General features: G+C 36.9%; 179 protein-coding genes and 2 pseudogenes (1 of these 181 cut by a window edge). 47 read left to right on the plus strand and 134 right to left on the minus strand.

Annotation, left to right across the window (positions count from 1 at the left end; all coding sequences use genetic code 11):
• The 4 genes from ACZSMY_RS17140 to ACZSMY_RS17155 form a co-directional block, all read right to left on the minus strand.
• Positions 1-489: the beginning of a tripartite tricarboxylate transporter substrate binding protein gene (locus ACZSMY_RS17140; RefSeq protein ID WP_455725925.1), read on the minus strand. The gene continues 489 nt to the left of window position 1, outside the view; the window shows 489 of its 978 coding nt (coding positions 1-489); it begins with the start codon at positions 487-489; its stop codon lies beyond the left edge, outside the window.
• Between the two features lie 30 nt (positions 490-519).
• On the minus strand, positions 520-2,013 hold the full coding sequence (locus ACZSMY_RS17145; protein WP_256705099.1) for a tripartite tricarboxylate transporter permease: 1,494 nt from the start codon (positions 2,011-2,013) through the stop codon (positions 520-522).
• A 13-nt stretch (positions 2,014-2,026) separates the two neighbouring features.
• Entirely contained in the window at positions 2,027-2,524 is a 498-nt protein-coding gene (locus ACZSMY_RS17150; protein WP_256705100.1) for a tripartite tricarboxylate transporter TctB family protein, read from the minus strand.
• A gap of 570 nt (positions 2,525-3,094) precedes the next feature.
• Positions 3,095-3,853 (minus strand): IclR family transcriptional regulator, encoded by a 759-nt coding sequence (locus ACZSMY_RS17155; protein WP_341173284.1) that lies wholly within the window; start codon positions 3,851-3,853, stop codon positions 3,095-3,097.
• 254 nt (positions 3,854-4,107) lie between these two features.
• Here ACZSMY_RS17155 and ACZSMY_RS17160 point away from each other — a divergent pair, with 254 nt between their 5' ends.
• Genes ACZSMY_RS17160 through ACZSMY_RS17170 form a run of 3 tightly spaced genes read left to right on the plus strand, consistent with a single transcriptional unit; the run spans position 4,108 to position 7,497 of the window.
• The gene (locus ACZSMY_RS17160) at positions 4,108-5,400 is read left to right on the plus strand and encodes a CitMHS family transporter (RefSeq protein WP_341173285.1); all 1,293 of its coding nucleotides are present in this window, start codon (positions 4,108-4,110) and stop codon (positions 5,398-5,400) included.
• A gap of 37 nt (positions 5,401-5,437) precedes the next feature.
• Positions 5,438-6,238, plus strand: a complete 801-nt coding sequence (locus ACZSMY_RS17165) for an enoyl-CoA hydratase/isomerase family protein (protein WP_341173286.1) — start codon at positions 5,438-5,440, stop codon at positions 6,236-6,238.
• 53 nt (positions 6,239-6,291) lie between these two features.
• On the plus strand, positions 6,292-7,497 hold the full coding sequence (locus ACZSMY_RS17170) for a CaiB/BaiF CoA transferase family protein (protein ID WP_341173287.1): 1,206 nt from the start codon (positions 6,292-6,294) through the stop codon (positions 7,495-7,497).
• A 313-nt stretch (positions 7,498-7,810) separates the two neighbouring features.
• On the opposite strand, the gene ACZSMY_RS17175 is transcribed toward ACZSMY_RS17170, so the two are convergent.
• Entirely contained in the window at positions 7,811-8,425 is a 615-nt protein-coding gene (locus ACZSMY_RS17175) for a hypothetical protein (protein ID WP_465148032.1), read from the minus strand.
• Positions 8,426-8,482: 57 nt separating this feature from the next.
• Positions 8,483-9,676: an ROK family protein gene (locus ACZSMY_RS17180; protein WP_465148033.1), complete on the minus strand. Its 1,194-nt coding sequence runs from the start codon at positions 9,674-9,676 to the stop codon at positions 8,483-8,485.
• 263 nt (positions 9,677-9,939) lie between these two features.
• On the opposite strand from ACZSMY_RS17180, the gene xylA reads away from it, so the two are divergent.
• The 5 genes from xylA (at position 9,940) to ACZSMY_RS17205 (ending at position 17,444) form a co-directional block, all read left to right on the plus strand.
• Positions 9,940-11,265, plus strand: a complete 1,326-nt coding sequence (gene xylA / locus ACZSMY_RS17185; protein ID WP_465148034.1) for a xylose isomerase — start codon at positions 9,940-9,942, stop codon at positions 11,263-11,265.
• 25 nt (positions 11,266-11,290) lie between these two features.
• Positions 11,291-12,790, plus strand: coding sequence for a xylulokinase (gene xylB, locus ACZSMY_RS17190; protein ID WP_465148035.1), 1,500 nt, complete (start codon positions 11,291-11,293; stop codon positions 12,788-12,790).
• 160 nt (positions 12,791-12,950) lie between these two features.
• Positions 12,951-14,375 carry an MFS transporter gene (locus ACZSMY_RS17195; RefSeq protein ID WP_465148036.1) on the plus strand — a complete coding sequence of 475 codons (1,425 nt, stop codon included), beginning with the start codon at positions 12,951-12,953 and terminating at the stop codon, positions 14,373-14,375.
• Positions 14,376-14,397: 22 nt separating this feature from the next.
• Complete coding sequence (locus tag ACZSMY_RS17200; RefSeq protein WP_465148037.1) at positions 14,398-16,320, plus strand: right-handed parallel beta-helix repeat-containing protein; 1,923 nt, start codon at positions 14,398-14,400, stop codon at positions 16,318-16,320.
• Between the two features lie 86 nt (positions 16,321-16,406).
• Complete coding sequence (locus ACZSMY_RS17205; RefSeq protein ID WP_465148038.1) at positions 16,407-17,444, plus strand: aldose epimerase family protein; 1,038 nt, start codon at positions 16,407-16,409, stop codon at positions 17,442-17,444.
• Between the two features lie 662 nt (positions 17,445-18,106).
• On the opposite strand, the gene ACZSMY_RS17210 is transcribed toward ACZSMY_RS17205, so the two are convergent.
• The 6 genes from ACZSMY_RS17210 to ACZSMY_RS17235 all read right to left on the minus strand — a co-directional run bounded on the left by ACZSMY_RS17210 (position 18,107) and on the right by ACZSMY_RS17235 (position 24,530).
• On the minus strand, positions 18,107-18,820 hold the full coding sequence (locus ACZSMY_RS17210) for a GntR family transcriptional regulator (protein WP_256705101.1): 714 nt from the start codon (positions 18,818-18,820) through the stop codon (positions 18,107-18,109).
• Positions 18,801-19,859 carry an ADP-ribosylglycohydrolase family protein gene (locus ACZSMY_RS17215; RefSeq protein WP_256705102.1) on the minus strand — a complete coding sequence of 353 codons (1,059 nt, stop codon included), beginning with the start codon at positions 19,857-19,859 and terminating at the stop codon, positions 18,801-18,803. The genes ACZSMY_RS17210 and ACZSMY_RS17215 overlap by 20 nt, the downstream gene beginning before the upstream one ends.
• 25 nt (positions 19,860-19,884) lie before the next feature.
• Positions 19,885-21,282: a PTS transporter subunit EIIC gene (locus tag ACZSMY_RS17220; protein WP_256705103.1), complete on the minus strand. Its 1,398-nt coding sequence runs from the start codon at positions 21,280-21,282 to the stop codon at positions 19,885-19,887.
• Positions 21,283-21,671: 389 nt separating this feature from the next.
• The gene (locus ACZSMY_RS17225; RefSeq protein WP_256705104.1) at positions 21,672-21,797 is read right to left on the minus strand and encodes a hypothetical protein; all 126 of its coding nucleotides are present in this window, start codon (positions 21,795-21,797) and stop codon (positions 21,672-21,674) included.
• 16 nt (positions 21,798-21,813) lie between these two features.
• Positions 21,814-23,262 carry a sodium:solute symporter family protein gene (locus ACZSMY_RS17230; protein ID WP_465148039.1) on the minus strand — a complete coding sequence of 483 codons (1,449 nt, stop codon included), beginning with the start codon at positions 23,260-23,262 and terminating at the stop codon, positions 21,814-21,816.
• A 17-nt stretch (positions 23,263-23,279) separates the two neighbouring features.
• Positions 23,280-24,530, minus strand: coding sequence for an NAD(P)/FAD-dependent oxidoreductase (locus ACZSMY_RS17235; RefSeq protein ID WP_465148040.1), 1,251 nt, complete (start codon positions 24,528-24,530; stop codon positions 23,280-23,282).
• A 586-nt stretch (positions 24,531-25,116) separates the two neighbouring features.
• Between ACZSMY_RS17235 and ACZSMY_RS17240 the strand changes: the two genes are divergently transcribed.
• Positions 25,117-26,166, plus strand: coding sequence for a M14 family zinc carboxypeptidase (locus ACZSMY_RS17240; protein ID WP_341173297.1), 1,050 nt, complete (start codon positions 25,117-25,119; stop codon positions 26,164-26,166).
• 233 nt (positions 26,167-26,399) lie between these two features.
• On the opposite strand, the gene ACZSMY_RS17245 is transcribed toward ACZSMY_RS17240, so the two are convergent.
• A complete protein-coding gene (locus tag ACZSMY_RS17245; protein WP_465148041.1) occupies positions 26,400-27,254 on the minus strand; it encodes a glycerophosphodiester phosphodiesterase in 855 nt (284 codons plus the stop codon).
• A gap of 158 nt (positions 27,255-27,412) precedes the next feature.
• On the minus strand, positions 27,413-28,108 hold the full coding sequence (locus ACZSMY_RS17250; protein ID WP_465148042.1) for a poly-gamma-glutamate hydrolase family protein: 696 nt from the start codon (positions 28,106-28,108) through the stop codon (positions 27,413-27,415).
• Between the two features lie 209 nt (positions 28,109-28,317).
• Between ACZSMY_RS17250 and ACZSMY_RS17255 the strand changes: the two genes are divergently transcribed.
• The 3 genes from ACZSMY_RS17255 (at position 28,318) to ACZSMY_RS17265 (ending at position 32,221) form a co-directional block, all read left to right on the plus strand.
• Positions 28,318-29,040 (plus strand): GntR family transcriptional regulator, encoded by a 723-nt coding sequence (locus ACZSMY_RS17255; RefSeq protein WP_465148043.1) that lies wholly within the window; start codon positions 28,318-28,320, stop codon positions 29,038-29,040.
• A gap of 133 nt (positions 29,041-29,173) precedes the next feature.
• A complete protein-coding gene (locus tag ACZSMY_RS17260) occupies positions 29,174-30,571 on the plus strand; it encodes a sodium/glutamate symporter (protein ID WP_465148044.1) in 1,398 nt (465 codons plus the stop codon).
• A 30-nt stretch (positions 30,572-30,601) separates the two neighbouring features.
• A complete protein-coding gene (locus ACZSMY_RS17265; RefSeq protein WP_465148045.1) occupies positions 30,602-32,221 on the plus strand; it encodes an amidohydrolase in 1,620 nt (539 codons plus the stop codon).
• A gap of 806 nt (positions 32,222-33,027) precedes the next feature.
• Here ACZSMY_RS17265 and ACZSMY_RS17270 read toward each other — a convergent pair.
• From ACZSMY_RS17270 to ACZSMY_RS17315, 10 genes are all read right to left on the minus strand, one after another.
• Positions 33,028-33,753, minus strand: a complete 726-nt coding sequence (locus tag ACZSMY_RS17270; RefSeq protein WP_256705109.1) for a UTRA domain-containing protein — start codon at positions 33,751-33,753, stop codon at positions 33,028-33,030.
• Between the two features lie 417 nt (positions 33,754-34,170).
• A complete protein-coding gene (locus ACZSMY_RS17275) occupies positions 34,171-35,169 on the minus strand; it encodes an SIS domain-containing protein (protein WP_256705110.1) in 999 nt (332 codons plus the stop codon).
• A gap of 69 nt (positions 35,170-35,238) precedes the next feature.
• Positions 35,239-36,078, minus strand: a complete 840-nt coding sequence (locus tag ACZSMY_RS17280) for a PfkB family carbohydrate kinase (RefSeq protein WP_256705111.1) — start codon at positions 36,076-36,078, stop codon at positions 35,239-35,241.
• A 28-nt stretch (positions 36,079-36,106) separates the two neighbouring features.
• Positions 36,107-37,669 (minus strand): ABC transporter substrate-binding protein, encoded by a 1,563-nt coding sequence (locus ACZSMY_RS17285; RefSeq protein ID WP_256705112.1) that lies wholly within the window; start codon positions 37,667-37,669, stop codon positions 36,107-36,109.
• A 33-nt stretch (positions 37,670-37,702) separates the two neighbouring features.
• Positions 37,703-38,524, minus strand: a complete 822-nt coding sequence (locus ACZSMY_RS17290; protein WP_332094546.1) for an ABC transporter permease — start codon at positions 38,522-38,524, stop codon at positions 37,703-37,705.
• Between the two features lie 18 nt (positions 38,525-38,542).
• Positions 38,543-39,487, minus strand: coding sequence for an ABC transporter permease (locus tag ACZSMY_RS17295; protein ID WP_256705114.1), 945 nt, complete (start codon positions 39,485-39,487; stop codon positions 38,543-38,545).
• Between the two features lie 12 nt (positions 39,488-39,499).
• Positions 39,500-40,480 carry an ABC transporter ATP-binding protein gene (locus ACZSMY_RS17300; protein WP_256705115.1) on the minus strand — a complete coding sequence of 327 codons (981 nt, stop codon included), beginning with the start codon at positions 40,478-40,480 and terminating at the stop codon, positions 39,500-39,502.
• Complete coding sequence (locus ACZSMY_RS17305; protein ID WP_332094545.1) at positions 40,422-41,456, minus strand: ABC transporter ATP-binding protein; 1,035 nt, start codon at positions 41,454-41,456, stop codon at positions 40,422-40,424. The genes ACZSMY_RS17300 and ACZSMY_RS17305 overlap by 59 nt, the downstream gene beginning before the upstream one ends.
• 216 nt (positions 41,457-41,672) lie before the next feature.
• The gene (locus ACZSMY_RS17310; RefSeq protein WP_256705116.1) at positions 41,673-43,367 is read right to left on the minus strand and encodes a hydantoinase B/oxoprolinase family protein; all 1,695 of its coding nucleotides are present in this window, start codon (positions 43,365-43,367) and stop codon (positions 41,673-41,675) included.
• Positions 43,368-43,388: 21 nt separating this feature from the next.
• Complete coding sequence (locus tag ACZSMY_RS17315) at positions 43,389-45,443, minus strand: hydantoinase/oxoprolinase family protein (protein WP_465148046.1); 2,055 nt, start codon at positions 45,441-45,443, stop codon at positions 43,389-43,391.
• Between the two features lie 685 nt (positions 45,444-46,128).
• Here ACZSMY_RS17315 and ACZSMY_RS17320 point away from each other — a divergent pair.
• Entirely contained in the window at positions 46,129-46,863 is a 735-nt protein-coding gene (locus tag ACZSMY_RS17320) for a sunset domain-containing protein (protein ID WP_465148047.1), read from the plus strand.
• A 443-nt stretch (positions 46,864-47,306) separates the two neighbouring features.
• Here the strand turns inward: ACZSMY_RS17320 and ACZSMY_RS17325 are convergent, their stop codons facing one another.
• The 6 genes from ACZSMY_RS17325 to ACZSMY_RS17350 form a co-directional block, all read right to left on the minus strand.
• Entirely contained in the window at positions 47,307-48,167 is an 861-nt protein-coding gene (locus ACZSMY_RS17325) for a succinate--CoA ligase subunit alpha (RefSeq protein WP_339234438.1), read from the minus strand.
• Positions 48,152-49,258: an ATP-grasp domain-containing protein gene (locus ACZSMY_RS17330; protein ID WP_339234440.1), complete on the minus strand. Its 1,107-nt coding sequence runs from the start codon at positions 49,256-49,258 to the stop codon at positions 48,152-48,154. Before ACZSMY_RS17330 ends, ACZSMY_RS17325 begins: the two co-directional genes overlap by 16 nt.
• A 67-nt stretch (positions 49,259-49,325) precedes the next feature.
• Complete coding sequence (locus tag ACZSMY_RS17335) at positions 49,326-50,090, minus strand: enoyl-CoA hydratase/isomerase family protein (protein WP_339234442.1); 765 nt, start codon at positions 50,088-50,090, stop codon at positions 49,326-49,328.
• Positions 50,091-50,172: 82 nt separating this feature from the next.
• Entirely contained in the window at positions 50,173-51,198 is a 1,026-nt protein-coding gene (locus ACZSMY_RS17340; protein ID WP_368900979.1) for a TAXI family TRAP transporter solute-binding subunit, read from the minus strand.
• Between the two features lie 175 nt (positions 51,199-51,373).
• Complete coding sequence (locus tag ACZSMY_RS17345) at positions 51,374-53,260, minus strand: TRAP transporter permease (protein WP_339234446.1); 1,887 nt, start codon at positions 53,258-53,260, stop codon at positions 51,374-51,376.
• Between the two features lie 14 nt (positions 53,261-53,274).
• A complete protein-coding gene (locus ACZSMY_RS17350) occupies positions 53,275-54,000 on the minus strand; it encodes a GntR family transcriptional regulator (RefSeq protein WP_368900980.1) in 726 nt (241 codons plus the stop codon).
• Between the two features lie 457 nt (positions 54,001-54,457).
• Between ACZSMY_RS17350 and ACZSMY_RS17355 the strand changes: the two genes are divergently transcribed.
• Complete coding sequence (locus tag ACZSMY_RS17355; protein WP_339234450.1) at positions 54,458-54,610, plus strand: hypothetical protein; 153 nt, start codon at positions 54,458-54,460, stop codon at positions 54,608-54,610.
• 232 nt (positions 54,611-54,842) lie between these two features.
• Positions 54,843-55,466 carry a hypothetical protein gene (locus tag ACZSMY_RS17360; RefSeq protein WP_339234452.1) on the plus strand — a complete coding sequence of 208 codons (624 nt, stop codon included), beginning with the start codon at positions 54,843-54,845 and terminating at the stop codon, positions 55,464-55,466.
• Between the two features lie 356 nt (positions 55,467-55,822).
• Here the strand turns inward: ACZSMY_RS17360 and ACZSMY_RS17365 are convergent, their stop codons facing one another.
• The 4 genes from ACZSMY_RS17365 to ACZSMY_RS17380 form a co-directional block, all read right to left on the minus strand.
• The gene (locus ACZSMY_RS17365) at positions 55,823-56,413 is read right to left on the minus strand and encodes a class D sortase (RefSeq protein WP_339234453.1); all 591 of its coding nucleotides are present in this window, start codon (positions 56,411-56,413) and stop codon (positions 55,823-55,825) included.
• Between the two features lie 56 nt (positions 56,414-56,469).
• Positions 56,470-57,960 (minus strand): glycosyltransferase, encoded by a 1,491-nt coding sequence (locus ACZSMY_RS17370; protein ID WP_465148048.1) that lies wholly within the window; start codon positions 57,958-57,960, stop codon positions 56,470-56,472.
• Positions 57,961-58,044: 84 nt separating this feature from the next.
• Positions 58,045-59,742 carry a hypothetical protein gene (locus ACZSMY_RS17375; RefSeq protein ID WP_465148049.1) on the minus strand — a complete coding sequence of 566 codons (1,698 nt, stop codon included), beginning with the start codon at positions 59,740-59,742 and terminating at the stop codon, positions 58,045-58,047.
• An 88-nt stretch (positions 59,743-59,830) separates the two neighbouring features.
• On the minus strand, positions 59,831-62,791 hold the full coding sequence (locus ACZSMY_RS17380) for an adhesive domain-containing protein (protein WP_465148050.1): 2,961 nt from the start codon (positions 62,789-62,791) through the stop codon (positions 59,831-59,833).
• A gap of 1,080 nt (positions 62,792-63,871) precedes the next feature.
• Here ACZSMY_RS17380 and ACZSMY_RS17385 point away from each other — a divergent pair.
• Complete coding sequence (locus ACZSMY_RS17385; RefSeq protein ID WP_339234461.1) at positions 63,872-64,447, plus strand: DUF4352 domain-containing protein; 576 nt, start codon at positions 63,872-63,874, stop codon at positions 64,445-64,447.
• A 141-nt stretch (positions 64,448-64,588) separates the two neighbouring features.
• On the opposite strand, the gene ACZSMY_RS17390 is transcribed toward ACZSMY_RS17385, so the two are convergent.
• From ACZSMY_RS17390 to ACZSMY_RS17465, 16 genes are all read right to left on the minus strand, one after another.
• Positions 64,589-64,789, minus strand: a complete 201-nt coding sequence (locus tag ACZSMY_RS17390; RefSeq protein WP_368901496.1) for a hypothetical protein — start codon at positions 64,787-64,789, stop codon at positions 64,589-64,591.
• Between the two features lie 281 nt (positions 64,790-65,070).
• A complete protein-coding gene (locus tag ACZSMY_RS17395) occupies positions 65,071-65,535 on the minus strand; it encodes a YehR family lipoprotein (RefSeq protein WP_289585038.1) in 465 nt (154 codons plus the stop codon).
• 908 nt (positions 65,536-66,443) lie between these two features.
• On the minus strand, positions 66,444-67,865 hold the full coding sequence (gene dcuC, locus ACZSMY_RS17400) for a C4-dicarboxylate transporter DcuC (RefSeq protein WP_256705125.1): 1,422 nt from the start codon (positions 67,863-67,865) through the stop codon (positions 66,444-66,446).
• A 30-nt stretch (positions 67,866-67,895) separates the two neighbouring features.
• On the minus strand, positions 67,896-68,816 hold the full coding sequence (gene rihC / locus ACZSMY_RS17405; RefSeq protein WP_465148051.1) for a ribonucleoside hydrolase RihC: 921 nt from the start codon (positions 68,814-68,816) through the stop codon (positions 67,896-67,898).
• A 156-nt stretch (positions 68,817-68,972) separates the two neighbouring features.
• Positions 68,973-69,860: a ribokinase gene (gene rbsK / locus ACZSMY_RS17410; protein ID WP_256705127.1), complete on the minus strand. Its 888-nt coding sequence runs from the start codon at positions 69,858-69,860 to the stop codon at positions 68,973-68,975.
• A 13-nt stretch (positions 69,861-69,873) separates the two neighbouring features.
• Positions 69,874-70,848 carry a LacI family DNA-binding transcriptional regulator gene (locus ACZSMY_RS17415; protein WP_256705128.1) on the minus strand — a complete coding sequence of 325 codons (975 nt, stop codon included), beginning with the start codon at positions 70,846-70,848 and terminating at the stop codon, positions 69,874-69,876.
• A 930-nt stretch (positions 70,849-71,778) separates the two neighbouring features.
• A complete protein-coding gene (ppsA, locus tag ACZSMY_RS17420; protein WP_465148052.1) occupies positions 71,779-74,394 on the minus strand; it encodes a phosphoenolpyruvate synthase in 2,616 nt (871 codons plus the stop codon).
• Between the two features lie 257 nt (positions 74,395-74,651).
• Positions 74,652-75,731 (minus strand): hypothetical protein, encoded by a 1,080-nt coding sequence (locus tag ACZSMY_RS17425; RefSeq protein ID WP_465148053.1) that lies wholly within the window; start codon positions 75,729-75,731, stop codon positions 74,652-74,654.
• Between the two features lie 76 nt (positions 75,732-75,807).
• Positions 75,808-76,578 (minus strand): ABC transporter permease, encoded by a 771-nt coding sequence (locus ACZSMY_RS17430; protein ID WP_256705131.1) that lies wholly within the window; start codon positions 76,576-76,578, stop codon positions 75,808-75,810.
• Positions 76,575-77,510 carry an ABC transporter ATP-binding protein gene (locus ACZSMY_RS17435; protein WP_465148054.1) on the minus strand — a complete coding sequence of 312 codons (936 nt, stop codon included), beginning with the start codon at positions 77,508-77,510 and terminating at the stop codon, positions 76,575-76,577. The genes ACZSMY_RS17430 and ACZSMY_RS17435 overlap by 4 nt, the downstream gene beginning before the upstream one ends.
• A complete protein-coding gene (locus ACZSMY_RS17440; RefSeq protein ID WP_256705133.1) occupies positions 77,503-78,294 on the minus strand; it encodes a MerR family transcriptional regulator in 792 nt (263 codons plus the stop codon). Before ACZSMY_RS17440 ends, ACZSMY_RS17435 begins: the two co-directional genes overlap by 8 nt.
• Positions 78,295-78,669: 375 nt before the next feature.
• A complete protein-coding gene (locus ACZSMY_RS17445; protein ID WP_212929062.1) occupies positions 78,670-79,113 on the minus strand; it encodes an SRPBCC family protein in 444 nt (147 codons plus the stop codon).
• Between the two features lie 355 nt (positions 79,114-79,468).
• On the minus strand, positions 79,469-79,807 hold the full coding sequence (locus tag ACZSMY_RS17450; protein WP_256705134.1) for a hypothetical protein: 339 nt from the start codon (positions 79,805-79,807) through the stop codon (positions 79,469-79,471).
• A 485-nt stretch (positions 79,808-80,292) separates the two neighbouring features.
• Positions 80,293-80,712, minus strand: coding sequence for an arsenate reductase (thioredoxin) (gene arsC / locus ACZSMY_RS17455; protein ID WP_465148055.1), 420 nt, complete (start codon positions 80,710-80,712; stop codon positions 80,293-80,295).
• A 14-nt stretch (positions 80,713-80,726) separates the two neighbouring features.
• On the minus strand, positions 80,727-82,025 hold the full coding sequence (locus ACZSMY_RS17460) for an arsenic transporter (protein ID WP_465148056.1): 1,299 nt from the start codon (positions 82,023-82,025) through the stop codon (positions 80,727-80,729).
• A 16-nt stretch (positions 82,026-82,041) separates the two neighbouring features.
• Positions 82,042-82,386, minus strand: coding sequence for an ArsR/SmtB family transcription factor (locus ACZSMY_RS17465; protein WP_339234488.1), 345 nt, complete (start codon positions 82,384-82,386; stop codon positions 82,042-82,044).
• Positions 82,387-83,055: 669 nt separating this feature from the next.
• Between ACZSMY_RS17465 and ACZSMY_RS17470 the strand changes: the two genes are divergently transcribed.
• On the plus strand, positions 83,056-84,540 hold the full coding sequence (locus ACZSMY_RS17470; protein ID WP_465148057.1) for a xylulokinase: 1,485 nt from the start codon (positions 83,056-83,058) through the stop codon (positions 84,538-84,540).
• 424 nt (positions 84,541-84,964) lie between these two features.
• On the opposite strand, the gene qatD is transcribed toward ACZSMY_RS17470, so the two are convergent.
• From qatD to ACZSMY_RS17545, 15 genes are all read right to left on the minus strand, one after another.
• Complete coding sequence (qatD, locus tag ACZSMY_RS17475; RefSeq protein WP_465148058.1) at positions 84,965-85,693, minus strand: Qat anti-phage system TatD family nuclease QatD; 729 nt, start codon at positions 85,691-85,693, stop codon at positions 84,965-84,967.
• Positions 85,680-86,966, minus strand: a complete 1,287-nt coding sequence (gene qatC / locus ACZSMY_RS17480) for a Qat anti-phage system QueC-like protein QatC (RefSeq protein WP_465148059.1) — start codon at positions 86,964-86,966, stop codon at positions 85,680-85,682. The genes qatD and qatC overlap by 14 nt, the downstream gene beginning before the upstream one ends.
• Before the next feature lie 28 nt (positions 86,967-86,994).
• Positions 86,995-87,861 carry a hypothetical protein gene (locus tag ACZSMY_RS17485; RefSeq protein WP_465148060.1) on the minus strand — a complete coding sequence of 289 codons (867 nt, stop codon included), beginning with the start codon at positions 87,859-87,861 and terminating at the stop codon, positions 86,995-86,997.
• A 1-nt stretch (position 87,862) separates the two neighbouring features.
• Entirely contained in the window at positions 87,863-89,680 is a 1,818-nt protein-coding gene (locus ACZSMY_RS17490; RefSeq protein WP_465148061.1) for a KAP family P-loop NTPase fold protein, read from the minus strand.
• An 810-nt stretch (positions 89,681-90,490) separates the two neighbouring features.
• On the minus strand, positions 90,491-90,838 hold the full coding sequence (locus ACZSMY_RS17495) for a hypothetical protein (RefSeq protein WP_465148062.1): 348 nt from the start codon (positions 90,836-90,838) through the stop codon (positions 90,491-90,493).
• Between the two features lie 241 nt (positions 90,839-91,079).
• Positions 91,080-92,162 (minus strand): NAD/NADP octopine/nopaline dehydrogenase family protein, encoded by a 1,083-nt coding sequence (locus ACZSMY_RS17500; RefSeq protein WP_465148063.1) that lies wholly within the window; start codon positions 92,160-92,162, stop codon positions 91,080-91,082.
• Positions 92,159-94,099: a TRAP transporter permease gene (locus ACZSMY_RS17505; protein ID WP_465148064.1), complete on the minus strand. Its 1,941-nt coding sequence runs from the start codon at positions 94,097-94,099 to the stop codon at positions 92,159-92,161. Before ACZSMY_RS17505 ends, ACZSMY_RS17500 begins: the two co-directional genes overlap by 4 nt.
• Positions 94,100-94,141: 42 nt before the next feature.
• Complete coding sequence (locus ACZSMY_RS17510; protein ID WP_465148065.1) at positions 94,142-95,143, minus strand: TAXI family TRAP transporter solute-binding subunit; 1,002 nt, start codon at positions 95,141-95,143, stop codon at positions 94,142-94,144.
• 62 nt (positions 95,144-95,205) lie between these two features.
• Positions 95,206-96,651 carry an argininosuccinate lyase gene (argH, locus tag ACZSMY_RS17515; RefSeq protein ID WP_465148066.1) on the minus strand — a complete coding sequence of 482 codons (1,446 nt, stop codon included), beginning with the start codon at positions 96,649-96,651 and terminating at the stop codon, positions 95,206-95,208.
• A gap of 568 nt (positions 96,652-97,219) precedes the next feature.
• Positions 97,220-99,076, minus strand: coding sequence for a TRAP transporter permease (locus ACZSMY_RS17520; protein ID WP_465148067.1), 1,857 nt, complete (start codon positions 99,074-99,076; stop codon positions 97,220-97,222).
• A 117-nt stretch (positions 99,077-99,193) separates the two neighbouring features.
• On the minus strand, positions 99,194-100,171 hold the full coding sequence (locus tag ACZSMY_RS17525; protein WP_465148068.1) for a TAXI family TRAP transporter solute-binding subunit: 978 nt from the start codon (positions 100,169-100,171) through the stop codon (positions 99,194-99,196).
• Positions 100,172-100,234: 63 nt separating this feature from the next.
• A complete protein-coding gene (locus ACZSMY_RS17530) occupies positions 100,235-101,890 on the minus strand; it encodes a hydantoinase B/oxoprolinase family protein (RefSeq protein WP_465148069.1) in 1,656 nt (551 codons plus the stop codon).
• A 4-nt stretch (positions 101,891-101,894) separates the two neighbouring features.
• Positions 101,895-103,949 (minus strand): hydantoinase/oxoprolinase family protein, encoded by a 2,055-nt coding sequence (locus ACZSMY_RS17535; RefSeq protein WP_465148070.1) that lies wholly within the window; start codon positions 103,947-103,949, stop codon positions 101,895-101,897.
• A 465-nt stretch (positions 103,950-104,414) separates the two neighbouring features.
• The gene (locus tag ACZSMY_RS17540; protein ID WP_256705143.1) at positions 104,415-105,827 is read right to left on the minus strand and encodes a sodium/glutamate symporter; all 1,413 of its coding nucleotides are present in this window, start codon (positions 105,825-105,827) and stop codon (positions 104,415-104,417) included.
• Between the two features lie 42 nt (positions 105,828-105,869).
• Complete coding sequence (locus ACZSMY_RS17545) at positions 105,870-106,901, minus strand: ornithine cyclodeaminase family protein (RefSeq protein WP_256705144.1); 1,032 nt, start codon at positions 106,899-106,901, stop codon at positions 105,870-105,872.
• 95 nt (positions 106,902-106,996) lie between these two features.
• Between ACZSMY_RS17545 and ACZSMY_RS17550 the strand changes: the two genes are divergently transcribed.
• From ACZSMY_RS17550 to ACZSMY_RS17560, 3 genes are all read left to right on the plus strand, one after another.
• Positions 106,997-108,052, plus strand: coding sequence for an NAD/NADP octopine/nopaline dehydrogenase family protein (locus ACZSMY_RS17550; RefSeq protein ID WP_332094455.1), 1,056 nt, complete (start codon positions 106,997-106,999; stop codon positions 108,050-108,052).
• A 118-nt stretch (positions 108,053-108,170) separates the two neighbouring features.
• Positions 108,171-109,022 carry a MurR/RpiR family transcriptional regulator gene (locus tag ACZSMY_RS17555; protein WP_256705146.1) on the plus strand — a complete coding sequence of 284 codons (852 nt, stop codon included), beginning with the start codon at positions 108,171-108,173 and terminating at the stop codon, positions 109,020-109,022.
• A 20-nt stretch (positions 109,023-109,042) separates the two neighbouring features.
• Positions 109,043-109,372: a transposase domain-containing protein gene (locus ACZSMY_RS17560; protein WP_354005222.1), complete on the plus strand. Its 330-nt coding sequence runs from the start codon at positions 109,043-109,045 to the stop codon at positions 109,370-109,372.
• A gap of 389 nt (positions 109,373-109,761) precedes the next feature.
• On the opposite strand, the gene ACZSMY_RS17565 is transcribed toward ACZSMY_RS17560, so the two are convergent.
• From ACZSMY_RS17565 to ACZSMY_RS17585, 5 genes are all read right to left on the minus strand, one after another.
• A complete protein-coding gene (locus ACZSMY_RS17565) occupies positions 109,762-110,562 on the minus strand; it encodes a sugar phosphate isomerase/epimerase family protein (protein ID WP_289585025.1) in 801 nt (266 codons plus the stop codon).
• A complete protein-coding gene (locus tag ACZSMY_RS17570; RefSeq protein ID WP_256705148.1) occupies positions 110,562-111,698 on the minus strand; it encodes an ABC transporter ATP-binding protein in 1,137 nt (378 codons plus the stop codon). Before ACZSMY_RS17570 ends, ACZSMY_RS17565 begins: the two co-directional genes overlap by 1 nt.
• Positions 111,699-111,712: 14 nt before the next feature.
• The gene (locus ACZSMY_RS17575; RefSeq protein ID WP_256705149.1) at positions 111,713-112,537 is read right to left on the minus strand and encodes a carbohydrate ABC transporter permease; all 825 of its coding nucleotides are present in this window, start codon (positions 112,535-112,537) and stop codon (positions 111,713-111,715) included.
• The gene (locus ACZSMY_RS17580; RefSeq protein ID WP_289585023.1) at positions 112,527-113,441 is read right to left on the minus strand and encodes a carbohydrate ABC transporter permease; all 915 of its coding nucleotides are present in this window, start codon (positions 113,439-113,441) and stop codon (positions 112,527-112,529) included. The genes ACZSMY_RS17575 and ACZSMY_RS17580 overlap by 11 nt, the downstream gene beginning before the upstream one ends.
• Before the next feature lie 78 nt (positions 113,442-113,519).
• Entirely contained in the window at positions 113,520-114,812 is a 1,293-nt protein-coding gene (locus ACZSMY_RS17585; protein WP_332094456.1) for an ABC transporter substrate-binding protein, read from the minus strand.
• 460 nt (positions 114,813-115,272) lie between these two features.
• Between ACZSMY_RS17585 and tnpA the strand changes: the two genes are divergently transcribed.
• From tnpA to ACZSMY_RS17600, 3 genes and pseudogenes are all read left to right on the plus strand, one after another.
• On the plus strand, positions 115,273-115,533 hold the full coding sequence (tnpA, locus tag ACZSMY_RS17590; RefSeq protein ID WP_417629147.1) for an IS66 family insertion sequence element accessory protein TnpA: 261 nt from the start codon (positions 115,273-115,275) through the stop codon (positions 115,531-115,533).
• Positions 115,509-115,744, plus strand: a pseudogene (locus ACZSMY_RS17595) (IS66 family transposase); the annotation flags it as partial. The gene tnpA and the pseudogene ACZSMY_RS17595, both read left to right, overlap by 25 nt.
• Positions 115,745-115,963: 219 nt before the next feature.
• Positions 115,964-116,397: pseudogene (locus ACZSMY_RS17600) on the plus strand (transposase); the annotation flags it as partial.
• 136 nt (positions 116,398-116,533) lie between these two features.
• Here the strand turns inward: ACZSMY_RS17600 and ACZSMY_RS17605 are convergent.
• From ACZSMY_RS17605 to ACZSMY_RS17665, 13 genes are all read right to left on the minus strand, one after another.
• A complete protein-coding gene (locus tag ACZSMY_RS17605; RefSeq protein ID WP_465148071.1) occupies positions 116,534-118,489 on the minus strand; it encodes a BglG family transcription antiterminator in 1,956 nt (651 codons plus the stop codon).
• Positions 118,490-118,562: 73 nt separating this feature from the next.
• Positions 118,563-120,008, minus strand: a complete 1,446-nt coding sequence (locus ACZSMY_RS17610) for a glycoside hydrolase family 1 protein (protein WP_465148072.1) — start codon at positions 120,006-120,008, stop codon at positions 118,563-118,565.
• Between the two features lie 11 nt (positions 120,009-120,019).
• Positions 120,020-120,364, minus strand: a complete 345-nt coding sequence (locus tag ACZSMY_RS17615) for a PTS lactose/cellobiose transporter subunit IIA (RefSeq protein WP_256705155.1) — start codon at positions 120,362-120,364, stop codon at positions 120,020-120,022.
• A gap of 19 nt (positions 120,365-120,383) precedes the next feature.
• The gene (locus ACZSMY_RS17620; RefSeq protein WP_465148073.1) at positions 120,384-121,625 is read right to left on the minus strand and encodes a PTS sugar transporter subunit IIC; all 1,242 of its coding nucleotides are present in this window, start codon (positions 121,623-121,625) and stop codon (positions 120,384-120,386) included.
• A gap of 3 nt (positions 121,626-121,628) precedes the next feature.
• The gene (locus ACZSMY_RS17625; protein ID WP_256705157.1) at positions 121,629-121,940 is read right to left on the minus strand and encodes a PTS sugar transporter subunit IIB; all 312 of its coding nucleotides are present in this window, start codon (positions 121,938-121,940) and stop codon (positions 121,629-121,631) included.
• 302 nt (positions 121,941-122,242) lie between these two features.
• On the minus strand, positions 122,243-122,881 hold the full coding sequence (locus tag ACZSMY_RS17630) for a class II aldolase/adducin family protein (RefSeq protein ID WP_368901482.1): 639 nt from the start codon (positions 122,879-122,881) through the stop codon (positions 122,243-122,245).
• Positions 122,882-122,905: 24 nt separating this feature from the next.
• Positions 122,906-124,297 carry a four-carbon acid sugar kinase family protein gene (locus ACZSMY_RS17635; RefSeq protein ID WP_368901481.1) on the minus strand — a complete coding sequence of 464 codons (1,392 nt, stop codon included), beginning with the start codon at positions 124,295-124,297 and terminating at the stop codon, positions 122,906-122,908.
• Between the two features lie 33 nt (positions 124,298-124,330).
• On the minus strand, positions 124,331-124,843 hold the full coding sequence (locus ACZSMY_RS17640) for a TRAP transporter small permease (protein WP_465148074.1): 513 nt from the start codon (positions 124,841-124,843) through the stop codon (positions 124,331-124,333).
• A 17-nt stretch (positions 124,844-124,860) separates the two neighbouring features.
• A complete protein-coding gene (locus tag ACZSMY_RS17645) occupies positions 124,861-126,144 on the minus strand; it encodes a TRAP transporter large permease (protein ID WP_368901479.1) in 1,284 nt (427 codons plus the stop codon).
• A complete protein-coding gene (locus ACZSMY_RS17650; protein ID WP_332094464.1) occupies positions 126,141-127,061 on the minus strand; it encodes an NAD(P)-dependent oxidoreductase in 921 nt (306 codons plus the stop codon). The genes ACZSMY_RS17645 and ACZSMY_RS17650 overlap by 4 nt, the downstream gene beginning before the upstream one ends.
• Positions 127,062-127,168: 107 nt before the next feature.
• Positions 127,169-127,651 carry a PPC domain-containing DNA-binding protein gene (locus ACZSMY_RS17655; protein WP_368901478.1) on the minus strand — a complete coding sequence of 161 codons (483 nt, stop codon included), beginning with the start codon at positions 127,649-127,651 and terminating at the stop codon, positions 127,169-127,171.
• Between the two features lie 50 nt (positions 127,652-127,701).
• Entirely contained in the window at positions 127,702-128,718 is a 1,017-nt protein-coding gene (locus ACZSMY_RS17660; protein ID WP_256705164.1) for a TRAP transporter substrate-binding protein, read from the minus strand.
• Positions 128,719-128,965: 247 nt separating this feature from the next.
• Entirely contained in the window at positions 128,966-129,682 is a 717-nt protein-coding gene (locus tag ACZSMY_RS17665) for a FadR/GntR family transcriptional regulator (protein ID WP_256705165.1), read from the minus strand.
• A 260-nt stretch (positions 129,683-129,942) separates the two neighbouring features.
• Between ACZSMY_RS17665 and ACZSMY_RS17670 the strand changes: the two genes are divergently transcribed.
• The 3 genes from ACZSMY_RS17670 (at position 129,943) to ACZSMY_RS17680 (ending at position 131,346) form a co-directional block, all read left to right on the plus strand.
• Positions 129,943-130,335 (plus strand): helix-turn-helix domain-containing protein, encoded by a 393-nt coding sequence (locus ACZSMY_RS17670; RefSeq protein ID WP_042529646.1) that lies wholly within the window; start codon positions 129,943-129,945, stop codon positions 130,333-130,335.
• 166 nt (positions 130,336-130,501) lie between these two features.
• Positions 130,502-130,813 (plus strand): helix-turn-helix domain-containing protein, encoded by a 312-nt coding sequence (locus ACZSMY_RS17675; protein WP_256705166.1) that lies wholly within the window; start codon positions 130,502-130,504, stop codon positions 130,811-130,813.
• A gap of 164 nt (positions 130,814-130,977) precedes the next feature.
• A complete protein-coding gene (locus ACZSMY_RS17680; protein ID WP_465148115.1) occupies positions 130,978-131,346 on the plus strand; it encodes a helix-turn-helix domain-containing protein in 369 nt (122 codons plus the stop codon).
• A 390-nt stretch (positions 131,347-131,736) separates the two neighbouring features.
• On the opposite strand, the gene ACZSMY_RS17685 is transcribed toward ACZSMY_RS17680, so the two are convergent.
• Positions 131,737-132,423, minus strand: a complete 687-nt coding sequence (locus tag ACZSMY_RS17685) for an SDR family NAD(P)-dependent oxidoreductase (RefSeq protein WP_465148075.1) — start codon at positions 132,421-132,423, stop codon at positions 131,737-131,739.
• A 153-nt stretch (positions 132,424-132,576) separates the two neighbouring features.
• Between ACZSMY_RS17685 and ACZSMY_RS17690 the strand changes: the two genes are divergently transcribed.
• The 3 genes from ACZSMY_RS17690 to ACZSMY_RS17700 all read left to right on the plus strand — a co-directional run bounded on the left by ACZSMY_RS17690 (position 132,577) and on the right by ACZSMY_RS17700 (position 134,623).
• Positions 132,577-133,155, plus strand: a complete 579-nt coding sequence (locus ACZSMY_RS17690) for a TetR/AcrR family transcriptional regulator (RefSeq protein WP_042529640.1) — start codon at positions 132,577-132,579, stop codon at positions 133,153-133,155.
• 399 nt (positions 133,156-133,554) lie between these two features.
• Positions 133,555-134,226 (plus strand): PadR family transcriptional regulator, encoded by a 672-nt coding sequence (locus tag ACZSMY_RS17695; RefSeq protein WP_465148076.1) that lies wholly within the window; start codon positions 133,555-133,557, stop codon positions 134,224-134,226.
• 22 nt (positions 134,227-134,248) lie between these two features.
• Entirely contained in the window at positions 134,249-134,623 is a 375-nt protein-coding gene (locus ACZSMY_RS17700) for a VOC family protein (RefSeq protein WP_465148077.1), read from the plus strand.
• 667 nt (positions 134,624-135,290) lie between these two features.
• Here ACZSMY_RS17700 and ACZSMY_RS17705 read toward each other — a convergent pair.
• From ACZSMY_RS17705 to nagA, 19 genes are all read right to left on the minus strand, one after another.
• Entirely contained in the window at positions 135,291-136,622 is a 1,332-nt protein-coding gene (locus ACZSMY_RS17705; RefSeq protein ID WP_465148078.1) for a UDP-glucose dehydrogenase family protein, read from the minus strand.
• Between the two features lie 70 nt (positions 136,623-136,692).
• Positions 136,693-137,952, minus strand: coding sequence for an O-antigen ligase family protein (locus tag ACZSMY_RS17710; protein ID WP_465148079.1), 1,260 nt, complete (start codon positions 137,950-137,952; stop codon positions 136,693-136,695).
• A gap of 171 nt (positions 137,953-138,123) precedes the next feature.
• Complete coding sequence (locus ACZSMY_RS17715) at positions 138,124-139,596, minus strand: lipid II flippase MurJ (protein ID WP_465148080.1); 1,473 nt, start codon at positions 139,594-139,596, stop codon at positions 138,124-138,126.
• A gap of 25 nt (positions 139,597-139,621) precedes the next feature.
• The gene (locus ACZSMY_RS17720) at positions 139,622-140,704 is read right to left on the minus strand and encodes a polysaccharide pyruvyl transferase family protein (protein WP_465148081.1); all 1,083 of its coding nucleotides are present in this window, start codon (positions 140,702-140,704) and stop codon (positions 139,622-139,624) included.
• 44 nt (positions 140,705-140,748) lie between these two features.
• Complete coding sequence (locus ACZSMY_RS17725; protein ID WP_465148082.1) at positions 140,749-141,708, minus strand: glycosyltransferase; 960 nt, start codon at positions 141,706-141,708, stop codon at positions 140,749-140,751.
• Between the two features lie 104 nt (positions 141,709-141,812).
• On the minus strand, positions 141,813-142,853 hold the full coding sequence (locus tag ACZSMY_RS17730) for a glycosyltransferase family 2 protein (protein ID WP_465148083.1): 1,041 nt from the start codon (positions 142,851-142,853) through the stop codon (positions 141,813-141,815).
• 117 nt (positions 142,854-142,970) lie between these two features.
• The gene (locus ACZSMY_RS17735; protein ID WP_465148084.1) at positions 142,971-144,116 is read right to left on the minus strand and encodes a glycosyltransferase; all 1,146 of its coding nucleotides are present in this window, start codon (positions 144,114-144,116) and stop codon (positions 142,971-142,973) included.
• A 14-nt stretch (positions 144,117-144,130) separates the two neighbouring features.
• Positions 144,131-145,045: an NAD-dependent epimerase/dehydratase family protein gene (locus ACZSMY_RS17740; RefSeq protein ID WP_465148085.1), complete on the minus strand. Its 915-nt coding sequence runs from the start codon at positions 145,043-145,045 to the stop codon at positions 144,131-144,133.
• On the minus strand, positions 145,042-146,343 hold the full coding sequence (locus tag ACZSMY_RS17745) for an ATP-binding protein (RefSeq protein WP_465148086.1): 1,302 nt from the start codon (positions 146,341-146,343) through the stop codon (positions 145,042-145,044). Before ACZSMY_RS17745 ends, ACZSMY_RS17740 begins: the two co-directional genes overlap by 4 nt.
• A 47-nt stretch (positions 146,344-146,390) precedes the next feature.
• A complete protein-coding gene (locus ACZSMY_RS17750) occupies positions 146,391-147,374 on the minus strand; it encodes a GNAT family N-acetyltransferase (RefSeq protein WP_465148087.1) in 984 nt (327 codons plus the stop codon).
• A complete protein-coding gene (locus tag ACZSMY_RS17755) occupies positions 147,371-148,459 on the minus strand; it encodes a hypothetical protein (protein WP_465148088.1) in 1,089 nt (362 codons plus the stop codon). Before ACZSMY_RS17755 ends, ACZSMY_RS17750 begins: the two co-directional genes overlap by 4 nt.
• Complete coding sequence (locus ACZSMY_RS17760; RefSeq protein WP_465148089.1) at positions 148,443-149,111, minus strand: sugar transferase; 669 nt, start codon at positions 149,109-149,111, stop codon at positions 148,443-148,445. Before ACZSMY_RS17760 ends, ACZSMY_RS17755 begins: the two co-directional genes overlap by 17 nt.
• A 2-nt stretch (positions 149,112-149,113) precedes the next feature.
• The gene (locus tag ACZSMY_RS17765) at positions 149,114-150,226 is read right to left on the minus strand and encodes a DegT/DnrJ/EryC1/StrS family aminotransferase (RefSeq protein ID WP_465148090.1); all 1,113 of its coding nucleotides are present in this window, start codon (positions 150,224-150,226) and stop codon (positions 149,114-149,116) included.
• A 75-nt stretch (positions 150,227-150,301) separates the two neighbouring features.
• Positions 150,302-151,180, minus strand: coding sequence for a UTP--glucose-1-phosphate uridylyltransferase GalU (gene galU, locus ACZSMY_RS17770; protein ID WP_465148091.1), 879 nt, complete (start codon positions 151,178-151,180; stop codon positions 150,302-150,304).
• 28 nt (positions 151,181-151,208) lie between these two features.
• Positions 151,209-153,041, minus strand: a complete 1,833-nt coding sequence (locus ACZSMY_RS17775) for a polysaccharide biosynthesis protein (protein WP_465148092.1) — start codon at positions 153,039-153,041, stop codon at positions 151,209-151,211.
• Between the two features lie 60 nt (positions 153,042-153,101).
• A complete protein-coding gene (locus ACZSMY_RS17780; RefSeq protein ID WP_465148116.1) occupies positions 153,102-153,866 on the minus strand; it encodes a tyrosine-protein phosphatase in 765 nt (254 codons plus the stop codon).
• A gap of 192 nt (positions 153,867-154,058) precedes the next feature.
• The gene (locus ACZSMY_RS17785) at positions 154,059-154,754 is read right to left on the minus strand and encodes a CpsD/CapB family tyrosine-protein kinase (protein ID WP_465148093.1); all 696 of its coding nucleotides are present in this window, start codon (positions 154,752-154,754) and stop codon (positions 154,059-154,061) included.
• The gene (locus ACZSMY_RS17790) at positions 154,732-155,502 is read right to left on the minus strand and encodes a YveK family protein (RefSeq protein WP_465148094.1); all 771 of its coding nucleotides are present in this window, start codon (positions 155,500-155,502) and stop codon (positions 154,732-154,734) included. Before ACZSMY_RS17790 ends, ACZSMY_RS17785 begins: the two co-directional genes overlap by 23 nt.
• A gap of 627 nt (positions 155,503-156,129) precedes the next feature.
• On the minus strand, positions 156,130-157,320 hold the full coding sequence (nagA, locus tag ACZSMY_RS17795; RefSeq protein ID WP_465148095.1) for an N-acetylglucosamine-6-phosphate deacetylase: 1,191 nt from the start codon (positions 157,318-157,320) through the stop codon (positions 156,130-156,132).
• Between the two features lie 756 nt (positions 157,321-158,076).
• On the opposite strand from nagA, the gene ACZSMY_RS17800 reads away from it, so the two are divergent.
• The 4 genes from ACZSMY_RS17800 to ACZSMY_RS17815 all read left to right on the plus strand — a co-directional run bounded on the left by ACZSMY_RS17800 (position 158,077) and on the right by ACZSMY_RS17815 (position 162,518).
• Positions 158,077-159,216 (plus strand): C40 family peptidase, encoded by a 1,140-nt coding sequence (locus tag ACZSMY_RS17800; protein WP_379542196.1) that lies wholly within the window; start codon positions 158,077-158,079, stop codon positions 159,214-159,216.
• Between the two features lie 196 nt (positions 159,217-159,412).
• Complete coding sequence (locus ACZSMY_RS17805) at positions 159,413-160,444, plus strand: YheC/YheD family protein (RefSeq protein WP_465148096.1); 1,032 nt, start codon at positions 159,413-159,415, stop codon at positions 160,442-160,444.
• Positions 160,445-160,710: 266 nt separating this feature from the next.
• The gene (tagD, locus tag ACZSMY_RS17810; RefSeq protein WP_332094472.1) at positions 160,711-161,103 is read left to right on the plus strand and encodes a glycerol-3-phosphate cytidylyltransferase; all 393 of its coding nucleotides are present in this window, start codon (positions 160,711-160,713) and stop codon (positions 161,101-161,103) included.
• A 209-nt stretch (positions 161,104-161,312) separates the two neighbouring features.
• Positions 161,313-162,518, plus strand: coding sequence for an LCP family protein (locus ACZSMY_RS17815; protein ID WP_465148097.1), 1,206 nt, complete (start codon positions 161,313-161,315; stop codon positions 162,516-162,518).
• Positions 162,519-162,636: 118 nt separating this feature from the next.
• On the opposite strand, the gene ACZSMY_RS17820 is transcribed toward ACZSMY_RS17815, so the two are convergent.
• The 3 genes from ACZSMY_RS17820 to ACZSMY_RS17830 all read right to left on the minus strand — a co-directional run bounded on the left by ACZSMY_RS17820 (position 162,637) and on the right by ACZSMY_RS17830 (position 168,489).
• On the minus strand, positions 162,637-163,713 hold the full coding sequence (locus ACZSMY_RS17820) for an MraY family glycosyltransferase (protein WP_212929151.1): 1,077 nt from the start codon (positions 163,711-163,713) through the stop codon (positions 162,637-162,639).
• 160 nt (positions 163,714-163,873) lie between these two features.
• Positions 163,874-167,596 (minus strand): peptidoglycan-binding protein, encoded by a 3,723-nt coding sequence (locus ACZSMY_RS17825; protein ID WP_465148098.1) that lies wholly within the window; start codon positions 167,594-167,596, stop codon positions 163,874-163,876.
• 329 nt (positions 167,597-167,925) lie between these two features.
• Complete coding sequence (locus ACZSMY_RS17830) at positions 167,926-168,489, minus strand: sigma-70 family RNA polymerase sigma factor (protein WP_341173332.1); 564 nt, start codon at positions 168,487-168,489, stop codon at positions 167,926-167,928.
• Between the two features lie 364 nt (positions 168,490-168,853).
• Here ACZSMY_RS17830 and ACZSMY_RS17835 point away from each other — a divergent pair, with 364 nt between their 5' ends.
• From ACZSMY_RS17835 to ACZSMY_RS17845, 3 genes are all read left to right on the plus strand, one after another.
• Positions 168,854-169,084, plus strand: coding sequence for a DUF1659 domain-containing protein (locus ACZSMY_RS17835; RefSeq protein WP_042529621.1), 231 nt, complete (start codon positions 168,854-168,856; stop codon positions 169,082-169,084).
• Positions 169,085-169,118: 34 nt separating this feature from the next.
• Positions 169,119-169,331: a DUF2922 domain-containing protein gene (locus ACZSMY_RS17840; RefSeq protein ID WP_042529620.1), complete on the plus strand. Its 213-nt coding sequence runs from the start codon at positions 169,119-169,121 to the stop codon at positions 169,329-169,331.
• Between the two features lie 137 nt (positions 169,332-169,468).
• On the plus strand, positions 169,469-169,609 hold the full coding sequence (locus ACZSMY_RS17845; RefSeq protein WP_084612819.1) for a YvrJ family protein: 141 nt from the start codon (positions 169,469-169,471) through the stop codon (positions 169,607-169,609).
• 72 nt (positions 169,610-169,681) lie between these two features.
• On the opposite strand, the gene ACZSMY_RS17850 is transcribed toward ACZSMY_RS17845, so the two are convergent.
• Positions 169,682-172,867, minus strand: coding sequence for a peptidoglycan-binding protein (locus tag ACZSMY_RS17850; RefSeq protein WP_465148099.1), 3,186 nt, complete (start codon positions 172,865-172,867; stop codon positions 169,682-169,684).
• A 429-nt stretch (positions 172,868-173,296) separates the two neighbouring features.
• Between ACZSMY_RS17850 and ACZSMY_RS17855 the strand changes: the two genes are divergently transcribed.
• A complete protein-coding gene (locus ACZSMY_RS17855) occupies positions 173,297-174,307 on the plus strand; it encodes a YheC/YheD family protein (protein WP_368901454.1) in 1,011 nt (336 codons plus the stop codon).
• Between the two features lie 62 nt (positions 174,308-174,369).
• Here ACZSMY_RS17855 and ACZSMY_RS17860 read toward each other — a convergent pair whose 3' ends face one another.
• From ACZSMY_RS17860 to ACZSMY_RS17890, 7 genes are all read right to left on the minus strand, one after another.
• The gene (locus tag ACZSMY_RS17860) at positions 174,370-175,599 is read right to left on the minus strand and encodes a YheC/YheD family protein (protein WP_465148100.1); all 1,230 of its coding nucleotides are present in this window, start codon (positions 175,597-175,599) and stop codon (positions 174,370-174,372) included.
• A 54-nt stretch (positions 175,600-175,653) separates the two neighbouring features.
• The gene (locus ACZSMY_RS17865; RefSeq protein WP_465148101.1) at positions 175,654-176,649 is read right to left on the minus strand and encodes a hypothetical protein; all 996 of its coding nucleotides are present in this window, start codon (positions 176,647-176,649) and stop codon (positions 175,654-175,656) included.
• A gap of 111 nt (positions 176,650-176,760) precedes the next feature.
• Positions 176,761-178,221, minus strand: a complete 1,461-nt coding sequence (locus ACZSMY_RS17870; protein WP_256705179.1) for an acylphosphatase — start codon at positions 178,219-178,221, stop codon at positions 176,761-176,763.
• 151 nt (positions 178,222-178,372) lie between these two features.
• A complete protein-coding gene (locus tag ACZSMY_RS17875; RefSeq protein ID WP_465148102.1) occupies positions 178,373-179,623 on the minus strand; it encodes a YheC/YheD family protein in 1,251 nt (416 codons plus the stop codon).
• Between the two features lie 127 nt (positions 179,624-179,750).
• Positions 179,751-180,782: a CapA family protein gene (locus ACZSMY_RS17880; RefSeq protein WP_465148103.1), complete on the minus strand. Its 1,032-nt coding sequence runs from the start codon at positions 180,780-180,782 to the stop codon at positions 179,751-179,753.
• Between the two features lie 330 nt (positions 180,783-181,112).
• On the minus strand, positions 181,113-182,564 hold the full coding sequence (locus ACZSMY_RS17885; RefSeq protein WP_368901448.1) for an acylphosphatase: 1,452 nt from the start codon (positions 182,562-182,564) through the stop codon (positions 181,113-181,115).
• 481 nt (positions 182,565-183,045) lie between these two features.
• On the minus strand, positions 183,046-184,053 hold the full coding sequence (locus ACZSMY_RS17890) for a YheC/YheD family protein (protein WP_465148104.1): 1,008 nt from the start codon (positions 184,051-184,053) through the stop codon (positions 183,046-183,048).
• A 488-nt stretch (positions 184,054-184,541) separates the two neighbouring features.
• Between ACZSMY_RS17890 and ACZSMY_RS17895 the strand changes: the two genes are divergently transcribed.
• Together ACZSMY_RS17895 and ACZSMY_RS17900 are read left to right on the plus strand one after the other, a co-directional pair.
• Positions 184,542-184,874: a hypothetical protein gene (locus ACZSMY_RS17895; protein WP_368901446.1), complete on the plus strand. Its 333-nt coding sequence runs from the start codon at positions 184,542-184,544 to the stop codon at positions 184,872-184,874.
• 245 nt (positions 184,875-185,119) lie between these two features.
• Positions 185,120-186,781: an ATP-grasp domain-containing protein gene (locus ACZSMY_RS17900; RefSeq protein ID WP_368901445.1), complete on the plus strand. Its 1,662-nt coding sequence runs from the start codon at positions 185,120-185,122 to the stop codon at positions 186,779-186,781.
• Positions 186,782-186,885: 104 nt separating this feature from the next.
• On the opposite strand, the gene ACZSMY_RS17905 is transcribed toward ACZSMY_RS17900, so the two are convergent.
• The 13 genes from ACZSMY_RS17905 to galU (ACZSMY_RS17965) form a co-directional block, all read right to left on the minus strand.
• Positions 186,886-187,917, minus strand: coding sequence for a CapA family protein (locus ACZSMY_RS17905; RefSeq protein ID WP_368901444.1), 1,032 nt, complete (start codon positions 187,915-187,917; stop codon positions 186,886-186,888).
• A 47-nt stretch (positions 187,918-187,964) separates the two neighbouring features.
• Complete coding sequence (locus tag ACZSMY_RS17910) at positions 187,965-189,620, minus strand: acylphosphatase (RefSeq protein WP_368901443.1); 1,656 nt, start codon at positions 189,618-189,620, stop codon at positions 187,965-187,967.
• A 35-nt stretch (positions 189,621-189,655) separates the two neighbouring features.
• A complete protein-coding gene (locus ACZSMY_RS17915; protein WP_368901442.1) occupies positions 189,656-191,278 on the minus strand; it encodes an acylphosphatase in 1,623 nt (540 codons plus the stop codon).
• A 44-nt stretch (positions 191,279-191,322) separates the two neighbouring features.
• The gene (locus tag ACZSMY_RS17920) at positions 191,323-192,657 is read right to left on the minus strand and encodes an ATP-grasp fold amidoligase family protein (protein WP_465148105.1); all 1,335 of its coding nucleotides are present in this window, start codon (positions 192,655-192,657) and stop codon (positions 191,323-191,325) included.
• On the minus strand, positions 192,644-194,776 hold the full coding sequence (locus ACZSMY_RS17925; protein WP_465148106.1) for a glycosyltransferase family 2 protein: 2,133 nt from the start codon (positions 194,774-194,776) through the stop codon (positions 192,644-192,646). Before ACZSMY_RS17925 ends, ACZSMY_RS17920 begins: the two co-directional genes overlap by 14 nt.
• Positions 194,757-196,712, minus strand: a complete 1,956-nt coding sequence (locus ACZSMY_RS17930) for a glycosyltransferase family 2 protein (protein ID WP_465148107.1) — start codon at positions 196,710-196,712, stop codon at positions 194,757-194,759. The genes ACZSMY_RS17925 and ACZSMY_RS17930 overlap by 20 nt, the downstream gene beginning before the upstream one ends.
• Positions 196,713-197,022: 310 nt before the next feature.
• On the minus strand, positions 197,023-198,642 hold the full coding sequence (locus ACZSMY_RS17935; RefSeq protein WP_339234618.1) for an ABC transporter ATP-binding protein: 1,620 nt from the start codon (positions 198,640-198,642) through the stop codon (positions 197,023-197,025).
• Between the two features lie 155 nt (positions 198,643-198,797).
• Positions 198,798-199,574, minus strand: coding sequence for an ABC transporter permease (locus ACZSMY_RS17940; RefSeq protein WP_212929172.1), 777 nt, complete (start codon positions 199,572-199,574; stop codon positions 198,798-198,800).
• Between the two features lie 459 nt (positions 199,575-200,033).
• Entirely contained in the window at positions 200,034-200,810 is a 777-nt protein-coding gene (locus ACZSMY_RS17945; protein ID WP_465148108.1) for a glycosyltransferase family 2 protein, read from the minus strand.
• A gap of 24 nt (positions 200,811-200,834) precedes the next feature.
• A complete protein-coding gene (locus ACZSMY_RS17950; protein ID WP_465148109.1) occupies positions 200,835-201,959 on the minus strand; it encodes a glycosyltransferase in 1,125 nt (374 codons plus the stop codon).
• Between the two features lie 31 nt (positions 201,960-201,990).
• Positions 201,991-203,115 carry a glycosyltransferase gene (locus tag ACZSMY_RS17955; protein ID WP_465148110.1) on the minus strand — a complete coding sequence of 375 codons (1,125 nt, stop codon included), beginning with the start codon at positions 203,113-203,115 and terminating at the stop codon, positions 201,991-201,993.
• Positions 203,116-203,654: 539 nt separating this feature from the next.
• Positions 203,655-203,783, minus strand: a complete 129-nt coding sequence (locus tag ACZSMY_RS17960) for a hypothetical protein (RefSeq protein WP_281422729.1) — start codon at positions 203,781-203,783, stop codon at positions 203,655-203,657.
• 208 nt (positions 203,784-203,991) lie between these two features.
• A complete protein-coding gene (gene galU, locus ACZSMY_RS17965) occupies positions 203,992-204,870 on the minus strand; it encodes a UTP--glucose-1-phosphate uridylyltransferase GalU (protein WP_212929176.1) in 879 nt (292 codons plus the stop codon).
• A gap of 151 nt (positions 204,871-205,021) precedes the next feature.
• Here galU (ACZSMY_RS17965) and ACZSMY_RS17970 point away from each other — a divergent pair, with 151 nt between their 5' ends.
• A complete protein-coding gene (locus ACZSMY_RS17970; protein WP_042529585.1) occupies positions 205,022-206,332 on the plus strand; it encodes a nucleotide sugar dehydrogenase in 1,311 nt (436 codons plus the stop codon).
• Between the two features lie 45 nt (positions 206,333-206,377).
• Here ACZSMY_RS17970 and ACZSMY_RS17975 read toward each other — a convergent pair whose 3' ends face one another.
• The gene (locus ACZSMY_RS17975; RefSeq protein WP_042529583.1) at positions 206,378-207,487 is read right to left on the minus strand and encodes a glycosyltransferase family 4 protein; all 1,110 of its coding nucleotides are present in this window, start codon (positions 207,485-207,487) and stop codon (positions 206,378-206,380) included.
• A gap of 388 nt (positions 207,488-207,875) precedes the next feature.
• On the opposite strand from ACZSMY_RS17975, the gene ACZSMY_RS17980 reads away from it, so the two are divergent.
• The 3 genes from ACZSMY_RS17980 (at position 207,876) to ACZSMY_RS17990 (ending at position 209,742) form a co-directional block, all read left to right on the plus strand.
• The gene (locus ACZSMY_RS17980; RefSeq protein ID WP_042529581.1) at positions 207,876-208,289 is read left to right on the plus strand and encodes a hypothetical protein; all 414 of its coding nucleotides are present in this window, start codon (positions 207,876-207,878) and stop codon (positions 208,287-208,289) included.
• A gap of 159 nt (positions 208,290-208,448) precedes the next feature.
• Positions 208,449-209,201: a threonine/serine exporter family protein gene (locus tag ACZSMY_RS17985; protein ID WP_042529579.1), complete on the plus strand. Its 753-nt coding sequence runs from the start codon at positions 208,449-208,451 to the stop codon at positions 209,199-209,201.
• A 97-nt stretch (positions 209,202-209,298) separates the two neighbouring features.
• Complete coding sequence (locus ACZSMY_RS17990) at positions 209,299-209,742, plus strand: threonine/serine exporter family protein (RefSeq protein ID WP_465148111.1); 444 nt, start codon at positions 209,299-209,301, stop codon at positions 209,740-209,742.
• Positions 209,743-209,877: 135 nt separating this feature from the next.
• Here the strand turns inward: ACZSMY_RS17990 and ACZSMY_RS17995 are convergent, their stop codons facing one another.
• On the minus strand, positions 209,878-210,744 hold the full coding sequence (locus ACZSMY_RS17995) for an Rpn family recombination-promoting nuclease/putative transposase (protein WP_465148112.1): 867 nt from the start codon (positions 210,742-210,744) through the stop codon (positions 209,878-209,880).
• A gap of 531 nt (positions 210,745-211,275) precedes the next feature.
• Between ACZSMY_RS17995 and zwf the strand changes: the two genes are divergently transcribed.
• Positions 211,276-212,751: a glucose-6-phosphate dehydrogenase gene (gene zwf, locus ACZSMY_RS18000; protein WP_256705199.1), complete on the plus strand. Its 1,476-nt coding sequence runs from the start codon at positions 211,276-211,278 to the stop codon at positions 212,749-212,751.
• 64 nt (positions 212,752-212,815) lie between these two features.
• Here the strand turns inward: zwf and ACZSMY_RS18005 are convergent, their stop codons facing one another.
• The 3 genes from ACZSMY_RS18005 to ACZSMY_RS18015 form a co-directional block, all read right to left on the minus strand.
• Positions 212,816-213,109 (minus strand): hypothetical protein, encoded by a 294-nt coding sequence (locus tag ACZSMY_RS18005; protein ID WP_042529572.1) that lies wholly within the window; start codon positions 213,107-213,109, stop codon positions 212,816-212,818.
• 173 nt (positions 213,110-213,282) lie between these two features.
• Complete coding sequence (locus tag ACZSMY_RS18010; protein WP_465148113.1) at positions 213,283-216,354, minus strand: efflux RND transporter permease subunit; 3,072 nt, start codon at positions 216,352-216,354, stop codon at positions 213,283-213,285.
• Between the two features lie 3 nt (positions 216,355-216,357).
• Complete coding sequence (locus ACZSMY_RS18015) at positions 216,358-217,224, minus strand: efflux RND transporter periplasmic adaptor subunit (RefSeq protein WP_042529570.1); 867 nt, start codon at positions 217,222-217,224, stop codon at positions 216,358-216,360.
• Between the two features lie 712 nt (positions 217,225-217,936).
• On the opposite strand from ACZSMY_RS18015, the gene ACZSMY_RS18020 reads away from it, so the two are divergent.
• The 3 genes from ACZSMY_RS18020 to ACZSMY_RS18030 all read left to right on the plus strand — a co-directional run bounded on the left by ACZSMY_RS18020 (position 217,937) and on the right by ACZSMY_RS18030 (position 221,136).
• Positions 217,937-218,932 (plus strand): ABC transporter substrate-binding protein, encoded by a 996-nt coding sequence (locus ACZSMY_RS18020; RefSeq protein WP_465148114.1) that lies wholly within the window; start codon positions 217,937-217,939, stop codon positions 218,930-218,932.
• 138 nt (positions 218,933-219,070) lie between these two features.
• Positions 219,071-219,928, plus strand: coding sequence for an ABC transporter permease (locus ACZSMY_RS18025; RefSeq protein ID WP_212929177.1), 858 nt, complete (start codon positions 219,071-219,073; stop codon positions 219,926-219,928).
• Positions 219,928-221,136: a quaternary amine ABC transporter ATP-binding protein gene (locus ACZSMY_RS18030; RefSeq protein WP_042529566.1), complete on the plus strand. Its 1,209-nt coding sequence runs from the start codon at positions 219,928-219,930 to the stop codon at positions 221,134-221,136. The genes ACZSMY_RS18025 and ACZSMY_RS18030 overlap by 1 nt, the downstream gene beginning before the upstream one ends.
• A 151-nt stretch (positions 221,137-221,287) precedes the next feature.
• On the opposite strand, the gene ACZSMY_RS18035 is transcribed toward ACZSMY_RS18030, so the two are convergent.
• Together ACZSMY_RS18035 and fabZ are read right to left on the minus strand one after the other, a co-directional pair.
• Positions 221,288-221,512: a hypothetical protein gene (locus ACZSMY_RS18035; RefSeq protein ID WP_042529564.1), complete on the minus strand. Its 225-nt coding sequence runs from the start codon at positions 221,510-221,512 to the stop codon at positions 221,288-221,290.
• 122 nt (positions 221,513-221,634) lie between these two features.
• Positions 221,635-222,054, minus strand: a complete 420-nt coding sequence (fabZ, locus tag ACZSMY_RS18040) for a 3-hydroxyacyl-ACP dehydratase FabZ (RefSeq protein WP_042529562.1) — start codon at positions 222,052-222,054, stop codon at positions 221,635-221,637.
• Positions 222,055-222,278 lie beyond the last annotated feature (224 nt).

Below are 222,278 nucleotides of genomic sequence, written 5' to 3' on the forward strand. Positions count from 1 at the left end.
CACCTTAACTTCGCCAGGATTTTCTTTGGCATAATCAATCAAGGATTCGATATCATCAAATGCAGCATCTTTAGAAGCAAGAAATGTATTCGATTGATCAACGATTCCTACACCTGCATATTTAAAATCTTTAGATGTATAGTCAGCTAATCCATAAATATTATTAACTAACATTGCATTATGGTAAGCCAATACAGCATGTCCATCTGGTTCCTTAGATAATACTTCCTTGATACCTGTTGAACCCCCAGCCCCTTCCACGTTCGTAATGACGATTGATTCACCAAGTTCCTGTTCCAGATATTTAGCAGTAATACGTGTATTCAAGTCTGTATCCCCACCCGCTCCAACTGGAACAACTACCTCAATTGGTTTAGAAGGGTATGCATCTTCCGCATTTGAACTTTCCCCATCTGAACATGCACTTAAAATAAAAACTAGACAAACAACAGCTAAACTTTTCGTAAAAATATCCACAATTTTCTTCAATATAATTCCTCCCTTTTTTGATTTATTTAGTTAATTTACTTTTTGAAGCTTTTGTTTCTTTCTATTACTGTATATTTTCATGGCAATAGAAACGACTGTTAAAAGTAAGAATCCTGCAGCTATTGGTTCTGTTAAAAAAGGCATAAAGTTTCCTTCAGATAACATTAAACCTCTGCGTAGGTTTGTTTCTAGAATTGGTCCCAGGATAAACCCTAGAACAAGCGGTGTTAATGGCATTTTAGCTTTGATCATCAGGTAACCGATAATCCCAAAGAAAAATAATGCACCTACATCAAATAAACGATTATTCACACCAAATGCACCAACAACACACAACGCTAGAATAATAGGTAAAAGAATAGCCTGAGGAATGCTAAGCAATCTTACAAATCCTCTCATTCCTAAGAATAAAAACACTGCCATTAAAATGTTTGCAATGATTAAAGCAGCAAATATGCCATATACTATTTCGCCACTATTTTGAATCAGCATTGGTCCAGGCTGCAACCCATGCAAGACAAGGCCCCCGAGTAACATAGCTGTAACTGTATCTCCCGGTATTCCTAAAGAAATAAGCGGAACTAACGCTCCTCCAATAGCAGCATTATTTGATGATTCAGACGCTACAATACCACTGGGATTCCCTTTACCAAATTCTTCAGGTTTTTTTGAAAGATTTTTTGTTGTTGCATATGCGATAATATTTGCGGTTCCACCTCCAATACCAGGTAATACCCCAATGCTCAAACCTAACAATGTCGACCGAAGAAAGTTCCATTTTTGTTCAAAATATTCCTTCATTTTTACTCGGTAACTAATTTTTTTCAGACGTGTAGATTTATTATTTTTGACTTTCTTTTCAGCAGTAATCAATATTTCCGACACTGCAAATAGCCCAATTAACACTGGTAATAAGTCAAACCCAGCATCTAAGGAACTGAAACCAAACGTAAATCTTGGAAACGCATCAATTGGTGCTGAACCAACCAATGCAAATGCAATACCAAGTGCTCCTGATAGAACACCTTTGACGATCGAATCTCCAGAAAGACTTGAGATTAACGTCAGGGAAAAAATCACAATAGCAAAAAACTCAAAAGGTCCGAATTCTAAAGCAACTTTGCCTAATGGCGGAGAAATAATAATTAATGCGACGATACTTATTAATCCTCCAAAGAAAGAAGAGACAATCGCAAAGGAGAATGCTTTTCCCGGCTCTCCTTTTTGAGCCAGCGGATATCCATCAAATGTCGTTGCAATGGAGGATGGGGTTCCTGGCAGCTTCAATAAAATTGCTGGAATTAAACCTCCTGAAACCCCTCCAATATACAATCCCATCAAAAGAGACATTCCTGCGACTGGATCCATCCCATATGTAATCGGCAAACAAATCGCAATTGCCATCGTAGCTGTTAAACCTGGTATAGAACCAAATATAAGTCCTAAGATTACACCAACAACAATTAACAGGATTATTTGAAAAGTGAAAACCGAATTAAAACCTTCTAATAACATATCAAACATTTTCTAACCCTCCTTACCCAAAAATTCCCGCTGGAAGCATGACATAGAACACATTGCGAAACACGAAATAAATAACGGACGATGTGACAATTGAAATAACCCCATATAAGAGGGCATTTTTGATTGTCCATTTTGAGAAAAGTAGCATTTGTATAATGAGATAAGCAGCAGTGGTAATTAAAAAGCCTAAGATAGGAATTAGAAATAAATAAACAAATAACAAAATTATCGTAAGTATCAGATAAATAAAGCTATTTTTATTATCTGTTCCTTCTTTAACTTCTGCAGCAGGTGCTTCTTCATCTGTTTTGTCTATCTCCCCACTTTTAAAACCGCTTACAATTACAGGAATACTCATTACTGCAATTAATATTGCAATTACTTTAGGCATAAAATCTGACCCGACCGCCCCTTCTGTTAGCGCTTCCATATTAAGAGAGCCTATAAACATAACTATTGAAATCGCCAACAAAATAATTCCTGTAATTAAATCACCGTAATTCCTTTCCATTAGACTTCCCCTCCAATCCATCCTATTTTTTATTACTTTTCGTAATTGTATGACAAATATATTTATATGTCAATAAAATTTTTAGGTTTTTTAAATATTACTTCTCTAAGGTTTTTATATGTATTGAGGTATGCCAAATTATCAAAAAAATCCTCACTATAAATTAGATAATTTATTTTATATGAATCCGTTCAGTTTGGTTTCGTGACTTAATTTGTCCTGCTAAAAAAAGAAACTCCAAACTAGATTTGGATTAAAGGTCTCGATAATTAATGTAGTTTTTGTTTTATTTCCACTTTCAAGTGCTACCTCTTGACTCATTTTATAAAGAATTGGTGTTAAAACCAATAAAATACAGTCCATATCTTGTATGGACTGCTTCTGTCAAAACTATTATCTTATTAAAATTCTTGCCCGCTCGTCTCAATAACTTTTTTTATATTAATGAAAATTATCCTCCCTATATCGATTTGGTGTTTTATTCCCAAAGTAATCCATATCGCTTAGAAATCTCTGACGTACCAGAAGATATAATATCAATCGCAAAATATGAAATGTAACCAATAACCTCTATCCCATCTTCCTAGAGATACTAGCAGCAGACTCCAATATAAACTCAACGTACTGTTCAATCCTAGATTTATCCACCCTAATCAAAGGAATCGTTATAGTCATGCTCGCAATAACGTCGTTTAAGCGATTTTTTATCGGAGCGCTAATTGCATAAACACCTAGAATTCTTTCATTCTTTGTTATTGCATATCCTTGTTCCCTTATTGTACTTAATTGTTTTCTTAAACAGTCCTTATTTATTACCGTATAATCCGTAAGTTGTTTTAATTTCAAGTGCTCAATAATATTTTCTCTCTGAATTTCTGGTAAATTCGCTAACAATACTTTTGCCGATGCGCCAGCATATAAAGGAGATTCTTTACTTATATAGGAAAGTGTGGTTAATTCATGTTTTGCATGTTCATAAGCAATACATTTACGTTTATTATTATGGATAATATTTAATGTAATCGTTTCTCCCGTTTTTGTATTTAATTCTTGCATGAATTTTTTTGTGATAGACAGTAAGTGTGAATTACTCTCCACCAAATTTCCTAAGAAGTATAATTCCATCCCTAGTTTATACGTCTTGCTTCGTTCATTTTTTTCTAAAAACCCTTCTTCTGTAAGGGTATATAAGATCCTTTGAATACTTGATTTTGAAATCCCCAATCTCTCACTTATCTCTGTTAAAGATAACTCTTTTTCGTTGAATGAAAATACTTTTAAAACTTGAACCGCACGATTAATCGTCTGCATTGATTCTTTTTTCTGCAAAAAAATCTCCTCCAATCCAACAGTATGTATATCAGATTATATGTGTCTAATAGTGCAATATTTCCATAATTAATTATCATGTACCGTTAAATGAAAACCCTTACCGTTTAACGGTAATATTCTAAACAAGATTAGAATATAAATGTCCTAAATGAAAATTTGTTTTAAAACAGTGTACCTTCAGCCCCCTCTATTCCCTATAGAAAACAATATGAAAGCTAACCGATATCATTACCTAGGAAGGAAGTGAAGAAATGTTAGCCTTACTTGGTTTTTTAACCATTTTTGTATTTCTGTATCTCATTTTAACTAAGAAAACGTCTGTGATTGTTGCTTTAATTATTGTTCCGCTTCTTTTTGGATTATTTACAGGGCACACAATTGATTTGGGTCCAATGATGCTCGATGGAATTATAGAAGTAGCACCTACTGCAATCATGCTTGCCTTCGCGATATTGTATTTTGGAATCATGAACCAAGCAGGTCTATTCGATCCAATTATTAAACGAGTTCTAATTTTAGTAAAAGGAGATCCTTTAAAAATAGTTATAGGAACTGCAGTTATTGGTATGTTTGCCCATTTAGACGGCTCCGGGGCTTCTACTTTTCTCATTACGATACCTGCACTGCTCCCACTATATAATAGGTTAAAAATGAGTAAATTAGTATTAGCCTGTGTTGTTGCATTAAGTGCAGGAACAATGAACTTACTTCCTTGGGGCGGACCTACAGCAAGAGCTTCCGCTTCCCTCAATATTGATACAACTGACATATTTAATCCTGTTATCCCGGCAATGTTAGTTGGACTTTTATGGGTGTTTTTTGTTGCATATCTATTAGGTAAACGAGAACGTAAAAGGCTTGGTATTGAAGATTCCTCGTTCGAATATACGATGGAAATTTCTAAAGAGGAACAAGAATTAAAACGGCCAAAACTCTTTTGGTTTAATTTACTTTTAACCATCGTTCTAATTGTTTTTCTTATTCAAGTATGGTTTCCACTGCCAGTAGTATTTATGGTTGGATTTGTTATAGCTTTAATAGTTAATTATCCTAATGCAAAAGTTCAACAGGAAAGAATAGATTCATTGGCTGTTGGTGTTGTAACCATTGTGACAATTATTTTTGCTGCAGGTATATTTACAGGTGTTTTATCGGGGACTGGAATGGTCGAAGCAATGGCGAATAGTCTTGTATCCATTATTCCAGAGGGGCTTGGAACGCAAATGGCAATTATATTAGCTATTGCAAGTATGCCTCTAAGTCTTGTATTTACTCCAGATGCTTTTTATTTTGGTGTCTTACCTATTCTAAGCGAAGCAGCAGCTACTTACGGAATAAGTGGGGCTGAAATGGCACGTGCGGCAATCCTAGGTCAGATTACAACAGGGTTTCCAATTAGTCCATTAACACCTTCTACATTTCTGCTTATTGGTTTAGCTGGGGTTGATTTGGCTGATCATCAAAAATTCACATTTAAATGGGCGTTCGGTACAACGATCGTAATGACTATTGTTTGTGTATTGATAGGCGTTATTCCTTTCTAAATCATTCAAAATTCACATTAAAGGGAGTTGTTATGTAATGGAAGATTTAATTTTTGAAAAGGATAATCATATTGGAGTTATTCGATTAAATAGACCTGAATCGTTAAATGCTTTTAGTGTGGATATGATCCAGCTATGGATTGACGCATTAGAAGAAATTAAAAATAATGACGATATTTATGTTGGTATTCTAACAGGAAATGGAAAAGCATTTTGCGCAGGCGGAGATATTAAAGCAATGATAAACGGTGATGGCTTTATGGCTAAGACTAAACAAGAACAAGAGAATTACACTAGTTTACCGTTAGAGGTAAAGAATAGTTTATGGAAAAATATACAAAAAATACCCTTGTTAATGGAAGAAATTGATAAACCAATGATAGCTGCGATTAACGGAGCAGCTATCGGAGCTGGATTAGACATGGCATTAATGTGCGATATTCGATTCTGTTCTGATGAAGCAAAATTAGGTGAAGGGTATATAAAAGCTGGAATTGTGCCTGGAGACGGTGGAGGATATTATCTTCCTAGAATTATCGGCATCGATAATTCACTAGAAATGCTTTGGACTGGAAAAAAGCTCACAGCTGCTGAAGCAAAAGAGATTGGATTGGTTACCCACGTGATTCCAAATAATTCTTTGCTACAGACTGTTAAAGAGTATGCAAATAATCTATGTAATGAACCTCAAGAGGTTATTCAAATGATGAAACGTATCGTTTATCAAGGCTTGTCAATGAATTTAAAGCAATCGTTGGATATGGCTTCATCATTAATGGCAATATCAGTACATCATCCAAATCACAAAAATGCGTTAGAAAAACTAATGAAAAAATAATTAGTCCCGAATATAAAAACAATCAACTAATTCGAAGAGGAGGAATGTGAATAATGGTGGAAAATGAAGAATATAAAGGTCCACTATCTCATATCCGAATATTAGACTTAAGTCAAACATTAGCCGGCCCTTTAGCAACTACTATTTTAAGTGATTTAGGTGCTGAAGTTATAAAAATAGAACGTCCTGGATTCGGAGACCAGACGCGCCATTTTGCTCCATATCAAAATGGGGAAAGTCACTATTTTCTAAGTGTTAATCGAAATAAAAAAAGTATAGAAGTTAATTTAAAAAGCGATATTGGGATGCAAACATTGAAAGATTTAATAAAAGAATGTGATATTCTAGTTGAAAATTTTCGTCCTGGGGTTTTAGATAAACTAGGATTCAGCAAGGAAGCAATACAGTTAATTAATCCTGGTATGATAGTCTGCTCCATTTCTGCTTTCGGAAGTACTGGCCCACTTGGAGAAAGAGCGGGTTATGATATTATTGTTCAGGCATTAAGCGGTGTAATGAGTGTTACAGGTGATGGTGTCCCGCAGCGATCTGGACTTCCTATTGGCGATATTATTGGCGGACTATTTGGAGCAATCTCTGTATTGGGCGCTATAATAGAAAAAGGAAAATCGAAAAAAGGACTTCATATTGATTTAAGTTTGCTTGATAATCTTGTTTCGTTGTTAGGCTATTATGCCGGAAAGTATTACATGACTGGAGAATCGTCTTCTCCTGTAGGGTCACATCACCCTTTCATTGTCCCATACGGAACTTATAAAGCATCAGATGGTTATTTAGTTTTAGCTATCTACACGGAAGGTTTTTGGAAAAAATTTATAAAGGCAATGAATAAAAAAGAATGGTTAACGGATGAAAGATTTAAAACAAATGATTTACGCGTAAAAAACAGGGAAATCTTAATCGATATTATTCAAGCAGAATTAGACAGAAAAAAAATAAATGAATGGATAGAAGTATTCGAAGCTTACGATATACCTCACGCTCCAGTGTTGAATATTGAAGATGCATTAAATCATCCGCAGATAAAAGAGAAAGATCTCATTAAAAAGATTGATCATCCTTCCTACGGGAAATTTTCTCATGTTGGAACTCCTATTCATTATAGTAATGCTCCATTAAATAATAATGCTGCTCCACCAACATTAGGAGAAAACACAGAAGAAATACTAAGAGATGTCTTAGGCTATTCCAATGATAAAATGAATGAAGTGTTAAATACAATGAATAAATCTATATAATGAAACAGGTTAATTCAATACCCAACACACCATTTAACCTTTCTTAAATCTAGTTATCCGCGAGTGGGGTATATTTCTATATATTTGGTTATTTATTGGCCACATAAAATATCATCTAAGAAAACAGAATAAACACACAAAAACACCTGCATCATCAACCTTTTGATTCAGGTGTTTATATCATTTTTACAACTCCGCTTAGAAAACAAATGCCGTCTATAGACAAGGAACTTAGACCACGCAATTCATATAGTTAAAATAGGATTTCCCAATAAGAATAATTATTTTAATTCATATTATGAAAAAACAATAATCAATCGTAAATATACCGAAAAAGCGAATCCTTCGTAAACTTCCCTTCAATTCCAGGTTTCGTTAAAAAGTATTCCACAATTTCTTCTTTCGCAAGACCAATCTCCTTTAACCCGCGGGAAATCATGGATAAATAGGATTGAGGGGGAGTGGTAAATTCGTGCGTTCCCATTACATCCGGATTGGTAAATGTAAACATTGGCGCCCCTTCCTCTTTTCCCAGATAAATAACCCTACTGTACCAGCCTGCTTTCAAGTCAACATAGCCTTTATTCATAATATCCTGCACGTTGATATTTAAGGCATCCACATTATTTTCCTGTTCCACGATTTCTCCAAATTGCTCATCCGTGATCAGATACTTTCTTGCATATGTTTTGGTATCTTTATTGGATTTATGTCCAATGAAGGCAACTCCGCCTTTGCCCCATTTACTTCTCTCCTTTGTAAAATAGAGAGGATAAGGGAGCTCGGCTTTTTTTACTTTCTTTGGCGGAGTCGTATTTTCACATCCCTTTTCCTCTTTTTCAGATCCTTCAGGAATACCTCCTTCAATATAGCAGGAAAAGCGATTTTCGCTAATGTTGGAGCCGTAGCTTACATACCATACGTCCATTATGAGCCTCCTTGTTTTATGTTACTTTGAAAAATAAAGGTAAAACGTTTTTTGTAGTTACAATGTCATTTTCTCTAATTTTTGTTCTGATAAAAAATGAGAAATCGCTATCGAAGTAGCACCGAGCGCACTTGAATAACGACCCAGAGCAGAAAATTTAATCTCCGTATTCTCATTATGATAATAAGATAGCCTATCCTGTAGAACATGATTAACAGGGTTGGTTAACCATCGGCTAAATTGTGAGATTCTATTTCCTATGATAACCATTTCTGGATTAAACGTATTAATAACCGTTGTTAATCCAATTCCGATATACTCCCCTAATGTGTTTAAAATCTGCAGAACTTCTTTATTCCCTGTTTTTGCTTCTGCTACTAGTTTTTCCAGACTTATATCATTCGAACTGCTTAATACTTTTTGCTTTTTTACATGCTCCAAAAGAGCCTGTTCCGATGCATAAAATTCCCAGCAACCGTGATTTCCGCAACGGCATTTAGGGCCGTTTGCATTAAGAGTAACATGTCCCATTTCTCCAGAAATACCAGATGTACCAGTGTAAAGATTGTTTTTTATAATGATGCCTGTACCTATACCAACTCCAATGCTAATATACACTAAATCAGATGCATTCTTCCCTCTCCCATAAAGATGTTCACCATGAACTCCACAATTAGCTTCATTTTGAATTTTAACCGGAATGTGAAGTTCATTTTGTAACTCTGCTTTTAAATCAACATTTTTCCATTTTAGATTTGGGGCAAATAAAATGTTCTCATCGAGATCGACATTACCTGGAACACCTACACCAATTCCTACTATGCCATACGTGCTTTCCGGAGCCTTTTTAATTAATTTTTTTATGATATTCACTAAATTGTTCTTCACATCTTCATATTCAATACTAGTAAAAGTCTGGGTAACTTCTTCTACAATATGACCATTCAAATCCGTTAAAACACCGAGAATGTAATTAACGCCCAAGTCAATTCCAACCGAAAAGCCTGCAAGGTTATTAAAATATAATAGCACAGGCTTCCTTCCCCCACTGGATTGGTTAGACTCTATTTCATATACAAATGACTCTTCAAGCATTTCCGAAACCATTGTAGAAACAGTTGCTTTATTGAGTCCAGTTATTTTAGAAATCTGCGAACGGGATAGTGGTTCGTTTTTTTTAATTGAACGAAAAACAATTGACTTATTCATTTGTTTTACAAAATTTTGGTCACCGGTTTGAATTTTTTGCATCTTTTTTTCTCCTTTTTATATAATTCTTTATCTTTATTCTATCATAGAAATCGCTTAACATTCATCCTCACTTTGTTTAACCATTATATTAACAAATCTTAAATCAATCATATTTAAATCAATTCATCTATCATATCAATACCTTTTTTCTTTAATTTTATTGTTGACAACGCTTCCAACAAATACTAAACTTAGTTTTAAGGTTAAACAAAGTTATATAAACTTATTTTAACTAACTCAATGAAATAGGAGGTATTTATAGAATGAGTTATTTTCCAAACGTAAATCAGATAATTTATGAAGGGCCGAAGTCAACGAATCCTTATGCATTTAAGTTCTATAATCCGGAGGAAACCATTGGCGGCGCAAATATGGAGGATTATCTACGTTTTGCAGTAGCATACTGGCATACATTTACTGAAGATTTATCAGACCCATTCGGCTCTGGAACAGCTGTCCGCCCTTGGGATAAATTCTCAGGAATGGACTTAGCAAAAGCTCGTGTAGAGGCAGCTTTTGAATTCTTCGAGAAGCTAAATGTTCCCTATTTCTGTTTTCATGATGTGGATATCGCACCAGAAGGAGAAACTTTAAGAGAAACAAATAAAAACTTAGATACAATCGTCTCCATGATCAAAGATTATATGAAAGACAGCAAAACGAAACTGCTTTGGAATACTGCTAATAATTTTACTCAACCAAGATTTATTCATGGGGCGGCTTCTTCTAACAATGCAGATGTATTCGCCTACGCTGCAGCCAAAGTAAAAAAAGGGTTAGAAATCGGAAAAGAACTTGGTGGAGAAAACTACGTATTTTGGGGAGGCCGAGAAGGTTATGAAACGCTCCTTAACACAGATATGAAACTCGAATTAGACAATCTCGGACGCTTCTTCCATATGGCTGTAGATTATGCTAAAGAAATTGATTTTGATGGACAGTTCCTAATTGAGCCAAAACCTAAAGAACCAACAACTCACCAATATGATTTTGATGTTGCTAGCAGTTACGCCTTTTTGCAGCATTATGATTTACAAGATCACTTTAAATTTAATATTGAAGCCAATCACGCCACACTTGCAGGTCATACATTTGAGCATGAACTGCACTACGCACGTGTCAATAATATTTTAGGATCAGTAGACGCCAATCAAGGACACCCACTTTTAGGCTGGGATACAGATGAATTCCCAACTGACTTATACGCTACTACACTTGCTATGTATGAAATAATCAAAAATGGCGGACTGGGCCGCGGCGGATTAAACTTTGATGCAAAAGTAAGAAGAGGTTCATTTGAGCCAGAAGATCTTTTTCACGCACATATAGCTGGAATGGATAGTTTCGCAATCGGGTTAAAAGTGGCTCAGAAATTATTAGATGATCAAATTATTGAAAATGTTGTAAATAACAGATATAGCAGCTATACACACGGTATTGGTTTGAATATCGTGGAAGAAAAAACGAATTTCCATAAATTAGAAGAGCATGCACTTGATTTAAAAGAAATAAATCAACAATCCGGACAATTGGAAAGAATCAAGGCAGTAATCAATCAATATCTGCTGACAATTTATTCAGATCAATAAGAACTGGACATAAGGAGGCTGAGTAATGAAGCATATTATCGGTGTTGATTTGGGGACAAGTGCTGTGAAGCTTTTATTAGTTAATCAACAAGGAGATGTTGTAAAAGAAGTTTCAAAAACATATCCCCTCTTACAAGAAAAAACAGGCTATAGCGAACAGAACCCTAAAGATTGGGTAGACCAAACTGTCGCCGGGCTTTCTGAACTAATTCAACAATTCGAAGGTAAACCAGATGACATTGAAGGTATCAGCTTTTCTGGACAAATGCATGGACTGGTTCTGCTCGATGAAAATCAAAATGTTCTTCGTAATGCAATTTTATGGAATGATACACGAACTACAGCGGAGTGTCAGGAGATTTATGAAAAAGTGGGAAAAGAAAGACTGCTTCGTATCACGAAAAATTTAGCATTAGAAGGATTTACATTACCTAAATTATTATGGGTAAAAAATCATGAGCCTGAGCTTTATAGTAAAGTAAAAACGTTTTTGTTACCAAAAGATTATGTCCGTTTGAAGCTTACTAAAAGTTTGCATACGGAATATTCCGATGCAGCTGGTACCTTATTGCTAAATGTAGCAGAAAAAGAATGGAGCAAGAGTATTTGTGATTTATTAGATATCAATTTGGATATATGTCCACCCTTGGTAGAATCTTCTGAAGAAATTGGAATATTGACCCCTGAGATCATTGAAAAAACTGGTCTGTCCAAATCAACTCGCATCTTTACTGGCGGTGCTGACAATGTATGCGGCGCAATTGGATCAGGAGTCTTAACAGAAGGTAAAACAATGGCCAGCATCGGGACATCCGGGGTAGTTCTCGCTCATGAAGACCGTAGAGATCGCAACTTTCAGGGAAAAGTTCACTATTTTAATCATGGCGTACCAAATGCTTATTATACTATGGGAGTGACACTAGCAGCTGGTCAAAGCCTTACGTGGTTTAAAGATACTTTCGCAGAAGAAAAAACGTTTGACCAATTGCTTAACGATGTTGATAAAGTTCCACCGGGTGCAAATGGTTTACTATTCACACCTTATATTGCAGGTGAACGCACCCCCTATGTTGATGCATCTATTCGTGGAAGTTTCATTGGAATAGACAGTTCTCACAAGATGAAACATTTTGTACGGTCTGTTATGGAAGGAGTTACATTTTCGTTAAATGAGTCTGTCCAGTTATTCCGGGACCAAGGGAAGAAAATCGATCAAATTATTTCCGTAGGTGGTGGTTCAAAAAATGAGATATGGCTGCAAATGCAAGCAGATATCTTTAATACAGAGGTTGTCAAATTATCCAATGAGCAAGGTCCAGGAATGGGAGCAGCAATGTTAGCAGCTTATGGTTGCAGGTGGTTTAGAACACTTGAAGATTGCGCAGATACTTTTTTACATGCAGAAAAAATATATAAACCGATAGAAGAAAATGTAGTAGTTTATCAAACTTTATTTAAACTCTACCAACAAGTCTATACTTCATCACAATCACTAAATAAAAAGTTGATGCAGCACCGGCAGTAATACATGGAGTCATGAGATTGATAATTTAAAAGATAACTGCTCCACGCAGTTATCATAGAAGAAGCTAGTAGAAACAATCAAAAAAATTTCATTTTAATATATAAGGGTTCTCTTTATGGCAGGTTGACGTTATCTTTTCATTAAAAATGGAGGTATGAAAATGCATGCTGCACAATCGGAGCAAAGTGAAACACAAATAGTAAAAACGCAAAAGCTAAAAATGAGTGAAAAACTAACATTTGGTATAGGAGATTTTGGAGCAAATTATAGCTGGACCTTTATTGCCTCTTTTCTCACTATATATATGACGGATACAGTGGGGATTTCAGCTGGAATAATTGGAACGATTATTCTAATCTCCCGTGTTACAGATGGGTTCACTGATTTATTTATGGGGACCTTAATCGATAACACGAATTCAAAGATGGGCAAAGCCAAACCATGGGTGTTTTGGACAGCTCCCATTCTCGGTGTATTGACATTTTTATTATTCAATGTGCCAGGGGCATTAGACCAAACTGGAAAAATCATATATATTTTTATCATCTATTTGTTAATCTCTGCAGTTTTTTATACCGCTAATAACGTCGCTTATTCTTCTCTGACTTCTCTTATGACAAATGATAAGAATGATCGCGTTTCATTAGGAAGCATCCGCTTTATTTTTTCACAGCTGGCTGTTTTATCCATTACAACATTTACGACTTTTTTTGTAAGCGGATTCGGCGGCGGTCAACAGGGATGGACGATTACTACAATAATTTATGCTTTTTTATGCGCGGTCCCTTTGATGATTACCGGGTGGTTTGTAAAAGAAAGAAATATTGCTAAGCGAAAGACTGAAAATAATACAACACAAAGAGTTCCCTTTTTTCTCATAATGAAAGTATTGTTAACAAATAAATACTTTATTATCACAATTGTTTTGTACTTGCTTTGGTATTTAAGGCAGACTGATAACGGTATCAGAGTTTATTATGCTACTTACGTATTTAACAACGCTGACATCATGGCTATATTAAGCTTAGCAACTACTGTTCCAACAATAATAGGATTAATGTACGCACCTAAATTTGTAGAAAAGTTCGGAATTCGAAGAAGTATCGTCATAGGGTTAATTATTTCCATTATCTCTTATTTGATTATGACCGTATTCTCTGAGAATTTAACGTTACTGACTATAGGTCTTATTGTAAACGCTATCGGTGTTGTTCCTTTCACAGGTGCACTTAGCGCTATTGTAGCAGACGTAGGAGATTTGATTTATTGGAAATCAGGAGTTCCTGTACAAGGATCTGTGTTTAGTTTAACAAGCGCTGGCATGAAGATTGGATCTGGGTTACAAGGGGCTATCGTCGGTTGGACACTTACTATTGGCGGATACGTTGCTGGTTCTTCCATTCAACCGGACAGCTCGATTTTAGCAATGAAATCCATGCAAATTTATTTTCCTTTTGCATGTATCATCATTATTATGCTAGTCACATTCACATTAAATTACGAAAAATTTATTCCATCTGTTAAGAAAGAAATTCAAGAAGGAAAAGTTGGCGAGAATCGTACTAAAAACTTAGTGAAACTTTAATTATATTGGGAGGAAATAAAAAATGACTTTTGAATATCATGTAGCGAAAAACGGGTCTGATATGGCCGAAGGAACAAAACAAAATCCTTTTTTAACAATTAACAAAGCAGCTTCTATTGTAGTGGCAGGTGATAAAGTTATTGTACATGAAGGAGAATACAGAGAACGAGTAAACCCTCAAAATTCCGGATTAAGCAATCTCAGAAGAATCACTTACGAAGCAGCAGAAGGTGAAAAAGTAATTATTAAAGGTTCAGAGCATATCCAAGATTGGCAGGCAGTAGAAAATAATGTATGGAAAGTTCAATTACCTAATTCATTTTTTGGAGAGTACAATCCCTATACCGAAGAAATTTTTGGTGACTGGGTCGTTTATAACCCCGGAAGACATTTAGGAGACGTTTATTTAAATGGTATGTCCTTTTACGAAACAGAAAGCTATGAACAACTACTGGATCCCGAGATACAAACAGAAGTATTAGATCATTGGACAAACGAAGTCGTCCCTGTTCATAATCAAGAGCAAACAAAATTTGTTTGGTTTGCAGAGGTCGATGAATACTACACAACAATTTACGCTAATTTTCATGAGTTTGATCCAAATAAAGAATTAGTAGAAATAAACGTTAGAAAATCTGTGTTTTATCCAGAAAATACAGATATTGATTATATTACAGTTAAAGGATTTGAATTAGCACAAGCAGCTACTCCTTGGGCACCGCCTACCGCTGATCAACCTGGACTGATTGGTCCTCATTGGAGTAAAGGCTGGATAATCGAGGATAATATCATTCATGATGCGAAATGCAGCGCAATCAGTATTGGAAAAGAAGCCAGCACTGGAAATAACTTTAGCAGCAAACGAAAAGATAAGCCGGGTTACCAATATCAATTAGAATCTGTGTTCCACGCTCACCAAGCAGGTTGGAACAAAGAAAAAGTCGGTTCCCATATTATCCGAAATAACACAATCTATGATTGCGGCCAGAATGGCATCGTAGGTCATCTTGGCTGTGTATTTAGCGAAATCTATAATAATCATATTTATAACATTGCATTAAAGAGAGAATTCTTCGGGCATGAGATAGCAGGTATTAAATTACATGCCGCGATTGATACGCAAATTCACAATAACCGTTTCCATGACTGTTCTCTAGGCATATGGTCAGATTGGCAAACACAAGGTACGAGAATAAGCAAAAATCTATTTTATAGAAATAATCGCGACTTGTTTGTTGAGGTTAGCAGTGGTCCTTATTTAGTTGATCATAATATACTAACTGCAGACTATGCTTTAGATAATCATGCACAGGGCGGTGCTTACGTAAATAATATCATTCGCGGCAAAATGGTTCATCGCAAAATGTTGGATCGTCCAACTCCTTACCATTATCCACACAGCACAAAGGTAGCTGGTTTTGCAGCTACTTATGGCGGAGATGACCGTTTTTATAATAATATATTCATCGGCGATTCCAACTTTGAAGGAGTTGGCACAGCTCATTACAACGGCTATACAGCGTCATTAGAGGAGTATATTGAGACTGTAAAACAAGAGCCCGGCGACCATGAAGCATTCCATAAGGTGAATCAGCCTGTATATATCAATCATAATGCCTATTTCAACGGAGCAGCTTCTTTTGAAAGGGAAAAAGATAAGCTTGAAGTAAATCGTTTTGACCCTAAACTACGTATTATTGAAGAAGGCAATGAAGTGTATCTCTCTTGTGAACTTCCGGATGATTTTGAAAACATCCTCGGAGAAATCCAATCTACCGGAACGCTACCTCGAGTACGAATTGTTGATGCAGATTTTGAAAACCCAGATGGAAGTGAAGTTACTTTAGATACAGATTATCTGGGTAAACAAAGAAAAGAAAAAAGTGTTTTGGGACCAATTGTTGATTTAAAAAATGGAGAAAACTATGTGAAAGTCTGGGGATAAATGTTAGTCTAAACGAGATAAAATTAAATAAAAAGGGCTTGGATTATCAAGTCCTTTTTTCACTTACTCATATTGGAGTTGATCTTATGAAAGTAAACACAAAATACTTAAATGAAACGTGGAAGCTTTTCGTCTTAAAAAATGATTTTGGTATGGAGGTAAATATATTAAATTTCGGCGGAATTATCACGAAAATTAGTACTCCAGATAAAAATGGAAAAGTTGAAAATGTTGTTTTGGGATATGATAACTACGAAAATTATGAGACAGACTCTTATTTTTTGGGCGCTATTATTGGCCGAGTAGCTGGACGAATCAAAAATGCGCACTTTTCATTAAATGGAAAACAATATGAACTAGAAGCAAATGATGGAGTAAATCATTTGCACGGCGGCTCCAATGGATTTCACCAAGTCCTTTGGGAAGGAGAAACATTTGAATCAGATGCGTACGCAGGCGTCATCTTGCATTATATTAGCAGTGATGGCGAAAATGGTTTCCCCGGAAATGTGAAGACAGACGTTACATACACATTAACCAAAGACAATGAATTAATATTGGACTATTGGGCACAGACAGACGAAACAACACCGCTTACTTTAACAAATCATTCCTATTTTAATTTAACAGGCAATTTACGTGATTCAATACATGATCATCATGTTACGATAGATAGCCATCAATTTACAGAGCTGGATGGTGCCTTGTTACCCACTGGAAGATTACTTGATGTAAAGAACACCCCCTTTGATTTTACTCAAGTTCGGACGCTCAAGGAAGGTATAGTATCAAATTTCGAACAGAATAAGATTGTAGGAAATGGTTTTGACCATTATTTTATATTCGATCACGATAAAAAGGAAAATGTATTTGTCAGCGAGAAGACGAGTGGACGCACGCTTGCTATTGAAACGAATCAGCCAGGAATGGTGATGTACACTTCAAATAGTTTAGATGATGGGGCGGCGTTGTTGGAAGTGACAACTCAAAAGTATTTGGGTGTGTGTTTTGAAACACAGGGATTTACTGGTTCATTGCATGATGATGGTTTGCCTAGTATTATTTTGGGGGCTGGGGAGGTGTACCGGAAACGAACGGCGTTTCGATTTGGGGTGGAAAAGTAAGTTATAATGCTCTCCTAAACAATTATGAGTATTAAATGCTATAAATTTATACGTAAGGCTTTTGATGCTGACCTGATATTTTTATTTAAATATTTAAATTATCTCGAAAAAAAACGCCTAAATCGAAAGGTAATTCGATTTAGGCGTTTTAAGAAATTATTACTTTTGGTATTCCTTCATATGTTCCAAAAACAAATTCTCATAATATGAGTACCATGATAACGGCATCCTTAAGGATACTTCATTCAGTAATCTTGAAGATAAATTTCAAGAAAATAATGATGCTACAATTTATACAGAATCTATTTCTAAGTTTCGATTAATCTTTTCTATAGTAATCCCATCCAGATTCTTCTTACACTTCAATTCTTATCAGCGTCAATAAAGCATTAATACATCCTTGAGAAAAGTTTACAGTATGAAGCATTACCTAATTGTTCGTTTTAATTACTTCTTTAATACAGATTAAAACTTTTTATACCATCCTATAAAAGATGCAAAAAACCATCCCAAATAACGTCACAAACGTCGGCGTTAATGAGATAGCTAGAATATTAATTGCATATTCGGATTTCTTTTATTTTCATTACAAAGAAGATCACTTTAATTAATTGCTTCCTTTTTAATCATAACGATTTCAGAATAAGTTTACTTTCAATTAATCACGTAGCTTGTAGTTGAACGTTGTATCGATATCGATCACCGCGATAAAAAATCTCAGCGTATTCAATCAGTCGCCCCTGCTGATCTTCTGTCATTCTTTGCACATATAACAAAGGGCTATTTTCTGGAACTTTTAAATAGTCTGCTAAATATTTATCAGCTATAACAGACTCAATAGTTTCTTTCGCTTTATTTATAACATATCCTTTTTGACGAAATAATTGATATAAAGAAACATCTGGTGCATTTAGTTCTTCTGATGACAATTGAATAAAATCGGGACAATATACTCGCTGGAAACCAATCGGAACATCATCAATCAATCGTAATCTTTCATGACAACTCACCATGGCACCTTTAGGCAATTCAAGCTGAGAACACACTAATGGAGAAGCTTGAATATTCTCTTTGAATGAGATTAACAATGATTCTATCGCCCGTCCGTTATTTTCTTCAGAAAAACTCAATAATGTTTGCAGTTGTAATGATTCTTTTTTACTTAATACAATTGTACCAACACCATGAATTCGTTGGACATACCCTTCATCAACCAATAATTGTACTGAATTCCTCACAGTAATCCGACTTACATTATACCTTTTCTGCAACTCTGGTTCAGCAGGCAGCAAATCACCAACGACGAATTCGCCGTTGATGATTTGCTTTTTTAATTCTTCATATATAGCTATATATTTAACGCTGGTTCCCTTCATTATCTTCCACCACATTTGCTAATGAATTTGCTAACTCTACTAAATTATAATCATTGGCGGCTTGTACAGTATCGAATAAAGAGATAAAACGCTTATCAGATAAATCTATAAAAGCTCCAACCATCGACCCGACAATTGTTGCAATGGTATCCGTATCATATCCTATATTTACGGCATCAATGACTGCTTGTAAAGCATCCTCTTTGTTTAAAGCAATAATTCCAAACGCACAAGGTACTGCTTCTGATATATGCAAGCCACTGCCTACCACTTGTGATAAGCGACGTAATTTCTCATCTTTTGTACCAAAGCCATCAACTATATTATACGCTAATTGGATACGCTCCACAACACTTGGTCCTGCAACTTCCCGAGAAATGAACTGCGCCTTAGTTTCACCTCGGATAGCACCATAAAGACCTGCGCTTAATGCTTCATCAACCGTTGCATGAGGTGCTAAAGAAGCACTTGTTGCAGCAGCTACTGCACATGCTCCAGAAATCGCCAAGGAATTATCATGCGTCACTTGCGTAATAGTAATGGCAGAATCAATTGCCTGTTTCAAATTATCCGGATTCAAAATACCTGCTGGCGCAATCTTCATCGCCGCACCATTAGTTGCTTTGGAAGCATAATCTACCGTTGCTGCTCCAGGCAATGGCTTCATTTTCAACGAAGGGTCTTTATACATTGCTACTGCACTTCTTGTAGTTGGACCTGCAAAGCGATCAAAATACCACGGAACCTCTGACCAATCTAAAATTGCTTTAACCACAATATCCCTATCAATCACACCTTTATTCCGTAAAATTGCTTTGCTAAGAAAATAGATTTGTGAAAAATCATCCGTTACCTGCCCAGCCTCATTTCCTAATGCAAAAGCTGTTTTACCAGGTTTTTCCATTGTCGTCACTGGTTGGCCAAAATGTGTGCGAATTTGATCAAATGACATGTTCTCCGTAACCGCTCCCATTGCATCACCAATTGCTGCCAATCCTAAAATTCCTTGTATTTTTGTATTTAAATTCACTTCTATCATCCTTTCATTGATTCATTTGATATACTTACCTCGATTTAGACATTTCTGCCTCTGGATCTTTCACACCGAAAATAAGCGTTAAGATCATACCACCAAAGAATGAAATGGCCAAACCGACAATATACGCCCATAACGTTGGACCTGCGAATGCAGGAATTGTAGTCAGACCTCCAAATATAAAAGCATAACCAACTACATTAAATGCTCCCATAAATGCTCCTCCCAGTGCTGCTCCTATACATCCAGCTACTAATGGACTCTTAAATTTCACACCTAACCCATAAATCGCCGGCTCTACAATCCCTGATAAAAACACAGAAGTCATCGCAGTTAGTGAGAATCCCTTTAACTTTTTACTTCTAGTGCGTAAGAAAATAGCTAGTGCTGCTCCTGCCATCCCAAAATTAGCATTTGCACCATAAGCAATAAAAGCAGAATATCCGTTACTTGCAATCTCCGGAATAATTACCATTGTATTCGGCGCCCAATGCACTCCAAATAATATTAAAATATTCCATATCCCACCAATAAATGCTCCAGTAATAATTTGGTTAGCACCTGTAAACCAATCAATAACATTGGCAACCCCAATACTTAAATAATTCCCTAGCGGTCCGAATATCCCTGCAGCAACCGGAACCAATACCAATAACAATATCGTAGGTATCACAATCATGTGTAAACTATTTGGCAATTTCTTTTTCATATAGTGTTCCATTTTTGATTGTAACCAAGTAGTTAAAATAGCTGGAATGATTTGACTTGTATAATTAAAAACAGGAATAGATATCCCTAGAAAAACTACTGTATTTCCGCCATCTCCTTCTATCAAGTCAATAAACTCAGGCATAATCAAAGCTCCTAATACCGCAATCGCAATATATGGACTTGTATCAAATCGTTTAGCAGTTGTAATTGCTACTAAAATAGGTAAGAAATAGAATACGGAAGTCGCAGCCAGTGTTAAGATTAAATTCGTTGTGCTTTCAGTTGATAACCACCCTAATTCATTTGCTAAAATTGTAAAACCTCGAAGTAAACCAGCCCCAGCTAATAATGGAAGTAAAGGAGAAAAAATACTAACAACTAACGCAACAAATTCATTAAACCAATTACCTTTTTTATTATCGTTAAAATGAGTATTTTCCGAATCATCAGGAACAGCCTCATCGTCCGACTTCCATAGTTTTATAAACTCCTTATAGACATCGCCAACATGTGTGCCAATTATTATTTGAATCCCTGAATCCCTATCAACAATACCTGTCACACCATCCAATGATTCTATTTTTTTAGTTTCTACCAATGTACGATCTTTCAATGTAGGGCGTAAACGAGTTGCACAATGCGTTATTGACACTACATTATCTGAACCTCCCATCAACGATAATAATTGATCCGCCAGAAATCTTGATGTTCCCATAACTTCTTACTCCCTTCTAATTATAGTATAAACACCACAAGACAACAAGACGTTATGACGTCTTATCGTTAAATCTATAATATAATATTTTTTCAAAAATGTAAACGGTAACAAAAATATCTTCTATTGAAAATTAACACCTTTTTATTTCTAAATTTCTTTATATACTTAGATTCGACAAGTAACAGTAACAATTCTCTAACAGATTTTTAATTGATAACTAGAGATTCTATCCAATACAAAAACTCCCTAGAGAATATAAAATCTCTAAGGAGTTTTTATTTATTAATTGTCGCCTTAAGTTTATAATTCGGTACACTCCAACCCTATCAATTATTACTTCCATCAACGAAATCTATTACTTTCTATCCCCATCATTTTCCACCCCCCTATTCATCTCCCATCTTTCCCTTCTTCCTCTCCATCCCAAACTTAATCCACCCATAAATCACCGCAACCGCTCCAAAATAACAAACACCAATAGATAAATAAGCTAAAATCTCCCAAAATATCATGTGTGATTCTCCTCCTTTATCCCTCAGGATCAAGATCCTCTTGCATAAATGCTTGAGTTGGCTGTTTATTCTTCGTCAATTGATGTGCAATAAAGAATGTAAACAGGTTCATGCAGATTCCAACAATTAATGTAGGGATTTGGAATGGTTCGTTAAGGCCGTAATTCCATAGGAGAGAAGAGATAATCCCCGCCAGTATAGCTGGTATCGCAGCGTATGGCGATACTTTCCTGTCTCTCGCTTTCCCCCATAATAATGCAATAATAATAACGGGAACAATGGACGGCGCCCAAAGATCAAAAATGAATACCATTAAGTCGAAAACATTTGGAATTAAAAGGGCAACAAGAATTCCGCCAACTCCTACGATAAGTGTGGACCATTTGGCAAGGTTAAGCATTTGCTTATCTGTTGCTTTCGGATTAATAAATTCTTGATAGATATCCCTCGTGAAGATGGTGGAAGCAGTATTTAAGATAGAATCTCCAGTGGACATAACGGCTGCAATAAGCCCTCCGAAAATCAATCCGACAGCGCCGGTTGGCATATGCTCTAAAATTAATGTGGTAAATACAAGATCCGGATCGGTGCCTGGAAGAAGAACAACACCCGCTAGTCCGATAAAAACGACAGCAGTTGTCATGAAAAAGTAAAAGATGCCAAGGTAGGTCACCGAGCGCTTACTATCTAATGCATTTCTGGATGAAACATACCTCTGAATGTAAAAAGGAGCTAATGCTTCCCCCAGTAAGAAGGTTAAGAAGAAAGCAATCATGGCAGCAACGGTCCAGCCGCCGGTAAAATCTAAAATGCCGGCATCGATGGCGCTGACTTTTTCAACGATGGCTGGTACGCCGCCGATATTATTTAGTGCCAATGTCAATGTTGTTGCAACGCCGACGGTTAAGATAATAAATTGAATGGCATCCGTATAAATAACGGCCAGCATGCCGCCTCCCCAAGTGTAAATTACCGTAATAACAGAACCCAAAATAGTCATTGGAATATAATCAAATCCCGTCAAGGTTTCCAGAATTCTTCCCATTGCCAGCACCTGTACCCCAAACATTCCTACGCTATATAAGAAAGAAAAGATACCGGACACCAATTTCCCAGAGCGTCCATAGAAATATCCAAAAACATCTCCTACGGTGTAGACATTCCCCAGATTTCTAACCCGCGGCGCGACAAATTGTCCGATTAAAATTTGGCTGAAAACAACACCAAAAACGGCAAGAAAGATAACCACACCAGTATCGTAAACGAACGCCACCCTGCCAATGGTTGCTCCGCCGCCGGCTAATGTTGCTGCAAGCGTCGCAAAAATAAGAGCCATTGGCATGGAACGGCCGGCAACGGTATAGTCTTTAAAACCGGAAATTCTTCTCATGGAATAGTAACCAATGTATAAGACGAGCGCTAAATAAAATAATACGATAATAACATCAAAGGTATTTACTGGCATATATCTTCCCCCTCATTTTATGATTTTTCAAATCGTGCTGGTGAGAAAGCTTCTATATTCAAGTCTGTTTGCCCGGTTAGGATGATTTCGGAAATCATTTTCCCGCTTACGGGTGCCATAGCCAAGCCTACCATGGCATGACCGGTACAAATATACATATTGTCCAGATGAGGTATCGCCCCAATGACCGGCATGCCATCAGGAGTCATTGGTCTCATCCCTCCCCATTCTTCTTCGGTATCTCCTTTGATTTCTTCCTTTAGATATTGAGATGCAGCCGACCGAATCCCCTGCACACGTTTCTTATCGATGTTTACATTTTTTCCAGACAGCTCCATGGTTCCTCCGATGCGGATAGCATGGTCAAAAGGAGTAATTCCTCCCTTTAAATCACCGAGATAAAGCGGATGATCGATTTCTGTTTTAGGATTCGTGATTGTAATACTGTAGCCTTTCCCTGCAGTCAGCGGCAGCTTATAATTCAGCTTTTTTCCTATATCATCAGACCACGCTCCGGCGGCCAGCAGGAACGCATCCGCTTCAAAAACTTCCTGCTTGGTCTTTACCGAAGTAATCTGATTCTCCTGCTTTTCAATATCTATCACTTCTGTATTTGAATACAGCTTAACTCCCAATGCTTTTAATTTTTCCACCATCCCTTTGGAAAAGGACTCTGGACGAATATGGTATTGATTCTCTAAAAAAATGCCGCCCTTTACATCATCAGAAAGTGCAGGCTCTAATGTTTTAACCTCCTGCTGATTTTTGTACTCCGGCTTTTGATGTCCATACTGATGCGAGACAGCTTTCAGGCGCTCTAATTTCTTCTTGAGGTTCGCCTCATAGAGAAATACAAACAGCATTCCTTTTTTATGCAATTCGAAAGTAACGCCATCCTTTTGAATCTCATTAAATAGAGATAAGGTATGCTTGCTTGTCGTTAATAAAGCCTCTTCCCCTTTTTTAAAAGCCGCTTCATTACAATGTTTCATAAATTGCGTCAACCAGCCGGACAGCTGCGGCATGGCAGAAGGCTTGATATAAAGCGGGCTGTCTTTTTTCATTAGCATTTGGATGGATTCCGTTACCAGCCCGGGTGTCGGCACCGGCTCATGGATTGCAGGACAGACCCATCCTTGGTTGCCCCTGGAGCACGCCATGCCAAATTCTCCTTTTTCAATAATCGTCACCTCTGCACCGGATTTTCTTAAAAAATAGGCGCTGGTAAGGCCGATAACGCCTCCACCAATTATGATTACTTTTTTCAAGATAAGGACTCCTTTGTTAAGCATTTGTGAAACAGTAAGATTAATCAGTAATTATTAAATTTTTCGTTAATTAAATAGATGCTTTATTCGATGGATTGTTCTATCTCGAATTATTGCCTGGCAACACATAAAGCTTGTTTTCTGACAGGCTTAGTTAGCACCCTCTTAATATTTTACAATTTTCTAATTTCTATTATACAAGATTAGACAGAATATTGCTTTATTTTGTTTTAATTTATTTAATATATGGCAGTAAGATCAACTTCTAATAAATAGGTTAATCTTTAGCTTATCATTAAAAACTCTTACTTTTCCCTCAACAGCAGCACAACCTATTAGCCTTATAATCTACCTTATCCAAAATATAGCACATTCCACAGCATCCCACATAAGTTACAACAATCTCATTTACATTATTCTTAACTAATCATGTTTCTATCATTCACACATCCTATGACCGTATTCCCTATCAAAACACCTTCACACTTATTCAATAATAGATAATATTCTCTATTTTTATAATTTTAGAAGGATTTGTATTCATTCCTAGCGAATTTGATAGTATAACAAAATGGGAGGGGTATCTATGAAAAAGATAAGCAAAAAGCTTTTAATGTTCAGTCTTGCCGGGGCATTTGTTGTGGGAGGATCAACCCTTACTTCACCGGCTGTCCATGCAGTAGGAAACGGGCCAAATTACAATGGCAATGAAACGGTTAATACTTCCATTCTTACTACCTACGATGAAATGGTTGATTATCTTAAGAAACAGGACTCAAAACAAAGTCAAATGGAATTGGAAGTGATTGGCCAATCTATGAAAGGTCGCGACCTATATCTTGTTAAATATATCTCCAACCCTGAAAACCCAACTATTCTTTTTTTAACACAACAGCATGGTAACGAGCAATTGACAACAGAAGGGACGCTTGAGTTCATTAAACACCTGGGAACTGGTAAAACAAAAGGTGTGCTAGATAATGTGAATGTGTTGATTGTTCCGATGTTGAACCCTGATGGAGCAATGGGAGATGTAGATTTTGATTTAGATGATTATATTGCTAGCGGAGATCGTCATCTAACAAGATACAATGCGGCAGGCGAGGATTTAAATCGTGATCATGTGAATAAAGTTTTCCCGGAAACACAAGCCCTGCATAATAATGTATTAAGTGCTTACGATATTGATTATATGATAGACCTGCATCATCAGGGAGCTAATAGTGAACGTGATGGAGAGCTAGTGTCTGGTTCCATCCTTTATCCGACTACGGAAAATGCAGACCCTGAAGTTGTTCATAAATCCAAACAATTAGGTGCTGTGGTGTTTGATAAAATAGATTCAACTGGTTGGGGACATCTTGGTAAATATAATGGCGGTTCTGCCGAGACAATTTCCCGAAATGGAATTTCTGTCGAATACGGAATCTCTACCCTGTTATTTGAAATGCGCGGCATGTCGGATCATTCCAATGAATCCGCCATTTTAGGACAAAAAAGTAATGGCTATTTAATAAAACAAACAGTAAATACGTTGGATGCTGCTGTTAGAGCCATTTCAGATGGATCTATCAACAATAAAGATGTTTCTTTTTGGGATACTTTACCAACACAATCTACGAGGACAACGGAGTAAATAGTTATTTCCCCATAAATCATGATAACTCGTACTATACCTTGAACTTCTCTAGGCAGTTTTAGAAAACGGAGCATTTAAGGGATTCTAAGAAAGCGATTATTACTTTCTTAGAATCCTTTACTTTGGTGTGGAATCTTTAACTTTCTATTAAAAAGAAAAGCACCTTCTCCGTTTGGATTTTGGCGCACTCTATCTGAGTGTTGAATTCCAGTCTAGCTTTTTTAAGACCCTTAGTTTTTCACTGGATGTCTATAAACATATTCGGGAAAGTCGGTAATAATACCATCCACGTTGCGTTCAAATAAGTTATTTGCTTGTTCCTGCGTTCGCACTGTATAAGGATATATCTTCATCCCGGCAATATGAACACGGTCAACAAGCTCATCGGTAACAATGCTCATATTTGGGTGGAAGAAATCAGCAAAAGTTGTAAATTGTGCCAACTGTTCATCGGTAACATTTGCCCAAGAAGTACCCGCAAGGACACCGTGAGGGACATTCTGCAGGAGTGCCTTTGATTGTTGCACAGATGTATGATTAAACGACTGGATAATAATTTTTTCGTTATTAGGCTTATGCATATTACGCTCCATTAAGGTTTCAGCGACTTTTTCTTCTACGCCTGGATACAATTCAGGAGATTTTAATTCTATTAATAACCCAATCTTTCCTCGATATGTATCGATTACTTCCTCAAAAGTAGGAATTTGTTCACCCGCAAATTCTTGTCCGAACCAACTTCCGGCGTCCAATTGTTGAATTTCTTCAAGTGTGTAATCCCCAACAGATCCTGCCCCATTTGTTGTACGATTAACAGTTGTATCGTGAATGGCTATTAGCTCTCCATCCTTGGTCATTTGTACATCAATTTCAATATAATCAGCTTTCATTTCAAAGGCTTTTTCAAAAGCAGCCATTGTATTTTCCGGAGCATGACCTGATGCCCCTCGATGTGCAATATTAACCATTTTTTTCTGTTGTTGAACTGTCTGAGTGCCTCCACCTTTGGATGCGAATACAGGAACTGTGAACACAGACGCGAAGATCATTACTGTTAACGATAAAATAGTAATCTTTCGTATCATAATCTTAATCTCTCCCTTTTTCTGTCTTACTTTTTATTATAGAGGTAATCTATTAAGTAAATGTAAACTGTAAGATAAAGAGATGTAAGATAAACTAAGAAATTCTTAATAGTTCAAAAAGTTTGCAACATTGAGGCTTCCATCTTTACTACCAAACCCTAACCCCCACTCAATCCCCTTCCAACAGCCTCAACATAATCATAAAATTCCTCCGTCCGATTATCCCGATTCCCAGACGAAAAATCCCCCTCCTCAAAAAAAGCCTTTCGCTGCGCAGTGCTAATCTCTAATTGAACTCCTTTGCTCTGCCTATTTTGATTAACAATATTGTCCTTTTCTTCCCCATTGATTTCCTTCGGTGCATCACTTACGGAAAATCCAGCTTTTTTTAGCTCTATCTCGATAGATTGAGCTAATGCTTCATCCAATCCTCCCAAATACGTGTGTTTTTCCAGTTCGTCCTCGTATCCATGGAAAGATACGGTATAGAAACTGTCTGAGACAAGGGCTACTGCCTCTGGTTCATCGAAGTTCGTGGAATCAATATGCAGGTCCGTATTGTTTGCTGCTTTGATTCCTTGAAAAGAATAGAAGGAATAGTCGCCTGCGAAAGCTAATTGTTCCGCTAAATCCGTTGTACCAGGCTCTATCCCTCCGCCATGGATGGCTATGCTGGCAACATCCGAATCTCTTTCTTCGGAACTGATTCGATAATCTTCATCTTGCCTCTCCTGTTGATGAAGTTCGTTAAAGTTTTTATATTTATCGTTCCCGTTACTTCCATTGACTAGCAGCAGCGCTATCATTATAACGGCCAGTGCTAGTCCCACAATCATAAAGTTATTTCTTTTCATCGCTGCTACCTCTATTTCATGTATGCCATATTCTCTTTACCATTCTCTCATTCTACTATATCAGGCATCACATCTGAAACGTCATCATTATACTACCAGTCATTTATCGAACTTTTCTGCTTTCTCCACCCACTCCTCTGCGTCAAACATGCTAAAATAAGCATACCGATGAAATAACAAGTCAAACAGCAGCGAAAGGAAAAACAACCATGACCTTAGACTATACAAACTCCATCCCGCTTCATGTGCAGTTAAAACAAATCATTGAACAGAAAATATATAACGGCGATTATGCAGAAAAGATTCCCAGCGAGAGAGAATTGATGGATGAACACTATGTAAGCCGAAGTACGGTGAGACAAAGTATCGAACAGCTGGTTCGGAAAGGAATCTTGGTGAGAAAGCCGGGGAAAGGAACCTTTATCGCCGTTCGAACGATTAATGACTGGCTTGGCAGCCTTCACAGCACCTCGGAAAATATCGAGAAAATGGGGATGGCGCCGGGAGCCAGATTAGTAGCCTCCCAGGAAATCGAGTTAGTTGGAAGATTAAAAGAAGTGACTGGTTTAGATAAGGCACATCACTTTAAAAGAATAAGGTATGCAAATGATATTCCGATGGGAATTGAAAGGCATTATTACCCTGTGGCATTAGGGAAAAAGCTGTCTCAATTTAACCTGGATGAAGAAGCATTCTATGAGCTGCTGGAAAGAGAATTAAAAGTAAATACCTTTCAGGCGGAGCAGGAAATCAGAGCGGGAATCTCCACCCGGGATGATTCAGAGTTACTGAATATTCCTGAGGGGACAAGCATCATTATTGCAGAAAGAAAAATTACCGATGTCCATGGAGACTTCGTGGAATTTGAGAGGGCCTATTATCGTGCGGATATGTACTCCTTTAAAATAACCTTGTCGAGAAATAGCAAATAAAAATAGAATAGTTATTGTTTTTTAACTGGTTAGAACATTCTGACCTCCTTGAGAATACTGGTGTCTATCGCATAAAATATAAATACTATTTTTGCAGTCAAAATTAGACAGCTTTTTTAGGGAGGTCATCCATATGAGTTTTATGATTGCATTCAGTATCGCAAGTATCCTGCTTTGTGCCGGTATGATTATTCGGGCCAAAGTAGCTTTTATTCGAAATATGTTAGTGCCTGCCAGTGTCATAGCTGGTATTTTAGGCATGATTGTCATGAATACAAATCTTATCCAGGCAACCAATGCCGAAATGTTCACTGTAATTGTTACGCAGTTATTTACGATCACGTTCATCTCCATTGGCTTAACAAGCAATAACAAGGCGAATAACGACCATACTGCCGGGAAGCAGATTGCCAGAGGGTCACTGGGAATGGGCATGCTCTGGAATCTATTATATGCACTCACCCCTGCTGTCGGCGCAGTTGTCATTTTACTCGTCGGCGGTTATTTCGGAATGGACGCCCTATATGGGCTGCTTATCCCCTTTGCCTTTACACAAGGACCAGGGCAGGCGGCGACATTCGGATCTATTTTTGAACAGCAGTACGGAATAGAAAATGCAGCGATGGTAGGCCTGACCTTTGCGGCAATCGGTTTTATCGCCTGCTTCTTAATTGGCGTCCCACTTGCAAAATATGGGTTAAAACGCGGGTTAGCCAAGAAATATGGCGAATCCGAAATTAAAGATTATGTCAAACGAGGCTATTACACGAAGAATGAGAAAAGAGAATCAATCGGACAAGAGACGGTATTCAGCGGAAATATGGATACAATGACGTTCCACTTTACGATGATTGGTATCTGTTATGTGCTGGCTTTAGGAATGGCATCTCTTATTTCCATGATTCCTGGTATAGGTCCGACGCTTGGCGGAATGCTGTTTATTTACGGCATGCTTGCCGGCTATTTTGTGAAAATGGTATTGAAAAAGCTGCAGCTGGACCATTTGCTGGATAATACCTTTCAAACGAAAATTACCGGCTGGTCCACCGATTATTTAGTTGTCTGTTCCTTTATGGCCGTTCAATTCAGTATCATCGGCCAGTGGATTGTTCCAATTATTATCGAAGCCGTTGTCATAGCTGCGCTTACTATTGCAGTCGTTTTATACTTTGGAAAGCGCTTAGGCGGCGACAACGACTTTTCCCGGACGCTCGGTTTGCTGGGAACCTCGCTGGGTACTGTTCCAAGCGGAATCGCGCTTGTACGGATTATTGAGCCTTCCCTGCGTTCCACCACAGCCATCGAATTAGGGATGATGAATATTCCGATGATGTTCTCTTATATAACCGTTTCAACGATTATGATGATTATGGCCGGGACATTATCCGTCACAGCTGGAATTCTATGGTTACTGGCGCCTGTCCCTATTTATTTGATTCTATTAAAGGTATTTAAAGCATGGGGCAGAAAAACATACGATTTCAAAGAGGAAGCTGAACCAATCAAAAGTAAGAAAAAATCCTATGCATAATCTACAGCGAAATAAGGAGTGAAATCTGCAATGCAAAAATTATATTATGGCGGCGATATCATTACGATGACTGGAGAGAATGACAGCGCCGAAGCAGTGTTAGTAGAAAATGGGGTTATCAAAAAGCAAGGCAGCCTAGCAGAAGTGAAACAAGCAGCCAGCCCTCAGGCAGAAAGCATTGATTTACAAGGAAATACCCTGATGCCTGCCTTTATCGACCCGCATGGTCACGTTTCGATGGTTGGTCATTTTTCATTGATAGCTGATTTAAGTGAATGCGATAATTTTGATGAAGTAATTCAAGCACTAAAAGCATATATTCAGGAAAAAGAATTAAAAAAAGGCGATATTGTCGTCGGATGCGGGTATGATCATAATTTTCTTGCAGAAAACAGACATCCAACGAAAGAGATATTGAATCAAGTATCCACGGAGCATCCTATTTTGATTTTACATGCTTCCGGCCACTTAGGCTGCACGAATGATTTGGGATTACAGGCAGCAGGCATAAACGAGCACACTTCCGACCCGGAAGGCGGTACAATCGGCCGGGTTGCAGGTACAAATGAGCCAAATGGCTATTTAGAAGAAAATGCCGTGATGGGATTACAGAAAACCCTTTTTAAAGGTGTGAAACGGGATGAGTTCAAACTGGCAGAGTATGCCCAGAATGAATATATCAAAAATGGAATTGCAACCGTTCAGGACGGCGCATCATCCAAAGAGATTATTGACTTATTCAAAGCCTTGGCCCAGCAGCAAAAGCTGAAAATCGATGTGGTCGCCTACCCCGTATTTGATGCAGAGCCGAAAAAGCTGATGGAAGAAAATAAAGATTATGCCAAAAAATATCAGAACCGCTTTAAAATCGGCGGATATAAAATGTTTTTAGACGGGTCTCCTCAAGGGAAAACAGCTTGGCTCACAGAACCTTATGAAGGCGAAGAAACCTACCTGGGATATCCATGGTTCAAGGATGAGCAGGTCAAACAATATACCAACGCAGCAGTCAACGATGGCGTGCAGCTATTAACACACTGTAATGGAGATGCCGCTTCTGATCAGCTGTTACGGAACTACCAAGCATCGCTGGAAGAATCGAATCATCCAGATAAAGAGAATCTGAGACCTGTGATGATACACTGCCAGACCGTAAGAAATGACCAATTGGACATCATGGCCGACTTATCGATGATCCCTTCCATCTTCGTCGCGCACACGTATTACTGGGGAGATGTCCATCTAAAAAATCTTGGCGACAGGCGTGGACGTCGTATTAGCCCGGCAAGATCCGCATATGACCGCGATCTGTGCGTGAACTTCCATCAGGATGCACCTATCGTCAAACCGGACATGCTGCATACGATTTGGTGTGCGGTGAATAGACAAACGAGAAATGGTGTGAGCATCGGGCCCGAGGAATGTGTCAGTGTCTATGAAGCGTTGAAGGCTGTCACGATTAATGCAGCGTATCAATATTTTGAAGAGGATTATAAAGGCAGCTTGGAAGATGGGAAAGTTGCCGATTTAGTTATTTTGGATCGAAACCCGATGAAGATGGATACGATGGATATTCGTGATATTCAAGTTTTGGAGACGATTAAGGATGGGGAGACGATTTATCGGAGTGAGGTTCGTACTGTTCGATAGTTAAGGGTTTTTAGGTTAGGAATGGAATAGAGCGAAGCAACCAAACAGGAATTAGAAAGAATCCTGCTCCCCTCTTTTCGACCTTTATATGTTTTAGGATAACTATCTATTTATATGTTGGACTTCAAAAAAGAAAATCCGTTGAGATTAATATCAGGAATCTCAGCGGATTTTCTTTTTAAAATACCAACTAGCTTCACTATTATAATCATAAAGCTGTTATTATAGTGTACTATTCAAACCTCTCTCTATCCAGTTCAAATACTTATTTGCTTCTTTTTTATCTTCATTTATTAAAGATTCTTGAAATTCATCATAAAAAAGCATATTTTGTTCCTTTTCACCAACAAAAAGTATTTTCTTTTATATTTCTTTTTCATTATATAACCTTCTGAAATCTAATTTGTATTTTAGCGGCTATTATATATGTTCATCCACAACTCATGAAATAGCAAGAAAACAGTATTATTCCTTGTCTATATAGATTATATAAGCTAATTAGGAAATGTATCTAATTAAAAATTTCTCAAACTAAATATGTAGCCATATATATCAAAAAATCTATGATAAAGCTTGATACCAATATTCTAAAGATATCAAGACTATAACATAGATTTTACTATCTGTTTATCAAAATTCAGCCCTTTTACTAATACTTCTAACCATGTTCAATCACATGGCCCTTTTCCAATATCCTTTGATACATCATTTAAGCTACCACAATTACTTAACAGATATCTAATCAAGGGCTATTTTCTATTAATAAATAAATTAATGTATATTAATCCACCATTCAAGTACCTCATTCACTTATTAATACTCAAAGTAAACGTCACCCTATCAGCAATCATTAATGATTTTGAAAAATGGATATGTCTGTTGTTCTGGTCAGATGAAATCTTTTCAACATTAAATAACGTAGCGCCAATATCACATTGCAAACGTTCCGCTTCTTCCATCGTTGCATAGCCGACGTTCACTATTTTATCTGAACTTACCACTTCAACACCGTATTCTTCCTTTAATGTTTTGTATGTGGAAGTTGTTGAACTTATTTTTTCTTCTAACCCAGGCAGTAATTCAAGCGGGTAATGCGATGTTTCCATAATAAATGGCACATTATCTATAAAAAGCAGCCTGCGTAGTTCGAGGATTTTAGAGTTTTTTGAGACGGGAAAGTTATTCTCATTTTCCCCTAAGTCAATAATGTTGATAGATAATATTTTTGTATTTGGTTCATTTCCAGAGCTGCTTGTTAATTCAGAAAAGCTACCTACTGAGATTAATTCACGTTTATGTTTCACTTCTCGGACAAACGTACCTTTCCCCTGCTTTTTAATTAATACGCCTTCTTCCACCAGGTCCGTTATTGCCCGGCGTGCCGTTATCCTGCTTACACCATACTCTTCACATAATTCTGTTTCTGTAGACAGCTTTTGACCTGGCATATACCTTTCCATGTTTATTTCTGATTTAATATGTTCTTTTAATTGTAGGTATAATGGTTTTTCACTTGATATATTCAGTTTCATTTTCTTCTCTCCTAACCTTTTTTATTGAAATTAAAATGAAAATATATATTATCCAACTTTCGCAAATATTTATGTGAAACTCCTAGAAGTCCAACAAAAATAGGAATTATTTTAGGAAAATTAAAAATAACTATACATGACCACTGAAGGAGAGGATTTTTAAGTTCATTTGGATAAAAAAATAAGGTAACATTCACGTACAAAAACTGATTAATTTATATTATAACATATGCTAATATTATAATACATTATTTACATAGTACCAATTTCCTTAATCTGTAATGACTAAAGTACTTAATGAACCACTTTTAACAGAAATGATTCTTGTATTCTTATGATAAGATTCATTTTTATGTAAGGATAAAACAAAATCCTCTTTACCCGCATGAGTAAAGAGGATTTTGTTTACCTAAACTATTAATATGCAACTTTAAACATATATCTGCGTGTCGGTAAAGGATGATTTCTTACTTCTGCTAATGCAACTGCGTGTAAACGCAATACATAATTGATCACCATTGGTGCTAAGTAACCTTTTATCTCATCATCTATATCTGATAAATCCAGGTTTGCTGCATCAATAACAAGCAGTTTATCCGTATATTTATTTAAAAATACTTCTGCTCTTTCTTCCAATGGTCTTGTTTCATCCAACCCTTTTAGCAGGATAAATGGCACTTCTTTATCAGTTATTTCAAATGCTCCATGGAAATACTCACCCGCATGGATAGGGTGGGAATGTATCCATTGCATTTCCATCAGAATGCAGTTTGAGAAAGTATAGGCGATGCCGTAATTTGCTCCGCTTGCCACCGTATATATAATTTTTTCATCTTTTACTTCTTCTGCATACTCTTTTGCCTTTGTACGATATTGTACATCTGCTTTATCGAAGGCTTTGCTTAACCCGTCTAAACTGGATACCATTTTTTCATATGTTGTATTACCTTCTTTGATGTTCAATAGTTTGGATGTTAAACGATACAAGACACCATAATTCATTATCTCCGAATACTGCTCTTTTGAACCAGCAGGAGCCCAGCTGTAATTAACGGTATAATCAGAAGCACGTTTTAGTGGTGCATCTTCTACATACATCAAGGAAACTGTCAGTGCTCCCTTATCTTTTGCAAACTGAGCTGCGTCCGTTGTTTCCGGCGTCTTCCCTTTGTGTGAGCATAAAATGACTAATGACTTTTCATTGAGTGTACTTGGATTCAAATGAATAAATTCATTTGAATTAAAAACTTCCGCTGTAATGCTTTTTGCTTCGCGGTCAATCAAATATTTACTTGGAATCATCAATGCTTTTGATCCTCCGCATGCCACCAGAAAGACTCTTTCTATTTCTCTTTCTTCATATGCGTTATATACCTCTTCCAATTGATGCAGTGTTTGTTGTTTGTTTTCTTCCATTTTCAATTCCTCCTACTAGATTATAATACGTATTATAATGTTATATTATTGATTGAAAAAAGACTATATTTAGCCTTTCTCCTTATATATTGTTTTTCCTTGGCCAAAACTTCCTTCTAACCGACATGTTTTTGATGCTGATACAGCACCTTTTTGTAATGCAAATTCAATGCTTGTTGAATCCGTATAAAAAGTTAAAAATCCAGCTATAAAAGAATCACCCGCCCCCATCGTATCGACAACCTTAACCAATTGTGGCTCTTGATAATAAAATTGATTGTTCTGATAAGCGATAGTACGCTGCTCTCCTCTGGTAACGATTATTATAGGAACCCCTAATTTAGCAACCTTATCAATTAGCTGATTTACTTCCTTTTCCTCCATCCCGCTTCCAGAAAAGAATGCAAAAGTTAAATAAGGGCATACTTGCTTTAAAATTTCTTCGTTCCACTTTTTCTTCGTAGAAAAATCAAAGGATATTTGTTTATGAGCAAGTAAATGTAATTGTGATTCGAGGTGACTATCAATACTTGTGTGAATGATATCAAATTGATTGATATATTGAATGTCCTCAGGGGTAAACCTGAGCGCTAGTCCAGATGTGATTCGTGTCTTTGTATTCGATCCTTCAAATATACGATCTCCTTTCTTGTCAATTTTTACATATGCTACCGGAGTTTCACCGATAGCATATCTGACTCTGGATAAATCAATCCCCTCTTCCTCCAAGGTCTTTCTTAAAAATGTTCCATAATCATCATTGGCGATTATCCCCATATACCCGTTATTTTCTGCGCCATTATGTGCACTTACCACAGAAACATTTAATGCATTTCCGCCGGGAAAAATCGTATTTTTATATTTATAATAATCTACTACACTATCACCTATACTTAATAATTTTCTCATTCTACATTCCACCGCTTTATCAATATGTTTATTCCTCTATATACGTATTTTCCAATGTGATACCAGACTGGAAGGAAAGAAAGCCTTCTAAATTTGTAAAGCCATTAATGTTACTCTGCATTCCATAACTTTGCTCTCTCCAGTTCAGATATACAAACGGGGCTTCTTCCATTGCACGCTCAATTAATTGTTCATATATTTCCTGTCTTTCCTCTTCATCGGTGGTTTCCCTGCCTTCAGCGAGAAGTTGATTTATTTCTTCATCATCGAAGTAAGCAGAGTTATTTAAACGAACTTCTCCACCTTGATAGAAATTGGCCATCCAATCACCGTCTGTAATATCACCGGATGTGCCTGCAACGAGCATTTCATAGTCACCCTCGGTATTTTTGTTGATTCTAGTAGCCCAATCTGGCAATTCCAGTGTTATATCAATGCCTATTTTCTCTAATTCTGATTGAACGGCAAGCGCTGTTTGTTCGTGCATTCCGTATTGAGAAGTAGACAGTAATGTAGCACTAAAACCATCTGGATACCCCGCTTCCGCCAATAGTTCTTTTGCTTTTTCCGGATCATGTTCATAATAATCCGTGAATCGGTCATCATATCCCAAATACCCGTCAAGTATAGCCATACCGTATATTGGTGTACCTCTTCCGCTAAATGCCGTATTTAAGATAGCTTCTCTGTCAATACCATACGCAATTGCTTTACGGACATCCGGATCATCAAAAGGTTCCACATCCGTATTAAATTGTAATTTCATAAATGGACCATTCTTGCTGTCTAATTTGACGGTATCCAGCTGTTCCAGAGATTCTACATCTTTCCAGGGAACCGTTTCTACAATATCTACTTCTCCAGACCTCAGAGCATTCACACGCGTATTTTCTTCCGTATAAAATTCAAACGTGATTTCATCTAATTGAGGTTTATTTTCTTTATAGTAATCATCGAATTTTTCAACGGTGATGTGACCGCCTTGCTGCCATTCTACAAGTTTAAATGGTCCTGCTCCCATAAAATCTGTATCCAATTGATCACTGTTTTCTTCTGTCCATGATTTCGAGACGATTACTGACTCAGGAATTGCTGTATAATGTACAAACGGAGCTGAAGGTTCGCTTAAATGAAAGGTAATCGTTGTATCGTCTTCTACAACAATCTCATCAATCATAGATAGCTCTGATTTAAAAGTGGCTGTACTGTCGTCTGCCAATATTCTTTCAAACGTATATTTCACATCTTCAGCTGTTACAGGATCCCCATTATGGAATGATGCATCCCGTAAATGAAAGGTATAAGAAGTCGCATCTTCATTTACTTCATAATCCTCTGCAAGTTCAGGTTGCAGTTCGCCATCTTCATTGTAGTTATATAAACCTCTTGCTAAGGCTAATTTTACCGTTCTTCCATGTGTTCCATTTTGCATATAAGCCTCTAAAGTATCCGGTTCTTCCGCTAAACCAAACGTTATATCTCCGCCGTTTTCCCCATTGTTCTGACCTGACGAATCACTAGAACACGCACTTGCTAAAATCACTAAAGCGCCTATGAACAACATTAAAAAGACATTTTTTCTCCTCAACATATACGTTTCTCCTCCTTTAATTCAAGGTATTTATTATCTTTTCAATTTTGGATCTAAAACATCTCTCAGGCTGTCTCCTAATAAATTGATGGCTAACATCGTGATTCCGAGACATAGAGACGGCCAAATAACATAGAAAGGATTGTTATGAATATAACCGCTCGCATCCCCAATCATCTGTCCCCATGATGGGGCAGGAGGTGTAACTCCCAGCCCGAGAAAACTTAACCCTGATTCAAGCAGGATTGTAGCGGCAAATGTCAAACTTGCCTGAACAATAATTGGAGATGTGATATTTGGCAAAATGGACTTTAAAATGACACGGAAATGTGTTGCTCCCAATGACAATTCACTTTCTACATACTCCAGGCTTTTAACCTGTAATGTTGCTGAATGTGTAATCCTGGCAAAGTATGGTATATATAACAGGCCGATAATCAACGTCAGATTGTTTACACCTGATCCCCAGAATCCCACTACTAACAATGCTAATAAAATCGGTGGAAAGCAGAGTACAATATCCATAAATCGCATAACCGTTTTTTCTGCAATACCGCGTACATATCCGGCTATAAGTCCAAAAATCGTTCCTCCGATTAAAGAAATGGCAGTGGCTCCTACAGCAACTAAAATAGTCGGTTGAATACCAACAATCAATCTGCTTAAAATATCACGTCCAAATTCATCTGTTCCCAATAAATGTTCCGATGATGATTTTATCAGTACTTGATCATGGTTAAACTCTAATGGATCATAGGGTGTGATAAACTGTCCAATCAAGGCAATAATGAGAACCGGTAAAAGGAGTATTGTACTAAAAATAAATTGTTTATTCTGCAGTAACTTTTTAAACACGCTGACACCCCTCTCTCCTTATCTTGTACGCGGATCCATTAACCCATAAATGATTTCCACCGTTCTATTTATCAAAACGTAAAATGATGCAATAATGATAACTGCCCCTTGAATAATTGGGTAATCACGGCTATTGATAGAATCCACCAATAATGTGCTTAATCCCGACCAGTTAAACATATATTCAATTAAGACCGTTCCCCCGATCAAATTAGCCATTTCCAGACCGATGACTGTTACAACAGAAATAACCGCATTGCGGAATACATGTCTTATTAAAACAATTTTTTCCGGAAGCCCCTTGGCTCTCAAGGTTCTCACAAAATCTCTATCAAGCACTTCCAACATGGAAGACCGTGTCATCCGGGTAATCGATGCAATCAACGGTAGAGAAATCGCAAACGCGGGCATAATCAAACTCTTGATGTGTCCTATCGGATCATCAAAAAAATTAACATAGCCGCTGGAAGGTAGGATGTTAAACTGGACACTGAGAATTAAAACAAATGCTGTACCCGTTATATAAACAGGAAATGATAGCCCGATTGCTGCAATCGTAGTGGCAACTTTATCTATAACCCCTCCCCGGTTGATCGATGCCAATATCCCTAATGTCACTCCAACGACAGAGCCAATGATAATAGCAGTAATGGCTAATTCCAGAGTTTTGGGAATACTACTGGCAAGATAATCCCATACTTCAATATTGTTAAATATGGATTGGCCAAAATCTAATTGAAATACACCTGTTACCCAATCAGTAAATTGAGATATAACCGGTTCATTGAGACCCAGCTGTTCTCTCATTTGCTCGACCGCCTCCGGATCACTTCCTCTTTCGGTTCCCAGTGCGAGCACCGCTGGGTCACCCGGCATAAAGCGCAGGAGGGAAAATACGATTGTTGCAACAATCAAGATCTGAATAATAGCAACAATGATTTGTTTCAGTATAAATTTTAGCAATCTATTCCCTCCTTAGTGCTGTTCATGATATAAATAACAAGCAACTTTCTGCTTCTCTTTAATAGATTCTAAATTCGGCTTATCTGTCTTACATATGGGCATGGCATGCGGACATCTGGTATTCAATTTACAGCCTGCGGGCGGATTAACAGGACTTGGTAAATCTCCCTGCAATACCTTTTGCGTTTTGGACTGCCTTGGGTGTGTTTTTGGGATAGCAGATAATAGCGCTTCCGTATATGGATGCTTTGGACTGCTGTAAATTGTATTGGCATCCCCTGTTTCTACGATTTCTCCCAAGTACATAATTCCAATGTTATCGCTGACATGTCTTACAACGGATAAGTCATGTGAAATAAATAAATAGGTCAGTTTAAACTCTTTTTGAAGCTCATCAAGTAAATTTAACACCTGTGCTTGAATGGAAACATCCAATGCAGACACCGCTTCATCACAAATAATTAATTTAGGATGAAGCGCTATTGCTCTGGCTATCCCAATTCTTTGTCTTTGGCCGCCTGAAAATTCATGCGGATATCTGCTCATATACTTTTCACTTAACCCCACCAGGTCCAGTAATTCTTTTACCTTTTCTTCTCTTTCTCTTTTGTGATAAACATCATGGATATCAAACGGGGACCGTATGATTTCTCCAACTGTCATTTTGGGATTTAACGATTCATATGGCTTTTGGAATACCATTTGCACCGTTCTTCTTTTATCACGTAATGCTTTCCCCTTCAGTTGTAAAAAATCTTCTCCATCTAAAAGGACATTTCCGGCATCCGGTTTGATTAATCCGGTAATTACCCGGGCAAGCGTACTTTTGCCGCATCCTGACTCTCCGACTAATCCATATGTTTCTCCTTCATTAATCGTTAAGCTTACATCGTTTACGGCATGGACATTATTTTTCTTATTTGAAAAAATATTTTTACTTTTGACCTGATAATGTTTCTTTACGTTTTTTATTTCCAAGAGAGGTTGACTCATTTTGTTTACCTCCTACTGTGTCTACATTCCAACATCTCACTTCCTGGCTTGAATGATTAGTTATGGATTCCAATTCCGGTCTTTCTTCAAAGCATCTTTCCGTTGCTATTGGGCATCTTGTATTAAATCTGCAGCCTTTTGGCATTTCTGTAACAGATGGTACTTTCCCTGGAATACTATATAATTGGTTCCCTTTAGAAGAAATAGAAGAGACAGATCCAATCAAGCCCTTCGTGTAGGGATGTTTCGGATGATCAAATAATGTATTTACATCAGCTGCTTCAACTACTTCACCGGCATACATGACAATGACCTTATCCGCCATTTCAGCTACTACTCCCAAATCATGCGTTATTAATAGAATGGATAAATTTCTTTCTTTTTTTAAGTCGTTCAGCAATTTAAGAATTTTAGCCTGTATCGTAACGTCTAACGCCGTCGTAGGCTCATCTGCAATCAATAAATCCGGATCACAGGCTAAAGCCATTGCAATAACTACCCGCTGACACATTCCTCCAGATAATTCATGGGGGTAAGCGTTATAAATATCTTTTGGATGGGGTATACCAACCTGCTTTAATAAACTAATCACCCGTTCCAGCTTTTCTTCATTTGTATAATTTTCGTGAACATCTAAAACCTCTTTAATTTGATATCCGCAAGTATAAACTGGATCGAGCGCTGACATCGGGTCTTGAAATATCATAGAAATACTTTTTCCACGCAGCTTATTCATTTTATTTTTTCCAAATTTAGTAATATTTTGGTCTTTATAAATGATTTCACCAGAACTGATTTCTCCATTAGCGGGCAATAACTGCATTAAAGATAAGGAAGTAATGGTTTTTCCACTTCCGCTCTCCCCAACGATACATAATGTTTCTCCCTTTTCCAGCTCTATATTTATATCCCGTACAGCCGGGTACATCTCCTTATTTATCTTAAATGACGTGGTTAAATTATTAATACGAAGCACTAATTATTTTCCCTCCTTTCATTTTTATAACGTAACAATATGTTATAAAACAATATATAATATATTGTTAAAGCGTTTTCAATTCCTACTTTAAATATTGAAGTGATAACTCTGTTTTATTCTTTTATTGCAGTATAGCCGACTGTAAGACCCCTGCTCCAAGAAGAAAAATCATCTTTAAACAGGAACCGGACAGCCGGTAACGGACTCGTTCAACTAAACTTCCACATGTTCATTTATGTCTACACCGTATAAATCTTTTGCTTTTTCTTTGCTGACTTTGCCATGAATGACATCCATGTATACTTTTTCTTTTGGACGTTTCGTCGGATCGCCGTACCCTCCTGACCCGGGAGTCCTTACTGTAATCAAATCATTCTTTTGTAAATCCAAGTTAGATACTTTTGATTTTAATTGTTCTGTCTTGCCATTACTTGTATATAAAAACTGTCCAGGCGTTCCTGAATAACCACCAGCAATTCCCCAGGGTGAAAATTTATGTCTGTCGCCTAATCCGGTATAGGTAATCTTATCGGATAAGAATCGATAGACTCTTTCAATACCTAATCCTCCACGATAAAAACCAGCCCCTCCCGAATCCGGGATTAATTGATAATTTTCAATTAATATAGGGTATTCTTTTTCCAGAGCTTCGACAGGTAAATTAGAAGTATTCGTCATATGAACCTGTACGCCGCTAAGTCCATCTCCCTGTGAATGAGCCCCGGATCCGCCGGCAATCGTTTCTAAATAAACAAAATAGTTACCCGTATTTGGATTTGTCCCTGAAAAGATTGCTGAAGTTACTACACTATTACATGCAGCAATCACTTTATCTGGCGCAATCTGCGCTAATGCACCAAGCACCACATCAACCACTCGCTGACAGGTATCTATCCGCTGTCCTACCGGTACTGGAAGCTTACAATTTACGATACTACCTTCTGGAGCTTGAACATGTATCGGACGATATATCCCGATATTTGAGAAAATATCCTTCCCTACAAAAGCTTTAAAACAATAGAACATAGTTGTTACAAGGGCTGAATATGTCATATTCAATGGTCCGGGCACCTGGTCACTTGTCCCGTTAAAATCGACGGTTGCTTCATCTCCAGAAATGGTTATTTTTGCTTTGATTAATATCGGATCAGGCGAATTTGTTCCGCCATCATCCAGGTAATCTTTAAATTCATAAGTTCCATCCGGTAATTCCTGAATACCGTGTCTCATCAGACTTTCCGCATAATCCAGCAAGCTGTCCGTACAGTCTTTATAGTATTCATATCCATATTTTGAAACAATTTCTTTTAATCTTCTTACTCCGGCATGATTAGATGCAATCTGGGCATCCAGATCCCCACGCCGTTCTTCCGGAGTTCTGGTATTTAATACAATATATTGATAGCTTTCTTTTACAATTTCTCCTTCAGAACATATTTTTACCAAAGGAATACGCAACCCCTCCTGATAAATATTCGTGGAGTCAGCTGATACACTGCCCGGGACCATTCCGCCAATATCTGAATGATGGGCGATATTTGCTACAAAACCTGCCAATATCCCATCAACAAATATGGGGCTGACCATCGTGATATCAGGCAAATGAGTCCCTCCGCCAGAGTAAGGGTCATTCGTTACAAACATATCCCCCGGTTTTATTTCTTCTTTTTCATAGTTTTTCAGTACTTCCTTTACAATATCCAGCATAGAACCTAAGTGCATAGGTACATACTCAGCCTGGGCAATCATATTACCTTCCGCATCAAAAACAGCAGTCGAGCAATCCTTCCTCTCTTTTATATTTGTAGAAAACGCTGTTTTTACAAGCGTAATTCCCATTTCCTCAGAAACCGACATAAGTAAGTTTCCAACTATCTCCAATGTTATTGGATCAACTTTAGGCCTCATCTATTCATTCCTCCCTTTTTCTTAAGAATTATTAATGATCATATTCCTGAATGCATCAATTTCAACATCCTGATCTGGCAGTACCATGATTGTAGTATCCATTTGTTCTACAATAAGAGGACCATTTAATTTCGTTCCCGGACGTAGCTGCTCTCTTTTATAAATATCTGTTTCAAAAACACCCGGTTCATTTGCTTCTGCATAAAAAATCAATCTTTTTTCAATCGGCTCCGGTATTGTACTTTCCAGAGCTTCTTCCTTAAAAACAGCTTTGGGAAGCTTACCAACTGCTGTTAACCGGTAGTTTACAAATTCAACTGTTCCATCTTTTCTTGCATAACCATACACTTTTTCATGTTCGTTAAAGAATTTCTCTATTATATCTTCCAAGCTATCCTGCTGTATTTCATCCCAATCCACCATAATCGGAATTTCATAGTTTTGCCCTTTAAATCTCATATCGATAACTAATTCATACGCTTTATTTTCCTCTGAAATATTCTCTTTAGCTAACGCTTTTTCTCCTTCTGTTCTTAAATCTTTAAATATCTCAACCACACTTTTCATCGCTTTTGGCTCAGCTATTTTCACTTCAGAATGGACATAATCCGTTCTTACATCTGTTACCAGTAATCCTAAAGAACAAAACGTTCCTGGTGCAGGAGGAATTAAAACTCTTGGAATTCCTAATTCTCTTGCCAGAGAAGCACAATGTAAACCGCCCGCTCCCCCAAATGAGACCAAGGTAAAATCTCTCGAATCATGTCCTTTTTGAATAGAGATTAGCCGGATCGTCTGGGACATATTTGCATTTACAACAGAAATAATTCCGGATGCTGCCTCTTGAACCGTTAAACTGGTCTTACTGCAAATTTCATCTTCAATAACTTTCTTACCGGCGTCTAAGTCTATATCCATTCTGCCGCCCAAGATTTTATCCGGATTCAAACGGCCAAGAATCGCATTGGCGTCCGTTACAGTTGGTTTTTTTCCGCCCCTTCCATATGCTGCCGGCCCCGGTGTCGAACCAGCGCTTTCCGGTCCAACTTTTAATGCTCCTCCTTCATCGATATGAGCGATTGAACCGCCGCCGGCCCCGCATGCGTGAATATCTAACATCGGTACTCTCGATGGAAAACCTTCTATAGAGCGTTCCATAGATATTTTGGGTTCGCCATCTTCAATCAAGCAAAAATCAGCAGATGTTCCGCCCATATCAAATGTGATTAAATTATTATAGCCGGTTTGCTTTGATAAATTCTTTGCAGCAACAACACCAGCTGCCGGACCTGAAACCGCTGTACGTATAGGCGCCTTAACAGATTCATTGATAGATATAATTCCTCCATTAGATTGTGTTATGTAAGGTTCTGTTTTAATACCAAACTCCTTAACCGAGTTTAAAAAGTTTGTCATATATTTTTCCATCACTGGACCTAAGTAAGCATTTAATACCGTAGTACTGAGTCTCGGATACTCTCTGAATTCAGGCACAAGTTCAGAGGAAGAGGAAACATATACTTCAGGATATATTTCTTTTATCTTTTCAACAGCTCTTTTTTCATGCTCCGAATTAATAAATGAAAACAAGAAACAAACAGCAATGGATTGAATACCTTTTTCTTTTAATTCCGAAATAACAGATAGTAATTGTTCTACATTTAACTTTTGAAACACCTCACCATTTGAAAGCAAACGCTCTTCGACTTCATAGCGTAAATCTCCTGGAATAATTGGATCAGGATTAGCAGCAAAAAAATCATATAATTTAGGTCTGGTTTGCGTACCTATCTCTAATAGATCCTTAAATCCTTCCGTTACTATCAAAGCAGTTTTTGAACCATTCCTTTCAATTAATGCATTTGTGGCTACCGTAGTTCCATGTGCTAAATATTCCACTTCCTCCGGATTAATTTTATTCATGGTCAAAATCTCTGTAATCCCTTTCATTATTGCCAACGAAGGATCTTCAGGAGTGGATGAAACTTTATGGTTCTCCACGATGCCCTTTAATGTATCTACTAATGTGATATCCGTGAAAGTTCCACCAACATCAACACCAACCATGTACCTCATTTATATTCCTCCTATGGATTATACATATTTTAAAATGCACAATTCTTACTGTTCTTCATTGTTTAAATGTAACGAATGATTCTATTTAGTATTCACATATTTTTAAAACCATTTCCTCTCTTTCTTTTACGTACTGCTTCAAGTAAATAAAATACTAGTTAATCTTTTCTTTAATTCGTTATGCAACATCTTATAACATTATATAATATTTTTCAAGTATTTTTTGAATTTTTATTGTTATCTTATTATCTAAGTATCTCAACTTCCGCATATTGAAATAGATATACAGCCCGTTAGAAAACTTGATAATCAATAAACTGACAAACGACAAATTAGCTAAAAGTTGTTATCTTCCCACTAGAAGGGCAATTCCTTTGTTTTATTAACCTGGAAATATATTACAAATATGTTACAAATGCGTTACATTATTTATAGTAGCTATTTTTAATAGAAATTATTGTAAAGATAGATTCGTCTAGTAACTGCTGCTATTCAAAAACATAAGAAAGGAGGGAAGAAACACGATGTATACCAGCTGTTTTTATTTCAGCTCCTTTTTGGTTTGTGCATAAACAGGTGTCTTTACAAAGAAATGAATCACCAATACTACTTTAATAAGAAATCACCTGCCAGTAACCATAACTGTACATATTAACTATAATTAATCTTTGGTGGAGGTATAACTATGGAGACTTTCATTGTAATATCAATAATTTTTGTATTATCAGGATTAGCCGTCTATACTTTATCTCATTCAACGTCCAATAGGAAAACAATGAAAAAATATCTGCCTTTATTAGCGTTAGCTATGTTTTTTATTCTCTTAAGCGGGTGTGATACGGATAATAATAGTGCGGATTCAGATCAAGAAATAGAAAACAATGAAGAATTAACCTCTGAAATTGCTACATTAGAAGAGGCTAATTCCAGCCTTCAAGAAGAATATGATGAATTACAAAGCCAATTTAACGAATTAGAAGATGAAAATGAAAAACTGGAAGATTATGAATCAATTAAAGAGGAAAACGAATCACTGACTGAAGAAATTGCTGCATTAGAAGAAGAAAACGAAAAATTCGAAGATTATGAGTCCATTAAGGAAAAAAATGAATCGTTGTCTGAAGAAATCACTACATTACAAGAAAGCAACAGTGAACTGCAACAGCAATTAGAGGAAAGTCAAGAAGCCGACAGATCTGGCAGCTCCGCTTCAAGCACTTCTGCAGAAGACTCTGATGACAATGACACTACTGCTAGTTCATCCCAACCAGATGAAGGCGAGTGTAATATAAAAGGAAGCGAATCCGGCATCTATCACCTCCCGGGCAGCACCTATTATGATCGGACTACAAATGTTGTCAGCTGGCTTTGTTCCGAAGAAGAGGCTCAAGAAGCTGGATATAGGGCACCAAAAAATTAGACTTCAGCCAGCTATAGCTTATTTTTGATTTATAAGTGACAAAAAACAGATTGCTAAAGGGCATTCATGTAATTGGAGATTTTCATTAACAAAACTTTAGTACCAGATAGCTGTTCTTTATCGTGAATCAACTCTTAGTGAAAATCAGAGGAATCTAAGCGGGAAATAATAGACTATAGTTTATTATTTCCCGCTTAATTTCTGAGCTCTGCTGGCGATAAAAGGTTACCAGTTAACACTATGGATATGTAAAAAATGTTCATCCATTTTTTGAAAGAAGGCGTATCTATCTATGTCTCAAAACAAGATGCATTGTTCTCTTCATAATTATTTATTAGGACATTAATCGTTATCCATAATTATAAAACATTATTAGAATATAAAAATAAAGCGAGGCTAAAAACATCCAAGCCCCACTTTATCATTCTATTTCTAATAACTGTTCAAACTGTTTGAAGCTTCGTAGTTATTTCCGTAATTACATCCATCGGTATTGCTCCAGCTTCTTTTAAAATATGTTGTTTTGATTTTGCTGATTCTGATTCATTTTGAATTATCGCTCCTGCATGCCCCATTTTTTTACCTGGCGGAGCATGTAAACCAGCTATATAACTATAAACTGGCTTATTCATTTTTTTGATAACCTCAGCTGCTAAAACTTCATCTTGCCCGCCTATTTCACCCAAATAGATTATTGCTGAGGTATCTTTGTCTTTTTCAAATTCTTGCAGAACCACATGATGCTGTGTTCCAACAATTGGATCCCCGCCTAAACATACGATTGTGCTTATTCCAAGCTTTTTTTCTTTTAATAAGTCAATCACTTCATATGTTAGCGTCCCGCTCCGTGAAACAATTCCAATATTTCCTTTAAATAATATCTCTTCATTTATATCACTAATATTTGCTTCACCAGGAGATATAATCCCTGCAGAATTTGGTCCAAATAATTTCACTTCATTTAATTTGGCATATTCAGATATCTTTATACTATCGTGTACGGATACATTCTCTGTGTAAATTGAAATTACTTTTATTCCCGCATCTATTGCTTCTATTGCAGCTTGATATACAAATGAAGAAGGTACCGAGATTAATGAAACATTAACACCACATTCCCTCACAGCTTCTTCAACAAAATTGTATACAGGTGCCCCCTCTACATTGCTTCCACCTTTCCCAGGAGTAACTCCAGCAACTATCGGAGTACCATGTTTTATCATTTGTTTCGTGAAGTGCCGGCCGGTCTTACCTGTTATCCCCTGTATTAAAATTTTTGATTCTTTATTTATGATAATAGACATTTACTCCCCCCCTCCCTTATCGAAATTAAAGATTCACAAGCTTTCTCTAGATTTTCTTCTACAATTATATTAGGGTATGCTTCTAGTTTTTCACGTGCTTCTTCCATATCTAATCCTTTCATTCTAATTACAATAGGCACTTTTAATTGACCAAGTTGGCTAGATATTGCCTCTGCCAGGACTTTACAACTTGCTAACTGAAAATAAAAATTAAACAGGTATGCTTTAGGGTTTAAACTTTTTATTTCCTCAATTAACGTTTTGGCATCATCGAGATTGTGGATGACATGCCCTTGCAGGTCAACCAATGAATTAACACTGCCACCTTTATGTTTTATAATATCAAGTGTTGCCATGCCAAGACCAGCACCACTAGCCACAATTGCAATATCTCCTCCAATATCAACACCTGCTGCTTTTAAAGATCTGCAGCGCTCACTAAATGAACCTCGATCACGTTCAATCAATAAATATTCATCAGTCCCTTCACTTTCTTCAAGAGAAACTTTTGCATCGCCAGCTACAAGCCTATCATTTTCATCTAAAAACAAAGGATTTATTTCTATAAGTTCTGCTTTCTCATTCTTAAAAATACTCCAAATATTTTTCATAAAAGAATATATCAATTTATAATCTACTTGTAGAAAATTACTCAAACGACGAACCATAAAATCTTGAAGGCCAAGTAGAGGATTTATTTCAATAACTAGTATTTGATCCTTAGGAACACTTTCTATCTCCATACCGCCTTGCCTTGATGCAATAATGATTGGACTTTTTTTATTTCTATCCATTAAAATGGACAAATAGAATTCTTGTTTAAACGATACTATCTCTTCTAAATAGACTTCTTGTACCTTTTCACCTTTAATAGTCTTTTGAGCAATAGCCTCTATAACAAATTCGAGTTCATCTCTATCGTTTACTTTTTTTACTCCTCCTGCTTTCCCTCTCCCTCCTGTCAAAACTTGAGCTTTTGCAATAATAGGAAAGGTTATATCCGCTATTTTATCCTTGCTCAGAAAACCCTTTGGAACACAAATTCCATTTTGTTCTAATATTTTTTTTCCTTCATATTCAAAAAGGTTCATTATCCATACTCCTTATCACTGACTTTAAAACATACTTTAGGGAAAAATTACATCTTCCATATTTAATTTAAACTTGTTTAGAAAGGAATTTATTCATCATATCTTGTGGTTCATTAGATCTATACGAAATCGTGTGAGCTTCCTTGGCAAAAATCATACATGCATCGAAATTCTCCTGACTCAGCTTGTTAAACCATTTTTTATTTGTACTAACTGCTACAGGTGGTTTCGCAGCCATTTCTTCAGCAATTTTTAATGTCTCCTCTTGTAAACTTTCTTGACTTTCCGCTAGACGAGTAATTAAATCGTATTCATAAGCTTCCTTCGCTTTTAATAGCCTTCCAGTTAAAATGAGATCAATTGTTTTTGATTTCCCCATTACTTCCCAAAACATGGTTGATCCAATAATACATGGGAGCCCAACATTCACTTCTGTCATACCAAATTTAGCATTTGGAGAAGCAATTCTAATATCAGCAAGTAATGCTAGTTGTAATCCAGAACCAGCAACGGAACCATTAATTGATGCAATAATTGGTTTGGTAACGCTTTTAATAATACGATAAAGATTTTCAAATTCATCTACCCATGCTTTAGCTGTTTCCTCATCTACGTCCTTACTTTCATTTAAGTCTTGTCCAGCACAAAACCCTTTGTTGCCTGCTCCCGTAATAATAATAGATTTCACAGATTTATCTTTTTCTGCCTTTTGAAAAGCATCGCCTAATTCGTCTTTTAACTTTGTACTTAATGCGTTTAATACCTCTGGCCTGTTCAATGTAATTGTTAAAACCCCGTTATCTACCTTGTAAATTAAATTTTCAAAATCCATTATGACTCCTCCTGTTAATATAATTTTTATTTATTAATAATTAAAGTTCTAAATGTTAAAATAGAGTAAAAACCATAGAACTTTAATCTAATATACCGATTTCTTGATAATACCTTTCTGCTCCTGGATGCAAGTCTGTTAATAAGTTATCTACTGCATTATCGACATCATAATCATTTAATGAAGAATGTATATCAGGTAAACGTTCTACATTTTCATTAATAATTTTTGTGATTTCATAAACCGTCTCTTCATCTACTTCACTGTTAACTGTCAGCACATTACCCATGGAAGCTGTAGGGATGGCTTCATCACCATTAACTGCTTCTGGATAAGTATCAGCTGGAATTTCATTTATCTCTAATCCAAAATCCGTTAAATACTCCATCATATCTTCATCCATTGGTAATATTCGCATATCTCTGCTGACACCTGCTTCTGTAACTGATGAAGCCGGTATTGCTAACTGCGTAAAGATAACATCAACATTTCCATTTGAAAATGCATCAACTTGTTCTTGGTAGCTATTATGGAAAATACTTCCTCCCCAAGATTCTATATCTTCATACGTTACATCATAGTACTCCAAAAACCTTCTAAAAACCCATTCATCTGAATTATTTACTGGTGTAACTGCGATATTTACTCCCATTTCATTATCAAATATTTCATCAATTGACTCTATCCCTGTATCTTCTCCAACAATAAAGTGAAAGTGGTTCGTACCAAACCCATTTCCAATGGTTGAAACATTATCATGAGGTTCCTCAAACGGCTCTTCGCCATCAAGTCCAGCTATAATAAACGGTGGCTGCATCCAAGCTAATTGAGCCTCGTTGTTAGATATAAAAGGCATATTTTGCATACTTCCTCCTGGGATAGTTCGAATATTGATATCTGAATTATTCTCTTGAATTAATGAGCTAATTCCACCAGCCATACTATACCAACCACCGCCTTGAGCACCAGAAGCCCAGGTTAAATTACCTGATCCACTTTCAGTTGCTGCATCACCCTCGGGTGATTCTTGTAATTCAGGTTCTGGTCCTCCACATGCATGTAAAATCATTAACACCAAAATTAATAGTAACAACAGTTTTTTTCTCATCTAATCCCTCCATTCTGAATATAATGCAATTATAACGACAGCTTTTCTTAACAATGAATGGCCCCTTTTAATATCCATTTCGTAACAACCTTAACGCCACGTTATACACCCTTCCTCACCTCCTGTAGATAATTAAAAGAATATAAATAATACAATTAAGTAGTCTCCCCAACTATCAAGCAGCAGTTTCCATACCCAAATCTTGCTTATATTTAATATAATCCCATACAAAATAAATAATTATTAAACCAACACTGATAGAATTTATAATGATTCCCCCGCCAACAGATGCCAGTACTAATATTAATAATAGGATTCGATTAATTATTGAAAGTTTTCTAGACATATAGCCTATAAACACAGCTGCCAGTGTCACTACTACAATAATTGTTGAAATAAATGTAAATAATATTTCGTACCACGCGTAACTGGGCTGCATTAATAAGGCAGGATGATAGACAAATATAAATGGAACTATAAAACCTGCAAAAGCATACTTTGGTGCCATAAAAGCTGTTTTCATGGGCGGAGAATCCGCAATATTTGCGGCCGCAAAGGCTGTTATACCAACTGGAGGTGTAATATCAGCCAGTAGAGCGAAATAAAATATAAATAAATGTGCAGTTAGTAAATCAATACCATATGCAGTAAGGGCAGCAGTAGAAACAGTAGCGGTAATAACATATGCTGCAGTAATAGGAATACCTGCCCCTAATATAATTGTGATGATGGCTATTAAAATTAACGTTGCCCATAACTGTCCGCCTGAAAATTGAAGGATAATTCCACTAAAAGAGAGAGAAAGCCCTGTTTGTGTAATTACGGCAACAATAATCCCTGCTCCAGCCAATGCAGATGCTATCACGGTCCCCATCTTTGTTGCATAGCTAGCTGCTTCCATAACTTTCTTTACAGTCAACCGATTACCAGGCATAATCAACCAAATAATTAACATAGAAACTAAAGCATAGACAGCACTATTTGCAGGTGAAGATCCTGAAAACAAAAAATATACTAATACGAAAAAAGGTATTAATAGTGGGCTTCTTTTTATAATACTTTTCAAGGAAACTCTCATCTCTTCACTTACAGCTTTAATATTTAGCGCTCGCGCATCAAAATGAACCATAGCTATGCATCCAATATAAAATATCAATGCGCTTAATATGGCCGCTTGGAGAATAGATGCATATGGCGTAGCAGTCATTTCTGCCATAATAAAAGCACCCGCTCCCATAATAGGTGGCAACATCGGCCCTCCAGCACTGGATGAAGCCTCAATTGCTCCTGCTTGAGTTGGCGGATAGCCAATCTTCTTCATTAAGGGTATGGTAAAACTGCCAGTAGCATAGATGTCTGACGCAGAACTACCACTGATACTTCCAAATAAACCACTTGAAACAACGGACACTTTTGCAGGTCCGCCTTTATATTTCCCAGCTACTAATATTGATAAATCCATAAAAAGTTCCCCTACTCCAGATTTCATCATAAAAGCTGCAAAAATAATAAAAACAAAAATAATATTACTGGATATTCCTGTTAAAAACCCATAAACACCATCATTTGTTCCAAGGAACATAAGCTCAATTATTCTATTGAAACTATAACTTGGTGCATTAAAAATCCCTGGTAAAAATGGAGCAATAAATATATATCCGAAAACAACTAAAACAACAATTGAAAATGCCATAGAAACAGCTCTCCTACATGCTTCAAGTACGATTACAATCAAAAGAACTCCTAAAATAATTTCTAGGTTTGTAGGTTGTGTTACCAATTCAATTCTTGTTCTCAGAGTCTCAGCGTTTAATATCAGATAAAGACTTGGACATAATGCAAGTATGGTAAATACCCAATCAACTATATTCGGGTTCGAATTACGTTTTTCTTTTTTATAAGGAAATATTAAAAATACCAAAGGAAGTAGTAGAAATAAGTGTACTGCTCTTTGTATACGAGGTTCAAAAGTGCCGTAATATGCCGTATAGATGTGAAATATAACAGAAACTAATGCCCAAATCCCGAATACTATAGCAAACTTCCCTTTAAACTCTCTCATTATTTTCGCCCCTTTTAAAAGTTATAATTAACAAAATATTTCCACGAATCTGTTCGGACATAATAAATATTAATATCAATCGGTTTATCTTGTTCTGTGTAGGAAATCCTTTTAATTTTTAATAAAGGTGTAGACTCTTCTACATTTAAATAGCTTGAAATGATTTTATCAGCTAATACAGCTTCTATTTGCTCTGTAGCTTTTTTTATATCCACACCAGCTTTATTTTTCAATATATCTCCTATAGATATTGAAAATAGATTATCTTCAAAAAATTCAATAGGTACTTCAGGATGTATATAATGTTGTAAATAAATTATCGGGTTGTCGTTAAAGTATCTTACTCTTTCAACATAAGTAATTTCATTATTTAGAAACACATTTAGCTCTGCAGCCAATTCTTCATTGTAAATTTTACTTACTTTAATTGTTTCAGCCTTAATCCTTTTTTCATCGCCATGATTTCCAATATAATTATGCTGAAAACCAGTCATTAAAGTCCATCTTCCAGTAGGATACTTACTCTCTACAACTGACCCTTTTCCCTTAATCCGAATAATATATCCATCTGTCTCTAATTGGTTGAGCGCCTTTCTTATTGGTGTTCTACTCGCTTTAAATATTTTCTCCAATTCTGATTCAGATGGTAAATAGTCACCTATTCTGTAACTTTCGTTTAATATTTGATCTAATAAATTATTATAAATCACTTGATAAATCGATTCTGATTGTTTAGCCACGAATAAATCCATCTCCTTCTAAACCAACTTGTAATACTAAGTATCCTATATTATAAACACATAGTTTTTAATTGTAAACCCTTACATTCAGAATAATTTATTTTCTATTTCAATCCATATTTCTTATTAGGAGTCTTCAAATTAAAATTTAAGTCAAGTAGATGCAAGCTTGTCAATTCTCTAATAGTACGTGATTGATTCATTTAAGATAGATGTGAGCCACTACCTTATCAAATAGGTTAGTGGCTCATTTAATTGCAAGGTAGAATGAAGACATATATATACCTTGAAACAATAATCTATAGTCCTACAAAATCTTATCTTCTACACTATCCTGTGCTAAATTCAAACCTACTCACTGCTTCTTTACGAAGTTTTTGATTATTTGTAACCAATCTGTTATTAAACAACCTCCGTTATTCATAAGGTAAATTATCATCTAATACGGAGGTTATATATGGAAATCCTCGAAATTCGGTTAGAGCAGATTGTATGGGATTTAGAAAGCAGGGTCCACCTTGATATTAAAAGCATGAAGGAAAATATTAAGCAAGTAGGTCTTCTTACTCCTTTATATGTCGTCGGGCCAAACAAAATAAATATTACTTGATTGACGGGTTACGAAGATACACTGCGCTAAAAGAATTAGCTCATACTAACCAAAAGTTTAGGAAAATAAATGTCTTTCGTTACAGAAAAAATGTTGGTACAAAAATAGATAGAGAAACGTTGCGTTTTCACCTTCAATACACCTCCAAGAAAATAATAGGTGCTGAACACTGAGAGCTATAGAAAACATACAAGAAGCAGGAAATTATTCCGATAAAGAAGTAATCGATGTAGTGCAGCCAAAACCGTACCATATTAAACGAATGAAAAGTAGTCGTGAAATTGATAAAAGTTTACGAGATGAGGTTTCTAAAAAGAGAGCAAGTCAACATGCTTTAGAAGTAATACATAACATGGCAATTCCCGCTCAACAATTTTCAAAGCTTTATCAATTACTACTAGATCTCAAACTTAAAATAACTGATGCGAATGCATTGAATAAGCTTAATAAACACCCTCTTTTCGAGAAGTTAACAGATGTACAAAAATCCAAAGCCATCAATAAAACATTAGAGCAATCAAGGTTTATGGATAAAGAGGCAGAGCTGATTATTTTATCCGAATTAATGAACGGTTTTCCAAAAGACTATAGGGATAATACATTGAACTGGATTAATTATTTAGTACAATCGCTAATTGAGATTACTAGCTATATACATCCGAATATTGAACATTCAGCTAACAATCTACAAAGAAAGCAGTTTAGAGCAACTCTATCAAAATTAAACAACCATTTATCTTGGGTTTGGAATCATGAATACAAAGAAAATAAATCCTGTAATGAATTGAACAAATCTTTAATAGGTTTAACAACAAGTGAAGAAACTCAAACAGGATATAAATTTCGATTATATTAATAAAAATACATAGATTATACAACCCCATTATTTTTAACACCTTTTCTTGTACTAAAATTTTATAGTCCCTTATAGAATGAATGACGACAGCGATGTTATAAATTGTAAAAGCAACAGAATGATTTTATTATCTGACTGTTGCTTTTAGTTTTCCATTAAATATCCACTGCCAGTCACTGTATATGAATGACATAATAAAAATACATAGTTTAGCGGTGTAAAAAGTACATAGACAAAATCATTAAAAAACCTGCTGCACAATTAAATAATTAATTATGCAACAGCCTCACGCTCAATATAATATATTCCTTTTATCCTTCATCTATAAAATCGATTATTTCATCTAACTTTCTACCCTACCCCGAAACCGGGTAAGCATAGGCAACAAACCGATCAGGTGCACTGCCTACAAAGTGGAATGGATAACAGGTCGTTACTACTAATACCTCTTCTCCCATCTCGCGGATAACCGATGTATCATCCTCAGGAACAATTTCTGTTTCCCTGATTTCGTACGTATACTCACCATAAGGCATCTGTACGACAAATGTATCGCCTATCTCCAATTCTCCAAAATCACGAAATACGGTATCGCGATGACCTGATAGAAGAATTTGCTCCTCCTGTCCTGGCAACACCGAATTGGATAGATGACCAACGCCTTTTTCTAATGAATCCGGATCAGTTCCCTCGACGATAGGCAATGTTTTTCCCAGTTTAGGGATTTCTAAGGTGGCAAATGCTTCGTCTGTCTCTAAATTAAACTCCTCTATGATTTTCTCTATATCCTGGTCGGGGTCATCCTGCTCGCTGATTCCTTGTTCGATTCTTTCCTCCGCCTGAACTAAAGACTGTTTTTGCGATTGCTCATGTCCTATAATTTGATAACCAAAAACACCTAGACAGACGACGCCAATGATAATAAAGAGGATTCCGATACGTTTCATGGTGATGCTCCCTTCTTCATATCAACTTAATCATTTTCATTACCTTCTAAATAGAACTAACTCAGACTGCTGATTAATTGTTGCCATTTATCTGCTACTTTTTCTTCCGTATAATGAGCAGCTGTGCGTATGGCTGCCTGCCGATAGTATTGCTTTTCTTCGTCCGTTTGATTTAAATACGTAACAATCTTCTCAGCAAAACTTTCCTTATCTCCAAAATCAACAAGAAAACCATTTTTTTCTTCTTGAACCATTTCATCAACACCGTAGCGGACATTGTAGCTGCCAACAGGGCAACCGCATGCTAAGCTTTCTAAAACACTCATGGTGAATCCTTCAGCTTGTCCAGCAAATAAGAATAAGTCGCTGGAGGCGTATACGTCCTCTACATTGTCTACATATCCTTTAAATGTTACATTATTTTTTAAATCAAGCTTTTGAACTAATTTCTTTAAATTCTGTAGTTCTTTTCCACTTCCGTAAATTTCTAATATTACTTCTGGAATATGTTGCTTCACTAAAGAAAGAGCCTCCAATAAGTGATTGATATTTTTTTCGGGAGCTAAACGTCCGACAGAAACCAGCTTATTGGTTTCAGGCTTCTTTTGATCTACTTTATCAGTTATCTTGCAAGGGTGTGGAATAACAGCTAAGTGATTAATGCCAAAACGATTTTCAATATCTTGTTTCTGATTATTTGTTAACACAACAATATTATCGAAGCTATACGGACTATTAAAAACTTCTAGATAATTCTTATTTATCTTGGAACGAAATGCGGTGTTTGAAAAATAAGTGGAATGAATCATAGATATTGTTTTCACGTTTAATTGGTTTTGTCCCGTAAAAATCGAGCTGTATCTTTTATTACGATCAATAATAACAATAGGTTCTTCCTGTCCGATTATTTCTTTCAAAAAATAAAGAATAAGGGCCTGCTCATCTGGCAGCACGGTTTGAAAAACAGCATTTCCATCACTGATAAGATAAGGACCGTCATCGTACTTTACAATCACCCGTTTGCCATAAACATCGAAGTATTCTGTCATGTACACCGTGTTATCATCGTGTAAATATTCGGTGTGGGATAATTGGCCAAACCGGTTAAATCGATCACGGACGATTTTTTTACCATTATGAAAATAATTTATATAATCTAAAAGCTCCTTTGATCTAAATACCATATACTTTACGAGTTTATTATTGGTATCAAAAATACGAATATGTCGTTTTTCTGCTGATTTTTCATCTTCATACCCATATGTTTGTTCTTTTTTTATTTGAAAAGGGGGCATGTTCTTTCCCTCTTCACTGCGTTGAAAAAACTCGAATAAATTAATCATGGAAATATCCGGGTCAACGATTCCATTTTCAACATAGCGTTCCCAATTTGTATGTATATTTACGTTTTTATTCACTGTAACAAATACAGGTTCCACATCTAAATATTTCACAAACATATTGCCGCGTTTCATTGCTGATTTTTCAATACCAGTAAGATGCTGCCCGATATTTGAATGTAAGAAATAAACTTTTTTCTTCTCCAATGACGAACCCCTTTCCCTATCCAAAACAATGCCAGCAAAGCTCCTTTTGACATATTAGCAGAGCTTTGCTTAGACTGTAAATTATTACTGTTTATTCTGTTTTAAAAATAAATTATAGTACGCACAATATCCAGATAAATAATGCTCCACATCATCAATTCGCGTTCGGAAGGAGTGATGCCGAATGAAGAAACTGCCGGTGATTCTTTTCGGATTTTTAAAATACATGGCCAGTTCCGGATAGAAAAAACCATTACGCTGATACTCTGCCCTTCGGTGAATCGTGGCTTCTAATTTCAATTCATCAAAATCTAATTCGTTAATTAAGTCACCGTATCCGTCTGCTTTCATACGATTAACCATCTGATATGCTGCCATCATCAACTCAAGGAAGGTAGGATATGTGGTGATTCGTTTGTAAATATAATCCAGTCTATTTTGTACATTCTGTAAGCCGAATTTATAATATTTACGTTCCGGTTTATAGAGAGTGACCTCATTGGTACAATAGCTTAGCCAGTGATCGTGATGTTTCCAATGATCGCTTTCAATAAAATAGTCAAATGCTTTTTCAACTGCTTGTAGCCACTGTTCATCACGGTCGATTTTATAAAGACGCATCAACGCAAAACAAGCTTCCCCATCATAATAGACAATACGGAACTCCTCTTTTAACGCAAGAGATGGATAATCTAGTATATGAACAAATTTACCATTTTCCTGCTGCAATTGCAGAATACCTCGTGCTAATTTCTGAGCAATTGGAATATGTTCTACATTCTCAAAGACCTCTGTGTATTTCGTGATAGCTAATATTGCTGCGGCAATTGCGCCTAGTTTCACTTCCATCCTATCTGCTTGTTCCCCATCCATGATATAAGCTATGTCTTTCTCTTCATCGACGTATAGCTTTTCACGAATAAGATAATCAATCCCTCTTTCAATGGCGTCTGCAGCTTCTTCTGTGGGATGAAATTCATAGGCTTCAATCATGGAATAAATGGTACTGCTATGCCGAAGACTATTATAGTGCTTTATTTCTTTATCATAGTAAGAGAAAAAACCATATACAAACCTACCATTGGGTTTACTTAAACTGGCTAAATATTTTTGCCCGCCTTTTATTAACATGTCGACTTCTTCTGCATTTAATGGGGTATCCCGCCGTCCATTATCACGTTCGCCCTGATGTAATTTATAGCAGTTCCCTTTTTCATAAAAATAACCTTGTGTCTCAAAAATATATACTTTTTCTACTTTCTTAAAATCAATTGGTTTTCCATTTGGTCTATGTTTTTGAATATACTTTTGTAAATTTTGTTCATGGATAAAGCCGCGTTTTGTTTCTCTATCAATTTGAATCACAGCATTCCCATTTAGTTCTTGTTCTAAAAATGCATGTTTGAAATCCTTACTGAAGCTGACACCTTGACGAAAATAATTTTTCTTGGTTTTTGTAATTCGGTTGATAAATTCAGGAATAGTTACAGGAATAACGTTGGTAACAATATCAATCTTTATAGAGGTAAATAATTCTTTTGTTTTTTCCAAATAGGAATTACCCTGATTCTCTATATTCTCCCATGCCTGATAAAAACTTTTCCCATTTGCAGTGAAGACGGCAGCACGTTTTTCCGCAAATCCAATTGATAAAAAGATAGTCAGCGAGGCCTGGCCGTTGATTTGCTGAAAGGTCTCTCCATCCTCTATTATATTATTTTTCAATGGTTCAAGGTGTTCTTTAAAATGTTGATAAGGTACTTTCTCCTCTGTAATCATCATGTCCTCCTACACTTTAAAAAGCAGCATTATTTTATGTAGACAAAAGCAAACATCTTTTGACGTTTGCTTTTGTTTTGGTACTACTTATTTATTCATTCGTTTTATTTCTTCTGGAGAATAATGTTACTCCTACTCCAGCAGCTACAGCAACTAATCCAACTAGCCCAATTGTCCACATGGACGTTGCAGTACTTGGGAGTTTCTGACTTTCGTGCTGGTTTTGACTACTTTCAATTTTATAGCCTTGGCCAGATTGCCCTTGCGTCCCGTTAGAGCCAGAACCAGAACCTGATCCATTTCCAGGAGTGGCAGTTGCACCTTCTCCATCATTTCCGCCTGAACCAGAGCTACCGTCTGCAGGGACAGTTACTTCATGCTCATCATTAACATTGCCTGCTTCATCTGCAACAACTAATGTCAGAACATCTCCTTGATTAACCTCGTCTCCCGCAATAACAAGGGTGTATTCGCCAGTTTCTTCATCATAGATAACTTCTTCAATTTCAACTTCATTTCCATTTTCATCAATTAGTTTTATATCAGCTAATTCTTCATCGGATACGAACGAAATTTCATAGCCATCTTCACTATTTCCACTAATTACTACATCGCTAAGTTCTGGTGCGTCCGTGTCAGCATCTCCATCAGCATCCGAGTCACTGTCTGAATCGGAGTCGCTATCCGAGTCAGAATCACTATCGGAATCGGAGTCACTGTCTGAATCAGAGTCACTATCGGAATCGGAGTCGCTGTCTGAGTCGGAATCGCTGTCCGAATCGGAGTCACTATCGGAATCAGAGTCGCTGTCTGAGTCGGAATCGCTGTCCGAATCGGAGTCGCTGTCTGAGTCAGAATCGCTGTCCGAATCGGAGTCACTATCGGAATCAGAGTCGCTGTCTGAGTCGGAATCGCTGTCCGAATCGGAGTCACTGTCCGAATCATCAAGTGGTAATACTTCAATCTCGTGTGCACTACTTACATTTTCATCAACCACTTGAACTAATGTAATAATTGTCCCAGCCTCTAATAGCTCATCTAGTTCTAATGTGAATGTGCTGTTATTTTCTACAACTTCTAATATACTTAACACGCCTACTACAGGGTCTGCAATTGTTCTTCCAATTTCCTCTCCATCTACATAAGCAATAACTGTTGCATTAGCAATTGCTTCACCTGTGATAATGTTCTCATTTTCATAGATGTTTTCTGCAAATGGCGTATCGATTGAAACAATTACTTCGTCTGAGTCAGAATCGCTATCCGAATCGGAGTCACTGTCTGAGTCGGAATCGCTGTCCGAATCGGAGTCACTGTCCGAATCAGAGTCGCTATCGGAGTCAGAATCGCTGTCTGAGTCGGAATCGCTATCGGAATCGGAGTCACTGTCTGAATCAGAGTCGCTGTCTGAGTCAGAATCACTGTCCGAATCGGAGTCACTGTCTGAGTCAGAATCGCTATCCGAATCGGAGTCGCTGTCCGAATCAGAATCGCTGTCTGAGTCAGAATCGCTATCCGAATCGGAGTCGCTGTCTGAGTCAGAGTCACTGTCTGAATCAGAGTCACTGTCTGAATCAGAGTCGCTGTCCGAATCAGAGTCGCTGTCCGAATCAGAGTCGCTATCGGAATCGGAGTCACTGTCTGAGTCGGAGTCGCTGTCCGAATCAGAATCGCTATCGGAATCAGAGTCGCTATCGGAATCGGAGTCACTGTCTGAGTCGGAGTCGCTGTCCGAATCAGAATCGCTATCGGAATCAGAGTCACTGTCTGAATCAGAGTCACTGTCTGAATCAGAGTCACTGTCTGAATCAGAGTCACTGTCTGAATCAGAGTCACTGTCTGAATCAGAGTCGCTATCCGAATCAGAGTCGCTATCCGAATCAGAGTCGCTGTCTGAGTCGGAATCGTCTTCTTCATCAAAGACAATCGTGTCTTGACCTTCTGAGTCATTCAATAAGTCTACGTCAATAGCAGTAGTAGTTAGACCAGCGCCACGTACAGGAACTTCTCCTGACACACCAGCAGGGTTTTCTACACCTAAGTTCAAGCTAACGGACATTGAACCGATTGCTTGTACACTGGCAAGATCATTGGATAAATCAATCGTTCCATTAGTGATTTGATCAATAAGTCCATTTGCTTCACCTGCTACATCAGTCACCGCTCCTAAAGCTTCGTTAACAGCGTCATTTAATCCACCGATAATTATACCAACACCCGGAATATCTTCAGCTCCAGGTAAAATTTGAATTTCTAAAGCATTAGCAGCATCTACAACATTTTGCAGTGTTTCAACAATAACATCTTGAACAGCTGTTTCAAGATGCTGACCAACACCATCTGTAAATTCTACAACAACTGTACCATCAGGATTTATTGTATAATCAACTTGATCATTGTACTGTAGTAAATCGCCTAGTGCAGCATCTAAATTATTTAATGCATCAAGTGCACCACTTAACTCATCTACTCCATTGATAGTAAGCAAATCTTCTGGAATAATACTGCTTTGCAAGTCATCCACAACGCCTAACACTTCTGATACAGCATTAGTTAATTCCCCTGTTAAGGTAGTTACAAGCCCACCTACTGCAGGAATATCATCCATTGTTATTGCTGTAAGATCGACACTTACATCAGCTGAACCTTTTTGATACATTTGACCAGCTAATTCAGGAATGCTGAAAGCAACTACTCTGTCTGGATTAAGTGCTTCAACATTAGCAACACCTGTACCATTTAAGTTTAATGCTAAATCATAGTCTTCCCCAGCTGCTGGTTGATTTAAAGTTGCATCAACATTTACATTCTCTAATAACCGCACTTCCGCCAAACTAGCAAATGGAGCAACATTTAAAATAGCAGAAGAGCTGGCGATTTTAGGGTTTGTCAAAGCTTCCCCGGCTGTTGACGCACTTGCTACAGCAGGTAATGTATTAAAAGCTAATAAAGAAGCTGCTGCTGAAGAAGCAAAAACCTTTCTCATTTTACTCGATCGACTTACTTTTTTTGCTTGCATCTTACGCTTATAGTCAAAATTCTTTTTACTCAAAGTCTCATCCTTCCATTCTGTTTTATCTAATAAACATTAACTTGACGAAAACAACAAAAGATTAATATGTACTTTATCTAATCAAACTCCCCCTTGTCGTTTAGCTAATTTCTAAAGATGACTGAGTCAATCAAATGATTAATTATGTATATTAGCTAAAATTAAAAATTTCAGAACATTCTCGTTGATAGATAATAATCCAACAAAGGACCTAAATTTTCATTAGCCTAAAAAAGTAACTTCTTTTCTAGTCTTTTAAATAAAAACTACGAATAGATAATTTCAGAAATTCCAATCTATCAACGAAAATCTATGTAGCAGAAAAACGTATCTAAACATTCTGCTAATTAAGGCAATTCTATCTAAATCTCATAACCATGTGAACCCTGGACTTTAGACCTTAATTCTTAATTCTTTTTTACTTATTGAAGAAAATTTATTTCTAAATTATCTTTTTATCCTTTAAATCAGCTTTTTATAGATTTATTAAATATTTATAAATATATTTAAATAGTTAATTTTTCCTCAATTACTATTTAAAATCTCTTTATAAATAAGTTTATTGGCTTAATAATGATTATATATTCATTTAAATTAATTCAAATTACCTTAATTTAATTCTTAAATTTTCTTATATTAAAAAATAGTTTCCTAACCAGAGAACAATCATCTCCTGAATTGTTTTGGCTTGTTAAACCTTGTATTTAAAGGGATAGCGCAACTATAATTCTTATTATGTTTAGATAACTTCTTTGCAATGTAGATAAAAACTTTTAAAAACTTCGAGTTTCTAAACTTTAAAAAATAGTTAAATCGACCCTTTTATTGTTTTTTCGACAATAAAATTACCTACCTTGTTCAAACAATTTGCTTCTTAAATTTCAGAAAAAAATTAAATAAAAATAATAGAAATTTTCTAGAGGCACCCCTGCCTCATTTCTCTATTTCATTTAATAAAAAAGAAGTGGCATAGACTACTTAACAGGAGAAGTGACTAAATTTGAAAAATAACAATGGAAGATAGAACACTATTTTGCTAGTATTAATTTAATAAAAAATAAAATTGGGAGGAACAACCCCATGAAAAAATTATTACTGGCAGCATTATTTTTAAGTTTATTATTGGCTGCATGCAGCAGTGACAGCGATACTGGAGAAAATACTGAAGAAGAAAACAACGAAACAGCAGAGAGCGAAAAAGATACAGATACTTCAGAAGAAGAAAAAGAGGTGTACAGCATCGGTGATACAGCAGTAATTACCAGCGATTTATACGAATTTGATTATGAGGTAACGGTAAACGATTTTTACTTTGCTGAAGAAGCAAATGGGAAACCGATGGAAGATGTCATGTCTACTTCTGATGATGATTTTAAGCTGGCCGTGGCAGACGTTACATTCAAAAATATAAGTGATGAAGCTTATGTGCCTCATGATATGTATTCTGCCAACTTATCAGCAATAGATGAAGATGGCGGGGAAATATCTTATAATGAATTTTTTCCGGAAGCAGATGAAGAATTAGCTCCGGGAGAAGAAATAACAGGACCGTTAGTGTACGTAGAAAGAGTAGATTATGCCGATACCTTTTTATTAAAATTTGAAATGATGTCAGATGAAGAAACACATTTCGAATTGCCTAACCCTAATCAATAAGATAAATAACCAATTAAACCCATCATCAATCCAAACCCTGGCGCGAGGCATCGTGCCAGGGATTTTTTGTGAATGACATCTTTTTAAAAATAGAGAAAGATCCCTATTCAGAAATAAGTCCATATTTGGAGTATCTATATCTTACATATTCTGTTGATTCATTGCCCCTACCATCGAAATGATTGTAAGAATGACAGCAATAATAAAGAGCTTCAACCAAAACTTCGGCATAGATTTTTTCTTAATGATACGGTAAAGCAGACCCCAAATCCCAGTAAGTATGAAAGAAAGTAAAAACGCTCCTAGAAGTCTGCCGAAAAGATAGGCAATCATGTTGGTCATTATAGATTTCTCCTTTGTTTATTATTTCATTTTTGATAGGTTATTATATTGAAATTTTGTCGCTACGATTCGTTTACAACTTTTACGGCTCGATACTACCATGCCGAGGCTTCTCTCTTTCTGCATAACCTTTATTACTAATATGAGCGATGAAAAGTAATAAAAACCATCCCAGAATCGTCCATGATATGAAAAAGCATAATAATGCTGCCTTCTTATAATACAGACAAAACGACCGTACCATCACATAACGCAGGTACGGTCTCCTCTATTAAGCAATTTTATTCTACGACTTCAAAGCCTTGACTCTCCATCATTTCTACAGATTGTTCCAAACTGACCGTATCAGCACCCTCTTCTCCTTCAAAGGTAGAACCAGGCAGTGCTGATATTTCAGAAAGATCAGCTGTCGTGTAATCGATTGTCATTGTTTCAATGGCTTTATCATCTTGATAATCAATATTATGTTCAAGTCCTTCTGTTCCTTGGATTTCGGCAACAATGGGGTCGAGAATAGCTTGAGCCTCTTCTTTTGTTGTTACCATTAAAGAAGAATAGGGTATTTCACTTTCGGTAGATTGTTCTATTACTTCGTCACCCTCGGCTACATATGTAATTTTCATAATAACTCCGTTTTGTTCACTTTGGAGTGTGACCGTTTCTTCCGAGTTACAAGCCATGAGTCCAGCTAATGCCACAAGCAAAGCCAGCATGCCAATGATTCTAAAAGTTTTTTGTTTGATCATGTTTTTTCTCCTATCCATCACAAATTTATATTTTTTACATGGTTCCATTATCTTACCTTAGATCCGATCTAATATTTTACCCGGATCCGCATTACTTGCATCTCAGGGGAAGCTTCCACTGCAGAGACAAGGCAAGTTGGTTCAGAGCTTTCTTCATTCGAATTGCAAGCAATTCATGTCATACTAATTCAGTAAAACCAAATAGATAAATAACCTTTTTTTTCATATGTGCGCTTCCTTTCTTATGAAGTTTTCAAATAACATGCTTTCATGTTATTTCATAATATTATGTATTTATAAATCATTTTTCAATAGGCCGAATATCACTTAGTCCTAATTCGAACTGACTTGTCTCTCTTTTGGGTTATGACCTTTTACCTAATTTTGGGTTCCGTTATATTTAAAATAATTAAGAAACTTCCGTATCTTATTCATTTCTTAGCTATCATTGAAAAGTGCTCTTTTCACCTCTTTTTACCTACTTCATAAAAGAAAGTAAAGGAATTGTAATATTTATTTCTGTTTTGGTTTAGTGATTATTTATAACGGAAGGTTTGAAAACATGATAAAAAGATTCTATGTAGAGAGACCTCTTATAGAATCTTAATTTAATGATACGATTTTGTTTTCCCCAGGTACTTAACAATACTGGAACTTTAACTTGTTCAATTAACTCATTTTTAAATCTCTTCATTTAAAAATTTACTCTTCCCTCTTTTTAGGCATGAATTTCTGAACAAACTTACATTTTATTCTTCAAAAGCCTACCAAGTTCAAAAGAGCGCAGACATAAAAATCGGAGCTGTCGCAAAATGCATATTATGCATTTGCTAACAGCTCCTTTTAAAATTTCATCACAGATAAGCATCCGTAAAAACTCTAGTAGAAGCAAGCTTCATTTTATACATTTACAAGAAAAGAATCATAGATAGCACAAACATAAATATAACACCTGATATCATCGGTACAGAAGTACGCTTAATAATATGAATTGGATTTAATTTTAACGTTCCAGCTACAATTAAGATAACAGCAGCTACAGGGGATACGGCTCGGAATAAGTTTCCTGCCATTCCCATTGGAACACTGATAGCAATTGGGCTGATACCTGCTGCCTCGGCAAGTGGTACAACCAGCGGAACCATTGCAAAGAATAAGGCAATGCCGCTTCCGCTCAACAGGACTATTAACGCTGTGACAGCTACTAAAATAAGCGGCAGAATAAATCCGTTTCCTTCGCCATGTGTACTTTGCATTGTTTCCTGCAATGTGTCAATCAAACCAATCGATTGTAAACCTGCAACAAAGACAGAAGCAGCAACCAGTAATGCTACTACTGGGAGCATATTACCCATTCCTGTAAAGAATTTCTCTGTGCTTGCAAAGACCTCTTTCGCCTTACGATGACGAATCAATTCACAGACAATTGCCAGGATAAATGAAATTAACACAGCAATTTCTACATTAACAGCTATCGTAGCTGAAGTTGTCATTTCAACAATAAAAGAAACGAGTAAAATAATAATCGGAAATACTGGAAGAATTGAATAAACTGTTTTATAAAGTTTACTACCCTCTACCTTTTCAATATCTTTTAATTCCACCTGTTCCTCCGACTCCGCTGCCGTCATTTTTTTATCCATTCGTTTTTGCCAGAAATAGTGAACCAATGCGATAAATAAAATGGTAGGAATCGATACAAGCGCGTGATAGCTAAATACATATTGTGTTACTGTCATATCATTAAACATAGGATATTTAGCAAGTTCCTCTGCAATAGCAACGTTATCACTGCCCAGCGGTGTGGGTACAATCGTTGCTGAGGTGGCAATAACAGCACCAATACTTAATGTAGACATCCCCGCTTGTTTTAAAACAGGATACAAGGTTGCAAGAAGCAGAATTGCTAAGGTCGACGCACTAGGAATAACCAAAGATAAAACGTTTCCAAGCAAAAATGTAAGTGGAACTAGAAAATAAACTGACTTTACTTTATTAATAGGTTTTGTCAATACTTGAACTGTTAAATCATTCGCACCAATGGAAGACATATAAGCGGTATATCCTCCAAGAATAAGAATAATTAATCCAGCTGAGCTCAGTGTTGCTTTGAACTGTTCAACAATTACCTGTAATGGATCGAGCAGGGCTGAGCCGGTTGACTGAAAGTCCTGAAATACAATATCTTTTCCCATTGCTAAACTAATCAAAAGCAGAACAATCCCCATTAAAAATAAGGCAATTTTAATATCCATTTTCTTGATCAGCATATAGACAATAACGACAACGGCTAAAACAGCGGAACCGTACATAATAAGATTATCTAACATGATGTCTTCCCTCCGAAGAATGGTTAATGCTTAATTACATTTTTGAATGCTTTCCATAAACCATTTTTTAAATTCTTTCGCATCAATATCAACACAAACGTTTACATTTGGCGTTTTATTCATTTTTCCTTTTAAATCGACAACGGTTGTTCCTTTTGTTAAAGCACCATCTAATTCAACATCGACATAAGAATGTGCTACTTCAAACAGGTCGGGTTTTAGCAAATAAGCAACTGCACAGCTGTCATACATTTTCAAACCATGATTGAAGCTTCCACCCCGGTATTTTTTAAACAAATGATAAATCATATTTCCTGTCTTATTTATATCTTTTAAAACTTCGCTGTCTTCCGGATAAACAAGTGCTTTTAGACCAACATCCAATCCAGCCATAGCAATAGGGACACCGCTTGCAAAAACGATTTTAGCAGCTTCTGGATCTGCATAAATATTAAATTCTGCCATTACCGAAGAATTCCCTCTGCCTGTTGATCCTCCCATCATGACAATTTCCTTAATGTTCTGCTTCACTTCCGGATAAGTTCTAAATAACAATGCAATATTTGTTAATGGACCAATCGGTACAAGTGTCACTGGTTCATCGCTTGTTAGAATCTCTCTCTTCATTGCAGTTACAGCATGTTCATCTAAAAGAAGGCTTTCATCTGCTTCTTCAAAATCATAACCATCCATGCCTGTCTCTCCGTGAATATCACTGGCATCAACTGGATCAACGATTAATGGTATTGCAGCACCTTTGGCAATAGGAATCTGCTTATTAAAGAATTTCATTAACCGGAGCATGTTATACGTAACTTTTTCTAAGCTGACGTTTCCATTTACCGTTGTAATTAAGCGGACATCGAGTTCTTCACTGTATAAAGCAATTCCTAGTGCAACTGCATCATCAATTCCTGGATCTGTATCAATAATAACTGGCTTCTTATTCATGACAATTCCTCCAATATTTTTCTAAGTTGAATTTTGTTCAATATTTTATAAATAAATTTTTATATTAAGCAGGACGTCTTCTCTCTCGGCTTAACAGCTGCCTGCATCTTTCTTCTGTATAAATACTGTTCTTACCTGAGAGAAAACCTTGCTGCTTTATTGATTCTTCATTCTTTTGATAACCTCTGCTCTTGTCGGCATTCCTTCCTGAGCTCCAATTTTCTCTACAGCTAAAGAGGCTGCGGCATTCGCAAATTCAATTGCTTTCTCTATATCTTTTTCTTTTGCATATTCCGTTACAAAGGCCCCGTTAAAGGTATCTCCTGCTCCAGTAGTATCCTTTACCTTTGTCTGAAAAGAAGAAATTGTCTTCTCTTTCCCATCCGGTAAGGTGAAGGCAACACCGTGCTCTCCTTTTGTCTCTATAATCTTCTTTTTTATAGATAAAGTATCTATGGATTGCTTCATTGCCGAATGCTCTGATTCGTTCGGTGTAATAAACGTTGCTTTTTCTGCAACGTTCTCCAGAATCTTGTTATATGGGGCTGGATTAATAACAACAGGAATTCCATGTTTATACGCAAGCTCTATCGTGTACTCAATTGTTTCCTTCGGTATCTCAAATTGCATTAATATGATATCGCAGGAAAGAATAATTTCCTGTTTATCTTTCACCAGTTCCGGTGTTACATATTTATTTGCTCCTGGAGCAACAATAATTCGATTATCCCCATCAGAAAGAACAATAGTTGCTGCACCGGTTGATTCATGAGGAACTGTTATAATTGCTTCCGCATTAGCGCCTTCATCACGAAATCGTTCTTTTAAAATTTTTCCGAATGAGTCATCACCAACAGCTCCAACCATAACAACCTCTGCTCCCAGCCTGGCTGCTGCAATTGCCTGATTTGCTCCCTTACCGCCGGGATAGGTTGTAAACGATTCACCAAGAACCGTTTCTCCCTGTTCAGGCACTTTATTCGTTGTTGTTACCATATCCATATTGATACTTCCAACAACACAGACTCTTGGATTTTTTTTCATACAATTCATTCCCTTACTTTGTTGATTGTCTTTTGATTAATTGAACAGTGTATTGTTCAGAAGTAATTTCCTTCTGCTTATTTTCCATCCGGTCAATAATTATTTCAGCAGCCCGCTGCCCAATTTCATAGATAGGCTGCCCCATTGTTGTCAGTGCCGGTGTTGTAATTTTTCCTAATTCAATCCCATCAAATCCAATAACAGATAAATCTTCTGGAACACGCAGGTTCAAAGCTTCAGCAGCCTTTAAAACACCTACCCCCATTAAATCATTCGCAGCAAAAATACCATCAATTTCAGGGTGTTTTTTTATTAAGTTCTTTGCTGCATGATAGGCATCCTCGAAGGTATATTCTCCCGAGGTAATAAAATCTTCTGAAAACCAATTCTCTTGTTCCACTGCTTCCAAATACCCTTTTTTACGTTCTACTGCACTTGTTGTATCTTCCGGTCCACTTATATGTGCAATCCTTTTACAGCCTGACTTCTGCAGATGCCGCACTGCTTCTACCGCACCTGTCCGGTTATTAACCGTAACAGAAATCACATCCATAATTTCTCTGTCTAACGCAACAATTGGAACGTTTACTTTATTCAGCGTTTCTAAAGGAATGGAGCTTGAAACCATTACCACGCCGCCAATTGTTTTTTGCAGCAGGGCATGCAGGTATTTCATTTCCTTCTCCCGATTGTTGTCCGTATTACAAAGAATAAAAGTATTGCCTGACTTATTTGCAGTATCCTCCACCGCACGCGCCAGCTCAGGAAAGAATGGGTTCATAATATCCGGTACAAATAATGCAATCATTTTAGATGTCCCTTTAAAAAGAGTCCTGGCTACATCATTTGGACGATAATCTAATTCTTTAATTGCAGCTTCTACTTTTTCTTTTGTTTTTTCATTGATATATCCATTTTTATTCATAACACGGGAGACAGTAGCAACAGATACACCGGCAAGCTTTGCAACCTCTCGGATAGTCGCCATAACATTCCTCCTTCTATCAAATATGTAACCCGTTACATATTAATGTAAATTTAAAACGGATTTATGTAACCCGTTACATAACATTGTAAAACGATTTCATTTCAATGTCAATGATTTTTATTTTTAATATTTTACTGGGTATATCTCTCCATTACAACTAATTTCTTACTGCTTCGCACAAATAACAAAACTATCCAGCGATTCTGTTTCCTCTTGCTGATGGTTCATTAAATGATTATAAATATCGAAAAAAGATTGATAGGTTCCCCCCATCCAAAAAGGAGCTCTTCATCCCCAACCTTCTATAATCAAACCACTAAAGAGCATCCCAAGAAATTGAGCAAATATTAAAGTAAAAGAAATGCTTCCCATTGCAACATGGACTTCATCCTCTGAAAAATAAATCGGATATAAGGCAGTAAAGGCAACTCAACTTGCAGTTGTAAGTCCGGTAAGCGTTCGTGCAAATAATAACCAACCCGCTCCCAAAAAAGAACTGCAAGGGAAATTTAGTTTACACTTCCTTTTTTCGCTTTAGCTTTTTGTTCTTTTGATTTATTTTATTCTTCAAAATCCTGCCAGGTTCAAAAGAGTACAGACATAAAAACCCCTTTTAGATAATCATATCTAAAGGGGCTCAATCTAGACTTTATTAGTATATAGGATTAATAGTGATTTTCAATAAACTGCTGATTAGCAAAATAAACATGGGATACGCCTTATTAAAGAATTGCCCCTTCGTATTGTACAGAAAAGGCATTTATCAACCGCTTTTTCACATAACTACTACCCCTTTTCATGCTTTTATACTTTGCGTCATAGTACTACATAAAGTAATTTCGGCTTTGTCAAACAGTATCCAACCACCATAAAATTTTAAGTTGAGCACAAATCCTTAAAACATCTCTTTTACTATAACATCCTCAACAATTACAATATTTCAATATACCCTTCTGTTCCATGCACGCGAATTCGTTGTCCATCCTTAATCAGCTTCGTTGCATTTTCTACACCAACCACTCCTGGAAGACCATATTCTCTTGCAATAACGGCTCCATGCGTCATCAGCCCGCCAACTTCTGTAACGAGTCCCTTAATGGAAACAAACAATGGTGTCCAACTGGGATCAGTAAAAGCAGTAACTAAAATATCTCCTTCTTCCAAGTTGGCTTCTTCCATATTTAAAATAACACGTGCTTTTCCTTCTACAACTCCTGAAGAAACAGGCAAACCTACTATTGCCTCGGCAGGGAGATTTTTTCTTTTATAATCACCTGTAATGATCTCACCATCTGATGTCATCACACGTGGCGGAGTCATTTTTTCGTATGATTTATATGCTTTTTTCCGTTCACTGATAATCTGATAATCCAAGTTGTTTGTTCGTACAGCTTCATGAAGTTCTTCCAAAGTGAGGTAGTATATATCTTCTTTTTCATAAATAATATCCGCTTGTACGAGCCGTTCAGCTTCTTTTAGCAAAGCTTGTTTATAAATGAAATAACGACTAATAAAGCCATATTTCGGATATTCCCGATAACCAATAACATTCCGCATTAAACGAATTACCCGCTTCACTTCTTTCGCTTTTTGTCTCCCATCGGGTAATTGCTCTAAGCGTCCAAGAAGCTCTTGTTCTTTTTTGAAAGCATTTTGCCGTCCTTGCTCAAATTTTGTTTTGCTGGCACCAGCTTCAAAGTTTTTAATATTATTGAGAATCATTGGGACAAGTATAGACGGTTTTTCACTCCAACGCGTTTTTGTAATATCGATTTCCCCGGCACAGCGCATACCATATTTGTTCAGATAAGCATAAATGGCATGTGAAGCCTCTTGGCCACCTTCAAATTCGGTCAATTTATCTAGAAAATCATCCTCTTTAACGCCTTGTAAATACGCAATTACTTCCGGGTAAGGGCGAATGACATCTGCCACATCTAATAATTCCAGTCCCATCTCTGAAGTAATATTGTTTGGTACAGATTGCGACAGTATATCTGCCACGTTCTTTTCTCCCAGCCATTTATCCATTTTTTTATTAATCCATACAGGAGCCTCTAAAGCAGTCATGATTACTTTCGAGCTTTGCGGATCAAATAAGATTTTCTTTAATCGCTGAAGGTCTTCCAGAATAAAATCAAACAAATCCGCTCCTGAATAGGCTTGGATAGTCTGTTTTAATTCATCTACAGATGCTTGATTGCTTTTGATTAAGTCAGAGACAATCGTGGAGTCATTTTCAATTTGTGAGTGAAAACCGATCGAATCCATCGCTTTATCACGATTGGTGAATGCTGGTTCATGATCGCCATTTGGCAAAGGTTTGCTAAAATCTCCCCGCTCCATAATAGTCATTAAGGCATCTTTTATGAGCGCATCAGACTCTCCAAGGGTTTCTATCAGCGTTTGTCTACTGTCAGGTGTAGCCAGTCGCGGTGCAATATCAACAAATAATCTCCCGCCAGCTTGATGCATTGGTGCTGGAGTTGTTGACAGCCAGAAGGAAATTCCTAATGGCTTCATAGGATCCGTCATCATTTGTTGATGGCCGACAGATATATATACATGTTTTTCTGCATCATGCACTTCAGGGACGGGATATAACGTCGTAATCGGACGACTCTGGACAATGTAAAATGTATCATCACCCAAACACCATTCAATATCTTGCGGCATTCCAAAGGAAGCTTCAATTTCACGTCCGATACTGGCCAGCTGTAAAATTTGTTGATCTGTAAGTGTTTGAGCCTTTTGTTGTTCCGGATTCAGCTGATGTGTATTTGTCCCTCCATCTTTTCGTCCATAGATAGCTAATTTTTTATCGGCTATCATCTTATCTATAATTTTCCCTTCTTCTACTTTATAGCAATCAGCTGATGTCAAGCCGGAAACCAGCGCTTCTCCTAGCCCAAAACCAGCATCAATCGATAGCAGTTTTCGGTTGGAGGAGATGGGATCTGCCGTAAATAAAATACCTGAAGCCTGTGGGAACACCATTCTTTGAATGATAACAGATAAATAAACTTGATTGTGATCAAATCCATTTTGTATCCGGTAGATCACTGCACGATCCGTAAATAAGGAAGCCCAGCATTTTCGGATATGCTGTAAGATAGCTTCTTTTCCGATGATATTTAAATACGTGTCTTGCTGACCGGCAAAGGAAGCATAAGGCAAATCCTCAGCAGTGGCACTGGAACGAACAGCATAAGCATGTCTATCGCCAAATTTAGAGAGTTTGCTGGCAACCTCTTGCACCATATCAGAAGGGATTTCTGCTTCTATAATGGTTTGCCGTATCTTTTTGCAGAGTTCACCAATTTGGTCTCGATCCGCTGCATTTAATCTTGCTAACTGGTGCAGTAATTCTTTAAATCGACCATTTTTTTGGATGGCTTTTTGATATCCAGCTGTCGTGATACAAAATCCTTCCGGCACCTTTATCCCTGGAATTTTTGATAATTCCCCTAAATTTAGCCCCTTGCCTCCAACGTTCATAAGCTGTGTTTTGTCCATTTCCTGAAAACCGATAACCAAAGAACGCATTCTACATCTCTCCTATTCGCTATGGTTCTATTGATTTTAGCAGTAGTAACTGGGAATAAACAGTCTATATTTACTTTTTTGTATATGCTATAATTAAACTAGAAAGAGCTAGCGTTCCATTTTCGAAAGGTAGCCAGACCTTAACCTAATCACCTGATTTTCTCCACGTACAGTAGCTCATACCCCTTTTAATCTGCAATACATATAGTTATACATTTTTTTCTTCTAACCTGTGATTCAGTAATCAACCAAACATTTCACAACTCATTAAATTTAATTCGATAACAAAATGCCAATTTTCTATAATAATCTTTTTCCACTAAGTCGGTCGGCTTTATTTTAGTGGCAGGGCTCTGAAAATACTCCAAGCCGGCTATTTTCAGCATATTATAGACAAACTGGGAACAAAACATAATATTTGGACGGATAGAGAATTTGGTAACCAGCCCGACAAAATTATACGCACTGCCTGTTCCATTAATTTCCTTTACTTTATCCATAATTATTTCTTTTTGTGCCTTTGAAGCCTCCAGGCTGTAGACTAATATTTCCGCATCGTCCTTTTTGTGAAATTGTGCTAACTGTTCTTGGTTCAGGCCGGGTGGGGAAACTTTTTCTCCGCCGTTATAACTCACAATCGTTTTTAAGTCTCTGTCAAAGCTAAGTGAAACATGATTATAAACTTTTTGTGTAAAGACAGAGATCAGTTCACTTGCAGGACTTCCGGTACTTGAAATGACAATATACAAATGTTCATCAGCTAAACTCCGCTGACATTCCGCAAAGAAGGCATCGGTTAAGGTATTTTTATTTAAATATTTCGTATAGCTGTGCCTGGGAATATCCTCCATGATTTCATTTAGGTTTTCCCGGGATAAGGAATTTCTGCCTTTCTTTAATTTATTCCCCAAGCTGACTGTACTTTTTTGCATTTCTTTCATCGTGTTAAAACTGATTGCAGTGGCGTCCTTTACAGATTGGGAAAAGACGTTTTGTATCGTATACAGATAATTAAAATACAAAACAAAAAAAGGAACCAGCATAAAAATAACCGCAATCATTTTCTTTATTAGAAATACCATGCCTGTATCGATACCGGAAAATACAAATAAGGTATTAAACACCTGTTGCGCAGACATAATGAGTAAATAAATAATTGTCAAAATGATTTTTGTTGTTTTTTTATTCTGCGATAACCAAAGATGGCCAATCAGAAGCACCGTCACCACAGCATAGATGACTGCATATAAGTTTAATTGCTCTACAGAAAGCAAAAATATCAAAAAGAATACAAGCAGCAAATTTAATAAAAGTTGATATATCTTCTTTATATTCATTGTTCTCTCCATGTTAAATAAGTTTTATGAATGATAATCTATATGAAAAATTATTTCTTCCTATTACTAGAATAGTTTAAAAATCCCTTTTCTGAAATGAAAAGATAGCTATGACAGATGTTATGACTAACCAGATAATCAATATGCCCATACTGGTAATCGCATCGGTTGCTTCAAACGATTCTGCTCCAGCTGTACCAGATAAACTGTGTATTGCCGATTGAGGCAAAAGCGGAAGAAAGATTTTTTGGAGCGAATCGGGAAACATTTGAATCAGTGCCGGGATTGCCAAAATGATGATAGAAAATGCAATTCCTCCACCGCTGTTTTTGAAAAGAATCGTTGCCGCAACGGTAAGCAGGCAATAAAATATTGGCATCAGCAAGACTCCAAAAACAAATTGCCGGATATCCGAATCTGCTAAGCTGGCAAATGACATGTTATTTGCCATAAGAATGAGTTGGCTGGACAGGTAAGTGAGTGCTACGATTAAGACGCTCATTGCTATGGACAGTAGAAAAAAGATGAGATACTTTCCCAAAAACAGTTTTTTCCGATTCGGAACGGCTGCTAAAGAAGTGTAAATGGTTTCTGCGGTGAATTCCCTCGATATCGTTAACGCAGTGAAAATAATCAGCAAAATACTGGCTAAATCCACGCCTAGCATATTTGCGGAAACAACCTCCATAACAGATAAATCTGTAATTGCCGTACCCTGTGTGACGTTGGTTGTTACAGCAAAGATAACTCCTATCAATAAACTGATTCCAATGGTAAAAGTCAAAAAGACTTTGGAAAAGGTAAGAAAGAAAATCTTTTTATATTCCGCTTGAATGATATTCCTCATTCGCTTCCCCTCCCTTCTGTCATTAGCTTATCCGTTGAAACGTAATCCGCTTTTCCTTCCGTTAATTCTACAAATAATTGTTCCAAGGAAGGCTGTACCTTCGTTAATTCGTATAAAGCAAGCTGTCCTTCCTTCGCTGTTAATCCAATTTGTTTTATATCTAATTGATAAACCTGCAGCGCGTCATTTTTCACCTGTTTCACCTCTGCTCCTTTCGCAGTTAATAAACGCTGTAATGTATGATTATCTTCACAGCTTACTTTTACAAAGGAGCCGAGGCTGTTTTGTGCTAATTCATCGATGGTCATATCCGCAATTAATTTTCCTTGAGCTAGGATAATCATTCGATCCGCTATCATTTGCATTTCACTCATGAGATGACTGGACACAAGTACTGCTTTTCCTTCCCTTGCCAGCCTCTTTGCTAATTTACGCAACCAATGAATGCCGTCTACATCCAATCCGTTAAAGGGTTCATCTAAGATGACTGTTTCCGGATCTCCCAGAAGAGCAGCAGCAATTCCTAAGCGCTGTTTCATTCCTAAGGAGAATGTACCGATTGGTTTGTCTTTTACATTTTCCAACCCTGTTTCCATCAGCATGCTATCTATTCGTTTTTTGGAAATACCGCTAGCTGAAGCGAGGATTTCTAAATGCTGTTTGGCAGTTAGTTTTGGATTTACTGCGTCTCCATGAATTAAAGCTCCTACTTTAGAAATAGGAAGCTTCAAATCTTTATAGGCCTTCCCATCAATCGTTACACTGCCCCTGCTCGGGTTTATCAGTCCCAGAATCATTTTCATCGTTGTGGATTTCCCTGCGCCATTTGGACCTAAAAAGCCTGTCACCACACCTGGCTGAATGACCAGTGATAATTGATTGACGGAGATGTTATCTTTAAATGTTTTCGTTAAATGCTTCATTTCAATCATTGGGATTCCTCCAGTCGTCAGACTTGCCTGCGGATAGGTAGTGGTCTACCGCCTTATCAATAAACGCATTGGTAAAGTCAATCAGCTGCCGGTCTTCCTTTGGCCATTGCTCCCGATTTTTATAGGAATCTTTATAAACATCAAGCAGCTCCTGGCTCCCGTCTGAAATATTTACTACCATCTCAATCCACCTTTTAGCAAAATCTTGTCCTTGCTCACTCTCTGGCTGAATAGCATTCAGTATGTGCGCGACCGCTTCTAATATCAGCGCTTTCCAGTCCCAATATACTTCTAAGATCGCTTCCTCGTTCTGATAGTGCTCTATAAAGGTATCTTCTGATTTTTTATCAAAGGAAACATCTTTATATTGATAAACGGTGTCCTTGTTTAAAGAGATAATTAATTGCACCAAATTCCCTAAAGGGAGAGAATCATTTTTTTCAATCCCGGCCAAGCTCGCTTCAATCATCGCAATATTGCTTTTGATATCATGCAGCTTATAATAAAAAATTTCCCGCTGTTTTTCTAATACGTGACGAAGCTGCTCAGCAGTTGTGGTTTCTTCTAACAGCTTCGTAATATCTTTGATTTTTAATCCTAATGATTTATAGAACAGAACCTGTTGGAGCCTGGTTAAGTCTGATTCTGTGTAATATCTCCGTCTGCTTGTTTCGCTTTTTTGTAATGGCACCAATTGAATATTATCGTAATATTGTAACGTCCGGACGGTGACACCAGTCAGTTTGGAAATTTCGCCAATCGAAAACTTCCTTTTCTTTTCCATGAATACACCTCCTAATTAATATTAAATCACATTACGCAACGTCATTTGCAAGCAGATAAAATGGGATTATTTTATTTTTTCATTATGTACCGGTTTAAGCGAAATGTTGTAATCAAAAATGCATTCCCATTTAAAAAATCCAACAAAAAAATAACCCCTTCTCTGCATTTCAAAACAGGAAGGGGTTATTCTGCTGCTGACCTTGCCTCCGTGTTTTTTGGCCAGGTTTCTTTTTTATTTTACGATACCTAACATAACCATCCACACGCAGCATCAGCGGATAATTCTTAACTTTGCATCATGACAATTTACGGAATTTAAGCTAATTCATCCATTCGTTCCATAAGGCAAGATAATTACAGAAGATGCTTCTACCTAATGAACTAAGGATGCTCTCAAATCACGAATTCCATGTTCCAAATAGCCCTTTAAACAAGTTAACGTATATACCCAGCCTTCTTTTTGGCCCAGCATTTTGTTTACTGCTTCCGGATCATGTTCATTAATACCTGATTCGTTCACTTCAATAATGGTACTTGTATTTTCAAACTCTTTCAGGGTAAGGCTAACAACTGTTTCTTCATTGGTTTCTTCGCCCCATGAAAATTTGATTTTCTTGTTTTCCTCAATGGTTAATACATTTATTTTACCTTCTGCTCCATACTCATCATATCTCAACGTAATGGACTTGCCTTCTTCCCATCTCTCGGAACTTGAGGAGAACCAGAAGTTTCCGATTTTCAAAGGATCTACGATTGCTTCAAACACCTCATTAGCCGGCTTATGTATTTTAAGTTTTGTAGTTACTTGCGTATCCATAACAAAATCAACTCTCCTTCAAATGATTTAATATTTCTTTATCATTATACCCTATGAGGCTCTTTCTTATTTTACTAAATTAACGGTTAGTATAAGTATGCCTTGTCACTATCTCTATTTATTTTACCAACATATTTCATATCCATTTTCGGTAATATAGCCAAATTATTGGTCAGCTACCTTATTTTAACCATAATAAGTCCCTTTGGACAAGAAAGAATCCAAAGGGATAGAATTTCGCAACTTTATTGTAGCTGAAAAGTTATAGGTAGAAAATTGGCTGTATTAAGGGGAGTCCAATCCGAACATAATGCAGCCAATTACCAGCCTGATTAAAATGATAACTTTTAGAGGGTCACAACTGTTTATCTTTAATAATACCTGTTACAGCAATGACAGAATTTTTTCTTACATCGTTTGCTACGATAGTAATTTCCTTGATATCTATCATAGTCTCGGTTATCATAACGATTATCTTTCCGGCATCTATCATGGTCTTGGTTACCATAGTAATCATTTCTCCAACACCAATCATGATGACGCTCTTTCTTCTTGTGACAGCGGCACTTACAATGATTATCGTGTTTCTTTTTACATGGATCATAATTATAACACATAGCTTTATCACTCCTTTCGTATTCAATATACGTAATTTCAGAAAAGGAGATTGGACAAAGCTAATAGTAGATAACACATTTTTCTTCCAAGACAAGTAATTACCATTATTATTTTTAGTCGTAAAAAGCGAGAAATTTATCTTTAAATGATGTGCCTGTCTTATATACTATATCTTCGTTGATTGATTAAGTATTTCAAATATATTAGAAAAAAATATATTGGTCATAATTGTTTTATGGAATGCCTCGCCATAGTTGGTGTTTATATATTTCTAAATCTTGGTTACTAGTTATTTTTAATAATTCTTTAACTCCCCGCACACCTAATTCATGTGCGGTAGCTCAACCGAAGTCAATCGAGGATGTTAATGCTGGGGAATTAAAAAAGCCTACGTCGACATAGTAAACGCTCTTTTCTATTTTTGTTCTCTATTAAATTTATCAGAATTAAAGCGATACATCTATCGCTTTAATCGAAGAATGTTTTCTTTTGTCATTAATTGATGAACAATTCGAAATGAACTATACCTTTTCTAGTTTTATTTTCGCAGATATTATTATTTTATTCTCCTGTTTCCGAAAAACGTTTAATTCTTTCTCCTATTTGCTCACGGACGTTTTGGAATACAGCCCATTTTTCCTCTTCATTCCCTTGAGCTTTGGCTGGATCATCAAATCCCCAATGATCACGTTTCACTTGTGACGGTGTCATTGGACATTTATCCGCAGCATCCCCGCATAAGGTTACTACAAAATCTGCATTGTTTAAGATTTCCGAGTCAATCATATCGGATGTTTGGTTAGAAATATCGATATCAACCTCTTGCATTGCCTTTACGGCATTTGGATTTAAGCCATGTGCCTCAATGCCTGCACTTTTCACTTCCCAAGCATCTCCAAGATGTTTTTTCGCCCAGCCTTCAGCCATCTGGCTTCTGCAAGAGTTTCCTGTACATAAGAAATAGATTGTTTTTTTAGACATAATCATGCTCCTTTTTAAAATAGAATCAATGTTAAATATAAACCTGCTAATGTAATAAATAAGATAGGAAGTGTTAAAATAATACCTGTTTTAAAATAAGTTCCCCATGAGATTTTAACCCCTTTTTGTGATAAGACATATAACCATACTAATGTTGCTAAAGAACCAATCGGTGTAATTTTGGGTCCTAAATCAGAACCGACTACATTCGCATAAATAAGTGCTTCTCGTAACACACCGGATGTATTGGTTTCCGCAATGGCTAAAGCGTCAATCATTACGGTAGGCATATTATTCATGATGGATGACAGAAAGGCTGCAATAAATCCCATGCCAACCGTTGCAACAAACAATCCTTGATTAGCCACTGTTTGAATAATACTTGCAAGTGCAGAAGTAAGCCCAGCATTACCGAGTCCATAGACCACTACGTACATTCCAATGGAGAAGAATACAATGTTCCATGGTGCACCTTTCATTACTTCTTTCGTATTAACAGCGGTACTGTGTCTTGCCATCATGATAAAGAAAATCGCAATGATTCCAGCAATAATGGAAACAGGTACATGGATAAATTCACTCGTAAAGTACCCAATTACTAATACACCAAGTACAAACCAGGATAGACGAAACATTTTTAAGTCCCGAATCGCCTCACTAGGTGTTTTTAATTTTGATACATCATAATTTTTAGGTATGTTTTTTCTAAAATAAATTAATAATACCGAAATCGTGGCGATTAAAGAAAATAAGTTTGGAATAATCATTCGTGAAGCATATTCGACAAATCCAATACCAAAGAAATCGGCTGAAACGATATTAACTAAGTTACTGACAATAAACGGCAGGGATGTTGTATCAGCGATAAAACCACTTGCCATAATAAATGGAAAAATCATTTTTTCTTTAAAATTCAAATGACGTACCATCGCAAGTACAATCGGTGTTAGAATAAGTGCTGCACCATCATTCGCAAATAAAGCTGCGACAATCGCACCCAAAATGCTAATATAGACAAACATCCTGATTCCATGTCCTTTTGCAATTCGTGCCATATGTAATGCTGCCCATTCAAACAATCCAATTTCATCTAATACTAATGAAATAAGAATGATTGCCACAAATGATAATGTTGCATTCCATGTGATGCCAATAACTTCAAGTACATCACTAAATCCCACTACTCCTGCGAGTAAAGCAATAACAGCTCCTCCCATGGCAGACCAGCCGATATTTAAATTCTTCGGCTGCCAAATGACCAGGACGAGGGTTAATACAAATATTAAAATGGCGAGTAGAAGTGTTGCTGACAAAATAAGACCTCCAAACCTAACAACAAGAAATGCGTATTCCTTTTTCTTCTAATTCTTTCAATTTATCATCTTGATCCGGTAATTGATCCAAAATTGGTTTGATGAATGAATAATACTCACTCTTACTATTGACTGAATAAAATATCCATTGTCCTTTTCTTTCTTCCTTCACTAACCCCAAATCTTTCAGTTTGCGTAAATGTTGGCTAATGGATGGTTGACTCGATTGAAATATTTCAACGAACTCACAAACACAACAAGTCTGTTCATCCATTAATTTCAACATAGTCAGCCTTGTTTTATCACCAAGTAATTTTAAAATCCCGGCAGCCTTCTCCATGCTGATTGTTGTTTGCAGCATCTCGATTCCCCTTTTACTATCCAATGTTATATAATTATATAACTATTTACTTATATATACAATAAGAACACTTTTTTCACAGTTGCTGAATGTCCGTACAGGAATTCCCTATTTCCAGATACATATCGCCCCAAAAATCAACCTGGAATTAATCTAGACTCATTTGTTTATCAGCCTATGAGCTACTCTCTTCAATTTATTTTAGGAATACCTATCCTCTAATCTTTTAACCACGCTTTCAGAATAAAGTAAAGATATGTAGTAGCTTAATAAATTAATAGACTCCCTTATTCAAAAATTTGAGTGTATAAGTAACTCATAAATTAAAGTATTGCTCCTATTACTAGTCCTGCAATTGCATAATTTAAGACTCTCCCCCTTTCACTTGCCTACATAACACAATATTCAAGAATCAATTATTCTTTGACCGCTCTCTACGAATATAACTCCAGAGTCTTCTGACAATTAATCATTAAAAAAATCATGTATAATAGTCTCATACATATTTGCATGCAGCTTTATAATCCAAGAGGTATTCTACAGTAACAGTAGGGTCATGATAGGACAGTTGCGGGCAATGAATTCGTCCGGCTTACTGCTTTACAAGAGGAAGCGGCATATATCAATATATTGATGAATAAAAACAATCGCAGAAAAAGTAGGGGTAATATGACATATGTAGCTGTTTTTGATATCGGAACAACCGCAGTAAAAGGAATTTTGGTGGATAAAGACGTGCAGCTTATGGAAGAACATTCGGTGGAATTAACAACCTTTGTCTCTGAAGAAGGAATGATCGAGCAGCAACCAGCGGATTGGTGGGAAGCGGTCATCCAGATTGCATCGCTTTGGTGGAAAAACGGCATTTCTCCTGAATCTGTTCGGGCAATAACCTTTTCAGGTCAAATGGAAGATGTCATTTCCATTAGTGAATCGGATACGTATCGCGCTATTTTATACTCGGATATGAGAGCTGGAAAAGAAGAGGAATGGATAACTAAGCAGTGTCCGGAAATTCGCAGTCATACGGGGAATAATGTCAGTGCCTCCACACCACTGGCAAAAATCAAATGGTTGGAAAAGCATTCCCCTGACCAGTATGAGAATACAAAGAAATTTGTATTTAGTTCCAAGGACTATGTTATTTATAAACTGACGAATGAAGCCGTCACCGATCCAATCACTGCAGCAACTACGGGAATGATGGATCTTAAAAATCGCATCTGGAACGAGACAATCTATCAAACTTGCAGGATCGATGAAGAAAAATTGCCTGCATTACTAGAAGCAGATAGTGTCGCAGGAACAATCACCGAAGAAGCCAGTAAAGTCACCGGTTTTTCTACATCGACGATTGTCATCAATGGAACGGGTGATGCAGGAGCAACCACCCTCGGAGCTGGGGCAGTTCATGAAAATGACTGTTATTTTTATATGGGGACAACCGGCTGGTTAGCCATTGTAGAAAAAAATAAAGGACAGTTAGACTCCCTATCAGAAAGTCATTTCAACCTGGCTTTTGTAGAAAAATCACATCGTATATCGGTTGCGCCATTACTTAATGTTGGGAATGTCCATCAATGGGCAGCTCAATTATATATTGACCAACATGTTGCACATAAATATGAAACATTTGAAACGCTAATCGAACAAACGGAGCCAGGCAGCGGCGGTGTATTATTTTTGCCTTATTTGAACGGGGAGCGGAACCCAATGATTGACCCACAGGCAAAAGGGGCCTATTGGGGAATCACCCCGCATACAGAGCGGAAAGATTTAGCACGTGCAGCCCTGGAGGGGGTAACTTTCTCCTTAAAACAAACATTAGAAATGTATGATTTAAAGGATCAACGCACGATTACATTAATTGGCGGCGTATCAAAGAGCAATCATTGGTGTCAAATGATGACAGATATTATGAACCATCCCATTCGAGTTCCATTAAATAGTGAGTATCTGCCATCTATTGGGGTGGCGTCTACAGCTTTTATCGAGCTGGGATGGTGTAAATCTTATCGGCAGTTTGTGAATACGTTTGTCAGAAACATCCCAAGTAAAGACTATACGCCGAATCAAGAAAGAGTAGCAGTTTATACAGCACAATATGAGACTTTTAAGAAATTACATCCTGCTTTGCAGTCGGTGTATAGGTGAGTTTGCTTTGGGATTGTTTTGTAGTTGTTTAGGTCGATTTTTTCTATCAGAAATTAGTACTTAGATAAATTTTACATCATATACTGTTCTCTTGGATTGTAATCACTTTGAACTCAGTCAGTAATCACCATTTCAGCAGGTCAATTTCTTATCCTAAGTTTATCTAAATGATGGCAGAGTGGGATTCCACCCACTATCTACTATTCATTAGAAAGTATTACCTTCCGATTAAGTGGTAACACTTAAAATATTATACTAAAACATATTTAGCAAGTAGAAACTCTCTTAAAGACTCTTCAGAATAAATCTTAAGGGGGTTTCTACTATTCATTCATAACATCCTATATTCCTCTTTCGCACAAAAATCGCAAGGATTTTCCGATATCATAGTTCTATAGATAACAAATATTTTAAGTACAAGCATTTATGACTTAAGAAGCCTGATAAAATTTTCAGAGTAAATTTCTCCGACCTCTTGTTTAGATATATTTAAAAGCTCTGCTGTTTTAATAAATAAATTATCAATAAAATCTAGATTATAACTATGTTTCGTAGCATCTGTAAACGGTGCATCACTCTCAATAAGTAATTTATCCTTTGGAATTCGCTTAATTATGTGCCTCCCCTTGTTACTATTAAGCATATTAGTGTTGACAGAAAAATAAAAATCATGATTAATGGCCCTTTCTAATTGTTTCATTGTTCCAGAAAACCAGTGAAGAATAATCCTGTTTCCTTTACTTTCTCCTATAATATCTATTACTTTATCAACTGCCCGTCTACTATGAACACTAATTATTTTACCATCGTACTGTTTACATGCCTCCATTATTTCTTTAAAAACTTTAATTTGTTCTTGGTCTACTCCCTTTGTAAAATCTAAACCGACTTCTCCAATATATCTACTTGTTTTTACAAATTCATGAAATATTAACATTTGTGACTTATACTGATGAACCAACTCAGGATGCAATCCTAAAGCAAATCTTATAAATTTGTATTCATCGTGTTCTCTAAAATACTTTTGATATAAATCAGGAAGATTAGTCATAACAATTGTATAGCTATGTGAATTTTCAATATAGCTAATATAATCTTTCATATTTTTATATAGATCAATATGTGTATGGGTGTCGTATTTAATAATTCCCATTGTATTCCTCCAGGAGACTTTTCAGTTCAGCTATCCCTCTCTTATATATTGATTCATATCTTTCAATATTATCCATTAAAGGTCCGGATGTTTGAATTGTTAGGTAAGCATTCTTCTCGTCATATTTCTGCAGCCCAAGTAAATATGAATTTAAATTTGTCCTTGTTGTACCTTCTGACGTAAAGTTTGGATCATAATACTGTGTACTATCATCAAATTTCGATTTCTTTATAGATGCTCTTCGGATTATACAAGGTAGACATGTTCCACAATGTTGAGTTTCACTTTCGCCACGCATTCGACCAACATCAGGATGTGAGCATGACATAGTTTGTGCAATATTTCGATTCAGAAAGCTCTGATTCCTACATTCAGTTATCATTTCACCCTTCGTCTTAAATTGATATGGATTTTTAATACGAATTTCAAGGTCCAATTCATGTAAAAGTTTCTGGAGTAGTCCCATGTAATATGGATGTGTCGTCCGTGTACTACTAGTGCCCGTTCGGGAATAAGTAAAAGGAACATTTATAGAAATAAATCCATTCTCTGGTACAATTAAATCGACATCTCCTTTAAAACAAGATGCCAAAGCTATAGCATGAGAGAAAAACATAAAGGATCTGGTACGCATTGTGTCTTCTATTCCACCAGGAGGAGCCGCAAAGAATGAAAAGAAATTGTTATTGTTTATTTCATATTCTTTAATAAATTCCTTTCGTAAGTAATCTTGGTACTCACGTACACCCTTACCTCCACCATAGTGACTAACAAAAATTATATCTTTTTCATCTTCTTGAAGTAAATCAGTAGCACCAATAAACGAATCCAATCCCCCTGAAAACATACATATTCGATTAGCATTAATTTTTTCTATCTTACTATTCTCAATCTTATCTCTATACTTTTTTTCTTCGTCAGTATATTCCCTCTGTCGAAAACTTAATTCCCAATTATCTCCGCTTAAAAAATTAAGAATATCCTTTATCAATTTTTTATTCAAATTCATACACTCAAGGTTTATAACTGGTAAATGAATGTGTATATTCCTTTTCCAGCCATCAATTGAGTTTTTACGCAGTAAATAACGATCAGCACCATATACTGCTAAAGATAACATTAATAAATCTATGCTTTTAGTACTCATATATTGAGGCAATGTCTCTAATTGAGAATTCCAAAATGTATATCGATAATCTTTCATATCGCATATTTTGCTACCTGTAGGGGCTGGATAATCATCTCCAGCATTGAATTTATATACTAAGTCCATTAATATTTCACCTCCGTATGTCTATTTATTATACATAGCTTTCAAATGCCTGGTAGCATTTAATGAATAAATTATTTATCTCGTTGGATATACTTTTTGATGAATAATCTAGTGTTTCTGGATGAATTTCTCTTACTCTTAATTCGGTTTTAACTTTTACATATTCCTTAAGTTCTTGTTCTTTTTTTACTGCTGCTTTAGGGTTATTCTCATACTTCTCAAATCTACTTTGGAGATCACTCATGATTCTATTAAAAATATATTCACTCATAAATACCTCAAAGATTTTTCTGAAAGTAAGTTCATCGATTCTTTGTAACGATTCTACACCTCCACCATTTTCAGTAATAATGTCATACATCTCTGCTACGGCTTCATTTGCAGCTCCTCTTGCTGCTATGTCTTCTTTAGAATTGGATTTCTCTGATATAACATTAACTAGTTCAGACAATAGTGGTTTAATTCCTTTCCCAACATAGTCAATTTGTAGCGATTGCAAAGTCGATTTCACACCATTATTTTTAAAATCTTGGAGAATCCTTCCTAAACTAACTGCAGTATTTCTTCCCGCAGCAGATGATTGAGCTAATCTCTTTGAACCTCCAGACGCTCCTACATAATGATTCATAACACGTTCTCGGTTAGATGATTGGCCTTTCACATAGCTAGTCATAGCTGTCTTTACATCCTTCCACCTAGGGGAAGGGACAACAGGTTGTTCCAATTTATTATCTCGGTCATCTGGCTGTTCAAAATCAGCAGAGTCTCTGTCTAAAGGTTCCTTTTCCTCTGGTTCAGAAGTACCTTCATCCCCATTGTTATCCAGAACAGGATTTATATAGTCATCTGGAAGCAAAGGATTAACTGGCCCATCAAAAATACTAGATGTACCCATATTACCCCTCCCTTTCTACATCAATTAATGGTTTTAATTTTGGATTATCCTTTCCCCAGCTATCTAGTATACTATCAATTTCAGATAATTTACCTATTTCATTTCCAAAGTTTCGAACTCGAGGAATATGCGGCGGTTTAATTCTTGAACCATCTATAGACTGCAAATCTTTGATAATGCTTACATGTATTACTTCCTTTTTCCGTCCCCACTCTAACAAAGCTCTCAATTGCATATCCGCGATTTCTGTTGATTCTTTAATCTGGGTAAACAAATGTTCTATAATAAAACCTACTTCATAATCGTTAACTCTATCCGAATTCTGTATTGCAGAATTAAGTCCTGATTGTGTTCCAGCAAGTAAGTCCCTTAGAACACCTTGAGCTTCCCGGCTAAGTTTAGTTGTTCCTGTCTCATATTGTTTATCTAGAGAAGTTCTTCCAAAATAAAAATAAGGTCTTAAATCTTCAGAGCCAATATAAGGTTCTTTTTCTATCCAATTTTTCACCCAACTATCTTTTTCCCAAACCTTTAATTTTTGAAGTTTATCTAGTTCTCCTTTTTCAAAATCCCTTAATTCTATTAGGCTTCCATCAATATCCACCTCTGCATCCACCAGCTCTGAAAACATTTTAGGTTTAAAATACTCAAGCATCATTATTTTCGAAAGTATTCTTTTATCCAAATTGATTCCTTTGTACTTAGCCATGTCCATTCGCATTTCCATTGAATTTAAAAATCGCTTGCAATGTCTAGGATTGCCGTTCAACCCTCCAGCAAGAACTGATGAAAGTTGCTTAGCAACCTCCAAGCTAAGTTTGACTTTGTCTGCAATTTTATCATTAAATTCTGTAAGAACTGCGTAATCCAAATTGAAATCGAAGAAATTTTCCTTTTTTTTGTCATGGACAAGATCAATAACTTTTTCAAATTCATCGGATTCTAATTCTTTTTGCATAAATAAGAGTGCTATATATAATTCCACTTCACTAGCACTTAATCTAGGTATTCTTACAGGATATTGAATAATTTTTTCCAAATATTCTTTCCCTATATCAATCCCGTATCCTTCTATCTCATTGAATTTTGTCTGCACAGCATAAGATATATGTCGCTCATCAGCTCCGATAATAAAAACTGTATTCCCGACATAGAGAAATAGCCGGATAGCTTCTAATGTATCAAGAATAGTATCAGGACTACATCTATCTAATTCATCAATAAATACAACAAGCCTCTCAATCTTAGTTTGTTTTAGTAATTTATCAAAATTCTCACGAAAAGCATTTATATCTTCCCTTAATTCCTTGTCACTCAATTCTGCTTTGATTATATCTACCCAATCATCTTTAATGATACCACTAGACGAGGTAAGCGCTTTATCAATAACTGTAGATAATATTGTATCTGCTAAAACATTACTACCTCCAGTTATCATAAAATCGGCTCCTGTTCGAATTGCTTTTTTTACTAATTTCATTTTATTAATACTCTTGTAAAGCCCTGCAATATATTTCTTGGCTGCTTCATCAAGTTTCCGATTTTGTTCTATGGTATCTAAAATATTCCCCAAAAGCGCCGTCTTAGCATCTTCATAATCCTCAAACAACCATCCATTAAAATAAATGCTCTCAGTGTCCTTATCTTCTTTGAGTGAATTAATACTCATATTGATGAGACTAGATTTACCACTCCCCCAATCACCATATACTCCTACTGTTGATGGGACAAGTGCATCATTCTTTATAATGTTGCTAACTGTATCAATTAAATAATCAAAGTCTAGAAAATCCATTTCTGTTTCACTATCTTTCCACATATCAATTCACATCCTATCCTCTTAGGTACTGTCGCATTTCTAATTACACTACTATTTTTTACTTATATTAATAGTATCGACCAAAAGCATAAATTCTTTAGGAATAATTCACTGTATTAGCAACTAAATTTGAATAACAAGTAAACTAATTTAATTATAGAAGACTTATTTTCTCCCTCTTTTTGGTGAGCTCCTGGGTACTGCAGATGAAATGAGACGCTCATGCGTAATTTTAATCCACTATTTATGGAACTGAGAGCTACTAATGGTACTATTTCTTTAAACGAAAGTCAGATCCATAGCAGTAGCTGCTCGCCATTGACTATAAAGCTAGGTGCTTTGCAGTCAATGGAAGGGTACTTAGACCCACCAATAAAAGTTTGGAACCGCTTTGCACGTGTCACCACATTTGAGCAAGTGCGCCTATTTGGCATTATTTAAGACAGACCTGCGGCTTTTCTTTTACACTGACAAAAGTTAAGTCAATAGTGTTTAACTTCACTAGTTGTCTTTTCATATACAGTAAAGAGCCATGAATTCCTTGCTTTCTTGAAAATTAAATTCTCATGTTATACCCATTACTCCGCTCGATAAATATCCAACAGCTCCTCAACAAGCTGCTCTTGAGCCTTTATTAATCGTGGCCGCAAATGATAATAGTCGGTTCCGTTTTTATGTAATTTCCCAAAAGTACGGATTCCTGACTCTTGTAATTTTTAAAACTTTTTTTCGTATTAATTCCCCAACCACAGCAAATCCACGGATGTTTTTTAAGTTCTTCTATAGAAGGTATAGATTCTACAGGATCAATTAAGTTTTCCTCCACCAGCTGCTCAAAATTTGGAATCGCATTTTTTGTTCAGGATTTCTCAGCGAAAAAAGATTATAGATATAAATTCTTCCGTTCAATCTATCCGTTTTATAAATCTTTTCAACTAGTTTAATCATTTGTTTCATAGTAGGATCTGGCTCTACTCTATGGTGTCCATCTATTTCTCCTTCTAATGCTTTTACGTTAGAAGGTTCCGCTCCTCCTGGATTTAATAACAAAAAACTTCCTATAGACTCTTTTTGGTCTCCCCACTGTATATATGCAGATTTCCTAAATATATACTCATCTATTTTCTGAAATACACCAAAAGCTTGAAAATGACCCATTTTTTAACAACCCACTAAAAACTTTAGACTAATCTAAATACTTTATTTTATTATATCCTTTCTGACGAATTAGGCAATATGATTTATTTTAAATAAATATTCAGACTAACACTTTTCTAATTCAAACAAACTGCAGCTTCTTATAACCCATCCACCAAACAAAAAAACACCCAGATCAAGTCCAATCCAGGTGACTAAAAAATATTTTTACTATCAATCAACTCCCTCACACTTCATATCCTTAAACTCCCTGCTTCACCCCTTCAATCAAATATTTCTTCATCTCATCACCTGACATATCAGCTAAACCTAAATCGGATAATTCCAGCCCATCTTTTTGTAAATCCTTATCGACCAATAATTCAGCCGTTTCAATGAGCAACTTGGCTGTTTTCATTTCCACCCCTAATTGTTCTCCCAGCTTTACCAGCGGATACAGCCCATATGGGATATCCTCGTAAATATAACGATAGTTTAGCGTTGTTGGCGCTTTTCCTGTCTGGTAAGCAGGATTCTTTTGAAATGCTTCATATAAGGTTTTTTCCTTTACCTGATAGAAACGTACGAGCAAATCTTGACAGGTAGCTAAATTTATTTGTAATTTTTCAGCGATCTGCTTTCTCTCCTCTTCCAATTTGTCCATGATCTGAACTATAGAAGGGGTTGCTCCGTCCGGATAAAAGTAAAAGTCTCCTGCCGCTTCAATTCTTCCTGCATTAAATAACGTAATTGGCACATGAAAAACTGGATTGGTGTTATTCAATGTTGTTGTTAAAACGCTATCCGTCAATTTGAACTGCGGATAAACATCCTTTAATTGGCTCTTTACTTTTTCTCCATCCCTCGCCGGAAGTGTTGCAAATTCTAAGCCTTCTTTTATTTTTCGAATTCGGACATGTCCTGGTGCAATAGAACGGCAGGTGTAGATAAGTGATTCCGTTTCAGCAATATAGACATTTTTATCACTCTGAGCTTCTTTAAAAATATTTCTAAACTCCAGTGCGCCCCAATACCCTGGTAAAATTATAATTGTTTGTTCATCTTGTAAAAATGGAACAATAGCCTTTGCAACATGTTTATGGGCAGGTCCGGTTGTCGTCACCATAATGACGTCTGTATCATTCATTGCAACCTCTAAATCTGTCGTCGCTTCTACATGGAAAAACCCTTCTACTACACCTTCCGCCTTGATTCCTCCACGTTCTTTAATTGCCCCTATCAACTCCGTTTGAATATCATATAAAACAACATCCTGTTCTATTGAAGTTAAATGAGCTGCCATGCTTTGTCCGCCGTTTCCAGCTCCAATAATCGTAAATTTCATATCGTATTCTCCTCCTCATGGTTTACACGTGCTCTTTTCTTTTTAACAATAATTTGATAAAAAACAGCCAATACAACAATCGCAATTCCGATAATATCTGTTAAAACATCTGGAATAATCATCGTTAGTGCACTGCCAATCAATAAAATTCTTACAATAACAGGTGCTTTTGCTGCCAAAAACCATCCTTCTACCGCGCTGGCTAACATAAAGGCACCAGCTAAAGCAGTGATTGTAGCAAGCATAATCTCCATAACAGATCCGTCTAATAGAATAGCTGGACCATAAACAAATACAAACGGAATGATAAATGCCACAATGCCCACTTTCATTGCCGTCATAGCTACTTGCATTGGCTTAGCTTGGGAAATTCCAGCTGCTGCATATGCTGCCAATGCCACAGGTGGCGTGAAAGCAGATAGACATGCAAAGTAAAATACAAACATATGCGCACCAATCGGATCGACTCCCATTTGAATTAAAGCTGGTGCAACAACAGCAGCAGTAATCAGATAAGCTGCTGTTGTCGGCAGACCCATTCCTAGAATTATCGTTGCACACATGGTAAGTATGAGTGCAATTGGCAGGTGTCCTCCTGAAAAAGATATAATTAATGAAGCAAATTTTAAGCCTGCTCCTGTTAAATTGAGAACACCAATAATAATACCTGCTGTTGCACAGGCAGCAATCATACCTAAAGCAGAGTCCGCTCCATTGGATAGACTTTTAATAATCCTTTTAGGCCCTAATCTCGTTTTCTTTCTCCATATCGTCACTAGAATAATAGACGCGATTGCCCAAATGGCAGCTTTGATTGGGCTTGCTTTTAATACGGTCATGACAAAAATTAAAACTAGTAATGGAATAAATAGATACCCTTCTTTTATCAGTATCTCTTTCAAATTAGGAAGGGTATGTTTCGGCATCCCTTTCAATCCTAATTTAGCAGCTTGCAAATCAATAATAATCAGCACTGTAACAAAATATAGTAACGCTGGAATAACAGAGGCTGCCACAATATCCAGGTAAGCTACTCCTACCAACTGGGCCATAATAAACGCTGCAGACCCCAGTATAGGAGGCATAATCTGTCCACCAGTAGAAGCTACGGCTTCAATAGCACCTGCATACCTTGGTGCATAACCTATCTTTTTCATTAAAGGAATAGTGAAAACACCTGTAGATACTACATTAGCTACAGAATTTCCAGATACAGATCCGAATAAGGCGCTGGAAAGCACTGCTGCTTTAGCAGGGCCTCCCCGTTTTCCTCCTGTTGCTCCAATTGCAAAATTAATAAAGAATCTGCTTCCCCCTGATTCACCTAAAAAGGATCCGAACAGGATAAATAGAAATACAAAACTCGCTGACGCCCCAATTGGGACACTAAATATTCCCTCCAAACTAATTAGATAACTTAAAATTCTATCCCATCCATACCCCCTATGTTCTAAAACTCCTGGAAAATACGATCCAAAATAGGCATATAAGATAAAAAACACAGCCAAAATTGGTAAAATCAGCCCCGTTGTTCTTCTCGTTATTTCCAGGACAACTCCAATTAATAAGATACTAACGATTAAATCTAAAGTTGTTGGCGCCACGCCAATTCGATATATTAGCTGATCCATTTCTAAGATAAGATAAGTTCCCGCAAAGATGACAGATAAAATCAGAATGACATCCATGATGGTTACGCCTTCTCTTTTAGGTGACTTTTTAAAAGGGTAGACCAGAAAAACCAATATGGCTCCCAAACCTAAATGAATGGTATATAAAACCCATGGCGTAATAGGGTAAAAACCTAGTACAAAAATATGAAACAATGACATAAAGGATGCGATCGTAATAAATACTTTCAGCTGGTATCCTTTTAAACTTCTTTTTGCGCTGCTTAATTCTATTTCAGGATTCTCTGGTTTTAGGTTATTAGACATATATACCTCCTGCAAAAACAGAATTGATTGGCATGCTATCTCCTACTTCATTTCTGGCGGAATAAGTTCATCTGGTATATCAATCCCCTGCTCTTCATAGTACTTTATAGCACCTGGATGTAGCGGAACCGTGCTATACGTAATATTTTCTGCAATCGTATCTTTTGCTGTCGGGTCCACTGCTAATAATTCTTCATGTTTTTCAAAGGTTGTTTTTACCAAGTCATATACTAAGTCTTCTGATAAATCTTCCGATGCAACAGCTAAATTCCAGAAAGCTACTACAGAAATATCTTCTTCTAAATGCTGGTAGGTATCTTCAGGTATATCGATAGAATCCCAATATGGGTTTTCAGATAGAACCGTTTCCATTTCTTGATCAGACAAGCCTATATGCTGAACATCATGTGTTGTTTCCAAATCCAACATAAAAGGTCCTGGTAATCCAGTGATAGCAAATCCTGCATCGTTTGTCCCGTCTCTTAACCCATCAACTGATGTATTGGTTGGTATATTACTTATTCTGCTTGGTTCAATTTGAAGGGCGTCCATTAATATTTCTCCCGCCTCTGCGCTTGTACTTCCTGGCGGTCCAGTACTAACATGATTTCCACTAAAGTCTTCTATCGACTCAATTCCATTTTCTTGCAGAGAATACATATGCATCACACTCGGATACATGATAAACATACCGCGAATCTTATCATGCTCTACATCTGTCCATCCTTCCCCGTTATATCCTTCTGCGCCTAACCATGTTGTTACAAACCCTAAATCCATATCCCCACTCTGAATTAATTGAACGTTCGAAGTCGGTCCTCCCGATACTTCTACAGATACATCTACGTCAGGAAGGGTGTTTCCGATAATATCTGCCCAGCCCCCTCCCCAAACATAATAGGTTCCCCCTTGACTGGAAGTACCTAATAATAGGTTGGAACTATCCCCTGATCCATCTGCTTCATCCTTTGAACATCCATAAGCAAAAATAAGTATTGCAAAAATAACCATAACAAATTTTAAAAACTTCAGATTTTTAACCATATCCATTGCCCCCCTATAAGTTAACGAAAAGTTTCCCCTTTAAAATTAACTACGTTTTCTTTTTAATCAGTAAGAAGTTGATATTGTTCCTTTAACCATTCACCGTCTTGGTTTAATTTGATTTTCAGGGTATTTAATTGTGATTTCACTGCACTTGGCGACGGCCCACCCTCTACATTTTTTCCTTTGGCATTTTCTATAGGATTCAACGCCTTTTTTATAGAATTTTCTGAAATAAAAAGTTCTGTTCCTACTACTTGATAAGAAATATCTCGAATCACTTCTGGAGTGACTTCGGTAACCGATGTATCTGATTCAAGCATTTCACTAACTAACTGACCAACAATTTGGTGTGCTTCACGAAAAGAGATATTTGCTTCTCTAACAAGGACATTGGCTAATTCCGTTACAGTAGAAAAATTATTCTTCGCTTTAGTTAACATACGTTCTTCTTTAAATGTTAAAGTTTCAAGTGTTTCATTCATCAAAATAATAATTGCCTTCACTTCGGCAACAGCGTCCCAAAAGCCCTTGTGACTTTCCCCCGCAATATCACGTGAATGTCCATAAGGTGTATTCTTCATAATACTTGTTACAGAAACTAATCCACCCAATACATGTCCGGACTTTGCTTTAATATGCTCTAAGGTAATAGGATTCTTCTTTTGAGGCATAATACTACTGCTTGCAGCTACTGAATCTCCTACCTCAACAAGACTAAATTCATCTGTCGACCAGATGTATAAATCCTGACTCAGACGGCTAATATTATTAGCCAGTATATTTAACGCTGATAATGATTCAAGGATATAATCACGTGAAGCAACACCGTCAAGTGAATTTCCCATTATATCAGTAAAACCTAGTTGTTCTGCTGTTTGCTTCCTATTAATAGGGAATGTTGTTGATGCGATAGCTCCCGATCCTAAAGGCGAATAATTTATACTATCAAAAGACGATTTTAAACGGGTAAAGTCTCTATCTATTGCATAAAGAATCGCTGAGAAATAGTGCCCGAGGGTGATGGGTTCCGCTGGCTGCATATGTGTATAAGCACTCATCACAACATTTTTATTTTTTTCAGCAAGAGTTAAAAGCGTTCGACGCAGTTTAATCAACAACTCACATATTTCTAGTACTGAATTACGACTATTCATTCTAAGCACAGTCGCATATAAATCATTTCTGCTCCTTCCGGTATGCAGTTGACCACCAATCTCTTTACCCACCTTTTCAATCAAAGCTGCCTCTATATTAAAATATAAATCTTCCAGATTCGGATCGATTTCCAATTGCTCCGGACCAGCTGCTTTTATTTCCTCCAATGCCTCCTTAATTTTTTTGCCAGCTTCAGTTGTTATAATCCCTTCTGAAACTAACATAGTGAGATGTGTCCTATTTACTTCCATCATTGACTCAAACGAACGATATTGTTCTGTTTCAATCGATGGTGCAAATAAATACTCAATAACATTTTTCGATAAATTTGATTTCAACCTTTCTCTCATTATGATTTGCCCTCCTCAAAAAACCTTACAACTTGTTCGATAATCAATATATGAATTTTAAACAATAAAAATACGTTTTATCTATGAATTCATATTTCGTTCCAGTGCAATGAATCCTTTATTTTTGCTTGTTAATAAAGGTATATTGTCTGCTATTGAATTTAAAAATGAGGGTTTTATACTAAACATTTAGCTCTATAAATAGTTGTTTAATTAAGCATCAGCCGCAGAGGAAATATGAACGAAAGAGTGTAATAAGGAAGGGTTAACTCTAAGATATATAAATCTGGAAGTTCTTTTACATTAATTCAACTGTAGTCAACTTATAAACCAGTATATTTAAAAATTTTATTGAATGTTTATAGTAATTAGAAGTTTTTACATTAAATAGTAACGTTAAATTTTCAATCATGAAAAAACCAACCCTAGTCTCTAGGATTGATTTTTTCATGATTAATATATTAGCTTACTATTTCCATTTACAGTTAATTACGATCCTTAAAGAAAATGTTTTTCCTTCAAGCGAACCTGTTAACTATAGCTTATCCCAAAATGATAATACTCTAGCTTATTTATTCACAGAATAAGAATCATCTACCTCATCAATATCTTCCTTCTTTTGTTTATTATGATTCTTCTTATATAAAAATACTCCTAAGACCGCAAAGCTCCCTAAAATATCTGTTACATAAGATGGGTAAATAAGCAAAAATGCAACCATTAGTAAAAAGATTCTCTCCCATACGTTGAGATTAGTTATAAACCAACCTTCTAAAGCTGCAGCTAAAGCCATTACTGAAATGATTGCGGTAATAGCACTAAGTATAATATCAAACCAGTTCCCCATCATCAGTAATGAATTATTAAACACGAATAGAAACGGCAGTATGAATGCAGCGATAGCCAATCTACTAGCCATAAATGCCGTTCTAATAGGAGGCGATCCAGCAATATTTGCTCCAGTAAATGCTGCCAATCCTACTGGTGGAGTAATTCCAGATAAACTAGCAAAATAAAAGATAAACAAGTGAGCTGCTATTGGAATTACTCCTAATTCTGATAAGACAGGCGCTAGAATGGATACTACTAATAAATAGGATACGGTAGTAGGTAACCCCATACCAAAAATGATGGCTGTAATCATTGATAATACAAGAGCCAGCAAAATACTTCCGCCAGACATACCAATGACCAAACTCGCAACTTTGCCACCTAGTCCTGTTAAACCTATGACCCCAATCACTAATCCGGCTGCAGCTACCGGAGCAACGATACTAATAAGCCCTTTTGAAGCTTCAATAAGGGAATTACCTAAAGTTTTTAAGTTAGGTCTTGTCTCCTTCTTAATAAAACTTAGAATTATTGAACTGATTAAGGAATAAAATGCTGCTCTAATTGGTGAATACTGAAAGACTACCAACATAATTATTAAAATAACAAGCGGAGTTAATAGATAACCGCTATTTATTAAAAGTTTTCTCCAACTCGGAATTTCATCTTTCGAAAGCCCTTTCAATCCTAGCTTAGCGGAACGAAAATCTATAGAAAACCAAATAGTAACAAAAAATATAATCGATGGAATCAAGGCCGCATACATTACCTCTAAATACGGAACACCTAAAATTTCTGCCATAAGAAAGGCGCCTGCTGCCATTACAGGTGGCATAAATTGACCACCAGTTGATGCTGCAGCTTCTATTGCACCTGAATATGTCTTACTATAACCCAATCTTTTCATCATAGGAATTGTTAGAGATCCAGTTGCTGCTACATTTGCAACCGCACTTCCGGATATACTTCCAAACAAACCACTAGCAATTGTTGCCATTTTTGCTGGTCCTCCTCGATAACTGCCAGCTACAGATTTGGACAGATTTAAGAATACATCCCCTACGCCGGTTAAATTTAATATTGCTGCAAATACGATAAACATCGCCACAAATGTTACCGTTACTGCGATTGGGGTACCGAACATACCATCATAAGTAAACAGAGTAGTAATGATTCTGTTATAAGAATATCCACCATGACCTAGATTTCCTGGTATGAATTCACCAAATAAAGCATATAAAAGAAATGCTATTGTTACTATTGGTAGAGCAATTCCTACCGTTCTGCGGGTTATCTCCAGAACTAATAAAATAGCTAATGTTCCAAATATTAAATCTAAAGATGTTGTATGAATTCCTCCCCTTCCTAATATTTCCTCGACTTCTTGAATAGCATACCAAAAAGTAACAACTGATATTATCATTAAAGAAATATCAAGCCAACGATATTTAGATTTAAATATTCCAAAAATTAATACAGCAGACAAAAGGATAATTAATGGTCGGAAAAGACTTGGCGATAAAGGATTAAAATTTAATGACCACACAATTAAAATTGGCAAGGAAATTCCTATTACCTTAATTATAAAATTCAAGCTCTTTCACCACCTGTTTACATATTTTAGTAGCAAAATACCCTTTATAATACTTGCATCAAATTATATTAAGGTTCCTCATTCAAAAAGAGAGGAACCTTTTACTTACCATTTTATTTATTCCGGTTTCAAGTCTTCAGGGATTTCTATGCCTTGGTCTTCAAAGTACTTAACTGCTCCAGGGTGATATGGAATTGTAGTTTCTCCTATGTTTTCATATAACATTCCATTTGCCATCTGTGGCCATGTTTGTTCAATTTGTGACTCATTTTCGTAGATAGTTTCTAGAAGATTATACACTTGCTCTTCAGATATATCTTGACTTACTAGCAATAAATTGTATAATCCAAGCGCTTCTCTACCATCAGGTACTGCATTATAAACATCTGGAGGAATAGATAAAATAGGATAAGGGGGATTTTCCTCTAAGAATGCTTCATTTTCTTCATCAGATAAAGTAACAATTTTCACCTCTTCACTAGTTTCTAATTCAGTAATTGCTTCTGAAGGCCATGCTATTGAAAAACCATCTATAAGACCATCCTTTAAAGCATCCGCTGCATCAGAGGTCGGTAAGTTTTGTATATCTGGTTCAATCCCAAAGGTATTAAATACCCTACTTGCGAATACTTCATTACCACTCCCTTTTGGACCAGAACTATAACTTTTTCCATTCAAATCATGTATAGAATCAATTCCGTTTCCTTCCAAAGTGACAAACATCCATACCCCTGGCCATCCGGGCACTAGAGTTCTTAATTTTTCATGAGAATTTCCTTCAAAGGTAAATTCACCATGATAAGCCTCCCATGCAACTTCGGTTGAAGAAAAAGCAAGATCTACTTCACCAGCTTGTAAAAGTTCAACATTATTTACAGATGATCCGGTGACCTCAACATTTGCCTGAACTCCTTCGATATTATCATTAATAACACTAGAGACAGCAGTTGCACCAGAATGAAAGCCTCCCCCTATTGTACCTGCAGCAATCGATAAATTATTTGACATACCTGAAGAACCTTCAGAATCATTAGAACAGCTAGCAACAATTAGGGTTAAGGATATAGTAATAATGAATAAAATTATCCGCTTCATTCGCTTACCTCCAAATTGATTAAAAGTAGTTTTCGTTAGTATTAGCTGTATATTAACAATTTTCTAAATATAACTAGTGACTTTCCCCTCTAAAACATCTTCTGTCAGCAATTCCTTATCCCTTTCTTCCGGATTTCCATAACCGCCCGAACCTGGAGTTCGTACACTCAAAATATCTCCAGATTTTAAAGAGACATCAGAAACCTTGCCAGTTTCTAATTTCTTCTCGTTTTTAGTATCTGGATTAATAACAAACTCTCCACATTGCCCTTCTCTGCCTCCAAATAGCCCCCAAGGAGGAATGACTTGCCTATCACCATGAGTGGCAAATTCAACATCATTCAGTACTTTATAGTCCCTTCTAATTCCAAGACCGCCCCTGAATTTACCTGCACCACCTGAATCGTTTCGTAATTCAAATTTATCAAGAAGTAAAGGATATTCCATTTCCATAGATTCTATAGGAAGATTAGATGAATTCGTAACATGCACGTGGACTCCATCTAAACCATCTTTATTATACCTTGCGCCTAACCCTCCTCCTATTGACTCTGGATAAACAAAATATTTATCTCTTTCATTATCATATCCTGAAAATAATACTGTTGTAACAGCACTATTACAACCAGCTACAACTTTCTCAGGCACCGCTTCGGAGAGAGCTCCAAAGATAACATCAACAATTCTTTGACAAGCATCTGTTCTTCCACCAACAGGAGCAGGTGAAACAGCGTTAACGATTGTTCCTTCCGGAGCTGTAACTTTTATTGCTCCATAGTATCCTGAATTTGAAGGAATAGTTGGATCAATCACTACTTTTAACGCATAGTAAATAGTAGCTAATAACGCTGTATATACAACATTAATTCCTCCTGTGACCTGTTTGCTTGTTCCTGTAAAATCCAAATGAATGAATTCATTATCGACAATAATTCTAACTTTAATAGGAATCTTAGTATTTAAATTTATCCCATCGTCATCTAAATAATCTATAAATTCATATGTTCCATTAGGTATTTTCTTAATACCTTCTTTTACCTTTCTTTCCGTGTATAATAATAATTCATCTAAACTACTTTGGTATTCATCCAACCCATATCTAGTTACAAGTTCATTAACTCTCTTACTCCCTAATTTGTTAGAAGCAATTTGAGCTTTTATATCTCCAAGTCTTTCTTTGGGGGTCCTGCAATTTAGTAAAATCATATCAATAATAGATTGAGATAACTCCCCTCTCTCAATTAACTTAACTGGCGGAATACGAATACCTTCTTGGAAAATGCTTGTACAATTACCAGAAGAGCTTCCAGCAACCATTCCTCCAACGTCAGAATGATGCGCTATATTAGCGACAAAGGCTATTATCTTACCATTACTAAATACAGGCTCTGCGATAGTTATATCCGGAAGATGAGTGCCCCCGCCATTATATGGATCGTTTGCAATAAACATATCTCCAGGATGAATATCCTCCAAATCAAATTTCTTTAGAATTTCTTTACAAATGCCCAGCATAGAGCCAAGATGAATAGGTATTGCTGCAGCCTGGGCAATAGTTTCACCTTTTTCATTAAAAATAGCTGTAGAGGAATCTTTCCTCTCTTTAATATTAGTAGAATACGATGTTTTTACTAATGTAACCCCCATTTCTTCTGCGACGGAAAGTAAAGCATTACTTAATACTTCAATCATAATCGGATCTATAGCTTTTTTACCCAATCTTCTAACCTCCTATATTTAGAATAATATTTCTATATTCATCCATTTTGGCAGTGACATTGGGTGGAACAACAATCGTTGAATCAAGCTGTTCAATAATACATGGCCCTTGTATTTCTTCACCAACACCAATTAAATTTCGGTCATATATATTTGTTTCTACATATCCATCGCACTCCTCAAAATAAACATTCCTTTTGTCTACTATGTCCTTTCCTGACTCTGAATCCGTTTTATATTTTTTCAAAGAGACTTTCTTTTTTTCAGCTGAAACGACCGTTCGAAAATTTACGATTTGAACTTCTTCCTTATAATTTGCATAACCATATCTTTTTTCATGGGTCTTATGAAAACGATCAATTATTTGATTAAGTTGAGCTTCGTTCTCGAGTTCACCTGTAAGTTGAACCGATAATTCATAATTCTGTCCTTTATAACGCATGTTTAATGAACGGTTAACAATTCTATGGCTTTCTTCAATGTTTTCTTTTTCAAACCATTTACCGGCTTTACTATCTAGTTTTTTTAATTCTATTTGAATATCATTTAAGTTGGTTGAATCAGCCATCATTATTTTTGTTTGTACATAATCCATTTTTAAATCTGCCACTAATAATCCGAGAGCGCATAAAATCCCGGGACTTTCTGGTATTAAAACTGTTTTCATACCGAGCTCTCTTGCAACATCAACCGCATGTAATGGCCCAGCCCCGCCATATGCCACCAACGTAAAGTCTCTAGGATTATGTCCACGTTCAACTGAAACAACACGAACAGCCCTCATGGTATTTGAATTAATTACTTTAATTATTCCTTGAGCAACCTCATTATTTTCCATATTTAGCGGTTTGGCTAATTTATTATCTACAGCTTGATGAGCTCCTGCTGAGTCGACCTTCATTTTCCCGCCTAATATTTCTTTAGGATTTAATCTTCTCAATAGTATATTTGCGTCAGTTACTGTAGGCTCTTCACCACCCAATCCATAACTTACAGGACCTGGCTCAGCCCCGGCGCTTTGTGGACCAACTTTAAGTACTCCACCACTATCAATCCAAGCAATACTTCCGCCTCCTGCACCTACCGCATGAATATCTATCATAGGTAAGTTTACTGGAAAACCAGCCACTTTTTTGCCAGTAGCACTATTAGCCTTTAAATCTTGAATCAAACAAACATCGGTACTTGTCCCTCCCATATCTAATGTAATAATATTTTCAAAACCAGCTAACTCGGAGACATAAATAGCGCCAGAAACCCCAGCACTAGGACCTGATAAAGCAGTACGTACCGGATTTTTTTTCGTTGTGGAAGTAGACATCGTTCCACCACTTGATTGACTAATATAAGGATTTACATCTATCCCATTATTTTTTAAATTATTTTCAAATCTATTAATATAATCACTAACAACTGGACCTATATAACTGTTAAGAATGGTTGTGCTTAAACGTTCATACTCTCTATACTCGGGTAATACTTCGCTAGATATTGACACAAATACATTGGGGTACGTTTCATTGATAATATTTTTAATAACTTTTTCATGTTCAGGGTTTATATAAGAATGTAAAAAACAAACCGCGATAGACTCTATACCCTCTTCTATTAGCTCAGTCACAGTTTTTTTAGCTTCCTCGACATCAATTTTTTTATAAATACTTCCATCATGCAGTATTCTCTCATCCACTTCTTTCCGGAGCCTTCTTTTAATAAGCTGTTCTGGTTTATCTTCTGTCAAATCATATAAAGATGGTCGCGTTTGTCGAGCAATTTCTACGATGTCTCGAAAGCCTGATGTAGTTAATAAACCAGTTTTAGCACCTGTCCTTTGAATCGCAGCATTCGTCCCTACTGTTGTTCCATGAACAAGATAATTAATATCACTTTTTAATAAATTGTTTTCTTCCATAATTGTATTAATACCATCTATAATAGCCGTAGAGGGGTCTTTATTTGTAGAAGATAGCTTATAGATTAATATTTTTCCAGACTGTTCATCAAAAATACAAACATCAGTAAAAGTTCCTCCTACATCTATTCCTATTCTATATCCCAAAATTCTTCCTCCTCTTTTATACTCATCGATTGTAAACGCTAACAATATATTTTTTTAAAAATAACCAGATTTACGTTAATTAATAATAAGTTTTTCTAGTAGGTTCCCTTTTTGGCTTCTATTTGTCTCTTTAGCTTAGTGATATATAAGAGTTGATTACATCTTAAATCCCTTAATCAACGCTGCCTATATAGATAAACACATTGCTGTTTGTACTCCCCAACTTCATTGAGTTAATATGTTACAGTTCATAATACAACAATATATATTGCTTAACAACACTAAATGTTGCTATTGTGTAAAATGATTCTTTATATCACTGTTCCTTCACCGTACTTTCTAGCCCCAAACTACTAACTTATTATCTTAAAAAGATTATCTTGTAAAGTAAACGCGCGTATACTTAAATATTTTCATCTCTATAGCTTATACCATATCCATTCACGCCCTATATCAGTTATATAGTTAGACAATATCTCTCTTTGATTGAGAAGATACTTTTTCCTCATTAGATTGAGGAGATTGAGGTTTTTCAAATAATCCAAATAATTTACTCACAACAAGTAACAATACTAATATACCTAAAGCCGATACCCCTATTATTAATGAGCTGCTATTTAACATGAGCACTGGAATGATAGAAGTTATTAATCCCCCGCCTAAGATCGGACTATAAAATGGAGCTCTTAATGCAAAACCTTTAGCAGCATCCGTTTTCATTTCTGGGTCTACGGTTCTTAATAACATTAAACCAATAGCTGTCACTCCGGAATATGCTCCATAATGTACTATCGAATTTTCAAACCAATCTTTAGGAAAAAATCTTTTTCCAAGAAAATAAAAGTACCAAATCATAACAGCCACCGTTATAATTGTTATAATTGCTAACGGCACAGCAAACTCTAATACAATTGGAATTTGAATGGAAGCTACTGCTCCTAACACTAAAAAATCTAATGCGATACCCTGAATTCTATTCAGGGTATTAACGTCTATCATATCGACATACTTCGTTTTTGAAATAACTAAATTAACTATAAGTCCTCCAATCATTGCAAGAGGGAAAAGAGGTATACCAGGAATATATAAGGCAATTGTTTGTTGGATAAACCATCCAATAAGAATTGCAATTGAAATAAGACCTGCATGAAAAGCAAAACTCTCTACTAAATCCGGGTTTAAAGTATTTACAGAGTTTGACTTTTGAGCTTTTATTGGTATTACATCACTGTCGTTACTTCCACTCAATTCTTCCGATTTTTTTATAATCGAAGTGTATCCTTTTCTTACACCATGGTTTATCATTATTACTCCCGAAATTATACCTATTATGATTCCAAAAGTAGCCGCCGTAACGCCTAATGATGCTCCATCAGTCCATCCCAGATCATTATATACTTCAATCATACCGGCTGCTGTTCCATGACCGCCAGCCCATCCTACTTCAATTATCGAAGCAAACATTTCATTTAAATCAAATAATGGAATTAAAATTAATGAAGCTACTATCAATGGGATGGATATTTGTAATAAACTACCCGTATAGCTATATATTAAATGTCTTGCAACCAATTTCCCTGTACCATCTTGTTTCTCTTTTTTCATTCCAATAAGCATTGGAGCAAAAACAACTGATATCAATATTCCTGCTAATGCTCCCCATGTGCTAACCATTTCTTCCGAAAACAATTTAGCACCGTAAGGACCTAAAAACAAACCCAAAATCCCTGCTATTAATGATGCTGGAATAAAATACTTTTTAAATATTTTTATCTTTAATCTTACGAATATAGCTAATACTAATAGCAGCCCCATAACTGTAAAATAAAATAATAAGCTATTAAGATTTTCTGACGTTATAGCTTCTGTTGGTATCATCCTTTTCCCTCCCTCTCACAACTAATGTAAACCCTTACAAATTCACACCAAAGTAGGGTTTCCCCACATATCAAAATTAGTACCTATATTTTCTTGTATTGCTTTCTCATAAATCACAGATGCTAACGCTACATCCTGAATACCCATTCCAACACTATTAAAATAAATAAATTCCTCATCACTTGTCCTTGATGATTTTACGGCATTAACCACCTCACCCAGTTGAGCATGTATTTTATTTTCTTCAAACTTTCCTTCTGCATACATAATAGAAATAGATTCTACTCCTCGATGCTTAAGTTCTTCCCAATCATCTACAACAATCTTATCTGCTTTATCTATAACTTCAAATTCACATTCATGACTTCCTACATGTAAATATAATGCTCCTTTTTCAATCCATTCATATTTCACTATCGGAACCTTTGAAACAGTAGCTGTTATAAATACATCTGATCCTCTAACAGCTTCTTCAGCTGTATTAACTACAGTTATTGGTAAATTAGTTTTTTCACTCATTTCCTCTGCAAATTGCTTTGCACGTTCAATATTTAAGTCATTTATTTTTACTTCAGATAAATCTTCTAAAACATGTTTCATTGCTAAAAGCTGTGTTTTATTTTGCGCCCCAGCTCCAATTAAACCTAATACTTTAGAATTTTTCTTTGCTAAATGTTTAGCGGCTACCCCTGAGTTTGCTCCAGTCCTCATTGCACTTAGCAACATTCCATCCATAATTGCCTTAGGAAATAATGTCTCATAATCATTTAATATTATAATCCCAGATGCTCTTGGCAACCCATATTTATCAGGATTTGTTGGCGAACTGGAAATCCATTTTATACCTACTGAATTAAAATCTCCTTCGATTGCTGCTGGCATTGAATTTATTCTGCCTCTTGTAGTCTCCGTTTCTATATCCCCCCAACGCAATACATTTTTATTTGGTAGTACATACTCTCCTTTTTGATGCAATGAAAAAACTTCTTCCATCGTTTTAATAGCAAGAGATATGTCCTCACCACCACTTCTTTTAACTTCTTCTTGGTTTAAAATTAATAAATTTGTTTTCAAAATACTTTCCTCCTTTTCAGAATTAATATATAATTTAAATTATCACAATTATTCTTGCTAAGCAACAATAATTTTTGCAAAGGAGGAAAAGAAGAATGGGAGTTCTCATTATAGGGGCTGGAAATGGCGGTCTTGCTTTTGGTGCAAAATTAATTGAAAGGGGTATAAAAGTTAATTTATATGATAAATTTGATAGCGCTATCAATCCTATTCAAGAAAACAATAACGAGATAACAATGATTTCAAATGGGAGAACAAAAAAACTTAGGTTTAATTTCGTATCAAATAACCTAAAAGAAACTCTTATTGACATGAATTTTATATTTGTTGTAGTTCCTGCTTTTGCCCATCATTCAATTGCAATAGAGTTATCAGAAACTATTATAGAGAATCAAATTGTTGTATTGCATCCCGGCAGGACTGGAGGCGCATTAGAATTTAAAAATATTTTTACTTCAAAAAGAAAAGAAAATATAATCGCTGAGGCAGAAACAATGCTATTTGCTGCTAGAAAAGATAATCCAACAGAAATAAAAATTCATGGAGTAAAGAAAAGTGTAGGCCTTGCCTCAATCCCTACATCCATGTCCCAGAAAATAACGGATCAGGTAAATAATTATCTTCCTTATTTCCATAATAGCGAAAGCGTTATAACAACTAGTCTGAGCAATATAGGAGCTATTTTTCATCCTGTGCCATTTTTATTTAATTTAACAAGAATAGAATGTAAAGAGAATTTTAAGTATTACCATGAAGGTATCACGCCATCAATTTCCAAATTATTGGAATCACTTGATAAAGAGAGATTGACTATAGCACAAGGATTTGGCTTGGATATCCAATCTGCAAAAGAATGGGTTAACTTTAATTACGAAGTTAACGGAAAAACATTGTATGAGGCAATTCAATTGAATAACAGTTATAAAGATATTTCTGCTCCAACTGATATTCATTCAAGGTATGTTATGGAGGATATACCAATGAGCTTGGTACCTATGAGGGAGCTTGCAAAGTTAGCTAACATAAAAACCCCTTTAATCGATTCTATTGTCAATACAGCATCAAAGTTATATAATTATGACTTTATTTGTAATGGAAGGCGAATAGAACATATGAAATTAAATTCTTTACGCACCACACCTACTAAATAAAGCATTTATTAATCTTAACTATCGAATAATTTTAATTTATTAATCAATACTTATTCAAATTATGATATGGTTAAATAGAAAAGAAATTCAAAATCATAAACTAACTGGAGAGAGAAATATGTCATTGTTTGAGAAAATACAAAATTCCTTAGATACTTTAAGTGGCGCGAAAAAAAGAGTAGCATATTATATCCTGGATAACTGGCTAGAGGCAGCTTTTTTGCCTGCTTCAAAAGTTGCTAGAAGTGCTGACGTTAGTGAATCAGTTGTTGTTCGATTTTCTCAGGATTTGGGCTATTCGGGCTTCCCCCAATTTCAGAAAGAATTACAGGTAATCCTTAAATCTAGACTCGCAAATCCAAAAGATGAAATTATTAATAATGACAAAGTAGATTTTAAAAATCATAATAAAGATCTTTTAAAGATATATAATAAATCAATTAAAAATATCGACGAAGTATTTAATAAAAATTCATTGGATACATTTGTTAATTTCATGAATAAAATAGTAGATGCAAAAAAGATTTTGATACTAGCAAGACAAAATTCTTACGGTCCAGCTGCTATGTTAAATGTTCATTTAAATGAAGTATTTTCTAAGTCCAACCTCATAGACGGAGAATCTGTAGAAGCGTTAGATTATATACGAGGTTTAACAAAAGATGATTTAGTAATCTTTATATCTATTCCTTCATATTCTAAAAGAATGCGATTATACAGTGACTTTCTAAAAGAAAAAGCAATTCCTCAAGTTGCAATTACAAATTCACGATCCCATAATATTGGACAAAATGCAGACCTTTTATTATTAACTAGTATCCATTCCTATTCTTATTCTAATTCACATCTGGGGACAGTTTTTATCATTGATATACTTATTTATTTAATTACTGAAAATAATAAAAGCGAATTATTGAAGTATATTGAGGACACTAAATTATTTAATGAACGATTTGGCATAACAGAATAAACAAAATACTTTTCTTAGCGTTGATATCTCTTCAACGCTTTTTAACAAACGGACGCCTTTTCATAAGTAATAATCTCGCAGGTCGTTTCATTCGGGCCGTCACCTTCGGACGCAAAAACTGGTATTTTTCTACCAGGATGGCTGGAGCTCCAGCGAACACCATTGGGTATTGTATCATCCAAACAGCTAAAGAAAATGGAATTAATCCATTTGAATACTTAACCGTTTTATTTACAGAACTTCCTCAGCTTGATATTTTTCATTCGGAACAATGGGAAAACTATTTTCCGTGGAGTGCTTATATCCAAGCCAAAGTGAAGCCACTTTTCAAACATATAAAACGAGCATAACAGCCTTAAAAGGAGCTTCTTTACGAAAAGTTTACTCCTTTTAGGGCTATTTATCATTGCATCATATTATTTCCCGCTTACCGCAATCATCTGAAATTCCACTGACAAGTCATCTTCTTTCATTCCAGATGGCATTGTCAATGCAGGATACCCCGTAAAATTAAAGGGGATGTATACCAAATTACATAATTTCCAATATTTTCATTTAACTTCCTTTTAAACATAAGTTTTTCATCAATATACGGAGGCAAAATTGGCATTGTTAGGGTTATCATGATATCAATAAGTAACAAGAGCTGTAACAGAATATCATCTTATTAGCTTATATAAAAAAGCGAATAATAATACCTTCTTCGTTTATCATTCGCCTTTTATATTCTGTTTTCTTTTTAACCTACAATATGTTTTTGTTTCAAAAATGCCTTCCCATGACGAAGATGTTCTAAAGGTGTTCCTGGTGCATATTCTAAAATCAATTCACAGTCTGGATGAATATCATTTAAAGCATCTAAAATGTCATCCCAATTGATTTTTCCCTTTCCAATTGGGAGATGTTCATCTGCTTCTCCAAAATTATCGTGAATATGAAGCCCTAATAATCTACCTTTTACAGTATGGATAACTTTAGGTATATTCCAATTATCCAACTGGGCATGTCCAATATCAATTAAATAGCCCGCTGTATCATCTATCTCGTCTAGAAAATGACCAAATTCCTCTTCGCTAAAAAGAGCGCTCCCTTGATAACCGACATTTTCAACAGCAAGATGCACATCCAAAGGTTTGGCAATATCACATAATTGTTTGATATATGCAGCAGATCGCTGTTGTGCCTGCTTTTTATCAAAAACTGGAGAAAAGCAAAACCCTGGATGAATCACTACATGTTTCGCACCAATCATTCCGGCAAATTCAATTGCTTTTTTATATTCATCAAATGCCGTCTTTCTAACAGCTTTATTTTCACTTGTTAAATTAATATCCCACGCTGGAGGATGAACACTAAAATCGACAGGAAGTTTTCTTAATTCTTCTGCCAGTACTTCAAAAATATCTTCCATATCATTCCAAGCATGTCCATCCATCATCAATTCAATCTTATCCGCCCCACAATCAATCAATTCATGAGCGTTTGTTAGAATATCCTCATTCAATAAAATTAAATCGGAGTATGTGATTTGATTATTCATTATACATTCACCTTTCTCTCATTAGAATATGTGTTATCATCTTCCATTTCTAACCCTTGGGGATAACCAATATTTCTTTTCGTGTCTTTATCAAAGAAATGAATTTTCTCCATAACAGGACAAACATATACATTCTGGCCTTGTGTCCAATTCTTACTCTCACTCATTGCGATAATTTCCTGTCCTTCCACATTTATATATACACCATAGTTATTCCCCTGATTTTCAATATATTTCACTTGGCCCCGAACTCCTTTTTGAGAAAATACAGGTGATAATTCAATATGTTCTGGTCGAATACCGAATAGTAGCTGATTCGTTCCTGTCTGGTTCACATACTGTTTCCACATCTCATTTAGTAAGAAAGATTGACTCCCTATATTGACTGCGCCATGGTCATATTCTATATTCAAAATATTTGCTGGTGGAGAACCAATAAATTTAGCAGTAAATACATTAGCAGGCCGATGATATACATTATCAGGTGTATCGATCATTTGTAATTCCCCGTTGTACATCAGCACAATCCGATCAGCAAATGTGGTTGCTTCTATCTGATCATGTGTTACATAAACAATGGTCTGGCCAAACATTTCATGAATTTTCATCAGCTCCTTACGTGCAGAAACCCGAAGCTGCGCATCTAAATTAGATAATGGTTCATCCAGAAGGAAAAAATCACTTCTATTCACCGTTGCACGAGCCAGCGCTACCCGTTGTCGTTGCCCACCTGAAAGCTGTTTTGGCAAACGATTTTCATACCCTTTCAGTTGGAGCATTTCCAGTACAAAATCAAGCCGCCGTTTTATTTCTTTCTTTTCAACCTTTTTGACTTTCAAGGCATACATAATATTCTGTTTCACGGTCATATGCGGATATAAAGCGTAATTTTGGAATACCATTGAAACATTTCGTTTTCCACTTGGCGTATCGTTTACCCTTTGTCCATTCATATATAAATTTCCTGACGTTATTTCTTCCAGCCCAGCAATCATTCTTAATATAGTTGACTTCCCGCATCCAGAAGGACCGAGCAAGATTAATCGTTCTCCTTCTCTCACCGTAAAATTCAAATCCTTTACTACTTCTGTGTCACCATATACCTTCCTTACATTCTCAAATTTTATTTCCTTCACTACATTCCCCTCCATTACTTAATACCAGATGACGTAAACGTTCCAATAATATACTTTTGGAATGACAAATATAAAATAAGTGGAATAATCATTGTAATCACGGATACGGCCATTGCAACGGTGAAATTAGTTCCACCTTCAGAGCTAATGAACATTTGCAACGCTAAAGGCAACGTAAAATTCTCTGTTGTCTTTAAAATAAGCACAGGCCATACAAACTCATTCCATGTACTAATAAAGAACCAAATACCTACCGAAGTGACAGCTGGACGCACGAGGGGCAATACAATATCTTTCATAATTCTTCCATGGCTCATATTATCCAGCCTCGATACTTCAATCAGAGAAAGGGGAATATTTTTCATCGATTGGCGAATCAGGAAAATCCCCACGGCATCTGCCAACTGTGGAAGAATAACCCCCCAAACATTATCAAGCATTCCTAAATTTGAAATGATTAGATAGTTTGGTATCATCGTTACGGTAAAAGGTATAAAAATGGTACCAATTAATAGAAAATACAGGATCTCTTTTCCTTTAAACGAAAAATAAACAAAAGCATACGCTGCTAAAAAGGCGGTAACTAATTTAAAAATGGTAGCAACTGTAGCAACTACAAATGTATTCCATGTAATTTGAAAAATCGGCAACGTATCAAATAACGTTATATAATTTTCCAAAGTGGCATGGATTGGAATGATATTTAGAACGTTATTATACGCATCCTGTAATGGTTTAAAAGACATCCCAACCGCATAGATAACTGGTAAAATCATAATCAGGATCGTTATTATGAAAATAATATGCCAAACATTTTCTACACGCCGATTAATTTTCATAATAAATCCCCCGCTCTACATATCTAAATTCAAGAAACAGCAGTAATAAAAATAACGCCATGGTAATAATAGATATAGCTGCTGAATGCCCTGTACGATAAACAACAAAAGCTTCATGGTAAGCATGATAAATCAAATTAGAACTCGCGTAATCCGGACCGCCTTGTGAAATAACTTTTACGGGGGTAAACACATATTGCAAGCTCTGAACAATGGTGATAATAAATACATATATCCCCGTTGCACTACTCATCGGCAAAATAATTTGGAAGAATATACGTACGAGCGAAACGTTATCCATCCTTGCTGCTTCAATGATTTCTCTGGATATCCCATTAATGGATGCATATAAAAGGATGAAATTGTATCCAAAAACCTTCCAGGATGTAATCAAACTCAACACAACAATGATCCAGCCTTCTGCCTTTGTCCAATTAGGAATTTCCAAACCAAACCAGTTAAATAAAATAGCTACAGGACCTGAAACCGGATTTAATATCCAAGTGAATAAAATAGAGCCTACTACAAGCGAAATAAATGCTGGTAAAAACAAGGCACCTTTATAAAAGTTTTTATATTTACGCAGTACAAGATCAATCACAAATGCAAAAATATATGGAATGACGCAATTAACGATTAACAGTAATACAATGTAGAGGAACGTATTTCCTAAGATACGATAGGTCCTTGGATCGCTAAGAACTTCCGTATAGTTTTTTAACCCAACAAACTCTTTAGTGGGACTAATCATATTCCATTCAAAAAAACTTAAATATATGGTGTAGATAAATGGCCAAAAAGTAAAAACAGCAAAAATAATAATAGAAGGGATGAGCAATAAGTAACCAAACGCATTCTCTCTGTTAATATGCAGTTTTCCCTTTGCCACAGTTAACGAACTCATTTTATTGTTCCTCCACTTACTTCGGTTTTTAAAGAAATCGGAAGAAGGTTGCCCCTCTTCCGAAGCCCTTTTACATAGTTATGGCAGTAAAGCATTGATTTCATCTTGTGTTGTTTTCAATCCTTCTTCTGGAGAAATGCTCCCTTCTAATAGCTGTTCCCGCAAGTCAAGCAGCATTTGCTCTGCTTGTAATCCAGCATTACCAGGGAAAGAAGCCCAAGGAACCACCCCATCCATCTGATTGATTGCAGGAGTCATCATTTCATTTTCTTCTAAATAAGTTTTTAACCCATTTTCTGCTTCCGCTACATCATGGCGTGGCGGTACATAGCCTGTCCCTTTCGTCCATTCAGCCATTGCTTCTACGCTATATAGATAACTCATAAACTCCCACGCAGCTTTTTGTTCCTCTTCCTCTTGAGCAGTAATAGCCAGCATCGCTCCTCCAGCAGGAAGCCTTACTTCCTTTCCTTCCCATGCAGGTGATTCTACTGCTGCGACATCAAACTGTGCATTATCCTGAATATTGGAGCGCTGCGCAATCGTTGTATAAGTCATTGCTACACTCCCATCAATAAAGCTCTGCACACCCTGATCCCAGCCTATATGCAATGCCGTCTCATCTTCTACAATCATATCTGTAAGGAACTGATATGCTTCGATTCCTTCTTCGGATGCAAATGCTGCTTGGCCATCCTCAATAAACGATGCCCCATTACTTTCAAGTAAGGCTTGTGTTGCCCAGTTATCAGCAGGTTCTTGAAAATAAAGTCCGTAATTTCCTGTTTCCTCCTTAATCACTTTAGAAAATTCCTTTACCTCTTCCCATGTCTGTGGACCATCTTCATCCAGTCCTGCTTCTCTTAGCATATCTTTATTAATATACAAAACGGGTGTACTGAGAGAATAAGGAATACCAACCTGTTCTCCATCTGAATTCTTCGCAAGATCCATTACATTTGGCAGGAAATGATCTTCCAAAAATGTTGCGTCATCTGGAAAATGTTCCTCAATTACATGTTGCGGAGGTGTATACTCGAAATTTTCAGAGAAATAATCCATAAAAGCCCACCCGATTTGTACAACAGCTGGAGAATTACCTGCAGCAGCTTCAGCTTGCATATTCTGCATCAAGCCTTTATACATATCCGGATTATATTTAGCGACAACCTCTACAGTATCACTTTGGGCATTAAATTCTTCCACAAGCTCTGCGACAGTTTGTCCTCCTTGTGTTTCCGCGTTAACATGCCAATACTCAATAACTGTTTTTCCATCTTCGTTACTTTCATTTCCTGCAGCTTCACTATTACATGCAGTAAGGAAAGATATAAGAATGATAAATAAAGCTATCTGCAACCACCGTTTCATTTACTTTCCTCCGTTCATTTTGTTTTGTATTCCTTCCAAAAGAGATAAGTTCTTATTTGACTTAAAGCACCATATTTTTAACAAAGATTAACAAGAAATCCCCTCCATTTGCTCACCAATTAATTAACACTTAGCCATTAAAAACGAATCAAAATGTATTATGTATACTATTAATAACTCTATCTATATGTTTTTAGACTACACAACTGGCTGCACAGATTGTTTATTTCATTTTCACTACTGATTGTAACGTTCAATTATTAATAAGGAATAAAGGTATTGTAAACAATTATTAATCTTCTTTTAAATTAATTTAAAAGTAAGCGTTAAATCCCTCCCACCTATAAGTTATAAATCACGCATGAGATAATCTTCATAGAAAATAATTCAGAGGTTATACGATGACAAAGAAAAAAGAATAAAATGGAAAACAAGATAAGATGCATAGAAAGCTAGTGAAATGCAAGTTGCCGCATGGTGTCGAGAACAAGGTATTAAAGCGAGTCAAATGTATTATTGGATTCGAAAGTATGAAAAAGATGTTGCGCCTACACATGATGAAAGAATAATGGACACCAGTCCATATGGAGGAATGATTCCGTTTATCCTCTCCAGTCAGCGCCTGTATTCATCTATTTTGACACTCTTTCTGTCGAAGTACGCCCTGGTACGGATATGGCTTTGCGACAAACAGCACGTGTACTGCCTAAAAATGCCCTAAGTCAGGCTATTAAATATTGTCGTAACCAATGGGATCATTTAGAAGCATTTATGAAGGATGGTCGTCTCGAAATAGATAACAACCGGGGAGAGCGATTGATCAAACCATTCGTGATCGGTCGCAAAAAAACTGGTTATTTAGCAATACCGCTAAAGTAGCTAAAGCTAGTGCCATTATCTATAGTGTTGTAGAGACAGCCGAGGAAAACGGATGGATTGGGAATGCGACATTCCTCAGGAAGTGTCGGTGACCAAGGTAAGAGGTGAGCTAACTTTTTCTTTATCAGACGTATCCATTTTGGGGAGTTCGGTGTCAAATGATGACAGATATTATGAACCATCCAATTCGAGTTCTATTAAATAGTGCGTATTTACCATCTATCGGGGTTACTTCTACAGCTTTCATCGAACTAGGATGGTAATTATACGCAGTGAAACTGGTAGTGGAACATGGAAGGTAAGCAGCCGAAGTCGCAAGAGAATTAGCTTTAGTTCCATAGACGCTGTAAAAATGGGGAACGAAGTATAAAGCGTACCAAGAGAACAGCTTTGTAGGAATCGCAGTCCTGATAATCAAGCTGGATAAACAAAGGTAAACGAATTCGTGATTTGGAAAAGATGGTAGCTATTCTAAAAAAGGCTATGGTCCATCTTCGCCAATAAGCCGGAATAATCTATGTATTTATCCAACGACACCGTCACGAATTTCGTGTAAAGAAGATGTGTCAGGTGTTTCCAAGAGCGGCTATTATGAGTGGATTGATCGCCTTGTCAGCGATCAATCCAAACGCAAAAAAAACTGATAGCTCAAATCAAACGTATATTTATCGCATCCAAAAAAAGATATGGAAGTTTTAAAATCACGTAGGTTTTACGTAGTGCATGAACAGATAATTTAAACATTTATTGGAGAGTCTCCCTACTAAAATAATATTAATTTGACACTAAAGGAAAGGCTGCCCGATAACAGTTGGTTTTATTTTTATCCTCACCCTCATTTTTTAAATTAAAATGTTCTTATCAATCAATTCATCTGCCATCATTTTAAGCTTTGTAATAAATTCATCACAATTTTCCGATTTTCTTAGTTGTTCAACATTGTATGATTCGGATACAATTTCAATAAAGAGCTCAAAAAATTTATTAAACTTTTTTGATTCCTTCTTATTAATCGCAACCAGTGCAACTACTTTAATTTCTTGATCAGACCATATGATTGGTTCCTGTAATGTTAATATGGATATCCCGCTCTTTAGTGCATCCAGCTCAACGGAATGAGGCACAGCAATTCCCGATGGAAAACTTGTTGGAGACATCTTCTCTCTCCGCTGCACACTATAATAAAAGTTCTCACCAACATATCCTTCTGCTATCATCATTTGATTCATATGTTTTATGATATCTGAAACCATCAATCCTGAAGGATCAATTTGATTAAAGTAAAGGCTTTCACTAAAGAATCTTTTTATAAGCTTATCTATTAAATCTTTCTGATGTTGTTTTTTCTTTACATCAACTCGTTTTTCAATTTTAATTAAATCTCTATCTGTAAGAAATGGCTTAATAAACACAGAACCTTCATAAGTAGTCGCCACTTTCCTGTCCGTCGTTACTAATAAATCATAATGAAAGAATTGATTATCATTATAATCAGAGACTGATTGAATTTGCACAGAAGACCCTAAACGATTTTTTATTTTTTTTGTTATTTGGTCTCTTATACCATGGTAATCATTAGCAATCAATAATATCCTAATATAATTCTTATCAATAGCCTTTTCTTTTTCAAGGAGAGAACCTATATGAAGCGCGATGAACGAAATCTCATCTTCATTAAATGTAATATCAATTTTTTCCTGAATTAATGAAGCAATATAAACTGATATATCATAAATAATTGGGTAGCTGATTTTAATATCAAGCAAATTACTATTTCTATTAAATTTTTGAAACTGTGATCTATAGAATAATCCTTGTAAATGTATGGCTAACTTATTGATAAAATCATTATCCTCAAAGTCAATTAAATATATATCTTCCGCTCTGCGCAGTACATCTCTTAATACGGATAAAATGGTACTATCAACATAAGCTTCTACCTGTTGTTCATTATTGTTTTCAATTAATGACTTATCATATAATCCAACAAATTGTAAAGCTAATTTATATATCTCTGATTCTGGAAAATGAATACCATACTTTCTAGCTAAAACTTTCGTTATTTCGTTTGTCAATGTGAGTTCTTGTTTATCCAAATTATCTTTTAATATGTCTTGATCATTTTCTGTTAAAATGTATCCTTGCCGAATTCTCTCCATGCTGATTGCAAAATGTAAGACAATATTATTAAGTGAGTACTGATTAATAAATATATTAAGGTTTGATAAGGTAGAGCGAATAATATTCTTAATCTCATCTAAAGATATATCTTCTATCATTTGTTCAATACTTGATTTTAGTTCATCATAAACAGAATTACCCTCATCATATAATAGATCTACCATATATTTTCTTTTTGAATGCTCCGATCCTTCAAGTTTTACTAAATCACCTTTAATTGTAATTCTAAGAGTTTGTGATGGAAGACTTTGTTTCAACTCTTGAATATCATTTTTTAACGTCGATTCTGAAATAAATAGTTTTTCACTTAGTTCAAACAAATCAATTCCACTAGATGAATTTTTAAGCATTTCTAAGAATATTCTTGATTTACGGTCATTGAGTTTTAACTTCGATTCACTTAAATTCTGTTGATCTTTGCGTAAAGCATTTTTATTAAGCTTATAACCAATATTACTTGATTCAATTACATGCGATAATTCGCTGTTAATTGTTGAGACATAGTTTCTAATTGTTCGAGTTGAACAATTAAAGTATTCTGCCAGATCTTTAGAATTAACCCACTCATCATTTTTTTCGCTCAATATATCCAATAATTCTCTCTGCTTTTTATTCACTTTCATTCAATCTCCTTGAATTAAATAAAAGCAGATTATTGAAAACAATAACCTACTTTTATTTTACAATTTATTATAACTCTGCTCCATTCGTTTCAATCACTTTTTTATACCAGTCAAAGCTATCTTTCTTCATCCTTTTTCCTGAACCCTTACCTTCGTTATCCAAATCTACATGTATAAACCCATAACGTTTATTCATTTGAGCAGATGAACAACTTACAATGTCAATTGGGCCCCAGGCACAATACGCAAAGATATCAGCTCCATCATACATTGCTTCCTTCATGGCAGATAAATGAGCAGAAAGATATTCAATTCGGTAATCATCATGAATCTTCCCATCTTCCATCTTATCGTACATACCTAAACCATTTTCAGCTATCATGAGCGGTTTTTTATAACGATCCCAGTAAGTTGAAAGAGAAATATACAATCCCTGCGGATCAATTGCCCATCCCCATGGACTTGATTCTACATTAGGGTTAGGAGTTGTTGATGTTTGCTTCAGTGTATTTTTGGAAGCATCCGCTGTGTCTGTATAGTAATAAGAAATTGCTAAATAATCCATTGTGTTTTCTTTTAATATTTGTTTATCTTCTTCAGTTATATCGATATAAATATTATTCTCTTTAAAATAATTTAATGCATATTGAGGATACTCACCAAAAAACTGCACATCCGTATAGTAATACTCCATACGATTTTTCTTAAATGCCAGCTCAACATCATCTGGCTTAGATGAAGCCGGATAAACAGTTACATCAGAAACCATTGTCCCAATCTGCATTTCAGGGTTAATAACTTCAGCATATTTTTTCAACTTTGCACTAGCAACAAATTGGTTATGAATTGCTTGAAATGTTGCTTTTTCATAATCATCAACGGCATCGTAAGGTATCGCCGTAGAATTAAATGGCTCAAAACCAACTAAATTAATTTGATTAATAACAATCCAGTATTTAACTTTGTCTTTATAACGATCCAATACTACTTTACCGTATTTATAAAACAAATCTGCCACTTTCCGATTGTGCCAACCACCATATTTTAAAGATATATTAATTGGTGTTTCATAGTGTAATATTGAAATAATTGGTTCCATACCTAATTCAATAATTCTATCAATCAGCTTATCGTAGAATTTAAGTCCTTCTTCATTCGGCTCTTCCTCCTCACCTGTAGGGAAGATTCTTGTCCAATCAATGGAAGTTCTAAAATTTTTAAATCCCATTTCAGCGAGTAGCGCTAAATCGTCATAATACGTATGGTAAAAGTCGATACCATGCCTTTTAGGATAATAACCTTCTTTATCAGCCAAATTATCTTCAATTTGAGATACTGTCATACCATTCTGTTGTTCCATTTGAATCTCTGAATTAGATTTATTAGGGTAATATTTATGGACATCTGCTATACTCTTTCCTTTTCCTCCTTTATCATGCGCACCTTCTGCTTGATTTGCTGCAATCGCTCCACCCCATAGAAAATCTTTTGGTATCTGATAATTTTTTAACACTATAAAACCTCCTAAATTTTTTTCATTATTTTCTCGAAAATTTTCAATAAATTTTCGGCAATCAATATTTCACTTTGCGCAGTCATCATTGTATCTTGTGCGTGAGCAAATAACGTTGAATATCTAATTTGTTCTCCTGATGCTTCTTTTTGTAAAGTATTCGTTTGAATTCCGTGAGAAGTTGTAATTTCTTCCCTAGCTTTTTTTAAAGAGTCCTTTGCTTCCTCAAAATTTTCATTATGAATGCTTTCAAACGCTTTAACTAAATTATCACGTGCATTTCCAGCATGCATTAAGATATTCATAGATACTTGCGTTAACTCATCAATTTCTTCATTATAATCATTTTCTGACATAACCAAATTTCTCCCTTTATTATTGATTATTTTCTTCCTTCTCTTTTACTAGTAAAGAGTTGTCATATACTTTAAAGAATGGATAGTATACGGCCCACGTTATGATTAATATCACAATACACCAGAATATTGCCATTACATCTTGCGTAGCAAAATAGGAAGCAATCGGATAAGGCATATACCACAACAAGAAAGTTGACGAAGGAACAGCGACCCAGCCCCATGACATAATACCGTATACAATAGTTGGAACAAGTAAACCATTTATCCACATAGGAACCATTAAGTATGGATTAAATGCAATTGGTGCTCCAAATACCACTGGTTCGTTAATATTAAAAACAGATGGAACAATCACTGCCTTACCAATCGCCTTTAATTGTTGTGATTTACTTATGAATGCCATCATTATTGCTAACGCTAATGTTGTACCTACCCCTCCGATAGAAATTAAGGCATATAGCGTTTCTTGGGTAGCAATATTAGTTGCAACTCCACCACTTGCTACAGCATCCATATTATCTGCCAAGTTTGCCATGTACATCGGATAAAATACTGGGAAAACTGCCCATGCTGAAATCCCAAATGAGTATAAAAATACTGGAATAAACACGGATAAAACAAACCCAGGATACGTTGAAACAATACCAGCAATTGGTTGAAAAATAGCTTGGATAACTTGGAATAAATCTATCCCAAATTGAATTGTAGCCAACCAGCCAACAAAAAGAATAAATGTAATTGGTAGAAGATTATCAAACCAGCTAACTACAAAATCAGGAATAGCGGAATCTTCATCAAAAAATGATTTTGATGCCATGAAATTCATTATAACTGCCACAAATAAACCTGTAACAAGAGCTACCAGCATTCCTTCAATACCAAAGCGTGACAAGCTAAATGTAATTTGCCCATCATTAATTTCCGGGAACAAAAGCAATAAATATAAAACTAATGATGTTGCTCCAGAAACCAGTTTATTATTAGAATGACCTTTATTCTCCATCACAAAATAGGGAATAAAAAAAGCAATAATTAAGCCAAACATTCCAAACGAGAATGTACTCATTAATGACAAGTCGGGCATCCATTCAAAGAAATTATTTAATATAGAAATAATAGTAATTAAAGAGCCTACAAATACTAATGGCAAACCAGTAAGCATTGAACTTTGAATAGCAGACACCCACGGATTTGCAACAATCCTATTTACTCGAGGGGCAAATTTATTACTCATAAAGGTCATTATTTTTTCCATCATTATTTATTCACTCTCTTCCAAACTGAGAACTAAATCCAAAGCCTTCTCTCCATCTAATGATCCATAGATTATTTGAGGAATGATGGCAACCTTAACGTTTTTCCCTTTTGTTTTCTCTTTAATTTCGTCCTCTTTATATGCCAAATGAGGTCCAATTAATAGATAATCTATTTGGTCAATTACATTATCTAATTGAGATTCACTTGCAGCTTTAACAGTTACCTCTTCTCCCTTTTTCTTTGCAGCTTTCCGCATTTTAGCTGCCATAAATCCACTTGAAGCTCCAGAACCACAAACTAAAAATATATTTTTCATAATTAACCTCCCCTTTCTTTTTTCTTACTTTTATCTTATATCTACCTGAATTCGCTTACAAACTTATATTTTTCCTAGTGATAGGAAAATAACTTGAATATGAAATAAATTCAGACCACGATGTATTACTTTTCTCTCCATAGCAAAAAAACCTGAATCAAATCACTTCAATCCAGGTGTCTTAAAAAATATTTTTCCTACCAATCAACTAAAACAAACCCTAAGCCGCCATCTCATACTTCATATTTTCTCCCTGCTACCCACCCCGGCCAAAAACCACTAGAATGAATAGCCCCTTTTCATTACTTATCTCTCTTCTTATACCCCGAATTCTCCAAAAAGTCCTCCACAACCTCTTCCGACAACACATTCAACGCCACCCCCGAAGCCTTAGCCATAACCATCATCCGACAAGTAAACTCCAGCGTTTCCAACCGCATCACCGCTTCTTCCACACTATCATCGAAAACAATAATCCCATGATTTTTCAAAAATAGTACATTCGCTTTCTTAGCTGCTTCTCCAACTTCTTCCCCTAAAGCTGTACTGCCCGGATGAAAATATGCGACTTCCTCTATTTTCTCAAGATAATACATCGATTCAATAAATAGCTTTGATTCTATGACCTCTTCCGAACAAGCAACGAGCGTTGACCAAAATGGTGATGCGTGAATAACCACATTGGCATCAGGCCGATTCCTATATATTGCGCGATGCATTGGTATTTCCTTAGAAGGCTTCCTCGTCCCTTCCCATTCCTGTGTTTCGATATTAACAAGAACACAATCACCTTCTGTCAGATTGCCCATATTTGTCCCTGAACCAGTTATAATCATTTGATTTTCGTTGTTGCGGACACTCATATTTCCAGAATTTCCCCATGTGAGATGCTTCTGCAGTAATTCATTTCCGGTATGAATGATTTTTGATTCTATATCCATTAATCCTCCCTCCAATCATCTCCTCTATACAGTTACGCTGCTTCCCAGATGCACTTTAGAAAAGTAATCGACTTGACCCAACTGGCCTCCCTTTAAGGCAATCTCTAATCCGTCAAATCGTTGCGTATTTGAATACGTTTTACAAAGAGGCGCACCTGGAGCGACACTGCGTATCATTTCTAATGCATAAATACGCATTTCCTGTGTCGCATAGCTTGATGTGTCTCCTCCGGCAATGACGATGCGGTTTAAGGATGTATTTTCTACTGTCTTCTTTATTAATTTTCCAAACTGCTCGCCTAGAAGCTGTCCGCTGCTGGTAGGTTCTGCCCCGATAGATTGCAAGTATTCTCTTGTTTCGTCAATTGATGAATCATCCGATCCAAGTGCTGAGTAAACGATGACGTTCTCCCCTGCATTAATCAATTCCGTAACTGTCTTCATAAGGTCATTAAAATAGGATGAGCCTGTTTTCGGATCTATCAATTTAACAGGAGAAACTTTTAAACCAGTGAATCCATTGTCTAAAGCATGTTTGATTTGTTCAGAAGTAATCGGAGAACAGCTTCCGGAAACAACCAATACCTGCTCTTTTTCTGTCTTATTTTTCTTATCCACGCTAGCTTCCTGTTTCTTCAGGCCCTGCATAGAACTCCAATAATTCGTCAACGCATATTCCACTCCAGAGGAGCCTATGATAAATAGTGGCTTCTCTTTCGATTCTTCGTAAATAAACTTTCCTATTTTCGTTAAATGATTGCTTGTCAGCATATCAAATAGAAGTCCCTTTGGTTTTTGCTTTGTAACGATTCGCTCCACCGTTGCTTCAAGCTCGGTAAAATGATCATCCATGGATAAAACATCTACCAAATCAATCGGATAACTCGTTTGTTTACTCAAATGTTTGATTAAATCTGCTTCCTGCATCGGTGTAATTGGATGCCTCGACATCACAGGGTGCTCATCCAGACGAAACGTTTTACTATCCATGCTGGCAAAATGATTGCCGAACACGGTATAGCGCTGTAATGGTGTTGCTCCTGCAATGATAGGGACAAAGTCTTGCGTATGATTTATTTCTAAAATCATTTCCAGTACCTTCCCTATATTCCCCACCGTCGGGGAAGAATCAAAGGTAGAGCATATTTTATAATGATTAATCGATGCACCGAGTTCTTGGATTTGTTTTAATATTGGCTTCAAATCTTTCTCCATCTGCTCTGGGCTCATTGTTCGGCTGGTCCCGGCAACTCCGATACATGGTACATCTGCAAACTTTTCATCAAGCAATTCTTTGGTAGGCGGTTCCAAAAATAAAATAGTTCGTAAACCGCTAAGTGTCAATGCTTCCATCGCATCGGTTGAACCTGTAAAATCATCCCCATAAAAGCTTAAGAGTCTTTCTTCTAACTGCATTTGTCAATCCCTCCGTCAGGAATATACTATCTCCTATATAGAAGACGCTTCATTATTTACTATCTCATAATGACTATCTTTCTTATTCGTTCTTTTTATCATATGATCTACGGCATGTACTGCCATAATGAAACCGGATATCGGAATGATGAAATAGACGTACCCCATGGGAATCCCTGATTGCAGGCTGACTACATTCATATTAAGTACCGCTAACTCGGATCCATAATAGATAAATAAAGCAAATAGAATCAGCGCAAAAATATCCTGCAGGGCTTCCACATATTTTGCTGCTTTTCCTCTTAATTTACTGACGATAAAATCCATTCCCATGTGCTCTTTCCGTTTAAAAGCAATCGCTGCACCGATAAAAGTCAGCCATACAAACGTATATCTTGAGATTTCCTCCAAGGACGCAAAGGAAGTGTTAAAGAAATTCCTGCCAAAAATCATGATGACCAGGCTGCCTGTCATTACTGCTGTAATTACAACTAACAGAAGTATGCATAGCCTGTCCAAGCCTTTACTTACCTTTGAAATCAACATGTAGTTCCACCTCTTTTCTAACCATTTAATAAGCTCGGTATAAATGTAATAATCTGCGGAAATACGAGCATGAGAATAACGCAGGTTAATAACACGATGACAAACGGGACAAGGTCTCGCATCAGTTCGTCAAACCTCAAATTCGCAATCCCGGCAGCCACATACGTACATAAGCCTACTGGAGGCGTCAACAATCCTACCCCTAATGTTGCAATTAATACAACGCTGGCATGAATCGGGTCGATTCCAGACGCGACAATTACCGGAGCAATCACAGGAACCGTCATAATAATAGCTGCATTGGCATCTAAGAACATTCCTAAAAACAGGAATAACAAAATAAACATAAGCATCAGCAGAAAAGGCGACAGATTCATGTCAATCACAAAACCAGCCAAACTGCTCGGTACATCGTTAATGGTCAACAAGTAAGAAAATGCGGATGCGCTAATAATAATCATCATAACCGTGGCAGTCATTTTGCCAGAATTAATAATAATATCCTTCAGATGCTTGATTTTTAACTCTCTGTAAACGAAGAAACCAAGTATCATTGAATAAAGAACAGCAACAACTGCCGCTTCCGTTGGAGTAACAACCCCGGTAATAATCCCAACAATGATAATTGCTGGTGTGACCAAAGCTAAAATACCTTCTTTTCCTTTCCCGAATACATTTTTAAATGAGAAAGGAATCGATGACTTATACCCTCTTTTTATCGAAACCACCGTAGACGCTGCTAATAAAGCAACGCCGACTAAAATCCCTGCTCCGATACCAGCTAAAAATAAATCCGCTACCGAAAGACCGGCAGTGAAGCCCCATAATATCATCGGGATACTTGGCGGTATAATAATCCCAATAGGCGATGAAGCAGCTGTAATGGCTGCTGAATACTTGGAGCTGTAGCCCTGCCTGACCATCGCCGGGATTAGTATCGTTCCTGTAGCAGACGTATCAGCTACAGCAGAACCAGAGACTCCTCCGAAAAACATACTGGCCGTCACATTTGTTGCTGAGAGACCGCCTGGCAGAAATCCGACAAGCGCATCTGCAAAATCTACCAGACGTCTGGTTACACCACCCTTTTCCATGATATTACCGGCAAGGATAAAAAACGGGATGGCTAGTAGCAGCCAGGAATTCGCACCAGAAAACATCTTTGAAAACACCTGTGTCATCATACCAGAATCTATCATCAGCAAGGATAGGATAGAGGCTCCTGCGAGCCCAAAAGCGACTGGTATTCCCAGCAGCAAAAAGATAAGAAAAGATACAAATAAAACGACGGCCGAAGTCATTGTATTACCGCCTTATTCCGTTTGATTACTTCCGTTTCTGCTAACGCTTCGTATAACGTAATCACAGCGGAATTATCCTTCCCGCCTTCCCCTTTCGCCTGCAATGTTTTAAATAGTTCATGGACAAGCGAGGTGGCATATAACGGTACTTGAAGCTCTTTCCCCACTTCCAGCGCTAAGGAAATATCTTTTGTATGCAAATCGACCGTAAAGCCCGGTTCAAAATTCCGATCTAAAATAACCGGCATTCTATCCTCCAGCGCCCAGCATCTTCCAGAGCCATTCAAAATAACCTCACGCATAATTTCCGGATCGACGCCTCCTTTGACACCTAACGTAAATCCTTCTGACATGCTGACCAGGTTTACTGCAGACATCAGCTGGTTAACAATCTTCACTGTCTGACCGCTCCCAACTTCCCCGCAATGAATAATTTTTTCTCCCATGATTTGCAGCAATTCAAGTGCTTTATAGTAATTCGCTTTTTTTCCTCCAACCATAAAGGTCAATGTTCCATTCATAGCTCCACTCTGGCCGCCGCTGACAGGCGCATCGAGCATGTCGATGTTCTTTTCCTCCAGCTTTTTATTGATTTCCTTTGTAACCGTGGAAGAAATACTGCTCATATCAATAAGTAAAGCTCCAGCCGGCAAACTCTCTATTAGCCCGCCCTCTCCAGTCACTGCTTCTTTCACATGCGGACTGTTTGGCAGCATAAGCAGTACCATATCAACCTGTTTTGCTAATTCTTCCTTCGAGGATGCAATGGTCACACGCTCCTGATATGGAAGCCGCGCTGCTTGTTCGGCATTAATATCAAAAACGACTAGTTCTTTGCCTTCCCGTAATAAATTGCTGGCCATAGGGAAACCCATGACACCTAAACCGATGAAACCAATTGAATTTTTGTTATTCATATCGTATAATCTCCTTATAATTGATTTGCATAGCCATCTGAACAACATTGTCGGAGATGTTCTTGGTTCAGATGGCTATGTCTTTTTTAATGCGTTATTTTAGCCATCTATTCTTTTGCTTTCGGGTTAAATTGAATTAGTTCTGTCTCTTTATCATAATTACGATACATATGCACATGTTTTACTTCATTAATGACCAGATCAACAGTTGTCAGAACTGGAGTTTTATCCTTCACCATGTGCCCGCCGAATACCTTTCCTTCTTTATCACACATCGTAGCGTGAAAATGTGTATCATAATCTCCATCCCGCTGACAAACAACGCCCGTACCGTTTAAAAACTCGACTGGACCGTCTGCCACAAATAATTCGCCATATCCGGCACCGACGACAGATTCTTCTTGCGGAACGAGATACATATAGGCTGCTTCTTGAAAACTGCCAAAGCAATTGGCAATAGACGCATACGTAATACCATTCGCTTTACAGATTTCTTCGATCCCTGTAATTAAATCCGTTCCTGGCAATAATCTCCCTGCTACGGTTTTACCAATTTCTCCAGTTGCATACTGTACTCTTGTTTCCTTCATTATGTGATACATCCTTTCTAGCAATTTATTTTCTAATAAAACATGTCTTTCTAATTTGCTGCAGCTTGTACTTCTTCTAAGAATTGAACAAATTCGCTGCCATACTCTTCTTCATAGACTGGATAAACGTCCTCTACAACTTGTTTAAACGCCTCCCAATCCAAATCTTCCTTATGAATAATTTCTATTTTGTCTTCTAATTCGGTTAGGATTTCTTCATTTTCTTCGGCAGCTTCTTCTGCCCAAAGCTCTGCCGTTTCTAATGCCGCCTCATCCAATGCATTCTGCTGATCCTTTGACAGCTGCTCCCATATCGAATCACTCAACGCCAGTACATTGGGTGTGTAAGCAAAATCCATGACTGTCAGATAATCCTGTACTTCATAGAACCGCTGTCCTTCAATATGCATTAACGGATTATGCTGGCCGTCCACAACTCCCCTGTCCATCGCTACATATAACTCTGAAAATGATAGCGGTATCGGGTTCGCTCCAAATTCCTGTAAAGCAACGCTGTACGATTGTACTTCTGGACTTCTTATTTTAAGTCCTTGTAAATCCTCCGGTGTTTCAATAGGGCCTCTTGAATTGGTAATCTGTCTAAATCCATGCTCCCATAGAGAAAGGGCTTTCAATCCTGCGTTTGCTTCGAGATTATCCAAGACTTCTCTGCCAATCTCTCCATTGTTGACCGTTAAGGTATGCTCGGTATCTTCAAATAAGAACGGTACTTCAAACGCTTCCATGACATTGTAGCTGGAAGCAAACAAGCCTGCGGAAATAATCCCTCCATCGATTGTTCCCATTTGCACCCCTTCCACAAGCTCTCTTTCGTCACCGAGCTGGGATGAATTATAAATTTTAATTTCGACGGATCCGCCTGTTTTTTCTTCTACCAATTCCGTAAAGATATCTGCTGCTCCTTGTTGCGGACTGACCGGAGCCCCAACATGCCCAATACTGATTTCTACTACTTCTTCTTCCGCATTCGTTTCATTGCCGGAATCCCCACAACCATACATGACGAGAACAGTAAACAGCCCTAAAATAAAAATGAGTTTTTTCACGAAACGTATTTCCCTCCCTTTTGCATTTTTTTATTTTCCAGACAATATAGCTTTGCATCACCCCCTTTAAGGATATAAAACGAAACTTCATTCAGTGGGAGTGTTTGTTCTTCTCCCACTGAATTAGCCTAAGTGATTCAGTGAGTTAGCGTCCGTTATCTCCCGCCAAAATAAATTTGTGTTTACTCTTTATTTGAAGGCGGGAGTTTTACGGACGCATCTCCGTGATAAATCATAGATTAATTACTTAGCTATCCTTATTTTGATTAATTTGCTCAAACAACCTCTGTTCGCCGCGTTCCAGATGTGCTTCCATCACCTTTACCGCCTGCGCAACATCCTGTTGTATAATTGCTTCTAATATCAATTGATGCTCCGCAATCGAGTTCTTCACATGCTCGGGATTCTTCAGTACATTTTCAAACCATTCTTCCAGCGACATTCGAATTAAATCCAGCAGATTATAAATCATTTTGTTATTACTCGCCTTAGCTATAGTCATATGAAACATCAAATCATTTTTCTTATTGTGATGTACCTTTCCTTCTTGCTTCATTTCATTAATCCAGGATTCTAATTCGATGATCTCTTCTGCTGTCCGGTTTAAAGCAGCCCGCTTCACAGTTTCCAGTTCTAAAACCTTTCTTAATTCAATCAATTCGTTAAAAGGAACCGGATCAAGGTATAGTCCCCATTGCAGCTGTTGTTTAATATCATCCGAATCCACTTTTCGCACAAAGGTGCCTTCCCCTAACCTTGCTTCAAGCAATCCCATGGAAGTCATACTTTTAATCGCTTCTCGGATCGTCGACCTCCCGACACCAAACTGTTCTGCCAGATTTCGTTCAGGAGGGATTTTATCACCTATGGACAGCTCCCCTTCTTTAATCATTTTCGTAAACTGATTCATTATAATCTCACGTATCGAATCTCGTTGCGGTATTTTTTCAAATAGTGGTTTCATTGGTTTTCTCCTGTTAATGGTAGTATGTCTCATGGTCTGACCTTTGAGAGCTTATGTATTTAAATTTTTTTATCTACTCTACTAACCTTTTATCTCAACACAGAGTAGCTCAATATCAACTAACTATTCTAACTATTAAAATTCATTATACACAAACAAATATTGTTTGTATATACATAAAAACAATTAATTATTGTTCAAGAAAAAATAAACCTTTTATGACGATATAATTTTACTAATAGTAAGGAGGAAATCTATACATGGACGTGTTTAAAGAACGGTTAATAGACCTTCGAGTTGAACTTGGATATAAGCAAGAGAATGTAGCCAAAGAACTGAATCTAACAACAAGCGCATATGGTTATTATGAACAAGGTAAAAACGAACCTTCATTAGAAACACTTTATAAAATTGCTAATTTCTTTCAAGTATCCATTGATTATTTATTAGGCATAATAGATACTCCTCAACATCCTGTCTATTATCCAATTTCCAATGAACTAACTTTGAATGAGTCGGAATTAAGTGCTATTCAAAGAATGAAGGAATTAAATCTTCTTGAAAAAGTCGGTGAAAACTCTAAATTAAATACAGAACGGTTAAACCGCTGTTGGGAATTTATAAAGACAGAGTTAGCAATTGATGAAAAATAAAGCAAGTTATTATTGATAATGAAACGAGCCCGCTCTTAATAGGAAGATATTTGGATGCAGACTCGTTTTTTACTTCTATACTTACTATGCTTCTAAAAAAATATTGTCTCCTTTCTTTTTCTTAGTTAATTTAGCAGTTAGATGATTCTAAAAGGGGCATGGTACGATGAATAACAATAAAATTGGCAAACAATTAAGAGCACTTCGGAAGTCAAAAAATATGTCTACACAAGAACTCGCTGATAAAGTTAGCGTTTCACAATCATATATAAGTAAATTTGAAAATGGGCGCTCAAAACCAGATATAGAAATGCTAGAAAATATATTAAAAGCACTTGATACCAATCTTTCAAGCTTTTTCGCATCGGAATTAGAAGAGATGCCGGATGATTTAATTCTGCTTATTAATACGGTGAAAACATTGAGTCCGGAAGCTCGGAGGAAATTGAATGAGTTTTTGGAGATAGTGAGGGAATAGAGGTGCTTAAGAGAATCTGGTGATTTCAATGAAATGATTTCAAACTCTGCTCTGCCAGTTACACTCAATAGAAAACTTGTTTCAATGGAATCAAGTAAGTGAAAGTAAAATTTTACTGATAGTTAGGAGGGGATTTATATATAGATGTATTTAGTGAAAGAATAATAGACCTTCGTATTGAACACGGATATAGTCAAGAAGAGGTAGCTAAGAAATTGAATGTGTCAGCAAGCGGGTATGGTTATTATGAACAAGGCAGAAACGAACCTTCATTAGAGACACTTTATAAGATTGCGGAATTCTTTCAGGTATCCATTGATTATTTATTGGGTAAAATAGATACTCCTCAGCATCCTGTCTACTATTCCGTTTCTGATGATTTGGCTTTGAATGAATCTGAATTGAGGGCTATACAAAGAATGAAGGAGTTAGAGCTTCTTGAAAAGATTGGTGAAAATCCTATGGAGAATGAAGAGCATTTAAGCCGTTTTTGGGATTTTTTGCAGAATGAGTTAGCGATTGATGATAAATAACGTGTGTTATATACAGATAATAAAAGAGTCTACTTTTAATGCGAAGGCATTGGAATACAGACTGATTACAGCCATTGAAATGTACCACCTCTGACATAGTTTTTACCACTGAATGACACGGAATGTACCAGTAAATGACAGGTGATTACCACTTCACATAAAAAACATACGTATATTAAATTATAAATGTTATGCTTGTTGTACGAATTTGATTGGTTTTCAATCCGAACAGTATTCAACAATCGGGCCATTTAGTTGAATAATACTTCCTAATAAAACAGGATACTCATGTTAATTTTGACAGAGAGGTAAATAGCTAAATGTAGCACTAAGTACGGGAAAAAGAGATAAGACAACTATCATTTCAATAGTTGTCTTATCTCCTTTATATTAATTTCCGCCAAGAAGTATAGTTGGATCGAGTCCTGGAGGGAATACTTCTTCAAAATGGTCATTATTCTCATATAAGTTATACCATGCTTCAGCAATAAGATCTGGGTCTCCTTCTGTTCCAGGTTGTATCATGGCTCCGATTGAAAGATGTCCGATAAACACCCCTTTTTCTTTCAACTCATTGTGCAGGTTTAAGGCATAATTACGCATACCAGCCCCAACGATTCCGGCATTTCCCGCAAGTGGTAAAGGGAAAATAGTAGATACGCCTGTTGTAAATAATATGGCACCAGAACCGTTATTTATCATGTCTGGTAGCACCTCATTCACGGAAAGAATGCCGGCCAACAAATAGCTGTTCATAATATCTACTACACTTTGCGGCTTCGTTTCAAGAACAGAAGTGAATATATCCTCCTTAGCATAGGGGCTAAATTCTAGTACATCAATCGAACCGAATGCTTTTTTAGCTGATTGAATGGCTTGTTTTAAGGCAGCTAAGTCCGTAACATCGGCTAAAAAAGATTGTGTTTCAATATTTAGTTCCTTGAGTTCACGTTCGATAATTGCTAATTTCTCAGGATTCCTCGCAATGGTCGCTACCCTAAATCCCTTCTCTCCGAATTTTTTTGCTATAGACAATCCTAACCCAGGGCCTGCACCAACGATAGCAATAGTTTTCATTTTTTATAAACTCCAATCTGTGATATATTAAAACAACATGTGTTGCTTTAATGAAAACTATACAGCCAATACATTTTTACAACAACCAACAATCTACTGCCGAATGTTGCTATAGCAACAACATTACGAAATTGTCGGGTGGGAGGTGAGACAATGGCATCGAAAGTAAGGAACCTACGTATTACACAAACAAAACAGTTCTTAATTAATGCTTTTTACAATCTAGCTTCTCAAAAGGATTTTGAAAAAATTACAATAGCTAATATAACAAAGGAAGCGCAGGTTAACCGGGCTACATTTTATGCACATTTTAATGATAAATACGATTTAATTGACTATATTATGGGGGATTTTGCCTCAGCATCTATCGAAAGTCATACTTTAGATGATATGAAATTCGGTGAGGAGACCATACATCAACTCATTTTTGCAGTATACGATTTTTACCAACAACCGAATATTGAATGTCGCAGCAGCTATGGTAAATGGGCCTTACCTCAAATGAAGGAAAAAATACTAAATGAATTAAAGAGTTTTTTATCAAAAAGTTTGGATTATAAGTATTCAGATATTGAAAAGGATATGTTCGTGCCAATCTTATCACAAATCATTCATGAAGGTGGATTGCAATTGTATCTTGGTAAACATACCTTAAAAAAGGAAGAAGTAGCCAAAAAGATTGCATCATTTGTAGTTGGTGGATCTCAGTCTTTTAAAGGAGTGTCACGCTAACAGGTAACGTTAGTTCAATACCGTGACTTTCTAGGTTAGTGTGTCTAGTCAATGACTGCTTTTTTTCGAGTCCATTTAAGTTATTTTGCTCGGACGAGAATGTCGTTAGAGCATAGAGAAACGCCAAGTCGAACATGGCCGGGGCGTAGAGTATACATTCGTTAAAATATTGACGGTTCAGTTTTCCAACAAACAGGCGCTATCCTTAAATAAGGATAAGCGCTTATTTTTCATTGTAGGACCTGAATAAGAGAGGGCATTATTCTAAGTAAAGCGTGTTATAGGTAAAATGAACTGAAGAAAGTATATTCACCAACTTGACAGTTAACGATATATCGTTTATTCTTAGCGTAACGATATATCGTTAACTTAAAATAAAATTAACAGGAGGTTTTGAATGTGTACAAAAGACCTGATATGGCCCAATATCCTTTTTTAAAAGGACAGAGTCATTTTTATCATCATGGTGTCTTTAGAGGCAACAGATTCGACGCGGAAGTTGGGATAGGAAACGGTAACTTTGACGGGCAAGGCAGACCTCATATCTTCGCAGGCAAAGAATCTGGTGAGGATACTAGTGGTGAACGTTTCTTCGGGCGTGGTGATCTCAAGATTGTCTTATTAAAATTGTTACAAGAACAATCAAGACATGGATATGGATTAATCAAAGAGCTTGAGGAAAAGTTTAAGGGGCTTTATTCGCCTAGTCCCGCTTCCGTTTATCCTATTCTACAGATGCTTGAGGATCAAGATTTAGTTAATGTAATCAAAGAAGGTCGGAAAAAAGTTTATCATCTTACAGATGAGGGGCAAGCCTTTTTGAAAAAAAACCAAGATGAAGATCCTGTTAACTCAAGAATGAATGTGCTTGAAAATGTGGACCTGGACGAAATTCAGACTTTAAGATCTGACATTCAGGGTTTATTCCATGAATTTTTCAAGGTGGGCCGTCAAGCTATAGAAAAACCCGAAAAGAAGGAACAACTACAAAACCTGCTCGAAAAAACACGGGCAGAGCTTTTGAAAATAGTTGATGACGAAGAAAAAACTCAGATGGACAATAATTTTTAAAAATATATAAGGAGACTTTAAATTGACAATTACACTTAACCACACAGTGGTATTCGCTAAAAATAATGATAAAGCTGCACACGAATTTGCAGAGAATATGGGCCTAAAACTTAATGGTTATGAAGGGATAGACAATAAGTTTGCAGAAGTGCAAGTTAATGACGATCTTTCTGTTCTCTTTATGACAATCGAGGATGATACTCCACAACAGCATTTGGCTTTCAGTGTTGATGGACATACTTTTGACCAGATTCATGAACAACTTCGTAAAAGGAATGTAGCCTTTGGGAACAGCCCGTTTGAAACAGAAAATCGACGCACAGATCACCCATTTGCTTCCCGTGGGTTGTTTTGGACCAATTTAGATGGTTGCCTATTTGAAGTTATGACTGATTAGCCATAATCAATGTTGATAAAAACGTTGGATATTGCAAATATGGACTCTTTGGTTCTGCCTCAATCGGGCGCGATTGTTGAACATCAAAAGCCTACGTTATCTTAAATCTCCCAATTGGTAAATGCGGTGGCAACAGGTGGTAAGTTCTGTGGCAATCACTGGTAAAAAAGATGGCACAAGTGGTACATTTCCTTGGCCGTAATCATACAGACTCTTTTTTACTTCTATTATGTTGTCTCAAAATGCAGTGACTCTCTTTATCTTAATAGCTAGTTTAGTAAGACTATCTATTTGAAAAAATACACCTAGATGCAATAAAGGATTATATCATGACTATTATTTAACATATTTTAGCAGGTGATAAGAAATGATCCCACACTCCAGTTCATAAGATTGATCCATATAAAAGCAGCCCAAAATAAGTGCTTTCTCAAATTACTTTTAATTCAGTAAGTTTAATGTTTGTTCTACTTACTACATAAACAATGAATGTAAAATGAGAGATCAACATATACACATATTATAAGTATAGAAACGACCCTTGATATTCCTCATTCTAAATATCAAGGGCCCTCCTACTTATCAACTCTTCAATTCATAATAATATCTATATGCCCAACCGTAAACTGCTGCTAATAAATATGCTAGTTAAATCAAAATGCACTAATTAATTTATATTCTTAACCGGTCTGCCAATAGAATGATACTCCACTCCATTATCAGCCATTTCTTGAACATCATAAATATTTCTACCATCAAACACCAATGGAGTCTGCATTAAATCTTTATACTGATTCGGGGTAACAGCTTTAATCTCTCCCCACTCTGTGAAGATAAGACATGTAGCTGCTCCTTCTAAAGCATCTTCCGGACTATCCACGTAAGTGATATTCCCCTGCCCGTGACTTCCTTCTAAATAAAACTGTTTAAAATTATCCACCCCGATTGGATCATATGCATAGATATCCGCTCCTTGTTCTAATAACAATGGGATATTTGCAAGTGACGGAGCTTCACGAAGGTCATCGGTACCTGGTTTAAATGTTAAACCCAGTACTGCTACTTTGATACCTTCAAACGTTTCTAACCGCTGCTTCGCTTTATCATACAATTTCAATTTTTGTTCAGAATTTATCTTAATCGTTGCTTGCATTGTCCTCAAGTCATATCCATATTGTCTTGCAAGATACTCTAAAGCACTAGTGTCTTTTGGGAAACAAGATCCCCCATAACCAATACCAGCATTTAAGAACTTGCTGCCAATACGGTCATCATAACTCATTCCTTCAGCAACATCTTGAATATCTGCACCAACCAATTCACATAGGTTTGCAATATCATTCATGTAAGAGATTTTTAAAGCAAGAAAGTCATTAGAAGCATATTTAATCATCTCAGCAGAACGACGATTGACAGATACAATTGGCAGGTTAAACGGTGTATAAATCTCTGTTAAAAGATTCTCTGCCCATTCACTCTCCGTACCGATAACGATGCGAGCTGCCTCTAATGTATCTCTTACTGCTGATCCTTGGGCAAGGAATTCAGGGTTAGACGCTACTTCAACTCTCACATCATTAACAAGCGAATCATTGACAAGTTCTTCTATTTTATCATTCGTGCCAATTGGTACAGTTGATTTGACTACAACCAAACAATCTTTTGCCACAGACTCAGCAATTTGTTTTGCTACTGTTTCTACATATTGCAAGTTAGCTGATCCATCTTCTTTTTCTGGTGTGCCTACCCCAATAAATACAGCATCCACTTCTTTATATGCAGATGGATAGTCCGTAGTAAAATGTAGTCTGCCAGCTTCAATATTTTTACGCATTAATTCTTCTAATCCTGCTTCATAAATAGGAGAAATTCCTTCGCGCATTGTTTTTACTTTTTGTTCGTCTATATCAACGCAAGTTACGTTATGTCCATTTTCTGCCATGCACACGCCGGTTACGAGGCCGACGTAGCCTGTTCCGGCTACTGCTAGGTTTTTCATTTTATAGTTACTCCTTTTATACAGTATTTTAAGTCATTTGGAATAATCTTATTAAATATCTATTTATTTCTTATTGTTTAAGTTTATTTTCTGTTTTAAGATTTATATTTTCATTAATATTACTCCAAGCAAAGATTATACCAAAAGCAATAAATGCCGTCATTTCATTGAACCCAGTTTGATTTATAAACGCTACAGACACATACGCAGTCAGCCAAGCATATAAAGCTGCAGTTGTTTCCATCGAGGTACTATTTCCAATCTTCTTTATTGAAATTATTAATCCAATAATAAGTATAATATAACCTAATAAACCCAATATACCATATTGTACAAGCCAATTAAATAATGCTGAATGAGGGCCCATCCCATACTTTGAATAAATTGTATAATTCCCATCTATAGCTCCAAATAAGAAGTAATCAGGTAAATCTTCAAGGTAGTCAAGCCATATATCAGTTCGTGCCTCTTCTTCAATATTTATGCCCCCCTCCATTCTTTCACTAAAGTTTTGTGTAAGTTCTGGAAAAAACACAACGGTAAGGGCGACAATAATTACTCCAATAATAGTAATATTTATCAGCATTTTAAATTTCCTAATAAAAAGCAAGTAAACACCAAATGAAATTACAACAGATAGCAGTGTAGCTCTAGAAAGCCCAGCTATTCCTCCAAAAGCCATAATTAAAAATAAAGAAAACAGAAAGAACCTTTTAAATTTTGATTTTTCTATAGTAGAAACTGCAATCGTTAGCCACCCAATAGACATATAAGAAATAACAGCTGCATTCCAAAAACCTCCACTAAAATGATAACCTTGAACAAGAATACTCCTATCCCCTATCATTTCTGGAAACAATAATACAGGTAAAACTCCTGCTATTGCTGCACCTATCCCAATTCCCCATACAGAATTTTTTACTCCATTAATATCTCTAATCGTTCCTACTATTAGAACCATCAGAAAAAGAATTAATAACGTGTGGTAAAATTCAAAAAAGTACCTTCCACCAGGTAAAACCCAAGCAGGACTCTGGACAAATAAAATAAAAAACTTAAGAAAAACTGCCAAAAATAATACTATCCAATATTTTACTGTATTAAGTGAAAATCTATTAACAATTAATAAATTATTAATTATTAATAGAAAAAATAGCACACCAAAAAGAGCATAAAAGGAAAGTTCTAATAAAAAGTTAAGTACGCTAAGACCAATAAAATTAAAATAATCAGCTGAATTCCTTAATCCTGCTATTAACACTAATATAAATAATAAAATATATATATAATTTATCCTATTACTTAAGTTTGTTCTTTCTGTTTTAACCATAAAATATCTCCTATTTTTATATAGCTTTAATTTATTCTTCTTAAAAACTTACTGTATATTACTTGATATCAAGGTTAACTGCCTAGTAAAATTCTAGACATGTCATCCACCTATTTCTATCAAGAACATTATTAGCACTTAGAATTTAATTCTCAATAAACCTATCATCCATTACAATTCTAATTTAAACACTTTACTTTTACTGACAAATAGCAGGAAAGCAAATAAGGCTACCGCTAATATAGAATAGACCAATAAAGCTATTAATGTATTATCTATAATAATTATAGATTTAATCAATTTTAAAACAACTACCGAAACTATTGTTATTAACACTATTTTACCATTTTCAACAAAAAAACTTTTTTTGTTGAAAATAATTTCAAATTTCTTACCGAACCTTATACTTATAAAGAATAAACTTAAAAATGATGCTAAAACAGTTCCTATAGCTACACCATATAATCCTATAAGGCTTGAGAGTATCAAGCTTATAATAATATTTAAAACACTAATAATTATACTATTTGTAAATGGTGTAAATGTATCTTTATTCATATAAAAGTATCTATAAAGCAAATCTCTAATAGCATTGGTTGGAAGGGAAATAGCTAAAATAAGCGCAACGATAAATACTACATATGTATCATTACTAGTAAATGAGCCCCTTTCAAACAGAATACTAACTCCTTCTTTACCACTTGAATAAAATAAAAGAATTAATAAACACATTAATACATTTACTAATAGGATATAGTTAACCAAACCAGTTTGTTGTTCTTCATGGCTAGACTTTTTTACTAATTTCGGATAAACAAATGATGTTATGTTTCCTAACAATAATAAATTAATCATGCTAATAACTGTATTAGCATAGTTTAAGATTGAAATACTTCCTACAGGTAGTCTTGCAGCAATTAATGTATCTATTAATAGTGATATTTGATAAACACTTGTACTTAGCATTATTGGGAAAAAAAGTACCATCATTTCTTTAAAATTTTGATTCTTAAAGTCATAGTTTAAACTAAACGAAAATTGAGTGTTTCTTATAAAAGCTACATGAAATACTAAGCTTAAAACAGCTGCAAATAGAACTACAAAAGCATAATAATAGATATTATTATTACCAAACAATAACATAACTACTAACACAATATTAGAAAAAAGTATAATCAGCTTTTGAATATTAAATTTATCATTAAATTCCAATATCCCTTTAACCAATTGGACTATTGCATTTATCAAACCAGTTATAGCAGTAAATATTAATATATTTGATGCTATAGTTATAAAATAATTATTACTTGTCCCACCCGAGAATATTATTATCTCTTCTCTAAAAAGGATCATAAGAACTAATAATATACAACCCACAGAATATATAACACTTATAAAAATATTTATCCCTTTTTTATTAACTTTATCTTTTAAATATGGGATAATAACCGTAGAAACTCCTGCTCCGATAAAACTATATACAAATGTTGAAATTCGATTAGCAAGATTAAAAGCATCCAATTCCAGGCTAACCCCAAAATAAGATGCAATTATTGCTCCTTTTATTAAGGTAAAAAACTGTATAATAATTGTCAATATAACCATGGTGTTTAATTGCTTTAATACCTTTTTATTGTTATTCAAAATAAACACATCTTTCTATCAATAGCTACTTCATTAATAATTTGTCTAATTCTTTAAAATGGTCATCTGATTTTTTAATTTGTTCTGAGATATCAATCGTATGTTTCTTTAAGTCTTTATAAATTTCCTCAGGATTTAATTGATTAATAGTCTTAAAATCAGAATATATCCCTTTGAAGCCAACATCTTTCATAACATTTATCATTTTTTCACTATAAGCTATTGGAGTAACATTTTTTTGAAACAACCATCCTAGAATCATAGCATGAAATCGCGCTGCAATTAAACAGCTACAATTGGAGATTATTTCAAGAGCTCCATTTAAATCTCCTCTATAATTATATTGTTGAACATGCTTCAAATAATCTCCAGGTAAAATCTTCATAATTTCTTGTATAGCTTCTTCATCACCTTCGTGTTTACAAAAGGACATGAACTTCACACTATATCCTTTATCTATAAATTTAATAGCAACATCTTTCATTTTTTGATAGTATGGTTTATCATAGCCAGATAGATAAGGTCTATAAGATGGTTTAATAACAGAAATAACCATTGATTTATCATTTGTGTTTTTCACTTCATTATTAAGAGAGAAAACTATATCATCTGCAATTCTTACATTATCTAAGTCCTTAAATAAATTAAAAGAATAAGTATCTCTAAAACAGATGTCTGTATACTGCAAAAATAATTTTTCATATTCCTTATAATAATCTTCACTTTTAAATGGACCAAAGTTAGCTCCTAAGACATAAAAAGGTTGTTTTTTATGTAACATGCTTTTTCTTTCTTCAAGAATCGACTTCCAGTTTTCATTTTGCTGAAAAATTGATCCACCTATGTATACAGAAGCATCACAAGACTTAGAAATAAGATTTCTCAATACATTCTTATTGTTTATTTTCCGCATAAAATAATTTATTGCTCTATAAAACACACTAGAAGTTGAATAAAATTCTACATTACTAAAATTAAATAATTTTTTATATTCTTTTGGAGTAAATAAAATAAACTTTGTATCAGGATATCTCTCAAATAAGATTTTTAAAAATAAGTCATCTCCTAAATTTAACTTCGTATATGCATAAACCATTACTTTACTCATTATAAAATACCACCTTGAAAATCATTAAATTTCTTTTTAGCATATCACTTACTTTTATCAATCTTTAATACTGAAGATTTAATAGTCTTTTTTAATCTATAATAATAAAACAAGAAAGTAATCTTTTTTCGCTTTGGAATATGTGACATTTTATATTTCATATCAATTTCATCATAATTATTAAATAAAGAAGCTGTTATAACTCTAATTCTTTTCTTTATCAATGCAATCTCATTTTTTTTATTATAATGACTAAATAGATTATGTAGTTCATCAAGCACAACACATTTTGAATCAAAAGATTTTTTTCTTGCTAATATTGACTTAGAGGTCATAGTGGAACTTGGTCTATATCTACGTTTATAAAAAGAGCTAGGCTTATACATCATATTGTTAACATTTAAAAATATTTCTACGGTAAACAATTCATCTTCATGTATAATCCCTGGTTTAAATCGAATATTATTATTTATTAATGTATCTTTCTTTAAAATAAATAAAACTGGTGAAGGAGAAAAATATAAATTATTTAACTGTAAACTCTGTTCTTTACTGTATACTTTCTTTGAGTCAAAATAAGCATCAAAATTATATTGTTTCTTATTTAAATTCATTTTCATATTATCGGTAAATGGTTCCGCAGAAAATCGAATCAAGTCTAAATAATTATCTTCTATTTCCCCTACTAACTCTTCAAATGTATTAGGAAGAATATAATCATCTGCATCTATAAAAGAAATGTATTTGCCACTTGCATGCTCAATTCCTCTATTTCTAGCAGAAGATTGTCCTGCATTCTCTTGAGAGATAACCTTTATATTTCCATACTCAGTAGAGTATTTATTTAAAATCATCAAGCTATCGTCTGTACTTCCATCATTTACAACTATTATTTCTACATACCTATAAGTTTGATTTATTACAGAATTTAAACATTCCTCTAGATAATCTTCTGCATTATATACAGGTATAATTACCGTTAATAGAGATGAGATTTCACTCATATTACCATCCTCAACAATTTTTTCTAGTTTAATATATAATATATTAAATTAAATAGTTTTATAGATTTTATATTGATTTGAAAGTAATCATCGTGTAAAAGCTATTAACTCTTAAGTATATTATATACATGTTTTAATGAAATTTGAATTTTTCTTTTCATTACTTTTTTCCTATTAAAGACTTTACAGAGTTCACAATATAATTTCATTTTATTTTTCAGACTCATATTAATTTTATTGATTGCAACTATTGATGACTCAAACAAAATTCTATTAAACACTACAATATTAAACAACTCTGTATTATAATTACAGTTTTTCATTTTTTTCACTATTATTATTACATTATTTATTAAAAGATCACTATTTGTTTTTATAGGATTATCAGTAAAAAATGAATTAAATATATCAACTTCTTTTTTATCTAAATCAAAGCCATAATACGAAAGTGCATCTCTATGAATAGAATCTATAATTTTCTTTCTTTCTTCACCTTTTTTTGCTTTTGAGTTTCTAGAAATATTTGAATGACCAATTCTATATTTAAGGAGAAATTCAGGCATAATACATAACTTGCCAATTTTCGATATTTGTAACCATAAATCATAATCTTGTGCAACGAAAAAGGTTTCATTATATTTTAAATTATAATTATCTAATACACTCTTTCTTATCATAGATGAAGGGTTAGCTAAGGGATTGGAAAATAAAAGTTTTATCTTAATTTTTTCAGGGTTAGAATACTTATTTGTCACTTTTCTATTTAATCTACCACCAAAGGTTTCATAATAAGTTCCAACTGCAGAAATTTCATTGTTCATTTCCATAAACTCTACTTGCTTCTTAATTCTATCCAACTTAGATATATCATCTGAATCCATTATTGCAATGTATTTACCACGCGCCTCCTTCAATCCAACGTTTCTAGTATAAGGAATTCCTTTATTTTCTTCGTTATTTATTATCCTAATTCGCTTATCATCATATTGCTTTATTATTTCCAAGGAGTTATCTGTTGAAGCATCATTAACAATAATTATTTCTAAATTACTATATGTTTGTTCTAAAATACTTTCTAAAGCTTCTGAGATATACTTTTCTGCATTATATAAAGCTAAAAAAACTGTTACTAAAGGCTTGTCCATATTCCACCTCAATCAACGCATTTATCAAATTCCACATCATAAATGCTATCTTCTATTAAACATATTATTTTAATTCTATATATATTATCTAAGTTCTTTAGATAATTTCACAAAATTTTAGAGGATATCTAATTCTTTGTTATATATTCTTATTATTTTGCTTATTATAGTTGATTCACTAAAATTATTGTAAGCATCACTTGAAATTACTTCTCCATCATAATAAGATCTATTCGTATATATTTTTAAGAGTTTATTTTCTAAATCCTTTTTATTACCCTGTTTAAATAATTCACCTTTCGTTTCATCAATATAACTATCCAAAGGACCATTTTCTATTGATATAACAGGTTTACCACATGCCATCGCTTCAATAAATGGAACACCAAAAGTTTCAATAATACTTGCTGAAACAAAAGCATTACTTTTTTGAAGCATCTCCGCAGTTTTTTCCCTTGGTAAAAACCCATGCATAACAATTCTATCATTCATATTTAAATCATTAATTTGTATTCTTAGTTTGTTATATAAAGGACCATCACCAACAATATTTAAAAATACCTTGTCATTTTCACGAAAGGTTTTTGAGAAAACGTCTATCAAAAAGTCAAACTGCTTAGTTTCTACCAATCTACCAATAGCAATAAAAATAAAATCATTTGTAGATGCTAATCCTTTATTGTAATAGAAAGCTGGTGATACCATATTCGGAATTACTTGAATTTCTTTATCTGTATTAGTAATCTCTTGTATACTTTCTTTTAACTTCTCTCCAACAGAATTAAAACTATTCGATTCTTCTACTATGACATTTAGTAAATCAACTCTATATTGTTCAAGTTCTTTTAATTGAATTTTACTCCAATGTTCCGTTAATACAATTGGGACGTTTAATTTCTTTAAAAAACTCCATATTTCCATATTTAGATTTAAGAGTGGAAAATGAACATGAATTATAGATGGTTTACCTTCTTTTTCAATAATTATTTCTAACAATTTTTTAAATCGTTTTTGCTTCAATTGATCAAATATTTTTTTCGGTAATCCCCCAATTGGAAAATGATACCCATAAATAGATATATCGTTAGATTTTTTGTTTACATAATTAAACACGCGCAATCTTTTTATTGAGCGTGTATCACAAAAAGCATACACAGTTTTAAATCCATGATTATTTACAGAAACCGCCTGTTCATACTCGAAAATACCCATCATTCCTGTTTTTTCATCTGGATAAGCTCTTCCAACCACTAAAGCATACATAAATATCCACCTAACTATATATTCTTATAATGCTCAAACAACTCTTCAATCATAAGACTTATATCATAACGAGGTTCCCAAGAAAAATCATCATAAAATAGTTTACTATCAATTAAATTATTAAAACTATCTTGATTTGGATTAACTTCAACTTCCGGTTCTGTTATTTTTCTTTTCTTTGCATTATTTAAAACTGCTTCTACTATCTCTAACACTGTATTCGAATAGTGACTTCCTAAATTATATATATGATTCCATTTAATTGAGCTTTTATTTATCATAGCTATTAATGCAGATGTGGCATCTTGAACTTCTAAATATGACACTTTTTGTTGTCCGCCATTAACTATGATTTTTTCCTCGTTTAGCACTTGCTTAACAAATTTATTTGTCATCCTTACTTCAAAATCTTTGCCTGTCAAACTTGCTAAACGTATATTGGAATAATTAACTTTTTTATCTCCACAAAGAGAGCTTACTATCTTTTCTCCAGCATACTTTGCCATTCCATATAAAGATTGAGGAACAACTTCAGCTGATTCATCCGATAATGATTTAGCTTTTTGGCTATAGACACTTTGAGAAGAAATATTTATGATATTATTTATATTTAATTCGATCGATTCTTTTACTAATTTCTCTGTGAAGTCTAGTCCTTTTGCTAAAGACGCAGAATCAGAAGATCGAGGGAAAGCACAATTAACAAGAACATCAATTTTTTCTTGTTTATCAAGTTTTTCAGTCCAATTTTCTGTTTCCAATACTTCCAAATTAGAATACTTTTCAAATTCACTCTCTAGATTCTCTTTTTGAGAAGTAATTGCTATTACTTTATTATTCTCAAACTGCAGTAGTTGCTGAATTAACTGTCTTCCTAAAAATCCACTCGCTCCACTTACCAATATTGTTTTTGTAATTTCTTTACTCAAACCAATACATCCTCCTTGAGTTCCTTGGTATCGAACCCTTCAAGTAACATACTTTCTCCATCTTCTGAAGTAACATTTAGAGTGTTATATATCTTGTCTAGTAATTCTTTTAATTCCTCTTTGTTATCTGCAGTTGCAAATACTCTCAGAATTATTTGTTTCAATGTCCCTTTTGCAAAGGTTGGAATTTCTTCACCTTCCTCATGAGCTAATACTGCATCTATTATATTGGGAATAGCTTTTATTTCATCTAAGCCCTCAATATTTTTTATTACTCCTGGTTTTATCAAGAAAGACACGTTAAACCCAATTTTATTCCAAGATGATATTGCTTTTTCTTTTAATTGTGGTTCTGCTTTTGTACCAGTTAACGCATAATCAATCATCATTTCAAGTGGGTTATATCCACAAACTTCTTCTAATAGTTTATATTCTAATGTTCCCGTAAGTCGATAACCAATATCATAGATGATACATTGTCCTTCTTCTACTAAGCATTGCATAAATACCATACCATTTTGCATACCTAATGATTGAAACATTTTTTTAATCTTAGAATCTGTATCTTCAACATAATTCTTTGTATGTACCGATGGAAATGTATATGCTACTGGCAAAGGGATTACACCATCTTGATTATGTTTTACATGTCTATTCCCAATTCCTGAAAGATAGATTTCTCCATCTTGAAGAACATAAAACACAGTTACCTCTTCTCCATTAATATATCGTTCAACAAGGATTTCTTTTTTTTGAGAGAATTCTAAAGCCTTCTTGTAATTAGTAATCAATTCATCCTTATCATTACATATTGAGATTCCTCTAGCACCACTATTATCAGCTGGTTTTACTAAAACAGGATATTTAATATTCTCTAATTTATCTGTACTCAAATCTTCTTTTGTAATTTGATACTCATCTACTACAGGTACATCAAAATCCTTACAAAGCTTTTTATATGTATTCTTATTTGTTAAAACCTCAAACTGTTCTTTAGTTCCATAACAAGGAATTCCAGCTTTTTCGCATATCTCCGCATAATAAGGTAACACTGAATCAGTAAAACCTGTAACCACACCATCAATTTTTTCGTCTTTTATTAATTTTACCATTGCTGGTATATCTGATGTGCTAGTCATAAAATATTCATCAGCAAGTTGTTTAGCAGGAGACTTTTCTAAAGGATACCAATCCGTAACCATTGTATGAATGCCCATATCTTTTGCTTTCCTTATAATTTCACAAGAAATACGTGATCCACCTAAAATTAAAAGCCTTTTTCCTTTTAATTCACCCATAATAACACCTCAAAATTATTATTTATTATCTATAAATGTACAACCTATTATTTATAACGATACGCTGGAAAAAATTCAATCTCCTCATTTATGTTTAATAATCCACAAAGTTTATCATACACTGATTTATTCCATATTTTTTTCCCAATATTAAATTCAAACTCTGTAGACTTAGTAAATTTCTTTTTAAATTTATATAATGGATCATCATCATTGTTAGACGTTCCACCACCATAGTGTATTAAACTAATACCATTTTCTTTTGCCCATTCTGCAGTAGCATGCTTAATGACATATGCTGGTGAAAGGTATAAGTATTCTGTTAGTGTTCCTGAAAGATGAGCATGAATCATATTGTTATATACAAAATAAAAACCCATAGCGATAATTTCCTCATTATAACTTACTTCAATCAATAAAATATTATCTTTTAAATTTTCCATGCATTCCTCAAAATAACTATTATCAAAGTAATAATAATCAGAAGCGTTATTCCTATCCATAGTAGAATAGTATACGTTTAAAAATTCACTTATATTATCAGGGCTGCGGGTTACTTTATAAGTAACACCCTCTTTCAAGGCTTTACGAATTGACTTTCTTGCACTTTTTGAAAACTCATTCATTAAGTAGTCTTTTTCAGAATTAACTGTTGTTCCTACAGTATTTCTTATATATGAAACATCATATACTTCACCAAAATCACTATGATTTTCGACAACTGGATGAAAGCGAACAAATTCACTTATAATATTATTATCTATACAATAGTTTTGAAAATCCTTTTCAAATTCATGAAGTAGAAGTTCTTTTTTTTCTTTATCGCAATCAATAATAATTGGACCACCATATCCATACGGTGTAACTAAATCATAATAGGTGTTACCATTTAATTTCAGAGGTATTTCACGCTTAATAAACATATGATGGATTTTACCAAATTTATTTTCAAATTCATAAATAAGGCACTTACCTTTTTCGATTTTTTCATAAAGACGACCATATTTTTTTTCAAAATATATATCAATCATAATCTACTCTCAAACTCTCCTATTTTGTTTAATTGGTACTCCATATCAAGTATTTCGTAGCGCTGATCACAAATCAATGAAAACTCCTGTTCATAAATATTTATATTTACACTATTGCTATCTACCATATTTGATATTGGCCAATGAACTGGGCAGTATATGGAATTAGCGATTAAAAAACTCTTGAGTTTATGTCTAACTTTATTATCTACTTTAATTGGAACAAACAACGGACAATCTGTTTCTAAGTTTAACACCTTAAACATTAATTCAATTGTATTGCTATCCTTCAGATTTTCATAAATATATTTCGCATTTTGAACTCTTGTTTTTCTAAGTTCACTAACATCTATGCACTTTAGAATACTTTCGGATAAAAAATCAATTGCTATATTTTTATATTTTGAATTTAACCCTCTATTAAATTCAGCAAATAAGTTTAAATATTGTTTTTTTACAATTTCTTCAATATTTTCACTTGCTAAGTATTCTTTTTTCAGTTTCATAGCTTTAGATTTTTTTTCTATTAATTCTTTAGATGGTTCATTTAATTTATAATCTTTAAAAGTCTTTTCTATTTTCATTGCAACTCCACCTGTTGCAATTGGCAGCCACTTTCTAATGCTAGCTACTAAGTAGTCAGCAGCTTCACAATGGCTGAATTTAGAAAACAACCTATGTGTAATATCTTCAATAACCAGTACCTTTTTCATACGGAAAGCACGCATAATTTCATCCATATTTGAGCACTGGAATCCAAAATAACTCATTCCAAAAAACAAATCGACTTGTTTAGTATAGTCAATTTCATATTTCACTTCACCTTGTTCAAAAAAAACACTATAAAATACAATTTCTATTCCTCGATCAACAAACGGTTGTAACATAGAATCGCAACAGTAAGAGGGCATATATACACTATCTAAATTTGACTCTATATCTTGTAATATATAGTCAATTGCAGTTCTTCCAGAAAAAAGAAACTTTCTATCATTACCAAGACTTGAAATCATTTCGTAAACTGAATTTTCTATTGGTTTTAATGATAGGTTTGGCATAGAAAATTCACTACCTATTTCTTTCATTTAAATCACTACTCTCCTGCTGTTTCATTCTATAATCTTGGAAATTACCTACGCTTCCCGTTCCTCGAACAACAACATCTTTTCTTTGAAATACAACAATAATTGTTTTTATTATTATCTTTATATCAAATATTAAAGATAAATTTCTTACATAATCTACATCATAACCAAACCTAGTTTCCCAAGAAGCTGTATTTCTGCCATTCACCTGAGCTAGACCTGTTAATCCTGGTCGAACATTATGACGTTGTCTTTCGTATTTGTTATAATGTGGTAAATATAATACAGAAAGCGGTCTTGGTCCCACAATAGACATATCACCTTTTATTATATTAAATAGACTAGGAAGTTCATCTAATGATGTCGAACGTAGTAATCTTCCAAACCTTGTTAACCTTATTTTATCAGGAAATAGATTTCCATTTTCATCTTTCTCATCCGTCATAGTACGGAATTTGTATAAAGTAAAAATTTCCTCATTTAATCCAGGTCTTTTTTGTTTAAATAATACAGGATCACCTAACTTTAACTTAATTAGAATACTTACAATTACAAATATCGGACTTAATATAATTATTGCTAGTAAGGATATAATGAAATCAAAAGGTCTTTTTATGTATCTCTGATAAATTCCCACTTTATCACTTTTCATTTTTAATCCCACACCTTTTTTATAACATTAACAATTCTATATAACTCTTCATCTGTCATCTTCGTATCACTAGGCAAACAAACACCATTCTCGAACAGTTGCTCAGACACACCTTGACCAACAAAAACATACTGCTTAAAAAAAGGCTGCATATGCATTGGTTTCCATACTGGTCGTGATTCAATATTCTCTTTTTCTAAAGCTTCAAAGACATCTAACGGTCTTATTTTTCCAGTTAATTGAATAGAACTCAACCAGTAATTAGGATTGTTCCACTCATTTACCGGCATAAATTCAATACCTTCCAAATCTCCCAACTCACGCTTATAAAAATCATATATGTACTTTTTCTTTTCTACTCGTTGGTCTAATACCTTAAGTTGCCCTCTGCCAATCCCAGCAGTTACATTACTCATTCTGTAGTTATAACCTATTTCACTATGCTGATAATGACGAGCTTGATCTCTTGATTGTGTAGCCCAAAAACGTGCTTTTGCTACTTTTTCTTCATTATTAGAAACTAGCATTCCACCGCCAGAAGTTGTGATAATTTTATTGCCATTGAATGAGAAAACCCCATAATCTCCAAACGTACCCGTATGCTTATCTTTGTAATAACCGCCTAATGATTCTGCAGCATCTTCTATTACTGCTACATCATGCTTTTTACAAATATCCATAATTCTATCCATATCGGCAGACAAGCCATATAGATGAACAACAATAACTGCTTTCACTTCCGGATATTTTGTAAATGCTTCTTCTAGCGCTTCTGGATCCATATTCCATGTTTTTTCATCACTATCAATAAAAACAGGAGTAGCATGTTGATACATAATCGGATTAGCTGTAGCAGAGAACGTTAAAGTAGAACAGAACACGATATCCCCTTCTTCAACACCAGCAGCTTTTAAAGCAAGGTGAATTGCCGCAGTTCCAGAAGATAAAGCTGCAGCTGATTTGATTCCTACTTTTTCTGCTAATTCATTTTCAAATTCATTTACATTGGTTCCTAGTGGAGCAATCCAATTTGCATCAAATGCTTCTTGTACATATTGTTGTTCATAGCCTTCCTCACTCATATGCGGTGAAGAAAGAAAAATACGTTCAGACATGGTTAAAAACTTCCTTCCTCAAGGTGTTATTCCTTCATGTAGTTATTTCATATTACTTTTTTAATTATCCGCTTTTCATTTCACTTTTATGCTCTTTACAGTATCTAATAAAAATCGATATAACTCATCTTTGATTTCATCATTCTCCAAGGCTAACTCAATAGTTGTCTTCACAAAGCCTAATTTCTCCCCAACATCATAACGACGTCCTTCAAAATCATAGGCATAAACAGGCTGAATCTCATTTAACATCTGAATAGCGTCTGTTAATTGTATTTCTCCACCTGCTCCAATCTGCTGTTTATCAAGGAATTGGAAGATTTCCGGATTAAAAACATACCTTCCCATAATTGCTAAATTGGAAGGCGCTGTACCTGCTGCTGGCTTTTCGACAAAATTATTTACCATATAGCGTCGACCTTCAGAAGTTCTCGGATCAACAATACCATAGCGTGAAGTATCTTCATTAGAAACCTGCTGAACACCTACGATTGAACTTTCTGTTTCTTCATATTGATTAATTAATTGACGAAGCCCAGGTGTTTCAGCTTTTACAATATCATCACCAAGTAGAACAGCAAATGGCTCATCACCAATAAACTTACGTGCACTCCAAACAGCATGCCCTAACCCTTTAGGCTCTTTTTGACGGATATAGTGTAAATCAACATTGGAAGCATAATTTACTTTCTCTAGAATATCAAATTTCTCTTTTTTTACTAATGTATCTTCTAATTCAAAATTATGATCAAAATGATCTTCAATCGCACGCTTCCCTTTTCCAGTAACAATAATAATATCTTCAATACCCGATTCAATTGCTTCTTCGATAATATACTGAATAGTCGGCTTATCAACAATTGGTAGCATTTCCTTTGGCATTGCTTTTGTTGCCGGTAAGAACCTCGTTCCCAAACCTGCTGCCGGAATAATTGCTTTTTTAATAATTTTCATTTCACACGCTCCTAGATTGATGATGAAATTAAGCTTTCATTGCTTCAAGCACTCGACGTTCCGCAAAAACAATTTTCATCATTTCTTCTTTCAACTCGACATTATTATAATCCTCATGCTTTTCTAGTAAATCTATAATTAATTGTCTATCTACTTCTACTGTACGACCAACATAGATTTTTTCATAGACTTGATCAGGAAATACTTCATCTTCATTGAGAAGTTCTTCATACATTTTCTCTCCCGGACGTAAGCCAGAATATTTAATCGGAATTTCCGCTTCTGTAAAGCCAGATAATTTAATTAAATTCTTTGCTAAGTCGGATATTTTGACGGGTTCTCCCATATCTAAAACAAAAATTTCTCCGCCTTTCGCAAGTGTTCCTGCCTGAATCACAAGACGAGATGCTTCAGGAATCGTCATAAAATATCTCGTCATATCTTCATGCGTCACCGTAACTGGACCACCATTGGCAATTTGCTTTTTAAACAACGGAATAACACTTCCCCGGCTGCCAAGTACATTCCCGAATCGTACAGCAACAAATTTCGTTGTGTTTTGCTGAGCTAATCCTTGGACAATCATTTCTGCAATTCGCTTACTTGCTCCCATCACATTGGTTGGATTAACCGCCTTATCGGTGGAGACCATGACAAACTTTGACACGCCAAATGTATCTGCAGCTTCTGCGACATTTTTTGTGCCAATTACATTGTTTTTTACAGCTTCATGAGGGTTGTATTCCATCAGAGGAACATGCTTATGCGCTGCTGCATGATAAATAATAGTAGGCTGATATTCTTGAACAATATTAAAAATACGTTCTCTATCTTGAATATCGCCGATAATAGGAACAATTTCTGTATCATGTTGTTCTAAAGTTGTTTTTAATTCCATATCAATATTATAAATACTAAACTCCCCATGCCCAACAAGTAATAGTTTTTTAGGTGAGAAACGCATCAGCTGACGGCAAATCTCAGAGCCAATTGACCCGCCTGCTCCTGTGACCATAACCGTTGTTCCTGTCACGTATTCGGAGATGGCACCAATATCTAATTTAACAGGCGCTCTTCCTAATAAATCCTCTACTTCGACATTTTTCAAATTACTTACAGAGATTTTTCCTGTCATTAAGTCTTCAATTTTGGGAAGTAGCTGCACAGAAACACCCGTTTCGTTACATTGATGAATCAATTTCTTTAAAGCGCCATTATGTAATGAAGGGATAGCGATTACAATGTGTTCTACCTGCATATTTTCTGCTATCTTCGAGATATCCTTCGACATTCCGACAACTGGCAAACTAAGGATTTCCATCTTTTGTTTAGTTAAGTCATCATCAAGAAAGCCGACAGGATATAGCTCAGCTTTTTCACTTTCATTTTGCAACTGGCGGGCAATCATCACACCTGCAGCACCGGCGCCGACAATTAAGGTCCGTTTTTGATTATCTGTTTTTTTGCTGGCATAGCGATTTCTAGTTAACCGCCATACAAAGCGTGATCCCCCAATAAGGACAATATGTAAAAGCCAGGTTATCACTAATGCCCGTCGAAAAATTTCATCATTGACCAAAAACTGCACCAAACCGACAGAAATAATTGTCAATGTTACAGCTTTTACAATGGCAATTAATTCTCTTATACTTGCATAAGACCAGACTTTATTATATAACTTAAAAATAAAGGCAAAAATATGATGAAAAATCAAAAATGCAATGGCACTTAACCAAAGTTCATCACCTAGAAAAACACCTGGATAAGATGGGTAGACCATCCAGAAAGCAATAAATACCGATGACGTTACAATAAGTGAGTCTAAGAGTATCAAAAGCGCCAGTCTTTTTTTATATGTCATAGGAAAACCTCCCTTCCTTTCAAAATCAAGTTCATATATAAAATAACTAGAATTCTCTTTTTAAAATAATCCCAAAAATTTCTTTTTCTTAGGTAAGCTAGGTTCCATGCGGTTTACGTTTTTGTTATTTACCAGCAGTTCGCTATTTTCCTGAAATAAATAGACAAAATCAGTTCCGTAAGATTTTTTGACAGCATCAAAGGCTTCATCCATGACAAAACTGCGTGATTTGATATTATGGGCATCCGATGCAATAAAATGGGTTTGATTACATTCAATCAACTGCTCTGCATACTTCTTGATATCCTTGCCGAATTTACCGACTAGGCTGGCTGCAGTGACTTGGCTTAACGCACCATTCTTTACAAAATCATATAGTAGATTAGGATTTTCTAATAACTCCACGTTTCGTTCCGGATGAACAATAATAGGTGTAAGACCCTTCATTTGGATATCAAAAAGCATTTTCTTTGCATATTGCGGCACACTTGCTGAAGGGAATTCAATAAAAAGAAATTTTGTTTCGTTCAAAGGAAGAATCTCATCATTTTCTATCCCTTGTAAGATTTCACCATAGATTCTTGTCTCTTGACCAGGCAATACTTCCAGAGGAATCCCCTCATTCTTGAATAACTCATTTAAAATAGAGACATTACGAAGAATGGATGCTTTATCATTGAAATAGGAACCGTTATAATGATGTGGTGTCGCAATGACCGTACGGATACCTTGTTCAACAGCCTGTTTGGCCATTGCAATACTATCTTCTTCCGATTTTGCCCCATCATCTATACCTGGTAAAATATGTGTATGTATATCTATCATCATTTTCCCCTCCAACATTGAAAAAAACGAAACATCATACCGTTTCTAAGCCTCGTTCTATTTATTCATAGTATAGCTTGTTCAATCGTCAATCACAACGAAGTTTTCGCAATATTCCTTATCCACTTCATTGCTATCCAACCTTGGATTTTAATAAAAAGAGCACTTATTATAAAGGGCTCTTTTTATTTTTTAACTGCCATAGTAATAATAATAATTTGCTTCTTTTTTATCTCTATCATTTAAGACCACACCAAGAACATTTGCATGAACAGATTCCAATGCTTCTAATGCTTGCTTTGCCGCATCATTCTCCGTTTTTTTACTGCGAACAACCAAAATAGCACCATCTACATAATTAGCTAAAATTTTCGCATCGGTTACAGCAAGTACTGGCGGCATATCAAAAATCACCATATCATATTTTTGTTTTGCAGATTCGACAAATGCCTGCATTCTTCTTGACCCTAATAATTCAGAAGGGTTAGGCGGTATAGGGCCACAGGAAATCACATCTAAATTAGTAATATCAGAAGCTTCTGCAGTCTCTTCCAAGGTTGTTTCACCTACTAATATATTGCTTAGTCCACGTAAGTTATCTAAACGGAAAGTATAGTGAATCGTCGGTTTACGTAAATCGGCATCGACTAATAACACTTTCTTTCCTTGCTGTGCATAAACAACTGCTAAGTTCGCTGTTGTCATGGACTTTCCCTCTGCTGGACCAGCAGAGGTGAGTAGCATACTTGTGATTTCTTTATCTACAGATGCAAATTGCAAATTCGTTCTGACCGTACGGTATTGCTCGGAAATCGGAGAACGGGGATTGGTATTCGCAATTAAATGCCGCATTTTGCTCCCTATGTTAAATTGTTTTTTTCGCGCCATTTAAACCCCTCCTCCCTGTTGTTTCTGTTTGTTCTAAATTTGCACGCTGATGTCCCTGAATATCGTTTTCATCTACATGAGAGATAACTCCAAGTACCGGCACTCCCAATTGTTTTGAAATATCCTGCTCTGTTTTGATGGTATTGTCTAAGTATTCCAGTAAGAACGCAATTCCTACACCTAGCATTGCTCCAAGTACAATCCCAATCGCAATATTTAAAATTGGATTTGGTGCAACAGGTGATGGATTCTCTGCTAATTCAGCCTGTGTCAAAATAGCAACATTATCGACATTCATAATAGACGGAATCTCTTCTTGGAATATTTCTACGGTTGTGTTAGCAATGTTCACAGCCTGCGCTGGATCTTCATCTGTTGCTGTTACAGTAACAACCTGAGAATCCTCTTCGCTGCTGACGTTAATCTTATCTGCAAGCTGGCCAGTTGTTAAATCTAATCCCAGTTCATCAACAACTGGGTTCAAGATGGCAGGGCTGCTAATAATTACATTGTATGTATTTATAATTTCAACATTTGTTCTTAAATCTTGTTGTGTAAACTGTCCTGCTTCTTGTTCTTGTTGTGTCTGGTTAACAATAAACTGTGAACTGCTCTGATATTCTGGAGTTAACACAAAGTAGCTAAGTACAGCTGCAATAAAAGCAATACCTAAAATGCATGTCAATATAAATACCAGCCGCTTTTTGATAACTTCAGCTATCTCCTTTAAAGATATCGTTTCTTCCATTTCTTTACCCCCATTACTATATTAAAATCATTTTCTTGAAATCTTACTATCTTATAATTATTTGAATAATTGCTCACAAAAGAATAAACATACCATTATATTACACATTTGGAATAAATAATATGAATTTCCACTAGTTATTTACTCATACCATATGGAGAAACACACTTCTTTGTTAGGTGCTTTTTTCCATAAGTCGAATTATATCATACTGAATGCATTTTACCATATATATTTTGTTAAATTTTTGTTCATTAACGAAGAGAGCGTTTACATTTATTCTTATGTCAAGTTTAAACGTTTTTTTACAATTTGGTTACACCATTTCTGTTAGTTAGTATCATATAAAGAATAACCTATAGTAACATAGGTGTATCACCCCTTATGTTTACTCTAAATCAATGCTTTCATTTTTTGCTAAATAATAGCTTCCAGCTATAAAAAGCATAAATATTAAATTGAAATAACACTTCTATTACATTTTCCTTCTATAATAAATGCTTCTTATAACAATAAACATTTAATCTATCAATAAATCATCTATTTCTCAAAAAAGCAAAGCATTCATCTCTTCCATCCATTTATTGAATACTTTGCTTTTTCGTTCCCCTAACTCAATAGGGCTCTTTATTTCTCTTCCTGATAAGCCACTTCTCCCCGACAAATCGTATATGCTATATCCATCTCCTCATTTAACAAGACAAAATCCGCATCCTTACCAACCTCAACACTGCCTTTTCTATCAAAAATCCCAACTTGTTTCGCCGGATTAACCGCAGTCATCTTCACGATATCCTGTAAAGTAACTCCATCTAGTTTCAGCATCACCTTCACCGCATCAATCATTTTCAAGATACTGCCAGCCAAAGAACCATTCTCCAAGGTAGCCTCCCCATTTTTCACAAAAACAGGCTGTCCACCAAGCTCATACTCTCCTTCATCCAACCCTTTTGCCCGCATTGCATCGGTAATCATAATAATTCGATCAGACCCAACATTATCATAAATAAGCTGCAGCATCTCTGGCACAACATGAATACCGTCTGAAATCAACTCAGCACGTAAATCCTCCAACAGAAAAGAAGCTCCCACCGCTCCGATATCACGATGATGAATGCCATTCATTGCATTACATAGATGCGTCAGCTGCCTAACACCTAATTTCGTAGCATCCTTTATTTGCTGGAAGGAAGCATCCGTATGCCCTGCGGATACATTCACGCCAGATTGATTTAGTGTTTCTATAAATTCTCCTGTTTTATCATGTTCAGGAGCCATGGTAATTGTCCGAATTTGTCCATTTGCATCATCCTGCCAGGCTAAAAATTTAGACAGATCCGGTTCTGTTATATATTGCTTCGGTTGTGCTCCTGCTTTAGAAACTTCTACAAAAGGGCCTTCTAAATGAACACCGACTAAATCCGCTCCTTGTTTTTCTCCATCAGCAGTCCATGCAGCAACATTTTTTAACGCAGCAGATATTTCTTCATCTGATTGGGTAATGGTCGTAGCAAGATAGCTGGTTGTCCCTTCTGATGGCAGCTTTTCTGCAAGTGTCTGTAACGTTTCTGCTGTCGCATCCATCACATCCACGCCATAGCCACCATGAATGTGTCCATCAATAAAACCCGGCAGCAATTTTAATTTGTTCTCTGCATCGATAACTTTTCCAGAAAAGGAAACATCAGCTGCTTCTTCCTGTGTCAGAATCTGTGTTATTTTTCCGTTCTCTGATATAACGGATGCGTTTTTTATAACTCCTTCCGGCAGATATGCTTCTTGAATGTTTTTTATAAGCAATGTTGATTGTTCCACCATCTATTCCTCCAATTAATCATTAATCTATTTCTTCTATTATAACGCTATCTCTTTAATAAATGTATATTTTGTTGTTATTTCCCGGGAAATGATATGATTTATCGAAATAAATTCAATGGAAAGTTACACGTAAACGTCTGTTCAATGTACATTTACATTATTTGCCAAGAATGATTATGTAATTAATTACTTTCCCTCTATCTATATAACTATTTCTGTCATTATTAACAATACTTCAAACCCGATTATATACCTAATCTTCAAATGAAAGTGTTATCAAAACAGTTCTATCGACCTTATTTTTTAAAACATTACAAACATGTTACATTTCTCTATATAACCTACCATTATTATCTATAAAACGATATAATTCTATAAAGATGTATTTATTGGATTATTTTTCATAGACAGATGTGCTAGATTACATATTTGTACTATGCCGTAATGGAATAAACTAGTAATACTTCATTAAAACTAACAAACTACATTCTATCAATCACAATAAACAAACATCTGGGAGTAAAATACATCTTGTTCGTTTATGGAATATGGGATTTGTACTTATACCAGGATTGTTGCGTACATCGTTTATGGATTTATTTCTTCATTAATATAACGTACGAACAAAGCTAATAGAAAGTATACCTGTCACATACAGTTATTTTCTTGATGCACTCCTCTTTGGTCTCCTTACAAATCATATTCAAACACATCTCTAAAACCCCAATCATTAAAATCTAAGGAGGAAACGCACACATGGCTAACAAAAAAATCATCTTCTCTGTTACTGCATCTGCAGCAATTGCATCTGCCTTTGTAGCAACAGACAGTGCTGACGCAGCATCTTACAAAGTAAAAAGTGGCGACAATCTATGGAAAATCGCCCAAAGTCAAGGAACAACCGTGTCCAAATTAAAATCTATCAATAACCTTTCTTCGGATCTTATTTTCCCGAATCAGGTTTTACAAACAACTGGGTCTTCAAGTTCGAATTCCAGCTCTGGTTCTTCTTCTAGTTCCAGCTCCAGCTCGAATTCAAGCTCAAGCAGTTCCAGCGGAAGTACATATACAGTGAAATCCGGTGATACATTAAGCGGTATTGCCTCTCGACACGGTATTTCTTTAAATAACCTAATGAAGTGGAATAATCTATCTACGACATTAATTTACCCTGGAAATAAATTAACTGTCAGCAGCGGCGGTTCCAGCAGTTCAAGCTCTAGTAATTCTAGCAGCTCTAGTTCCAATCCAAGTTCTGGATCAAGCTCTTCCGGCTCAAGCTCCAGTTCTTCCAGCACCTATAAGGTGAAATCTGGGGACAGCCTTTCTAAAATCGCAAGCCAGCATGGAACGACTGTATCTAAATTAAAATCGCTCAATAACCTGTCATCTGATTTGATTATTGCCGGCCAGACATTAAAAGTAAATGGTTCCAGCAGCTCTAGTTCCAGCTCTTCTAACAGCAGCAGTTCAAATAGCAGCTCTGGATCATCCAACAGCTCTTCCAGCAGCTCATCATCTAGTGCAGGTTATAATGTAGACACCCTTATCTCTGTCGGGAAAAGCCAACAGGGCGACCCTTATGTATGGGGAGGAAGTTCTCCTGGCGGGTTTGATTGCAGTGGGTTCATCTATTACGCTTATAATCAGGCAGGTAAAAATATTCCTCGTACCAGTGTTGCAGGCTATTATGACAGAGCACAGACGATTAGCAATCCGCAGGTAGGAGATTTAGTATTCTTCTCTGGAACGTATAAATCTGGTCCATCTCATATGGGTATCTATGTTGGAAATAATCAGTTCCTTCATGCAGGTTCATCTACTGGTGTTACCATCACATCCTTGGATAACCCTTACTGGAGCTCTCATTTCGACAGCTTTAAACGTTTTTATTAAAATACGAGCATTATTGAAAATCTGTACCCGCCTGTTCCAGACGAACAGCAGGTACAGATTTTTATTTTGCTTACCTCTTGACAAACCGGTCATGTTCATGTCTTTTCAAAAAATGGTACTTCATAACACAATAGATTATGGTAAAATTAAAAATAGATAATTAGAAATACGAATAATTAGGAGGAGAATTGATTCCATGTTAGTAGGACTAATGCAACCTTTCAAAGAACCAACCGATCTGGCAAAAGAGATATCCATCGAAGCTCAATCCAAAGGAATCGAGATTCTGTATATGAACCCAAGCGATATCAATGAAGAGAATCATACCACCTCCGGAATGGTTTTAAATGGTGGTACATGGGAAGAAGCAGAGATGTCTATTCCAAAGATTATTGATGTTTCTGCATTCTGCTTAAAATCCAAAAAAAAAATAGCCTATTTACAAAATCGCGCCTACTTAACCGAGGATGGGAGAAATAAAATCTCCAAGGAAAATGTCCAGGAAATGTTAACAAAGGATCCGCAGCTTCAAAAGTATGCAATTCCAACCTTGCGCTGCAAAAGCTTCTCTATTATTAAAGGCTTCTTAATAAAATATGGAGAAGTCGTTGTGAAGCCTGTCTACAGTCAATCCGGAGAAAACATTTATAAAATCGTACAGGCAGATAAAGATTCCTTCCTGGTCAGTCACCAGGATTCCACTACGAACATGACATTGAAAGAAGCCTTCGCGTTTTTTCAATCGATTATTTCCAAACGTAAATGTATTGTCCAGCCATATATACCTTCCAGAACGGAACAAGGCGAGCCCTTTAATTGCCGTGTTCATTTAGAAAAAAATAAAGAAGGCAACTGGGTCATTGTGAAAAAATATATCCGCGTTGGCACGGAAAAACAAGTTTCTCCCAACAATCAAGAAAGCGGCGTCACCTTTGATGCAGGTATGTTTTTAACATTAAAATTTACTGAGGATGCCTCTGCAGTGGATGAGCATCTGGTTTCGTTTGCCTTAAACGTTGCAAAAAAGATAGAAAAAACACGAAAAAAAGAGTTAGCCACACTTGGTCTTGATATCGGAATCGATAAGGATCAGAACCTTGTGCTCTTTGAATCCATCAGTGCCCCTGATTCTTCACTGCTTCATCAAGAAGTAGCACAATTACGCACAGACTATTATGTTTACTTAGCTGAGCAAAATGCGAATAACTTTCCCAAGGAATTAGCTTAAAAAGTTCGGCTCCGTATACGTTTTTTTAATGATATATCCCGTCAGGAATGTCACAGACCGCTGCGATATTCCTGGCAATCCTGTATCCATTACAGCTATCCGTACGTACAGTTTATCCCATGCCATGCATAATGCTTTTTACACAGAACTTCATTCCCTAAATTCCCTTTTTTATAGCGAAAAAACATATTTTTTGTCCTCAGATTTATTCCTGGTTCTTTTCTTATGTTACTATTACGTTAATACGGCTTTAGGAGGTGGAAATGATACGTACTATTATCACTTATGGAACGTTTGATTTACTGCATGTAGGTCATGTAAATTTATTAAAACGTGCAAAAGAAATGGGTGATTATCTTATTGTAGGATTATCCACCGATGATTTTAATATACTCAAGCATAAGCAGTCTTTTTATTCCTATGAAGACCGGAAAATCATTCTTGAATCTGTACGTTATGTCGATAAGGTTATCCCTGAAATCTCCTGGGAGCAAAAAAAAGATGATATTTTAACCTATCACGTCGATACATTTGTTATGGGGAATGATTGGAAAGGAAAATTCGATGCCCTGCGCTCTTTTTGTGAAGTGGTTTACCTCCCTCGGACAGATGGCATCTCTTCTACGTTGATTAAGGATAATTTAAGAGACGACAGCTAGGATTGGACACTTGTTGTAATAGATAAAGCTGGCGCTGTTTAAGCATGTCTAGCTGCGCTTATGCGATGTATATCATTTGATTTTTCTTGTTACATCATCATAAATATGTAATACAATTGTAAATTTACTAATAGTTCATTCCATAGTAAAATTAAGTGGGCTTTATCAAGAAATCCGTCGATATTTCTTGTAAAAAAAGGAGATTTGTAATGGTAAAACAAAAAAATATGCGAGGCCGCCGGGTTACGCGAAAAAAGCGTAAACTACGTAAAGGTGTCTTAATTACCTTAATTTTTATAGGCTTGGCTTTAGTCAGTGTTGTTGGTTATGGAAGTTATTTATATGTTAAAGCAAATAATGCAGTCTCTGATTCTTATGAGGATGACGGTCGTGAAAAATCCGATTTGAGGGATTTTGAGGTTGACCCGAATATTGACAACGTGTCTATCCTTATTATTGGAGTCGATGAAAACGAACATCGAAATAATGCAGAAACCTCTCGCTCCGATACGTTGATGTTAGCAACGTTTAACAGAGATGAGGGCAGCGTTAAATTAGTTAGTATCCCGCGTGATTCCTATGTATATGTTCCAGAAGTAGGTCGCGAAGATAAAATTACTCATGCCCATGCCTATGGCGGACCAAAAGCAACGATTGAAACGGTTGAAAATTTAATGGATATTCCAGTCGACTATTATGTACGTGTGAATTTCCACGCCTTTGTTGATGTGGTAGATGCTATTGGCGGCATTGATATTGATGTGCCGTATGAACTGGAAGAGTCTGATTCCATGGATAAACGAGATGCTATCCATCTGCTTCCCGGAGAGCAAACAGTTGATGGCGAAGAAGCATTAGCATTTGCTCGTACTCGTAAGCTGGATAATGATATTGAACGCGGAAAACGGCAAATGGAAGTTGTCAATGCCGTAGCGGATAAAGCAGCATCTCTCAGTTCTGTGTTTCAATTTGATGACTTGATTGCCGCTGTCGGCAACAACATGAATACGAATATGACATTTAATGAAATGATGACTTTTATTAAGTACGCTACCGGCGGTCTTGATATTGAAGATATGACCTTGGAAGGCAGCGATTATCAGCCAGGTTCTACGTATTATTGGCTGCTTGACGAGCCGGCATTAGAAGAAACGAAAAGATTGCTCCAGGATCACTTAGAAATCTCTGGTTCTTCTGCTGAGGAAGCAGGAAAAACTTATGAAGATCCTAATTCGGAGGATCCGGCCGAAGAAGGAACGTACGAAGAACAAGGTGATCCTTATCAGGAGGAAGAACCTTATCAAGAAGAGCAGCCTGGTGAAACCTACGAAGAAGATTCATATCAAGAGGAACAGGATTCTTATCAAGAAGAAGTGCCTCAAGAAGAAACGGACGAATATGGAAATCCTTTATAAACACGAAACTCTTTCCCAGATTTATTGGGAAAGAGTTTCGTGTTTATATATTCACATTTCTATATGAAAAAGTCTCCCTATTCTTGTACCAATCCAAGAATAGAGAGACCCATTTATCTTATTTTAACCTTCTCTTATGCAATTCTTCTTTCTTATTAAATAAAGAAATAAAGCTTCCTCTCGATCTGATTCCACATACTACCGAGAATAGATGTATTCCTAATAGAACAAAGCAGAAGACAGCCAAGGACGTCATCAGCTGTGCGTTATTAACCACAATTCCCATCGTACCGAAGAACATGCTGAATGCGTAGATAATCCATACAGATTGTCTATGGGAATAACCATTTTTCAGTAATAGATAATGAATATGATTTCGATCTGCTACCGAAATGCCTTGTTTATTACTAATTCTCCGGATGATTGCAAGCAGCGTATCGAATACCGGAAGTGCAATTACAATAATCGGGATAACGAAGCTGAAGAAGGCTACATTTTTGAATAAGCCGAGCATCGATATAATCGCAATCGAATATCCTAAGAATAATGCTCCGGTGTCTCCCATAAATATTTTTGCCGGATGAAAATTGAATGCTAAAAATCCTAATGTTGCACCAATCAACAAGACACATAATCCAATGACAATCACACGATAATCCATGATGGCCATAATCAAAATGCTGGTGAAGGCAATGGTTGACACGCCTCCAGCCAGACCGTCTAATCCATCAATCAGATTAATCGCATTTGCAGCCGCCACAATCCAGAAAATCGTAAGAGCTATCCCAACATACTCTCCCAAGAAAACCGTTCCCATAAAAGGTAATGTCACTTTCTCAATGACTAATCCGGAATAGGCAACAACCGAAGCTGCTCCTATTTGGCCTAACAGCTTGGTGCCGGGACGAAGATCCAGTATATCATCCAGAAACCCTGTCAATAGCATGATGATTCCGCCAATGATAATCGCCGTCATCTGCGGATGTTCCGGCTGCAGATAGAGGAATCCTGCAGCGATACCAATAAAAATAGCTAATCCGCCAATGCTTGGTACCGCCCGTTGATGCTGTTTTCTATTATCAGGCTGATCTACTAGATTGCATTTTTTAGAGATCCATATAATGATTGGTGTCGTGATGATTGCTGTCAGCAAAGCGATAACAAACGCAATCAGCAATTCAGCAGCACTCCACATAGTTGTTCACCTACTTATTTTATTCTAGTAAACTTACCTTTGTATTCTATTACCCATTCTTTCGTTTATCATACCATAATTTGATACGAACTGTTATATAAAAAAGCAAAAAAACACCCGCATCCCTTTCCGGAGAAAGAAACTCGGGCGTTAATAAATATTAACGATATTGCGTAATGTTAAACTTGAATACCGGGTTATTCAGCATATCATATAATCTTTTAATGCTTGGAACTTGCTTCACTGCCCAGCCAATATCCGTTGCATATTGCGGGTATCCAGGGTTCGCAGGATTCCATCTCATTTTATATAACGTATTTTGGTTATATTGATTATGAATGTAGCTGTTTCCGATAAATTGGGCGCCGCCAATGATAGCCTGTTCCGGTGAGAACCAGCCTTCATTGTAAGCTCTAATAGCTCCGCCGTTATGCGCATTGCCGTCTACCGCACCGATACCATACATATTGTATGTGGTTTTGATATTTCGAAGACTGTTTCGATTGGATGAAGTAACCACAACAGGATTTCCACTGCTATTTATGCCTACTTCAATTCCTGTTGCTAAAGCAGAGCTTCCATTACCAGTTTCTAACAACGCATGTGAAATCAAATAGATTTCATTGACACTATGCTGTTTGCCAGCTGTTATAAAAGCTTGTCCTTTACCGGCAAGAATCCCTTTGCCGCTTAAAATATCACCATTTAAATCTGAAGCTGTGACACCAACACTGCTAGTTAAGTCTAAATGCTGGAATATATCATTATTATCCGGGTTCAGATAACTGCTTACGTCACTTCTTGTCGGATTTCTCCATGCATTATAGCTGATTCTGTACCAATCACCTGTCGAACCAAGAATTGTAACCTGTGTTCCGCTGCTTATCTGCCCATAAATGTGACTCGAACTGCTTGCAGATGAGCGGACATTTACATTTGCAGTTGTTCTGTTTGAACCATCCACATAATTCTTATGCACATATGCAGGATCATTTCGATACATATCTGTCTGCTGTAATTGGTTCATTTGGGTGTTCAACGCCTGATTGAATGTTACGTCATACGTTTCATGGTTAACAACCCAGCGATTGCTGATTGCTTCATCCAAAGCTGCCAGCGTTCTTTCATCTGCGATTCCATTTACGCGTAAATTATTATCTCTTTGGAATTGCTTTATTTGGCTTTCCATATAGCTTCCAAATAGCGTAGTTACGGATATATAACCGTAACCTAACGTGTTTAATTGACGTTTAATAGCTGGAATATCGCTGTGACGTTTCCCTCTTTGGAAGGGACTGTTATAGATGCTATTTAACTTACTCTTTGTTACATTACCCAGCATACCGTTAACAGTTATTCCATAATATTCTTGGAATCTTTTTACCTGCGTTTCCATATAACTGCCATATAGGTTTGTCTCTGTAATATAACCAAAACCGATTGCGTTTAACTGCTTCTTCAGATCTACAACTTCTGCATGTCTATCTCCACGCCGATATATATCCTTTGGAGCTAACTCATTTAGTTTATTTAAAGTTTTTTCATCCACTACCCCATTCACTCGTAAATCATAATCTTGCTGAAATTCTTTTACCTTTTTTTCCATGTAATCACCAAAAAGTGTGGTAGTGGTTATATATCCATAACCTAGACTGTTTAGCTTCTTTTTGATTTCTGGGATATCATTATGGCGCTTTCCTTTTTGAAATGGACTGTTATAGACACTATTTAACTTACTCTTTGTTACATTACCCAGCATACCGTTAACAGTTATTCCATAGTATTCTTGGAATCTTCTTACTTGGGTTTCCATATAGCTTCCATATAAGTTTGTTTCTGTAATATAACCAAAGCCAATTTCATTTAATTGGTTCTTAAAATCAATAATTTCTACATGTCTATCTCCTCGTTGATAAAGAGCTCTCGGACTTACAAAATTATCTAATTTAGCTAAAGTCTTTTCATCTACTATTCCATTCACTCGTAAGCCATAATCTTGTTGGAATTCTCGCACCTTTTTTTCCATATAGTCTCCAAAGAGTGTAGTGACGCTTATATTACCATAACCAAGACTATTTAATTGGCGCTTTATTTCACGGATATCATTATGACGATCTCCTTTTTGAAATGAATTGTTATAGACACTGTTTAACTTACTTTTGGTTACATTACCTAGCATACCATTAACAGTTATTCCATAGTATTCTTGGAATCTTCTTACTTGGGTTTCCATATAGCTTCCATATAAGTTTGTCTCTGTAATATAACCAAAGCCAATTTCATTTAATTGGTTCTTGAAATCAATAATTTCTACATGTCTATCTCCTCGTTGATAAAGCTCCCTTGGACTTACGAGACTATCTAATTTAGTTAGAGTTACCTCATCCACTATTCCATTTACACGTAAGCCATAATCTTGCTGAAATTCTTTCACTTTTTTTTCCATGTAATCCCCAAAGAGTGTGGTAATGGTTATATATCCATAACCTAGACTGTTTAGCTTCTTTTTGATTTCTGGGATATCATTATGGCGCTTCCCTTTTTGAAATGGACTGTTATAGACACTGTTTAACTTACTTTTGGTTACATTACCCAGCATACCGTTAACAGTTATTCCATAGTATTCTTGGAATCTTCTTACTTGGGTTTCCATATAGCTTCCATATAAGTTTGTTTCTGTAATATAACCAAAACCGATTGCGTTTAGTTGCTTCTTTAAACCTACAATTTCTGCGTGTCTGTCTCCTTTTTTGTAGATACTGTTTGCAGAAAATATGGTTGCTCTGGCAAAGCTTTGTATGCTGATTTCCTGTTCTTCTAATTCAGCATTTTCTTCTGTATCTGCTTTGGAGTCTTCTTCTGTCGCTTCCTCAGGGCTTTCTCCTGCTTCTACCTCAGAGTCTTCCTCAGTTGCTTCTTCAGAACTTTCTCCTGCTTCTGCCTCAGGGTTTTCTTCTGTTGCTTCCTCAGATCCTTCTTCTGTGTCCGCTTCAGTTTCTTCCTCTGTCGCTTCTTCAGAATTTTCTCCTGCTTCTGCTTCAGGGTCTTCTTCTGTTGCTTCCTCAGATCCTTCTTCTGTGTCCGCTTCAGTTTTTTCCTCTGTCGCTTCTTCAGAACTTTCTCCTGCTTCTGCCTCAGTTTCTTCTTCAGAACCTTCTTCTGTGTCCGCTTCAGTTTCTTCCTCTGTCGCTTCTTCAGAACTTTCTCCTGCTTCTGCTTCAGTTTCTTCTTCTGTTGCTTCTTCAGAACTTTCTTCTGCCTCTGCTTCAGGGTCTTCTTCTGTTGCTTCCTCAGATCCTTCTTCTGTGTCCGCTTCAGTTTCTTCTTCTGTCGCTTCTTCAGCATTTTCTTCTGCCTCTGCTTCGGCTTCAGCGTCTTCTTCCGCATCTGCTGCCGGCAGTTCTTCGACTTCTTCCTCTTCCGTCACAAATTCTTCAGGTTTACTGAACTCCAGGTGCTCTTCACGGTCGAATGAATCGTCTGCTAAAATGTATTCTATTTGTAGTAGTGTGTCTTCATCTGCAACTCCCGTGTCTTCTATGTCATAAAACTTTTGAAATGCTTTTACAGCTTCCTCTGTATGTAGGCCGTAATAAGTTGTAGGTTTTTCTAATGCTGCAAATCCAAGCTCTGTTAAATCTTCTTTCAGATCTAGAATTTTTTCATCGTCATCCCCTAATTTAAGCTTTATTTCTTCTGACACCGCTTCGTCCGTGGAAGAATCCTGTTCATCAACATCTGATTCTTTATCCCTATCTTCTGGCTCATTATTTTGCTCATCTTCTTTAGATGAATGACTCATCGCATATACTTCACTGACGGAAGCAAATGGAGAAGTTACCAATAAAATCACCAAAAAGAAAGGAATCCACTTTCTTCTCAAATCTTTCCACCTCCTATATTTAATTCTAGCTTTCTATCTATATATCGGCAATACCTAATCTTTTCTTAAGTCATTTTTTTAAAATTGAAATCGTTTTACCGCGGTAAAACGTTCACGAAAGGTTCACTATTTTACTAGATTGTTTTATTAGCGCCAAAAGTCCTGATTCTTTTCATTTTTTGAGTAAGATAAGTTGAAAAACACGGTTAGGTATTCCTTCCTGCACACCTATAGACCGTCTAGATTTCTTTCTTCAGTTGATGAGGACTATAATCATCCAAAATAATAATTATAGTCCTTCCATTTATGATGTGTGTGCTGATTTCCTTTTAGTCTCTATCCCAATCCATTTTCCGAAGTTTACGTTTGGCGCTCTTTGCCCAGCTTTTTACTGCTTCCAAGCTTACCTGTTCTTTCTCTGCAATTTCCTGATTGGATAGTCCTTCTATAATTGCACAGTTAAACCAGACTTTTTGCTTTTCCGTCAGTATCGATGTGAATTGGGAGAAATCGGTTTCATTTTCCTGATCCAGTTTTTCCTGCGGATTCGTTCCTCCTTCATTTTTAGAGAGTATTTTTTTCTTTTTCCCATCCATATAATTTCCTGCCTGCGTCTCTACTTCCTGCTGATGCCCTAGCTGCTCTATGTATTTCCTTTCCAAAATGGATTTATGAAATACATTCACCAAACGATTTCGAATTTCAAAATTCATGTATGTCGCTAATGGTCCTTTATCCGGATTATAGTTTTCATACGCTCTCCACATGGCTACAAGTCCTTCTTGAAAATATTCCCCATCCTTATCATTAATTTGCAGCCTTGCCATTTGGTAGTACACCCTACGCTGATTCTGTTCAATAAAATCCTCCAGTTCCCATTTCTTCTTTGTCATTTTTGAACTCCCCTTTCAATAGATTGCTTTTAATCTAGCAGAAGTTAAAAATTATGTCATATTGCCAAACTAGGATTTTCTCGGAGTAAAATTCTAGTTTGTCCGGGTAAACTGTCGTTTTTTAATAAATATGCTACCGTTTAACGCTACAAACGGTAATTTATAACTTATTTGACCTTTTTAACGACATTTTTCGACATTCTCTGGAAGGACTCTGCTATAAAGTGTGATATAGAGCGTTTTATAGGGTCATTCCTCCCTTTTTAAACAAGTAATTTTTTTATCAAAACGTAAAAATCTTTTTATAAACATGCCCCTTTTTGTCTCTGAGAATTGAATATAAGTGTGAAAGGAGGTGATGACCATGGCAGTCGCAGAATTAACCGAATCGGTTTTGCAGCTTACGCTGAATGAAGGCGTGGACCCGATTACCGGCGAGTTTGTCCTAAAGCAAAAACGATTCAATTATGTGAAACCAGACGCTACTGCTGAACAGCTCTTATTAACAGCAAATGCATTCGCATCTGTTCAGCAGCATACCCTGTACGCAATCAGCCGTCGGGATGTTTCCGAAATTCATGAAAGAGAGGCTTAAAAGGGGATTCAGTAAAGAAAGGAGGTGAGAACCTATGCGCAAGCTTGAATTGAAATTTGTAAATGAAGAAGGCCGTGTGGTAACCTACACACTCGATCATCCTGTAGAACCAGCAGATCCAGCAGCTGTTCAGCAAGCAATGGATACCATTCTTCAGCAGGATGCCCTGTATTCCGCAAGCGGCGGATTAACTGAAATCCACAGTGCCCGTATTGTGGAACGTATTGTGGAAGATATTGAATTATAATCCTTTTATCGTAACAAGACTCTGGCCCGTGAGGATGCTCTCCTCACGGCATTGTCTTTTATTCTAGAAAATTCTTCTGTTATTCGTCTGAAAGCTTGTTCTTAAAATTTGTTTAAAAATCAAAGGTGGTGAATGCGATGGAGGCATGGATTTCTCTATTAACCGATATTGGGTTTCCTGCTGCGGTAACCTTCTACTTGTTACACCGGGTTGAAGGAAAACTGAATCAGTTGATTGAGTCCATCTACTCGATTTCTATTCCAAAACGATTACACTAAAAAAAGAGGATTTTCCACTGATTTAACAGTGGAAAATCCTCTTTTTTATTATTCTTGGAAAAATGCTGTTTCTTATCTTCTTTTCAGATTATAAGATTGTGCAATGGCATCTGCTGTATATTGTGCCAGCTGCTTTTTATAGCTGTCACTTTTCAGCAATGCGTTTTCTGTGAAATTATCGATAAACAGGTATTCAATAAGAATCGCCGGCATATCTGTGTTCCGTAGAACATTAAAGTTCGCTGACTTTTGTCCTCTGTCGGAAACATTTAAACGGGAAGAAATATACGAATGAATGTCATTTTGTCTATTTCTTGTTTCCTGAGAAACGCCCCCATTGTAGATATACGATTCAAATCCGCCTGTTGACCCATTAAAGGCGTTGTTATGGAAACTCACAAAATAATCAGCACCCCATCTATTCGCATGGTTTGCCCGTTCGGTTAATTCAACAAAAACATCTGATCTTCTCGACATTTCTACTTCAACACCCTGATACTTACTCGTAAGTATCCGCTCTGTTTCCAGTGCAATGTCCAATACAACGTCTTTCTCGTTTAAACCGTAACCTTGACCGCCTGGGTCATGCGCTCCATGACCGGGATCAAGAAAGATTTTTACATTCGATTGCTGATCAAACGCTTGATTGATTCGGCTTAAAGTAACTTCATCAATAATTCCATTTACTCGTAAGCCATTGTCTCTTTGGAACTGTTCTACTTTTTGCTCCATATAGTTGCCAAACAACGTGGTAATACTGATATAACCATAGCCCAGACTGTTTAATTTTTGTTTAATATCCGGGATGTCATTGTGACGTTTCCCTTGCTGAAATGGACTGTTATAGACACTGTTCAGCTTTATTTTTGTAGCATTATCGATTGTTCCATTGACGTTAAGTCCATAGTATTCTTGGAACCTCTTTACTTGTGTTTCCATGAAACTTCCAAAGAGTGTCGTCTCTGTAATATAGCCAAAGCCAACCGCATTTAATTGCTCTTTATACGTCACAATATCTGCGTGTCTGTCTCCACGCTGGTACGTGTCCTGTGGCGCTGCCTCATTTAATTTCGCTAACGTTACCTCATCTATTATGCCGTTTACCCGTAAACCATTATCTCTTTGGAATTCCTCTACCTTTTGCTTCATATAGCTGCCAAAGAGTGTCGTGATACTGATATATCCGTAGCCAAGATTATTTAAATCCCGTTTGATATCCGGAATATCATCGTGACGTTTCCCTTGCTGGAATGTACTGTTATAGACACTGTCCAGCTTTTCTTTCGTTGCTTCATCGATTTGACCGTTAACGGAAAGCCCATAGTATTCTTGGAATCTTTTAACCTGTGTTTCCATGAAACTTCCGAATAGTGTCGTCTCTGTGATATAGCCAAAACCAGTACCGTTTAATTGCTCCTTATACGTCACAATATCCGCGTGTCTATCTCCACGCTGGTACGTACCCTGCGGAGCCAATTCATTCATTTTATCTAATGTTACTTCATCTATGATTCCGTTCACTCGTAAACCATGATCTCTTTGGAATTCCTCTACTTTTTGCTCCATAAAGCTGCCAAAGAGTGTCGTGATACTGATATATCCGTAGCCAAGATTATTTAAATCTCGCTTCATATCCGGGATATCATCGTGACGTTTTCCTTGCTGGAACGGGCTGTTATAAACGCTGTCCAGCTTTTCTTTCGTTGCTTCGTCGATTTGACCGTTAACGGAAAGTCCATAGTATTCTTGGAATCTTTTAACCTGTGTTTCCATGAAACTTCCAAAGAGTGTGGTCTCTGTGATATAGCCAAAACCAACCGCGTTCAATTGCTGCTTGAATTGAATCATGTCCTCATGTCTGTCTCCACGCTGGTACGTATCCTGCGGAGCAAGTTCATTCAATTTGGCTAACGTTACTTCATCTGCAATTCCGCTGACACGAAGGCCATGATCTCTTTGGAATTCCTCTACTTTTTGTTCCATAAAGGTTCCAAAGAGCGTCGTAACACTGATATAACCATATCCTAGATTATTCAGCTTCTGCTTGATATTTGGAATATCATCATGACGTTTTCCTTGTTGGAACGGACTGTTATAGACACTGTCGAGCTTTTCTCTCGTGGCCCGGTCCATCTTTCCATTAGCCGGAAGACCATAGTATTCTTGGAATCGCGTTACCTGCGTTTCCATGAAACTGCCAAAGAGCGTCGTTTCTGTGATATATCCAAAACCAATTGCGTTTAATTTTTTCTTAAACTTAACGATTTCTGAATGTCTATCTCCCTGCTGATACGTACTTTGGGCAGCAAATGTTTCTACTTCGTCCAAACGCTGCTCACCAATTTCTTGGTCTTCTTCCTCGGATTCCGCGCTTTCTTCTGTCTCAGATTCTTGGCCTTCTTCCGATTCTGTGCTTTCCTCTACTTCAGATTCTTGCTCTTCCTCAGATTCTGTGCTTTCCTCTGTTTCAGAGCCTTGCTCTTCCTCGGATTCTGTGCCTTCCTCTGTTTCAGGGCCCCGCTCTTCCTCGGATTCTACGCCTTCTTCTGTTTCAGATCCCTGCTCTTCCTCGGATTCTGTGCCTTCCTCTATTTCAGAACTTTGCTCTTCTTCGGATTCTGTGCTTTCCTCTGTTTCAGAACCTTGTTCTTCTTCGGATTCTGTGCCTTCCTCTGTTTCAGAACCTTGCTCTTCTTCGGATTCTGTGCCTTCCTCTGTTTCAGAACTTTGCTCTTCTTCGGATTCAGCGTCTTCCTCTGCCTCTGAATCTTGCTCAACTTCTTCCGCTTCTGTCTCAAATTCTTCTGGCTTACTGAACTCCAGATTCGCTTCACGATCAAAGGAATCTTCCGATAGCAAGTCTTCTATCATTTGCAGTGTTTCTTCGTTCGCGATTCCTGTCTCTTCTATGTCATGAAAAGCTTGAAATACCTTTACAGATTCTTCTGTATGTAAGCCGAAATATTCAGTCGGATCCTCTAATGCAGCAAATCCAAGCTCTGTTAAATCTTCTTTCAGTTCTTGAATTGCTTCCCCTTCATCGCCCAGTTCGAATATTACTTCTTCTGACTCTGCTTCATTGTCCGAAGCGTCCTGTTCCGCGTCTATTCTGTTGTTGTCTTCCTCTTCTATGTGCTCATCGTTTTGCTGACTTTCCTTCGATTGATTATTACTCATCGCGTACACTTCACCCGCAGTGGAAAATGGTGAAATAATCAATAAAGCAATGACTAGAAGAGGAATCCATTTTTTCCTCAAACTGCCGCACCTCCTATTAAATTTTACTTCCTTTCTTTGTATCGGCAGAAAACAGACATTTATTCAGTATAAAAATCACAAAAATAAATATCACTCTACCAAAAGAACTGATTCACAAAGGAATATTAAATCCAAAAATAAGTCAATGTACCTAAATTTTACTTATATGTATGGTTTAAAAATGATTTATCGTATGTAATTGCTATTATATTTTACCTATTTTTTTATTCGAAAAATAGACAGACTTATGTAAAAAATGTGAATCACAGATAAGACTAACAGAAAATTTGATTTTTAACAACATTTTTTGGAAGTTAAATTTTACTTATGCCTGTGCGTATGCTATTTTCTTAACTAAGCAGCATGATGAAGAAACGCGACACACCAATACATGATCCTTTTTAACATCAAGATTACAGGAGGCGCGACATGCATATATGTTATATGAGGAATTTCAACAAACCACCCGAATATGTAAAATTATTAGCAAAAGCCGCGAAATATTATCAAATTGAGGTCGTCTACAGTCATCCGAAAAACGTAGATATAACGAAAGAAGTTATTAATGGGTTCGCATTGCATAATAACAAATGGCGTGAGATAGAAATCCCTGTTCCTGCATATATCGACTTGAACAGTTATTGCTATAAATATAAAGATGTGGCTGCTTTCCTAAAAAAGAAAAGCACGCTGTTAAATCTGAAGGGATTTGGCAGTAAACTGAAGCTCTACAATACTTTGATTGAGGATGGAACGTTTGCAAAATATGTTCCCGATACGGTTCAAATTACGGACTTCGACTCTTTTATGCAATTTATCCAAAAGCATCAGCGGGCTATTCTTAAGCCCAAAGTCGGCCACAAAGGAATCGGGGTCTATTTGGTCCATCAGATTGATGAAGATTCCTATCAGCTGTACGTCAATAATTCGGAAAAGATGCTGGCTGCGGAAGAACTCAAAGCTTATATCGAAGAATTAATAGATGACAAAGTATATTTAGCACAACAATATATTCAATCCCTTACGACAGAGGGCAGTCCTTTTGACTGCCGGATACGGCTAGAAAAAAATGGAGAGGGAAAGTGGGCTGTAGCCATTCCTCTGATTCGTATCGGTTCCAATAATAAGGTTGTTTCGAATGTGGCCCAAGGCGGCGGCGTACAAAAACTGCTTCCATTTATTAAATTTCACTATCCAGAGGATTGGAAGGATATTAAAGCGGAATGTGACTATGTCGCAGAATATCTTCCTCCGAAATTGGAAGCTCTCTATCGAAAACAAACCTCCTGCCTTGGCATCGATATAGGAATCGATACGGATGGGAAAATCTATATATTTGAGGTCAACGCTGCTCCCGGCGTGGAGTTTGGAGAAGCAGAAATTATTAACCTGAAAGCCGATTATTATCATTATCTTCAACTGCAAGCAGCAGATGAATAATCAAAAGGAACGAGGCATGACTTCACAGTGCCATGCCTCGTTCCTTTTTTTCATTCCGTTGTTTAATTTTTCTTCACCAGCTTCTTCGCTTTTCTGAGGAACCCAGTCACCTTCCATGAGGTGCTGTTTATCATATCCTGAATCTGTTTTTCTTTTTTCGCTGTTTTCTTTGTTTCTTTGCTTACTGCTGTTTCTAATTGGGAATTCGCTATTTCCAATTGAGCAATCTTATGTTGGTCATCCTCGATTACATCGACCAGCTGCTTTACTGGATAATTTAATTTTTTTTTCATGACATAAGCATAATAATTGCTTCTATGGAACGCCGCTTCAGATATCACGTTTTTCGTACCAGGTCCATCATTTGTCTCAAATAAATACAAATCGCCATTTGATTCGATGCCGATATCTATTCCGAGGTACATGATGTGTGTTTTTCTTAACGTCTCCATTTTCTTCGGCAATGTCTTTCCTATCGTCACCAAATTACTGTAAATCGTCTCCCATTTATCTCCATAGAATGCTTTTAAAAAAGCAACAGGTTCACTAACACCGCCCCCTTGACTCACATTCGAGACAACAGACTGCCCGATTCCGATCCGTACATAGATTTTTGCAATCGACCATTTGCCGGAGCGGTCCCTTTCGACATGTATTCTGATATCAAAAGGATCTCCCTGCGGTGTTTTCGATGCAACGTATTTTTGAAGAATATAATTCCTTTGCTGCAAGACCTCATCAAAAAATTCTCGCAGATCATTTAATGGAACGTCCCACTCATTTCGCTGATATCCTATTGTAAAGAGATCTTCCCCGATTTTTTCAATAGAGTAGATATCCTTGCCCTTTATTCCATTTCCAGGCTTAATCACGACTTTATTATATTCCATTAAATTGGGATAGACATCATCAAATGTCTTTACTTTATGTGTAGGAATGATTAAATGAGCGAATTTCGGATCTTCCTTTAATATTCCTTGTAATTTCTCTTTATTTATCAAGTTTTCTCTCGTATCCGAAAGAAATGTCGTCTCTCTTAAAAAGTCCATGACTTCTTTATTATCTTTTTTAAAGCAATATATAGCTGCATCAATAAAAGGTGGAATATCGGTTTTTTTATCAACCCATTTATTATTAACCATTACTTTCCCATAAATCTTTCTTTCCTCGATACTAACATCTTTTGGTGACATATAAATAATTTCAATTCCATATGATTTCGCTATTAATGCTGTCATTGTTGCCAGTTTTGTAGGTTTTTTAAAATTAGTCATAATACCTACTTCGTACATGGATATTCCCACCTTTTCATTCTTTTAACATGCCATTTGCTATATTCTTCATCGCTATTCTACTTTTACTGCTGCTGTGTCCGGGAATAATGCATCGACTACTTTCCCGATGACATCCCTCTTTTTTCCAACCCACGGGAAATGGTGCATGGTAAGCATTGGACCTAGCGGACCGACATTCATTTCCAAAATATGAATATCCTCTCCATTAATCAGAACGTCCACGCCGCATATTCTTGCTCCCGGGATAGCACGAACCGCTTTTCTTACAATTTCTTTGATTTCAAAACTAATATCATCTGTTACATCAATGGCGTCTCCGCCTGTTGACACATTCGAATTTGACCTCAAGTATACCATCTCACCGTCGGCCGGGATAGTCTGAAATGTATAATTCAATTTAGATAATACCCGTTCAATTTCCTCATCTAATTTTATTTTGATATGAATGGGATTTTTTCTGTGCTCCCGTTCTTTGTTTTTATTCTCTACTAACTCAGCAATGGTCGAAACACCGTCTCCTGTCACATTAGCCGGGATTCGGTGTGCAACCCCTACAATTTCATTTTTTACATACGTAAATCGATATTCTTTCCCGCTGATGTATTCCTCAATAAGCACTTCTTTATGTTTTTCGCCAACCTTATGAAAGCAATGAACAAATTCATCATATTCTGTGATTTCAACGTATACATCTGTACCTTTTGCATCGTTATACGGCTTTATCACGACTGGTAAAATCGGCTGCGCCCAAGCCCATGCCCGTTCGACATCTGTATTCGAAAATACGATATTCTCCGGAGCCGGAAAGCCTTTCCCTCTCAGCATTCTGCTTGTGATTTCTTTTCGGTTCGTCACTTCAATGGCCAGCGAGGTATTATAGCTGTTTACAATCATTCCTCTTCTAATGAGGTACGACTTGCCATTGTACGCCATTTTAAATCTTTTATTTGGCATCGGGGTAATCTCTACCCCTCTTTTATGTGCTTCCAAGACAATCATTCGATTCGATCGATTTAATATTCTTCCCGTTAAATCCTTTGCTTTCATAATCTCCCACCTTATGTATCTGCCAGAGAAGGCCAGATTGGTTTTATTCCCATTCTTTTTCACTCCTTCTCTGGCAGGCTATTTAACTACCTCTTTATTCTTCTGACGGTTTCAACGGCGAGCTGTCTTTGTGATGACCTGGAATCCGGTCTTTCTCGGCTCATTGGTATATACAAGATCCTGTTCTTCTACCTTCTCGACAGAGGATTTTTTGTTTCCTTTTTCTACTGTCTTTTTAAATGTATCCAGCACTTCTTTTTCCTCGCCGATCAGGTAGACTTCCACCGTATTTTTATTTATTTTTTTCGCATGGCCAAAGAGATCGTTCTTCAGCGCTTGTCTTTTGATAAAACCCAGATATCCTACCTGGTTCACTTTTCCGGTTACCGTATATTTTTTGGCATACATGTTAATTGCCGGTGTCCGAATCACTTTCATTTCATCCACTGCATATTTTTTTAATGGTTCTAACATGCAGAGATAGTCGAAATAAAAGTTGGATTTTTCTTTTCCGATTGTTTCCGGGAAGTAATAATCCATGATAGCACCAGGTACATCTTTTGCCTTTCCTTCCAAGGGGAACAGGTGAAAACCAATTTCTGCAGTTCCGTTGATTTCCAACACCACGCCTTTCCGATTGTCCTCTGGATTAACAATAATGTCTAACCCGGCATGTGGAAGCGACGGCAGTGCCTTTAATGCATCTACGGCAATCTGTTTCACTTCGTCTGTCAATTCATCCGTGGCCTCGATCGGGTCTCCGCCAGTAGACAGATTGCTTTTTTCCCTTAAGAAGACCTGCTCTTCTTTTGCCGGAATACTTTCTACTGTATAGGCGGCTCTTTTCAGCATGGAATTCACTTCGTAATCGACTTCTATTGGCTTGGTTGCTAAATACGGATTCTTTTTTCTTTCGTTATTTTTTAGTTCAATCAATTTTTCAATGGTGTTTATCCCATCTCCAACCACATTGGCAGGAATCCGGTTCGTTGCTCCAATAACCTTATCGCCGACAACATATACACGGTACTCCTTGCCGTCGTAGTGTTTTTCTACAATATATTGACGGTAGGAATAGCTGTTTCTTAATTCTTTTAAAACAGCAGTCAGCTCCGCTTCATTATCAATATTGGTGTAGACGCCTTTACCCATGCTGCCTTTTAATGGTTTGATAATAACCGGGTAACCAATCTCATTCGCGTAATCAATAATTGCTTCATCTGTTTCTAATGTCTTCCCTTTAGGGACAGGTACATTCCCCTTTTCAAGAAAAGCTTTTGTTTTTTCTTTATCCAGACAAATCGTGACTGATTTATTGGCTACTTTATCTCCTCTGGAGCGATAGAAATAATGCAGCGTATCTCCGTTGCTTAAAGAGTAGAATTTCCCGTGCGTGCTGCTGAACATACGATGCAGTTTGCAAAGACTGGATTCATCTCTGTACCATTTTAATTCTAACCCTCTTCTCCATCCTTCTAAAGCGATTAAATAACCGCATAGCTGATAGCCAGTCACATCATTTACAGCTTCCTTTGTCAGTGTAGGAAGGAGTTCTACTTGTTGTGTTTTCATAAAAACAGTCCCCTTATTCTACTTTTTGTTTTATTTTAAAGTGCATGCAATAGAATACAATTCGCTGCTTGTCCGGGTTTTAGGGACATATCATACGCTTTGAACGATTTCAATTCTATTAAGTTTTCTTTATATTGTGACACTCATATGGCTACTTCTTTACAAATATTTTTTTAGTTTTTCTCAAAATGCCTGTCATTTTCCAGGAGGTACTATTCAGCATATTATTCAGCCGTTTTTCTTTGCTGGTGAGTTCTTTCTCTTTTTGAACTATTTGTTTTTCCATGCCGGCGAGTGCCCTGTCTTTTTCTCTTATTTCTTTTTGCATTTGAGCGATTCTGTCCGAAAGGGATTCTACCTCTTCCTTTGCATCCTTCACATGAATATTTAATTTTACTTTTAACACATATAAGTAGTAATTACTTCTAAAATAGGCTACATCGGATTTTAATGCTTTGGAGCTGGGACTGTCATTCACTTCAAACAAATAAAAGTGTTCGCCGCTTTGATCAATGCCAACATCCAGCCCTAACGTCATAATATATTTTCCTCGCAGCTCTTCCATTTTTTCCGGGATTATTTTTCCAAGTTTTTTTAAATATCGATAGATTTCCTGCCATTTATCCCCGTAATTTGCTTTTAAAAATTCTCTCGTATCACTGACGCCTCCGCCTTGGTTCACATTGGAAATAACGGACTGTCCGATGCCGATCCGCACATAAATCTTAGCGATTGCCCACCGGCCTCTGCCATTTTTTTCTACATGTACCCGGCAATCAAACGGATCGCCCTGAGGCGTTCTTGATACAACGTATTTTTGAAGGAAGTAATTTTTCCCTTTTAACGCAGTATCGAAAAATGATTTCAGTTCATTTAAAGGAATCTTCCATTTTTCTGTATTAAAACCGATTTGGAGTACATTCGCTTCTACCTTTTCTATAAAGTAGATATTTTTACCGCGCAGCCCGCTTTCCGGCTTCAGCACGACTTTTTGGTACTGATTCAAGTAATGATGTAAATCTTCAACCGTCTCCATCGGATGCGTAGGTATCATTAAATGAGAGAACGCCTCATCCTTACTTAATACCTCTTGTAAATATTCTTTCGTGATGACATTTTGTCGATCTTCGGATAATAACGTCGCTTCTCTTAAGAAATCCATGACTTCTTTCGTTTCCTTTTTAAAGCAATACGGAACGACATCGATAAAAGGGGGAATATCCGTCTCTTTATCCACCCACTTATTATTGACCAGTAATCTTCCATATACTTTTTTCTTTTTTATATCGACATTTGCCGGGTTCATATAGAGCAATTCGATTCCATATGACTTGGCAATGAGTGACGTTGTTCTAGCCAGTGAATCCGGTTTTTTTAAATTGCGCATATAGCCTACTATCATCTACAATCCTTCTTCCTGTTGTTTGATAAAATCGAGTGTATTTATGATTATAGATATTTTGATCCAAACACAATTTTCCAATTAAAGTGATGAAATCTAACCTATGAAAGGAAACATATTGCTTTGCTTACCTGAGTTTAAAGTCTGGAACCCATTGTGTTAATCTGTTTTTAAGCTCGGTATATATCTCTAAACTGTCAAATGTGCCAAAGTCTGTTTTGATATGGCGATTTTCTTCGATATAATCCCGGAATAAATGCATTTGAAACTCGGTATTGTTCACATCATCGACGAAGGTTAAATCCATTTCAGGCTGTTCGATTGTAACTTGTCCGTCCTCGTTCTTGCTTATATCCAGAGAAAGCACCCCTCCGATTTGCCGGTAGACCCCAAATTGCCCGGTATACAGATTCCCGAGAGAATAGATCGCCAATGATTTGTTTGCCCGGGAATTCAGTATCCACTGCGCCGGCTGCAAGACATGCGGATGATGTCCAAGGATAATATCTGCGCCAGCATCTGATAGAGATGTAGCTAGATTCACTTGAAATGATGATGGATTTAAGGCATACTCTGGTCCAAAGTGCACGGCTGCAACTACCACATCCACCTTTTCTTTTTCTTTTAAACGCTCAATTACTTTTCTGACAGAGATGGTCGATCCGCCAATGATTCGGTTTAATAAATATCTTTTTCCTTTAGGAAAATCCTTATTATTGGAAACCGTTGAATACGCCAGCACGGCCACTTTAATACCATTTCGCTCAAATATCCGGAATGTGTCCTTGTCTGCTTTGGACTTGTGGGAACCTACATAAGGCAAACCAATTTTTTCAAGGTTCTCAATGGATTTCAATACGCCCTCTTCTCCAAAGTCAAAGCTGTGGTTATTGGCATTGGTAACGATGTCTGTGCCAAATTCCTTTAAATTTTCTGCAATCTCAATCGGGTTATTAAATCTTGGGTACGTCGCAAGCCCAAATTCTTCCCCAGCTACGATGGATTCTAAATTAACAATCGACAAATCTCCTGCTTGTAATAATTCCTTTACAGGAGCCATCTTATCCCGGAAGTCATATTTCCCATTTTTTATACATTTATCATATACCCTGTCATGTAACAGAACATCCCCTGTAGCTACCAATTTCATCTGTGACATACTTATACCTCCGCCATCCGTTATTTAAACCTTCTATGAATCTGTGCTTTCACATTGTTATATGTAAATATACTGTACCAAAAAAGACACTTTTTGACATGATTTTATGTATTTTTCAAAAATTTCGTGGCTGTTTAGATGGTCTTTTTGCTTAGTGTTTATTTTAACAAAGTAGTTTCATATATAATGATAAGGAAAATATTGGATTAAAATAGATTCTTTTAAACTCATCCATCTTATCATTTCGAAAAGAAAAATGAACTATTTCAGCGTATATCTACTCCAAATAGTTCATTTTATGATAGTTCTTTTACAGTTAGTAGATGCTAATCAGGATGTTGTGATAACTTTAAACCCTGTTTTCCTTGGCCTGCCAGAGAGTTCAAGATCTTTTTCTCTAATATTTTTGACGACAGATTTTTTCGATCCTTTTTTCACATATTCTTTAAATGCATCTAATTCTTCTTTTGATTCTCCGATAAGGAAGATGTCGACGGTGTTTTCATCTATTTTTTTCACATAGCCATATAAATTTCTTTCCAATGCAAATCTTTTTATTTTTGTCATATACCCCACTCTGTTTAATTTTCCAGTTGCCGTATATTTCTTTGCATACTTTTTATTCAATGGTGTTTTAACGACCTTTATCTCCTCAACCGCTCCCGTTTTTATCGGTTCTAAGATGCTCAGGTAATCGAAATAAAAATGTGTTCTCTCAGCGCCTGCTGTTTCCGGGAAATAGTAATCAATGAGCGCTCCAGGAATGTCCTTCGCTTTCCCGATCAGCGGAAATAGATGGAAGCCAATTTCAGCCGTTGCATTCACTTCTAATACGACCCCTTTTGTATTATCCTTCGATTCTACAATAATATCTACCCCTGCATGTGGAATGGAAGGAAGTGCTTTTAACGAGTCGACAGCAATTTGTTTTACCTCATTTGAAAGCTCATCGGTTGCTTCGATCGGGTCGCCGCCAGAAGAAAGATTACTTTTTTCCCGTAGAAATACTTGCTCTCCTTCTTTTGGAACACTAGTTATCGTATAGCCGGCTCTTTCAAGCATATATGTTACTTCATAATCGACCTTTATCGGCTTAGGCGCCAGATAAGGATTCTGTTTTCTTTCCTCATTCTTGATTTCAATTAATTTTTCAATCGTGTCTGCCCCATTCCCTGTGACGTTTGCAGGAATTCTATTCGTGGCGCCAACCACTTTATCTCCGACGACATAGATACGGTATTCATTGCCCTCATAATGTTTTTCCACTAAATATTGGCGGTAGGAATATTTTTTTCTTACTTCCTTCAGAATATTTACCAATGTCTGTTCATCCGAGATATTGGTATATACGCCTACTCCCATGCTTCCGCTTAACGGCTTGATAATGACAGGGTAGCCAATCTCATTCGCATAGTTAATAATATCTTCATCGCTTTCCAAAGCTGCCCCAAGCGGCACTGGCACATTATGTTTTCTCATATATGATTTGGTTTTTTCTTTGTTTTGACAAATCCGCACCGTTTTATTGGCTACTTTATCTCCTCTGGAACGAAAGAAATAATGAACCTCTTCTCCATTATTTAAAGAGAAGAATTTCCCATGAGTACTGCTATTCATTCTATGCAAATTACAAAGACTTGATTCATCGCTATACCATTTTAATTCCAGCCCTCTTCGCCAACCTTCTAAAGCTACTAAATAGGAACATAATTGAAAACCAGTTATGCCTTCAACAACTTTTTCACTTATTGTCGGAATAAGCTCTACTTCTTTAGATTTCATATTCATTCTCCTTGCATTAACAAATTATTTTATAATCTAAAACTAGCTATTGCTGAACTCAATTGTACTTTGATTTTAGTATGCAAATAGTTTAGTAAGCAAAACCAATTCATTTAAGGTCGTACTTGGTATTGCAATTACTCATTCTAACAGTAATTCTTGACACAATGCTAGGCTGATTACACCCTATTCCTTAAAAGTTCAAATCTACACAATTTCCCCGAGCGGAGTATATTTTAAGATATATTAGTCATACCTTTGACAATAACAGTTACCAGAAATGCATTTCGAGTTTACGAAAAATGCGCTAGCGTTTTTTCGTAGAAGGCACTCTTATCGTTGTGTTATATTTATTGGTCTTTTCCAATTCTTTTTTAGCTTACATTTTAAATAGACTGAAAACATAATTGCAAGAATTTCAATATATTTTACTAACGGAATAGATACTGACATGTTTTTTGGTATTATAAAATTCGGTATACTATATTTTATTTTTTATTAAATACTTATAGTAATCTGTTCTATACATTGCTACCTCTCCTCTTAGCCTAGATGTATCTGGTGCTCCATTAGCTTCAAATACATAAAAACTCCCGTCTCTATCTATGCCTATATCAAACCCAACAGTAGGTATTTCCACCTCTCTTAATTGCTCCATTTTAGTTGCAAGTTTTAACCCCAACTGATTTAATTCTTTAAGCATTTTTTTTGCAGAATTAGGATAATTAGCTTTTAAAAATACTCTTGCTTCAGCAACCCCTCCCCCTTGATTAACATTAGAAATAACTTGCTGACCAATACCGATTCGAATATATTTTTTAGCAACAACCCATTCGCCTTTACCGTTTTTTTCCATGTGTATTCTACAATCAAAAGGGTCTCCTTGTGGCGTTCTCGAAGTTATATATTTTTGAATGACATGTTTTTTTTCTGTTAATTTTTCATTATAAAAATTTTCTAGCTCTTCAAAAGATATTTCCTGCTCTATTTTATTATGTCCAATTGTAATTGACCCTTTATCATTTATAAAAACTCTATATACCCCTACCCCTCGTTGACTCCTAGTTGGTTTAATAACAACGTCTTTATATAAAGAAAGAAATTCTTTTATTTTAAAAGGAGAAGAGCAAGAAGCAGATGGAATAACATATCTTTTAAAGTCTTCATCCTCCAATAATTTATATTGAAGCATTTCTTTTGATATACGATTTTTAAAACTAACTGTTAGATACGAATGCTTTTCCAAATATCTTACTACTTTTGGATATACTAAGCAAAACTGACTAACGTCAATAAGTTTGGGAATTTTGGTTTCCATTCTATGCCATTCACTACCTGTGAAGATAAAACCATTGATTGTTTTTTTATCCATATTTACGTCATCTGCCCGAAAATACAAAATTTCCATCCCTTTGGCTTTAGCAACTAATGAAGTTAATTTAGCCAGAATGTTAGGTCTATTAAAATTACGCATATAACCTATAATCATCTATGTTTCCTCCTATTTTTCGACAAATTTAACTACCTACTATAATAATACATTCTATCATACGTGAATATTACCATTCTTGTTATGAAATATTTACTTTTTATAAACTATAACTTTCCCACCTAGAAACAATAAACTCAATTGATTGTAGTATGGGTTCATTGTAAAATAAAATACAACAGTTCAAAACATAGAAAGTCATCGTGTCCACGTATAGTTATAATCGACAAAAACACAAAACAATACGGAGACAATTCACGATGACCCAAGTTACATTCTAGCACGAAATCACGTACATTTACACATTTAAACGAAATAGAGAGAGGACAAATCGCAGCGTATTTGGAAGAAAGTTTATCCATAAGAGAGGTATCGAGAAGAACAAGGCCAAATATAAATAGGATTTCCCTAGAGAAACGATGTTGTTCGGCAAAACAAATGGATAACCTCCGCAAAACGTATATAAAATACTTTTCAAGGGCCAGATTATGTATCTATACAAGGAACCGGGAAAAAATGATATAGTAATTGGTTATTGCTCCAAAAATAATGTATTACTCACGCTGATGGAGCAAAAAGCACACCATAAAATCGTTAGGAAGATACAAGCTAAAAAAACAGAAGTAACGAAGGCATTAGAACTATTATTAGAGGGATCTGTAAAGTTTCTACGTGCTTTCAACAGCATTACAGCAGATAATAGTTCCGAGTTCAGCGAACTCTGGCTGAATGAGGAGAGAAAAAAAGAATGGAGATCTATTTCGCTCATCCTTATTACTCCTCTTGGGAAAGAGAGACAAAGGAGCAATACAACAGGTTAATTAGAAGGTTCATCAAAAAAGAACATGTGATGAACTTGTATTCAAAGGAATTCGTTAAACAGGATGAAAATTGGTTGAATGCCTTTCCTCGGAAAAAAGCGTTTGCAGAATTTCAGAGCTATATAGTGGTTTCATATAGAACGTTGCATTTACTATTGCAATTTAGGTTATTTATTAATAATACGATTTAGAAAACATGTTATAATTATATTTAATATAGTGAATTTATGATAGGAGAATTAATTATGAATGAAAATCGCTTTCTAGAAAGCTTAAATCACCCTATACCCGAAAAAGCACATAATTATATGTTGAGCACATATAGCATTATATTAGAAGCCTGGAGAAGAGGGATGGAAGTATCTGTAAACATTCAAAAACAACCTATCTCTGGAAGCCTTGCCCCCAACTATACAATTAAAAATGGTGAAAATATTCACCATTTTAGTGTCACACGTGGCGATTTTGTACCTAGAAAGACAGTTAAACAAGTAATAAATAAAGTATCTACAAAAAAAATATTAGAAGAAAATAATGTTCCTGTTCCAAAAGGAGAGGAATTTTCTGCTGACTCTAGTAATCAAGAAATTATAGATTATGCTAATATTATCCATTATCCAGTAGTTGTAAAACCAGTAGCCGGAACTGGAGGGGTTGGTGTCATTGCAGGTATTGAAAATGAAGATGAATTAACAGAAGCACTAGAATACGTTAGATTTAAACTAAACTCACCTCAAATTATATTAGAAAAATATTTTGAAGGAGAAGATTATAGAGTATATGTGTTAAATAATGAAGTGATTGGTGCTATCAAAAGAATTCGGGCAAATGTCACTGGGGATGGAAAAAGTACAGTTAAACAATTAATCAATATAAAGAATAGAGAACGTTCTATATTGCCTTCTTTGACAAATAGAAAAATACGAGTAGATGATGAAGTAAGAAATATTTTAAAACGTAAAAATTTAGATTTGGATTCAGTTATTCCGGAAGGAGAAATATTATATATAAAATCAAAAAATAATGTATCTGCTGGCGGAGATTCGATTGATATTACTGATGAACTCTCTGATAACATAAAAAAAGTTGCTATAGATGGTGCAAATGCGTTTGATTCTTTATCCCATTGCGGTGTTGATATAATGGTAGATGAACAAAATGATACCGGGGTTATTATTGAATTAAATTCTAGAGCTCATATTACGCAACATCTATTTCCAATGAACGGAAAAGCTAGAGACATCCCTTCTCACATAATTGATTTCTATTTTCCAGAAACCAAAAATTATAATCGAGAAGATGCTCTAAAATTCTATTTAGATTTTGATTTTATTTATGATGCTTGTTTAAATAGAAATGCAAAAGAAGTGCAAATTCCCATTCTACCAAATGTGAATCTACAGCTCACACGTTATATTATAAGTGGTTGCAAATTTACTGATAGATTTGCAACTCGAGTAAGGCGCATGGCATACAGCAATAATATCAATGGATATCTTAAAACTTTAGATAATGGAAATATATCCCTTATTGTTGGATCAAACAAAAAAAACGTAACCGCATTTCGTAAGGATATTGAAACTTATATAAAAAAACTAAATCAATCTTCAAAATTAAGAGAAAAGAAACGCTCTACACCAATTATGCATGGATTTCATATAATCTCTTCTGATAATAGTAACGAAGAAACCCAGATGGAGAAAAACATGAAAAAATATGCAAAGCTAAAATCTGACTATGAACTTGCTATGCAACAGTTGAAGAAAAATGAAATTGATAAAAATATTTTAGAACTTGCAAAGAAACAAAATAAATATTTACAAAGAAAATTAGACCAACTAGAATCAAGTAATTCCTGGAAAATCACTAAACCAATTCGTGTTATAACAAAGAAATTGAAAAAATAATTTTTATTATTGATATAAAAAAACTATTCATAAACATGTTAAACCCAAAAAACCGTAAAAATCCACATTATGTGATTTTTACGGTTTTTATTAGATACTTTTTGCTATCTCACTTTTAACTCTGGCATCCACTGTGTTAGTCTATTACTCAAATCCCCATACACTTCTAAACTATCAAAGGTATCATGCTCGGTTTTGATATATGGATTTCTTTCTATATATTCTCTTAACAAATGCATTTGAAAGTTTTTACTCTTTTTCGCATCAACAAAAGTTAAATCAAAAGTTGGTTTTTCTATAGTTATCTTTCCTCTGTTGTCCTTTCTGATGTTTAAATTCAAAGCACCACCAATTTGTCTATAAAGGCCTTTTTGTCCACTATAAAAATTGCCTAATGAATAAAAAACGAATGTTTTTTTTCCTCTAGAATTTATTACCCACTGTGCAGGCTGTAACACATGCGGATGGCTCCCTAAGATAATATCTGCTCCTGAATCTGAAATAGATCTTGCTAATTCCATTTGATAAGAAGCGGGCATTAATGAATATTCTGATCCAAAATGCGCAGAAACTATAACTACGTCTGGTTTTATCTCTTTTTTTGCTCTTTCAATATCTTGTCTAATTTTCCGTGCAGATGCTTTAGGAATTTGATTTAAAAGATATTCTTTGCCCTTTGGAGACTTCTCTCCTACACTAGTTGCAGTGTAAGCTAAAAACAAACACTTTATCCCATTCTCCTCTATAACTCTAAATGTTTCCTGATCCTCTTTTGATTTATGTGACCCAACATATGTTAAGCCAACCTTCTCTATATTTTCTATAGATTTAAGGGCGCCCTTCTCTCCTAAATCAAGACTGTGGTTATTAGCATTTGTTACAATAGTAGCTCCGAACTCTTTTAGATTTTCTGCTAATTCTATAGGATTATTAAATTTAGGGAAAGAAGAAAGCCCCATCTCTTCCCCAGCGACAATAGCTTCTAAATTAACAACTGAAATATCCCCTGATGATAATAGCTTTTTAGCTGGAGCAAGTTTATCTTTAAAATCATATTTATTATTTAATCTGCTTAATTCCATTACCCTACCGTGTAGTAAAACATCTCCGGTTGCCACTAATTTTATTTCTGACATTAACAAACCTCCTCAGGTAATTATAATTAGCTCTATTTTAAAATACGCTACCTTCTACTTTTATCCTTCACTTTCGAGCCAACCTTACGTATAGACTCTGTAACCTTCCAAGAAGTACTATTCAAGATATGTTTGATATCTTTTTCCGCTCTGTCTTTTTTCTTTCTAAATTCCTGCAAATCTTTATCCATGCTTCTTAAAGCATGCTGCACGGATTTTATATTATTGGTATTATACTGCTCGGAAATTTCAAATCCTACCGTAATAAAGCTGTCATAGTCCTCTTCTTTGATACGGGTTACTTCCGATCCCTGCGGGTAGCCTTTGATAACCTCTTTAAAGTCTTCCACTGCTTTTTGATCCGTTCCAGCTACAACAACTTCAATTTCATCAAAGACCATGCTTTTCACATAACCGTGCAGATTTTGAGCAAGTGCCTGTCTCTTCAGCCATTTATGATAATTGTATCGCTGTACATTTCCATTCACGATATATTTCCGGATATAGAGCTCTCCTATTGGCGCAGGCGCAACTTCTACTTCCAGTGCTGCTCTATTTTCAAGCGGCTCCAAAACATTGATTAAATTAAAAGAGACTCTCGATTTTGTAGTGTCTACCTTCCCTTTGGTTTCTGGGAAATAATAGTCTATAATCGCTTTCGGAATGTCTCTTGATTTCCCTTCAATCGGGAAGAGCGCCCCGCCAATTTGTGCGGTAGGGTTCAATTCAATAACCACAGCTTCCCCTTTCAGGTCTTCGCGGTCATTGACAATTATATCGACGCCGCCCTGCGGAAAATCATCAATTGCTTTTAATGCATTGATAGCAATGTCCTTATATTCTTGCGGCAGAGTGTCTGTTACATCAACAGGGTCTCCGCCGGAGGATACATTCGTTTTCTCCCGCAAGTAAATTACTTTGTCCTTCTCCGGGACACTTTCCAATGTGTAGCCAGCTTCCTGAATAAACTCGAGAATTTCGACATCCATATGAATCAGACAGCTGTTTAAGCGGGCATTCTTTCTGCGTATCGCGTTCTTGATATCGATTAATTGCTCAATGGTGTGTTCCCCATCGCCCATAATGTTCGCAGGTACACGGTTGTACGCTGCGATTACTTCGTCGCCCACGACATAAACACGATACTCTTTCCCGCTGACATATTGCTCCAGCACTACTTCTTCATACTCTAATTCCCGGCGGACATAATGAATCGCCTTGATTAATTGTTCTCTATTTTTAATATTGGTTACAACACCATTTCCAAGACTCGCGTTGGTTGGTTTGAGAACTAATGGAAAGCCGACTGTATCCGCAAATTCGATAATCTCTTCATTGGTTGCCTCTGCTTCAAAGCCTTTTCCCTTTGGTACAGGCACGCCTGCATTGCCGAGATAGATTTTGGTATCATCCTTCTCTGATCCAATTTCTACTGCTTCACTGGAAACCAGATCTCCTCTTGTTCTAAAGAAGTAATGTGTCTGCTTCTCTGAGGTTAATGAAAATAAACGTCCGGGCGGGTTCACTCCAAAAATAACCATATTCTCAAAGTGCTCGGAATCCTTCGTGTACCATTTTAGCTTCAGACCTCTTCTCCATCCTTCTAATGCAACAGAAAATGCGTCCAGACGTGTTTTTCGCGCATTTCGTACAATGTCATTATTCAGATGTGGAAGACTTATCCCTAACTGATTGTCTTTCATATTCATATCCTCCTGTAGCTTCTTTCAACTCATCATTATCCCTTAAACTTCTTAAAGATCGACCCAACCGCCCGGATTGGCGAGGTTGCCTTCCAAGAGACGCTTTCGTAGTACTTTCTCCGTTTCAGCTCAGCTTTTTTCAAGGCCAGCTCGGTTTCTTCCAGTTCACGCTTGTACCATTTTAATTCTTCTACTTGTGTTTTTAAATCTGTTTTTATCTCAAAGCCGACTTTCACTGCTTCGTCAACATCTTCTTCTAGTACTTCCATCACGGTTGCTCTTTCTTCATCTTCCCAGATACCGTGTTTAAAGTCTTCTACCATTTCCGGATCTGTGCCGGCTACAACGATTTCGATATCGCCGATTTCCTTCGTCATGATATACCCATGCAATTCCCGTTCAAATGCCTGCTTGCGAAGGCCGCGGTGGTAACCGATATCTAAGACATCGCCGACCACGATATATTTCTTCATATAGACCTTTTGCTGCGGACATGGGGTGACAGTGGTCACGGTTGCGTCCCGATTTTGGAGCGGGTCCAGTACATCATGGAAATCAAAGAATGTATTGATTTGTGCAACATTCTTGTCCTTTGTTTCTGGAAAATAAAAGTCTATGATTGCTTTGGGAATATCTCTTGACTTGCCCTCGATTGGATATAATAGCCCGCCCAGCTGTGCGGTAGGGTTTAATTCTAATACATAGGCTTTGTCATCCTTCTCATTGATAATGATATCGACGGCCCCATGTGTCAATCCTGCAACGGACCGCAGCGCTTTAACTGCTGTGTCCTTCACTTCCTGGGACAGGCTGTCTAATACATCAATTGGATCGCCGCCAAGTGAGATATTTCCTTTAAAGTTTAAATAGATCAAATCATCTTTTTCAGGAATGGAAGAAAGCGTATGACCCTTTCTCGCGATAAAATCTGTTAATTCATCATTTACGATAACTGGACAGCTTACTAAACGCGGATTTTTTTCTCGCTCTGCATTTTTTAATTGAATCAACTGTTCTATCGTATGTACACCATCTCCGACAACGTTTGGCGGCTGGCGGTGCATTGCTCCGACAACTTCATCTCCGACAACATATAGGCGGTAATCTTTTCCGGCGATATATTGCTCGATAATGATGTCATCGGTGGTTCCCAGCTCTTTGGTGTAGTCATAGCATGCTTCTAATTCTTCTGTGCTGGTAATGTTGACAAAGACGCCGCGGCCAAAGCTTCCGTCCTTTGGTTTCAGCACAACGGGAAATCCGATTTTGCTGCCGCATTCCAGAACTTCTTCTTTCGTGTGCTCGCTGGTAAATATTCCTCCCTGCGGCACTGGAACGCCGTGCTCGCTTAAGTGCTGTTTGGAGCTTCCTTTGTCTTTTCCAATAGATACAGCTTCATTGGTTACTTTATCTCCTCTGGAACGGAAGAAATAATGTGTCCTGCTATCTGAACTTAATGAAAATAATTGTCCAGGTCTCTCGGTGAACCATGTAACCATTTCACTGAATTTCTCTGAATCTTCAACATGCCACCTTAATTTCAGACCTCTCCGCCAGCCTTCCAGCGCAATTACGTATGCGTCTAATAAACTTCCGTGTACATCAGAAATAACTTCTGATGATAAATGCGATAGCCATTCAGCATTATTCTCACTCATGCCTGATCCTCCTGATTAATCCATTTTAGTACGTTATTCTGCATTTATATTTTAAATGTTTTTCCTTGAAGCAGGTCTCTATCTAACTCCCCCTGTGCTTCGATAAATAAATTTCCTAAATATGTGTCTATTTTATCATTGAATTCATCATAATTGCCCGGTTTTGGTGTAAATTCTCCAAAAACCAATCCATTTTCAGATCGCAGAAAATCGATTCGCATAAAGGGGCTGGGAATCATACTGCTGATTCTCTCTGCCATGTCGATTTCTTCCTTGGAGACTCCTTTGCCTTCGAAGGCTTTGTCCTCATATTTTCCTGTCTGGATACGTTTCCCCTGTCCATCCCACCAGCAGTATTTCATCTCTGGCGTGCGAATGATTTCCAGGATAACGCCGACCTTGCCATAGAAGCAATAAAACTTCACATCGCGCCCGGATACCTTATTAGCGGTATCCTCAAGGATTAATTCTTCGATGCGCCAGGCATCCTGATCCACTTTATTTTCCTGCAGATCCTTCTCCATGCGATGCTTGAGTAAAGACCAGTTCGACAATTTCTCTCCTGTCTTTACACTTATTATATCACTAGATGCATATACAATGTAAACTCCACGTCCTCCAGCTCCATTTGCCGGCTTGATAACAATATTTTCTTCCTCCGGCAGGGTTTCTATCGTGTAGATATCCTCCGGGCTGCCAGGCGTGCGTATCGCTTGTTTTTCCATAAAGCGATACGCTGTCTGCTTATCGTCTAATTCGTATTCCGGGAGCGTTCCTAACAGCTGATATTGTCTGACACGCATATTCATGCAGGCGCGATAGGAAGCGACGTCCGCCAGGCTGACAGGGTCTTCCGTAAGTCCTGCGCGTGCCATGAATTCAGAAGCATGCCCTTTGACTCCAGCTAATACTTTTGTGAAAATCCGCTGTTTAAAGGCCGGTTCTTCCTGCTGGAACTGCCGTGCAGCTGCCTCCAGCAAATCCCGGAAATGACGGTCTTCTAATTTTTTCTGCTCGATGCGTTTATCTAATTCCGCAATGATTTTTCCTTTGTCTTTCTTTTCTTTGATATATCTCCAAAGGGTATTATAATCAAATTGCTTGAGCGCTTTTTCGCGTTCTGCTAACTGCTCCTTCAACAAAACGGTTTCCGATTGATAGTGAAGAAGCTGTTCTTCCAGATAAGCGATATAATTGTCTTTTTCTTTCCCGGAAGGAAGGAGTTTGCGAATAGAAGCTGTTTTTTGATACGTATTGCTTTTCATGATTTTTTTAATTTGTTTATCTGTCTTGGCAATACTTGCTTTGGTATCATCTACCTGCGCTTCTTTTTCGATAAGCTGATCAATCAGTTCTTCATACGATTTATCCTCTGGCATCTTCATGCCCTCCTTCCTTCCATTTGCCTGGAACGACAAAATTATCTTTCAGCATCTTTCTAAAGGCCTGCTCTTCCTCTATCCAATTGGATGCCGCCACTGGATAATAGCGGATGGTATGGCTCTGTTCCTCAATCAGCTGTTCTCTGATTTCTATGCTCGCCGGATACCATGCGGCTGCCTGTCCCAGATAGCGGTGCAGCCTCATTGCACATTGGCGCATATTGTATTCCAAATTATTTTTCTTCGGTATTTTATTAATAATGACCTTGGCTGCGGTTGTCTTGAGCTCCGGCATATAGCGCTGTTTTTCCTGAAAGATAAGCGGATTTTTGATAATAGTGAGCTGTGCTTCTGCTCTTTCTCCGTAAACGAGCATGCATACCTGCTCCCCATCCACGAAGTCCCTTACCTTCTGATGGATAAACTTGGATTGCTTCAAATCATATATCCCGCGCTGGATCAAGCCAACCGTAAAGCCATTTTCCTTCAGCCATTTGATTTCCTTGCCTATCTCCGTATCATATTGGCGAAAATCTGCTATATACGCAACATCCACCTGATGCCGGGCTCCTTTTACAAGCATCGGCTTCGGCACGGCAAATGGACGCTCCTTTTGCTGATAGGGAAAATATACATCCTTTGCTTGCTGATGCATCCGGTTATGTGCCTCGGCATATTCCTTACGTGCTCCCATAAGAAAGCCGTTATAGCCAAAGGAGGAATTCCCCGTTAACGAACCGGAGGATTGCATCGGGAAGGAAAGCGGCCCAGTCGGCAGATCCTTCACCTGCTCTGTTCCAAAGGTGAGCGCCAGCCGCTTTTTAAATTCACTGTCTGCGGCGAAACGCACCGCATCCCAATAGCCGACCTTCTCTAAAACTGGAATTCTCTGAAACATAATCGATGACATATTGGAAAAAATATATTTCCCCGGCATCCCCCTGCGATACAGATATAAATCCTCTGTCAGCCTGGCATGCTCCGATGTATTGGCGATAACAGACGGATTTTCCAGCAAATGCCGTGCCTGGATTTCTATTTTTTGCGGATGAGACCAGTCGTCCGCATCATTAATGGTCACGAATTCTCCTGTTGCTTGCTGGAGCGCGATATTTCTGGCTACATATGGCCCTGAATTTGTTTCGGTTTGCAAGAGCTTAATTCTGTCATCCTGCTGCATCCATTCTTTGACAACAGCTGCGGTATGATCCGGACTGCAGTCATCGACAACGATGATTTCCAGGTTTGTCCACGTTTGCTTTGTCAATGATCTTAATGCAACAGAAATGCCCGATTCCGAATTGTATGCTGGAATGATGACCGTAATTTTAGGCTGTTCACTCTGCTCTTCTTTTATCTGAATCGGGTGGGTGTCTAATTGATCATAGAGATAAGCACCTGAGATTGCGTTATTGATATAAAGCGGCTCCAGCTGATACGCATGCAGCACTTCATTGATCCAATACAGACGGTCCTCCTGATTTCGGCACAGGTTGGCCAGTGCCAGCAGTAAATCGGGATGCCATCCTTGGTTCAGTGCTTCTTTAATCAGCTGCATCCCTTTTGCATGCTGCCCCAGTATTTTATAAGCTTCGGCAAGCAGGATGATAATACGACGGCGCACGTCTATATTCTGCTCTCCCTCGAGCGCAATTTCCAGATAGGTGACGGCCTGCTCTGCACTGTTTGGAGTCAGTTTGTTGGCAAACCAAAAACCCAGCTCCCATGCAGCTGCTTTGATAAGATATTTATTATTGGAATGATACAGCATATCCTGTAAATTGCTGAGAGCGCGTTCTTCAAAGCCGAGGTCATATAAATAAGTTTTGACCGGCTTCAATTGATTGCTGGCATCCTTCTGTTTATAAGAAGTGCTGTAGAGCTTTTTGATATTTCTCCGTCCCAGGGCATAGGAAGGCACTGCTTTTGCCAGCGAGATACCGTCCTTCTTCCAGCCGGCAGCCTTTTGCTTTAAGGTTTCTGCAAACAAAAAGGCAGACTTATAGCGTCTATAAGTCTCCTTTAATGCTGCTTCTTCTTTTCTTTTGGTATCGAGCTCTTCTTCTGCGTGCTGCAGACGTGTGTGAAGCTCGGTTTTATCGATTGGTTGTTTCATTTTCTAGACAACTCTTTTCCCATACACGGTCGGCATATGCCTGTTTGATTTCCGTTGCTGGAATAGTATTTTTGATTTCCTGCTGTATCTGTTCATCCGCCGGGAACCATGCTCCCAGCTGGCCAAAATATTCTTCGATATGCTTGGCGGCATTGTTTAGATCTGCCTGATTGTCAGGTGCTTCTGTCAGCACAACTGCCAGCTGCTTTGTCGTCAAGGTTGGCAGGTACTTCTGCTGATATTGGTACACGGTCGGCTTGATGCATACGGTCTTCTCGGCATCAACCTTTTCTCCGTAGACAAGCATCTGCAGACGATCTCCATCTAATTTTTGACGAATGCCTTCGTCGATTTTTTTCGGAAGCACGAAATCATAGGCGTTGATTTGCACCAGGCCGATTCGGGTTCCTGTCGCTTGTAAGCAGTCGTTGAATACCTGCCAATCTGCTTCGTTCAATGCCCGAAAATCTGTGGCAATAACGACATCAAATTTCCGGACACCCTCTGTTTTTTCTTCCTTGGCCGGCCACATTGGTTCCGGCACGGGATATGGCCTTTCCGTCATTGGATAAGTGTAGCGGACATCCTCTGCCCGTTGATGATGATTCTCCAATGATTCCACATACTCCTTGCGCACACCCATAAAGAAGCCGTTATAGCCAAAGGCGGAGCTTCCTGTTAAGGAGGTGACAGCTTGTCTTGGCAGGGATAACGGACCAGAAGCTAAGTCAACATAAGCCCGTGTGCCAAAGCTTTTTAACAAACGGCGTTTAAATTCGCCATCTGCAGCAAAGCGGACACTATCCCAGAAACCGATTTTTTCCAATACAGGCGCTCTGCGGAACATAATCGATGACATATTCGGGAAGATGTATTTTCCTGGCGTTCCCCTGCGATACAACGTCATCTCTTCGGTAATTCTCGCATGCTCGGAGGTATTGGCAACCACCTCTGTATTTGCTAGTAGATGCTTCGCCTGAATCTCTAATTTGGAAGCATGCGACCAGTCATCCGAATCGTTCACGGTCACAAATTCGCCAGCCGCTGCTTCCAGGGCAATATTGCGTGCAATGTAGGGACCGCTGTTTTGCGGAGTCTGCATGACTTTAATCCGGCTGTCTGTTGCTGCATATTCCTGTACGATCTCCATCGTATTATCCGGGCTATGGTCATCGACAATAATTAATTCGATATGCTGCCATGTCTGCTCCAGAATCGATTCAATTGCTACCCTGATTCCATCCCCGGCATTATAGGCAGGAATAATGACAGAGATCAGCGGTCCATCTGAAATATTTTCATGTGTTTTGATGGTATGGAGGCTGTCATATTGGCCTGTTTCATCGGTGGCAATGTTATCCAGGTCATAGAGAGAGAATGCTTTATTGATGTAAACAAATCGATCCTTGATATCCGCTTCTAAATTTGCTAACGCCAGATAGATATCTGCGTGTTCTCCTGCTTTTAAAGCGTCCTGTAAGACGTTTCTGGCTGTTTCACGCTCGCCCGTTTCATCCAGCAGCTCTGCTTTGATAATAGCGATACGGCGCTGCTGGTCCGGCTGCACTTCGCCTTCTTCGGCAAGCGGAAGATATTCTAATGCAATCGCCGCATCCTTTTCATTATATTGATTGGCATGCCAGAGTACTTTTTCCCAGGCTGCTGTTCTTTTTAAGGATGGATCGTTTGCTTCCTCTATATAGGCTTCTAAATCGGCTAAGCCTTTCTCGATAAAGCCCAGATTATATAAATGGAACTTGATTTGTTTCAGGCGCTGTCTCTCTGCTTCTTTTTTGCCGAGCAAGACGCGTTTGATGGCGTCTTTCTGCTGGTTACTTAAGATGTTTAAGAGGTATTTGCGCTGTTTCTCTCCTAAAACCGAGTAGATAAACCAATCTACTGGTTCTGCCACTATTTTTTTTATAACTCCTGCCATTATGACACCACCATTTTTCTTCTATCCGTTGAATTTATTGCGAAAGATTTAACCTGTATAAGTTTAAAATTATATTTTACCTTCTAGCTGTCGCTCCGGAAATACACTACGCTTTCCATGGGCTTGCGCTCAGCCTCCTCGGTAAAAAGAAGAGCACTTTTTCCCTGCGGGGTCTTCCCACTGCGCTTTCCCATAGGAGTCTCCGTGTATTTCCTCCGCTGGATAGAGTGCTTAACTATAGAAAAAATAATTTATTTTATTAGATGAGAAAGATAAAATAAATAAATTTAAATTATTTTATACCACTGCTTTATTTCTGTTCTGCGCTTTTTGTTTTTGCTGCGTTTGCTTTGACTGGTTGTTTGGCGTTGATGACTTTTGGTTTTTTCTTTGCTGGCTTTTTTTGGACGCCCATGGCTTCGCGGTATTTTGCGACGGCTTCTTCTGCGGTGCCGTCGAATTTCACTTGGCCCTGTTCCATCCAGATGCCTCTGGTACATACTTTTTCGACAAAGCCCATGCTGTGGGATACGATGATGACTGCTTTGGCGTGGTCCATCATCTCTTGGATGCGGACACTGGCTTTTTCCTGAAAGGCAAGGTCGCCTGTTGACAGGGCTTCATCGACGATAAATACATCGGGCTTTAAAATCGCTGCGATACTAAAGCCGAGGCGTGATTTCATCCCTGCTGAATAATGCTTTACCGGCTTATCGATTGCTTTTCGGATACCGGAGAATTCAATGATTTCCTCATATTTTTCATCGACACGTTCTTTTGGGATTCCTAACAGCATCGCATTTAAATAAATATTGTCTGTTCCAGTTAATTGTGCGTTAAAACCTGTACCGTAGCCGAGCAGAGAGGATGTCTGGCCATTTACCGTCAATGTTCCCTCATCGGGTCTGAGTATGTTTGTAATGGCTTTACAGAGTGTACTTTTCCCGGCGCCATTATGCCCGATGATGCCGACGACTTCTCCTTCTTTAATATCGAAGCTGACATTTTTTAATGCCCAGTAGTCTTCTTTTTTATTTTGCAGCTTGAAGGATATGCCGACATTCTCTGCTTTTACGATCGATTCCTTACCGACATTTGTTTCTGTCTTAGTCACATTCAGACTGCGCTTTTGCCTTCTTTGACGCGCAACGGGGGGAACCGTTTCTTTATAATGCTCAATGACGGTTTTGGGATCTCCAATTTCTTTGACATATCCATTGTCCAGCCAAATCAAGCGGTCACAGTTCTTTTGGGCATAACGCAGACTGTGGGTAACAATCACTACCATTTTCGCATTCGCAACCAGCTCCTTGAGCTTTGCTGCTGCCTTGCTGCCAAATTTCACGTCTCCTGTGTTCAATGCCTCATCCAAAATGAGGATTTCCGGCTGAAGGTGAGAGGCGACACTGAAACCAAGCCGCGCCTTCATCCCGCTGGAATAGTATTTCATCGGCTGGTCAAAAAACTGCCCAATCTCCGAGAATTCATGAATATCTTCAATATAATCATTAATTAATTGCTTATTAATGCCGAGCATCATTCCATTTAAATAGACATTTTCTCTTCCTGTCAGTTCTTTATTAAAGCCCATCCCGAAAGAGAAAAGAGCTGTTACATTTCCATCAACGTTCATTATTCCTTCATCCTGTGTAAGAATACCGGTAATGATTTTGCTCAACGTCGTTTTTCCGGCACCGTTTGAACCGATAATTCCTAAAATTTCTCCCTGATAGCCGGTAAATGTAATATCTTTTAACGGCCACACCTTTTCCGATTTCTTCTTATTTTTTTTCTTCTTGAAAAGGTTCGTCAGGGTGGATTTTAAATCATCAGCATGCCGGTTATCATGAAAGGATACGGCTATATTTTTCGAAACAACAACCTCTTCTTTTGACTGTTTATCGATTTTTTCATTATCATGATTTGACATAATAAAACCTCTTTTATCGCACGATAGCTTTTTATCTGAACCATGAGGTCATGCTCCAGTATTCTGTAAAACCCTCTCCCCTAAAAAGAGAGAGGGAATTTTTATCCTGTGCTGCGTGCTTGATTCATTCCATTCTGCTAAAGGCGCATCATGGATTACAATGCTTTAATAATCTTGTGTTCGTTCTTACTGTAATAATAAATCATATAGACACATATTGCTAAGCTTCCAACAAAAATGATGCTCAAGCCTAGAAAGTCCGGTGCCCGATGAAACATTAAAATATCACGGTAGGATGTTACCAGTATCGCAATCGGATTAATATCGACAAAGAAACTGTATTCAGGAGGCAAGCGTCCGCCTTCCCAAATGATTGGTGACGCGTAGAAAAAGAGTCTCGTCACATAGCTGAGTAAATTATCGATATCCCGAATAAATATTGTAGCGTATCCTAATACAAGTCCCAGCATTAAGTGGAAGGTCAGCTGTATCAGGATTAGCGCTGGCAAATAGATAACATGCCAATCTGGGAAAACACCATATCCTATCAAAAATCCTGCAATGACAATTAAGCCAAATCCAAAGTTAAATAATTGCGTCAGCGTAAAGGATATCGGAAATAATGATTTTGGCAAATAGACCTGATTAATAATCGAACTGTACCTTAAAATCGATTTAGATGCTGAGTTCATGCTTGTCGATACCCATCTCCAGACAACTAAACCAACAACCAGGAATAGACCAAAATTTTCGCCGCCGCGATCTAAGATAATAACGACTAAGAAATAAAATACGAGTACGTTTAACAGCGGGTCGAGCAGCCACCAGAAGTAACCGAGGTAGCTGTTTCGGTGCTCCGCTTTGAGTCCGGATTTTACGAGGTAGAAGAGTAAATCTTTTCTCCGTAAAATCTCTTGTATATAGTTTTTCATTATAATTTGACACCGCCTAATTGTTTCAACACTTTCTATTTATGGACATACTGCGGTTGTCCTGTCAGGAAAGTGATTTTTTCCATCTTTTAATTGTCAGGGGTCCTTATTAGAAGGATTCCTGAGCCTAGTTGCTATTATACACTAAAATGGTGTTGTTTTATAAAAATAGCATGAGTTGAATTAGATGCTGCTTTATAGCGATCGCTCCAGAAATACACTACGCTTTCCGCGGGCTTGCGCTCAGCCTCCTCGAAAAAGAAGTTCGCTTTTTCTGCGGGGTCTTCACCCTGGGACTGCGATTACTCGCCCCACCGAAGACCATTGCGCTTTCCCGCAGGAGTCTCCGTGTATTTCTTCCGCTAGTTATATATTCTAGTCATGGATTGTTCATTTCCATTATAAAAAATGAACGAATACGGTCTAATAACTCAACCTATTATAGCTATAAAACATCCCCTACTTCTTTGCATTCCATTTCAGTAAATCCCGGAGTGAGCGGGTTACGTAGTGGGAGAAGTAGTATAGGGTTTTGGGAAGGGTTTGCTGTTCTACTTCCCGGAATACGTACCAGTTTCTTTTGGCTGCTTTCCATTTGTTGCTGGAAATGGAGTTGCCTACGAGGCGGTACCTTGCGAGTACTTCTGGAAGTCCATATGCAAAGTGGCCGTTTCTGGTGATTTCCAGCCAGAAAGCGTAGTCTTGTCTGGTACGGATATTGACCATGCGCCGTTCGCCTATTCTTTTGCGATCTAACATGACGGTCAGGCAGCCGATGACACAGCGTTTCATTAAATCCTCATACGTCACGGTTGCAGGGGCTGTGCTGATTGCACCGGTATCTGTGCCGTCTTCATTCATACGCACATACTGTGTGAATGAAAAGGCAACCCCGTTGTCCTGCATAAAGGCGAGCTGCTTTTCCAGCTTTTCCGGCAGCCATAAATCATCGCTGTCTAAAAAGGCAATATAGCGTCCTGTTGACTGATCCATTGCTGTGTTGCGTGTGATTGCCGAGCCTTGATTCCTATCTAATACGGTTAGATGGATACGTGCGTCTTTTTCGGCATAGCTTTTCACAATTTCTGCCGTCCGGTCTGTCGAGCAATCATCCACAATATTCATTTCCCACTCTGAAAAAGTTTGTGCCTGCACCGATTCAATGGTTTCTGCAATAAACTGTTCGGAGTTATAGGTTGGCGTAATGACAGAGACTATCGGTTTTCTATCTCCCAAGTTATTCACCCACTTCACTTCGTCCTATTTGTTTCCTAAACGCTGGTAAATGGCAATCAATTTTTCTTCTTCCGCTCCCCAATTCAATTGTTCCTGGACAGCTTTTTTCCCATTTTCACCCATTTGCTTCGCCGCATCTGGATGACTCCTTAAATAATCCAGCGCATCCTTTATTTCTTGGTCATTATGCGGATCTACTGTGATACCGCATCGATATTGATTGATAAAATGCTTCCAGACAGGGAAGCTGGAACAAATAATTGGAATACCGGCATTCATATACTCAAAGAACTTGGTTAATTCTTTCTTCATATAATGCTCTGTTTCCGGAAAAATCGCAACCCCTGCCAGCCAATTATGCTTCAAATAGGCTTGTTCAATTTCTTCTTTTGGAATGTATTGGTTCACTCCTTTGATTTGAATCCGGTCTGACTGGCTGCCAGCGATGCGGTAAATCTCATCTGCGAATTCTGTGGAGCATTTACCAATATAATTCATCGTGATTTTCTCATCTATTAAAGGCAATTTTGCATGCAGAAATGCACCGCGCACATCTGTTACATTGCCCGTATAAATCAATTTATCTTCTATTTTTCCTTTGCGCTGATGCTTTATAAAAGCGGTATTTACCATCGGATAATTTAACACACATTCCCCGTCCGGATAAATATCCTTATAATACTTTTCAGCAAGGATTCGTTCCATCTTTTTTGTGAAAAACTGCTCCATTTTCTTATATGCTTTGGCAGCAAATTTACGAAGCGGCTTCGGTAGATATTCTTTTTGCAGCATGCTCGTGATGTAGTCTTCATGAATATCATATATCACATGATTCCGGCGATTTTTAAGCAGCCATGCGACTGGCAGCAGCTCCGGGTCATGAAAATGATACACATCCGCTTTTAATTTTTTCGCCTGCTTATAAAGTGTCCAGGCGCCCTTGGTCATGCGTTCCCATCTGCTTTTGTAATCTTTGATTGGGATATGCTTGATGCCGCTCTCTCTATCTATTCCTGTTTCTGTTTCTTTGGCAATTAAGTATACGTCGAATCCAGCTTTTTTTAATGATTTACATTCCTTATGATAAATTCTCGGATCATGAGGATGATGTACTGTTGTTAAATGAACAACACGTTTTTTTTCATTCATTGCAGCTGTCCTCTCTATTGGTTATTCATCGTTATTGATCAATCGTTTGTTTAAAAAGCTTCTCATATTCTTTGACAATCTTCTCTGCACGGAAGGATACCGCTCGTTCCCAGCCTTTTCCCGTGATCTGGTTTCTTTTTTCATCATCCCAATGTAAAGCATCTTCCATTTGTGCAGCTAGTGCATCTGCATCTCCTACCGGTGTAATCACACCATATTTACCATTGTCCAGAACTTCTGCTGCGCCTGGTCTGGCATCGGTGGAGATAATCGGGATTCTGGCGGCGAGCGCTTCTGTCAGCACATGCCCGAACCCTTCTCTTTTGGAAGACAACACAAAAATATCCGCCTGATTAAAATAAACATATGGATTCTCCTGAAAGCCTGCAAAAAATACAGCGTCCTCTAGATGCAATGCTTTTACCTGCTTTTTCAGCTTCTCTTCCAGCTCTCCCTCACCAAGAATGACAAGGCTTGCTGAAATATTTTTACGTACTTTAGCAAAAGCTTGAATCAATGTCGCCTGGTCCTTATCGTCTACCAAGCGTCCTGCTGTAATAATCACTTTTTCTTTCGGGTCATTAAATATAGATTGATACTCCTCGGCAATTTCTCCTTGCTTCATCAAGGATTCTATATTTTCCACATCGACCGGGTTATAAATAACCTGTACCTTTTTCGGGTTTACTTTGTAGTTTTGAATGATATTCTGCCTTACCCCTTCAGAAAGGGCAACGACTTTTTTCGAAAATCGATAGGCCAATCCATATATTTTCAGGTTCGTATTTCTTTTTCCTTCTGTTCCTAATAACGCTGCTTCCCGGACAATGTTTTTTGCTTTGTGACCGGACAGCAGTCTTGCTGCAATGGCAATGAGGTTATAGTTAGGAATGGTACTGAAGACAATATCGGGTTTTTCCTTTTTAATTATTTTGGAAAAAGGGATGATTCCCGAACGCAGTCTTCTGGTCGGCAGCTTGATAAAGATGATTTCTTTTTTTAAGTATTTTTCATAATCGCCTTCATAATTCAAGGTAATCAATGTCGGCTCAAACTGCTCCAAATCCATGTTATTTAATAAATTGAGCATCGTTCTCGCCGCACCGCCGGACCCCAACTGATATATAAAGAAAAATATTTTTTTCTTTTCCCCCATTTTTTTTCATTCCCCTGCAAAGTAATTTGTCGATATTTTACCCAGAAGCATTATAACATAGGGGTGCGGATAAATAAATTTTCGACAGTGACTATTTTGTGAAAAAAGGCTTGAGGACGGTTGCTGAAGCAGAAAAAATGAAACAAAGGGATGGAGGGCTTATTTTGGATGATGACTTTATAGCTTATGAATGCCATCATCGAAGAGCACTGGATCTTGAAAAGTATTTTCTCTTTTTCCTTGTAAATTTGTGATTCAATCTAGTTAGCAGAATGACAGCAAACTAAGCTTGTGCTATTTTAAAATAACATGAATAAAAAGCGCTCTACAGGGAATAGATATATATCACCCTTATTAAGAAATAGATGCTTGCTTGCATGAATATTATTTGACACAAAGCATTGATTGCTATTATAATAAGGATGTAAAGAAATATTGTGCGATTTTCGCTTCAAGGGCGAATAAAAAAGTTGGGGTGGTTCCCAGCTTTTTTTTTTGAAAAAACGCCCTCATTAATGAGGACGAAAAAATATTTTTATTTACGACAAGAACAACTTAATCAGAACAACTATATCTTTTGCAAGGGTGGTCAGACCTTTGATTATAGCTATTCTTTTTTGTTGCCTTTCTCGCTTTTTCTTCATTGTGCGATTTTCTTTTTGCCCCAAGGGGTTCACCTCCTTTCAGTTAGCTACTGCCAACTTGGGGAAGTTTTTGATTGCATAAGATACGTGCTTGCCCGCCTTATGCTTTTATAATTCCACCACAAAATATTAAGAAAAGTCCCAATGTTTTGTTTAAAAATAAGAAGTTATTAAATTTACCTGCATATAATAAAGAATGCAGACCACTATAAAGCCCGCATCCCCCTTCTACTTACTCTTCTTCTAATTTCCTTTTCATATACGCCAGCACATCTGCTTTTAAATCCGGTCTTCCCAGCGCAAAATCAATCGTTGCTTCAATAAAACCAAATTTATTGCCCACGTCATATCGATCACCTTCAAAATTATAAGCAACGACATCCTGTGTCTGATTGAGTTTCTTTAACGCATCTGTCAGCTGGATTTCATTATCCTTGCCTGGTTCAAGCGTCTGTAAAATAGAAAAGATTTCCGGTGTCAGGATATACCTTCCCATAATAGCCAAGTTGGACGGCGCTTCCTTCGCATCCGGTTTTTCAACTAAATCATGAACAAAGCTGGTTCTGCCTGCCGTCTCTTCTTTGTTTTTCGGGTCGATGATTCCATATTTCGATACATCCTCCCATGGAACGGAATGTGCGCCTATTACAGCCGCATGGTGTTCCTCATGGACATCAATCAGCTGCTTTAAGCATGGTTTTTCGGACACCACAATATCATCGCCAAGCAAGACAGCGAAGGCTTCATTGCCGATAAATGAACTGGCACAGCCAATGGCATGCCCGAGGCCAAGCGGTTCCTTCTGGCGGATATAGTGGATATTCGCGAGTTTAGAGATGCTTCTGACCTGTTCTAATGTCTCCCAATCCTGCTTCTGCTCTAATTTTTCTTCTAATTCATATGATTTATCAAAATGATCTTCAATCGCGCGCTTGCCTCTTCCAGAAATAATAATGATATCCTCTATTCCGGAGGCCACTGCTTCCTCAATAATATATTGAATCGTCGGTTTATCTACAATGGGAAGCATTTCTTTTGGCTGCGCCTTCGTTGCCGGTAAAAATCTTGTTCCAAGTCCTGCTGCGGGGATAATTGCTTTTTTTACTGTCATACGGCATCCCTCCAGTGTATTTTAATGAAATAAATCGCTTAGGTTACAATAAGTCTAACTACCATTTACTATACATCTAATTTAGATAATTGTATAATATGGAACAAGTAGATGTTACATGAATTTACATTTAAAAAGGCAGGCTAAATAAATGAATCTATTTCAACAAATTCAAGATAGAAAAGCTAAGATTTCCGTCATTGGTCTGGGTTATGTAGGACTGCCCCTGGCAGTGGAATTAGCAAAAAAATATGATGTGGTCGGTTTTGACCTGAATGAAGCAAAGGTTGCGCAATATCGAAAAGGCATTGATGTAACGGAAGAGGTCGGCAGTGAGGCGCTAAAGGAAACTACCCTGGAATTCACAAGTGCGCCGAGCGATATCAGCGATTGTACCTTTCATATCGTCGCTGTGCCGACACCGATTAATTCGGATAAAACGCCGAATTTAAAACCTGTGATTTCAGCAAGTGAGACAGTTGGACAACACCTTACGGAAGGCTCAATTGTTGTTTATGAATCAACGGTTTACCCGGGGACAACGGAAGAGGTTTGCATTCCTATTTTAGAGGAAAAATCTCAATTGACTTTCGGAAAGGATTTCAAAGTAGGCTACTCTCCGGAACGAATCAATCCCGGCGATAAGGTGAATACCCTTGTCACTATCCAAAAGATTGTGTCCGGCTCAGATGAGGAAGCATTAAAGGAAATCTCCGCTTTATATGGTTCCATTATTCAAGCTGGTGTCTTTGAAGCAAAATCGATCAAGGTTGCAGAAGCGGCAAAGGTGATTGAGAATTCACAGCGGGATATCAATATCGCCTTTATGAATGAGCTTTCCATGGTTTTCAATAAGATGGATATCGATACGAAGGATGTGCTGGAAGCGGCCGGCACGAAATGGAACTTTTTGAAGTTCACTCCCGGTCTTGTCGGCGGACACTGCATCGGCGTGGATCCTTATTACTTTACCTATAAAGCAGAGCAGCTCGGCTATCATTCGCAGATTATCCTAGCGGGAAGAAAAATCAATGATGATATGGGCAGATATATTGCCAGCAGCATCATCAAGAAAATGATTAAGTCGAAGCTGCAGGTGGATGGCGCGCGTGTTGCCATTCTCGGACTGACATTTAAAGAAAATGTTGCAGATGTACGTAATACGAAGGTCAATGATATCGTGGATGAATTAACGGAATACGGTGTCGATGTGCTGGTTCATGATCCAAAAGCAGAACCTGAGGAAGTCAAAGAGGTTTTCGGATTTGAATTGGTTCAGGATAATCAATTAACCGATTTGGATGCGGTTGTTTTAGCTGTACCGCATCAGGAATATCAGGAATACCAGGTAAGTGATTTCCATCCAATGTACCGGACGGATGAGAAGGTATTTATCGATATTAAGGGAGCTTACGGCAGAGATGCGCTGGAAGCTGAAGGCTTTAAATACTGGAGCTTATAAGGAAGCTTGATTATAGCGGAACATCAAAAAAGCAGTGACATGCGATTAGTCACTGCTTTTTCTTGATTTCTTCTTTTTCTTAAACGGTTTAAATATAAATGACTTTATCCGCCGGAGGATAGTGACAATAGGTCTTCTCCCTCCCATAACCAGTCCGGCGAGTTCCGCAAAAATATGTAATAGAAATATCATCACAGCTGTGAAAACAAGGGAAATGGCCAGATCCGCTTCGGAAAAGAGAATCCCGATCACCCCGAACAAGCCGCTGAACAGATAGATAATCACCACTGTTTTCCGGTGGCTGTAGCCGGCATCGATTAATTGATAATGAATATGGCGGCGGTCTGCTGTCATAATGCTTTCTTTATTATAAAGCCGGCGAATCATTGCTACCAGTGTGTCAAAAATAGGCACTGCCAAAATCACAATCGGAATAATAAAACTAAAGAAGGTAATGTTTTTAAACAGACCTAAGATCGAAATAATTGCAATGATATAGCCCAGCAGGTTAGATCCGGTATCCCCCATATATATCTTGGCGGGGTAAAAATTATGGTATAAAAAGCCGATATTCGCGCCAATAAAGGTAATGCATAAGTAAGCAACCAGCACCTGCGTGTCCACAATCGCCATGGCGAAGATACTGATCATCGCAATTGTTGTCACTCCCGTGGCCAGTCCGTCCAAGCCGTCAATTAAATTAATGGCATTGGTGATTCCGATAATCCAAAAGAAGGTCAGCACCGGACCTAAAAAGCCTAGTTCCACAACGCCCAAAAGCGGAATGGTGATTCGTTCAATAATCAAACCCGCATAAATCAGCAGACTCGCGGCAATGACTTGTCCTGATAATTTAATTAAAGGGCGTATCGTATATTTATCATCCAGCGCTCCGGTAATCAAAATGATAAGCGAGCCAATCAAAATTTCATCTATGAAGACATGTCTTGGCTGCAAATACAGCATACCTAATAAAGCACCTGCAAAAATAGCTAATCCACCTAATCTTGGTGTGACACTCTGATGTATTTTTCGATGGTTTGGTTTATCCATTGCTCCTATTTTTACTGCCAGCTTTTTCACTGGATAGGTAATCAGCAAAGCTGAGATGGCAGAAATTAAAAAGGCGATTGTTAAATCTACATAGTTTAGCATAGTATTCTCCTAAATATTACAAGTCACATACTCCTAAAAAGAATGGCTTTCATTTGGTCAGCAGCAGGGTTGAAGATAGGTTGATTTTCCTATTCTGTTCCCATTGCGTTTCTTTTTGCTCATCTGGCTTCAAGTGCCAGACTTTAAAGGTTCCATGTCGAAATTTGTATGTTTATTTTTCCCTTATTTCGACATCATTTCCTGTGGACTTCTTTAAATTATATAGGACTCTTCCTATATTGCGCAATGATTTATCCGTTTATTCTTTGGGAATCTTTCATGGCGGGGATTTTGCTGGAATAGAAATAGGTAAAGCGCATCTTTTTTTTAGGTTGCGACTGTGGTACATTCATTACAAACATCAGCTTGTGAAAAGGAGGTGCCTCATATGTTTTTATATCTTTATGTATTAGCAGCTGCTATCGCTGTGTTTGGAATGATTGTTGTATTCCGTTCCACCATGGATAACATGCTGACAGAGCCGGAAAAGTTCCCGCAGCATTTAAACCGTTTTTTTACCAAATTTTCTATTCTTGAAATCTTGCCAATTGCGATGATTGTGCTGGGATTTATCTTCCCGCCAAGTGAACAGCTGGACATGTCGGATGCGCTGATTCCAATTGTCATTATTGCCCTTTTAATGATTATTCATATTTTTTATATCTTCTCGCAGCGTTCTCCTGCAGGTAATGTCGAAAAAGAGCTCAAACAGCGGATCCAGCCATTTATATTTATGGCGATGGCTTTAGGAAATGCGGTTCCTATTATTGCAATTGTTTTTATTCTGTTAATCGTCAGCTAATCTATCCTGATGTGTTTCTTGCACATCGGGTTTTCTTTTTGCATTTACATCCACCAGGATAAGAAGACTTCTCAAAAAAAGTTTAGGTTTATACCTTTCTTTCGGGGACTGCTTTACCTATAATAGAACTTAGTTTGAACCGGATGCGGAGGTTATGTTTTGAGCAAGCAATCTGTTACTGTAGAAAAAATATGTTTATTAGCCGGAAAGATTATGCTGGCTTCTGGAGCAGAGACGTATCGGGTCGAGGATACCATGGACCGGATCGCACAGTCTTATGGGGTAGAAAACCCTCAAAGCTATGCTACATTAACCGGACTGCACTTCTCGCTCGATTATACTGAAAGCAGTTATTTCTTACGGATTACCAAACGCGCTACAGATCTACATAAAATTGATGATGTGAATCAGCTTTCCCGGGAAATTGTCGCGTATCAGCTTCCCTTGGAGACAGCTTATCATAAATTAAAAACGTTAGAAAAAAATGTACCAACCTTTTCTTTAAGCTTCCAAGTGCTTGCAGCCACACTGGTCAGCGGGTGTTTTTCCTTAATGTTCGGCGGTACGTGGGCTGACTTTTTACCAGCCTGTCTTGCAGGAAGTATCGGGTACTCGACGATGATTCTATTTGATAAAATGATTGAAATCCGCTTCCTCGCAGAATTTATCGGATCATCGTTCATTGGTTTAACAGCTGCGATCTGTTTTTTGCTCGGCTTTGGCGGAAGTCTGGAAATGATTATTATCGGCGCGGTTATGCCGCTTGTTCCCGGGCTCCCAATTACGAATGCCATTCGCGATTTAATGGCGGGTCATCTTGTTTCCGGTGTTTCCAAGGGAATCGAGTCACTGCTTACCGCTGTAGCGATTGGAGCCGGAATTGCGATGGTTTATGGGTTTTTTCCAGTTTAATTGCTGTCATCCGAAAATAACAAGGCAGCTCTCATCGGTGTGGCAGACGCAGAAGTCGTCACACTCTGCGAATGCTTAAATGGAGGATAGAATACAAATGTTTGATATTATTGTTCAACTTGCTGCCAGTTTTATTGCATCTGCAGGCTTTGGTGTTTTATTTAATGCACCAAAAAAATCATTGATTCCATGCGGTCTTGTCGGAATGCTTGGCTGGATTCTCTTTTACACCCTCAGAGAATTTCATGTCGATATCGTTGCTGCAACTACCTTTGCGGCAATTCTTGTCTCCATCCTCAGCCAAGTTTGTTCCCGTATTCTAAAAAGGCCAATCATTATCTTCGCGGTATCCGGCATTATCCCGCTCGTACCTGGAGGCGTCGCCTATAATGCCATGCGAAACTTTGTTGAAAATGATTATAATACGGCAATTCAGCTTTCAGCCCAAGTGATGCTGCTGGCTGGAGGTATTGCGATTGGTCTAATGTTTTCCCAGGTTATTAATCAGATTATGATGAAGCTGCAGAAGGCAAAGCCGTAATTTTTTCATCTACATTGAAGTGACCAATCCTTCGTTGATAAAAGCTTTGCTTCGTACAATTCTAAAAGGGGGAAGGTATATTTTTAAACGTCTCCCTTTCTTGTCTTATGAAAGCTGTTTGTTTCTTCGTTTTATTTACTTGCCTGCCAGCTTTTTAATTTCTTCTTTGCTTAATTTTGTGATCTCTGCTATTTGGTTGACTGGCATGCCTATTGCCAGCAATTCTAAAGCTATTTCTTGTTTTCCTTCTTGTTTTCCTTCTTGTCTCCCTTCCTGCTTCCCTTTCTCCAATCCTCTCTCAAAATAAGAATTCGGCAGCTGCAAAACCATGTCTTTTTCCTCCTCCGGCAAGTTCTCCATTTGCTCCATCATTTGCGCTTCCTCCTCTTTGTTTAGTTTTAGATAAGTTTCGAAATAACCATACAGGAATTCCATTTGCGCCGGGTTGATTTTCATCCGGGTGATCATGCGCAGAAACTCCAGCTTCACCTGAACCCGCTCATGCGCTTCATACCCCATCTGACTGAGCAAGGCTGCTGCGGCCGGGTTGTCTGATTGAATATAAGCTCTCCAGTTTTTCTTGATTAAGTGTAATTGTAAAAAGTTAAATTGAAGGACGTCTTGGATGGGTGTATTAATTCTGAATTGCGTAGGTTCTTCTTTTTCCCTATTATAACTCAAAACAGCGATGGGTTGAATGGGTTTGCGGTGTTTGGCGTAAAGGTAAGAAAAATAGAGAAACATTCTTTCAGGAAAATTTGCTTCACGGGTCGATTGTGCTTCCGTATGAATATGCAGAATTTTGTCTTCATGATTCAGCTTAACTTCGGCGAGGACGTCTATTTCTTTCTTGCGGCCATTGAGGTAATCCAGATAGACTTCCTGTTCGAGGAAGGTCACGTTGGAGAAATCAATGTAGGGATAGAGATTGGGGAAAAATGCTTCGATAAACTCTTCAAAAAACTCTTGAATCAGCTTTTTCGTCAGCCGATCATGCTTCATGTAGTCTGCTTCTTCTTCGAGAATAACTGGTGCTGTAAGCAATAGACCACTTCCTTTCTTTGAATTGTCTATATTTTACCAATCATTTTAAAATAAAGCCAGTCTTTTTTCAGATAAACTGGGTAAATATTTACTGCAGATGGTTTTTATAAATTCCATCAAGCTAAGCAGTTGTATATACTCCCCCCTCTTTTTTTATAATAATTCCATTATATCCAGTTCACTCCAAACAAATTCTGAAAAATTAATTTATTAACTCCATTTTAGAGGTAAATAAATTGACAAAGCCACCATTCATTCTGTAAAGTTAATGATTAATCCCCTTCTATCTTTAGGGAATTTTTAATGTGTTTGTGCGTGTTCCAAAGCTTCCCTGTAAAATGTGCCTTTCAATCCAAATTGGCGCGGTCAAAACCTTGATGGATTTAGTCTGTTGGACATTTCCATCTGTTTTCAAATCAGCATTTTAGAGGATACTTACACGCATTTTTTAACATCTTTACAGAAACTAAAGAATTGAGGAACCTAATCATGAGTGAAACTATACAACCAAAGGCAACGATTGTGATTTTTGGAGCAACTGGAGATTTGGCAAACCGTAAACTATACCCTTCCATTTACCGCCTTTATAAGAGCGGTAAACTAGACGAGAATTTCGCGGTTATCGGGCTTGCCCGCCGTGGATGGGATAATGACATTATACGTGAGAAGGTAGAGCAGTCTATCCAAGGGTTGACTTCCGAGGATGAAGATGTATCTGAATTCACTTCTCATTTTTATTATAAATCATTTGATGTTACATCGACAGATTCCTATACTGACTTAAAATTTATGGTGGAATCTCTTGAACGGGAATATCATACGGAAGGCAATCGCCTGTTTTATTTAGCGATGGCTCCTGACTTTTTCGGGACTATTGCCAATCAGCTGAAAGACCATGGCTTAAAAGAAACGTCTGGATGGACACGTTTAGTGATTGAAAAACCTTTTGGGCATGATTTACCTTCTGCCAAAAAACTGAATAAAGAGCTTCAAGCTGCTTTTGATGAAAATCAAATCTATCGAATCGACCATTATCTAGGAAAAGAAATGGTTCAAAATATCGAAGTTATCCGTTTTGCGAATGGAATCTTTGAGCACTTATGGAATAACCAATTTATCAATAACATTCAAGTAACAAGCAGTGAGACACTTGGTGTTGAAGAACGCGCACACTACTACGATGCATCAGGTGCAACAAGGGATATGATTCAAAACCATATGCTGCAAATGGTTGCTCTGCTTGCTATGGAGCCGCCAATCAATCTCAGCACCGAAGAAATTCGTTCGGAAAAAATCAAGGTATTGCGTGCTCTGCGCACCATCAAAGAAGAGAAGGTTCACAAGTATTTTGTCCGCGGTCAATATGGTCCCGGGGAAATCGACGGAAAAAAAGTCAATGGTTATCAGGATGAAGCTGAAGCATTAAAAGACTCCACAACAGAAACCTTTGTTGCTGCAAAGCTTGTTATTGACAACTATCGCTGGGCCGGCGTTCCTTTCTATATTCGTACAGGAAAACGAATGAAAGAAAAATCAACCAAAATTGTTGTGGAATTTAAAGATATTCCAATGAACCTTTATCATAAAAAAGATGATTTACGAAATCCTAACCTGCTCGTTATTAACATTCAGCCAAATGAAGGGATTACACTTCATTTGAATGCGAAGAAAACAGGGAATGGTAATTTAACAGAGCCTATTCAGCTGGCTTATCACCAAGATTCAGAATCTGGTATCAATACTCCAGAAGCATATGAAAAGCTTATTTACGATAGTATGCTTGGTGATGCAACGAACTTTACACACTGGGATGAAGTTGCATTGTCATGGGAATTTGTTGATCGTCTTTTAGCGAGCTGGGCAAATACAAAACCGGATTTCCCGAATTATGAATCTGGTTCGATGGGTCCAAAAGCTGCAGATGAATTGCTTGAAAGAAATGGCTTTCATTGGTGGCCGGAATAAACTATATATTACTCCTATCAAAAATAAGCCTCCTGCTTTCTTAATGTAGCAGGAGGCTTATTTTTTAATATCTTCTTGGTTGAAATACGGAAATAATCAATACGATACATGTAATCCAATGCAATGTCATGCCAACAAGTGGGATAAAGCCAATAATACTTGTTACAATTCCTAAAACACTGCCCGCTATCCATCTTCTATCCCGGCTGGCGAGGAGTAATGTAATAATATGAAGAATCAGCATGACGAATAATGGCGTATAGCCCGACCCCATGATATAAATACCGCCAAAGACTGGAATACCCAATAATCCTTCAAAAACACCGGTGATTAACTGCATTACTTGGGATATTACCATTTTATCTACCTTCTTTCGCTTTTCTTTGTCTTTATCATACCCGATTTTCGACATGAAATGAATTCTAGCCTGTTGTTAATCAAGGAAAATTATTTATGTCATGAAAAGGGCAGCTCGGCAAATGAGATGATTGTCTCTCTGCCAAGAGCTGCCTCATTTTTCATTACTTACGTTTACTTTTTCGCTGCTTTCTTCCGCTTCCTTCTTCCCCTTACTTTCTTCGTTATGTTATCAAAGATCAGATAAATAACAGGAACAAAGAATAAGGTAAAGATGCTGGAAATCGTTAAACCGAAGATTATCGTTACAGCTAATGGCTGCTGCAGCTCGGCCCCTTCACCAATTCCCAGCCCTAGCGGAACCATCGCCAGAATCGTGGTAAGGGATGTCATCATGATTGGGCGCAGTCTGGAGCGTCCTGCTTCAATAATAGCTTCTATCTGGTCCATTCCTCTTCTGCGCAGAATATTGATATAGTCTACAAGTACAATCGAGTTATTAACCACTATTCCGGCAAGCATAATAATGCCGATAAAGCCGGCTACGCTTAAGGATATATTTGTCACAAACAGTCCGCCAATAACACCAATAATGGTTGTCGGTAATGCAAACATAATAATAAATGGCTGCAGGAGATTTTCAAATTGTACAGCGAGTACGATATACACTAAGAAAATCGAGAATATCAGCGCTACGCCAAGCTCCATAAAGGCCTCTTTCATATCTTCTGCCTGGCCGCCAATGCTATAGCTGTAGCCTTCAGGAAAGTCCATTTGACTTAGCTTCGTTTCAATATCGGATACGACACTTCCTAAATCGCGACCGACAACTCCCGAGCTGACATTCATTTGTGCCTGCTGATTTTCTCTCAGGAGCGTCTGTGGTCCTTCTGCCTGCTCGATCTCAACAAGTTCATCCAACGGAACCGTTGCTCCTGAAGGGGATTGAATACTGCTGTCTAACAGGTCTTCAATACTTGTGCGAGTATCTTCTGGATAGGCAATGGTAATATCGATTTCCTGTCCTTCTTCCCGATATTGGCCGACCACCTGTCCGGAGAATTTCATTTCCAGCTGGCTGGTGATTTGCGACCCTGACAGCCCATAGCTGGAGGCTGCGTCCTCATCTACCCGAATTTCCATTTGCGGAATGCCATCTTCTGCTGTAGAGGTTGTATTGGTTACTCCTTCAACCTCCTCCATTTCAGCAAGGACCTGTTCGGATAAATCAATCAGGGTATCATTTTCAGGGCCATTTAATTGAATCGTAATCGGGTCTCCCATTTCCATACCGCCATCCATCGCAGAGGCTGCAATATCAGCACCTGCAATATGCTGCACACGTTCATCGATCTCTACCATAATCTGTTCCGTTGACCGGTCCCGCTCTGATGCAGGTATTAATTGCAGCGTATAGGTTGATTCATTCATACTGCCAGTAAAGTCAGCAGATCCGATGGTTACATAGCTGACATCCATATATTCCTCATAGTCTGCTAAAATGTCATCCACCTGTTCTGTCATGCCGATCGTATAGTCTAAGCTGCTTCCCGGCGGTGTCTCTACCGTGATCTGCGCTTGTCCCTGGTCGGCTGATGGCATAAACTCCATCCCGATACGCGGAATGAGAAAAAGGCTGCCGATAATCGCTAATATCGTTACCAGGACGGTTGTTTTTCTAAATCTCAGTACTTTTTCTAATCCTTTTCCATAACGTGTTTTCAACCAATTTAAAAACCTGTCAAACCAATACCTTTTTCCCGATCCTTCCATGACATTTGCCAACAGCTTCGAGGAGAGCATTGGTACTAATGTAATCGCAACGACTAAAGATGCGACTAAGGAGAAGGAAACAGCCAGTGCTAATGGCGTAAATAAGTCGGATGACATTCCTTCTACAAAAACAATTGGTAAAAATACGACTAATGTCGTCGTTGTTGAAGCAATAACTGCCGGTGCTAATTCAATCGATCCCTTGGTTGCCGCCTCAAACAGGCTGTAGCCTCTGCGCCGGTAGGAATAAATATTTTCTAAAATAATAATGGAGCTATCCAGCATCATTCCAATCCCTAAAGCCAATCCGCCCAGGGAAAGTACATTCAAGGTCTGACCCGTAAAGTACATTAATACAAAGGTTGCGATAATCGCAATTGGTATTGATAATCCAATCACAATGGTTGCACGGATGCTCTTTAAAAACAGGAGCAGAATAAGAAAGGCGATTGCCCCTCCAATTAAAATATTATTCATGACCGAATCAATCGACATCTCAATAAATTCAGAGGTATCAATGATGGTATTTAAACCCATTCCTTCTGGTAAATCTTCCATCATTCCCGGCATCGCATCTGTAATATTCGATGCAACCTCTACCGTATTCGCATCTGTCTGCTTCATTACAGACAAGACAAGTGCATGCTCCCCGTTCACCATCGTTTCGGAGGAAGTCTCTTTAAAATCGTCCTGCACGTCTGCAATATCCGAAATACGGACAACGCCGCCTGCCTCTGATTGAATCTGTGTATTTTCAATATCCTCTATGTTGTCAAATTCACCAATGACGCGAATCTGTAAATCCTGATTTCCCTGTTCTACCGTACCGATGGAGGAAGAGCTGTTCTCGCTTCCCAGTGTATCCATGACACTTTGAGGCGAGATGCCATATTGTTCTAAGCTCGCTTCATCTAATTCAATTTGAATCTCTCTTTCTAAGCCGCCTTCAATCGTGACTGAGGCTACCCCTTCTTGTCTTTCAAAGAAAGGAACAATTTGCTGGTCTGCGATTTCGGTCAGCTCGGCTAAATCATCGCCCGTTAACCCGAGGTACATAACCGGAAGTGAATCAGGGCTGAAGCGAAGAATATTCGGGTCCCCTGCTCCATCAGGTAACATTCCTTTTACTTGGTCAACCTGTTCTCTCACATCCAACAGGGCCTGGTCTAAATCTGTTCCATTTTGAAACATCATCATTACCATGGAGGACCCAGATTGTGATTGAGATTGAACCGTATCGATTCCTTCTACTGCACTTACTGCTGATTCCAGCGGTCTGCTGATTAAATTCTGCACATCTTCTGGTGCTGCATCTTGATAATTGGTAGCAACGACGGCTACCGGCAAATCTATTTCAGGGAAAAGATCGACCGCAAGATTTCGCAGGGACATAACCCCTAAAGCAAGAACAGCTAATACAATCATAATGACGCCAATTGGCCGTTTTACTGAAGTTTTTATAAGCTGTTTCAAAATCTATTCCCCTTTCACTACTTCGACAGCATCGCCGTCTTCTAATCCGGATTGACCTGTTATGACGATTTCTTCCCCAGCTTCGATATCTCCCTCGATTGCGGTTTGCCGGGATTGCATCGTAATAACAGAAACCTCGCGCTGCTCTACCGTTTCCTCATCCGTTACCACAAAAACAAAGGACTCCCTTTCACTCTCTACAACTGCTTCTGTAGGTACTAATAAGGCATCCGATTCTACGGTTTCCTCGACGGTTATTTTTGCAACAGCTCCGGAGATAAAGGACGCATCTCCAGCTTCAAATGTAGCCGTAACCGGATATAATCCGGTATCATCCGGAATCTGATCTATATTGGTAATCGCAGCTGTTTTCTCTTCTCCGCTCACAGTCACTTCTACTTCATCATCGATATTCAAAAGGTTCAGCATGCTTTCGGAGGCACTGCCTTCTGCTTTCCATTCATCTGTATCCGCAATCAGCATAAAAGGCTCTTCCGGGTCGATATTCTCGCCTTCACCGGCCTGAATCTGAATGACTTCCCCAGCTTCCGGTGCGTCCACAGATTGTGTATTGCCATCAAGCGTTAATTCAGCGACTGTCTCATCTTCTTCTACCGTATCGCCGACATTTACTTCTAAGGTGTCTACTTCTAAAGGCTGTTCAATCATAATCGGGGTTGTCTGTGAAGGCTCCAGTCGGGCATTAAATGTTCTTTCCCGCGTCAATTCCCCTTCTTCGACCTCCTCTGTCTGTACAGAAGTAATTACCTCCTCCTGTGTTTCTTCAGCGGATTCATTGTCATCCTCTGTACATGCCGCTAAAACAAACAGCATCAAAATCAATCCAATTGCTCCAATACTTTTTTTCATGGTTATGTAGATACCCCTTCCTTATTTTAACTGGCACTTGCCTGCTCTCGTTTTTATACCTTTTTTTCTGTCTCTTTGTTTCGTACGAAAGTGACACGCAATTCGTTTCAAAAAATTCCTCATTTAAGTATATCCCTTTCAAAATACCCAAGCAACGTTTGTCTGCCAGGTGATGAGAGAAGTTATTAAATGCACTTTTTCTATAACATATCCCCTCACGGAACGTCAGATGCAAGTCTTATCTGCTTATTGCCGCATAATAATTCCAGCAACGCTTTTGATGGGACGAGTAATCGCAGTCCCAGCGCTTTTGATGGGACGAGTAATCGCAGTCCTCCATCATTCTATTTTCCTATGAATCTGACAAGATTCGACTGATTTTTATCAATCATTTTGAAAACGCATACGTATTTTAGAGCATTCTCGACAATTACAAAGATAAACACGCTTAAACCTGCCTTCACCTCTTTATACATCGAAATATGCATCTTTATCCACTTTTAAGCGCTTTGTTTAATTTTATAACTATAAGGTATAATTAAAAATCGAATCATAGCTTATTTCCATCCTCATACATCATTTTCTTTCAGCTTTTGAATAAATAGCTTGATTGATTAACCCGCTGCAAAATTTTTTGTTTTACACACTATTTTGCTTTCATTTTCATCGAAATATATACCTGAAAATTCCAAAAATAAAAGGGGGAGAAAAAATGAAGAAATTATTATTTGCTTTGATAACTGCATCGGTTCTTATTTTAACTGCATGCAGCGATGCATCAAGCGAGGGAGAAATTGATACGATTGTTTTAGCTGATGCCGGCTGGGACAGTATTAATGTACACAATTATATTGCGGCACAAATCATGGAAGAAGGATACGGCTATGATACAGATATTACTTCCGGTTCAACTGCAGCGACCATACAGGGGTTAAGTGATGGGGATATCAATGTGTATATGGAGGTATGGACAGATAATATCCGCGATATTTATGAGGAATTAACAGAAGCAGGCGATATTGAAACCTTATCTGTGAATTTTGATGATAACAATCAGGGGCTGTATGTTCCTGCCTACGTTATCGAGGGTGATCCAGAACGAGGAATTGAGCCGCTTGCACCTGATTTACAAACCGTAGAAGACTTGAAGGATTATCCGGAAGTATTCCAAGATCCGGAAGATCCGGATAAAGGACGTATTATTAATGCGCCGAGCGGATGGGCTGTAGAGGAAGCCATTAATGATAAATTCGATTTCTATGAATTAGATGAGACCTTTAATAACTTTAGCCCAGGCTCTGATTCAGCTATTATTACCGATTTAGCCCGTGCTTATGAAGCTGGAGAAGGATGGGTCGGCTACTATTGGTCACCTACAGCGATTACTGCAAAATATGATTTGATTTTACTAGAAGAAGCACCTTATGATGAAGAAATTTGGGAAGAGTCAAAAGGAACCGAATTCCCGCCAAATGATGTGGTTATTTCCGTTCATCCGGATTTTCTTGAACAAGCACCTGAGGTTGTGGAATTCTTAGAACAATATAAAACAAGCAGCGCATTAACCGAAGAAGCGTTAGAGTATATGGAAGATAATGGCGCATCAGCAGAAGAAGCAGCTATCTGGTGGATGCAGGAGCACGAAGATATCTGGACAGCCTGGCTTCCAGAAGATACTGCACAGGATGTAGTTGATTCATTGGAATAAAAAAATAAACAATAACGTGGAGTAGCTGGCCACCAGGTTAGCTGCTCTTTCTTTTTCACAATCCGTCATTTTACCTTAACTAAAAAATACATTACAGAAAGAGAGGTAAATACTGCTTCCTTAGCAGTTATCATGCTTATGATTCAATTTCCAGACATTACATTCGAAGCTGGAAAGTATGTTGACGAATTTGTCAGCTTTCTTGCCAATAACTTAGAAGTTTTATTTGATTTTATATTTTTCATCACCTCGAGGTCTATCAGCGGACTCACTGATTTTCTAATGATTATTCCGTGGTGGCTGTTTATCGTTATCATCTTTTTACTTGGATGGTATTTTAAATCGCTTTTCTCAGGTGTTTTATACGGCCTCTTTATTTTTCTCATTGGGAGCTTTGGCCTGTGGGAGGAAATGATGATTACGATTTCCATCATTTTAACTGCCGTTATCATTTGCTTGATTATTGGAATTCCGCTTGGAGTTGCAATGGCATTTAATAAATGGGTCTCGATGATTTTGCGTCCGATTCTTGATGCGATGCAGACGATGCCCAGTTTTGTATATCTCATCCCGGCTATTTTCTTCTTTGGTCTGGGTAATGTTTCTGCTATCTTCGCTACATTAATTTATTCCCTGCCGCCGGTCATCCGTTTAACCGACCTTGCTATCCGCGGTGTGGATAAAGAGGTTGTGGAGTCAGCGCATTCGTTTGGCTCTTCCAGATGGCAGACCTTATCCAAAGTTCAGCTGCCGCAAGCATTGCCGACAATTATGGCCGGTGTCAACCAGACGACCATGATGGCATTAGCCATGGTTGTTATTGCATCCATGGTCGGTGCTTCCGGTCTGGGCGAGCAGGTGCTGGTATCGATTAACCGGATCGATATTGCGCTCGGCTTTGAAGCTGGTATCAGTATCGTATTTCTGGCGATTATTATTGATCGTATTACCAATGGTATCGCAGAAAAAGTACAACGTCGTGGAGGTAATCAATAATGTCTGTACAAATACAAGTAAAAAATGTTTCTAAAATATTTGGTTCCAAACCGAAATCTGTCATCCCTATGATCAAAGAAGGATTATCGAAGGAAGAAATTTTGAAGAAAACAAATCATACGGTTGGTGTCTATGATGCGACCTTTGACATTCAAAAGGGAGAGGTCTTCGTTATCATGGGGCTGTCGGGAAGCGGGAAATCCACCTTAATCCGCTGCTTCAACCTTCTGAATAAACCGACAGACGGTTCGATTCTGATTGACGGGCAGGATATTACCAAATGCAGCCGGGACGAATTAAAAAAAGTCCGTCAGGAAAAAATTGCAATGGTTTTCCAGCACTTTGGTCTCTTCAGCCACCGGACGATTTTGGCAAATGTCGAGTATGGATTGGAAATTCGGAATGTCCCAAAAGAAAAACGCAGGGAAATTGCAATGCAAAATATTGAAACAGTAGGGTTAAAGGGCTATGAAGATAAATATCCGGATGAATTATCTGGCGGCATGCAGCAGCGTGTCGGCTTAGCAAGAGCACTCACCAATGACCCGGATATTTTATTAATGGATGAGCCTTTCAGTGCACTTGACCCGCTGATCCGCCGGGAAATGCAGCTGGAGCTGTTAGACATTCAAGAACGGCTGCAAAAGACGATTATTTTTATTACACATGATGTGAATGAAGCCTTTCGAATCGGCGATCGCGTGGCTGTGATGAAGGATGGACATGTGGAGCAGGTCGGGACTCCTGAAGAGATTATCGCCAGCCCTGCCAATGACTATATTTCTGAGTTTATTAAAGATATCGACCGTTCCAAGGTATTTCAGGCAAGTCATATTATGACCAAGCCGAATGCGCTTGTTTCCATCAAGGATGGAATCAATGTGGCTGTCAAAGAAATGCGTGAAAATGGCATCTCCAGCGTATTTGTCGTGGACCGCTCCAGACGGCTTCAAGGGATTGTGACGATTGATGATGCGATACAGGGAATCAAAGAGCATAAACAATTAAGCGATCTGATTAAGAAAGATATTACGGTTGTCGCAGAAGATGAATATATCAACGATTTAATCCCGAAAGCATTGGAGTCCAGCTTTCCTTTAGCTGTAGTGAATGAGGAACAAAAGCTGGCCGGCTATATTTTACGTGTTCATGTATTATCTGGTCTTACTTCCGATGATGTGACGGAAAGTGAAGAATATGTTCATTAACCAGGCTCCATCATTTCTTAAAAAATAATAAGAAGAAGGTAATGGACGTGGGGGATTTACTCCTATCAGCGTGAGAGAATTTTTATTTCTCTTCTCACTGTAAGAGGATAACCAAAAAGTCATTGCCTTCTTCTTTATTATTTAGAGCGGCTTATTCGTTATTACGCGGCATGTCTTCTTCTCTCTCGTCAAAGTTGTCTTCATCCATGGGATCATCATTACGATTATCGTCGTTACCGTTAAATTCATCTTCTCTTTCTTCATGATCAATGGTCGGGTTATCATCTGCTGGTTCTTCATTATTCGATGTACCGCATCCAGTTACCAGCGTAAGAGCAAGAGCGGAAGCACCAACTTTTAATAATACTTTTTTCATAAAAAATTCCTCCCTTCTATATTAACCTATTGCTCGAAATTAGGTTAACCCAGAAAAGAGGAATCATACATTTCTTATTCATAATCATTTAGGAAATTTATTACATATTGCTGACGAACCCTTTATTTGATTGCAAATGTAATTTCTGCTTCACATGCAACCTCACCGTTAACCGTCGCAACGCCTTTTCCTTTGCCGATTGGCCCCTTCATGCGAATAATCTCAACCACCAGCTCCAGCTGATCTCCTGGCTTCACCTGACGTTTGAAGCGGCATTTATCCACGCCTGCTAAAAAGCCGATTTTCCCTTTGTTTTCTTCGATGCCTAAAACAGCGATTGCGCCTGTTTGTGCCAATGCTTCTAAAATAAGAACTCCAGGCATTACCGGGTAATCTGGGAAATGGCCGGGGAAAAATGGTTCATTTGCTGTGACATTTTTGATGGCTGTCACTTTTTTGCCTTCTTCTATGTCCTTCACCTGATCCACTAATAAAAACGGATAACGGTGCGGAAGAACTTCTTTGATTTGTTGAATATCCATATTTTTTCGACTCCTTTTTTAAAATAAGAATGTTAATAAAATAGCTGAAAACAGCCGCTCTGGAAAAACACTACGCTATATAAATTAATATTAATAGTTGCCGCTACAGAAAAACACTACGCTTTCCATGGGCTTGAGCTCAGCCTCCTTTAAAGAAGACTGAGCGATTGGCAAGCCGACAGGCGCAGACAGAGCTAAAGTCGCACTTATGCCCCGAGGGTAGG

This window comes from Oceanobacillus sp. B139/18 (assembly GCF_055524595.1).

Bases quoted from the DNA above. Each gene is read 5' to 3' on its own strand.
- ACZSMY_RS17270 (WP_256705109.1), bottom strand. From the start codon at position 33,753: ATGAAACTGAATATATCAAGTGAAAAACCATTATACCTACAATTAAAA.
- ACZSMY_RS17245 (WP_465148041.1), bottom strand. From the start codon at position 27,254: ATGATACGAAAGATTACTATTTTATCGTTAACAGTAATGATCTTCGCG.
- xylB (WP_465148035.1), top strand. From the start codon at position 11,291: ATGAAGCATATTATCGGTGTTGATTTGGGGACAAGTGCTGTGAAGCTT.
- argH (WP_465148066.1), bottom strand. From the start codon at position 96,651: ATGAGAGAAAGGTTGAAATCAAATTTATCGAAAAATGTTATTGAGTAT.
- ACZSMY_RS17820 (WP_212929151.1), bottom strand. From the start codon at position 163,713: ATGTGGAGTGCTGCTGAATTGCTGATTGCGTTTGTTATCGCTTTGCTG.
- ACZSMY_RS17585 (WP_332094456.1), bottom strand. From the start codon at position 114,812: ATGAAACGGTGGTTGCAGATAGCTTTATTTATCATTCTTATATCTTTC.
- ACZSMY_RS17620 (WP_465148073.1), bottom strand. From the start codon at position 121,625: ATGATGGAAAAAATAATGACCTTTATGAGTAATAAATTTGCCCCTCGA.
- ACZSMY_RS17860 (WP_465148100.1), bottom strand. From the start codon at position 175,599: ATGTACGAAGTAGGTATTATGACTAATTTTAAAAAACCTACAAAACTG.
- ACZSMY_RS17870 (WP_256705179.1), bottom strand. From the start codon at position 178,221: ATGAAAACACAACAAGTAGAACTCCTTCCTACACTGACAAAGGAAGCT.
- ACZSMY_RS17255 (WP_465148043.1), top strand. From the start codon at position 28,318: ATGACCTTAGACTATACAAACTCCATCCCGCTTCATGTGCAGTTAAAA.
- ACZSMY_RS17640 (WP_465148074.1), bottom strand. From the start codon at position 124,843: ATGTTGATTTCAAAGGTAAGTAAAGGCTTGGACAGGCTATGCATACTT.
- ACZSMY_RS17310 (WP_256705116.1), bottom strand. From the start codon at position 43,367: ATGAGGCCTAAAGTTGATCCAATAACATTGGAGATAGTTGGAAACTTA.
- qatC (WP_465148059.1), bottom strand. From the start codon at position 86,966: ATGGACTTAGTATATAAATTCAATGCTGGAGATGATTATCCAGCCCCT.
- ACZSMY_RS17885 (WP_368901448.1), bottom strand. From the start codon at position 182,564: ATGAAATCTAAAGAAGTAGAGCTTATTCCGACAATAAGTGAAAAAGTT.
- ACZSMY_RS18025 (WP_212929177.1), top strand. From the start codon at position 219,071: ATGATTCAATTTCCAGACATTACATTCGAAGCTGGAAAGTATGTTGAC.
- ACZSMY_RS17950 (WP_465148109.1), bottom strand. From the start codon at position 201,959: ATGAATGAAAAAAAACGTGTTGTTCATTTAACAACAGTACATCATCCT.
- ACZSMY_RS17285 (WP_256705112.1), bottom strand. From the start codon at position 37,669: ATGTTGAGGAGAAAAAATGTCTTTTTAATGTTGTTCATAGGCGCTTTA.
- ACZSMY_RS17200 (WP_465148037.1), top strand. From the start codon at position 14,398: ATGACTTTTGAATATCATGTAGCGAAAAACGGGTCTGATATGGCCGAA.
- ACZSMY_RS17630 (WP_368901482.1), bottom strand. From the start codon at position 122,881: ATGGATATAGAATCAAAAATCATTCATACCGGAAATGAATTACTGCAG.
- ACZSMY_RS17230 (WP_465148039.1), bottom strand. From the start codon at position 23,262: ATGCCAGTAAATACCTTTGATGTTATTATCGTATTATTTTATTTAGCG.
- ACZSMY_RS17430 (WP_256705131.1), bottom strand. From the start codon at position 76,578: ATGAGGAATATCATTCAAGCGGAATATAAAAAGATTTTCTTTCTTACC.
- ACZSMY_RS17995 (WP_465148112.1), bottom strand. From the start codon at position 210,744: ATGAAGCATGATCGGCTGACGAAAAAGCTGATTCAAGAGTTTTTTGAA.
- ACZSMY_RS17500 (WP_465148063.1), bottom strand. From the start codon at position 92,162: ATGAAATTTACGATTATTGGAGCTGGAAACGGCGGACAAAGCATGGCA.
- tnpA (WP_417629147.1), top strand. From the start codon at position 115,273: ATGCAAGTTGCCGCATGGTGTCGAGAACAAGGTATTAAAGCGAGTCAA.
- ACZSMY_RS17895 (WP_368901446.1), top strand. From the start codon at position 184,542: ATGTATCTATACAAGGAACCGGGAAAAAATGATATAGTAATTGGTTAT.
- ACZSMY_RS17195 (WP_465148036.1), top strand. From the start codon at position 12,951: ATGCATGCTGCACAATCGGAGCAAAGTGAAACACAAATAGTAAAAACG.
- ACZSMY_RS17935 (WP_339234618.1), bottom strand. From the start codon at position 198,642: ATGTCAAATCATGATAATGAAAAAATCGATAAACAGTCAAAAGAAGAG.
- ACZSMY_RS17815 (WP_465148097.1), top strand. From the start codon at position 161,313: ATGGTAAAACAAAAAAATATGCGAGGCCGCCGGGTTACGCGAAAAAAG.
- ACZSMY_RS17205 (WP_465148038.1), top strand. From the start codon at position 16,407: ATGAAAGTAAACACAAAATACTTAAATGAAACGTGGAAGCTTTTCGTC.
- ACZSMY_RS17145 (WP_256705099.1), bottom strand. From the start codon at position 2,013: ATGTTTGATATGTTATTAGAAGGTTTTAATTCGGTTTTCACTTTTCAA.
- ACZSMY_RS17730 (WP_465148083.1), bottom strand. From the start codon at position 142,853: ATGGACAAGCCTTTAGTAACAGTTTTTTTAGCTTTATATAATGCAGAA.
- ACZSMY_RS17175 (WP_465148032.1), bottom strand. From the start codon at position 8,425: ATGGACGTATGGTATGTAAGCTACGGCTCCAACATTAGCGAAAATCGC.
- ACZSMY_RS17580 (WP_289585023.1), bottom strand. From the start codon at position 113,441: ATGAGTTCGTTAACTGTGGCAAAGGGAAAACTGCATATTAACAGAGAG.
- ACZSMY_RS17150 (WP_256705100.1), bottom strand. From the start codon at position 2,524: ATGGAAAGGAATTACGGTGATTTAATTACAGGAATTATTTTGTTGGCG.
- ACZSMY_RS17355 (WP_339234450.1), top strand. From the start codon at position 54,458: ATGGAAATCCTCGAAATTCGGTTAGAGCAGATTGTATGGGATTTAGAA.
- ACZSMY_RS17565 (WP_289585025.1), bottom strand. From the start codon at position 110,562: ATGAATAATCAAATCACATACTCCGATTTAATTTTATTGAATGAGGAT.
- ACZSMY_RS17540 (WP_256705143.1), bottom strand. From the start codon at position 105,827: ATGATACCAACAGAAGCTATAACGTCAGAAAATCTTAATAGCTTATTA.
- fabZ (WP_042529562.1), bottom strand. From the start codon at position 222,054: ATGGATATTCAACAAATCAAAGAAGTTCTTCCGCACCGTTATCCGTTT.
- ACZSMY_RS17575 (WP_256705149.1), bottom strand. From the start codon at position 112,537: ATGAAAATTAATCGGCGTGTAGAAAATGTTTGGCATATTATTTTCATA.
- ACZSMY_RS17970 (WP_042529585.1), top strand. From the start codon at position 205,022: ATGAATCTATTTCAACAAATTCAAGATAGAAAAGCTAAGATTTCCGTC.
- ACZSMY_RS17980 (WP_042529581.1), top strand. From the start codon at position 207,876: ATGTTTTTATATCTTTATGTATTAGCAGCTGCTATCGCTGTGTTTGGA.
- ACZSMY_RS18030 (WP_042529566.1), top strand. From the start codon at position 219,928: ATGTCTGTACAAATACAAGTAAAAAATGTTTCTAAAATATTTGGTTCC.
- ACZSMY_RS17835 (WP_042529621.1), top strand. From the start codon at position 168,854: ATGGCAGTCGCAGAATTAACCGAATCGGTTTTGCAGCTTACGCTGAAT.
- ACZSMY_RS17855 (WP_368901454.1), top strand. From the start codon at position 173,297: ATGCATATATGTTATATGAGGAATTTCAACAAACCACCCGAATATGTA.
- ACZSMY_RS17215 (WP_256705102.1), bottom strand. From the start codon at position 19,859: ATGATAGAAGTGAATTTAAATACAAAAATACAAGGAATTTTAGGATTG.
- galU (WP_465148091.1), bottom strand. From the start codon at position 151,180: ATGAAAATTATTAAAAAAGCAATTATTCCGGCAGCAGGTTTGGGAACG.
- ACZSMY_RS18035 (WP_042529564.1), bottom strand. From the start codon at position 221,512: ATGAAAAAAGTATTATTAAAAGTTGGTGCTTCCGCTCTTGCTCTTACG.
- rbsK (WP_256705127.1), bottom strand. From the start codon at position 69,860: ATGAAAAAAAATCCAAGAGTCTGTGTTGTTGGAAGTATCAATATGGAT.
- ACZSMY_RS17840 (WP_042529620.1), top strand. From the start codon at position 169,119: ATGCGCAAGCTTGAATTGAAATTTGTAAATGAAGAAGGCCGTGTGGTA.
- ACZSMY_RS17390 (WP_368901496.1), bottom strand. From the start codon at position 64,789: ATGACCAACATGATTGCCTATCTTTTCGGCAGACTTCTAGGAGCGTTT.
- ACZSMY_RS17750 (WP_465148087.1), bottom strand. From the start codon at position 147,374: ATGATTGATATATATTTTGAAAAAAAATATGGTCGTCTTTATGAAAAA.
- ACZSMY_RS17340 (WP_368900979.1), bottom strand. From the start codon at position 51,198: ATGAGAAAAAAACTGTTGTTACTATTAATTTTGGTGTTAATGATTTTA.
- ACZSMY_RS17765 (WP_465148090.1), bottom strand. From the start codon at position 150,226: ATGTCTGAACGTATTTTTCTTTCTTCACCGCATATGAGTGAGGAAGGC.
- ACZSMY_RS17320 (WP_465148047.1), top strand. From the start codon at position 46,129: ATGGAGACTTTCATTGTAATATCAATAATTTTTGTATTATCAGGATTA.
- ACZSMY_RS17300 (WP_256705115.1), bottom strand. From the start codon at position 40,480: ATGAGTCAACCTCTCTTGGAAATAAAAAACGTAAAGAAACATTATCAG.
- ACZSMY_RS17830 (WP_341173332.1), bottom strand. From the start codon at position 168,489: ATGACAAAGAAGAAATGGGAACTGGAGGATTTTATTGAACAGAATCAG.
- ACZSMY_RS17940 (WP_212929172.1), bottom strand. From the start codon at position 199,574: ATGAAAAACTATATACAAGAGATTTTACGGAGAAAAGATTTACTCTTC.
- rihC (WP_465148051.1), bottom strand. From the start codon at position 68,816: ATGAATAAGAAGCCAGTTATTATTGATACAGATCCAGGAATTGATGAT.
- ACZSMY_RS17375 (WP_465148049.1), bottom strand. From the start codon at position 59,742: ATGATGATTACAGAGGAGAAAGTACCTTATCAACATTTTAAAGAACAC.
- ACZSMY_RS17250 (WP_465148042.1), bottom strand. From the start codon at position 28,108: ATGAAAAGAAATAACTTTATGATTGTGGGACTAGCACTGGCCGTTATA.
- ACZSMY_RS17240 (WP_341173297.1), top strand. From the start codon at position 25,117: ATGAAAAAGATAAGCAAAAAGCTTTTAATGTTCAGTCTTGCCGGGGCA.
- ACZSMY_RS17325 (WP_339234438.1), bottom strand. From the start codon at position 48,167: ATGTCTATTATCATAAATAAAGAATCAAAAATTTTAATACAGGGGATA.
- ACZSMY_RS17735 (WP_465148084.1), bottom strand. From the start codon at position 144,116: ATGTATGCTTTAGTGGTTGGAAGAGCTTATCCAGATGAAAAAACAGGA.
- ACZSMY_RS17395 (WP_289585038.1), bottom strand. From the start codon at position 65,535: ATGATCAAACAAAAAACTTTTAGAATCATTGGCATGCTGGCTTTGCTT.
- ACZSMY_RS17955 (WP_465148110.1), bottom strand. From the start codon at position 203,115: ATGGGGGAAAAGAAAAAAATATTTTTCTTTATATATCAGTTGGGGTCC.
- xylA (WP_465148034.1), top strand. From the start codon at position 9,940: ATGAGTTATTTTCCAAACGTAAATCAGATAATTTATGAAGGGCCGAAG.
- ACZSMY_RS17170 (WP_341173287.1), top strand. From the start codon at position 6,292: ATGGTGGAAAATGAAGAATATAAAGGTCCACTATCTCATATCCGAATA.
- ACZSMY_RS17225 (WP_256705104.1), bottom strand. From the start codon at position 21,797: ATGATATTTTGGGAGATTTTAGCTTATTTATCTATTGGTGTTTGTTAT.
- nagA (WP_465148095.1), bottom strand. From the start codon at position 157,320: ATGGTGGAACAATCAACATTGCTTATAAAAAACATTCAAGAAGCATAT.
- ACZSMY_RS17790 (WP_465148094.1), bottom strand. From the start codon at position 155,502: ATGGAAGAAACGATATCTTTAAAGGAGATAGCTGAAGTTATCAAAAAG.
- ACZSMY_RS17495 (WP_465148062.1), bottom strand. From the start codon at position 90,838: ATGGGTCATTTTCAAGCTTTTGGTGTATTTCAGAAAATAGATGAGTAT.
- ACZSMY_RS17635 (WP_368901481.1), bottom strand. From the start codon at position 124,297: ATGCAGTTAGAAGAAAGACTCTTAAGCTTTTATGGGGATGATTTTACA.
- ACZSMY_RS17385 (WP_339234461.1), top strand. From the start codon at position 63,872: ATGAAAAAATTATTACTGGCAGCATTATTTTTAAGTTTATTATTGGCT.
- ACZSMY_RS17650 (WP_332094464.1), bottom strand. From the start codon at position 127,061: ATGAATAACAAAAATTCAATTGGTTTCATCGGTTTAGGTGTCATGGGT.
- ACZSMY_RS17440 (WP_256705133.1), bottom strand. From the start codon at position 78,294: ATGGAAAAGAAAAGGAAGTTTTCGATTGGCGAAATTTCCAAACTGACT.
- qatD (WP_465148058.1), bottom strand. From the start codon at position 85,693: ATGGGAATTATTAAATACGACACCCATACACATATTGATCTATATAAA.
- ACZSMY_RS17920 (WP_465148105.1), bottom strand. From the start codon at position 192,657: ATGCCAGAGGATAAATCGTATGAAGAACTGATTGATCAGCTTATCGAA.
- ACZSMY_RS17785 (WP_465148093.1), bottom strand. From the start codon at position 154,754: ATGGCGCGAAAAAAACAATTTAACATAGGGAGCAAAATGCGGCATTTA.
- ACZSMY_RS17435 (WP_465148054.1), bottom strand. From the start codon at position 77,510: ATGATTGAAATGAAGCATTTAACGAAAACATTTAAAGATAACATCTCC.
- ACZSMY_RS17510 (WP_465148065.1), bottom strand. From the start codon at position 95,143: ATGGTTAAAAATCTGAAGTTTTTAAAATTTGTTATGGTTATTTTTGCA.
- ACZSMY_RS18020 (WP_465148114.1), top strand. From the start codon at position 217,937: ATGAAGAAATTATTATTTGCTTTGATAACTGCATCGGTTCTTATTTTA.
- ACZSMY_RS17925 (WP_465148106.1), bottom strand. From the start codon at position 194,776: ATGAAACAACCAATCGATAAAACCGAGCTTCACACACGTCTGCAGCAC.
- ACZSMY_RS17345 (WP_339234446.1), bottom strand. From the start codon at position 53,260: ATGAGAGAGTTTAAAGGGAAGTTTGCTATAGTATTCGGGATTTGGGCA.
- ACZSMY_RS17645 (WP_368901479.1), bottom strand. From the start codon at position 126,144: ATGACTTCGGCCGTCGTTTTATTTGTATCTTTTCTTATCTTTTTGCTG.
- ACZSMY_RS17490 (WP_465148061.1), bottom strand. From the start codon at position 89,680: ATGTGGAAAGATAGTGAAACAGAAATGGATTTTCTAGACTTTGATTAT.
- ACZSMY_RS17315 (WP_465148046.1), bottom strand. From the start codon at position 45,443: ATGAGGTACATGGTTGGTGTTGATGTTGGTGGAACTTTCACGGATATC.
- ACZSMY_RS17915 (WP_368901442.1), bottom strand. From the start codon at position 191,278: ATGAGTGAGAATAATGCTGAATGGCTATCGCATTTATCATCAGAAGTT.
- ACZSMY_RS17890 (WP_465148104.1), bottom strand. From the start codon at position 184,053: ATGATTATAGGTTATATGCGTAATTTTAATAGACCTAACATTCTGGCT.
- ACZSMY_RS17745 (WP_465148086.1), bottom strand. From the start codon at position 146,343: ATGGGTGAATTAAAAGGAAAAAGGCTTTTAATTTTAGGTGGATCACGT.
- ACZSMY_RS17625 (WP_256705157.1), bottom strand. From the start codon at position 121,940: ATGAAAAATATATTTTTAGTTTGTGGTTCTGGAGCTTCAAGTGGATTT.
- ACZSMY_RS18015 (WP_042529570.1), bottom strand. From the start codon at position 217,224: ATGAAAAAAAGTATTGGAGCAATTGGATTGATTTTGATGCTGTTTGTT.
- ACZSMY_RS17655 (WP_368901478.1), bottom strand. From the start codon at position 127,651: ATGAAGGAAACAAGAGTACAGTATGCAACTGGAGAAATTGGTAAAACC.
- ACZSMY_RS17670 (WP_042529646.1), top strand. From the start codon at position 129,943: ATGGACGTGTTTAAAGAACGGTTAATAGACCTTCGAGTTGAACTTGGA.
- ACZSMY_RS17780 (WP_465148116.1), bottom strand. From the start codon at position 153,866: ATGATAGATATACATACACATATTTTACCAGGTATAGATGATGGGGCA.
- ACZSMY_RS17335 (WP_339234442.1), bottom strand. From the start codon at position 50,090: ATGGATTTTGAAAATTTAATTTACAAGGTAGATAACGGGGTTTTAACA.
- ACZSMY_RS17800 (WP_379542196.1), top strand. From the start codon at position 158,077: ATGGCTAACAAAAAAATCATCTTCTCTGTTACTGCATCTGCAGCAATT.
- ACZSMY_RS17165 (WP_341173286.1), top strand. From the start codon at position 5,438: ATGGAAGATTTAATTTTTGAAAAGGATAATCATATTGGAGTTATTCGA.
- ACZSMY_RS17415 (WP_256705128.1), bottom strand. From the start codon at position 70,848: ATGGCGACTATCCGAGAGGTTGCAAAGCTTGCCGGTGTATCTGTTGCT.
- ACZSMY_RS17880 (WP_465148103.1), bottom strand. From the start codon at position 180,782: ATGTCACAGATGAAATTGGTAGCTACAGGGGATGTTCTGTTACATGAC.
- ACZSMY_RS17760 (WP_465148089.1), bottom strand. From the start codon at position 149,111: ATGAAAAGTGATAAAGTGGGAATTTATCAGAGATACATAAAAAGACCT.
- ACZSMY_RS17685 (WP_465148075.1), bottom strand. From the start codon at position 132,423: ATGAAAACTATTGCTATCGTTGGTGCAGGCCCTGGGTTAGGATTGTCT.
- ACZSMY_RS17900 (WP_368901445.1), top strand. From the start codon at position 185,120: ATGAATGAAAATCGCTTTCTAGAAAGCTTAAATCACCCTATACCCGAA.
- ACZSMY_RS17725 (WP_465148082.1), bottom strand. From the start codon at position 141,708: ATGAGTGAAATCTCATCTCTATTAACGGTAATTATACCTGTATATAAT.
- ACZSMY_RS17260 (WP_465148044.1), top strand. From the start codon at position 29,174: ATGAGTTTTATGATTGCATTCAGTATCGCAAGTATCCTGCTTTGTGCC.
- ACZSMY_RS17865 (WP_465148101.1), bottom strand. From the start codon at position 176,649: ATGAAAGCAAAGGATTTAACGGGAAGAATATTAAATCGATCGAATCGA.
- ACZSMY_RS17690 (WP_042529640.1), top strand. From the start codon at position 132,577: ATGGCATCGAAAGTAAGGAACCTACGTATTACACAAACAAAACAGTTC.
- ACZSMY_RS17930 (WP_465148107.1), bottom strand. From the start codon at position 196,712: ATGGCAGGAGTTATAAAAAAAATAGTGGCAGAACCAGTAGATTGGTTT.
- ACZSMY_RS17550 (WP_332094455.1), top strand. From the start codon at position 106,997: ATGGGAGTTCTCATTATAGGGGCTGGAAATGGCGGTCTTGCTTTTGGT.
- ACZSMY_RS17875 (WP_465148102.1), bottom strand. From the start codon at position 179,623: ATGATAGTAGGCTATATGCGCAATTTAAAAAAACCGGATTCACTGGCT.
- ACZSMY_RS18005 (WP_042529572.1), bottom strand. From the start codon at position 213,109: ATGGTAATATCCCAAGTAATGCAGTTAATCACCGGTGTTTTTGAAGGA.
- zwf (WP_256705199.1), top strand. From the start codon at position 211,276: ATGAGTGAAACTATACAACCAAAGGCAACGATTGTGATTTTTGGAGCA.
- ppsA (WP_465148052.1), bottom strand. From the start codon at position 74,394: ATGCGTTCTTTGGTTATCGGTTTTCAGGAAATGGACAAAACACAGCTT.
- ACZSMY_RS17720 (WP_465148081.1), bottom strand. From the start codon at position 140,704: ATGAGTAAAGTAATGGTTTATGCATATACGAAGTTAAATTTAGGAGAT.
- ACZSMY_RS17675 (WP_256705166.1), top strand. From the start codon at position 130,502: ATGAATAACAATAAAATTGGCAAACAATTAAGAGCACTTCGGAAGTCA.
- ACZSMY_RS17805 (WP_465148096.1), top strand. From the start codon at position 159,413: ATGTTAGTAGGACTAATGCAACCTTTCAAAGAACCAACCGATCTGGCA.
- ACZSMY_RS17485 (WP_465148060.1), bottom strand. From the start codon at position 87,861: ATGGGTACATCTAGTATTTTTGATGGGCCAGTTAATCCTTTGCTTCCA.
- ACZSMY_RS17990 (WP_465148111.1), top strand. From the start codon at position 209,299: ATGTTTGATATTATTGTTCAACTTGCTGCCAGTTTTATTGCATCTGCA.
- ACZSMY_RS17160 (WP_341173285.1), top strand. From the start codon at position 4,108: ATGTTAGCCTTACTTGGTTTTTTAACCATTTTTGTATTTCTGTATCTC.
- ACZSMY_RS17755 (WP_465148088.1), bottom strand. From the start codon at position 148,459: ATGAAAGAAATAGGTAGTGAATTTTCTATGCCAAACCTATCATTAAAA.
- ACZSMY_RS17275 (WP_256705110.1), bottom strand. From the start codon at position 35,169: ATGGAAGAAAACAAACAACAAACACTGCATCAATTGGAAGAGGTATAT.
- ACZSMY_RS17470 (WP_465148057.1), top strand. From the start codon at position 83,056: ATGACATATGTAGCTGTTTTTGATATCGGAACAACCGCAGTAAAAGGA.
- arsC (WP_465148055.1), bottom strand. From the start codon at position 80,712: ATGTCTAAAAAAACAATCTATTTCTTATGTACAGGAAACTCTTGCAGA.
- ACZSMY_RS17425 (WP_465148053.1), bottom strand. From the start codon at position 75,731: ATGAATATAAAGAAGATATATCAACTTTTATTAAATTTGCTGCTTGTA.
- ACZSMY_RS17280 (WP_256705111.1), bottom strand. From the start codon at position 36,078: ATGAGAAAATTATTAAGTATAGGTGATAGTGTAGTAGATTATTATAAA.
- ACZSMY_RS17775 (WP_465148092.1), bottom strand. From the start codon at position 153,041: ATGACATATAAAAAAAGACTGGCGCTTTTGATACTCTTAGACTCACTT.
- ACZSMY_RS17705 (WP_465148078.1), bottom strand. From the start codon at position 136,622: ATGAAAAACCTAGCAGTAGCCGGAACAGGCTACGTCGGCCTCGTAACC.
- ACZSMY_RS17465 (WP_339234488.1), bottom strand. From the start codon at position 82,386: ATGCTGCAAACAACAATCAGCATGGAGAAGGCTGCCGGGATTTTAAAA.
- ACZSMY_RS17845 (WP_084612819.1), top strand. From the start codon at position 169,469: ATGGAGGCATGGATTTCTCTATTAACCGATATTGGGTTTCCTGCTGCG.
- ACZSMY_RS17180 (WP_465148033.1), bottom strand. From the start codon at position 9,676: ATGCAAAAAATTCAAACCGGTGACCAAAATTTTGTAAAACAAATGAAT.
- ACZSMY_RS17975 (WP_042529583.1), bottom strand. From the start codon at position 207,487: ATGCTAAACTATGTAGATTTAACAATCGCCTTTTTAATTTCTGCCATC.
- galU (WP_212929176.1), bottom strand. From the start codon at position 204,870: ATGACAGTAAAAAAAGCAATTATCCCCGCAGCAGGACTTGGAACAAGA.
- ACZSMY_RS17905 (WP_368901444.1), bottom strand. From the start codon at position 187,917: ATGTCAGAAATAAAATTAGTGGCAACCGGAGATGTTTTACTACACGGT.
- ACZSMY_RS17615 (WP_256705155.1), bottom strand. From the start codon at position 120,364: ATGTCAGAAAATGATTATAATGAAGAAATTGATGAGTTAACGCAAGTA.
- ACZSMY_RS17330 (WP_339234440.1), bottom strand. From the start codon at position 49,258: ATGAACCTTTTTGAATATGAAGGAAAAAAAATATTAGAACAAAATGGA.
- ACZSMY_RS17555 (WP_256705146.1), top strand. From the start codon at position 108,171: ATGTCATTGTTTGAGAAAATACAAAATTCCTTAGATACTTTAAGTGGC.
- dcuC (WP_256705125.1), bottom strand. From the start codon at position 67,865: ATGTTAGATAATCTTATTATGTACGGTTCCGCTGTTTTAGCCGTTGTC.
- ACZSMY_RS17365 (WP_339234453.1), bottom strand. From the start codon at position 56,413: ATGAAACGTATCGGAATCCTCTTTATTATCATTGGCGTCGTCTGTCTA.
- ACZSMY_RS17220 (WP_256705103.1), bottom strand. From the start codon at position 21,282: ATGGGAACATCAAGATTTCTGGCGGATCAATTATTATCGTTGATGGGA.
- ACZSMY_RS17665 (WP_256705165.1), bottom strand. From the start codon at position 129,682: ATGAAACCACTATTTGAAAAAATACCGCAACGAGATTCGATACGTGAG.
- ACZSMY_RS17445 (WP_212929062.1), bottom strand. From the start codon at position 79,113: ATGGATACGCAAGTAACTACAAAACTTAAAATACATAAGCCGGCTAAT.
- ACZSMY_RS17710 (WP_465148079.1), bottom strand. From the start codon at position 137,952: ATGGTTAAAACAGAAAGAACAAACTTAAGTAATAGGATAAATTATATA.
- ACZSMY_RS17210 (WP_256705101.1), bottom strand. From the start codon at position 18,820: ATGAAGGGAACCAGCGTTAAATATATAGCTATATATGAAGAATTAAAA.
- ACZSMY_RS17910 (WP_368901443.1), bottom strand. From the start codon at position 189,620: ATGAAAGACAATCAGTTAGGGATAAGTCTTCCACATCTGAATAATGAC.
- ACZSMY_RS17265 (WP_465148045.1), top strand. From the start codon at position 30,602: ATGCAAAAATTATATTATGGCGGCGATATCATTACGATGACTGGAGAG.
- ACZSMY_RS17505 (WP_465148064.1), bottom strand. From the start codon at position 94,099: ATGTCTAATAACCTAAAACCAGAGAATCCTGAAATAGAATTAAGCAGC.
- ACZSMY_RS17525 (WP_465148068.1), bottom strand. From the start codon at position 100,171: ATGAAGCGGATAATTTTATTCATTATTACTATATCCTTAACCCTAATT.